Here is a 230,686-nt window from a genome sequence, read left to right as displayed (position 1 = left end):
TTCATTGTCTACTATGGACTGGGAGCGCTTTTAGCCAGCGTGCATCCATCCTGGGCGCTCTGGATCAACAACTGGACCGCGGGCATCGGGACGCTGGCTCTGAACTACTCAGCATACGAAGCTGAGATCTATCGGGCCGGCTTCCTCTCGGTCGATAAAGGGCAGGCAGAAGCTGCCCTTTCGCTGGGCCTTTCGCCCAGCCAGAATTTTTTTCGCATCCAGTTGCCGCAGGCTATTCCGCTGATGATTCCGCCCTTTGTCAATGACTTTATTTATTTGCTCAAAGATTCTGCCATTATTAGCGTCATTGCTGGCACCGAACTAACATCTGTCCTGAACTTCTTTGTGCGAAAGAATGCCAGCAACCCCATGCCATTCTTCCTGCTGGCGATCGTTTTGTATCTGTTAATGAGTCTGCCAGTCTCCTATGTGGCCAAGCGACTGGAGCGCCGCTTACGCGCTGCACTGTGATGGATGGATGTCATCAAAACTATTGTAACCAGGAAGGAATGGAATAATGATTTCGGAATCTTTGCGGCCTGCCAATAAACCGCCAGATAACAAGCGCGACCTCTGGCCGCGCAATCGTATGGTAGGAGCCGATTATCTCTACTATATTCTGCTTATAGTCGCGCTTGGAGCTTTTGGTTATTATCTCTACACATATAAAGGGATGGCGCTCCTCTACTTACCCAGCCTGTTGGGAGGAACGCTGATAACCCTGGTTATGTCAGTGTTGAGCGCCATCTGTGCCATCATCTTCGGCCTCATGGGAGCTATCGGAAGCCTATCGCGTTTCCGGCTATTGCGCTGGCTTTCACTGATATACGTTGAAGTTATTCGTGGTACACCACTGCTGGTGCAACTCTTCTTGTGGTATTTTGGTGTCCGCATCGTCTTATCCAATGCTGGCTTTGATCCATATACGCTGGTCTTCAATGGCATGACGGTGTTACAGAGCAATAGCCTGGTGCCAACAGACTTCAATAGTTATTTCTATGGTGTGCTGGGCCTGAGTTTCAATTATGGAGCCTATTTGACAGAGGTTTTTCGGGCCGGTATCCTCTCAGTTGAAGCAGGTCAGACAGAAGCCGCCCTGAGCCTGGGGATGGACTCGCGCCAGACAATGCGACACATTATCCTGCCCCAGGCGATCAGGGTTACTATTCCGCCCCTGACCAACAATTTTATTACCCTGATTCAGGACAGTGCTTTCCTGTCAGTCCTGGCCATTTTCGAATTAGAATACGTCACCACCGGGCTGGCCCTGCCGCAGGTCGATCCCAATAATAAGATGTTTGTGTTTATTCTGGGTGCCCTGCTCTACCTGGCGATGTGTTATCCACTTTCCCTCATCGCACGCACCCTGGAACGGCGCCTGGCGGCAGCACGCTAAACAGGTCTGTTGTAATTGAGATAAATAGCAAGAAGCCAGGAACAACTGATCTGTTCCTGGCTTCTTGCTATACCGATATATTATTTGACAATGATTACAATAGGCAATGCCGTAACAGAGTCAAGGCTGACCTGCTGGCCACCAGAGTGCAGATAAAGCCCAGTTGAAGTACCGCCATCCAGATTTAACGCCATCTTCAGCGATAGATCCGACTGAACGAGTAAGTCTGCCAGTTCATCAACCGAAAAGGCCTGTGCGGGACTGACAATAAACAGGAGTCGGCCCTGATTATCCATCGCTACAACGCTACGAGGGCTGGCCGCGGCCGTTTCCTGGAATTGGGTACGTTTCCCATCCACGATCAACATCGGCCTGCTCTGCGTCGCCTGCTGCAATTGTTCGGTACCTGGATCATAGGGTTGATTACTTAACGACTGAATGCTCACATTGTTCTGCGCATCCACCGCGAGCATACCACAGCAACCCTGGTACGAAGTACCGTTGGCCTGACCATTTGAAATCAGCAGAGCCGTAGCCTGATTATGCTGATCAAAGTAGCCACCATTCATTACCGCAATAGCATGAGTTTGCTGCATCCAATCTTTCAATTGCAGGGGTTTATCCGGTTGATAGCCGATACTCACATGAACCTTATGGGTATCAAAGCGCGTAATAGTCACGGTATCCTCGTTTCCACTCGCGCCTTTCCAATGTTCCCGGCGTAGCTCAACCCCTGGTTGAGTTTGCGTCCAGGTATTTAAAGTATCGCTACCACCAGCTTTTGGTGGAGCTGTGATTGGAGTACCTTTAAATGTAATGCTGGGCACCACATCGCAGGCCAGCAATGAACAGACCAGCAGAGCGATTAACAACGTAAGCTTGAGGGTATGTTTTGCTGGCATAAACGATATTATTCCTTGCTATGCTAGATGCTAGCGTTTCCAGGGTGTTGCCTCAATAGCGGACATCGTTCCCTTGAATTCCATCGCCAGCTTATGCGCGGCGGCATGGGCAGCGTTCTCGGTACTATCATCCAATGGCAACAACTTTACTTTTCCATAGCGGTGTTCAAGTGCACGTTGAATCAACAAGTCGGTGAACCAGGGATTCTTCGGTAGGACCGGCCCGTGGGTATAGGTGCCGAAAGCATTTTTATACAAAGCGCCCTCAACGCCATCCTTGCCATTGTTGCCCCAGCCTGCCAGTACCTTTCCTAGCGGCTGTGACTTGGGACCCAGATATGTGCGTCCGCTATGGTTCTCATAGCCAACCAGAACCTTGGTTCCAGTCTCCTCGAAATTACATTCGAGAGCCATGTGGGTCATAAAACGTGTCGACCCACCTTCAGTATACATGTCGAACAGACCGACACCCTTTAATTCAGGACCATTAAATGGTTTATAGTAGTGTCCAAGCAGTTGATAGCCGGCACATACGCTCAAGAATACCGTATTTGACTCGGCCGCCTCAAGCAAGGAAGAGGCCTTGTGTTGGATATCCTTTGAAGCAATTTCCATTTCACGGTCAGCCGCCCCATGGATCAAAATCAGATCGTATTTAGTGAAATCAGGGGTCTGCTTCACAAAGATCTGCTCAACCTCAGTTGAGATGCCGCGCCATTTGCAGCGACGCTCAATAGAAAAGAGATTTCCCCGGTCGGCCGCAACGCTCATCAAGGTTGGATACAGATGTCCAATCCTGATTACCATCCCTGCTGTATCCGTTTGTTTTTCGCTCATGTCCTATTCCTCCCAGAAGTGCTTGACCCAGCCGCGCTTCTGCATAACTCGACGTAACTCCTGGGTTGGAGTGTAACCGCTCATAATGTAGAGCGTGCCGCCCGGCTCGACCTGCTTGATGGCTGCGTCCAGTGCTGCCTCACGATCCTCGATCAGCGAGATTTTATCGGTGGGCACCTCGGCATATTTCAGTCGCATAGCCAGTTCTTCCGTTTTATTGCCGCTACAGACTGCATCCAAAATGTTGGGTGCGATATCCTCGAGGTCAACATCCCACAGCCAGCCAAAGTCCTGCCCATCGACGACCGTGTGGCTCATGGCCAGCAAGAGATGTTTCTTGCCCGGATGCTGAGTGATCAAGCGCAACATCAAGTTGAAGGACGTTGGATTTTTGACGAAGGAGAGATAGATTGTTTTATCGCCAGCTTGAATTTTCTCCATACGACCAAAAGCTGTGCGAATATTTGTCATTGCCGTCTGCACGGTATCCAGAGGGAAGCCAGCGGCCATCGCGGCGCCAATGGCGGCGGCGGCATTATAGATGTTATGAACGCCGGGCAGCGGGATCTCCAGCTTCATTTCGCCTTTGGGAGTGCGCAGTTTGATATGGCTGGCCCCTTCACCATTTTCAGCCAGTGCAGCGGAGGTGACGGCAATATCGAGGTTTGGCAATGTATAGCCGCACTCAGGGCAACGATACAAACCTAGATGAGATAGATAGGCTACCTCGTAGTTGAAATCGCTGTCGCAATGGATACAGCGGATAATATCGGCTGACTGCTCGGGTACCGGAGTGCCAATGTCTTTCGTTTCCAGACCAAAGAAGAGGCGTTTCGCTTTGGCGTTGATACCAAAATTTGCTACTTGAGGATCATTGCCATTGAGCAGGATGGTCGCGGTCTCTGGCAGGCTCTCTAGCATCTCGTTGAGCGCACGCGCCACCGCATACAGTTCACCATAACGGTCTAATTGATCACGGAAAATGTTGGTAATAACGACCACATCGGGTTGGATCTCAGGAACAGCCAGAGGTATGGTTGCTTCATCAATCTCGAAAAGCAACACATCACTTTCCAGTCGTCCAAATAGATCGGAAAAGTTTACTGCCACGGAGGTCACACCTTGAAGCAGATTAGAGCCCGTGCGGTTCTGAGAAACACGATGGCCTGCTGCATCAGCGATAGCCGCCGTCATGCGCGCTGTTGTTGTTTTTCCATTACTGCCGGTAATCACAATTTTTTTGGCTTTACTGCCACCGACAACTGATTTCAGCACATTTGGATCGATGCGGCGCGCAATCATACCTGGTAAACTGGTGCCGCCTCCAATATGAAACAAACGCCCGGATGCGCCAGCTAGTTTACCTGCGGATATCGCGAAGGCCAGCCGTGCTTTGCGTAATCCAGACGGTGTAGTGCTGTCATTGTTTGAATTATCTGTTTGCATAGAAACCCATACCCTGACTAAAAAAGCTTCAAGGCGTACCGATGGGAGATGTCCCGCTGGATCACGCCGCATAAAAATGAAAATAAGCGCTATGCCTCTGGCTATAAACATTTATAGCTAGATGGCATATATGTAGAAATCCACTTTTGGGTTGTATTGCTTTCTACAGCTTCGCCGTTTGAAGTATAACAAACATGAGTATAGCGAGCAAGTGAATTAGGCACATGGTCACGGCACGCCGCTCATTACCATGTCACCATTTCACAAAAATAACGCGCCACATTCGAATATGGTTTCTTGATGGCTTTTTCTTCCAGCACTACGGGCCTTAAATCGTTTTACATTGTTTGGATTGTAGATCGCACTGAATCGTTGCATGCTCAAAGCGCTGACTGAGTAAAGTTGTGGCAGTCGTATTGACCGGACTAATTGGATACCCAAATTTGTGCAGGCCTTGATTTTTATCAAAATAATTCATGATCAGGCCTGAAATAGCGTATTCAGTATAGACATAGAAGCGTCCATTATTACCCATTGGGATTGTGCGCTCACGTGTATCGCTATGGAAGTAGGTCCATTCGGCAGCAAAAGGGATTGGATGTACATTGGCATTGATTTCACGTGGTGAAATCCAGGTAAAATTACTGAAGCCATAGTTCATCAGATCGCGCATATCGGTCCACCAATCGGCTGTGTGCATGACAACGCCTATCAGGTGGTGATTGTTGCGTGTGCATGAGATCACCTGTAAGAAATTGGAGCCCGCGTCCCAGCCGGTTTTGCCACCATCTACGCCCGGATACCAGTACATAAACTGGTCACCGTTCTCTAAAAAGTGTTCGGCATGCTGCGTATTGGCTACGATATGGTACTCTTTTGTCGAACTGATTTGCCGAATTTGCGCGTTGCTGAAGACCTTCTGGCCCAGAATGGCCAGATCATGGGCGCTTGAGTAATGGTTATCCTCTATCAAGCCATGCGGATTGCGGAAGTGTGTATCGTGCAAGCCTAATTGTTGGGCGCGCTGATTCATTTGATCCACAAACTTAGGCATGGTACCCGCATCGGCATCGGCGATAGCCAGCGCGGCATCGTTGCCAGATACCAACAACAGGCCATAAAGCAGATCGCGTACGCTATAGGTTTCGCCGGGCTTTATCCCCATGAGGGAGCTATCTGCAGATAGCTGTTGGAGGTCATTATTAATCGCAGGGGTAATTGTAACCTGTTGATCCAGGTTGCCGTGCTCTATCGCGAGCAGTGCCGTCATCAATTTTGTCGTACTCATCATCGGAATATGCATAAATGGATTACGAGCATACAGAGTGACGCCGGTATCCGCATCGAGCAGATAGGCGGACGTTGCCAGGATGGGTGGCGCCGGATGATTATTATTTGGCGGTACAATGACCAGCTCATGTGGATTCGCCGAGTTGGCAGGCTTTAAGACCGCTGTCGCTGTGGAGGATTGATTGCCGGTAGAGCCGGGAAACTGAGCTGTCGTACTCGTAGGTGTGCGCGACAACATATTTGTGAGCAAAGGTATCACGATCAGCAGGATCAATGTGCCGCTGAGTATCAGGGCTAGCGGCCGATTGTGCCTGATCGTATGGAACACATCAAATATAAGACGCTGCGCCCGTCGCTCACGTCGTCCGATACGTGTATAAGATTGCTGCACAGTGGGTATATGGTAGGCAGCGGGGAACTGTTTGGTCCTGGTTGGCGCTTTGACTGGCCGACTCTTAGTGGTCGGCTGCTCAGGTGTAGCGGCCGGAACATCTTCAATATATACACGGGGTTTTGGGCGGCGCGTCCTGATCTGATCCTGAGGCCTCTCACGTACATAGGTACGTGGACGCCTCACCCTGGTCTGATCCTTGAGAGCCTGTTCTTCACGCAGCTTCAAGCGCCGTTTCATCAACTGTTCAGTATTTACGCGGCCACCTGGTTGTGGTTTCGCCAGGCGCGCCCTCCGCGCAGATTTTGATGGAGAATGTGTTGGCGTAGTTGACTCAAGATCTAAGAAGCGTGATGCTCGGCGTATCCTGGGGATCTCAGGATGCTCATCGAGTTTATAATCCTCACTTCCCTCTTCATAGCCTTCCTTTACTGGTTGACGGCGACCACGATCCCGGCTAGAACGCTGCATATCGCGCGCTGTTACCTCTTCATCCAGATGGTCATTTTTATGTGACGGCGTTCTGCCCATCCGTCAATCCTCTCCATTTAGTAGTCAAGCGAAAAAAAACATGTGAATGTATTGCTTTATGAACTTTTTTACTTCTTAATTACTTCCATCTATCTTACTCAGCTAATTTCATTATTGTCAACTTTGTGAGGAGAATGCCTTAATCATGGTAATGAACTCAAGCTCTTTCAGCTTTTTGCGTACCTGTCTCACTGGCAATAAAGCGATCGACTGCGCCTCCAATGCGGCACAGGATCGACCTTCTGACGCTGACTACTGTATGCAGTAAGTTGATAGACTATTGACGCAAACTTTACATATTTTTGAAGCTTCTCTCAAACTTTTTTGCTATAGTACATAGAAAAAGAGAGAAGCAATCTCTGCTTTACAATACATATTATATTGCATGTAACGTAATCATATCATTCGATCCTCTTAGTTTTGAGAATACCTATATTTTCGTCTCGGCATGTCAACCTTTAAATATGTAAGGAGATGTCGAACTCCTATGCGTTCTGTGATTTCTGCGCATGCATTTTCGCACCTTTGGTGTTCAAAAAATATGGTGTGGTGTCACAAATGCGCCCGGCGCATTTGTGACACCACACCATAAAAACAGCTCGGGTTATAAAAGAGAAGCAGGATGTTTATCGATGTTTGTGCAATTTGATACTTCTATCTGTACTTCAGATTGTTCTGATCATGCATTGATTGTCGCTGCTCTCACGGGTGATGAGGGCGCGTTCACGACGCTAGTCCAACGTTATCAGTTGCCTCTCTATAACTTTATTCGACGTAGCCTGAAGGAGACTGAATGGGCCAACGACGTGCTGCAATTCGTTTTTTTACAGCTCTATGTTTCGTTGCCGCGTTTGCGGGATAATCTTTATTCTAACCGTACCAGGGAGCCTTTAAAAGCCTGGTTGTTTCAAGTTGCCTGGAATCGTTGTATTGATGAGCGCCGCAAGCAACGTTCGCTGCTTTTCTCTGAATTAGAAGACAGCGGTGGGCACGACGAGTTTTCCTGGCTGAACATTATTCCCGATGAAGATCCGTTGCCCGATGTGATCGTGGAGCAGCAGGAGATGCGTACATTTTTGCGCAAGGCTATTCGTCATCTTCCACCACACTTTCGCTCAGTGGTCATGTTGCGCTATACCCAGGAACTCAGCTTCGGCGAGATTGGGCGTATACTAAACATGCCTGAAAATACCGCCAAAACCTATTTCCAGCGCGCCCGCTCGCTGTTGCGATCCGCTTTACAACAAATCCTCTAAATGAATGGCATGCCATGCCATTCATTTGGATGAGCGCAGCCGCGTCCAGGTGGCATTTCCAAATGCTTTTTACCGCATACTAAGAGCAAAGGGGCCGCCCTACTTGACGTGCTGTTGAAGAGCATGCTACCCTGCGAACGTTAAACAAGCATTCTTTATACTAAGAAGAAATAATGCCTGGCCAATAAAACGAAGCATACATACTTGTTAGCATCTGTGAGCTAGCCTGCAAGTGGCGGAACACGCTGCATTTCTACTGAGAAAGAAGGGGACAATAGGATGAATCTCGCTGAGGTGAAGAGTCTCATTGAGGACGGAAAAGTTGAATACATCAAGCTTGGAGTACCCGATATTGATGGTATCTTTCGTGGTAAACGTGTCGCGGCACCGTTCTTCCTGGAATCGATAGAAGCTGGATTTGCCCAATCAGATGTTCTATTTGGCTGGGATATCGCAGAAAATGTGCTCCCAAATCTAAAGGTGAGCAACATTAATCGGGGATTTGGGGATTTCGTGATGGTGCCCGACCTCAATACCTTTACGCTGGTACCCTGGGAAGAAAAGGTGGCGACCTGCGTCTGCGATCTGTGGACCGAGCATGGAGATCCGATTACCGTCTCACCTCGCTATGTATTGAAGTCCTTGCTAGAGCGTGCCCGTGGTTTGGGCTTAGCTCCCATGGCGGCCTCCGAATTAGAGATGCGTTTTTTCCGCGAAGATCAGGTGTCACTGCGCGCAAAAGACTTTGGGCCAGCATTGATCCCGCTGAATCCTGGGACTAACTGTTATGTCATTAGCCATGCAACGGCCGATGATTATTTGATTGGACAGATCGTGCGCCAGATGCGTGCTTATGGCATTGAAATCGAGGGCTATAATCGCGAGCATGGGCCGGGCATGTATGAAATCAACATGCGCTATAGTGCCGCGCTAACCGCAGCTGATCGTACGATGCTCTTTAAGAATGGTGTCAAAGAGATCTGCCACCAGAATGGCTTTACCCCTACATTTATGGCTAAGTGGAACGACCAGGAAGATGGCAGCAGCGGACATACCCACATGAGTTTGTGGGATGTAGATGGTGAACGCAACGTCTTCTGGGATGACAACGCTGAGGACCATATGTCTGCCACCATGCGGCATTTCCTGGCTGGCGTGTTGCAGAAGATGCCCGATTTTATGGCTCTCTATGCGCCTACCATCAATTCTTATAAACGCTACATTGAGGGCACCTGGACCCCACTCAACACCGCCTGGGGAATGGATAACCGCACCTGTGCTGTGCGTGTCATTAACAGCGGTCGCAAATCCATTCGTCTGGAGAACCGCGTACCCGGGGCCGACGCCAACTTCTACCTGGTCTTTTCTGGCATGCTGGCCAGTGGACTGTATGGTGTTGAGCACCAGCTAGAGCTATCTCCCCGCCTGGACGGCAATGCTTATAGTCAAGCCAAAATTGAACAGGCCCTCGCCAGTGGCCAGATGCATCCATTGGCCCGCAATCTGACCAGTGCTACTGACCTGTTCGAACAGAGCGAGGTGGCCCGAGAATATCTGGGGGCTGATTTTGTCGAGCATTTTGTGACCACGCGCCGCTGGGAGGTCCAGGAATACGAGAAAGCCGTGACCAACTGGGAGCGCCGCCGTTACCTGGAACTGATCTAGTTTTACGGCTCCTCAATCCAGCCGTGCTCCTCACGGAAATTTAAACCATTCTGTGTGGCTTCAGCGGCGGTCAGATAGGGCAGCAGGTGACCCACCAGGGACTCACGCGCTTTGTAATGTTGTAAATTTTCCTCGGCACTCTGATGCATCAGCTGAACAGCCTGGAAGGGATCGTGCAGGGCCTCTTCCAGTTGCTGAAAGGCTTTTTCCGCCAGGGCCCGCGCCTCTTTATCCAGGTTTTGTTCCCGATAGAGTCTCGAGGCCGCAGCAAGCTCTTCCGGGTTCAGCAGTCCAATGTGTTCGGCCTGCAGCAGTAGTCGCAGGCCATGGGCCAGGGAGCTATCCAGGGTGGCAACATTGATCTCGGTATCATCATGCATACCGCGATTATTCAGGTTGCCCGAACCAACGGTAGACCAGGTGTCATCAATGATGGCGGCTTTTGAGTGTACATAGATTGGACGATAGTGAATCAGTCCATCCTCCATTTTATAGTGCGAGGTAGCCAGACAAAATGCATGTAGCCTGCTCTCTTGTACAGCTTCAGGTACTTCCGTACGTAGCATCATCAGGGCCGCATCGCTGAAGGCGCGTCCCACATTGGGATGGTCAGGCAAGATGATACTCATAGTTACACCCCGTCGTAGCGCCGCTATAATCTGCTTGATGTGCCCTTCCATCTCCGCGCTATCCTTACCCAGAAATGAAATATCTACACCGTAGTAGGCGCGTAGCCAGAAATACTGGTTTTCCAGATAGATTGATTGCTGTGTATTGGTCAAAGCATTAGCATATAGCTGGGTAATGCCCAGAATGGCCTCTTTATCAAAGCTATAGGTATGTTGTGGCACGGTACGTGCAATCTGCACGATATTCTGGCTTTCCACCGGAGGCGGCAAAGGCTGTTCCGGGATATGCAGTTGCGCCTCTAATTGATGACGGGCTACAAGATCATTCCAGCGCTGCCGAAAATTCAATTCCACATCACCAGCGGCCAATCCTGTAATTTTGGCGTGTGTATCATGCCAGGCATGGGGGTCTTGCCTGACTGCGTATGCCGCAAAGGGGTATCAAAACTATGCTCTGGCGTATCCCAGCGATCGAAATCATCTTCCTTCTCGATTAAAGGATCGAGCCCACCCACAAATGCAATCTCATGGTCGACCACCGTCACTTTTTGATGTAACGACTCGATTTGATGATGCAGGATACCCTCGGCACTATCATCGAGCAAGCAAGTAATACCCGCCGCCGTCAATTTATCGTAAGCTGCCTGTGGATCATAAACCGCGAAAGCCTTCTTCGCTTTCCAGAGCAGGACTTTGACCTCAACACCTTTGCTCTGTGCATATGCCAGTGCTTCTTTCACCGAAAGCTTATGCGTCAACCAGAAATTGATATCGGCCTCTTGCAGGCCCTGGGCTCGTAAGCCCTCAATATACGTTGTGCGCACCGTCTGTTCAGGCTGCTCAGGTAGTATATCCTCTCCTCGTATCAGTAGCATATCTGGCTCCATGCCCCAATTGGCCAGATAGATCGAACGCGTCGCGCGCATAAAACACAGGCACATTTCCATAAAGGTAGCCTGCCCATCTACATAGTACGTCACACGCGAATTGCGACGAACGGGGGTATCTCCCAGTGCCCACCAATCAGTTGCGATAATTTCTTTCGACTCGCTATACATCCTCATAGTAGCCTCCCAGCAGATAAAAATAATGCCAAATTACTACTGACTCAAGTAATGATACCCGATAATGAGCTTTAAAGGAGACAACATCATCGTTGCAGGCCAATTTTTTCTGTTGACTGATAATGATGAGAGATTTAGCTTCAAGGATGACGTAGTTAAATATATCGAAAAAAATTTATCAGCACATACCTTTTACACACATGGATGATGGTTAAGATAAAGCTGTCAAAGGATTGACGCAAAAAAGCTACGGAAATGTTCGCTTTTTATTTTTTGCTGTTAAAATCTATTGCGTCGTTGTGTGCTGAGTTATTGTTTTACCTCTTTGGGTTTATACAAGGAGAATAATTGTGAAAGCCGGTAAGAAACTTTCTTTACAATTCCTCGCCTGCTTCTTATGCTTGATGGCTATTTTTCTAGCCTCTTGCGGTGGCGGTAGTTCATCTTCCTCATCAACAGCTGCTTCTGATGACAAGCAGGTGTTGCGTTTCCCGGTTGTTGGTGATATCAACAGCTTTGATCCTGGCACCGTGCAGGATACCGACTCCAATTTCCCTATTCAGGCTGTCTTTACTGGTCTGGTAACCCTGGACAAAGACTTGAAGGTAAAACCTCAGCTGGCTGCTGAGTTGCCAACCGTTTCTAGTGACGGTATGACCTATACTTTCAAGCTGCGCCCTAACTTGAAATTCAGCAACGGTGATCCTTTGACGTCAAAAGATGTTGTCTATAGTATCAACCGTTCGGTTTCCAAGAGCCTCAACTCACCAGTGAGCTATTATTTGAGCCTCTTGAAGGATTTTGACAAAGTCAACTCAGGAAAGATCCCAACGTTGATTGGTGACAGCCTGTTAACCCCTGATGACAACACTGTTGTGATCAAGATTAGCAAGCCTGCTGCTTATTTCTTGCAGACTCTCTCTTATCCTACATCTTATGTAGTGAACCAGAAGATCGTAGAGAAATACAAAACTGGTGGTAGCCCCTGGACTGATCATATTCAGGAAGGCGCTGGCGCTGGCCCATTCAAGGTCCAGGCCTACAATCACAGCACCGGTATCACGCTGGTACGCAACGATAACTACTACGGTCCCAAGCCAAAACTGAAAACCCTGTCCGTTGTCTTCTACAAAAACGAAGACGGCATGTACAAAGCGTATCAGGCCAAACAGCTCGACTTCACATATGTTCCAACCGCGAACGTTGGTGACGTTGTTGGCAAGCCTGACTATAGCGCAACCAACGTATTGACAATTCGTTATCTCAGCTTGAACTACCTGGCCAAGCCTTTCGATAACATCAAGATTCGTCAGGCTTTCGCGCTGGCAATCAACAAAGATCTCATTGTCAAAACCGCGATGAATAACGCCTTTACGGCAACCAATCACGTCATTCCTAGTGGCATGCCTGGCTACGACACGACCTTGACCGGCCCGGAAGGTGCCTCCACTCAGGGTGATCCTGCCAAGGCCAAGCAGTTGCTGGCCGAGGGTATGAAAGAAGAGGGTATTACTACCCTGCCTTCACTGACTTTGACCTACTACCCACGTGAGCAGAGCTTCAAAGATGCGATGTCTCAGATCGTCTCGATGTGGCAGACCAACCTGGGCGTAAAAGTCAATGTTAACACCGTGGCTCGCGCCCGTTTGTTGGACCTGGAAAATGCGACCCAGAACAACGCTTCTCTGCCGATGTGGCAGGCGGGTTGGAACGCTGACTATCCCGATCCACAGGACTGGTTGACCACCTTCTTCGATCAGGGTTCGGACTATAACCAGTTCAACTATGGTCAGAACCATTCCTCTGCAGCCGCCGAGCAGGTGCAGGTACAGCAGGAACTGCGCAAAGCCGATGTCACTTCTGACCAGACTGCGCGCATGAAACTGTACAATGACGCCGAGCAGAAAGTCATCAACGATGTGGCTTGGATTCCTTTGTGGCAGGAGAAAGTTCACTCTCTGACCAGCCAGAAAGTACATAATCTGAAGCTCAACTCCCAGCAGTTGATTCCGCCCGACGACTGGAGCAACATCTACATGTCGGCATAACTGAGTGAAACGTAAGTTTGGATATGTCATCTGTCATCCCTCGATCAAGGATACATGACAGATGACTCCCTTCACCAGTTAGTTGTAGGTATCCGCGACGTATAGCTCTTTGGATAGATTAAGACGTTGCGGATATTTTCCTTTTCAGCCATCTACATTTTTATCTCCAACTATAGAACAGAGTAGAATGTGTAAACTATGTGGCATTGAAGGACATAATCCCCTACTCGTACATTCCTGTTACTGCACAGCACCTTTGTAGAGAAAAGGAGGTCGGAGCTTGGTATGCTTAAATTCTTAATCAAGAGATTCGTTGGGCTCGTATTCGTGATTTTTTGCGTGACATTTCTCACGTTTATCATAGGTTACTATTCTCCAAGTAATCCAGTTCAAATTATGATGGGCGACCACCCAAATCACGCACTAGAGTTGCAATTGATGCATGCCTATGGATTAGATTTGCCCTTATATCAGCAATACGCGAACTTCGTCATACGCCTGCTGCACTTTGATCTGGGAACGTCGTTTAAGACAATTGGGCGACCAGTCAAAGATGTGATTGCGGATGGCTTACCTATATCGCTAGAGCTTGGTTTCTGGGCGCTGATTATCCAGGTTTGTATTGGTGTCCCGGTAGGAATCATTTCAGCCATCAAAGCAAACAGCTGGACTGATACTATCAGCATGGGTGCATCGCTGGTTATCTACGCGTTGCCATCCTTCATCCTGGCTATCCTGGTCCAATTTTTGATTATCTGGCTGGATAATACTTTTGGCTGGAACTGGCCAAATACCCAATGGGGCACGCCCTGGCAATATACGTGGACGGACATTCAATATAAATTGGCCCCGATCCTGGTGTATGGCGCCACTGGTATGGCGTATTTCGCACGTCTATCGCGCACAAGTATGTTAGAAATTTTGCGCCAGGACTACGTACGTACCGCCCGTGCTAAAGGGTTATATGAGCGGGTCGTCATCTATCGCCATGCTTTTCGTAATGCCTTGATTCCCCTCATTACTATTATTGGTTTGTCGATTGGTTTCCTGGTAGCGGGTGCCTTCTTCATTGAAAGAATCTTCTCTATTCCTGGCATTGCTGGTATCACATTGGACTCGATTGATAATCTAGATTACCCTGTTGTGCAGGCAACGACTGTAATATTGGCGATCGGGGTTGTCTTTGGCAATCTACTATCTGATATCTGCTATACAATTGTCGATCCCCGCATCAAAGCTGAGTAAGTCGAGAAGGTGAGTATTGAAATGGAAAAAGATAGAGGACCGAAAATTTCTAAGCCTAACTTTGTTCAGCCGGGTGAGTCTATGGTGCCTCCACCTTCTCCCCAGGAATTGATGCTTGAGGAGGCTCCTGCCTTATCTGCTGAGGCAGTTGAAGGCAAGCCAGTTAGCGACAAGGAAAAACAGAAAAAATCGCCGACGCCTTTCCAGGATTCTATGCGGCGCTTACGCAGAGATAAGCGTGCCATCTTTTGTATAGGCGTGATTATGCTCTATATTCTGATTGCCATCTTTGGGCCGCCCATCTATAAACTGGCAGGTCCCAGCTATAAGAGCGATATGTCAAATACGGTGATTCCCGCCTCGGTCTATCGTGATTTTACCCATCAAGAGGCGGATCGTAAGCATGAGGGACCATCTGCTCAGTACTGGCTGGGTACCGACTCTATTGGTCGTGATTTATTTTCACGTTTGATGCAGGGTATGTTGATCTCAATTGCTGTGGCGGTAGTTGTCGAAGTACTTGACATCATTCTGGGAGTCGCCATTGGCGTCCTGGCTGGTTACTATGGAGGGTGGATCGACTTCTTCCTGGCGCGTTTCACCGACGTTATCTTTGCGTTTCCGGGCCTGCTATTTATCATTTTGCTGGTAGGTATTCTGGGCACCAAAGCCAATGATATGCTGGGAAGTGTGCCGGTGATCGGTGCCAATGGTAATGCGCGCTTGCTGTTTGTCTCGGTTGGCCTGGCCCTGACTGTGTGGCCATTGATGGCCCGTTATGTGCGTGGTCAGACGTTGCAGTTGAAGGAGCAGCAGTTTATTGAAGCTGCCCGCACCTCGGGAGCGACCGACTTCACAATTATCATGCGCCACCTGATTCCTAATCTGTTTAGCATTGTTATTATTGCCTCAACGCTAAACATTGCCAACACCATCATCAGTGAAGCCGGCATCAGCCTGTTGGGCCTGGGTGTCCAACCTCCGGGATCCAGTATCGGGTTGATGATTTCCGATGCGACTGACTTCCTGCAGAACCATCCCTGGGAGGCTTTGCTGCCATCCATTGTGCTGGTCATCATTGTACTGGCCTTCTCCTTCCTGGGTGATGGCTTGCGTGACGCTTTCGATCCACGTTCAAAAGACTGAGAACGGGGTGGTTGTTATGCCCACTCACAAGAACTCGCACATGCGTAAAAAGGCGAATAGGTACATCCCTATTCGCCTTTTTGATTATTTTATGCAGATATATGCTTATTCAGCTGGTGACTGTGTGGGGGCTCTTCAACTTTGGGACCGATCCAGACAGTCTGGATGTTGACGAATTCCTGAATGCCAAAGTGTGAAAGCTCGCGACCGTAGCCGCTGTGCTTGACCCCGCCGAAAGGCAAGCCGGGCGTTGAAGCTGTCATGCCATTGATAAAGACGCCACCGGCTTCGATGCGTGTTGCCAGTTGCTGCGCCGCCTCAATGTCGCGTGTCCATAGGTTGCTACTGAGTCCAAAGATCGAGTTATTCGCCAGCTCGATGGCATGCTCGGCGTCGCGCGCCCGAATGACCGCGGCCATAGGGCCAAATGTCTCTTCTTTAAACACCGTCATCTCAGGCGTGACATCCACCAGAATGGTAGGCTCATAGTAGTAGCCCTTATCCCCAAAGCGTTTACCGCCGGTGGCTAGCCTTGCCCCCTCGGCCAGGGACGCCTGGACCTGCTTTTCCAATGTCTCGCGCAGATCTTTCCGTGCTAGCGGTCCTACTTTCGTCTCGCGCTCCAGTGGATCTCCTATGCGTAGCTGACGGGTATATTTCACGAACTTATCTATAAATTCGTCATAGACCTGATCAACCACAATAAAGCGTTTGGCGGCAATACAGCTCTGCCCGTTATTCTGGTTGCGCGCCTGGACCGCTGTTCTGGCGGCTGCCTCGAGATCGGCATCCGCCAGAACGATATAGGCATCCGAACCGCCCAGTTCCAGCACATGTTTTTTGAGCACACTACCGCTGGTAGCAGCGACCTTCACTCCGGCCTGTTCGCTTCCAGTCAATGTGACAGCGGCAATGCGTGGATCCTTAATCAACGCCTCCGTTTCTGATCCCGGCACCAGCACAGTGCGGAAGACGCCCTGTGGAAAGCCTGTCGCCTCGAATACGCGCTCGATTTCCAGGGCCACCTGTGAGACATTAGAGGCATGTTTCAGCACGGCCGTATTGCCAGCCATCAGGCTGGGCGCGGCAAAGCGTATCACCTGCCAGTAAGGGAAATTCCATGGCATCAAAGCCAGTACTACTCCCAGGGGCCGGAAAGCCGCATAGCTCCTGGTGGCATTGCTGGGCAACACCTGCGGCGCTAAAAACTTTTCCGCGTTATCCGCATAGTAATCGCAATTTAGCGCGCACTTCTCAACTTCCGCCTCCGCCTCGACAATGGGCTTACCCATTTCCAGCGTCGCAATCCGCGCCAGTCGGACTTTATGTTCACGGAGATAGCTAGCCAGGCGATGAAAGAGGGCGCTGCGCTCAGTGAAACTGGTGCGACGCCAGCCAGCAAAGGCCGTATGAGCCTGTTCCAGGGCAGCGTCGATTTGTTTGGATGTATAGGGCTCAAAGGTCTCCAGAATCTCTTCGGTGGAAGGATTAATTGACTGCATACTCATAGCATTATTTCCTTGTTATTCAATGGCTTTAACCGCGGGGAGTGCCTGACAAATAAAGTTCGTGGCGCTCTCAAACGAGAAGAGGCCAGTATTGATAAGAAGATGGTAGAAATTTGGTTGCTGCCCATCTACGCCATAGTAGCGGCGCAGATAGAGAGCCTGCTCATCATCCCGCTGCTCAATCATTTCTTTGGCATTGGCGCGCTTAAGCTGGTACTGCTTCATTACATAATCAATGCGATACTCCATGGGCGCGAAGATATGGATATGCAAGGTACGCGGATTATTATGCAGTAAGAACTGAGAGCCACGGCCGACAATGATTGCATTTCCCTGTGTCGCCAGTTCTAGAATAACTCGCTGGGTCAAATGAAAGTAAGCGAGTTCCTGAGACTGAGACTGAGCCTTGGAGGCCGGATACATATAGTGAACATTGAAAGGATTACTGGACCGCAACGCCTCCAGGATGTTGCTAGAGAGTCCAGCGGTTTGTTCATCCTGCTGGACCACGTAATTCATATCTACACCCAGGCGTTGAGCCACCTCAGTAATAATCTTTTGATCAACGTAATTGAGTCCGGCGGCCTTCGCTACCAGATGCGCGATATCAGATCCTCCACTACCAAACTGGCGAGAAATAGTTACAACAACCGATCCCTGAGGTGGAATGCCAGTTGGCAGTGGATCTGCAGCCAGCGCTGTTTCAGGAAGCACGCGTGTCTCAACCGATTTTCCTTTTACCCGGAGCTTCTGAGCGTCTCCATGAAGAGTACCTTCCATCAGTATGATCCTTTATATTCAAGAAACAGTTCATGGTGTTTCTTCTATCCTACGACGTATGGTATCTCTCCGCAAGGCTGGCAATCTCTTGACCTGAACCTTTGATAGATACCTGAACCTTTGATAGATATATGAGTGCTTTTGCGCTTAAGCTCTGGCATTTTCTATCCGGATGCCCCCTCATAAAGGGCTACTCTTGCTTATTATAATGATCTACCTGATTATTTTACGTGTAAGACGACTCTGAAAGATACGTTTTGGCTCTCTACTGATTTACATGCCGATCAGATCGGCCCGGGTAATAATATTTTTCACGCTTCGAACGATAGCAGCATCAACCATCTTCCCTTCAAAAGCAATCGCGCCCTGTCCCTGTGATAGTGCCTGGGTATAAGCCGCATCCAGGCGGCGAGCATATGCCACTTCCGAAGGATCAGGGGAGAAGATCTGGTTGGCAATAGGGATCTGGGCCGGGTGGATCGCCCACTTGCCAACAAAGCCCAGGGTATGGGCACGCACACATTCTCCCTCATAGCCAGCGGCATTTTTAAAATCAGCGTACGCACCATCGATAGCATCGATGCCAGCGGCCCGGGCCGCGATGGCAATTTTATTGCGCGCATAATGCCAGAGATCACCTGGATAACTATGGTGGGTCCCTTCGATGCCCTTACTATCTACTCCCTGCGAGGCACTATAGTCGCCGGGTCCAAAGATCAGCGCCTCCAGCCGGTTGCTGGCTCTGGCAATCTCCTCTACATTGAGCATAGCCTCAACTTCTTCGATGAGCACCTCCAATCCGATACGTCGGGAGAGGCGACAACGTTTCTCAATCTGTGAGAGCAATGTATCAACCCACCAGACATCGCAAGCCGACTTTACCTTGGGGATAATCAATATATCAAGGTGTTCACCAGCCTCTTCAACCACCGAAATAATATCCTGATAGGCGAATTCCGTTTCCAGGTCATTGACCCGTACGGCACGTGTTTTCTTGCCCCAATCCAGAGCTGTAAGGCTGTGGATTGCTTTAGCGCGGGCGGACACTTTTTCATTCGGGGCTACAGCATCTTCCAGGTCGATAAGAACCAGGTCGGCTGCGCTGGCAGCTGCTCTGGTTATCATATATTCATTGCTGCCCGGGGTTGACAGTTCTGATCGTCTGAGGCGCATAAAAGACTCCTTTGACTATCGTGTTGATTCTTGCAAGGATTATTATATCAGAGGAAAAGGCGTGCAGGCCTGTAGGTGCGCCCCTCGCGAACGCTTTTCTGGTGCATTTTCGAGTAGGAAAAGCAAAAGCGCCCGCGAGGGGCGCATCTATTATCATCTTCGCTTAAATTGGGTGGATTAGCCAATGGCCTGGATATACAGTTCACACACGGTTAAGGTTGCTTCCGTTTCACCGATATACTGCACAAGTTGTTCATGATATCTATCCACCCGCCGCATGCGAGCCTCAATAAAGGCATGCTGGGCAGTGCCACTGGCCAGACCTATCAAACCACGTTCCATTGCTTCATATTCTTCTAAAATTTTTTTTCTGAGCTGGGCAACTTCACTATGGGGCATAGCTTTGGCTCCTCACCAATAGAGAAACAGATTGGACATGTACGATATAAAGTGCCGCATGATGTGTTTTTTTATCAATAGAGAAACAGATTGGACATGTACGATACAAGATGATGCCTGATATCGTTTTATATATTTATTAAACGTCTCGCAACGCAATTTTGACGAGTTTTACGAGCACATTGTGTAGAAGCTTTTTATGCCAGGCGTATGGTGGCTCCCAGCACAAAAGGACGATAGCCAGCCGCCTGAGCGAGTTGAATCGAGGCATCATTCTCAGCCAGGGCGCTATAGAGAGGTAATAAGCCCTCCTGATATACGCTATTGGCCCAGAGTATAGTGGCGGCCAGTCCAAAGCCCTGCCGACGTGCCTGTGGATGCGTCTCAATTCCTAACTCGCAGGCCTGATTGGTACGCCGCGAACTATGGGCGATTGAGAGCAGACGCTGATCCTTTATGACCCCGAAAAGTGGAGCCCGCTGAGGCTGGAAGAAATATTCTCCATACCCCTTCTCATAAGTCTCAAGCAATGGATAATCGGCCTCGGTAAGTGGCCGTGCAATAGTGCGAGCGGTTGCCAGGCTCGTCGCTGGAGCATGCGATAACACAAAAGCACGCTCATAAGTAGCGGCATAGCCTGCAGCGCCTGGCTGGTTCGTGGGATGCCAATGTGCTATCTGCTGACGCTGACCAGGTGTAACATCAGGACGCCAGATAAAGATCGTCTCTGCGGCCAGCTTTCCAACATACAGTAGCCAGTCGGGCTGCAAGCCCGTGGCGGAAAGTTCTATACTTGTATTGTCCACAGCAGGTAGCGTAACACCCCAGACAGCCTCTACATGCAAGCGCAGAAGCTCACGATCAGTAAATGTCATATGCTGCAATATTTTTATTCCTGACTAGTGAGAATATATTTTATTGAGTGGTGCGAAAAGCGCGCAGTGCGTGCTTTTCGCACCACTCAATAAAGAAAGCTCGGGCGCGCATGCGCCCACCCGTAAGGGGGTGTACAATTCCCATAACCATGGGAATTGTACACTCTCCTAACGCAGGTGTTCTTTCAAGAAGGCAACCGCGCGGGGCCAGGCATCATCTGCCGCTGCTTTATTGCCCATGCCATGGTTGGGATTGAGAAAGGCATGTCCTGCATCATAGACTTTGACCGTAATGTCTTTGCCTGCCGCTTTATACATCTGTTCGATCTTTTGAATCTGCTTAGGGGGGATGCTATCGTCCCGCTTCCCATAGATGGCCAGCACTGGCGCATTGACCTTAGCTACATCGTCGGGTGTGGGATCATAGCCTGCGCCGTAGAATGCCGCAACGGCCCCAAGATCAGCATAGCGTGAGGCAACCGTGTAGGCCAGGAGACCACCCATACAGAAGCCAATCAGGCCCAGTTTTTTCGGCTGAACGTTAGGAAGTTGCTTGATAGTATCCAGGGCTCCAATAATCTCACGCACTGCCACATCAACATTTTTCTGCAGCAGCATCATCATGCGCATAGCATCATTTGGTTCAGTTGCAACCTTGCCGTGGTAAAGATCGGGCACCGCCACCACAAATCCCTCCTCTGCCAGCTTATTGGCTAGATCTAATACATGTTGCTCGATGCCCCACCATTCCTGAATCAGCACCACACCTGGATGTTGTTGATCATCATCGGGTTGAGCGACAACGGCATAGGCATTATGGCCATTCACATGTAAATCCACTTTTGAAGTACGAACTGCAGCCATGAAAAACTCCTTTACATTGAATAAAATACTGCTGCCCTTTAACTGATCTCATTATAGTCACGTAGCGATCATCATGAGTGATACACACAAGCTCGACAACGTGCAGCGCCTTATCTCTTACGTTCTACGTTTTTTTTGTATTGTTATATGTCAATGTTCATTCTCAACAGCCACTGTTCAGACTGTAATCTGTGTTTCTCTGGACCGTGATACCGGGTGGTGGCGTGGAGAATAGTAGCGGCGCGGCCTGGCCATCAGCATGCTGAGTAGGATCAAGACAAGCGCCACCGTCACGCTAATGATGTTGTAGGTGGTCCAATAAGAGAGTTGCCAGTTGCCAACTGTCACAGGCGTGACGTTGCTTCCTGTTCCTCCATATCCTGTGCCATAGCCGAAGTTCAGGAAAAAGATAAAAGGTGAAAAGGCACTATTGTTGGGCGTTGTATTGGTTAAAGCTACAAGTGGATTCCAGATAAAGAAGAGTTTAGACTTAACAGGATAGAGTTGAAAGAAATGATAGCCTTGCCCCGAAGTGAGCAGTATGATGGAGAGCAAGAGCGGAAACAGCATCCAGGCCAGGCTGACCATATAGGCGATGGCAGTCGAGATGGTGGGACGCTGGAAGATAGCGGAACAAAAGATGCCCAGTGCACCCAACCAGAGAGTTGTCACCACATAAAGCACAAGCGCGCTACCAATCTGTGCGGGTCCAACCCCACCGAAGAAGAATACCAGGCTAAAGAGCGGTATAGAGGCGGCGATAAGTAGAAGAGCATTAATCAGGCTGGCCCCCAGTTTGCCCATAATCAATGAAAAAGCTGAGAGCCGCGAACAGAGCAACATCTCATAGGTTTGCCGCTCCTTTTCACCATTGATGACCGTTGATGTCAGCGAGGGTGTAATGAAAATGATCAAGCAGAGCTGGACCTGGGCCAGTAGTGAATAAAGGTTGGAGCCAATATCGCTCAATGCATTACCAGCGAAGCCCGCATAGTTGCTGGTGGCATTGCTAAGAAAAAGCCAGCCCAGCAGTCCCAGGAACAACACATAAGTGATAATGACCCAGATAGTTCGTTCGCGGCGCAAGCGCAAGCGCATCTCTTTAGTAAGAAGGGAGAGAAATACCATACCCGGCCACATCCTTTCGTGTCTGCTTGACTTTATGCGGCAGCTGTAGCACATGAATACATGTCTGCTGTATATGTCTACTATTACGAGTTCGGCGTTTATGATGCAAAGTAAAAAGATACGAAGGCAAACTGATATTTACAAACATGGATACGATATTTATAGCATACACTATTATTGATGTTTATAATGGCATAAATGTGGCGAGTAAGATCTTGTGCGTGGGGATGCGGGGCACAATACTGTGCCCCGTAGATTTATCGATGGTAGCTAGCAGTTTAAGCTCGTTCCAGCAACTCGTCGTATTTGGTATCGTATGGGACGAGCCGGCCTTCTGGCATCAACAACATCATCGTAGGTTTGAGCAGGCGTACAAACTCGACATCGTGGGTAACCGTCAGGATAGTGCCTTTATAATTGCCGAGTGCCTCACCAATGATTTCCTTTGAGATGATATCCAGGTGAGAAGTAGGCTCATCGAGGACCAGCACATTCGGACCTTCCAGAACCATTTTGGCCAGGGCCAGACGTGTTTTTTCGCCACCGCTCAGCGTGCCAATCTTTTGGAAGACGCGGTCGCCACTGAAGAGGAAGCGGCCCAGCACACCACGCACACGTTTAGCATCGGTTGGCAGGATATCATTGGCCTCATTGAGCACGGTATTCTCATAGTCGAGCCCCTCGCTCTCCTGGGCATAATAGCCGATCTGTACCCTATCTCCGAGAATAACCTTACCGGCGTTCAACGGAATAAGGCCCAGTACTGTGCGCAGCAATGTCGTTTTACCAACGCCATTGAGACCAACGATGACCAGGCGCTCACCACGGTCAACCTCAAAGCTAATGTCATTAAAGATTTGTTTGGTGCCATAGCTTTTCGAAAGATTTTTCGCTTCAACCACCAGGTGGCTACTTTGCTGGCGCACCGGAAAATCAATCTTCATCCGGCGGCTGGCCTGCGCTACCTGCGGCTTGCTCTCCTCTAGATCCGCGATACGTTTATCCATCGCGATACGCTGTTTTACACGCGTAGCACCAAAGCCACGCAGACGATCAGAGGTCTTACGCAAACGTGCAATTTCTCGCTCCTGCTGCTTTTTGGTGCGCTCAATTAAAGCCTGGGCATCGCCAATGACATTCAGATAATTGGTATATGTGCCCTTATACTCTTCCAGCTTATGTGTAAACTCATTGAGGCGCAGAACCTTATTGATGCTGCGATCCAACAGGTCCAGATCGTGTGAAATGATCAGGAGGGCGCCCCGATAGCTCTCCAGGAACTCCATCAGCCAGAGGGTCGCCTCAACGTCCAGGAAGTTGGTCGGCTCGTCCAGGAGCAGCAATTCGGGAGATTGGAAGAGCAGGCGCACCAGGGCCAGCTTGGTTTTCTGACCACCACTCAACGTACTCACCTCGCGATCCAACGTCACCCCGCCGATATTCAGGCCACTGATCAACTGTTCGCTGCGGGCATCGGCATCATAATAGCCCAGGCGTTCCAACTCGCCCTGTGCATCCTCAAAATGCTGCAGGGCCGTCTCCAGATCATCAATGTTGGGATCAGCAATCTTCAAAGACAACTCTTCATACCTGGTAATCGCTCGATCCAGTCCGGTGCCACTGTAGATGAAATCACGGACCAATCCGCCAGATGCAACCGGCGTCTCATGCGCAACGTCCTGCGATAGATAGCCATAGGTCTTGGGACGCATAATATGGCCGCGATCAGCCTCCTGATAGCCGCCAATAATTTTGAGCAGCGAACTTTTGCCGGCACCATTCACACCAATCAGTCCTGCCTTCTCACCTGGAGCCACCGTTAGTGATACATCATCAAGAATAATACGTGGACCATATGAAAGATTAACATGATTAACTTTTAACATAATGTGGATGCTCTCCCTGTGTGCTTCTCATCTTCAAGTGCTTATGCATAAAACTGTGATTTGTGATTGATGGGCGAAGGCGGCCAACATGCCGAAGCATACAAGCCCTCTCATAACTCAATGCAAACGGGAAGCACACACAAAATGCCGCAAGCAGACAGCAACAAGGGGCTCAATGTCTGGCGACACACGCGCATCAAAAGGTAAGCGATGATGTGATGACCCGTTCAGGAAGGAAAAGGACGAAGAGGATGCAAAGGGCATACTTACAAATGCTCACGCAAAACGGAGGGTGAGCAAGCATCATAAGCGCCTAATCCTGCCGCATAAACCCAGGCGTGGTCGCTCATGCGGCGCTATAAATTGCGAGTGGTAAAGCCCTTTTCATCATAAAACCTTAATCTATGAGTTTTCGTGTCCGTGGCAAATAGTACCATCCTATACATGAGATGTCAAGTGTGTATACAGGCTGGCCGAGCGACTTGTGCTAGTATCCCAGGTAATTCTGGGGACAGAGAAGCGCCTGGAAAGGTGTGTAAGTAGTTGTCTAGCATTGTATATGAAATATAGAAGTATAACGATAAAACAACATTTAACTTATTATGTTGTAAATACTATGGATAATAAGTTAAAAGCAACATCATAAAGCTAAGTGTAAGCAAAATTTAATGTTGCTCTACCCTTAGCTTTTCCAGTTTTACGTATGAGTTTTTTAGCTGATCATTAGATAGCGTGAGAGGCTATAAAAACAATTAAGAGTCGTAAAAACATGTCTTGTGACATATGTTGCTTGTTTTTGAAAAATATATACAAGGATGAAAGAGGGATTTGATGATGCATCAAAAAAAATGTGTTAGAAAACTACTAGCACAGACTGTTTCAGCCATTCGGGTATTGGTACTTTGCATTCTTCTCCTGGGGAGCATGTCAGCTGTCCTGACCACCTGGAGGGTAGCTGTAGCATCTGCAAAGAGTGTGAGTAGTAGTAGTATTCATTCTGCTCACCCGCGTTCGATCACACCGTTCCTCCATAATGTTAAGGCAGCTCATGGTACAGATGTGGTCAACGGCCGGAAGGAAAAAGCACACAATGACCCGGAAAACAATGACGACTTCGATAACAACGATGACTCCCATGTCATCAAAGTTAACAATGATGAAAACAACAAGGAGGTTATCAAAGTTAAGGATAATGAAAAAGTTGTCATCATAGAAGAAAATTGTGAAGAATGTCAAGAATGTGAACAACAGCAGGAAGAACACCACCATGAAAATCGCGTCAACAATGTTAGCGCTCATGGTTTCGTCGCGGCTGCAGGCGCAGGCGCACTCGGTGGAAGAGGTGCTGGTTTCCCGGGGATGCCTTTTACCGGTAGCGACCCACGGCCTTTCCCAAGCAAGTGAGTGTGGAGAGTCTCATTGAAGTAGACAATCAACATAGTTCTCTTGAGACGTTCTCCTTGTGAAAGTGGGAACTTTAAGCAGTCGTTGCCTCCTTTTATGAGAAGGGGGCAACGACTGCTGTGTTGTTTAAAAATACATGCTATCAAATCTGACTGAATCCCATAAGAATAGAGGCCATGCATACCAGAAGGCTTCCACCAGATTTGGGTGCAGCGGTATACTAATAATGGGCGGGTATTTAAGTTTCTTTGATTTGCCCGTTTATTATTGACGCATTTGCATGCAAGATGTTATGTGGTAAAGGGATGTCGATGCAAAAAAAAGTAGTTGTAACCACCTTTTCTGGCGTATTGATGCTGGCTTTAACGGCCTGTCTCTGGTTAGCGCCAACGCTGTTTGGCTCGATCCAGCGTATACAGGCAGTGTCGCCGACCTCTTTTGTATCTGGAGCACACAATCCACCGCTGGCGGCTCCATACACGGTGCTTGGAAACCAGATTATTGATAGGTATGGAAATCCCTATCTTTTCCATGGTATTGCCCGTGACGGGCTTGAATATGATTGTCAGGGGCCTGCCGATCTGGATTGGCAACATCTGGCCTATCTGGGCTCTGGCAATAATACTGCTACAGAGACTTACTGGGGGGCCAATACTGTGCGCCTGCCATTATCAGAGGGTTTCTGGCTCCATGGTTCAAAACGGTCCAAATGTACTGCTCAGCACTATCAGACAGTTGTAAAGGGCGTAGTAGCCACGCTGACCTCGCTACGCTTCAATGTCATTCTGGATCTGCATTGGGTAGATGCGGGAGGGCAGTCGACCGAAGGGGGTGGACCATGGCCGATGCCTGATGCCGATAGTCTGCTATTCTGGCAGCAAATTGCTTCACTGTATAAACATACTCCCAATGTGCTCTTTGAAGCCTACAATGAGCCACATCCATCGTCCTGGTCGTGCTGGCTTGCCAACTGCTCAAAACTGACGGATACGGTATCATCTGACGACTGCCATTGTAAAAAGAAGCTTACCTATCCAGGCGTAGGATTGCGCACCATTGTTGCGACCATTCGCGCTACCGGTGCCAACAATCTTATATTGATTGGAGGGATGAACTGGGGATTTGATCTCAGCCAGCTCGAACGGTATCCTCTTAAGGCTTCCAACCTGGTCTATGATACCCATCCCTATGACTATGCCAATAAACAGTCCTCTTCCTGGGATGCAGCTTTTGGCCAGCTTAGCTCAACCTATGCCATGATTTCGGCCGAGAATGGTCAATACGATTGTGGCTCAACTTATATGGATCAGCTCCTGAGCTATCTTGATGCTCACCATATCAGTTGGATTGGCTGGGCCTGGGTACAGGGTGGCGGCACCAGCGTCTGTACGTATCCACAACTAGTCAAGGACACACAGGGAACACCAGCCAGCACAATGGGCTGGTCGATCTATCGCCATCTGCACAGCTATGCTATGTAGATGGCGGGTCCTCCTAATCTCCATTAAAATCCATATCCTCTTTGTACCGATAAGATCAGTTTAACATTATTTGTTGCGTTCACTGCGTACAAAAACGATGGTGCCAAAGATCAAAAAGAGTGTGAAGAGGATCACGATCACGATAAAATTCAAGATCGGGTTGATAAGTACGATCTTACTGTAAGCGGGCGTGCCCAAAAAGTATACACTGCGCATCAGGTCGGCGGCATAACGCAATGGAGCGATTCTGGAGATGATATCCAGGTACCAGGGCAGATGGTTGATAGGACTAAAGATGCCTGCCAGAAAGAACTGGGGGAAGATCAAAAAAGGCATGATTTGATTGGCTGCGCGCTGGCTACCAAAGAGCGAGAGCATAATCAGTCCGAAAGAGCCCCCAAAGAGGCAGATGATCAGCGATGTCAGCAGTAAGGCAAAGAACATGAGAGGGGTCAGTGGCAACCCGATAACCAGGCCAAAGATCAATACCACCACAGCCTGCGTCATTGCTACCAGGGATTCTCCAAAGATTTTGCCAAACACAATGGTGTAGCGTGAGATGGGAGAGATAAAGATTTCCTGACTAAAATTATTTTCGCGATCCTCAATTAAAGAAACGATACCAGCACTGGTTGAGAGAAAGACCGTCTGAGCCAGGACGCCGGTAAAAATGAACTGTAACACATCATAGCCAATACTATTACCATAACCGTTCTGGAAGCCAGAGCCCAATACCCCAACAAAGAGGATTGGAAATATAATTGTGCCGAACAGGCGAGCTGGATCGCGTAAGAAACGCAGTATATCGCGATAAGCAATAGTTAATACCGCGTTAATGCTGCGGTTAATTTCCAACATGTTTATCATTCTATTCACCTATTATCTCCATATACGCATCCTCTAAAGAAGGTATATGAGTCTCAATGAGAGTGAGGGGGATCTCAATAGATTTGAGCAGGGAGTGCAGCTCATTATGCTCAACCGAAACTTTAAAGGGAGCCAGTTCGCTAACTGTAAGGTTCATACGCCGTAGCTCTGTCAGTAAACTGGTGCGATCATCCGCATCGAGCAATACATATTCTTCGACTAACTCTGTTTTAACCCGGGCAGGAGTGCCCTGAGACACGATATTGCCTTTGTTGATGATACAAATATCGTCCGCTTTCTCTGCCTCCTCCAGATAGTGGGTGGTCAGGAAGATCGTTGTTTGTTGCTCAAGGCGCACCTTGCTCAAATACTCCCACAGGCTGCGCCGGCTTGAAGGGTCCAATCCCGTTGTTGGTTCATCCAGAAATAGAACCCTGGGATTGTGAAGCAGGCTGCGCAGAATCTCCAGTTTACGTTTCATGCCACCCGAAAATTTTTTGACCGGTTTGAAAAGATCTTCATGGATGCCCAGAATGTTCGCCAGCTCATCAATGCGTTGCTGATAGCCTTTTGGCATCGTTTTATAGGACGGTCTGAAAGGATAGAGTCCATAGAGAGTAGCGTGGAAGCGCACATTCTCTTCGGCCGTCAGGTTGAGATCCAGGCTGGGCTTTTGAAAGATGATGCCGATGTTCTTGCGCACCGCACTGGCCTGTCGAGCCACATCATAGCCAGCAATCATCACCGAGCCTGCTGTTGGTTGCAGCGTTGTTGTCAGGATAGATATGGTCGTCGTCTTGCCTGCTCCGTTGGGTCCCAGCAAGGAAAAAAGCGAGCCGGGACTGACGCTAAATGAGATTTCATTGACAGCATTTGTCTCGGCTTTTTTATATCGTTTCACCAGTTTTTCGACTTTAATAATCGGCACGACTGGAGATGATATAGTACTAATAGATGCATCTTGCTCCTGTGTCATTGATCCCTCTTTGTCTGTTTAACTATAAAAAGTGCACTGTTATTTCTAATACACATGTATCTGTATGATCTGTACAAACTTTATCCTATTGTAACGATATAGAGGTGCCTCTGTCCATGAGCTGAAATAGATTTTACGCATGCTAATCCAGGCAAATCGAGGTACGCGGGCAACTTTATTGGGTTAAAGCAGATTTATGGATGAATTTGTCGCGATGGTGGTTTTGTCTATAGACAAGGTGTTTTTGTTGTGAAAAATTTCCGGTTTACTGCCGTGAGCGGAATTCTCTCCATATAGCCATTGACAATCTAAAAAGAGCATGTTATAAATTTCAACAAGGAAAAACACACAACCGCATAACGAAAAAGCTTTGATAGGAAAAGTAGCGATTAACTGTTACGGACAGAGAGTAGATAGCTGGTGAGAAGTCTACACGTAAACCAATCGCGAATAAGACCCTGAAGCTGCGAGAAGAAATCGCATCTGCGAGAGTAGAACTGCGCCGGTGGCCACCGTAATCGGGCCGGAGTATGTATAGACCATACATACTTGCTGAGGTCAATATCGTGAGATATTGGCGAATGCAGGTGGCAACACGAGAGTATAACGCTCTTCGTCCTGAGTAGTAGGATGAAGGGCTTTTTTGTTGGTCCTTTATCGATACGCACATAGAAAAATAGAGAACGACAAGCGGTGTAGGGAAAAGTAGCGGACCCTTGGAGCATCCAGAGAGCGAACTATTGGTGGAATGTTCGTATGACCAGCCCGTGAATAAGACCCTGAAGCTACAGAGAAGAAATCGCGTCTGCGAGAGTAGAACTCTGTCGAACTAACCCTCGTTAGCGGGTTGTTACAGAACATGAACTGTTCTGTACACTGAGGCTCATATCGTAAGGTATGGGCGAATGAGGGTGGTACCACGAGAGTTAGTTGCTCTTCGTCCTTGTAAGAGGGATGAAGGGCTTTTTTTGCCACAAAATTTGAGACGTAAATACAGCAATAAGCGACAAAAGAGGAGAAAAGAAAATGGCAGCACATTGTCCAGAATGCGAAGCTAATGTAGAAGTTCAGGGTTTGATGGTGGGCGAGATCACCTTTTGCCCTGACTGTAATGCGGAACTCGAAGTGATTAACGTAGAGCAACCTGAAGTAGCCCTGGCCCCTGAGGTCGAGGAAGATTGGGGAGAGTAACCCTATGCGCCTGGCTATCCTGACATCGCGAGTTCGCGTGGAAGAGAAATTGTTGGTGGAAGCGTTGCGACAGCGTGCGATCGAATTTGACCTGATTGATGACGGTGAATTACTGTTCGATCTAGCGCAGCCGCAGGAGCGTTGGCACAAATACGATGCCGTGCTCTGCCGCAGCGTGAGTCAGTCCCGTGGCCTGGCTGTCTTACACGTGCTGGAGCACTGGGGCATCCCGGTGTTTAACTCGGCGGCCGTAACCGCTCTTTGTAACGACAAATTGTTGACGACTCTGGCGCTCTTACGTGCTGGCCTGCCCGTCCCGCGCACGCTGCTGGCATTTGATGCGGAGCGCGCCCTGGATGGCATCGAGTCCATCGGCTATCCAGCCGTTTTAAAGCCGGTAACCGGCTCCTGGGGACGCCTGCTGGCGCGCGTCAATGACCGCGATGCCGCTGAGGCCGTACTTGAGCATCAGGAGACATTGGGGTCCTATCAACACCATATCCATTATATTCAGCAGCATGTAGATAAGCCAAACCGCGACATCCGAGCCTTTGTCATCGGCAACCGGACCATCTGTGCAATCTATCGCACCAGTGCCCACTGGGTGACAAATACTGCTCGTGGAGCTGTAACCGACAATTGCCCCGTGACTCCTGAGCTGGATAGTCTGTGTACCCGCGCCGCGCAAGCCGTTGGCGGCGGTATCCTGGCGGTGGATGTTTTTGAAGATCCCGAACAGGGTCTCCTGGTCAACGAAATCAATGGCACCATGGAGTTTCGCAATAGCATCGCTCCCACGGGCGTGAATATTCCACAAGAGATGATCGAATATGTCTTGAGCAATGTGCGGGAAGGGGTGGCGTTATGAGTCGAGTGCGCGTCGCTATCGTTGGCGGTTCCGGCTATACCGGCGGCGAACTGATCCGCCTGCTCCTCTTTCATCCGTTGGTTGAAATTACGCAGGTGGCTTCGGGCAGCCAGGCCGGGCACTTTGTGCATAGCGCTCATCCGAACCTGCGCAAGATTAGTACGCTGCGTTTCTGTCATCCAGACGACCTGACGTCTTGCGACGTGTTGTTTTTATGCCTGCCGCATGGAGTCTCTTCAGGCGAGATTGAACGCTATCGGGCGCTGGCGCCACGGATCATCGATCTCTCTGGTGACTTCCGTTTGCGCTCACCTGAACTGTATCGTCGCTGGTATGGTCATGAGCATAAAGCTCCGGAAGTGTTGTCCCAGACAGTGTATGGCCTGCCTGAACTACACCGCGCCGAACTCGCGGAGGCGACGCTGGTCAGCGGCACTGGCTGTATGGCCACTACATCGATTCTTGGCCTGGCGCCACTGTACCGGGCCGGTATCGTCAACCAGTCCATTCCATTGGTGCTGGAAGCTAAAGTAGGTTCTTCGGCGGCCGGCGCCAAGGCGGGACCAGCCAGCCACCATCCAGATCGCAGCGGGGCTGTTCGCTCCTTTGAGCCGACCGGTCATCGCCACACGGCTGAACTGATGCAAGAGCTGGGACAGCCTGGCAGTGAACTGCAGCAGATGGTAGCCTTCTCAGCCACCGCTATTGAACTGGTACGCGGCATCCTGGTCACCGCGCATGTTTTCTTGAACGAGCGCCTGGACGAGCGCGCCATCTGGCGCATTTATCGTGAAGCCTATCAGCGCGAACCATTTATTCGCCTGGTGAAAGAGCGCAATGGCGTCTATCGCTATCCAGAGCCCAAGATACTGGCTGGAAGCAACTATTGCGATATTGGTTTTGAACTGGACGCCGAGCAGCAGCGCGTCGTTGTTATCGCCGCCCTGGATAATCTGATGAAAGGGGCCGCAGGCAATGGAGTCCAGGCCTTGAACTGCATGTTTGGTTGGGATGAGACGCTGGGTTTAACTTTTCCAGGCCTGCATCCGGTGTAAGCCACTGTTTAAGCATTTGATTTCTTATATTCTTAAAGAGCAACTGGCATAACGAGAAGAGAAACGGAGCATTCGATGACACTGGTCGTAAAAATTGGCGGAGGCGCGGGTGTCGCCACCACTGCTATTGTGCAAGAAATCGCCCGCCTGGTCGCTGAAGGAGAGCGCGTGGTACTCCTGCATGGTGGTTCTGATCTGACCAATACGCTGTCAGAGCGACTGGGACATCCAATGCGCATGATTACATCTCCCAGCGGCATGACAAGCCGCTATACCGATAACGAGACCTTGCAGATCTTTGCGATGGCCGTGGCCGGGCAGATCAATACCGAGCTGGTAGCCCAACTACAGCAAGAGGGCGTGAATGCCTTTGGGATGGCCGGTGTGGATGGTCGTCTGCTGGTGGCACGGCGCAAAGCGGTGGTGCGTTCAGTAACGCCCGAGGGGCGAGTGCAGATCCTGCGCGATGATTATACCGGCCAGATTGAGCAAGTGAATAGCGCGCTGGTGGAGCAATTGCTGTCCGCTGGCTATACGCCTGTGATAGCGCCTCTAGCTTTGAGCCATCAAGGAGAGCGCTTGAATGTTGATGGTGATCGGGCTGCCGCCGCCGTGGCTGCTGCCTTGCACGCGGATGCGCTGGTGATCATGACCAACGTACCAGGTCTGCTGGAGGATGCGCAGGATCCCTCGACCTTGATTGAGACCATACCCGCCGCCCAGCTGGATACCTACATGAAATTTGCACGAGGGCGCATGCGCAAAAAATTATTGGGTGCCCAGGAAGCACTGCAAGGTGGCGTCCCCCGCGTATGCATCGGTAGCGCCTCACTACGCGCCGTAATCAATGGCGCTGGCACCACGATTACAACCGAATCAGATGAAGAGCACCGCACGGCTTCCACTGCCTGCGAGCCGGAAGCCGTGCGGCCAACAGCCATAACCCATTCACCGATCCGCGAGATGGTGTCGCTGGGTTAAACATAAAGAAAGAAGAAAGAGGAAGGAGGTCCCAGATGGGCACAAATTTATTAGAACTGGAAAATACATATACGAGCGGTGTCTATGGGAAGCGACCCGTCGCTATCGTGCGCGGCCAGGGTGCCACATTATGGGACGCTGAGGGACGCAGCTATATCGATTGCATGGCCGGTCATGGTGTGGCCAATATTGGACACGGTCGCAGCGAGATCGCCGCAGCACTGGCGGCGCAGGCACAGCGACTGATTACATGTCCCGAAGTTGTCTATAACGATGTGCGCGCGCGCCTGTTAGAGCGGTTGGCGCAGATTACGCCAGCCGGATTGGAGCATTTCTTCCTCTGCAACAGTGGCACCGAGGCGGTTGAAGGTGCCTTCAAGTTTGCGCGCCTGGCTACGGGCCGGACCGGCATTGTTGCGACGTTGCGCGGTTTCCACGGCCGCAGCATGGGTGCGCTCTCCGCAACATGGGAGAAGCACTATCGCGAGCCTTTTGCTCCACTGATTCCGGGTGTCTCGCATATCCGCTACAACGATTTAAGCGCCGCTGAGGCCGCGATTACCGACGATACCGCCGCCGTGATCATCGAACTGGTGCAGGCGGAAGGTGGTGTGCATGTTGCCCAGGAGGCCTATGTGCAGGGGCTGGCCGCTCTCTGCCGAGAACGCGGCGCCCTGCTAATTATCGATGAGATTCAGACCGGCTTTGGACGGACCGGTACCCTGTTCGCCTGCGAGCAATATGGTGTAGAGCCGGACATCCTCTGCCTGGCCAAGTCTCTGGCGGGTGGCGTCCCCATGGGAGCTGTTTGTCTGGGCACACGTATAATGGAGAGTGGTCGCATCACACGCGGCGCCCACGGGAGCACCTTTGGCGGCAATCCTCTGGCCTGTGCCGCTGCATTGGCGACACTCGACGTTCTAGAGCGAGAAAACCTGGCGGCCCGAGCGGTCGAACTGGGCGCCCATGCCCGCGAGCGCCTGCGCGCCATCCAATCCCCCCTTATTCGCGAGGTGCGTGGACGCGGCCTATTAATTGGTATCGAGCTGAGCAAGCGTGTCCAGCCTTATCTAGAAGAGCTGTGCGAGCGCGGCGTACTGGCCTTGCCTGCCGGACCCAATGTCCTGCGCCTGTTGCCGCCGCTGGTGATCAGCGAGGAACAACTGGATCGTGCGCTGGATATCATCGCAGAGGTCCTGACAGGGTCTGCTCGCTCCACTCAGACCACTAATCCTGAGCCTTCTGAGAACCGAGAGATCAACCTCTTACAGAGCATGCTGTCCATTCCCAGCCTCTCACGACAGGAGAGCGCGCTGGCTCACTATCTGGCTGAGCAGGCGCAACAACTGGGCCTGCACGCCTACGTTGATGAGGTTGGCAATTTCGTGGCCAGTACCCATGCGGAACTGGATGGTCAACAGCCGGTTGTCTTGCTGGGGCATATGGATACAGTGCCAGGCAATATTCCGGTACGCATCGAGAACGGATTGCTCTATGGTCGTGGGGCCGTAGATGCGAAAGGGCCGCTGGCCGCCTTTATCTGTGCCGCCGCCCGCGTGGCATCCACTGCAACCCCTGGCCGCCCTATTGTGGTAATCGGAGCAGTTGAAGAAGAAGCGGCGACCTCGCGTGGTGCGCGTGGTGTCGTAAATCGCTATCAGCCATCGGCCTGTATCATTGGAGAGCCAAGCAGCAGCCAGGCCGTCACCATCGGTTACAAAGGGCGGCTGCTCATTGATGGCTGCGTCACGCACCAATCACGTCACAGTGCTGGACCTTTGCAGAGTAGCAATGAAGTGGCCACCGCTTTTTGGGAGCGCGTGCGTCGCCATGCCGATGAATGGAACCAGGAGCACGCTGGCGCATCGACCTTTGCCGCCTTGCTGCCATCCCTGCGCAGCATTAACAGCGAACATGATGGTCTGGAAGAGCGTACCAGTTTCACCATCGGCTATCGTCTTCCGCCCAACTTTGACATTGCCGCCCTACGCGAGCAATTGCTGCGCTGGGCCTACACAGACGATATTCACCTGATCTTCTCAGGTGAAGAGGTTGCCTATCAGACGACCCGCGCCATTCCCCTGGCCCGAGCCTTTATGTCCGCTATTCGAGCCACCGGCGGACAACCTACCTTTAAAAACAAAACGGGAACATCAGATATGAATGTTGTAGGACCGATCTGGGGACAGAACATCGTCGCCTATGGGCCTGGTGACTCGCGCCTTGATCATACGCCCAATGAGCATATACGCCTGGCTGAATATACCCACGCGATTGATGTGCTTGAACGTGTTCTGCAAGAGACTGCATCGCAAAGGGAAATAGCATTATGAGATCACTGGCTATTCTGGATAGCACTCTGCGCGAGGGGGAGCAATTCATTAAAACCTATTTCACCCTCGAGCAGCGCGTGATGATTGCGCGCCTGCTCGATCGTCTCGGGGTGACATTTATCGAGGTGCCCTCGCCCATTGCTTCGCCTGAGACCCGCGAAGCCATTCAGGCGATTTGCGCGCTAAATCTGCGCTCGCATGTGGTGGCCCATGTGCGCTGTGTCGAGGCCGATGTGCAGGCCGCGCTGGATACCGACGTCTATGGCTTGAACCTGTTCTTTGGCACCTCTACTGAGCTGCGTTCATATAGTCACGGCAGGAAGATCGAGCAAATTGCCAATGAGGCGGTCCCTTTGATTCGCCGTATTCGCGAGGCCGGTCGCTATGTGCGCTTCTCCGCCGAAGATGCTTTTCGCAGTGACCTGGTTGATTTGTTGACGGTCTTTGATGCAGTGGTTGACGCCGGCGTCGAACGCATCGGCCTGCCCGACACTGTTGGTATAGCAACCCCACGTCAGGTTGACCGTCTGGTGAGCTTGATTGCCAATCGCTATCCCAATGTCGGGATCGAATTCCATGGGCATAATGATACCGGCTGCGCTATTGCTAATACCATCTCAGCCTTTGAAGCCGGAGCGGATTGCCTGGATGTCACCGTCATGGGCATCGGGGAGCGTAACGGCATCGCGTCGCTGAGTGGCATCATCTCACAACTCTATATCCATTATCCTGACCTGCTCGCTACCTACGATCTAACCCAACTGGTGGAACTGGACCAGTATGTAGCGGACTGTCTGAATATCAATATTCCCTATAATATGCCGATTACTGCCCCCAGCGCCTTTACGCATCGCGCCGGGGTGCACACCAAAGCAGTATTGCGCAACCCGCATGCGTACGAAATTCTTAATCCCACTGACTTTGGTGTGGCGCGTCACGTCGATGTTGGCTCGCGTTTCACTGGACGCTATGCCGTTGGACATCGAGCCGTTTCATTAGGATTACAGCTTACCTCTGAAGAGATTGCGCAGCTAACACAGGCCTTGAAGGAGCGTGCAGAGCGCGGTTCTCTTGGTGATGAAGAGGTCAATACATTTATTCTTGCCTGGTATGAAGAGAAAGGAAGCCTGGTATGGGAACGCTAGCTGAAGAGATTTTTAGTTACAAATTAGGACGTCCTGTTCACGCAGGGGATACAGTAGTGGTGGACGTCGATCATGTGATGAGCCATGATACAACGACGCCCCTGGCCATCAAAGCTTTCCGCAAGTTGGCCAAACAGAATGGCGGCCGTGTTTTTGATCAGAAGCGTTCGCATATCGTTTTTGACCATATTATTCCGGCTGCGACCATCGCGGCGGCCACCCTGCATCGCGAGGTTCGTTCATTTGCGCAGGAGCAAGAGATACCGATTTTGCAGGAAGGTATCTGCCACCAGGTAATGCCTGAGAAAGGTTTTGTGTTGCCGGGCAGTATCATTGTGGGCGCCGATAGCCATTCCTGTACTTATGGAGCCTTTGGAGCCTTTGGTACCGGCATGGGCTCAACCGATATTGGTGTGGCTTACGCCACCGGCCGCAGCTGGTTCCGTGTACCAGAGACCATCAATGTGCACATCACCGGCACCTTGCCGCCTGGAGTATTCGCCAAAGATATCTCGCTCGAAATTGTGCGTCGCCTGGGCGTGGATGGAGCCAATTATCGCGCCATCGAATATACCGGCGAAGTGATTGAAGGCTTCTCAATGAGTGAGCGCATGACCTTCTCAAACATGGCGATTGAGATGGGTGGGAAAGCTGGCTTAATCGCGGCCGATGCAACCACGCAGGAATGGTTACGCGGTCGTACTGATAAAGAATATCCGCTGTTGCGCGCCCAGAATCCACGCTATGAGCAGGTGATTGAGATCGACGTCACCAACATGAAACCGTTGGTGGCCTGTCCGCCTGATGTAAATATCGTGCATCCAGCCGAAGAAGTTGAAAACGTCAAAATTGACCAGGTGTTCCTGGGTACCTGCACCAATGGCCGTCTGGATGACCTGGAGATCGCTGCGAATATCCTGCGCGGCCGCACGATCAGCCCGGATTTGCGTATGGTCGTCATTCCCGCCTCGCGCGAGATTTATCTTGAGGCTATGCGTCGTGGCTATTTGGAGATTTTCGCCCAGGCTGGCGCGTCCGTTGGCACGCCCGGCTGTGGACCCTGCATTGGACGCCACTTCGGCGTGCTGGCTCCCGGAGAGCGCGCGCTGACTACCATGAATCGCAACTTTACCGGTCGCATGGGTGATCCCACCGCGGAAATCTACCTGGGCAGTCCCGCGACCGTCGCTGCAACCGCACTGACCGGCCACATCACCGATCCACGCAGCGTCTTACTGGCGGAAAATCCCGCCTAACCTGAAGAGTGAAACAGCAATCGATAAAAGGAGAAAAAAGAATGGGACGCATCTGGAAAGTTGGTGACAACATCAATACTGACCTGATCATTCCTGGCCGCTACAACGTTACGACCGACCATGCCCAGCTGGCAAAATACTGCCTCTACGAGGCCTATCCTGAATTTTCCCAGGGTGTCCAGCCTGGCGATATCTTAATGGGTGGCCACAACTTTGGTTGTGGCTCCTCCCGTGAGCATGCGCCAACCTCGATTCTGGCCAACCAGGTCAAGGTTGTGATTGCGCGCAGCTTTGCGCGTATATTCTACCGCAACGCCGTCAACATCGGCCTGCCCGTACTCGTCTGCGAGGAAGCCGTGCTCAATAGCGAAGCTGGTCAGCAGCTCGACGTCAACCTGGAGACCGGCGAGATCCGCAATCTCACTACTGGCCAGACCTTCCAGGCGGAGCCGCTTGATCCATTCGTCGCCCGCATTGTAGCTGCCGGTGGCATCATCAACTACATCGAAGCCAATCAGGGACAATTGGTTTATTAACACATATCACGTGAATCCCGTGGGAAATCCGGAGGCAAGCTCCGAACCTATGGGATTCATGTTTTGGGGGAGAATGTATGGATAACCGACAATTTCATAATCCGCCGCTGGTGTGTGTGATTCCTGGGGATGATGCGGCGCCGGAGGTGATGCGACCTACCGTGGAGATTCTGCGGGAACTGGTACCGGAGATTCGGTTTACGGAGGCGCCATGTGGGCGGGAGGCCCAGGCGCAATATGGAACGCCGTTTCCAGATGTGACGCGAGAGGCGATCGATGCGGCGGATTGCACGCTATTTGGTGCCAGCGGCGGGCCTAGCCGTCCGATTCTCTGGTACCTGCGCTGGAATAAAGAAACCTATATTAATGTGCGCCCGGTACGCTGGATTCCAGGCTATCGCAGCCCAATGCTGCATCCAGAGCGTATTGATTATGTGATCGCGCGCGATAATCTGGAAGGGATGTATCCTCCGCGTGAGGGCGATGTGGCGGAATTGGCGGCCCTGCCCAGTAGCAGCAACTGGTGGATGGCCCCACCAGTTGAGAAGGTGGGTGCATACTCAATTAAAGTGAGCACCGATGAGCAGATGCAGCGTGTGGCAAACTATGCCTGCGAACTGGCCCTGCAGCGCCAGGCCGCAGGCTATCCTGGTCGGGTCACGCTGGGGGCCAAATATTCGATCCAGCCACGCACTGATGGACGGTTCCGCACCCTCGTCAAAGAAGCGGTCAGCCGCCATCCCGGCCTGACCTATCAGGAGTTCCTGGTTGATGACATGGCTCGTCGCCTGGTAGCTTCACCAGAAACCCTGGATGTTGTCGTACTGGGGAATGAGCATGGTGATATCCTGGCTGATGTCTCCAGTGGTACTATCGGAGGACTGGGTCTCTCCCCAAGCGCCTGCTATGGTGAAAACTATGCCTACTTTGAGCCGGTGCATGGATCCGCCCCGGATCTAGCCGGCAAGGGCGTCATCAATCCTACCGCCATGTTATTATCGGGCGCACTGATGCTTGATTACCTGGGGTATAATAAACAAGCACGTGCTTTAACATCCGCCATCGAACAGACCTATCAAGAAGGTACTCTTCTCCCTGTCGATCAGGGCGGCCAGGCTGGAACGCATGAATTTGTCCAGGCCATCCGAGCACGTTTGACAGAACATGGATCATGAATGCCTGTGCCCATTCCTCATTGATAAAAAAAAGATAATGGGTGCAGAGCGTGTTTGAAAACGCAGGCGCTTCATGTCTGCGGCCCCTGACGGCTCGCGCCTGCGGCGCTCAAACAATTGTATTCAGTGTTGGAAATGCGCTGTGCGCATTTCCAATACTGAATACAAGAAGCGTGGGGGCGTCAGCGCCCCCAGGTTGGCCAGCCATCCTATCCCAATGGCCATAGGAATGAAACACGCTCGCAGGGGATTATTTATTCCCATCATCCTGACCATGAGATTGTGGTTCATAACCATTCCGCCAGGAAAAAAGGCGGAATGGTTATGTTTGGTATTATATATTGGTTGTGAGGCTCGCTGCACGAGAAGAAGTTGCTCGACATGTCGATGTGTGGTTTATTCAGGCTATCCCCTATAGCAATTCTTGCCCTGTCATGAAGACGCTTGCAAGCTAAACTGATACAATAATAAGCATCGAAAAATACTGAAGATATAACGCGAGCTATAATTTGGAGATAGTTGATAATGAAAGCTGATTGGGTAACAAAAGTAGCTGATCGTATAGAAGCCAGCGCGCGGCAGCGGAAGGGTGAGAATGCCACGATTGTATGCGCCTCTGGTATTAGCCCATCGGGTCCTATTCACCTGGGAAATCTGCGTGAGCCGTTCACAGTCCACCTGGTGGTTGAGGAACTGCGTGGTCGTGGTTGGAAGGTGGATCACATCCATTCCTGGGACGATTATGATCGTCTGCGTAAGGTACCGGCTGGTATTCCTGCTGAGTATGCCAAATACATCGGCATGCCCTATGCCGATATCCCCGATCCCTTTGGGGAGTATGATTCCTATGCCACGCGCTATATCACTGACTTTGCCACTGGCTTGAGCCGTCTGGGTATCCATCCTCGCTACATTCGCCAGTCGGAAGCCTATCGCCGTGGTGATTATCGCGAACAGATTAAAACAGCGATTCGCCAGCGCACAGAAATTTTTGATATTCTGGCCGAGTATCAAAATCTAGAGGGCCAGAAAGAGACCGTGGATGAGCGCCGCGCGGCTTATTATCCATTCAAGCCCTATTGTGAGAATTGCCATAAGGACACGACGCGCCTGACCTCATATCGCGATGAAGATGCCGCCCTCACCTATGTCTGTGATAACTGTGGATATGAGGGAGGCTATAGCCTGAACGAGCGCATCGATGGCAAGTTAGTCTGGAAAGTTGACTGGCCCATGCGCTGGAGCCACGAGCAGGTCGACTTTGAGCCCGGTGGTGAGGACCACTCTTCTCCTGGTAGTAGCTATACCGTAGGACAGCGCATTGTACAGAAGGTTTACGGCGCTACGGCACCGCAGTTTATCGGCTATGCGTTCGTTGGCATGGGAGGTCGCTCCAAGATCTCTAGCTCAGCCGGCACCACGGCTACCGTCTCGTCGGCGCTCGATATTGTGGAGCCCGCCATTCTGCGCTGGCTTTATGCGCGCCGCGCCAACAATCAGGCATTTGATATCGATTATGGTCAGGGACTGTTACGTCTCTATGAGGAGTGGGATGCCCTGGTGCGCCAGATCAATAAGGGCATGGCCAACGAAGTGAACCAGCGTTTGTTTGAGCGGGCCACCCGCACCAGCACCGAAGAGATCGTCTATACGCATAAGGCTGTGCCGTTCCCATTGTTGACCTCGGTCATCGATGTTACCCAGGCCAACGAAGAGCAGGTCCTGCGCATCATTTCACAGACGCTGCCTGAACTGGAGGATCTGAGCACGTTGCGTGCCGAACTGGAGCCACGCTTCACCTGTGCCCTCAATTGGGTAAACAACTACCTGCCTGATGATGAGCGCACCCAGATTCGCACCAGCTTTGATAGCGATGCCTTTGCCAGCTTCTCCGCTATGGATCAGGCAAGCATACGCATGCTGGCCGAGCGCCTGGATGATTCCTGGAATCTGGCTACCCTGACCGAGCTGATGTACAGCATTCCAAAGATTGTACGTGGCCTGGCAGTGGATACGCCACCCAATGACGAATTGAAGCAGGCGCAACGCTCTTTCTTTATCGCACTGTATAACTTGATCTGTGGTCGAGATACTGGCCCACGCATTCCAACGCTCTTGCTCTCCATTGGTCTGGAGCGCGCCAGGCAGTTGTTGACTCCCGTAGTTGACGGCGGTCAGGAGAAAAAAGACCAGCATCTCGTGACGCACTAAAACCATGGTATTGCTTCAGGAGCCGATTGATCGTCGGCTCCTTTTTTGCTTTTCTTAGATGTGTGAAAGCATACATAATTATGACTATTTCATAACATTCTCTTCACTTTCCCTTTACACCTGGCTGGCATAATACAGATGAGAGTATATGTCTCTTCCGCAAGTGGAAGGAGTTTTCTGATGAATAATCATATCTTGCCAGCACACGAGTTTTTTATTTTTGTACCAACCAGGAGCGATGGTCAGCAATCTTCAAGCGTTACTTCTATAGAGAAGCACAATGAGTGTAGCGCTCAGGATATACAGAAAAGTGCAAACGTGCCTGTATCCTTGCATTCATGGACGAAAATTGTGGTTGCTGATACACTTGATGTCTATGCCTGTTTGCAGGAAGACGAGCACTACGCCAGCCCTTCTAGATAGCAATACTCTGCGTCAGCCATGAACCGTTGCGGCAGCGTCGCTCACGGTTCCGTCATAGAGGAGTGCTTATCAATCGATCTATGGCGGAGAGACAGAGCAGCCTTACAGGTAAGAATGCCTACATGATTGAGAGCGGACTGTTTGTGCTTTTTATAACTATTGCCTACGCTGCATCAAAGCGGACATGTGTGGCGTGTGGGGAGTGTGAAAAGTAGGTTTATGCAATGGTTGCGCTGATGCATCTGGAAGGAAATTATCAAACATGCTGTATATTGTATCCGTTCGCAGGCAGCAACGAGGTGGTTTCCACTCCCTATTTCGCTTCGGGATTATGGCTGTACTTTGTCTGCTCATTTTGAGTGGGTGCGATTTCAATCCCTCCCAATTGCTTGTTCCTGCCGCATCGACTGTGACACCAACCGCTAAATCAGTTACGCATACCACCTCTAGCCAGGATGCCAGCCAGCTGCAAGAGGCCTATCAGCAGGCGAGGCATGATCTGGCCCGCAAGTTCGCGGGTCCCAACGGTTGGACCTGGAGCACCAATTTACCCGGTCATCGCCTGGTCCTTTTCTATGGCAACCCTCTGTCGTCTGAGATGGGCCCAATCGGCCGATATTCAGATGATGAGCTGATCGCCAAACTAAACGAGCAGGCCCAGGTATATGCCGACCTGGATCCCATGCATCCAGTGGTACCGGGTATAGACTATGTTACGCCAGTAGTGCAGCCCTCTCCCATGGCTGATAATACCTGGACTTATCGCATGCCAGATGAATCCATCAGCCACTATATAGATGTCGCCAATAGTCATCATGCGCTCTTCTTCTTTGATATGCAGGTCGGGCACAGCAGCGTGCAACACGAGGTCGAGCATGTCTGGCAATATCTGCGCCAGCCCGGCGTCGAGCTCTCGCTGGATCCTGAGTTCGACATGCCGCCAGGCGCGATTCCAGATCAGGTTTTTGGACACATGAACGCCGCTGAAATCAACTGGACCATTGATAAGCTGTCCCAACTGGTGTCCAGCGAACACCTGCCACCCAAAATCTTGATTGTGCACCAGTTTTTGCGGCAGATGCTACCAGATTGGCAGAATATCCGTACCAAACCAGGCGTGCAACTGGTCACATGTGTCGATGGCTTTGGCCCTCCAAACGAAAAGATCGATGATTATAGAGTTTTCGATAAGGAGCAACTGATTCAATATCCAGGCATGAAGCTATTTTACAAATTAGATAATCCTCTGATGACGCCTCAGCAGACGCTGGCGCTGGACCCGTCTCCTTTGATGGTAATGTATCAATAGAACATGTTTGCGATGCATGCGCTTCATGCATGCGGATCTTGATGGTTCGCGCCTGCGGCTCCTGACGCTACGCGCCTTCGGCGCTCAATAGATGTTTTATATGTTGGTGCACTCTGTGCTCTTTTCGCACAGAGTGCACCAACATATAAAACAAGCTCGGGTGCGCATGCACCCGCCCGTATGGGGGCGTCAGCACCCTTTCAGGTTTCGTGCTATGATGAGAGAGAAATAGAGAAAATTTTCAGGCGAGAACAGACAACATCCACACCTGGGTTTATAGAATCAGATAGTGTGTGTATAGAAAGTGAGAGATGATGTGGGTAGAATTACAGTACAAAAAGAGCGCATCATAAATGCCAGCCCGGAGAAGATCTATTCCATTTTATCTAACTATACAGAGCAGCGCCCAAAGATGCTGACCCCCAATTTCATTGATTACAAGGTAGAAAAAGGAGGCAAGGGGAGCGGGACAGTCATCAGCTATCTATTGCATGCGGCTAATCGGGAACGTGCCTATCGGATGAGCGTTGATGAAGCGGTCAAGGGGCGCGTCCTGACCGAGCGCGACAACAACTCATCGCTGGTTACTACCTGGGCGCTCTCACCTTTAGATGGCCAAAATAGAACCAGAGTAAGTGTAACCAGTGAATGGGAGGGCGGCACAGGTGTGGGAGGTTTCTTTGAACGTACCTTTGCGCCTCTCGGCCTGCGCCGCATCTATGGTAGCATGCTCGATTCTCTGATTGACCTGCTGGGTGTGTCTGATGAAGACGTTACCGCCGTGCAGGGCAAAGAATATAGCCCATCTGAGAACATACGAGGGTTGCTCTTCATTTTTGCGATTGTGGTGGGCTTCGTCCTCGGCATTAAGTATATCCAGAAATCCAATCGTCAGAAGCAGGACTAAAGAACCAGCGCTACTTATGTAGCGCCGCTTTACCGCGCACGACCGGATTGCGGAGCGTGCCGAGTTGCTCAATTGTGATGTGTACGACATCGCCCTGTTCAAGCGTAAAAGGCTGGTCAGGCACCAGGGCGGTGCCGGTGCACAGGATAGCTCCTGCCGGGAAATCATTATCGCGATACAGATAAGAGACCAGCTCCTCTACGCTGCGCTTGAGTCCACTGGTATTGGTTTCCCCTTCCCAACAGATTTTGCTATCGCGTTCAATCTGCATCTGCATCGTGAGCTGGCGTGGATCTGTAACGGTCCAGGCCAGGGTGATGGTTGGCCCCAGCGCACAGCTACCGGCGTAGACCTTGGCCTGCGGTAAATAGAGAGGATTCTCGCCCTCAATGCTGCGAGAACTGACATCATTGGCAATAGTATAGCCAACGATCTCGCCATGAGCGTTCACGACCACAGCCAGCTCTGGTTCTGGCACATTCCAATGTGAATCTGAACGCACCGCAATTAGCTCATCCTGTCCGCTAACACGGTAAGCGGTAGCTTTAAAAAAAAGCTCAGGGCGCTCAGCCTGGTAGACACGCGCATAGATATCAGGGGTATCGCTCTCCTCTTTGCGAGCCTCCTCGGAGCGCTGATAGGTCACCCCGGCCGCCCAGACCTCGGTATTGCCATCGATGGGTGCCATGATTTTCTCTCTCTCTATCATTTTACCTTCCTGAATGGCATGTGTAATCAGTAAGCGTAACTCCCCAACGCGTAGCCGCAAAAGATCAGATAAGGTAGTGTTGGGCGCAGGGAAGGTACCAACCAGGCGATCGTTGGCTAACAGTCCCAGGACAGTGGTACCGGTAGTAGATTGGTAACGTACTAATTGCACGGTTATTCTCCTTATCATGTCGTGAACGCGCCACATATTGTCTTGTTGTATTTCTAGGTGTTTCGTGGCAGCGAGTATTGCATCTAAATTATTTCTAGTTGTCTGAATTATCGCATGCATGAATGCCTTAATCAATCCCCTGTATAATATTCTCATTCAAATAACGATTTTACTGCTCTGCGTTTCTTCCCCTGTGTATAACGTGATACACTGAGTTATGGATTTATGGAAGAGCAATCAGTTACACTAAAGACTGATTAGCCGTAGAATGCATGCAGTATTGATAAAGAGAGGAAGTTACAGCTATATGGGTGTACTGTCAGGACAGATTGCGCTGGTGACCGGTGCTGGTATTGGTATTGGACAGGCCATTGCCATCGAGCTGGGTCGCCAGGGCGCGAAGGTTGCGCTTCACTATGCCAGTAGCGCCGCCGGCGCGCGCGAAGCAGCGGCAGAGATTAATAATTTGGGTGGCAATGCGATTACCGTAACGGGTAAACTGGGTATGGTTGAGGAGTGTCGTCGTATCGTTGACGAAGTGACGGACCATTTTGGCGGCATCGATATTCTGGTGAACAATGCTGGCGTCACGCGAGCCGATAACTTTGAAAACATTACCGAAGAGCTCTTCGACGATGTTTTTCATCTCAATATACGCGGCTACTTCTTTTGTGCTCAGCAAGCAATGAAATCTATGGAAAAGCGTGGTGGTGGCTCGATTATCAATATTACCTCGGTGCACGGCTACGCCGGCTTTACGCGCCACTCGGTCTACGCGGCCACCAAAGGGGCCATTATCGCTTTGACGCGCGAGCTTGCCATTGAGCTGGCCCCCAAACATATCCGCGTCAATGCGGTTGGACCTGGACTGATCGAGGTTCCACGCTATGCTGACATTCCCAACTATACCACCGAATTTGGCAATAGCCTGATTCCTTTGGGACGCGTTGGGCGACCGAAAGATATCGCCCCGGCTGTGGCCTTCCTGGCTTCTGACGCAGCGGACTTTATTACGGGCCAGGTGCTTTATATTGATGGGGGGACAACCGCTAAAATGGCCCTCGAGTGGAACCAGGGCGACAAACCACAATAGAGAGTACCGCCCTGGCCTCTTTCCTCTGCAACCCCGCTAGTATTAGCGGGGTTGCATCCTTATCGCACCATCGAGGCGAATAACTTCGCCATTGAGCATCTCATTCTCGATGATATGTTTGGCCAGGGCTGCGTATTCTTCCGGGCGTCCCAGGCGCGGCGGGAAGGGGACCTGCTGTCCCAGGGAGATGCGGGCGGGTTCCGGCAATCCAGCGAGCAGAGGGGTATCGAAGATGCCGGGAGCGATCGTCATAACGCGAATGCCGTAGCGCGCAAACTCGCGGGCAATTGGCAGGGTCATACCGACAATGCCCCCCTTAGAGGCTGAGTAGGCGGCCTGACCGATCTGACCATCAAAGGCGGCGACCGAAGCGGTATTAATGATCACCCCACGCTCACCACTCTCTTCAGGCGTATTCTGGCTCATGATCGTGCTCGCCAGGCGAATCACATTGAAGGTACCGATCAGGTTGATATTGATGACGCGGGTAAAGCTCTCCAGGCTGCTGGGTCCCTCTTTCCCGAGCACTTTTTCTGCCACCCCGATGCCAGCGCAGTTGATGACGCCGTGCAGCGTCCCAAACTGTTTCTGGGCGGCCTGGATGGCCTGCTGGACACTCTGCTCATCGACCACATTGGTTTGTATAAACAGGGCCGCCTCCCCTAATTCGCCAGCTAAAGCCGTGCCTGTTTCCTGATTGAGATCCGCCAGGATCACATGGGCTCCTGATTGCGCTAGCAGGCGGGCACAGGCCGCTCCCAGGCCCGAGGCCCCACCGGTAATAAAAAAGGTCTTATTCTCTACGTGCATCTGATATTCCCTTTCTTCATTGAATAGAGTAGATAGCGTAGTTGTGGGTCGCATCTGAATTGTTTAAAAAATATGGCGGGCATAGAGATAACTGCGATAACCGCCAGAGATACGCCTGTCTTTATTGTCTACACATTTCATCATACCTCGTAGCAAGAGATGCTTACAAGGTGTCTTCTCTCTTGTCTATAGCTATGTGAAGTGCTAGACTGGAACAATAATCCTGTCCGTTGTGCTATGCAGTAAAAGGATATAATAGTAGAGTGGATAAAAAACAAGAACGACTACAGTTGTTAGAGGCCCAGATTGGGCGCCTGCAACGTCGCATAGATGCTTTGACGCCACGTAGCAATGTCTATTCGTGGTCGCGTGTAGCTATTTTTTTTGTGGGTATAGCGCTTGCCATATTGCTGTCCATTGCCGGGCTCTGGTGGTTGGCCATTCCAGTGTTTGTGGTTTTTATGGTGTTGTTTGGGATTGTGGCCCATTATCATGGCTTGATTGACCATAGCATTGCCCGGCACACGCTGTGGATGCATATTAAGTCCGCTCATATTGCCCGTATCAAGCTGGATTGGGAACGTATGCCCGAGGTTATTGCTGAAGCGCCTGTAGAGGGACACCCCTTTGAGGTCGATCTGGATATTACTGGCCCGCGCTCAATTCATCGGCTGGTAAACACTGGTGTATCGCGTGAAGGCATGGAACGATTACGCGATTGGTTACTGCAAACCTCGCCACAGCTAGAAACGGTCCTGCAACGTCAGGCCCTGGTACGCGAATTGATACCAATGACGCGTTTTCGTGACCGATTGATTCTCAATTCATTGTTGGCCTCAGGCGGTAAGTCAAATCAACTGGAAGGTCAGCGGCTGCTTCACTGGCTAGAGCAGCAAAATCCATCCGCATCTTTGCGGACACTGTTCTGGTTCTCGTCGGCCCTCAACATTCTGACCGTCGTTCTCTTCCTGCTCTCGCTGTTTACTGCCTTTCCACCTCTCTGGGGGTGGTCTCTGGGCGCCAGTGTTATCCTGTTTTTTGCCACTGCTAACCAGCGGGGTGATATCTTTGAAGACGCCTCTTATCTGCGGTATGGCTTTGGCACCCTCAGTGCCATCTTTTCTTATCTGGAGAAATATCCCTATCGAGCTCATCCAAGGCTTCATGCGCTCTGCAAGCCTTTCACGCAGCAGAGCGAGTCGGGTCCGTCTGCCCTGCTGAAAGGGACGGCTCGCATCTCAGCGGCGGCGACCCTCAAAAATAACGGTATCCTCTGGCTGATCATCAACGCCTTTGTTCCCTGGGATCTTTACTGTGCCCAGAAACTGCTGCAGTACAAAGCGCAACTAGGGGCGCGTCTGCCCTCCTGGCTGGATACCTGGTTTGAGCTAGAAGCCATCTGTTCGCTGGCCTCTTTTGCTTATCTCAATCCCGAGTATATACTGCCTGAGATCGCGTCGGAGCAGCAACTTCAGCAAAAGGGTCAGACGCTTTTCCAGGCTGAACATCTGGGTCATCCCATGCTGCCCGTTGATAAGAAGGTTACCAATAATTTTGGTTTGAACGACCTGGGCGAGGTCATTATCATTACGGGTTCTAACATGGCCGGTAAAAGCACTTTTTTGCGTACTCTGGGCGTGAACCTATGCCTGGCTTATGCGGGGGGGCCGGTCTGCGCCAGTTCGTTTACCGCTACCCTGTTCCGCCTGTTTACCTGTATTCGGGTTACCGACTCGGTGACGGATGGTTATTCGTATTTCTACGCTGAAGTGCGTCGTCTCCACGCGTTACTTGATGCGCTGAAGCAACCAGGACAACTGCCCCTTTTCTTCCTGGTGGACGAAATCTTCAAAGGCACGAATAATCGTGAACGCCTGATTGGGAGTCGTTCATTTGTGAAGTCGCTGGTTGGCCATAATTGTGTTGGTTTGATTTCTACCCATGACCTGGAACTTGTCACCCTGGCTGAGAGTGTACCTCAGGTTCGCAATCTGCACTTCCGCGAGGAAGTCATTGATGGGCAGATGGCCTTCGATTATATTTTACGCGAGGGCCCGTGCCCAACTACCAATGCCTTGAAGATTATGGCTATGGAAGGTCTGCCTATTGATGGCTAGGAGAGCCTCTTATCTAGATGGGGATGGAAAATCAATGCTATCGATCATAGATGGCTCAACTTTCTTGATCAGTAGAATGGTATCCTCATCTAGATTGGCCCGCTGGGTATGGATTTGTGCTGGCCGAAGCGCTGGCCGACTCTCAGCTTGCTGACCATCCTCGAGTATGCCACCCCCTTGCTCATATGTATTTGGTAGCAGAATCCAGCCGCCGACATAGGTAGAGCGTCCGCTGCGCGTTTTGGTCCAATAGAGGCCCGCACTGCCCGTTGCTTTAGTGGCCTTCACATTATAGCTTCTATCCTTACCCTGTTCATGCACAATAAACCGGCCAGTGACTTGCTCATGCTCAACTTTGACATCTACCGCCCACTCCTGCTTATTCTGCAAGGCAGGTTTTTTTATGCCAACATCCGATTTCAGCGTGTGACTCTGCAACACGACTTTATTGGAGTAGATTGAGGTTAGCGTTGCAACCGCTACCAGCGCTTTGCCTTGATTGACCGTAAAGGAGAGATAATAATCGTGGCTTGTTGCACCTGTTATGTCCTCTACCTTTCCTACGAATGAGCCGGTGACGGCTTTATCACTCTCTGACGTTGCGGAGGTACTGGAGCTAATAAGGAGACTGCATCCCAGCACCAGGAGACAGGGGACAGCTAAGACGAATAAATGCGTCGAACGATGATAGCGAGAAGAAAAAAAGCTTTCTGTCAAGATGTAACCTCCTTGTAGAATAAGTGGATTAGTAGTCCATCACTACCGATAAATACGTTGCAGGAGTAGATGCGGATTCAAGTGATAAAGCAGCACTAACTCAGCAATACGTGGAAAATGATTGTATAATCAAGTTAAATTATGTCTGAAAAAGAGAGCGTGCTATGCATTATGTGTCGTATAATACCAGATCAATGTGTGTTATGCAAGAGAGGCGCTCAATTGAGCTGAGCGATCGTCTGGCGAATCTGCTTGATGTGGTTGCGTATCTCATAGCGATCGCTGGCTTTGGGATGAAGTTCTAGATATGTATGTAGATCATGCATTGCGCGCCCATAGTGCTTGAGTTCCAGATGCAGCAGGCCGCGATCGCGTTGTTCTACGCCCGCCTCTGGCAGCAGGAGCAGCAGCAGATCACTGATAGCCAGAGCATGCGTAAAATCTGCGTGGCGAATATAGACGCTTTTCAGATTATTCAGGATGCGTACCAGCATTTGTTTAGGCGTTACCGGTTCCAACCAGTGTTGCTGCAGTGGTCCGCGATGGTGGGTCTTCTGCTGTATGCGTTCCAGGCACTCCGTTTCATTAAGCAGCAAGCCTCTGGCAAATGGATCGATATAAATTTTCCCATCTGTCCAGGTATAGCGCACCATGAAGTGATAGGGGAAACCAATACCTTCTAGAGGAATGCCCGCTCGTTTGCCTACCTCCATATAAAGTAATGAAAGCGTAATTGGCAATCCGGTTTGCTCCTCTAAAACTTTATTCAGGAAGCTATTATTAGGATTATAATAATCGCTCTCGTTGCCGTGAAAGTGTTCATCTTCAAAGAGCACATGATTTAGCGAGCCGATCAGTTCTAGAGGATTTGACTGTTCCGATGTGGTCGAAGAGATTTGTGAGTGCAACTGCTTAACTCGTCGTGCCAGCGCGTCGAGGTAGGATAAAGAGGGAACGGGATCTAAATCGGGATAGGCTATGCTCGCAATTAGCAGCGCGGCTTGTGCGAGATCGATCGTGTTCTCATCTCCACTGACCAGGGTTGCAAATGCCTGGTAGATACGTTGTTGTGCAGCCTCTTGTGAAAATTTATCTGTCATTCTCCTGGCATTTAACCATAGAATGCCAGGGATAAGCAAGTCCTCAATTTATGGCACCACTATAGTCCCATTGGATTTATCCCTGGTCTATCCTTTCGCGATCCTGGCAGCACAGGTTGTTTTACTTCTCATTTCGAATGCCGCGTGAACGCTGGAGAAGAGGAGATTCATCAGGCAGATCGTTGCCCGAGGTAGGATTCAAATAATGATCCATGGCCAGCCAGAGGCCGCGACTGGGGCGGAACAACAGCAATGGCAGCAGCAGGGCAAATGGACCACCGATGAGCAGTACTGGCAAAACCGGAATACTGGGGATAGCCGCTAAAGGCAAGACAATAGCAGCAGCAATGAGCTCGCTGACCACCAGATTTATGGCCATTGAACTGGTATAATATCCTTCTTCGCGTTCAAACTTAAATCGACATACCGGGCAGTGCTCGTTCATTTTGTAGATGCCACAGAACAATTTGCCCTGACCACATACAGGACAACGCAGGAGCAAGCCGCGCATTAAAAGTATGAAAAATCTTTTCATTGAAAAATTCTCTGTAACTTTCCGAACCACAAAGACCAGTAACGAGTAGCGTATTAAGTTGCTGGTAAGTAATCACATGATTGTATATATAATTGTATCACGTTGATGCCAGTATATGCTGCTCCTATTTCGCTCTCGCATCTCCATGCTCAGGTACCATGTGGGATAATGATATTGTAACCATTTATCAGAGGAGGGGAGTTCTGATGCGTTTAGAGAGAAGTGTCACTATTGCCAGGCCAATAGACGTCGTCTTTGCGTATGTGACCAATATGGGCAACGTCAAATCGTGGCTACCTGTCAAAGATATCCGTGCTGTTTCAGAAGGGCCAATGTGCGTAGGGGCCATGTATGCACAGACGGCTGTTTTTATGGGGCGGCAATTTGACTCCATGATCGAGGTTACCCATTATGATCCTCCACGCCTGTTCGCCTTTAAAATGATCAAAGGTCCTTTTCCACTAACGAACACCATGACCTTTGCTACTACGCCCGATGGCGGAACTACCCTGACGGTGATTGGAGATGCCGAACCCGGTAAAGCCCTTAATTTTATCGGACCTTTTATGACACCTATTGTTAAAAAGCAACTGGAAAACCAGGTTACAGCATTGAAGCAGGCCATTGAGGCCAGTTCAGTAGCATAACAGACGATGCAAAAGACCTCTCCCATCGATGGGAGAGGTCTTTTGCATGGCGTGAGATCAATCGTATTCAGGCTAGCAAGGAGCGCACGAAGTTCCATTTTTCAATTTCGTGATATTCGCTGCCGCCTTCATGTCCGTTGTAGGGATAGACTTTGAGGGTTTTGGGACATGAGAGATGGTTATAGACAGCGAAGCCGGTTGATGGTGGACAGATCGTATCGAGCAAGCCAACCGATAATAAAACAGGACATTTGATGCGAGGAGCCAGATTCATCCCATCAAAATAGCTCAGGGTGTGATAGTTCTGCTCCACATCATAGGGATGTTTCTTCCAGAAATCGACCAGTTCTCGATATGGTCCATCTGTAAAGATCTCGATAGCACGGCGGAAATGGCAGAGATAAGGCACATCTGGCATGGCACCCACAATACCTTTATCAGTAGCCAGCGCTGCCACCGCGATCGTCAGGCCGCCCCCCTGACTACCTCCAGCCAGAATGATGGGTCCCGTTTCAGCACGGCTGCGCACGAAATCCACAGCTCGCACACAGTCCATATAGGCGTAGCGGTAATAATATGTTGCGGGATCTAAAATACCTTTTGTCATACAACCTAGAATGCTGCCGCTATTATAAACGTTGTTATCGGGCGTTTCCCCATTTTGTCCGCGTGTATCCACGGCGAAGACGCAATAGCCTTGCAATGCCCAGCTCATCTGGCGGATTGGTAAACCTTTGGAATCGCTATAGCCATGATAGTGAACCAGGGTCGGTGTCGCGCCATCAACCTCGATACGATATGGTTCCCGGGGCACGAGATACCAGCCAGCCACGCGAGTATTCTGCCCAAAGCCATCATAGCGGACCCGATAAACTGTTACGCGATCACTGGGGAATGGATATTCTTCCACACTAGCATTCAAGGGCTGCCCGTCACTCTCCGCAACCGTCGTAGCCCAAAACGCATCGAAATCGCTCGCCGTAGTTAACGCCGGGCAATACTGTTCTAATTCAGCTAATGGTTTATCGACAATCATGAATCTCTTCTCTTTCTTACCATCGCGAATACAATAGAGCACCTTAAATATAAGGTTAATGATAATCTCATGGATAGGGCCTGTCAAATGAAATTTTGGCTAGCTAACGCTAAAAGACGGTTCGCGCCCGCGGCGCACAAACAAAATTTAGAATGTGTCTGAAAGCCAGATGTTTCGCGCCTTCGGCTCCTGACGCTACGCGCTTACAGCGCTCAAAAGGTTTTTTATACGTTGGTGCCGCATTAGCGCAAAGCGCTAATGCGGCACCAACGTATAAAAAAGGCACAGGCGGCGTCAGCGCCCCGGGGGAAGCCAGAATATCCTGGTGCGGGGAAGTCTGGCGCGCTGCTAAATAAACAGCATGTAGATAGGATATAATAAAGTTGAATGAGAAAAGCATTGTGTTCATTCAAATCTTATTAGTTACCAGAGCCACCCATACTGCAATGTTTATAAAGAAAGGCAGCATGATTATGGAAATTCCATTGGGCAAAGATCAGCCTCTCTGGTCCCCATCTGAAAAAGACAAGCGTGAAGCAAATATATCGCAATATATGCATTGGCTAACACAGAGCCGTGGCCTGCATTTTGAAAATCGTGAAGAGCTCTGGCGCTGGTCTGTTGAGCAACTGGAGGATTTCTGGGCCTCCATCTGGTCTTATTTTCAAATTCAGGCTTCACAGCCATATAGCCAGATTCTTCTTGAGCGCAAGATGCCCGGAGCGGATTGGTTTCCGGGATCGAAACTCAATTATGCCGAGCATGTTTTTCGCCGGGCTACTGCCGAGCGACCGGCGATGATATTTCAATCTGAACGGCATGGCCTGACAGAAATCTCCTGGCAGGAACTAACACGCAATGTTGGCGCCGTGGCCCATTCTCTGCGCGCTATGGGAGTGCAGGTGGGCGACCGTGTTGTGGCCTATCTACCAGACATTCCTGAGGCTATCACCGCTTTTCTGGCCTGTGCCAGCATCGGCGCGACCTGGTCCAGTTGTTCTCCTGATTTTGGTACCAGCAGCGTCATTGATCGTTTCAAACAGATTGAGCCGACCGTCCTCTTTGCGGTAGATGGCTATCAATATAATGGCAAAACCTTCGATCGCCTGGCCGTGGTGAAAGAGCTGCAACGCGAATTGCCGACGCTGCAAAAAATCGTGCTGGTTCCTTATTTACATACTGATGCCTCGGCTGAAGATATCCCCAATGGTTTTCTCTGGTCAGAGCTGTTGCGCGAAGAAGCAGAACTGGTTTTTGAGCAGGTTCCCTTTGCCCATCCACTCTGGGTCCTCTACTCATCAGGAACAACTGGTCTGCCTAAAGCGATTGTGCAGGGACATGGTGGTATTCTACTAGAGCATCTTAAGGCCCTGGCACTGGATGTAGACATCAAGGCCGGAGATCGCTTCTTCTGGTTTACTACTACTGGCTGGATGATGTGGAATTTCCTGGTTGGTGGCCTGCTAGTAGGAGCGGTCATACTCCTTTATGATGGTAGTCCAGGCTATCCTAATATTGAAACGCTCTGGCGTTTTGCGCAGGAGAGCCAGATGACCTTCTTTGGTACCAGCGCCAGCTATATGGCATCTTGTATGAAGGCTGAGATAGAGCCGGGACGAACCTATGATCTTAGCCATCTGCGCGGTCTGGGTTCAACTGGTTCTCCTCTGCCACCGGAAGGCTTCCATTGGATTTATGAGCATGTGAAAGCAGATCTATGGGTGGCTTCTGTCAGTGGTGGCACCGATGTTTGTTCCGCATTCATCACAGGTTGCATCCTGCTTCCTGTCCGCGCCGGAGAGCTTCAGTGTCGTTCACTGGGTGCCAATGTTCAGTCTTTCGACGAAGAGGGCCACCCTCTGATTGATGAGGTTGGAGAGCTGGTAGTGACAGAACCATTGCCCTCTATGCCCCTCTATTTTTGGAACGATCCTGATCAGCAGCGCTACCTGGAAAGCTACTTTGCGCAGTATCCTGGCATCTGGCGGCATGGCGACTGGATTCGCATTACCCCTGAAGGGAGCGCCGTCATCTATGGCCGTTCCGACTCCACCATTAATCGCATGGGTATTCGAATGGGGAGCAGCGAGATCTATCGCATAGTCGAAAGCCTGCCAGAAATTATGGATAGTTTGATCGTTGGTGTTGAGTTGCCGCGCGGGAATTATTATTTGCCCCTGTTCGTTGTCCTGCGCAACGGCGCTCAGCTAGATGAGGCACTCAAAACAAAGATCAAGCAATCCTTGCGCGTCCATATCTCGCCCCATCACGTTCCCGACGAGATCCTGGCTATTCAGGAAGTTCCGCGCACCCTGAGTGGCAAAAAACTGGAGGTACCCGTTAAAAAGCTCTTGATGGGCATCTCGGTTGAAAAAGCTGTCAGCATCGATGCTCTCAGCAATCCTCAGGCCTTTAACTACTTCCTGGATATCGCCCAACGTGTTAAAGAAAAAAACGGCTAATTCTAGTGGTTCTACTCATTAAGAGAGTGCTCTGCTTCCCATCATGATAGGAAGCAGAGCGCCCCTGGGCCTGGGGAACGCAGGCGTCCCCACTCTCTTTTTCACTGCTAGTGCAGCAGACGCGCATTCGCGCGTCTGCTGCACTAGCAGTGAAAGGACATCCCGAGCACGGGAGGTGCGCACGCACCCGCATCCTTTTTTATTGTTAATGCAGAATATGCACTTTTTGTACATTCCGCATCAACAATAAAAACTACTTTGAACGCCGCAGGTGCGAATCGTCAGGGGCGCGCATACGCCTTACAGGTATAGGTTTTTTGGATTCGCGCCGGAAAAGCGGGGATGCAAGGGGCGGAGAGCCCCTTGACTGGGGGATTGGGGGCTGTGCCCCCAACTCCTCCTCCCTCTCCGTGCCGCCCGCAGGGCGGCATCAGGGGTCTCAGGGGCTACGCCCCTGAAAAACCTACACCTGTAAGGGCGCGCATGCGCCCCTCCACAAAGGATCGGCATGATTCCCAAGATCCCTGGGAATCATACTCTTTCTTGCATCTTTGCTGCTTCTATTGGTTGTGGCGTGAGCAGGGAGCGACGATAGCGATGCTGGGTAGCGATCCAGACGGCTATGAAGACGAGCGGGGACGCTCCGATCAACCAGGCCAGCCAGGGTTGCATGGCTCCAGGTGCACCAACTGTGACGGGTATGCTGGCTTGACCAGGTCCCTGGGGACCTTCTAACTGGACAACGATATTCCAGACACCCTGAACAGGAATGTGGACGCTGGCTCGTAGACTGCCTTCTTTATCACCAACCGCCTGTAGTGTAGTCGGTATCTCTATCCCATCGGTACCGGGCCCTGGTTGCATGATTACTTTTCCACTCAGCTTCAGTGAGCTATTGTGTGGCACAATGGTCACATCAAACGCTTCGTCCACATATGGCGGATCTTTGGAAAGGTTAACGTTGATAATATAGGCACCGGCGGCCACCGTATCTGTGCGTGCTGGTTTGCTTGCTGCACTGGCGCTGCCCGCCATCAGAATGAGCAGGCTGATCCAGATTAAGCTGAGGCGTGTAAGCGTACGAAGCACTTTGTACATAGCAAAACCTCATGTTTCTTAGCGCTTACTCCAGCGCCAGATATCTCCAAAATCTTCGCCTAACCACGCACCTAGTGCTCCTATAGCCATGGCAATCAATAATGAGATGATAACGATGCCAGCCATCTGAACAGGATCAAATGGCACCCCTTTTTCGGGTAAGAAAACTGGTGCATAAGGAGTATAATCACGCAGAATCAATGGAGTGAAGAGGACGATTGGTAATGTGACTATCGCTCCCTGGATAATTGTCTGAAGCATAGGACTATTCGGGCTACCAGTTTTGCGAGCTCGGCGATAGGCCACAACGTCGAGGATCACCGCCGAAAGCAGAAAGGCGGCCGGTAGCAAGGCATAATCCAGGCGGAATTCAGGAATCTGGTTGGCCAGGCGGTAAGGAATATCCTGTTGCTCTACCGCAGTGCGAATGGCCCAGGGTACAAAGAGTTCTACTACAAGAGTATGCAAAAAAAGGATGAACGTTAAAAAGGTGGCAATACCCACTTTTTGGGTCGTACGCAACGCTGCCAGCATAAACATTACGCAGCCTGCTACCAGTGGTAGCGGATAGGTAGAGATATGGATTGTACCAATGGTGATTACCGGAAACTGCAAGAAGCCAGTCAGCACATAATTCATAATGCTACCCATGGCCATGATGATACCCAACTCTAGCGCGGTTAGACCCAGGAAGCGGCGTGGTGTGCTGCCGGATTGACGCTCGATGGCTGCCTCTGAGGCAAATACATAGACCATACCTAGCATGCCAATCAGACCACCGGTTACCCCCATCATATGAAAAGGTGCCCACAACGCGATATCGATGCCATATAATTCGTGCCAGTAATTATCCAGGGGGGCCGCGATCAGCGCCAGCAACGCTCCAAAACCAAGCACGCTAAAGCCGAGCGGAGCATGAAAGAAATGGAGAACAGGTACCGTCGAAGTATCATCTACTCCTGGAACATGGTGTCGATAGCGAAACGTTTCCACCAGCACGACAGCCAGAGCCAACAGGCCCGCACCAGCCACGCAAGAATAAATCAACGTATGTGGTGGAGTCCAGAACTGATCGCGTCCGACATAGGCATGCCATTCTCGATCCCAAACGGCTCCCAATTCACCCTGGAGCAAAAAAAAGAGCAAGAGCCAGGCACTGATGCGGCGTAACCGACGTTCTTGCACACCCTGTGGTGCCAGTGCCAGCTTATCCAATGTGGCAGATGACGTTGAATGGACTTCTGAGCGAGCCATACAGCGATCTCCTATCCTGTAAAAGTATAAAGACAAGCATAAATAATAACGGTTCATCATCTAGTGAATTTGTATATGTGAATGCAGTTTTATGAATCCTTTCCCTATAGAGGCCGATATACATTTAGCTTTTTGTATTTTATCGTATCATATGTTTTTTTACCATACTATCGCCGGGCCAGTCATTTTTGAATTAGTGTATTTGCCAGCAATCGTAATCCCCCATAAGTATGCAGTTAGCTTTGCAAAATGGTTTTTGCTGCCTATATCAGGTCTACACCCATGGGTGTGAAAAATGAAGTGTGAGAAAGAAAGTGAGGATACCAGGATATCTGGTAGAGGGTACATTTTGGGGAAATAGAGTTTATATATTTGCCTAAATGCTTATGAGGATGGTAATATGGTCTTTACTAACCAATATAGTAACTGGTTGCTTTTATGTGCACTTGTACACATATAGCTGGCCCATTCTATTTGAACATTATATGCGTCGTGCTCCTTTTTAGATTATGAAGAGTATCTCATCCTTAAGGCAGAAGCTATATCGTTGTTGTCCAGGTCGTGGCTAGAGACGACTTTTCCATCTATGCTGAGAGAGATAAGTGTATGTAGCGATTGCTTGGGATGAGCAATTGACGAAATGGGGGTGGGCATATGGTAACTACGCCCAAAGTGCTGATAATCGACGATAGTTCTACTCAGTGTTTGTACATGCAACAAGCTTTGCAGAGTGCTGGTTACCAGGTACTAGTTGCTAATGATGGGCCAGGGGGGTTGCGCATGCTGGCGCAAGATGCCCCACAATGCGTGGTATTGGATATTATTTTGCCAGGCATGAATGGTTTTGAAGTATGCCGCCATTTACGCTCACAGGAAGCCTGGCGCACCCTTCCCATTATTATGGTCAGTTCCAAAAACTCATCCTCTGACCGTTTTTGGGCCATGCGGCAGGGAGCAAATGCCTACCTGACCAAACCATTTAAGGCAGAAGAACTAGTCCAGGAGGTAAGGAAAGTTGTTGTGGAGCGTCCACGTCAACCGAACACCTCACTGCGGCCCGAGGGCCGCGAAGCTACAGGCCCGCAGCGGTCTGTGAATCCTAGCACCCCGATACCCCCTAGCAGTTGGGGAACGGGCCCTCAGCAGTCTGTCAATGCTCCTCGGGTCTCACCGCTACAGGCCAACAACGGGCAAGATATTGGAAATGCGCAGTGGCAGGATTCTCAAATTTCCTCTTTACGGCGTGGAAGCATCAGGCCTGGCAATGCTAATACCCCATATCCGCAGGGTAGTAATGTTCAGGCGGCAGGTCAATTACGGCACTCAAGTGAGACAGGTCCTCAGCAACCGATCAAATTGCCCTCGATGGGAGCCCTACCCTTGCTAATCCCTCGACGTGTCGATGGCACTGACATGCCGTTCATCAACCATCAGGAGCATTTATCTCTGGGAGAGTATCGGGCACGTCAACTTTACCTGGCTATCGATGGTCAAAAGAATATTGAAAAGCTTGCTTATTCTACCCAGATGAGCAGAGATGAGATCGTAAACGCCTTGAGTATCCTTGTGCATCAAGGACGCATTCTGCTCTACGAGCCAGGTGGCCGTTTGGTTGACAGTTCCTTCTTATAGCTATTAACCATAAGGAGTAAGGCTCTAACAGCGTAACATCCACCATACGTGGTAGATGTAGTGGTCCGAATCAATAGGTTCTATTATCTATTCACGTGCTAGCTTCATACTGGAACGGCATTTAGATCTTCTTGCCCGCCGTTCTCGTGACATGGATGCTTATTGTTACGTAAAAAATTTTGCCTTATTATAAAGATATAATATTAACTTATGTATAAACTGAATCATAATGTCTTATGGACAAAAATAAAAACTAAGCACACAAGAGAAGAATAAATCAAAATTGACTTTTTGATATGATTTGATAAAATATGGTTTAGTGTGCGATACTGTGATTCGCATGAAAGATATAATGCCGTTCATTTGGATGAGCGCAGCTTGCCGCGAGTGAGTGGCGTTGCCAAATGCTTTTTACTGCCTGCCAGCAGCATGAGCGGGCATCTGGGTATGAAGTTGGGTGCGCGGAGAATTTATACGGAGTAGGGAGTATATTGAAATTGTTGCATGTCGATCAAGCACTAAAACAGTATTTCGGATATGATACGTTTCGGCCAGGACAAAAAGATGTTGTTGAAGCGGTATTAGAACAGCAGGATATGCTAGTGTTGATGCCGACTGGTGGCGGTAAGTCTCTAACCTACCAGCTACCGGCTTTGCTATTGCCGGGATTGACCATCGTTGTCTCCCCTTTGATCGCCTTAATGCAGGACCAGGTTAGCCGTTTACAAGCCAATGGTATCGAAGCAACATTTGTGAACAGCTCATTGCCGTATGAAGAATGTGCCCGTCGTGAGCGAGCGGCAATGAATGGGCAGATCAAACTACTCTATGTGGCTCCCGAGCGCCTATTGAAGCCCAGTTTTCTCGCGTTCCTTGAACATGTTAATAAAACCATTGGTCTGGCCTTGCTAGCTGTGGACGAAGCTCACTGTGTCAGTGAATGGGGACATGATTTTCGCCCTGAGTATCGTCAAATAGGCACGCTGCGCAACCGTTTCCCTGAATTACCCATACTGGCGCTTACCGCGACGGCCACTGCGCGCGTGCGGCATGATATTCTTGAACAATTAAAATTACGCCAGCCCATCGTCCATATTGCCAGTTTTAACCGCCCGAACCTCTCATATGAAGTACGCAAAAAACACAAAGGATCTTATGCAGAACTGGTAGAGATCCTACGCCAGAAACAGGGTGAGTCGATCATCATCTATTGTCTGAGCCGCTCAGGAGTAGAGAAACTGAGCGCCGATCTCCATGAAGATGGTATTACCAATTTGCCCTACCATGCTGGTCTCTCCTCCAAAGTGCGTGCAGAGCATCAAGAACGCTTTATCCGCGATGATGTGCCTGTGCTGGTGGCCACGATTGCCTTTGGCATGGGGATTGCCAAACCAGACGTGCGGGCCGTCATCCACTACGACTTACCGAAAAATCTGGAAGGTTACTATCAAGAGTCTGGCCGTGCTGGTCGTGATGGTCAACCAGCCGAGTGCGTCCTCTTTTTTAGCTATGCTGACCGCATGCGTGCAGAATACTTTATTGCTCAGAAAGCGGATGATCAGCAGCAAATTATTGCTCTGAATCAACTGCAGCAGGTAATAAAATACAGTGAGAGCACGCAGTGTCGTCGTCGCCTCTTATTAAGCTACTTTAGTGAAGATCTACCAGGTGAGAACTGCAATAATTGTGATAATTGCACGCAGTCAATAGAGACCGAGGACCGGACAGAGGATGCGCAGAAATTCCTGACCTGTGTTCATCTGACCCGTGAACGCTTTGGGCTCAATCATATCATTGATATCCTACGTGGAGCAAATACCCAGAAAATCCGTGATTATCGTCATAATCAACTTTCAACCTATGGTTGCGGTAAACAATATAGTCGTGATGAGTGGGTGACGATTGGCCATACACTGCTGCAGCAAGGTTTTTTGACAGAACGTCGCGATGGTTACCCTACTTATCACTTAAATGCCAATTCTCTGAAACTGCTCAAAGGTCATGTTGAGTTCTATCTCAAGGTGGAGGCCCGGCCGACCTATAGTCAGTCTCCTACTGTCGTGGGCACCGCTGATAGCAATCCATTGAATGCCAATCAGACTGCACTGTTGCAGAGCCTGCGTACCTTACGTAAAAACCTGGCTGATGAACTGGCCGTGCCACCCTATGTAGTTTTTACCGATATGGCCTTACTTGCGATGGTTCAGAATCTGCCAACCAGCGAGGCTGAATTCTTAAAGATTCCAGGTGTCGGACAAAAAAAGCTACAATCTTACTACGCACCTTTCACCGATGAAATCAAAGCTTATATGCAGCAATATCCCGATCTGGTACCTGTTCAGCAGTCCTCTGTTCAGAAACCTGCTGAGCCAGCCAGGTCAACTTCACGCTCGGCTCAGTATATGCGTCGCAATGCCGTTGGTCTGGCCCAGCAGGGATTTACGCTGCAGGAGATCGCCCAGGCCTGCGATCGCCATCCCTCTACTGTTTTAGAGTACCTGAGCGTAGCGCTGGAAGAAGGCGAACAGATCGACCTAAGCAATCTAGTAGAAGCTGAGCACTATAACGTCATTGTGCAAGCGATACAGGAGATCGGTGATGCCAAACTCAAGCCCATCAAAGAACACCTGGGGGACGACTACTCCTACGACGAAATCCGCCTGGTTCGTTCGCAACTGCGCGGCAGCCATATAGAATCGCCACCCTCAGCGTTGCCAATAGATTAGTCCTCCTGGAACACCCATATAAATAAAAAAGCAGGCGAGGTATAATAACTGCCTCGCCTGCCCTTAAGCATTACGTTAGAGTGTGTCTGAAGTCCATCACCATGGGAAGCCAGGAGCCCCCGTACAGGCGGGTGCATATGCACCCGAACCTGTTTTTAAGTGTTGGTGCAACCTGCGCGCTTTGCGCGCAGGTTGCACCAACACTTAAAAGATTTATTGAGCGCCCAAGGCGCATAGCGTCAGGGGCCGCAGGCGCGAACCCTATGTCTTTCAGACACATTCTTAGAAATCTTTAGCGAATACCAAAGATATGTTCAACAGCCATCTGATCCAATTTCTCGTACTGATAGCCGCGCTGTCCCAGCGCTGTTGCATCAAATGTTGCCTCTTTTAATTTATTAGCCAGTTCTTTGCTATAGCCCTTGCGTACCTCACTCAGCCAGGAGATATGGTCCGCATTGCCAGCGTTGATGGTCGCTAAGAGCTGCTGAACCTCGGGATCAGCATCAAAGCGACGAGCCTTCTCACGCAAGATATTATAAGTACGCATACAACCAGCGGCAAAGTCCCATACGCCCTGGTCGTCCTCGGTGCGATATGCGTGGGCGTCAAAATGGCGTGGGCCATCATAGCCGCTATTCTCTAGCAAACGTACCAGGAAGAACATACTTTTGATATTCTCACTGCCGAAGCGCAGATCCTGATCAAAGCGAGGACCCTTCTGATCATTCAGGTCAATGTGGAACAGTTTGCCTGCCTCAATCGCCTGGGCGACACCGTGCACAAAATTGAGGCCAGACATATGCTCGTGTGCAACCTCAGGGTTTACACCAACCATCTCAGGATGATCCAACGTATAAATAAAGGCCAGCATATGACCGATAGTAGCGAAGTAAGTATCTGAGCGCGGCTCGTTGGGCTTAGGCTCCAACGCAAAGCGCAGATTGTAGCCATTATCAATGGCATATTCACACAGAAAATTGATCGCATCACGCATGCGTTTCAGTGCTTCGACAGGATCTTTGCTGGCCTCACTATCAACACCCTCGCGTCCACCCCAGAACACATATGTTTGGGCACCCAGTTCAACACCCAGATCGATAGCGCGCATCGTTTTTTGCAAGGCAAAGGCACGCACACTGGGATCGACAGCCGTAAATGCACCATCTTTGAATGCAGGGTGGAAGAAAAGGTTGGTGGTGGCCATAGGAACAACCATACCATAGTCGTTCAGGGCCTTCTTAAAATCGCTCACGATACGATCACGTTCGGCAGGTGTCGCATCAAAGGGCACCAGATCATTATCGTGGAAGTTGACGCCCCAGGCACCCAACTCTGAAAGCTTCTGCACGCTACGCACAGGATTAAGAACCGGGCGAACAACATCACCAAAAGGATCACGACCCTGATTCGCAACCGTCCAGAGTCCAAAAGTAAACTTATCCTCTTTTCTGGGAGTATATTGATCGCTGGTGCTTTCCTGTGTCAACTGAGGTGGTAGTGTCATTATTGCCTCCATGTAGTTCTATAATTCGTTGACTGTTATTCATTATAAACTTTTTACCCTTATGTTGCCAGGACTCAGTTTTCTGCGCCACGAAAATTGTAAACAGGTAGGGGGAAGATAGAAAAAGAGGATTGGCCTGAGGCACGTAGAATTAACCTATCAGAGAGCTATTTTCTGATAGGTTAGCCACATCTACGTTGGTTGGACGTTTAGCTAACAAAATCTGTCAATTTACCGGTTCGGAATAACCAACGCGTAAATTCGAGACGACGATGATCATCGCGGGATTGATCTAACTCATTTGGGATAAAGTGCTTGCGAAATCTTGTGATACGATCGATCTCTCCGTGGCTGAAGCCCGCTTTACGCAACATCTCTATTGCTTCTTTACGGTCCATATAGTGAAACATAGCGCGTCTCCTTACCAGAACCTGGTCGCCTCACAACGCATTAGTGCTCCTACTTCCAATACGAATTTTGCCCCCTGTTGGATGTACATTCTCTATCTAATTTTTTGTAGATGAGTTGAATTTCTGTATTTTTGCTGAGAATGTGGTAAAACACTTTTAGTTTCTCTCTAACCTTTCTGACACAGTGGCCGTAATACATGGTAGAAAAGTTTTTCTTTATGGACGGAGGAATGCTCTCATGAGTACAAATCCTAATCAAAACCAACAACCCGATCCATCCAGACCATATGGTGGCTATGGGGGATACAATCCATCGAGTTCATCTGACGATCCCTACGGAGCAAATCAGCCCGGTATTGGTTCTCAGCAAAGTGATCCTAACTACGTTTATGGACAGGGTGGGCAGCAATATACAGGCGGGCAGTACCAACAACAACAGCAGCAACAATCCAATACCTATGTTCCTCCGATCAGTGTTAGCCAGAGGGACAGGGATCAGGATCAGAGCACGACCGGCCTGCGCTCAAGGCGAGCAGCGTTGTTGAGTTATCTGGGACTGTGCTTTACCGGTATTGTATTCTTTTTTATCGAGCGCAAAAATAGTTTTGTTCGCTTTCATGCCGCGCAATCTATTGTTGTGTTTACTCCTCTCGTAATTGTCTATGTCCTTTTACGATTAATCTCAGGCCTCTGGTTAATAGGAACATTGCTCTCGCCCATTACGGGCTGCTTTACCTTCCTGGTCCTGGCAGTGGGCTTTGTCCTCTGGGTCTTTTTGATGCTACAGGCTTATCGCGGCGTCAGATTTAAGTTACCGATCGTGGGCGATTACGCAGAAGCACTGATCGCGCGTTTTTCCAAAAGAAGCGGGACCATCTAGTAGCAAGAAGTAAGCAAATGCTATCCTGAACGAGATGATTCTGCTGAGATGCCACATTTCAATGCCCGGGCTGAAGTGTGGCATCGTTTTTGTTGGCTAAAGTTATGTCTGCAAATAGATAGAAATGAATGGCAATTGCCATTGTCATTATAAGAACAATACAACTGTTGTGGCGAAGAAGCAGAGAGAAAAAATAAGGTAGATGGCAGTAAAAATGTAGCCAAGCGTCATGCCAACTGTAGCGGTATCCGCGCTGGTGCCTGTATGCCGGGCAAACGCGCGCCCCTTGTGCCCAAAAACAATGCCCATAATTGATGGTACCAGAAGGAATGCAGAGAAGAATAGAGTGATAACAATATGATGTTGCAGAATATGCAAAAGTTGTGTTGAGGCCAGGCATAAGAAAGGTGGCATAAATATGCCAAGCAGGCTACATAGAATACTATATAACTGATATTTGTTAGATGGTGGTGGCATCGTACTCTGAGCAAATGGTGAAAAAGCATAGAAGGTTTGTTGCTGTTGTTGTTGTTGTTGCACAAAACTAGTTACACCTATATTGTTGGATATAGAGTTTGCAGATGGCAATTGCGCGTAGACCGCCTTTTGGAATGATCTGAATATAGCAGGTTGGTAATACTGGCTAGAGAGGCCCTGCTGATGATAATGGAGCTTCGAAATTTCCTGTAAAACCTGCTGCACCTCTGCCAGTGAATTCGGACGCCGCTGACTATCCAGAGCCACCATACGCTGCAACAACGTATCTAATTTAGCGACAGCATGCTGATGGAGATTAGGGAGTGGAGCAAAGGCAAAAGGAGATTGACTGGGATCTGCCCCGGTCATCAGTTGATGTAGAATAGCTCCCAGGCTATAGATATCTGAGCGCGGAGTCGTCTGAGCCTTCCCATACTGCTCCGGCGCAGCATAACCTGGCGAACCAAAAGGTATGGTATCCTTTAGCTGACCAGGTTTAAACTGACGAGCAATCCCAAAGTCAATTACATAGATATAGCCACCTGACGTTAACATAATATTGGCAGGTTTGAGGTCGCGAAAAATAATGGCTGGCTGATTGGAATGGAGATAGTCCAGGACATCGCAGAGGATAGCACCGATATCCAACACCTCTTCCAGGCGAAATGGCATCTGTTTGTGGCGTTCCAGATATTTTTCTAGCGTTTCTCCCTCTATATAATCCATCACCATATACCAGCACTCGGCATCCGAAAAATGTTGATAGAGGCGTGGTAGATTCCGATGTGTTAATTTTGTCAAGATATTAACTTCACGATTAAAGGCATCCGTGGCCTCGATCTTTTCCTGGGTCGAGAGTCCACGCAGGCTTACAGCTTTGACAGCAACAATCTGATGGGTCTGAGTATCTTCAGCGCGATAGACGATGCTAAAGCCGCCCTCACCTACCTCATTTAACAAGCGATAGCGTTGCTGGAGGAGGATTTCTGGTGCAGGAGTATCGATAGGTGTTTCGTCATCTGAAAGAGTATGGCCACAGGCAAAGCACTGCATCTCCTCTTTTTGATTGCTTGCTCCACAATAGGAACAATATATATCTAACTGCTCCATATGTCCTCTATCTATCTCAAAATATTGCTAAACAGCACTTCCCCCATCATAGTATAGTAAAAAATATGCTATAAGGTCCATGTCAGATGACTCATTATGCCTTATGATTCAGGGGTGAAAATATATAGAAGTAATATAAGAAGCATATATGGGTTAGAGCGAGGGAGGTGCGCATAATAGGCCCTCGCTCTAACCGTTTACTGCCCGATTGTTTTCATACGCTCCGGACGGCGAATGAAATAGTAGAGTAGGGCTCCAAAGAAGGGGACGCAGAGAATAAAGCTTAGCCAGGCAACTTTATCATTCGTATTGGAGGGCTCTTTCGTAATACAATCTACAATCACCCAGATCCAAAAGATGGCGGCCAGGGCCACGAGTCCGGGTGAACCAATGCCGATGAGATACATTATGCCACTGAAAGGATAAAACATAGTCATCTCCTCTTTATTAAGAGTGCTGATAGATACCTGTAAAGTAGTGGGATAGGTAAAAAGGTATATATCTTTAAAATACGCTGGGGAGTACCGTTTGTTGCGTAACAATACAAAATAGCTACTGTAGTTAGAGGAGTAGAGGTAATACTACAGTAGCTATCGGAATTTTTACCAGTTATTCCAATGAATAATTTTTTCCAATGGTTGGCGAGAACCAGCTTTAAAATCGGTACCAAGGGTATAGGCGACGGGAATCAGGGACGTTTGAGTAATCTTCTCAAAAGGAACACCGAGGAGCGCTGCCGCCTCTTTTTCATAGGCCAGGTGCAGCGTAGTCCAGGCTGTTCCCAGACCACGTGCCCGTGCTGCCAGCATAAAGCTCCATACGGCAGGTAAGATAGAGCCCCATACACCCGCCTGTTCATGGGAGGAAGCGCCCTCTAAACGGCCCCGTATACAAGGAATAACGTGAACGGGCACCTCATGCAGATGTTCCGCCAGATAGTCCGCGGAAGAGGCGACTCGTTGCTGGACCTGAGCAAGGTCTGGTTTGCTGGCCTTGAGTTTTTCGAGGCTCTCGGTAGCGCTGGTGCGATACTGGCTAAAACTTTTTCTATACAACTCTGCCAGGCCCTTCCGTTTTTCAGCATCGGTCACCACCACAAAATGCCATTGCTGACTATTGCTGCCGCTGGGAGCCTGGACCGCGATTTCAATGCACTCCTTCACCATCCCTGGCTCGACCGCACGCGAGAGATCTAAACGTTTACGGACAGCGCGTGTGGTGGTCAATAACTGGTCTGGTGTCAAATCAAGCTGAGGCATACGATGTTTCCTCCATGCGTACCTTTACAATAAAGATAATATCCCATCTTAGTAACATTTATTGTGCCAGGCGTTCATTCACCAATAGAGATGCATCTAGCTGACTAATAGAGGAAAAGCCACTCACAGCCAGGGTCAAATCTAGATCTGCCAGCAGATTTTGTAGCACCTGCTGCACACCGGCCTCGCCGCCCAGGGCCAATCCCCAGATATATGGCCTGCCAAGCAGCACCGCCTTCGCGCCCAGCGCAATGGCTTTCAAAACATCCGATCCGCGCCGGATGCCGCTATCAAAGAGAATGGGTAGCTGTCCATTAGCCGCCTCAACCACAGCAGGCAAAGCATCCAATGCCGCCCGTGATCCGCCTACCTGGCGTCCACCATGGTTGGAAACAATAATTCCATCCATACCAGCATCGATAGCCAGGCGAGCATCATCTGGATGCAGAATACCTTTGAGGAAGATGGGCAGGCTCGTGTGTTGCCTTAAAAAGCTGAGTTGATCCCAGGTCAAGGAGGGATTGAGGAAGATATCGATGAAATAGCGAATGGCCATGCCCGGATTTTCCTCGGGCGGCTGGGCCAGAGCCTGGCGAAAGACCGGATCACTGAAATAATTGGCCAGGCCCTCACCTAATAAAAAGGGTAAGTAGGCATTTTGAATATCCTGCTCACGCCAGCTAAGGAGCCTGGTATCCAGCGTTACGACGATAGCGCTATAGCCTGCCTGTTCGGCCCGGCGTACAAAACTGGCATTGAGATCTGGATTTTTGCTCCAGTAAAGCTGAAACCAGCGAGGAGTGTTCCCAAGTTCCTGTGCGACCGCCTCGATGCTTCGCGAGGAAGCCGTACTGAGAATCATTGGTACTCCGGTCGCATGTGCCGCCCTGGCAACTGCTATCTCGGCTTCGAGATGAATAATTGATTGCACCCCAATGGGGGCCAGTAACAGTGGTACGGGTAGCTGCATGCCCAGGATAGTCGTGGATAACTGGCGTTGTGAAACATCGCGCAGCATACGTGGAAGAATACTCCAATGCTGAAACGCGCGCAGATTAGCCTGCATCGTATCTTCCATGCCGGCCAGATAGCCACTGGCTTTCTGACTCAGATGCGCGATCGCCTGTTGCTCCAACGCCTCCGGCGCGACAGGAAGTGAGGGAAGTTGTCCCTGCAATCCCTGCATATATACCTGCATCTGACGTCCGAGCCCATAGGATGGCATACTTTTCTGATCATCTTTCATGCGTCAACCCCTTTGTGCCGCCTGGCAAGATAGAACAAATACACTGATCGTAAACATTTGTATTGTATCACTGTTGCCCTCTGACGAACGGACGCATGTGCGCCTGTATCTTTATCGAGAGGAAGTTGGAAGTGCGCCAGGCGCACTTCCAACTTCCTCTCGACTTTTGAGTGCCGACGGCGCGAACCGTCAGGGGTCGCGGACACGAAGTGCATGCTTTTCAAACAGTCTCTCTGCGCACTTTTTATACTACTGAACGGAATATAATTTCGCACCTGTGGCGCTCAAAAATTTTTATGTTGTAGCGCAGGATCAAGCTACATAGATGCGAAATTTGTCTATAAAATTTGACGAGGGCCTTTAAAGTATGCTAGGGTTGCTTAAATGCCTCTAGTAAAGATTGTGGCGAGCCGATAAATAGAGGCAAACTGATAATCGTTCTATCAGATATATATAGATTGGGTATATGGCATTGATCGCTTCATCAAAAGTTATCCCGAAAAAAAACACTATTACTGTTCTGGATGGCGTGCGTGGTTTTGCCTGTTTACTGGTAATCTTTTATCATGTTAACCTCTTTTCTCGTGTGAAGCACGTCTGGAATCTTAAAGATACGGGGAGCATCATTGCTGCCGTGTCTGTGGTTGGTAGCTGTGGTGTGACACTCTTTTTTGTGCTGTCAGGCTTCTTGCTATTTTTGCCCTATGCGAAATCGATGATTTTTCAAGAGCCCTGGCCTTCGATGCGCACTTTTTACATACGGCGTATTTGCCGTATCTGGCCGGGTTATTACTTCGCGCTCTTTTTTCTGATCATATTTGCAGCGCCAATCTATTTACAGATCGATCATTGGAAACAACTTGCCCTCTTTTTTACCTTTTTAATGGATTCCTCTCGCCGTACCTATCAAGCCATCAACGGCCCCTTCTGGACCCTGGCGGTCGAGTGGCAATATTATATGCTCTTGCCATTTATTGCCCTGGGTATCCGCTGGTTTGTATCAAGATGTGAAGATAAGTGGAAGGTGACCACGCTATTCACCTGTTTGCTGGCAATGGTCTTGTGGGGCCTCACAACGCGAGCCTGGGGACGTTCCTGGGAAATAAATCCCCATCAGCATTTATGGGTACCATCGTATGTGCATTATGCCATTAAATTTGTGATCTATGGTCAGAGCGGAAAATATCTCGAAGACTTCGCCATCGGAATGATGATCTGTACCTGCTATCTGCTGACCCAGCGGCGGCCCGAGCAAAAGATGAGTATATTTATCAAACGCTATAGCTGGTGTATCTGGTTAGCGGGTGTCATCGGTTTCTGCTTCATGACATTCTGGTATGATACTCCTTTGTATTCAGTCCTGGTGCCCTATATTGGAGCGCATAACTGGCTCTATGAGCTCAGCTTCTCCATCAGTTTTGGTCTGTGTATTCTTGGTGTGCTCTTTGGACCGCCTGTGATTACCTGGTTATGGGAAAGCGCACCACTGTGTAAGATAGGCATGTTATCCTATGGACTTTATATCTGGCATGAGCCGACATTGTTCTGGTTTATGGATAATGTCTTTCAATATTTTTCCTCCTGGCCGGCTGGAATCCGATATGGGTTATACTGGCTTTGTGTATTTTGCCTGTTAATTCCTTTTTGTTATGTGCTCTATCGCTGTATCGAATTGCCTGGTGTTAAACTGGGAGCTTACTATACCAGATCCAAGAAAGCTATGCAGCCGGTAACCGATCAAGCTACTAAGGAAACTGTAACCCTGCAGCCATAAAGTAGCTCATCTCGTTTCAACTGCCATTCGTGTAACATAAAAGTGAGTTTACTTTCTCTACAAGAAAGGAAAGACACTATGGCAGACTTAAAGACACATAAACGAGATACGCTCTCTGATAGCGATTTTGCCTTCCCTAAGGAGCGCAAAGAGCCATTGACTGATGCATCGCATGTGAGAAATGCACTGGCCCGCTTCGATCAGGTGGAAGGGGTCAGCGACGCAGAGAGGGACGAGGCCTGGAAACGTATCAAGCGAGCCGCCAAAAAGTTCGATGTAGAGATACATGAGAGCGACTGGCGCGAATTAAAAAAGCGATAAAAAATGAGCAGCATCCTCTGGGTGCTGCTTATTTTTTATCGCTTCCTATATTGTAGTGTCTACCTTTAATGTTTAAGAACACAGATGGAATAATATATAGCCAGCTAAATTGGCCTTGTGATATGATAGCGAATGGTTTGTTCTGTTCGTGAATGTCAGTATGAGTAAGTTTTTGGTAGCTAGCTAACAGTATCTTCTACCTATTGAGTGGTCATGTACCCACAATAGCATGGTAAACTTTTCAATACGTGTTACAATTATGTGGGATATGTCTATTAAAACACTGAGTATTTGGGTACGCACTCCAGACGAGTCAGAACTACCCTAGACAGACGAACATTCTCCAACTCCAACAAATAGTTACTAAAGAAAATCAGGAGACATCATGAGTACTGAGCAGCAAAAGCGACCGGATGGACGCGATGCCACCACAACAGATAAGCCTCGTGTCGTCACGCTGCCTGAAGACGAAAATCGAGAGACGCTGGTAAACTACTATCACCAGATGTTACTTATCCGTCGTTTTGAAGAAAAATCGGATGAGATGTACAAGATGGCCCGTATCGGCGGCTATTGTCATTTAAACCTGGGTGAAGAGGCCACTGTTGTCGGATTCTGTGCAGGCTTGGAAGCAAAAGATTACCTCTATACGAATTATCGAGAACATGGATACGCACTGGGCCGTGGCATCTCGGCAAATGCTGTAATGGCTGAATTGTTTGGCAAAGAGACAGGCTGTTCTTATGGTCGCGGCGGTTCTATGCACATGTTTAGCCTGGAACATCGCTTATTGGGTGGATATGGAATCGTTGGTGGGCAGGTTCCTCTGGCAGTAGGAGCAGCGTTTGCGGTTGCTTATCGCGGGTCTGATGAAGTTGTTGCGGTCCAGATGGGCGACGGCACAACAAATGGTGGCCCGTTCTACGAATCATTGAACCTGGCCAAGATTTACAAGCTGCCGGTTATTTTCTTTGTCGTCAATAACCAGTATGGCATGGGCTTACCTGTAGAAAAAGGATCGGCAGTTGCTGAACTGTATCGCAAAGGCTGTGCTTTTGACGTACGTGGAGAGCGCGTAGATGGTAACGACGTAATTGCGGTACGTGATGCGATGCGCCGAGCTACTCGCGCGGCCCGTGAAGAGCACGAGCCATATATTGTAGAAGCGGTCAGTTTCCGCCATCGTGGTCACTCTGTGATTGATCCAGATCGCTATCGTGACGAAGATCTGGTCAAAAAGGGTCGCTCTTTGGATCCCGTGCCAACGTTTGCGAAACGCCTGTTAGATGCGCGCCTGATCGATGAGCAGGGCTTACGCGCAATTGAAGATCAGGTTGAGCAAGTGGTAAACGAAGCCGTCAGATTTGCCGAGGAAAGCCCCTTCCCACCGGTCGAAAGTCTCTTTGACCATATCTACGCGTCTGACGAACATCTACAGGAGAGTAAGTAATAATGGCCGAAATAAGTTTTCGACAGGCGCTGAACGATACACTGCGCGAAGAACTCAAGCGCGACGAAAATGTTTTTTTAATGGGCGAAGAGATTGGTGTTTTTGAAGGTTCATACAAAATCACAGCTGGTTTGCTCAAGGAATTTGGACCCCGGCGTATCGTAGACACCCCGATTGCTGAGAATGGTTTTATCGGTATGGCCGTTGGCGCTGCCATGCTGGGCCTGCGTCCCGTGGTTGAGATCATGACCTTTAACTTTATTGCCCTGGCCATGGACGAGATCTTGAATCATGCCGCCAAAATCCATTACATGTTTGGTGGGCAGACGCCAGTGCCGATGGTCATTCGTACTCCCGGTGGTGGTGGCCAGCAGCTATCCGCGACCCACTCGCAGAATCTGGAAACCTGGTTCGCTCATATTCCGGGACTTCATGTCGTTGCGCCTTCTACTCCGGCCGATGCCAAAGGTATGTTGAAAACGGCGATCCGCAACAACAATCCAGTTATTTTCATTGAGCATCTGGGGCTCTACAACACCAAAGGCAATGTGCCCGAAGAAGACTACCTGGTCCCTTTTGGCAAAGCAAAAGTTGCTAAAGAAGGCACCGACCTGACCGTGATCAGCTATTCACGTATGGCATCCATGGCATTGGATGTGGCTCGGCGCCTGGAGCAGGAAAATAAATGGAACGTTGAGGTAGTTGACATTCGTTCATTGCGTCCGCTGGATAAAGAAACCATTGTCAATTCGGTGAAAAAGACCGGTCGTGCCATTATCTTTGAGGAAGACTGGCGCTCATATGGCATTGGTGCTGAAATTGCTGCCACGATCCAGGAAGATGCCTTTGACTATTTGGATGCTCCTGTCAAGCGTGTGGCCAACGTCGAGGTCCCGCTGCCATATTCCAAGCCCTTGGAGTCAGCTGCTCTGACCGGCGCCAAGCAGCTATTAGACGCCATCCATGAACTCGCGCCCCGCCGGAGGAGATAAAACGTATGCCCGAAGTGAATATGCCCCGACTCAGCGATACCATGCAGGAAGGCACCATCACACGCTGGCTGAAGAAGCCTGGTGATGAGGTAAAAAAGGGCGAAGTTGTTGCTGAGGTTGAGACCGACAAAGCCAATATGGAGATCGAGTCGTTTAGTGCCGGTATCTTAGAGCAGATTCTGGTATCTGAAGGTGAGACGGCTCCCATTGGTCAACCCATCGCAATAGTAGGCACTGGAGCGAATGTACAGACGCAACAGCAGGCCTCTAGCGTTAAAGCAGCGCCTTCTCAGAAAACTACGGCAGTCAGCGATGCCGGTAATGGCGTCCAGAACCAGCCTTCTGTGGAGCCTGGTCTGTCTTCTCAGAATGCCCGTGCCAATGGTGGACCGATTAAGTCTTCTCCTCTGGCACGACGCATGGCTGAAGAGCATGGGATTGATCTCCAGCAGATCAAAGGTACTGGTCCAGGTGGTCGTATCGTACGCGACGATATCGAGGATTATATCGAGCAGCAGCGCACAACCAAAGCGGCTCCCCAGGCTGCCCCCCAGGCAACAACTCCTGTGGCTGCTCCCGAGGCTGTGGCCGTGGCTGCTATCCAGCCCGAGGTGTCTACAGAGGACACGGAGATCGTCACGCTTTCCACTATGCAGAAGACCATTGCTCGCCGACTGACCGAATCCAAGCAGAGCGTGCCTCATTTCTACATTGGCAATGACATTGATCTGACGGATGCGCTGGAGATGCGCCTGAAGCTCAACGCGAATGCTGGCGAAGGCGGAGTCAAGATTAGCGTCAATGACCTGGTTATTAAAGCCTGTGCCCTGGCGCTGGAGAAGTTCCCCGAGGTCAATGGCTCATACCGCGATGGACAGTTCTTGTTGCACAAACATATTAATATTGGTATCGCTGTCGATGTACCTGCTGGACTGATTGTCCCGGTCATTCGTGATGCCAATATCAAAGGTCTGCGCACCATTGCGCGCGAGGCCAAGGCTCTGGTTGCTAAAGCGCAGGCTGGTAAGTTAACCCCAGCCGATCTGGAGGGTGGCACATTCTCAATTTCCAATCTGGGTATGATGGACGTAACTGACTTTGCGGCAGTGATCAATCCTCCGCAGTCCGCCATTCTGGCTGTAGCCGCTGCACGCAAAACCTTTGTCCCCATCGATAATCAGCCGGTCATTCGAGACATCATGCATGTGACCCTCTCGGCTGATCACCGTATTCTGTATGGTGCTACTGTGGCACGCTTCCTGCAAGAAGTCAAACGCTTACTGCAGAATATCTATCTGCTACTTGGCTAACAGCTGTTACTGTTTTACCGCCGATTAGCGGAAGTAATAGATGGAGAGCCCAACCTGTATCATTCAGGTTGGGCTCTCCATTTGTTTTTGTGATCGACACAGCGGTCGTCTGCTGTATGAGCAGAAAAAGGTGATTGCATGGTTGAAATGGGAAGAGACAAATAGGCTATCTTGCATCGAATATGGTGCATTAAAGGGCTAATAAATGCTATCCTATATATGGCATACAAAACATCATAATAAAAAATTTTACTGGCATGGCGAATAAGGTTGCATAGGTAGTGAGGGAAAGGAAACTGTATGTCGTACGATGCATCCAGGCATCAATTTGAGCACATTATAGCGACTATTTTTACCTGTCGCAGTGTCGTCAAGTATAATCTGACCTTAAGCGAAAACCAGAAGAGCGAATTGCTAGATGATATCGACACCGCTCTCGAAGTGCTGCGCACGCAACTGATTACCACTACATCCCCTGAGCTTGAAAAGGTTACGGTTCCCAGAAGCCAGAACAAAGGAATGCTGGTGTCTGTCACCGGGAGCGAGCCCGCCATCCAGAAGAAAGAAAGCACTGGCATCGATCAAACGTTGCAGGCGCTCTATCGCATGTATCATATCTATTTAGACACTCAGCAAACTACGAATATCAATACCTTTGTAACTCGCTTTAATGATATCATGACGATCCTCAATGATCTGCAGCGCCTGATTGAGGCAAATTACAGTTCTTATGAGACCTTTGTGTATCAGATATCACCTGACGATCCTCTCCAGCGTATCCGGGTTTTCATCGCAGACCTCTATTATATCTTTATGGAATTTGTGCGGCTGCTTTCTGAAGTGCTGCAACAGAATAATGTGCACCTGGATACCGACAAACTCACCTCGATGCAAGGTGATCCTGATATCAAGTTACTGAGTTCCTATCGAGACGATTTTGAGGAAGAGCATACAGGGGCGCACTATGACTTTACCTCATTGGCGCACGTGTATGCCAGTCATCAGCAACTGGATAAAATCAAGCACCTATCCAATCAGGTCGCTGATAGCACAGCTTTTTTAGAGTTTCTGAAAGAAAATATCGGCACAGGCACGCATAAACGTGATGAAATTGCCGCAAAGATCACCCTGGCTGTGCAATTGCTGGCTGATATGCAGGGGTTACTGCTTGAATATGGGCATGCCGCCTCGTTTTTGCTGCATCTCAGATAGGTAAGCGGTGAAGCGAAATAAGCTGATGAAGACTATTATATACAAGGACTACAGATAGATTGTTTGTGTTGGAGGATAGTTTATGAATGCAATGGCTATTGGGCATGCGGAATTGTATATCTACCCTGAAAAGGTGACGCCACATGATCGAATCTCGTCAGCGCAGCGCATTGATGTTACAAATACGCAAGAGCTGTTAGATGTGCTGACCTCAATGCCAGCTGAGACAAGCTTTAGCGTCCTGCTCGTCATCAATGATTGTGTGGTGGGCAACGGCAAGTACTTTATGACACATGAAACCGTGACTATTTTGCATGAGTATGGAGCCTGCGCTGGCTTCCTGGTCAAACCGTTGGCGATCCTACGTGAGGCGCGTCAGGAGCACCAGAGACGCTATAGTAGCCAGGATAATGGCCAGGAATAACTTTGTAGAGCCTGGCCATTATCCTGGTGCTTAGAAAAGCAGCGACCTCTCTGGATTACGCTATGACAACTTGGCTCGCTCGTACTGTTTGGGCCAGGCAATGTCCTGGGACAGTTCGCGGGCAGCCCTTAATGGCCAGTGTGGATCACGTAAGAGTTCACGGGCCAGGAAGATCATATCCGCTTGCTGCTGCTCTAAGATCTGATTGGCCTGTTTTGACTCGGTAATCAGGCCGACAGCTCCCGTAGGGATATTCGCTTCGCGGCGGATCCTTTCAGCAAAGGGTACCTGGTAGCCAGGGGCGACGGGGATCTTCGCTTTTTCGACATTGCCGCCTGAGGAGACATCTATCAGATCGACGCCATGTTCGCGCAGGGCATGACTTATCTCGATACTCTCTTCGATCGTCAAGCCACCTTCGATCCAATCGCTGGCTGAGATGCGCACCAGCAATGGCAGATCGGCAGGCATAATCTGACGAATAGCATCGGTAACCTCAAGCAAGAAACGCATGCGATTTTGCAGGGAACCGCCATACTCATCGGTACGATGATTGGAATAGGGAGAGAGGAACTCATGGATCAAGTAGCCATGGGCGGCATGAATTTCGAGGATTCGGAATCCCGCCTGTAACGCCCTGCGAGCACCCTGCTGGAAGCTACGTATCACTTTTGTAATCTCGTCGCTGGAAAGCTCAACCGGCAATGGATAATGTTGGGCAAAACGCAGCGTGCTTGGAGCAACCGTCTCCCAGCCACCGTCCTCACGTGCTACCTCGCCGCTTCCACTCCACGGTCTAAAAGTGCTGGCTTTCCTCCCTGCATGGGCCAACTGGATGGCTGGAATGGCGTTCTGTGATTTGATAAAAGCGCTAATGCGCGAGAGCATCTCTATGTGCTCATCGCGATAGATACCCAGATCCTGGGGAGAAATACGTCCTCGGGCCTCAACGGCGGTGGCCTCGGTCATCACCACGGCCGCGCCTCCGACAGCGAACGAGCCTAAATGTACCAGGTGCCAATCGCTCGCAAAGCCATCGGTAGCAGAATACTGGCACATGGGCGCTACCGCAATACGATTGCGCAAGGTCAAGCCACGTAATGTATATGGTTGAAATAATGGAACGGTATGTTGTATATGCTCCTGTTCACCTGATGAAGCATGTTGAGAATTGCTCATAGGGAGAGTCGCCATTTTGAATACTCCTTAGTTATAATTGGTGCTCATAGGAAAGACGTATTTTTAGCAGAGACCACCAGAGACGCATAATATCCACCAGCCACATCACGATTCTCTGATGGAATGATTCGTAATTTCTTACATAGAAACAAGTATGTTGCTGTGCATTATTCCAAACGTCTTTTGACAGGACGGGCAGAGCAGCAGGGAAAGTATGTCTCCTGTCGCTCTGCCCATCCTATAAGTCTGTCCGCATTATGCGGTGGGGGATGTTATCCAAATAATGCTGTTTTGATGATGGCTGGTATTTTTCGCCAGGAAGGGGATTGTTCAAATCGCACCATTTGCTTGAAGAGTTTGGGGGCGATCCTGGCCTGGCTGGTAAACCAGGGAGGCGTTGGCATACTTTTAAAAGGTGCATACAATACGCTTTTCTGAGGTCGCGAGAACATCAATGAATTATGCACAACATCATTGCCAGATTGAATATCATAGATTTCATGGCCAGGAAAGGCTCCCCAGGTAGTTGATCCAAGAACAAAACTGGTGCCGGCCCAATAGTTGACGCCAATGGTACCGTAGCGTAGCCGGGCGATCGCTCGCCCGACAGCAGCCGCGACAGCTGGATCTTTTAGCGAGCGTGGGTGGGCCAGCAGCGTGATATTGAGGGTGCCCCAGAGCTGCTCATTGGCGAACTGCACCGCGCGCTCAATATATTCAACTACACTGGCTGCGTCGAGGGCGGTCTCTGAGAAGAGACTACAGAACGCTTCGGTCGTAAAACACATATCGTCCGTATGGGTGGCATCAACATCCGCAATCAGTGTCCAGGGCAAATGTTGTGGATCGCCCGTACCAAATAGTTCAGCCTCCGGGTGCGCATCCAGAAAGGCCTGATAGCGATCGCGAGCGCCTGGATAATAGGCTTTGCGCGTCGGAAGGTGTGAGAGTACGCTTCGGATCTGCTGTAGCAATTCCTGGCGCTGAGACCAGTTTTTGTGCTGGATGATTACGCGGGTCGCATTACAGTTATAGCCCGCGTTATTGACGAGCATCGAAGCTATGTGCACGGCCTGATAGGCAATATCTTGCTGGCTCCATGGACCCGGTACCACAATGACAGGGCTGACATTACCTAATTCTCCCGTAACACGCTTAGAGATCAATGGCTGCCGGGCCGCTTTACGGGCCGCTCCCTCGGTTCCAGGTCCAAAGACAATGGCATCAAAAGTTTTATCGGAGCCCGTGATATGAATCTCATCAATGTTGGGATGCTGGCAGAGATAGGTACCTTCCTCGGCCCCACCGTAAACAACGCGCAAATAGCCGGGTTTGATCAGGGTGCGAAAGGCTTCTTTCATTAAAGGACTTAGATATGCATTAACAGGATTAGCTTTGAAGAGAACGACCTGGTTGTCTGTAAACAGCTTATAGAGCACATCAAGCGGACCGATGCTGGCGACATTGCCGGCACCGAGGACCAGCGCCACCTTGCCGGCAGGGGCTGGCGACTGATAGTTGACCGCCTGCGTTGAAGAGAGCGTCTCGGCCGTCACGCCCGGTTGCATCCAGACCTCGGCCTTCAGGCCCGAAAAGAGGACCCGATCATAGGAGCGAAATGGAAAGACCTGTGCCTTCACCTGACCATCCGGGCGCATACGTACAGGTCCTGGAATATGAGGATGACCATCTTTCTGAATATTGACCAGTGCCTGGCGCAATTGACGCAAACTATGTAACAACGCCCAGGTTCCAGCCGACCACTCATCGCCCGCGTATGGGGAATCCTCATCAAGCCCTTTTGCTTGTAGGCTGGCCGCCACCCAGCGCGGCGCCAGCGCAGAAAAATCAGCAATTAAGCTATCCACGATCCTGATACGCTCGGTAACGGACGTCTGAATCCAGTTCTCTTTTTGCTCAACGAGCACATCAATGGCGCCATCCATGTCCTCACGACTGGACGGGGCTAACGTGCTGGTTGCTGAAGGGAATGACGGACTTCCATGCTGTATGTTAATCGTCATCTTTGTCTCTCCATATAAAAATAGCTCGCACAGCTCTGTGTTTCTATCAGGCTTTATTCTATGTCAGCAGTGAATAGATAGCAAGATTTTCATTTATCGTCGTTGTTTGTTCCAATATCTTATTTTATATGCCTGACGTGTTTCAGAGAATATCACAATTTTCTAGCAACTAAAGTGGATTTTCCTCCTTCCAGGAAGACGAAGATATGCTAGAGTTAATAATTTTCTAGTAGAAGCGCGTTTAATTTACTGTAGAGCGTGTTCGAAAACTATACAGCTCGCGTCTGCACGCCAGAGAGATGATTCCCATGTTCATGGAAACGAAATATGCTCATAGCGCCGTTGATAAGCCGATTGAGATCCATATTTAGACGATCTGGCCATTGCTATGCTACAATATAGTTCATCCAATATATACCGTAACTGGTGCAACTATATTCCACCTATGCATATTTCAGTTAGGCGAGAAGGTATAGGCATTCAAATAATGCTCTATTTGTTGATGAATAGCAAAGCCGTGTACACATGTCCTCACGTACACTTCAGGTAAGGAGTCAGCATGCCATCACAGGGTTACGTACGTTTTCCAAATATTTTCCAGAATCAAATCGTCTTCGTCGCTGAAGATGATCTCTGGGTCGTTGCAACCGAAGGAGGGCGAGCCGAACGTTTAACCGCAGGAGTTGGAGAAGTAAGATATCCCCATTTTTCTCCTGATGGCCAATTATTAGCCTTTGTCGGCCGTGAAGAGGGTCCCAGCGAAGTTTATGTTATGCCCGCCCAGGGAGGGCCTGCCCAGCGCTTGACCTTCCAGGCAGGCAATTGCCGTGTGCTCGGTTGGTCACCTGATGGAGAAGAGATTCTCTATTCCAGTAATGCAGGCCAGTTCGCGGGACGCTTTGAAGTTATCTATGCGATCAAGCCAACGGGGGGCATGCCACGCTTGTTGCCGCTGGGTATGGCCAACGACATATCTTATAGCCGTGATGGCGGCGTGGTCATCGGTCGCAATATCAATATTCGCGAGTTCTCGCACTGGAAGCGTTATCGTGGTGGCACGGCAGGCCATTTGTGGTGTGACCGTAATGGAGATGGCAATTTTAAGCGTTTGTTACAACTTAATGGCAACGTAGCCGATCCCTGCTGGATCGGTGAGCGCATCTACTTTCTCTCGGACCATGAGGGTGTGGGAAACATCTATTCCTGTACGCCTGAAGGCGAAGATCTGCGCCAGCATACGCACCATACTGACTTCTATGCGCGCCACCTCTCAACCGATGGCACACGCCTGGTTTATCATGCAGCCGCCGACCTCTACCTGTTTGATCCCCGCAATGAGGAGCTACAGCATCTAGAGATTTCCTTGCCCAGCATCCGCACTCAGCGCAGCCGCAAATTCGTACAGGCCGCCAATTATATTGACTCCTACGCCCTTCATCCTCAAGGGCATATGTTGGCCCTGACCACGCGCGGCAAAGCCTTTACATTTGGCAACTGGGAGGGACCGGTTTTACAATATGGTGAACCCGACGGCGTACGCTATCGCTTCTTAGAATGGCTCGTTGATGGCAAGTGTCTGGTCGCTATCCATGACGCGCCGGGCCGTGAAGAACTGATCATTTTTACGCCCGACGCGGTGTCGGAACCCCGAACCTTTTCCGACATTGATCTGGGCCGCGTCACCAACCTCGTCGTTTCTCCCACCGAGAATGTCGTGGCGATCGCCAATCACCGTAACGAATTGCTAATGGTAAACCTGGATAAAGGAACCTCGCAGGTGCTGGATCGTAGTGATGCTGGTCGCATCGATGGCGTTGCCTGGTCGCCCGATGGTGCCTGGATTGCCTATGGCTTTGCCCTCTCATCGAATAAGACCGCTATCAAGCTCTGTAAGATTGAGACGGGCGAGACGCACCAGGTAACTGATCCCATTCTGCAGGACACCGACCCGGCCTTTGATCCAGAAGGCAAATACCTCTACTTCCTGGGTCAGCGCGTTTTTAATCCTGTACACGACAATCTCCACTTTGATTTAGGTTTTCCACGCGGCGTCAAGCCGTATGTCATTATCCTGCGCAAAGATCAGCGCTCTCCATTTATTCCTGAGTCTAAAGCTCCCGACGAGAAAGAAAAAGAGAAAGATAAGGAGAAAGAAGAGGGCGGCGAGAAAAAGGCTCAGAGCGAGACTGAAGCTCCGAAAGATGGTAGCCAGGAGAACAAAGAGAAGAAGGAAGAGGGGGCCAAAAAGGGCGCAGCAATTACTATTGACCTGGACGGCATCAGCGAGCGCATCTTGCCATTTCCCGTTTCGGAAGGGCGTTACACGCAAATTCGTGGCGTAAAAGGCAAGGCCCTCTTCCTCTCACATCCAGTGGAAGGGGCACTGAACAACACAACGCGCTCCAAAGGCTCACTGGAATACTACGATTTTGAGAATTATAAGACCGAGAAGCTATTCGACGGCGTAAGCAGCTTTGATCTCTCCCGCGATAACAAGGTCCTGGTTTATCTTAACCAGCATCGGCTCCGCGTTATCAAAGCTGGCGACAAGTTGAAGCCCGAGCATAATAGCAACGAACGAGCCAGCCGGGAAAGCGGCTGGATTGACCTGCAGCGCGTCAAAGTTTCGGTCCAACCATTTGCCGAGTGGAAGCAGATGTTTGCTGAAGCCTGGCGCCTGCAACGCGAACAGTTCTGGTCTGAAGATATGTCTGGCATTGATTGGGAAGCTATCTATCAGCAATATGCTCCCCTGGTTGAGCGTATCAGCTCGCGCTCAGAGCTTTCAGATCTCCTCTGGGAACTGCATGGAGAACTGGGTACCTCGCATGCCTATGAAATGGGAGGCGACGTACGGCATGGTCCCCATTATCGCCAGGGCTTTCTCGGCGTCGACTGGGTGTATGATGCCGAACAGGAACGTTATCGCATTGCCCGCATCGTAAAGGGAGATCCCTCCGACAGCCAGACGACTTCACCATTTACCAGTCCTGGTTTGAATGTGAAGGTCAACGATGCCGTCTTAGCGATCAACGGCCAACGCGTTGGGCCTAATCGGGGTCCCCAGGAACTGCTGGTGAATCAGGCTGGCAACGAAGTGCAGCTAACTATTGAGGACGCTGAGACCAAAGAGAGCCGTGTTGTAGTGGTCAAGGCCCTGGCCAGCGAGACGCTGGCCCGCTATCGTGAGTGGGTAGAGAGCAATCGGCGTATGGTTCACAAATTGTCCGACAACCGCGTTGGCTACATCCATATTCCCGACATGGGAGGCAATGGTTATGCCGAGTTCCATCGCGGCTACCTGTCTGAATACGACTATCCCGCGTTGCTGGTAGACGTACGATGGAATGGTGGAGGTAATGTTTCCGGATTGCTACTCGAAAAGTTAGCGCGGCGCCGTATTGGCTATGACTTTCCACGCTGGGGAAAGCCCGAGCCCTATCCTGGTGAATCGCCCCGTGGACCAATGGTTGCTTTAACCAATGAGCACGCTGGTTCAGATGGAGATATCTTCAGCCATAGCTTTAAATTAATGGGCCTTGGTCCCTTGATTGGCAAACGTACCTGGGGTGGTGTGATTGGCATCCATCCCCGTCATAAGCTGGTAGATGGAACAGTGACCACCCAGCCCGAATTCTCTTTCTGGTTCAAAGATGTGGGTTGGAATGTAGAGAACTATGGCACTGATCCAGATATTGAAGTGGATATTGCACCACAGGATTTTGTGCGGGAGGTTGACCCACAACTTGAGCGGGCCCTTGCCGAAGCACTGCGTCTGGTGAATGAGTATCCTACCCTCGAACCCAAACCTGGTGAGCGTCCCAGGCTAGGTCGACTCAATCACTAGCTCGCTCCCCAGCTATACTATGGCCGTCTGCAATACTGCAGGCGGCTCTTTTTATTTATGTCTAAGTAACGCTTATGCCTGAACAGTTAATGCTACCCGATCTATGGACTGCGACAAATTTGTGACAAATTTGCGATATTTTCTCCACATTTCAATTTTATACTGTCATTATTGAAGCTATGAATAATGAATAAGTCAATCAATGAGAAAAGGAGCAGTTCTCATGCAGCAATCATATCGTCCTGCACATGAAAATATGCAGCAGGAGCAGAATTATACAACCAGTTATAGCGCGGCACAGCCTGATGCGGCACAGCCTGATCCTCAAAGCTATGAGCAGCAATTTTACAACAGTCAGACAGGTGGCCAGGCTAGTGGGCCCTCGCAACCTTTTTATACTGTGCCTCCTCTGTTTGGCACCAACTTTGTGCTTATGCGACAGGGGCCAACAGCTGAAGCTAAACTGGTCGCCATCCTCAGCTATCTGGCTGGTTGGCTAACCGGCATGCTATTGCTGCTCTTCGTCAAAGATAATCGCTTTATTCGTTTTCATGCTATGCAATCTTTCTTGTTCTTTGGAGGCTACACAGTCTTCTTTATTGCGTTTCTTAACATTATTCATGCACACATTTTCTTCTTGAGCGGCTTTGCCATTTTTGCTTTTGTGCTCATGCACATTATTGTCGCGATTGGCTGGTTTGTAGGAGTGGTCGGTGCCATGAACGGTAAATATGTCAAACTACCATTTGTTGGCGACTGGGCAGAGCGTTTCGCTAATGGCGATACCCGGGGGACAGTGAAGTAAGGCGCGAAAAGCTTGCTTTTCGCGCCTTCGGCCCCTGACGATACGCGCCTACGGCGCTCAAAAAAGTTATATGTGGTGTTGCAAGAAATGCGCATATGCGCATTTCTTGCAACACCACATATAACTTTAGTTCTTAAAAATTTATATTCAGTTCTGCATAAAGAGCTCCATGAGCTCTTTATGCAGAACTGAATAACATAGGCCCTGGGTACATGCGCCCGCAAGGGGGTGAACTGCTTCCCAGTGCACTGGGAAGCAGCTTATTTTTAAGCGCTAACCTCAGTTTGCCAGACACGGCTGAATGCGGCGGCGGCATTGACGGTTACCAGGCCTGGCTGGGCCGGGCGGGCCGTTTCAGTAATTGACAGTACCTCTGAACCATCCAGATGAATATGGGTCTGTGCCTGATCCTGCACGAGGTGCAGCGTATGCCATTCAGTGGGATTGAAGGTATCGGGTAAGCTAATGACACGATTGACGACTGGAGCAATGCCCATGCTCTCTACGGCCAGAGTCCAGCGCTCTTGTCGCTTGAGCAGGCGTACATAGAGTTTCTCCTGTTCACTATATTGAGCCAGAATGCCCAGGGCAGGGGTGGTATCCTCATTATGCTCACTCAGTCGCAAGGTGGCTCCAAATTCGAACTGCTCCAGTAAAGAACCTTTTAATATAGTCCGCTCTCCATGAGAAAACTCTGTCTGCACGAGTGCATCTTCTTGCACATGCCAGTTTGAAACGAGGGTTTGGTCTGCAATCATTGGTGTTTTTCCATCCTAATTGATTTTGTATATAACGTTGACTTAAAACTCATCACAAAAATGCTCGATCAGGCAACAACCATTAAAGGTGGCCTGACGATGGCCAGTAAAGAGAGAAAAATGTGTCTGGTAAGATCTTGACCTCAGCGGCGAGGATTAGATGGCTATTAAAGTGGACACATAGACTGAGCCTGAAAAAGCCAGTAACAACTGATGCCAGGCTGACGATTTAATTTTGCTATTGAGCGTATTTGTCTGGAGTGGTACCTCGGGTGCCTCGTTGACTGAAAGCACAAGCTGATGATAACCCATACATTGATTAATAAAAAGAAAAGGAGCCGAGTGGAACTCTAGCATATCTTGCTCTGTAATGTCAATGCAGGTATTACCGAAGTCCTTCTTCATGAAATGCCGTCAGTACTGGTTATATGGGAAGCTATTGGTCTTGTTATCTGCGCCAATATGCCCAGGAATGACAGGACTTTTGTCTCCTCTATAGTGGAAAACGAACATTTCTTTGCTTTGCAATGCCCATTTCCTTGTGCTTGCACCCAGGAAAACAGGCATAGATCGAAGGACACGAAAACAGGAATGGAGTATAAAGGGCTAATCTATATAATGACCTTAAGGGAATTAGTGATGGATGATACGTACGTGCCAACAGCGTATGTCGTATGGTAGAAAGGATATATGTAGTGAGGGAACCCATGCAATATATTTCGCGTCTAAGTCAACCTCTGGTGTTTTTATTGGTCCTATTGTGCTGTGCAGCACCACTGATGAGCACCTCAATTCAGCGGCATGCCTCTCCAGGTGCTCTGACTCATATGGCCAGAGGCAAACAACTTGTACACTGGAAATTAAAGACCCCTCCGGTGGATGCCGATTGTCGATCACAAATGCAACTATCCTGCTATAGTCCAAATGAAATTCGCACCGCATACGGCTTAAATGCACTTTTGAATGCTGGTTTTACCGGTGCCGGACAAACGATAGTGATCATTGACTCGTTTGGGAGTCCGGACCCTCTCAAAGATTTAAAACAATTCGATGCTGACTACGGACTGCCTGATCCGCCCTCTTTTAAGGTTCTACATCCTCTGGGCACGGTAAAATTGGATCAGAATAACAGCGACCAGGTTGGTTGGGCGCAAGAGACAGATATGGACGTGCAATGGGCCCATGCGCTGGCGCCAGAAGCCAGTATCGTCCTGCTTACCAGTCCAGTCTCTGAGACGCAAGGTGTACAGGGTCTGCCAGAATTCCTCAAACTGGAGCAGTATGCCCTGGATCATCACCTGGGCACAATTTTTTCGCAAAGCTGGGGAACTACAGAAGAGACTCTGTTTACGCCCGCAGGCAAAAAAGCGATGCAGGATTTTGACAAATTTTATGAAAAAGCGACCCGCCAGCATGTGACTTTGCTGGCCTCGGCAGGTGATAGTGGCTCGGTCAACCCAGACGTCAACGGTAACAACTATCCCTTTCCAACGGTTGGTTTCCCGGCTGATTCGCCATGGGTAACAGCGGTAGGTGGCACCAGTCTGTATGCCGACACTTCCGGCAATTATCAGCGTGAAACGGTCTGGAATGAAGGGACTGGAAGTGCGACCGGCGGTGGCTACAGCAAAATTTACAGACAGCCCCTATTTCAGAAGCGGTATCTACCTTCTACTCTGTATAATCAATCTCATGGTTATCGTGGTATACCTGACATTGCCTTCAATGGTGATCCGTTAACCAGTGTTCCCGTGTACCTAGGTTTTATGCCCGAGCCGGGCTATTATATGTTTGGTGGGACCAGTGCTGGCGCCCCACAGTGGGCAGGGATGATCGCGGTTGCCAACCAGATGGCCGGCCATCCACTGGGTTTTCTGAATGATACGCTCTATAAAATTGGTAGCAACTCGCTTCTCTACAACCAGGCGTTCAACGACATTACTGTTGGTGATAACAAGCAGGGAAAAGTGGGAGGCTTTAGCGCCACACAGGGCTGGGATCCAGTAACGGGTTGGGGCACGCCTAAAGCAGGCTTTTTAATACCACTTTTAGCTCAGCCGCCCCGCTAGGCATTTACCGCAGGCTAATAAACAAAAAATGGAGAAGATGACGAATCTTCTCCATTTTTTGTTTAAAACGTGAATTTAGTTAATGCTGGTCATTTTTGACTTGCCAGACCTGGACGGTGCCGTTGCCATTGGCGGACACCACATGCGTACTGTCTGCTAACCAGGTGATAGCGTAGGCCGAAGATGAGCGCACATGATGGACCGAGGCATTACCGGCGTTGCTGGCATCCCAGATATGCACCTGTTGATCCTTACTGGCAGAGGCAATCCAGGCGCTATCGGGCGACCAGAGGACACTGCAGATCCAGCTACTATGGCCACGATACTGGCAGAGTTGATGACCCTTATTCAGCGGTTCCCAGACCTGGACCGTGTTATCCTCACCGGCTGACGCGATACGGGTACCATGGGTGGACCAATGAATGGCACGCACCCAGCTAGGATGACCACGATAGCTAAAGTGCTTCTTACCCTGCTGGCAATCCCAGATGTGAATATCGTGCCAGGCGCCCGAAGCCACCGCCTTACCATTAGGCGACCAGGCAATGGCGCGCACCCAGTGAGAATGGCCTGGATAGAGCAGTTGGAGCTGCCCACTACTAGCATTCCAGATATGCACATGATTATCTGGTCCATTGCTGGCTGAGGCCAGGTACTGGCTATCAGGGGACCACGCCAGGGCCAGTACCATACCTGCATGACCCGTGTAAATAGCCTGACACTGGCCAGTACTTGTATTCCATATATGGATAGTTCTATCCAGACTGGCAGATGCAATCCAGCGTCCATCGGGCGACCAGGCAATGCTGGTAACGCTGCTCATGTGTTCTTTGTAGAGGAGCGTGCTATCTCCCGTTGTCGCACCACGAACCTGGATGATGCGCTCACGACCTCCATAGGCAAAGCGTCGTTTATCCGGAGACCAGGCGACGGCATAAACGACATTGCCGTTGCCGGGTTCAGTTGTAGGCGAGTGCTCATTTTGCAAGAGAAGCATGCCAGGAGCAGGGGCCAGGGTTAGCTCTGATACTGGCAGAGAGGGTAACACTGTAACGTTTTTTTCCGCCAGATACGTTTCTTCTAGCGTACGAGCAAAGTCCAACACGCTGCTGAAGCGCAAATGTGGCTCCTTTTCCAGCGCGCGCATAATTACCGCTTCCAGTGCCGGCGTAATCGAGGACAGATCCTGGGACAGCGAAGAAGGGCGCGTAAAGGCATGTTGCACGACCACTTCCTCATACGTGCCATTGAAAGGGCGTTTACCGCTGAGCCACTCATAAGCCATAATCGCCAGGGCATATTGATCGCTGGCAGGCAGTGGCTTGCCTCTGGCCTGTTCTGGCGCCATATACGCGATCGTACCAGACACATCGCGTAGCTGATTGTGCGACGAACTCTGAGTCACAATTGCCAGCCCAAAATCACTCAGCAGGATCTCATCATTGCGACCCAGCAAAATATTCTCGGGTTTAATATCGCGGTGAATCAGCCGGGCACTATGCGCAACATGCAGCGCACTGGCGATCTGTTTAACAAAAACAACAACCAGGCCAGGTGGTAGCATCGTGCCTTTAGGATAGCGTTGTCGTAGCGAACCATGAGGAGCATAGCTCATTACAAGGAACGGCATATTGTCTTCAACCCCAAAGTCGAGCACACGCACGATATGAGGATGCTCTAACTGAGCGATCAGGCGGGCCTCCTGCCGAAAATGCTCCACCTCATCTGGTGAGAGTTGAGTATCAAGGATCTTAATCGCGGCGCATGTACCTAAATAAATATGTTCGCCTAAATAGACATCAGCAAAGCCCCCATGCCCGAGTAAACGGGTGAGGTGATAATGGCCAATCTGTTGACCGCTCCGGTCGGGCATACACAAACTTCCCAGGATGAATAACCCCTTTGTTTTTCAACGCTACTTTTGTATACTATTCACCTTAATTTTAGGGATGCAGAATACGACTGTCAAGGTGAATTTTTCGTCTTTTTTGTAAATGCCAAGAATCCTTTAGGAAGAGTATAAATGGCTGCGCTAGCAAATAAAAGAGTTGTGGAAGCAAGGCCTGGCTTAGAAATCTGAGGAAAAATTTAGAGAATGCTTAACTGTTTTGGCAAGGCCAGTAAAAGTGTATCCCCCTATGATATTAAAATCGTATATAAGTCATAACGGAGAGAACACAAAAGAGATGACTCTCTACTCTGACTAATTTTTCTTATATAGGCATGTTGTCACACGGAAGGAGTAATGTGATGGTAGTTGCAAGTTTTATGACATTCGCAGCACTGGAAGTTGGCGCCATTATTTGGTGGTTAGTGGTTGGTCTGATTGCTGGTGCTCTGGCCGGATTAGTCATGCGGGGGGGCGGCTATGGTATCGTCGGTGACATCATTGTTGGCCTTGTAGGTGCACTGGTAGGTGGTTTTATAGCAAGCCTGATCGGCCTGGGTACCAGTAGTTTTGTTGGTTCGATTATTATCGCCTTTATTGGCGCGTGTATATTCATCGCTATCCTGCGCGCGGTTTCCGGCGGCACACGTCGCACAACCCTATAATGAGGTAATGATACAAACGAACATAGGATGAGTATAAAAATCCTTTTTTTTGCAATTCCCCAACTGATAAATACAGTTGGGGAATTGCTGTTTTATGCCGTAGTATGCAAATGACACATTTTAGAATATGATAGAGAGACGAAACCGTGATGAAATAACAATGAGAGTAGAGAATATTCAACGTGTACCCTACTGACCGAGAATCGCTAGAGCGAGATTGTGATTTAGAATTTTTTATTGGCAGTGGCCCGGGGGGACAGCATCGCAACAAAGTCGAGTCAGGTGTACGGCTAACCCATCGTCCTACAGGACTAGTTGTAACCGCGACAGAGCGACGCTCACAGCACACCAATCGCGACATCGCTTTTGAACGGATGGCCCAGCGTTTGCAAGAATTGCAGCGACCCCGTATTTCACGTAAAGCCACGCGACCTACTGCGGCCAGCCGTGAACGACGGCTGGAGGTCAAACGCCTGCGTAGTCATAGAAAGCAACTGCGTTCAAAATCTCTCCACGAGTAAATCCCAGGTATGGTAATCGTGTTTATACCAGAGATCAAATATGACTCGCATCATTTGGATGAGCGAAGCTAACCGCGATCGAGTGCATTTCCAAATGCTTTTTGCTGTATGACCGAAGGAGTTATTTTGTAATGTTCTGGGAAATTATGTGCGCCTGTATGTTAAGTGCTGGATGTATTTTGTTATACACTGGCTGGAGAACTTCGCGGAGCCGCTTCCAGTCCTCCCAATACTGGCTGCTGAGCCTGTTATGCCTGTTCGCACTCGTGCTGGCCGGTTGTGATAGGGGAGGAGAAACAACGCAAGCAACCAGTGCCAGTTCCCCTCCTTTGACAACAAAAACCTCTGACGCACTGCCATCCTCCTCCCACGCCTGGGATGATTGGTTTACATACCACCATGACGCCACGCATGCTGGTTATCTGCCAGCGACGCCTGATCCACAGCACCTGGTACGGGCCTGGAAAACAAAGCTGGACGGCGCAGTATATGCTGAGCCGCTGGTCGTTAAAAATCACCTCATCGTCGCTACAGAAGGCGATACCCTCTATTCGCTTGATCCCCAGACGGGAAAAGTCGGCTGGCAAACGAACGTCGGTACGCCTGTGCAACGCTCTACTCTACCCTGTGGCAATATTGATCCACTAGGCATCACCGGCACCCCGGTTTATGATCCAGACAGTGGCCTTATTTTTGCGGTTGCCGAGATCAGCGGCCCACAACACATTCTGGTAGGCATCAATGCCGATTCGGGGAAAGTGCAAATGAGGCGCGTAGTCGATGTGGGAGGAATGGACCCTGCGGTTCACCAGCAGAGGTCAGCACTGGTTATCTCTAACGGCCAGGTGTATATTGCTTATGGAGGTCTGGCTGGGGATTGTGGTCACTATATTGGTACAGTGGTAGCGGCTCGCACCAATGGGCAGGGAGGGCTGATTTTTTATCGGGTACCCACCAGCCGTGAAGGAGGCATCTGGACACCGCCTGGACCTACCATTGACAGGAATGGTAACGTATTTGTCTCAGTTGGCAATGGAGAGCAAACCAGTGGAGATTGGGATCACAGCGACTCGGTGCTACGCCTCTCGCTACAATTAAAGCTAGTAGATGCCTTTGCACCACAGAACTGGCAGAAAGAGAACAGCAGCGACACAGACCTTGGTTCTATGGGTCCGCTGCTCCTACCCAATAACCAGATTTTTGTCGCAGGTAAATCTGGCAAGGGTTATGCGCTACATGCTAATGCGCTGGGTGGCGTCGGTGGTCAGATCTCCGAAACACAGATCTGTAATGGGCTGGCTATGGGTGGAGGATCAGTCGTAGGCTCACAGATCCTGGTCCCTTGTAATGACGGCGTGCGCCGCATAACAGTTAGCTCAGATGGTCATGTCTCTATCGATTGGCATGTAGCCGATATGAATTTGCCGCCCATCGTTGGCGGTCATACAGTCTATGGATTAGATACTGGTGGAACCCTGTATGCAGTTGACCTTGCCAGCGGCAGGTTGCGCGCCAGTATCAGCCTCTCTGAAGAGGTACCCCATTTTAGTACCCCTACCCTCTCGGGCCGTAGCCTGTTCATAGGAACCAATGATGGAGTAGCCGCAGTATCGTTTAGCTAGAGAGCGGGGATAGTTCCCGCTCTTTTCTCCGCTGCGTACTTCTTATATTCATTTTAAGTTCTGGTCAGCGCTTATTTTTCGACGTCAATGTTTTGCTCAACCCAGAGCATAACCTGCTTAAACGATATTTTGTTCTGCGACATCAATGGCCTGATGGATGGATGGCGTGTGATCTGGTCAATAAAGCGATCGCGATTCTCTGGTGCAAGGCTGGCAGGATACTGAGCGCTGGCGTTTTCGATCACCTCCTGGATAATCTGTTGCGCAATCGTTTCAGGGGCGACACTGGCGGCCGGTTCAGGCGGAACCCGTGGGGGAGCGACCGGAGCCTCAGCCGCGGTAATGGCCGGTGTTGCATTGACCGCGTTTGTATCAGGTGTTGCCGCCGGTCCGGCCGCAGCCTGGGTACCAATGGGCGGATTCACCTCATTAAGCCAATGTTGTAGTTCTCGCACCTGCTGTGCGTCCAACTGTAAGGGGCGCAACAGGGTGGGAGCCTGAATCTGTAGTGTCCCCTCCTCATCGAGGTTGACCGAATACATGCCAAGCTGTTTTTTACTCCTCATCGCGGTGTCCTTTCTCATTGCTACTGTCCAGACGGAAGGGTTTCTGAAGTCATAAAAAGCGAAGATGTTGTGAGATCCAGGCAATGGGCATATTGCCATACCTGGATCTCATCTATCTGCTATCGTACCATACGGCTAAGCGTATTTCCAAAAGTGTACAGTGTAACGTACTTAGCGCCAGGCACTAACGCGATCCAGGGCTTCGCCTTCGTCCTGCGTCAGGCGTAGAGAGACCGATTGGAGCAGTTCCTGTGTCTGCGCCACCGAGGTAGCACTGGCGATCGGAGCAGTAATACCAGGACGGCCAATAGTCCAGGCCAGGGCAACCTGCGCCATCGTGGCATCATGAGCCTGCGCAATGAACTCAAGTTGATCGAGTACCTTAAAGCCCTTCTCATTCATATAGTTTTTCTGGATATTCTGGGCGCGTGGGCTGGATGGGAGATCCTGATTGGCACGATACTTACCGGTCAAAAAGCCGCTAGCCAGGGATGAATAGGTGATCACTCCTATTTCCTGCTCTAAACATAAAGATTCAAGCTCACCTTCATAAGTAGCACGATTGAGCAGGTGATAGGGAGGCTGAATACATTCATAGCGACCATAGCCCTGCTGCAGGCTTACCCTTAAAGCCGCGGTCAAACGTTCCGCCGTATAGTTAGAGGCTCCGATGTAGCGCACTTTACCAGCTTTGATCAGAGCGTTAAAGGCCTCAAGCGTTTCTTCCAGCGGCACCGCCTGGTCATCGATATGGGCCTGATAGAGATCAATATAATCGGTTTGCAAGCGGCGCAGCGAATCTTCTACACCCTTCATGATATGCTGCCGCGTGAGGCCTTGCTCGCCGTTACCCATGCGAGCTCCCACTTTAGTGGCAATAACCATCTGTTCACGATTCTTACGTTGATTGAGCCACTTCCCCAGGATCGCCTCGGACTCGCCACCACTATGGCCAGCTACCCACGTAGAGTAAACATCAGCAGTATCTACAAAGTTGCCACCGCCCTCCACAAAGGTATCCAGCACACTGAACGAGGTCGGCTCATCACAGGTCCAGCCAAATACATTGCCCCCGAGACAGAGAGCTGATACTTGTAGTTCAGTCCGTCCAATTTTCCGCGTAATCATGAGACATTTCCTTCTTTCTATCTGATCTGTCTTTGGCAGAGAGATGCACGGCATACTTCCCTCCTATATTTATACTCCAAGGGTGATATTTGCGAGGACTTTTTAACGCTGATAATCACTCATGACAAAAAATACACATCATAATACTAATCCCGCATTCCTCCCATTGAGTTTATAACATCAAGAATAAATCTATTGCATTAGGCGCGCCTCAGCGTATGAGTTTTTCGACGAAACGTATAGGGAAGGAAGAGCACTATATGTGCAGGCGTGTGGACGTATAGCTGATGATAGAATGGAAATAATCATATGATTTCTGAAGCTTGTTTGCAACAATGAAAGGAGATAAAGCCATGGTTGAGTTGACTGCAGAATGTCGTGCATTTTTGCTCAAAGATACGCGTACCGGCAAACTTGCCACTGTGCGGGTAGATGGTCGCCCCCACGTTGCCCCCGTCTGGTTTTTAGCGGATGGTGACACTCTGGTATTTAATACCGGGCGATCAACCGTTAAAGGTGCCAACCTGCTGCGTACAGGACGGGCCGCGCTCTGCGTTGACGAAGAGATCGTTCCATATGCTTACGCCATGATTGAAGGCACGGTTGAATGTTCTGAAAATCTGCCAGAGGTCAGGGAATGGGCCACCAAGATTGCCGCGCGCTACATGGGTGAGGACCGGGCCGAAGAGTATGGAGCCCGCAACGGAGTGCCAGGTGAAATGCTGGTACGACTTACCCCCACAAAAGTCATTTTCTTACGAAACATCTCAGATTAGCTTGATCGAGGCAAGGGTGAACGAGAAACGAAACTTCTGGTAGATCAGTAATATGAACATAGGACGCTATTGTAAAGATTGGAGAATGTCTTATGTCTGCGACTCAAACATTAGAAAATAGCCATCTTATGGTTATTCAGGCGCTCGATGATTTACCGGAGCCAATGTGGGATATGCCGGGTGTTAGTGGAGAATGGTCAGCCAAAGATATTGTCGCCCATCTGACATCCTATGAATTATTGCTGATTGACGCACTACAAACAGCGCACGGCGAAAAGCCCTCACCGTATCTTATGAGGTGGGTAAATGATCTGCAAGCGTTTAACAACGAGGCAATAGAGGCACGGAGCTACAAAACGGCGCAGCAGATCATGAATGAGTACCAGGATGCGCAGATCAGATCGACCGATGCCTTAGCATCTTTGCCCGCCGAACTGTTAGAGAAAAAAGGCATCCTGGACTGGTATCGATCAGGTGAGGCCAGCATTGCCGACCTGGTGGAGGGCTTTTCCCGCCATGCTCAGCAACATTGCCAGCAGATTGTGCAATTCCGCACCGCCAACAAGCAGCTGGAGTAATAGCAGGCGTTATGCCTGCTTTCCCTTTGGCATCTCATGACCATTATTGGCGGCTTCCGCGACCTCAGCCAGCGTGCTACCAGCAGAAGCCTCAACCGCAGCCAGCACGGCTCCCTCAACCAGTGGGGCCGTGCTAATAATGATATGTTGCCGTTCAGAAGGATCCAACTGTTCCAGTGCCATCTCTGTAACCATCACAGCACTGCCCAGGTCAAGCAGGACCAACGTTCCCTCAGGATTGGCAGCCTTCTGGAGGGCGGCAATAACTTTATCGAGAGAGGTGCCAATTGAACCATCATCGGTGCCTCCAGCGACGGCAATCGTTACTTCCCCCATAGACATCTGTTCGGCCAGTTCCGCCACGCCCTCAGCCAGGCGCGCGCTATGTGAAACAATTACAATACCAACAGCCAATTTTTTCTCTTCTTTCCAGGGAAGCCTGTTCCCATAGCTATATATAATCACTTAGGAGAAGTCAACAATAGTAACCTCTACTCGTGTGCCGCGTCTGGTGTCATCGTATCTGAGAATGCTTGCAGGATTAGCCAGCATGAAGTTGCTCCCGGATCTTGATGTCCCACGCTCCGCTCCCCCAAATAGCTGGCCCGCCCCTTGGTTGCGACCATCTCGATGGTATTTTTCATACCAGCCTCGGCGGCGGCCGTCATATTTTGTAGGACCTGCGCTATCGACAACTGATTTGCTGCGGCTTGTTTGCCTGCCTCGATAGCAGGTATTAACGCATCCAGCATCGTTTTTTCACCGGCCTGCGCCTTACCGCGAACCTTAACGCCCTCAAGGGCGGCATCAAATAAAGTAATCAAGTCGGATGTTTCCAGGGATTGCTTGCCGGAGGACACCATACCTGCGCGTAAGAAGGCAGTGCCATACAGTGGGCCGCTAGCTCCACCGACCGTAGAAACCAACGTTGTACCAACAGTCTTTAGCATCGTTCCTATATCAGCGTCGCTCAAGCCTGTGAGTTTGGCATTTACAGCGGTAAAACCACGATCCATATTGATGCCATGGTCAGCATCCCCGATAGCAGAGTCTAGTTGTGTCAGGAATGCGCTATACTCATGCAGCACCTGTGCGGACTGCTGCAACCAATGCAGGATATCCTCATGTGTAACAGGCATGGTTTCCTCCAAATTTCCTGCCAAAATGTGCCTAACGACCCCAACGCAATGCGGGTGTATGGACTGGCGCATCCCAGTACTTGATCAATTCATCGTTGAGGCGTATCAATGTAATAGAACAGCCGGCCATCTCCAGAGAGGTAATATAATTGCCGACCAGGGAGCGCGTAATAGAAATCGACTTCCCCTTTAGAATACGTTCCAACTCATTAAAAATGATATAGAGTTCAATCAATGGCGTTCCACCCATGCCATTGACCATCGCCAGAACCTGCTCTCCAGCTTTGAGCTCCAGATCGTCAATGATGGGAGTCGTTAGAGTCTCAGCGATTTCGGCTGCGCCGACCAGTTTAGCGCGCCGCCGGCCGGGCTCCCCGTGGATACCGATACCGATCTCCATCTCATCCTCGCCCAATTCAAAGGTTGGCTTACCCGCCGCCGGAACCGTGCAGGCGGTCAACGCCATCCCCATACTGCGTCCATGATTATTGACCTGGCGAGCCATGTCAGCCACCTGAGCCAGAGGAGCTCCCGTTTCGGCCAAAGCGCCTACAATCTTCTCCAGCAGCACCGTTACGCCAACGCCACGGCGACCAGCCGTATAGAGACTATCCTGTACCGCCACATCATCATTAGTGACGATGCTTACTACCTCAATATCTTCAGCCGCCGCCAATTCAGCGGCCATCTCAAAGTTCATCACATCGCCCGTATAGTTTTTGACAATATGCAAGACCCCGGCTCCGCCATTAACAGCTCGTGTGGCAGCCAGCATCTGATCCGGGACTGGCGAGGTAAACACCGCACCTGGACAGGCAGCATCGAGCATACCATATCCAACATAGCCTCCATGCATAGGCTCATGTCCACTGCCACCGCCAGAAATAACGCCGACTTTATTTTTTACTGGCGCATCCTTACGAACAATAATCTGTTGCTCAATATCGACGTTAATCAGATCGGCGTGGACCGCAGCCATACCAGCCAGGGCTTCTTTGACCACGTCTTCCGGTTTATTAATGAGCTTTTTCATTGCGTTTCCTCTCGTGCATATGAGCAGATAGGAATAGTTCCTATCGTATTCCTTTCCCTATTTACAAACGAGGTCGAACGGGTAAGCCTTACACGTGACGTTTCTCTGCCAGAACTGAATTATGAATATTCGAACGAATCCGAACGGCAAGCTTTACACTTAGCGTTTCTCTGCCAGCACTTGATTCTGGATATTTGAGCGATATATCTGCATCAGTTCCTGTTGTTCCACTGAGGGCCAGTGTAGTTCCTGCGCCATCAGTTGGGTTACCTCATCGACAACACCCTGACCACGCTCGCGATCTTCCATCACAATCGAGGTACGACGCGCCAGAATGTCAGCTGGCTTCATCGCCATTTCATAGCGGCAGGCATAAATGACCTCAGCTTTGATATAGGGAAGGTCACTGATGAGCTGTTGGCCCAGCGACGGATCCTGCTCAACTAGATCAAAGACAGCGTTCGTGTTAGATCCGTAGGCATGGCCCAGATGGCGAATAATATTTGAGCTCAGCCCCAGCCGTGCACCGCGTTTCTGCAACTCGTGCTGGGTCAGCGGCCAGGCCGCGCTACCCTGTAACGGCAGCGATTCGGTTGGATGAACCGGCTTCACACTATCCCGTCGACTAATTAGATCCAGTGTATCCTGTGCCATGCGACGATAGGTAGTTAATTTTCCGCCTGTAATCGTCACCAGGCCTGAAGGACTCTCAATGACGGCATGTGTACGTGAAAGCCTGGCGGTCGATGCATTCTTCTGGCGTGGTTTGACCAGTGGACGATATCCGGCATAGGTACTGATAATATCATCCTCGGTCACATGGACAGTAAGGTAGCGATTCAGATATTTCAGCAAGTACGCAATATCTTCCTGAGAAGCAGTAGGATGGTTGAGATCGCCTGTGCCTGTATCGGTGGTGCCATAGATGGCCCGCGATTCCCAGGGAACAATAAACAGAATGCGCTTATCCTCGGTCTCAGGCAAAACAATGGCGTCATTGCCCAGTTGGAGCATTTCGCGCGACAGGACCAGGTGGACCCCCTTGCTGGGCTCAACCTGAATCTCAGGTGTCTCCTCGGCCAGTGACTCAACCTCCTCGGAGAAGACGCCAGTGGCGTTGACGATATGGCGAGCACGCACCGTAAACTGCTGGTCACCAATGGTATCATGGACAATTGCTCCGGTGATACGATCTTGCGACTTTTCAAAGCCGGTGACCTCGGCATAATTGGCAACCAGCGCACCGGAACGTACCGCCGTACGCAGAACAGCCATTGTCAAACGCGCATCATTGGTCTGCCCATCGTAGTAGATAAAGCCCTCTTTAAGTCCTTCCGAAACCAGGGTTGGGGCTCGCTCCAATACTTCCTGGCGGCTGATATGGTGGTGGCGAGAGATATTGCGTCTGCCAGCCAACCCATCGTACATCCAGAGGCCAGCATCCAGCAGGCGGTTCAGGCCAATCCCTTTCGGGGTTGTAAAAGGCATTCCAACCGGGTGCATATCGCCTTCATAGATCGGCAACACAAAGGCGACTGGATCGACCAGGAATGGCGCATTCTGCAGGAGCAAGCCACGTTCAACCAGAGCCTCATGGACCAGAGAGAAGTCAAAGTTTGGCAAATAGCGAATGCCACCATGAACAAGCTTGGTTGATTTGCTACTGGTGCCGCTGGCAAAGTCTGCCTTTTCAACGAGGGCAACCGAATAGCCGCGTGAGACAGCATCGAGAGCGACACCCGCGCCGGTAACTCCTCCTCCGATGACCAGGATATCGAAAGAATTATTGGCAAGTTCGTTGAGATTGTCTGTGCGTTCGTGTGAAGATAAGGGTTGCATAGGTGCTATCTTGCGAAAATAGCAGGAGGAGATCAGGGCTAGTATAATTACTACCTGCTCTCCTGCTGTATTTTCGTCCTTTCATCCAAAAACTATAATAAAGCGCTAATCTACTGCCGGCTCACGAACCGCTTCACCACGGGCGATTGCTGCACCAGATGTATGGAGCCTTCTGGCTTCTATGACTTTGCCGATTGTAAAGTCGTAGATAAAAGCTCCGGCGACGCCACCCAGGAGTGGAGCGACAATTGGAATCCAGGTATAAGAAGTCAGGCTTCTTCCACCGTCGACCACAGCAATCCACAGGCGAGGACCAAAGTCACGCGCTGGATTGATTGCATACCCTGTGTTGAGTCCGAATGAAGCACCGATAGCGACGATCAAGAAACCAATGATCATTGGATTTAAATTGGCCTGCACCGGCTGGTTGCGTATATCGACAATCGCGAAGATCAAACCAACCAGCAGAGCAGTACCTACGAACTCATCGCCGAAGGCCCCGAAGGTCCCAACAAAAGCTTTAGGATAGGTGTAGAAGACATAGCCTACATCACTAGCAATTGTACCACCTTTCAGACCGACCGCATGATTAATTGCTCCTCTATACACGAAGAAAAGGATGGCAGCGGCTATAAACGCGCCTAACACCTGTGAACCCATATAGGGAAGAACTTTATTCCAGGGGAATTTGCCCCGGGAGGCAAAACCCAGAGTGACTGCTGGATTGATATGGGCACCACTGATGGCACCAGCTACATAGATGCCAAGCATAACGGCGAAGCCCCAACCAATGGCAATCAGAATCCACTCATTCGCAAATGGAGTAGGCGTCGTCGGTTTTCCAAGGGGAGGGCCTAGAGTGTTAAAAAGCCCAAATGAAGCGACGCAGCCATCGCCAAAAAGCAAAAGAATCATCGTGCCGAAAAATTCAGCAATGCATTCACCCAGAGTACCAGCCATCGCTGGCACTGGACTAACAGCGGGCTTTTCCATGAATTTTTTCTCCAATCCTGTTGCGTATTTGTTCTGACAACCGTATATATGGTTGAGCTGTATTCTCGGTAGTCACCAAAAATCGCTCATCAGTATACTGTTAACGTTTTGTACTATTTTGGATGAAGGTTATTTTTTTGTCCAGCCGAGGGAGCGCTCCACAGCGCGCTTCCAGTTAGCATACAGGCTTTCGCGTTGATCTTCGCTCATTTGTGGCTCAAACGTACGATCGATTGTCCACAGACGGGTAAGCTCTTGCAGGTCTTTCCAGAAGCCGACCGCCAGTCCTGCCAGGTAGGCTGCACCTAGCGCGGTGGTTTCTGCGATTCCGGGTCGTTGGACCGGTATGCCCAGGATATCAGCCTGGAATTGCATCAAGAGATTATTAACGACAGCGCCACCATCGACACGCAACGTAGTGGCAGTGATGTTGCTATCAGCAGTCATCGCGTCCAGAACCTCGCGAGTTTGATAACACATACTCTCGAGTGTTGCTCGAGCGATATGTCCAATCGTAGAGCCACGCGTCAGCCCAACAATGGTACCGCGGGCATAAGGGTCCCAATGAGGAGCGCCCAGGCCCACAAAGGCAGGAACCATATAGACGCCACCATTATCGGTAACTCTCCGCGCCAGACTTTCTACCTCGGCACTCGAACTAATGGCCCTTAAGCCGTCGCGCAGCCACTGGACTGCGGCTCCGGTTATAAAGATACTGCCTTCAAGCGCATAGATTATCTTGGGCTTCTCTTTAGTGCCCAGGCCCCAGGCAATAGTGGTGAGCAGACCATGTTGAGAAGGTATGGCTTTCTCCCCAGTATTCATGAGCATGAAACAGCCTGTGCCATACGTGTTTTTGGCCATACCAATTTGATAACAGACCTGTCCAAAGGTAGCCGCTTGCTGATCGCCTGCGATACCAGCAATACGGATCGGAGTGCCGAAGATCTCTGCATCGGTTTCACCATAGACAGCACTGGAAGGCATGACCTCTGGCAACATAGAGCGAGGAATGCCCAGTTCCTGAAGGATCACATCATCCCACTTTCCTTCGTAGATATTAAAGAGAAGAGTACGAGAAGCATTGGTATAGTCAGTGACATGGATCCTGCCCTTCGTCAGGCGCCAGATGAGGAAGGTATCGACAGTGCCAAACAGGAGTTCACCCCGCTCAGCCTTCTGGCGTGCCCCTTCAACATTATCCAGAATCCATTTTACTTTGGTGCCGGAGAAGTAGGCATCGGTCACAAGGCCAGTGCGCTCACGGATGACTTTGTCGAAGCCCTTGGCAGTTAGAGCATCGCAAATTGGCACAGTTAAGCGACTCTGCCAGACAATGGCATTAAACACCGGTCGGCCTGTGCTTTTTTCCCAGACAATCGCGGTCTCACGTTGATTAGTGATGCCCAATGCCACGATATCTGAAGCCGAGGCACCTGCTTTTCTTAATGCTTCTCGAGCTACATTAAGCTGGCTTGACCAGATATCTTCTGGATTGTGTTCGACCAATCCAGGTGCTGGATAAATTTGAGGAAATTCTTGTTGCACTACACTTACAATATTACCCTGCTGGTTGAAGAGGATTGCCCGGGAGCTTGTTGTACCCTGATCCAAACTTAATACAAAGCGAGCCATTGAAAATTTCCTCCTCCTAAAAACGTTGTCCTACGGCGTCAACGTTTGATGATTTCACTACAAGTAGCACGAAGGGCTGGTCATTTGGTTCCACACAACTGGTAGATTGTGCAAAAACTGCTGATTGACCTGCGTCCTTACAGGCATGAGTTGGAAGATTTTTTTGCTCATGGTGATTCAGGGAAATAATTGGTGTTGAGTTTGTTGTTGCTCAACTCATATGTTTCTAAGGTTTTTAGAATCCCCTGCTTGTTTATCTTCTCTTCTATACGCTCCTCCTTTGTTGTATTCAAGTATGGAATACTGCAGCTATTGTTGAGTTGGTGCACTACTAGTATACCATTTTGGAAAGCCAGAATGTGTGTATTTATGTTCCATGTTGTATTAATAAATTATATAGTATACCTTAAAGGCGAGCAATTTTATGGTATGAAAGCTATTGGTTGTCCTTGCAGAGTTATGCAAGCCAGGTGGCTTTTATTGCTCGGCATCTGTGATGTTGTATATAATAAGCAAATAATAAGCAAAATGAGATAGCTCCGATAAGCAGGTATCCTGCCGCGCTGCTATGAGATTTTGACGGATCAGAGCCGCGTCAGAGCGCACTATATCCAATATAATGGGAGTATATTGCATGTCTATTTCAGCTCGCCGTGTGGAAACGTTTGGCACCACTATTTTTACGGAAATCAATCTTTTAGCGCAACAATATAACGCTTTAAATCTGGGGCAAGGAAAGCCTGATTTTGATACCCCAGCCGATATTGTGGCGGAACTGGTCAAAGCAGCGCAATCGGGCCAGCATAACCAGTATGCGCCTGGACCCGGTATTGCCTCCTTGCGCAATGCCGTCGCCGATCATGCGGCCCGCTTTTATGGACTGAATATTGATCCTGATCAAGGGGTAATCGTCACTGCGGGTGCAACTGAAGGTCTCCTGTCATGTGTGCTGGGCCTGGTAGATCCAGGGGATGAAGTAATCGTCATCGAGCCATTTTATGATTCGTATGTCCCCAACATCTTGATGGCCGGGGCTACACCTGTCTTTGTACCCCTGCATCCACCAACCTGGACCTTTGATCCCGCTGAACTGCGGGCCGCCTTCTCGCCGAGAACGCGCGCGTTAATTTTGAATTCGCCGCATAATCCTACTGGCCGTGTGTTTACGCGCGAAGAATTGTCGCTGGTCGCTGATCTGTGCATCGAGCATAACGTGGTTGTGATCAACGATGAAGTGTATGAGCACTTAACGCTGGGGGGCGCACGCTACATTCCGATCGCTACTTTGCCCGGTATGTTTGAGCGGACCGTTACGGTCAGTAGCGCTGGCAAGACCTTTAGCGCTACTGGCTGGAAAGTTGGCTGGGCCTATGGGCATCCAGCGGTATTAAATGGTGTGGCGAGGGCGCACCAGTTTACTATTTTTGCGGTCCATCATCCGACTCAGGAAGCGGTTGCGTATGCTTTGAACCAGTCGGAGCAGTATTATAACGATTTTCGACGCATGTATGAAGATAAGCTACGGTTGCTGATGGGGGCGCTGGAGGGCTCTGGACTTAAATATCGAGCGCCTGAGGGCACATACTTTATTATGGCTGATTTCTCTGAAGTTTTTGATGGGATGCCGCGTGATTTTACGCGCTATTTGATTAAAGAGATTGGCGTGGCCTGTATTCCGCCGGAAAGTATGTATAGCAAGGAGCATGTGCATATTGGTCAAAATTATGTGCGTTTCTCTTTTTGTAAGAGTGATGAGGCGTTGATGCAGGCTAAAGGGTTGTTGGGGAAACTGCGGGCCTGAGCAGGTCCGCAGCCTCCTTAACCTAACCACTTCGTGTTCCCGGTCAAGGGCTAGCCGCCCTTGACAATCCCGTTTGTTGTTTAGTGGTAGTACGAAGCGATGGCCTGGGTGAGCAGGGATTGATGGGTGTGCAGGTAAAAGTGATTACCCGGGAAGATGCGTTGGACGATTGGGTAAATGGTTTGTTCCTGCCAGGCTTTCAGTTCTGTGGGGTCGACCTCTTTGTCTTCGCTGCCCCCGAAAACTGTGATTGGGATGGTCAAGGGTTCTTCAGCCTGGTATTGGTAGGTTTCGTTGAGGGCAAAGTCGGCACGCAAGGTTGGCAGGAGCAACTGCATAAGTTCGGCATTTTGTAGTACGGTGTCCGGCGTGCCTCCCATGTTTTTGAGAGATTGAATAAATTCAGCGTCTGGTTTTTGCCAGGTTCGGGTTGCCGGGCGTGATATCTGGGGAGCTTGATGACCCGACATAAAGAGATAGGTTGGGGTGGGCAGGTGCTGACGTCGCAACTGCCGGGTTAGCTCGAATCCGATCAAGGCTCCCATGCTATGTCCAAAGATTTGAAACGGCTCATGCAGATATGGATTGAGCGCCTGCACCAGTGCTGGAAGCAGGGCCTGCAGTCGATCAATGGGCTCCTCACCGATTCTGGTTTCATGGCCAGGGAGCTGAATGGGGCATACTTCCACCTCTGGCGGCAGGGCTTGCGGCCAGAGGCGATAGATGCTGGCTCCTCCGCCTGCGTAAGGAAAGCAGAAGAGCCGATTTTTTGGATATGTTTGTCTGGACACAATCCAGGGTGAACGTTGCATATTTTGATACCTGTTTGAACTAGAAGTAGTAGGTGGCGCAACCAACCTGGAGGCCGGAGCCAACCTGGATGATTAAGCCAATGTTGCCTCGCGAGACCAGGTGCTGATCATTGACCTGCTGTAAGGTGTAGGCCAGCGACGATGTAAAGAGATCATGCTGAGCTGGGACCGCGACCACTTTTTGCGGCTCAACCTCAAGGGTCTGGCCCAATTGGCTGCAGAAGTCAGCTGATATTTGAGGCGGCAGAATGACCCGAATCTGTGCGAGCGACAGCTGCTCTTGCTGGAGTAGCTCGTTTACCGTCTCTCGCACGCAGCGCAGATAGTAATGCTGCAGCTGTGGATCGCGCTCAAAGTGCATGATCGTCTTACCATCGCGTACCAGCGAGTGCGCCTTTAAAGCCCCCTGATACTCTGCGAAGGACTTGAAGACAAAATGACCAAAGCCAGTCGTGCCATCAGGGCTGGCTTCAAGCAAGAGGGCGGAGCCCGTCTCTTCGATGTCAGCCAGTTCAGTTGGATAGCTTTCACGGTTATTTTCTATTTCAGATGCGACGATCAGGGCTTTATGGGCTCTCTGGGCTTGAATGAGGCCAATGGATGCATGGCAGGCATTCAACGTACCCAGACCACCGTTTAAGATATCTAGCGCGAAGGTCTTTTTGTCCTGTTGCGTCTCGATATCGGCATTAATGCCCAGCCTTCCTTCAACCAGGGCGGCGACAGCTGGCTCGCACAAGAAATCATCTCGATAGACACCCGAATAAATCAGTAGATCAATCTCGCTTCTATCGTAGGAGATATCTGCCAGGCAGCGCTCCGCGGCGGCCTGAATCAATTCCAGTGTCTTCTTCTCTATCTGTGCCGTGGACGGAATTGTTCCAATGCGGGCAATCTGAACACGTCTGTTCGCGGGCAGACGGGACACAAAAGCCTCGCCAGGTGCAACCTTGGTAGGTGTATAGGTGCCCGCTTCGCGCTGGCGAATACGCTCGGGCAGATCGTCGAAGGTATAGATGGCTGTGCCGATGGTGGCACCGGAACCTGTGATACCGAAAATGGCGTTATCGCCTGGCTGAATGCGGTTAGAACGGATACTATCCATGAGCGCGATCATATGGGTAGTGGTAGCTGTATTGCCGCGCTCAGCGATATTATTAATCACACTCTCCTGCTTACAGAACTCTTCACCAAAATACTTGTTGATCTCGCGCGGAACATCATTGATAGTGGTATTAGAGGTCTGATGCACAATGATATGCTGGAAGGCCTCTTTGGGCCATTGGGTGCGCTCCATAATCATACCGGCATGTGAAACTGCCTGCTTCAGATTGACGGCCGAGACGGTAACCGCATCTGTATACATGATGGCACCGCCGTGAGGCTGGTCGGTCGCTTTGCCAATGCATGCCTCGCTATAGTGGCCCAGCGTATACATTTCAAACTCATGGAAGCCGAGCTTTTGATTGGGAGAGCGCTCCATAATCAAGGCCGCTCCACCATCGCCGACCGTCAGACAGGCCAGGCGCGAATCCATGAAGCTTTCAATCTCTTTCTGGGCTGTCAACGAGAGATGGCTAATATACTCGCCGCTGACCGCTATGCCGCGCCGGATCAGGCCTGTGCGAATGAAGGCATCCACCACATAGGCTGCAGTAAAGAGGCCAGTACAGGCATTGGAGACATCCAGCACAATGGCATTGGTAAAACCGAAATGCTGCTTGATCTGGATGGCGGTACCGGGCTCAAAGGTAAATTGGAGTGGCGCATTGCAGCGTGAAATGTTGCCACAGACAATCATATCGATATCGCCGGGCTGATACTTAGAATTGGCCAGACAATCGGCCACAGCCTGAATAGCGATCTCTAGTGAGAACTCAGTTTCGCCAGCCATGCGCCGCGACTTGATGCCGGTAAGTTTGGCCAGCGGAAAGCGAATCGGACGGGCACAGCCCTCCAGAATCTCCTCACTGGTAACCACTTTAGGAGGAAGGTAGGTGCCCAGACTCTCGATCAGCGTGTTGCCCAGATCCAATAGCGCAGGTTGATTGGTGGCTGGCGCTGCGGCCCGCTCAACTGTGGCGACCGGCGTTTGTGACATGCTACCTGCTGATCCATCCGGATCGGCTGGAGTCGCCTGTCTGGCATCAATGGCGGTGGCCAGTTCAGCGACCGTCTGGAATTCAAAGAGCATCTCCAGAGCCAGTGGTAGCCCTGCCGCATTGGCTTTAGCCACAATCTCCAGACTCTGAATCGACGCTCCTCCCAGATCGAAGTAATTGTCATGGATGCCGACGCGGGTAATACCCAGGATCTGTATCCAGATCTCAGCCAGACGTTGTTCGGTAGGAGTACGCGGAGCTACATAGGTTACCTGGAGCTCGGGACGATCGGTATCAGGCTCTGGCAGCGCGTTACGATTGACTTTTCCATTAGGGGATAGTGGTAGCGCATCCATAAAGACGAACGCGGCCGGTACCATATAATCGGGTAGCTGCTCTTTTAAAAAGCTGCGCAACTCCTCAATCGAGGGTTGCTTGTCTGTTTGTTCTGGCACCAGGTAAGCGACCAGGCGTTTATGGCCTGTTGTATCTTCGCGGGCGATCACGACTGATTCTGCAATGGCGGTATGTAGATTGAGGGTCGCTTCGATCTCTCCCAATTCAATGCGGAAGCCGCGAATCTTGACCTGGTAATCGATGCGGCCCAGAAACTCAATCGCGCCATCCGCGCGATAGCGAGCCAGGTCACCGGTTTTAAAGAGCCGGGCCCCATCCCTGGTGCTAAACGGGTCTCGAATAAATTTTTCGGCGGTAAGCTCGGGACGCTGATGGTAGCCACGGGCCAGTCCTACGCCACCGATATACAATTCGCCAGGTAGATTGATGGGGACCGGCTGCAAGGCCGGATTCAAGATATACAATTGTGTATTGGCGATTGGATGGCCAATCGGTACGCTACTGACTTTCTCGTCGCGTCGGCATTCCCAGCTGGTTACATCGATGGCCGCCTCGGTCGGACCATACAGGTTATGCAGCCTGACATTGGCAGGGAACCGGCTGAAGAAACGCTCTTGCAACTCAGGGGCCAGTGCTTCGCCGCTACAGATAACGTGGCGTAGTCGCTGGCAACTGCTCAGATCTGGTTCGGATAAAAAGGCCTGGAGCATTGAAGGCACAAAATGCAATGTCGTGACATGTTGCTCGCCGATCAATCGGGCCAGGTAAGCAGGATCCTGGTGGCCACCAGGGCGCGCAATAACCAGTCCGGCGCCCGTGAGCAAGGGCCAGAAAAACTCCCAGACCGAAACATCAAAGCTAAACGGCGTCTTTTGCAGCACGCGGTCCCGGGTTGTGAGCTGATACGTTTGTTGCATCCAGTGCAAGCGATTGCAAATGCCCTGATGCGTATTCATCACCCCTTTGGGTTTGCCAGTCGAGCCAGAGGTATAGATCATATAGGCCAGGTTTGCCGCGCCACACTGGCTGGTCGGATTCGGCACTGCTTCCGTCTGGGCACTATTCCAATCGGCATCCAGGCAGATCAGCTGGGCCTGTGTGGCTGGCAGGCGCTCTTTAAGATGGGTCTGTGTCAGGAGCACGGGCACCTGTGCATCTTCAAGCATATACGTCAGCCGCTCAGCGGGATAGCTGGGGTCCATGGGCACATAGGCACCACCGGCCTTAAGGATCGCCAGTAACGCTACTACCATCTCAATGGAGCGCTCCATGCTTACGCCGACCAGCACATCGGGCGCCACGCCAAGCTTTTGCAAACGATAGGCCAGGTGATTGGCGGCATAATTGAGCTCACGATAGGTTTTGCTCTGGCCCTCAAAGATCAATGCGACCGCATCAGGTGTGCGTTCTACCTGTGCCTCAATCAGTTGTTGTAGCGTAGCCTGATCTGGATAGGGTTGCTCGGTCGCATTCCAGTCGACCAGCATCTGTTGGCGTTCAGAGGCCGTCAGCAGCGGCAATTGCAGCAACGTTTGCTCGGGATGCTCGACGATACCGGTCAGCAGAGTCTGGAAGTGCTGTTCCATGCGAGCGATCGTTGCCGGCTCAAAGAGATCGGTATTATAGCGGAAATCAGCGCTCAGGGAGCCATCGATTTCAAAGATGGTCAGGGTCAGATCAAAAGGCGCGCCCTGCTGTCCATAGGCGAAAGGCTCAAACGAGAGTCCCGTTTGCTCCACTTGCCGAGCCAGCGCCCCCTGTCCCAGTCGTTCGAGATCCTGCGGACTACGTGTGCGAGGCCGATCCCAGATAAATAGCGTCTGATAGAGCGGTGAATAGCTGGGATCGCGTTTGGGTTGCAAGCGCTCGACCAGCAGTGGAAATGGAAAGTCCTGATGCTCCAGCCCATTCAACACACCCTGGCGTGTCTGACCCAATAACTCTTTAAAAGTGGGATTATCAGCCAGGTTGGCGCGTACCAGAATTGGATTGGCCAGATAATCCACCACTCGTTCCCACTCAGATCTGGTGCGACCCAGGGCCGGTGTGCCAATGATAATATCTTTTTGATTGGTATAACGATAGAGCAGAGCCTGGAAGGCGGTGAGCATCAAGGTAAAAAGGGTCACTTTTTCGGCACTGGCCAGTGAGCGCAGGCTACTGGTCAATGTTGAGGGCAGCGAAAAACTGTGCGAGGCGCCCTGATAGGTCTGGACCGGTGGACGAGCATGGTCCAGCGGCAAATTCAAAACGGGCAAATCGCCCTGCAGGTTTTGTTGCCAGTAGTTCCAGTGTCCCTCGCCCTCAGGACTTTTAAGCATGGCCTGCTGCCACTGCACATATTCCGCATGTTGTGGTCCCGTTGCGCCAAGCGGCGCAGGGAGTCCAGCCTGTTCCGCGGCGTAGAGAAGAAAGAGTTCATCAACAAAGAGATCCAGCGCCCAAAAATCGACGGCAATGTGATGAGCAATCAAGGCCAGCACATAGTCCGTCGCTGAGCGCTGATAAAGCTTGACGCGCAGCACTGGTCCAGTTATCAGATCGATTGGCTGATTACTTTCCGTGTGCAGTTGCTGCCTGATCTCTTCCAGGCTCAAGTGTGCGGCCGCAACCTGCTCGAAGGGCAGTGTGCGGCTGGCGACAACCTGCTGGGCTGGCTCGCCATCGTGCAGCGCATAGGTGGCTGTCAGAATGGGATAGCGTTGGGCCAGGGTGCGCAAAGCATTTTGCAGCGCCTGAATATGTAAGCTTGAACTGATACGTGCCGCATACAATAAATTGTAGGCGGCACTATTGGGAGCCAGGCGCGAGAGAAACCAGAGTGCTTTCTGATTATGCGAGATAGGTACCCAGGATTCCTGGCTTCTGGCCTTCTCGCGCAATAAACGAGCCAGCAGCGCGCGTTTAGCCTCCGCCGATAAGTTGGAAAGATTTTTTGAGGAATCGCTCATCGATTTAAGTCCTCTTTCTGTGCGATTTCATTGAGCAATGAATCTACCTGCTCATCAGAGAGTTGGTCGATTTGTGCCAACAATGCTGCCGCATCCTGGGCGTTGAGGTCCGGGCGTTCCTCGGCATGTCCATTGGGTTCCTGTTCCTGTTCCTCGGGCATCATTTGCACGAGGAGGGCATCGACATCTTGATCTGAGAGTTGATCCAACTGAGCCAGCAAGCGTTCAGCTTCTCGTGCTGATTCAACCTCGTTCGTGTGAGTTTCAGTCGAGGTTGGCGCACTGTCGCTGACTGCCGGGGAAACAACGATTGTCTCCGCCAGTTGCTGACGCACCTGGTAGGCGAATTGTGCAATGCTGGGACCCTGTAAAAAGGTCACGATAGGAATACGGATGGCTAGTTCACCCTCCATACGATTTTTAAGTTCAATCGCCATCAGGGAATCCAGGCCAAGGGTAGTCAGTGGTTGCTCGCTATCCAGCCGCTCGGGTGGTAGGCGTAGCACGCTGGCGACCTGTGTACGCAGATAGTTTTCGAGTATGGCTTGCCACTGCTCACTGGGAGCCGTACGAATGGTATCCAGAATCGCGCCGTTCGTAGTAGCACTGGCGTTCTGCTCCTGGCTGGATGGTGCGTCGATCAGGTGGCGCACCAGGGGTAGATCGGCAATCTGGGTATAATATTGTGCCAGCAACTGCCAATCCAGCTTAAGCACGCCCACACGGGCACGATTTTGTGGTATAAGCAGTTCAAGGGCCTCTAATACCTGTTGCGGCGTGATACGCTGAATGCCGCGTGATTCCCAGTACTCATGCACCCGTAGCCCCTCGCTGGTCGCGCCAAAGCCAATCTCCGAAACTGCGCCCCAATCGATACTCAGAGCTGGTTGATGGTGAGCACGCTGGTAATGGGCCAGCATATCCAGAAACTCACCTGCGGCTGCGTAGTTACCCTGGGCAGCCGAACCAAAGAGCGAAGCGCCTGATGAGAAGGAAACGAAGAAATCTAACGGCTGATGTTTCAGCAGGCTATAGAGCAGCCAGCTGCCAATCACCTTGGGGCGGAAGACCGCTGTCAGGGCATCCTGCGTCAGCTGGACCAGCGGGCGTACCAGCGATTGCCCCTGGGCATCCTGCCAGACTGAGGCAGCATGGATAACTCCTTTTAAAGCGGGATGGCCCTGCTGCGAATAGGTGGTCAAAAAATTGGTCAACTGTGTATCATCGGTCACATCAACGGATGCATAATGGACCTGAGCGCCCAGACGCTCCAGTTCACGTATACCAGCCACCTGGTAAGCCTGGCGACTATCCGCTGGAAGCTTATGCCAGGTCTCGCGTGCTGGTAGCGCACTGCGTCCCAGCAGAACCAGGTGTCCGGCCCCCTGTTCCGCAAAGCGCCGTGCCACTTCCAGGCCCAATCCCCATAGGCCACCCGTGATCAAATAACTCCCATCTTTGTGGAGGGCCAGGGGTTGAGATGCGCTGGCCTGGCTACGCACCATGCGTGCCACATAGCCCTGACCGGCGCGGAACGCGATCTGATCTTCAACCTTGTAATTGCGCAGAGCCCTGAGAATCTGTGTGGCTGCCGTACGGGCAGTCTCCTCAGGATCGAGATCAACCAGGCCACCCCAGAGTTCAGAGTGTTCCATGGCACAGGTTTTGCCCAAGCCCCATAGCGGGGCCTGGCTAATTTCTAGCTGTGTCTGCTCGGCGCTGACCGCCTGAGCTCCTCGCGTAACGAACCACAACTGGGGCGGTTGAACTCCATCATGTTCTGCCAGAGCCTGGATAAGCTGCAGGGCATGGCCGGTGTTGATCTGTTGATCCTCTTCCAATGACGCCACGCTGGTAGCCGCGACGGGAGTCGTATCCAGACTCCATAGATGAATCACGCCGGTGAGCGCTTGATTGTGCAGTGCTTCTTGTATGATGCGTCGTGTATCATCGCTGTGGGTTGGATCGATCTGATAGTGTCCCGCAGAAAGAATGCGATAACGGTTGCCTGCCACCACACGGATACAACTGGCACCTTGCTGTTCCAATTGTTCAATCAGTTTTTGTCCGACACTGCTCTTATCGGTAAAGACCAGCCAGCGTCCCGACAAAGCGGTATCAGTCGAAGGTGTAAGCGAGGCAGGCTCCCATTGTAGTTCATACAGCCAATCCTGTAGCGCCTTTGTTTCTGTGGTCGCGTGGACAGATGCTCCAGCCTCGGGTACGGCAAGCGCCGTATGCTGTAGTTGCAGTCCGCTAGCCTCGGCCAGCAATCTCCCCTGATCATCAAGGATACGGACCGTACCTTCAATGACATCGGTGGCAGGGGTGGCCTCAGTCGTCAACTGCGCGTGGCTCCAGACAGACGTGTGTAATGGTTGATGCAGCTGGAAGCTACGGATGCCAGTTGGTAGATAGAGATCTGTCGCGCTCTCAAGGAGTTCCTGTGGCAGAGTCGCGATCAGGACCTGTAGGGCCGCATCCAACAACGTCGGATGGATCACATACCTGTCTGCTTCCTGCACCAGTTCCGCCGATAGCTTGATTTGTCCCAATGCTTCGCCATCCCGCTTCCAGAGACGATTAATACCTTGAAAATTCTCTGCCAGCTCAACGCCATGCTGTTGGAGATGCTGATAGAAATCGGCCGTATCCACCTGCTGGCGACAACGTTGACGAATCGCTCCCAGCGAAAGATCAACCTGAGCTGGCTCTGTATTTTTTTGTGCTACTAGCGGCGCCTTTTCTGACGTGTGTCCATTGGCATGGTGCTGTTCCGCTACTGCTGTAACGGTCTTCAGCGTCGCAGGAGCACGCGACTGGAGGCGAGTATTAGCCAGTTCTTTTAACTGCTGTAGATAGGGCATGTTCTCCATTACCAGATCAGCGTCTACACCAAAATCCACCTGGCAAGCGATCTCACTGACGCCCGCCTCTTTAAGCTGAACAATCAGATCGACGCATTGTTCCGGTGTGCCAAAGAGGACGCGTTGAGTGCTAATCAAACGATCGGTCACGAAGAGCAGATAATCGTGGAGATCTTGCTCCGAGAGTGTATTTAAATCGACCTGCTGACCACGGCTGTAGGCGATCGCATTGACCAGGTATGAAGCGGATTTAAGATACTCGCTGAACGGCCCCTGAATCTGCTCGCGCACAGTAGCTTCATCTTTACCGATGAAAGTATGCAGCATCACCGAAACCTGGCCGGTAGCTGGATCATAGCCATGTTCTGCGCGCGCATTGCGATAGATGCGTATTTTTTCCGCCAGTTCCGGGACATTTTGATTGTACATATGCGTCAGCAAATTGGCCCCGATCTCACCCGCCTTCGCGAAGGTGTTAGGATTGCCCGCCGCCGTAACCCAGTAAGGTAGCTCGCGCTGAATGGGGGTGGGGTAGGTTTGAATCTCCGTAAGTTTGCCATCACCCCCTTTAACCTGAATTTTTTCGCCACGCCAGAGCTGTTTGACGGTTTCAATACCGCGATACATGACCTCCTGACGTTGCTGATAGTTATCCGGGGCCAGCGAGAAATCAGTGGGATGCCAGCCAGAAGCAAAGGCGATGCCGACCCGTCCGCCCGACAAATTATCGACCACGGCCCATTCTTCCGCCACCCGAATAGGATTATGCAAGGGCAGAACTACGCTACCCGCATGCAACCGAATCTGGCGCGTCTCGCGCGCCAGAGCCGCATGCAGAACTGCTGGATTCGGATAGAGCCAGCCATCCTTGGTAAAATGGCGCTCGGGAATCCAGACCGATGAAAACGCATGTTGGTCAGCAAACTTCGTGCTCTCGATCACCAGGCGATATTTGTCGGCGTGAAATGGAGTCTCACTGCTCGAAAAAAATATCAGACCAAAGTTAATGTACTGGCCACCTCTGGATGTCGTTGGTGATGCCACAATATCCTCCAGACTAGTTCCTCAATGAGTGTGAATTTTACCAGTTGCATGGAGCGTCCAGTGGTCGTGTGGTTGATCTGGTGCACCGACAGCATGGCTATAAATGGTAAAAGTCGCCTGATCCTGAGTGTCGGCAGAAAGAACAACTTGAACCTTCTGGGAACCTTCCTCTGGTAAGAGAAGAAGTTTCTTAAGCTCAATCTCTTTCAGGCTATAATTGTTAGTGCCAAAAGCCTCTCTGGTTGCGGCCTGAGCCATCTCGATGTAGGTTGACAGCGAAAGGGCGGCCAAGCCCTGAATGCGATGATCTTTCAGGTAAGGGATTTGTTGTGTATCCAACGTACTCTCCCATACATGCATCCGCACAGGATGGACCAGAGCGACATGGGTATCCAGCAAAGGATGGCGTTGAGAATCATGGCTATTGGCTGTTGCCGTTGCTAACCGTGGTACCTTTTGTTGAACACTGGGGCTATCCTTGGTCTCGAACCAGCACCTCTGGCGCTCAAATGGATAGGTTGGCAACGCTATGCGCTGGCGTTGATAATCATGGTCAAAGCCAGACCAATCAATATCGATGCCCAGAACAAAGAGCTTGCCCATGGTTTCCAGCAAGGTCTGCCAGTTTCCATGCTCTTTTTGCAAGGATGGCAACCACGTATGCTCCGTTTCAGGCAGACAACGTTTCCCCATATTGATCAGTGTAGCGGCCGGGCCAACCTCAACAAAGACATCGCAGTCCTGCTCGGCCAGCGTATCCAGTCCACGAGCGAACTGGACCGCACTGCGGGTCTGTGTGTGCCAATAGTGAGCATCCACCGATTCACCAACATTTAAGAGTTGTCCGGTGACATTACTGACCACAGGCAACTGGAGAGGCTTAAACGTGATCTCGCTAGCCGTTTGCTCAAATTCATCCAGCATTGGTTCTATCAATGGCGAATGGAAGGCATGCGAAACCGTCATAGGATGGGTCGCGATGCCTGCCGCCTCCAACTGCTGAACAATCTCTTGCAGCGTCGAAGCATCGCCCGAGAGTACCGTGCTCTGCGGACCATTGATAGCGGCTACTGATACCAGGTGCTGCACGGGCTCGATAAACGGCTGCAACCGCTCGGGGGCTACAAAGGCGGCCACCATACTTCCCGGCTGCTGCAGAGCCTGCATCAAACGTCCACGAGCGCTGATCAGCTTCAAACCATCTTCCAGGCTCAGCATGCCAGCGACACAGGCCGCCACATACTCGCCAACGCTATGTCCCATCACTATCTCTGGTACAATCCCCCAAGACTTCCACATCTCAGCCAGCGCATACTCTAAAGCGAACAGAGCTGGTTGGGTATAGGCTGTCTCATCCAGAGATGGATTCTCCAGAGAAGGATAGAGCACCGAAATCAACGGCTGCTCCAGATAGTTTTGCAGGATCTGGTCGCAGCGATCAAGGGCCGCGCGAAAGGTTGGCTGAGTATCATAGAGTTGCCGAGCCATACCGACATATTGTGAACCCTGTCCCGTAAAGAGGAAGGCGATCTTATGATTGCGCGCAGCCGTTTTACGTCCCTGCTGAATGGTGGGAGCTGGTTTACCTTGAAGGAAGGTTGCCAATTGTCCACGCAGCCGCTCGGTGGTTGTTGTCGTAATTGCCAGGCGGGAAGCAAAAGGCACACGGCCAGTATTGGCTGTATAACTGAGATCAGCGATAGCCGTAGCAGGATGCTCTTTTAAGAAGGCCTGGTAGCGGTGCGCCAGTTGGCGCAATGCCTCATCGCTATGCGCCGAAAGGGTCAGCAGATGCTGCGGACGCTCCATCTCATTGGTGACAGCGCGTATCGCCGGTGCCGCTTCAAGGATCATATGCACATTCGTGCCACCGAAGCCAAAGGCACTGACGCCCGCGATCCGTCGTTCAGCCGGCCAGGGCATGGGCTGCGTCGGTATCGCAAAGGTGGTGTCCTCAAAAGAGATGTGCGAATTCAGCTTCTGGAAATGTAGATTGGGGACAATTTCACCCTTTTGCAGGCAGAGCACCGTCTTAATCAAGCCAGCGATCCCCGCAGCTGACTCCAGGTGACCGATATTGGTTTTGACCGCGCCCAGCAAGCAGGTCTGCTCGGCGGCACGTTGTGGCATTAAGACAGATTTGAGTGCGGCCACCTCAATAGGATCGCCCAATGGAGTGCTGGAGCCATGAGTTTCCACATAGCTAACCAGGCCTGGCTGGATATTAGCATTGCTCAGAGCCTGACGAATGACCGCCTCTTGAGAAGGACCATTAGGGGCGGTCAGACCATTGCTGCGCCCATCCTGGTTCACAGCCGAGCCGCGAATCACTGCCAGTACAGTATCGCCATCGCGCTGAGCCTCGGATAAAGGCTTGAGCAAGACCAGGCCACAACCCTCCCCACGTACATAGCCATCGGCACTATCATCAAACGTCTTGCAACGCCCATCTGAAGACATCATCCGCGCCTGCGAAAAGGTAATTGTTAGCTCCGGCGTCAGGATCAGATTGACGCCACCTGCCAGGGCCAGCGTACATTCATGGTTACGCAAACTCTGGCAGGCTTGATGGACCGCAAGCAAAGACGAAGAGCAAGCCGTATCCATCGCCATGCTAGGTCCGCGTAGGTCCAGCACATACGAAATGCGGTTGGCCGCAATACTATGCGCATTGCCCGTGCCTGCGTAGGCGTCGGCCTCATCGGGATGGCGGAACTGCAAGCGCGAATAATCGTCGCTACTGATGCCAACAAAGACACCCGTCTGGCTGCCAGCCAACCGACTGGGAGCCACACCAGCATGTTCCAATGTCTCCCAGGCCACCTCTAGCAGTAAACGCTGCTGAGGATCCATCCCATTCGCTTCACGTGGTGAGATGCCAAAGAAGGTAGGATCAAACTTATCGACCTCAGGCAAGAAACCACCCCAGCGGGTATTCATTTTGCCGGGAGTAGCCGGAGCCTCAGCATAGTAATCCTGGCTATTCCAGCGCTCGCCGGGGACCTCCGAGATACCATCGACTCCATTGCGCAGCAGATGCCAGAACTCATCGGGATTCTGAGCGCCTGGAAAGCGACAGCCCAGACCGATAATTGCAATGGCATCCTGATCAAACGTATTTTGCTCAGGCGTCTCAACTGCCTCGGCAGCTACCTGTTCTTCCCCATTCGCCAGATAGCGAGCCAGCGCATCGATGGTGGGATAATCATAGGCCAGCGTGGGGGCCAGTGAACGATGCAACAAATCTTCCAGGTCGGCCGAAAGGCTGACCGCCTGGGCCGAATCCATACCATAGTAGGCGAAAGGCGTGCTCACATCGATCGAACCAGGTGCTACTTTTAATGCTTCCGCCACATGCTCTACCAGCCAGGAGCGCAGCATGGCTACATCGATCGCTGGTTCAGCTGGCTGCTCCTCCTTGATCGGCTGTGGCTCTGCCACCTGCGTGGTTTGGGATACTACTGGAGGAACACTGCTCTCGGCTGCATCCTGTTGCCAGGTATGAACCACATCGAGCGTACCCTGCAGATAATGTTCCTTGCTGCCCCGGCGCTGCACTTTACCGCTGGACGTCTTTGGCAGACTACCAGGTTTAATCAAGGTGATCGCATACACCTGGACCTCATGTTGTAGCGAGATCGCCTGCCGAATCGCGGCAACCACCTGATCCAGATTTGAAGATAGGGCGGTGCGCTCCACCTCATGCACAATTACCAGGCGCTCTTCACCATCAGCCTCAACCGAAAACGCGGCTCCACCATTGAGGCGTAGCGCGGCATGGCAGGACTCCACCGTCTTCTCAATATCCTGAGGATAATGGTTGCTACCGCGAATAATAATCAAATCCTTCAGGCGTCCGGTAATAAAGAGCTCATCCTGATGAGAGAAACCCAGATCACCGGTACGCAGGAAAGGGCCCTGTCCATCAGCCAGATAGGCCTGGAAGGTCTCGGCCGTTTCAACTGGCCGCTGCCAGTAGCCCTGAGCAACGCTGGGTCCAGCAATCCAGATCTCCCCCACGCGGTCGGCAGGGCATGGTGTACTGGTTTCCGGATCCACAATCAAGACCGTTTGATCATCCTGACTTTTCCCGATGCTCACCAGGGTTCTGACACTCTGCTCATCCACCGTTCCATCCTGCAGATCAGCCGTCGTCACTTCCTGAGCAAGATTTTGTTTCAGAGCCTCGCCCTGGAATGAACGAACGGTAGGGAAGACACCCTTGGTGCCAGCGCTCACCACCAGCGTAGCCTCAGCCAGGCCATAGCAAGGGTAGAAATAATTACGGCGGAAACCACAGACAGCAAAGGCCTCTGCAAAGCGCTCCATTGTATCTGAACGCACCGGTTCCGCGCCATTGGCGACAATTTCCCAATGGCTCAAATCCAGTGTCTGCTTTTGCTCATCTGTAACCTTGCGCACACAGAGATCATAGGCAAAATTAGGGCCGCCACTGATGGTCGCCTGCGTATTCGAAATCGCCTGCAACCAGCGATAAGGACGCTGTAAAAACGTCGTCGGGGCCATAATCGTAGATTCATAGCCCGCATAGAGTGGTTGAAGAACACCACCAATAAGACCAAGATCATGATAAAGTGGCAGCCAGGTTACACCATGGGCATTGTCAGGATGCTGGCAATAACGTTCGACCAGCGATAGATTATGCAGTAAGTTCCCATGTGTCACCATCACGCCTTTAGGGACACCCGTTGAGCCTGATGTATACTGCAAAAATGCCAACGTCTCACTGGCCACATCGGGCATCTCCCATTGGGAAGCATTATCAGAGAGGGTATCAGTGACAAGGACAGGTGCAGTTTGCAGTTCAGGGGTTTGATGAATTAAACTAGAAACTTTTGAAGAAAGCGTGGTGGAGGTTAAAACGACCTGGGCATCAACATTTTGCGCTATCGCTCGAAATTTTGTCAGCGTACGGTCTGAGCGAACCGCAGAAGGCGGGTACACCGGGACTGCAATAATTCCACTGTATAAGCAACCGAAGAATGCGACGATAAAGTCTAACCCCGAAGGGTAGATCAGCAAGGCGCGGCTTCCGCGAGGAACGCGTTCTTGTAGAGAAGCGCCGATAATTCTTGCTTGGTGATCAAGCTCCGCGAATGTGAGGGCATCTTTTTCTTTGTCTCCGTCAGTCAGAAAAGTGTAGATGCGCTGTTCGGGCTGTTGGACTGCCCTCCAACGTAGGAGATTGACCAGAGTAGAAAACTCACGCGAGGGTGGCAAAATACGTGTTTTCAATTTACTATTCCTGGTCGGGAAATATCGAATGCAAATTGCTAGTATAAGAGCAACAGGCAATCGAGTTACATATTTATTTATGCGTCTGTTATTGATAATACATTTAAGTCAATAGACTGTCAACCGTTTTTCATCAGAGAATCCTGGCTCCATTCTAGATGAGATTATCACACGAATGCCGTTGGCGTACATTTTTTATGTTGAACTACTGTATCCTATGTTCCAAAGTAATCGCCAAATCAAGGTAGTTTCTTTTATAGCTAAAAATGAGCCAGACTTCTTTTAAGCTACAAGAAGCCAGACTCATTTTATTCGTATTAAATTGTGAATGAATGGAAATGCGCAAATATTATTTGAGCACCATCAAGCTTATGCGAATGTATCAATTATGTATTGGCATAGAGACAATTGACGGATATGCTCTGTGCTTTCCTTATTACTCGCTGCCCAGTTGATTGACCGCATCGCCCAAAACGCGATCAAGGGTCTCGCGTTTAGTACGATAGGCCTGACGCTCCTTATTATTCGCCGCCCAGTTGATTGGCTGCATCGCCCAAAACGCGATCAAGGGTCTCGCGTTTAGTACGATAGGCCTGACGCTCCTTATTATTCGCCGCCCAGTTGATTGGCCGCATCGCCCAAAACGCGATCAAGGGTCTCGCGTTTAATACGATAGGCCTGGCGCTCATTGACATGGGGCAAAATTACCGCTTCCAGAGCACCCTGTTTCACCCAGCGACGAACGGTGGTGTCATCTACACGTAAGATATCTGCAACCTCGGATACAGTTAATAGCTCGCTCATGTGATTTTTCTCCTTTTAATCAAAAACTGTTTTTGATCATTGTGATTTCTACTGATGCACTTGTTCATAGTTGTCTATATGCTAAATAGGCTCAACACTTGAGAAGTGATCACTGCGTTGTAGAAATACACAAGAAAACATTGTATGCGCATTGTACAACAATGTGTCAGGTAAGTAAAGAGGGGGGGTAACTTTTAGTATATACAGATAGTGGGGTTAACAATGTTTTTTTTTCTATCTAGATTTTAACAGCTTTGTTACAAATACGCAGTTATGTAAAGATAGATAGAACTATCTGGCCATTTTTTAGCTTTTTGTCCCTTTTTTATACTTCGTATCAGTTAAGAAGAAGAAATTTTTTTCAGCTTTTCAAAAGATAAAACTTTAAAAGAGCGGCATTGAACAAAATTTCTTCTCTCCTGGTACTATTACAGGACCTATATCACCTATCGTAGTGTCTACGGGGTTTACAAGTCCATACGAATATTGACTCGTCTGGGATACACATACGTCGTATGAAGAGAGAAAGATAGCCATTTTGGGATAGTACGGCGTGTTTTTCTTATAGCATAAGAAGCTACGAAACCAGAGGTAAAAGGTAAAATTAATCCCTGCCAATTTTATGGTGCATCTTTGGCGACATTGGTTGCATACCCACGGTGTTCTTTTATGCATGTATATTGTGATATTTTATTATCAGTGCACGTTTAACACGGTTATTCGAAGCATGGATTGGTTGAAAAAAAGAGCTGGTTTTGGTACAGTAGCAATTGATAATAATGCCTCTTTGTGCGCTATTCTTCTCTCTCAAATACTACTGTTGCTAGGGAGGTTTTGTTTATGTCAACAGATACACATAAGGAGACGCTTGGTTTCCAGGCTGAGGTAAAGCAGTTACTGGATTTGATGATCCATTCACTGTATAGTAACAAAGAAATATTTCTGCGTGAATTAATTTCAAATGCATCGGATGCGATCGATCGTTTGCGTTTCGATGCCCTTTCAGATGCATCACTATATGAGCACGACACCGATTTCAAGATACGTGTCTCATTTGACAAAGATGCTCGTACAATCACGGTCGCAGACAATGGTATTGGCATGAACCGCGAAGAGGTTATTGAGCACCTGGGCACGATTGCAAAATCGGGCACACGCGAGTTTTTCCAGGCTTTGACCGGGGATCAGCAAAAGGATGCCAATCTGATTGGTCAGTTTGGCGTCGGCTTCTATTCTTCGTTTGTGGTTGCCGACCGGGTAACGGTGCTGACACGTCATGCCGGCCTGGAGGCAAATCATGGTGTGCGCTGGGAATCTGACGGTCAAGGGGAGTATTCAATTGAGACCATTGAGAAGCCTTCCCGTGGCACTGAAGTCATTCTGCATTTGCGCGAAGACGAAGACGAACTTTTGAGCGGCTATCGCCTGCGCTCAATTATCCGCAAATATTCCGACCACATTACGCTGCCAATTGTGATGAAGTCGGAGGAAAAAGATAAAGAAAACGAATGGGAAGTCGTGAACACAGCGTCCGCGCTCTGGACACGTTCACGCAATGAAATCAGCGAAGAAGAATATAACGAATTCTATAAACACATCTCGCATGATTTCAACGATCCCCTGGCCTACACTCACAGCCGTATGGAAGGAACGCAGGAATATACCCTGCTGCTCTACATACCTGCACAGGCTCCCTTCGATCTATATACACGCGAGGTTCATCATGGTGTCAAGCTGTATGTGCGTCGCGTCTTTATCATGGATGATGCTGAGAAATTGATGCCGCGCTACCTGCGCTTCATTCGTGGTGTCATCGACTCCAATGACCTACCTTTGAATGTCTCGCGTGAGATTCTACAGCAGAATCGCATGATTGATGCGATTCGCTCGAATGCGACCAAGAAGATGCTGAGCCTGTTTACCGATCTGGCCAAAAACTCGCCGGAGAAGTACGCTACTTTCTGGGCAGAATTTGGCCGTGTCATCAAAGAAGGGTTGCTGGAAGATCACAACAATCGCGACACCCTGGCAAAACTCTTACGCTTTGCGACCTCAACTTCCGGCAGCGAGACCCAGAACGTCTCACTGGAAGAGTATGTGGGGCGCATGAAAGAGGGACAGGACAAGATCTATTATATTGTGGCCGACAGCTATGCCGCGGCCAAGGATAGCCCTCTACTTGAGATTTTCAAGAAGAAGGGCATTGAAGTCCTCTTGCTGTCCGATCCTGTTGATCATCTGGCATTGCCAGAACTGCGCGAATTCGATGGTAAGCAGCTGCAATCGGTTTCCAAGGGTGAAGTTGACCTGAGCAAACTGGAAGATGAACAGGAAAAAGAGGAACAGCAGAAGAGCGCCGATGAGGCCAAAGAACTGCTGGAGCGCCTCAAGAAGGTGCTGGGCGAGCGAGTCAAAGATGTACGTACCACCAACCGCCTGACGACCTCTCCCGCCTGTCTGGTGGTCGACGAATATGGCATAGATCCCAGCCTCAAACGCCTCTTGCAGTCCGCAGGCCAACAGATACCGAACGACAAACCCATTCTGGAGATCAACCCCCAGCATCCACTTGTCGTGCGTATCAAGAACGAAGCGGACGGACAACTTTTTTCCGATTGGGCGCATGTGCTTTTTGATCAATCGGTTCTCAGTAGTGGTGAGCAGCTAGAAAATCCAGTCACCTTTGTCAATCGTTTAAACAGCCTGCTGGCACAACTCTAACAAAAAAGCTATCAGGGTCGCCCTCGGAAATACGAGGGTGACCTTTTTTATTGTGTGTAACGCACACGGGGCGACATGGCTGTAACGAGGTAACGACCCGGTTTTTGCATTTTGTACAAATATATAAGGGGCAATTTATTGTGCAATGTGCACAAGTAAGTGAGCAATTTGCTTCGTAAAGATGTAATGAAAGGTTGGAATAATAGAGTTCCTGAAGGGCCTATGTATAGAAGTGCATAAAGATTTTTGGGGCTTCATTTTTTGGTCGTTTTTTGGCTCACAAACGCTGGATTATGCCGTATTATATGTATGTCAGCGAAAGCAAAACACAGGCAAAAGAAATCACTCGGGTGGAAGGTTCTATGCTGAATCTTTTTCTCAGTTAGCCAAAAGTATAAAGAACAGAAGTAAAGTTGTCAGCCTGAGATGACCTCAAGGAGGAGCAAACAAACATGAATACACCACACAATCACAAAGATCATATGAAAATTGGCCGCTACCAGTCCTGGTTAGAGGATGGCAAGCTGAAACTATACTACCATGAGTTTGGCAATCCCAGCGGCATGTATTGCACGATGAGTGCTGAAGAGACACGCGGCCTGCTGGAGTTGTTGAGCCGCAATAGTGAAGGCATCAACGAAGCTCTGTACATGAATGAGAAAGAGACCAGAAGCAACTACGCTGGCCTCTAGTCGCCTGACCCCTTATGAGGTTGTTTCGCTACTAGATATCCAGCCAGTGAAGCTGCGGGGGCCGTCCTCATATTTTCTATCAAGAGGACGGCCCCCGCAGTTTTTTATGTCTGTTCGATAAAAAAAAAGCTTTTCGCCTATTAGACGAAGAGCGGCTGCATACCGAGACCGGCTACCATTTTATCCATTTCTGCATCAGGAGTTGCTTTCTCAAAGCGGCTGGCAGCATCTAATACCTTTGGCAGGAGATGGATGTCACCAACAGTATTGAGGAAGACCCCTTCGTGACCCAGGACCCAATGCACGGCACGATCAATATCCTCCTGGTTTTCCAGAGGAGCATACCAGGTATTGCGATTATGCTCATCGCCCAGCCAGGGTTTGTAGGCAATCGATTTAATGGTCTGAACAGCGACATTGCGCTGTTTGCAGGTTGCCACCAGAGCATTGAAGTTCTCAGCATAATAAGGATTTTGCAGCGTCACATAATTACAGGGCAATAAGACCGAATCAAAGTCATAGCGCTCCAGGCTACGCCGATGGGTCGCGGCGATCTGGAGTCCATGGCCAGTTACACCGATGGCGCGGACCAGGCCCTGTTTTTTTGCCTCAATGGCCGCATCGATGACACCTCCCGGGCTAAGAGCGATATCCCATTCAATAGGATCGGCCAGATTATGGAATTGCCAGAGATCAATGTAGTCGATCTTCATACGCTCCAGAGAGCGCTGTAGCTCCTCCATCGCCTTAGGCGCGGTGCGCTCGCCTGTTTTAGTGGCGACAAAGAAATCAGAGCGATGTTGGGCCATCCAGGGCGCAATGCGTAGTTCCGCATCGCCATAGCTAGCTGCTACGTCGATGTGGTTTACTCCATATTTGAGCAGTACCTCTAACGTTTGATCTGCTTCCGCCTGAGTAACTGATCCGAGGGCGGCGGCACCAAATAGTGTGCGCGTGCTGTTGTGCCCTGTACGACCAAAAGGCTGTTTGGCAATAGTCATAAATACGTTCTCCTGCTTCTAAACTTTTCCAATCAACAGACGAGAGAGACATAGCGCTTTGGTCTGAATGGCCAAAGTTTTTCTTATCCTTTCGACTATGCTTTATTCAACGCATGAAATTCAAGATAGGTCAATATCTTATGTCAAGATGTAGCTAATATGATACATATTGTGATGCTCAAAGTGGCGTAATCGACCATCAAATTGAATATGCGCCCATGAATATTCTTGACGCCGGGCACCTATCTTAGCTATAGAGGCGATACGGATGAATCTGCCCATCAGTTTTGTGATGGATCTCTTACGTATTATAATGCCTTTTATAACATGCTTTTTTGTCACCTATTGGCCCGGGCATCTAGCGTTATATTCGTCTGTGCCCGCTATTTTTTGATCTCAGCGTACGAAACAACAACAAGGAGTGATTGATGGCGCTGTCCACTGAGTATTTGAATTGCCTGTTAACAGATGCAGCTGCGCGGACTGAAGATGTCGCAGCGCTGGCGCAGCGTATTTGTGCAGTAGCGGCTCCCACTGGTGAAGAGAAGGAGCGGGCCGCATTTGTGGCGGAGCTCTGGCGGGAGCGTGGTTATACTCCCGAAATTGATGCAATTGGTAACGTATATGTAAGGCGTGGGCGACAGGGGCAGGGGAAGCCAGTGGTCATGTTATTGTCGCATCTCGATACAGTTTTTCCTGCCACGACTCTGTTGAAGATTCATCGCGAAGGGGACCTCGTGTATGGTCCAGGTATCGGAGATAACAGTGTAAGCGTCGCAGCCGTTTTGGCTGTATTTGAGATGTTGGATGCATATGGCTGGGAGACGGCTGTAGATCTGCTGGCAGTGGCTAATGTAGGTGAGGAAGGATTAGGGGACCTGCGCGGTGCCAGGGCCGCCGTAGAGCGTTACAGAGATAATTTAGGCGCGGTATTGGTCGTGGATGGGAATCTGGGGAGTATTGTCAATGTAGCGGTAGGATCAAAGCGCTGGAAAATTACGGTCAGGGGTCCTGGCGGCCACTCCTTTGGTTCCTTCGGTGTCCCAAGCGCAATCCACGGTCTGGGTCGGATTATCGCGGGACTGGCAGCACTCCAGGTACCAAAGGATCCAAAGACGACCTTCAACGTGGGGGTTATCGAGGGTGGAACATCGGTGAATACCATTGCTCCGCAGGCCTCGGCACTCCTGGATATGCGTTCAATCAATGTGGATGCATTAGATACCCTGGTAGAACAGGCGCGGGCGATAGTGCAGCACCGCGCGGGTGATGGTTTGCAGACTGAGATTGAGGTGCTGGGCGATCGCCCCGCTGGAAGTCGTAGCGAGAGTGATAAGCTGGTGCAACTCTCAATGGAAGTATTGCGCTGGGTTGGATATCAGCCACAATGCGTGGCATCGAGCACGGATGCAAATATCCCGATTAGTCTGAACATCCCCTCTGTTTGTATCGGTGTCACCAGGGGCGAGAAAGCCCATACCACTGAGGAAAGTATGCATGTTTCTCCGCTTGGCAAGGGCCTCGCTCAACTGCTACGGCTCTCTGTGGAGGCGAGCGAGCTGGTGGCGACCGGGCAGCTTTAAATGCGCCGCCAGGCCGCCGCGACTAACCAATAGTGACAACGTGCTTGATGCCGCCGGGTTTCTGTAGCAGCACCTCAGAAGCCCGCTCCATTGGATACCGTTCAGTAATCAATCTGGGTAGGATAGCAGGCCAGCGTTGCTGGAACACGCCTAAATGTTCAATGGCGGACTGAAAGGTTGCTGGCCCGGCATTGACCGTACCAATGATAATCTGGTTCTGTGGAGTCAGATTATGCAGGGTAGCCGCGCTATCAATACCAAAGGGCTGTTTTGGGTTGGTACCACTGGTAAAGATAAATATGCCATTGCGATTCAGATTCTGAAGGACCTCGATAGCCAGCGGAGCGGCATCCATGGCTTCATAAACCAGGTCGATCTGACCCACGCGCTCTTTGAATGCCTCCATGGGAGTGGTTTCGGCAGAGATATACGTAGCACCGATGGCGGCCACGATATCAGCCTTGTCATTGGGAGTCTGGGCGCGAGAATAGACGTAGGTATCGAAGCCCTGGATGACGAAGAGCATCGCACCCAGCAGACCGATGGGGCCGGCACCCAGCACGACGGCGGTCAGGCCGCTTCCAGGTTCCGCGCTGGTCGCGGCGCTGGTCTGCCATGGCAGGCGCTGCTGAATCTGTAGAGCCTGAACCAGAGCTTTCTCGGCAATGGTTAACGGCTCCGTTAGCACAGCAACCTGGCTCAAAGCTTTAGGGACAGGATGCAGGAAGTGGACATCATCCACCACATATTCAGCCATGTATCCATGCAGTTCTTTAATGCCCCGTTCAGTATAGGTGCCGGTTTGACAAAAATCTTGATGACTGGCCTGGCAGGCCCGACATGCGGGATCGGCGCAGGGACGCCGCACTTCTGGTACCACCAGATCACCGGGCTGCAAATGAGTAACCGCTTCACCTACGGCAACCACTTCAGCCAGTGCTTCATGTCCCAGAATCAGATACTCACTATGTGCAGGTGGAGTGCCAAAGGCCAGGGCACAGATATGTCGATCTGTGCCACAGACCCCCACCTCCAGCAGCCGCAGCTTCACCTGCTCTGGATGTTCAATCTGGGGCTCCGGATGTTCAACTACATGGATCTCTTTTGTTTCAGGAAAGACCGCAATTGCCTTCACTAATCCATTCTCCTTATGAGTAGATACTAATAGGTTCTTCCTGCTACTATATCATGTTTGTGCTGAAGATTTACTCTCTGAAGGCGCGTTCCCTTTATTTCCGGTGGACTGATTAGCCAGTAACGGAAGCTGACCACGCCCAATGAGCATCGATTAGAACAGTATGTTATTAGGGGAGCGAGCCAACGTTTTGTTTCGTGTATGATATGATAAACCCATAGAAGTCACTGTCATAAAGGGAATGCCCCCTCTATCGATAGCATCTGCATAGCGGCGCCCCTCGCGGGGACCCTCTCGACCATCTTCTTTTACGAGCCGGTCAGGAGCATGACTCAGGTGATCTCCGCGAGGAATGCCGCTATGTCGTTATATCTCAATTGCCTGCGGTTTGTCTGATCTCTATGGATCGAACGTTATCTGAACCATTGAAGGCCATTTGAATTAAAGGAGTATCTATGAGCTTCCTCTCGTATCCAAGGACTGCCGAACAAAAACACTTGCTTGAAACAGCCGCTACATTAGCTGATCTTTTTGCGGAGCGTGCAGCGCGCTCTGACTGGGATGGTTACTTCCCGTTGGAAAATTTTAAAGATTTACACGAGGCTGGTTATCTTACGCTCTCACTGCCACGCGAACTGGGGGGCCAGGGTGCTTCGCTGTTGGATCTCGTCCATGCTCAATATCGCCTGGCCCAGGGAGATGCATCAACGGCGCTGGTGGTTACGATGCACCTGATGCATATTGGCCGGCTGGTTGAGGGACGTGAAGAAGTGCCTCCGGTTATCAAGCAACTGTGTCGGGATGTGGTGGAGAACGGGGCCATGATCAATAGCGCGGTTAGCGAGCCTGCGACCGGAAGTCCAAGTCGTGGCGGTCGTCCGCAGACTACTGCCCGCCGTCAGCCAGATGGCAGCTGGCGTATCAATGGTCGCAAGACGTTCACCACTGGCAGCCACGCACTCAGCTATTTTATCGTTGGTTGCAGCATTGAGGATGCCGGAGGAGTAGAAGCTGGCCTACCACCATTAAAGTCTGAGCGCGGTAACTTCCTGGTGCCCAGGAGTGCCGAAGGAGTGCGCATTGAAGACACCTGGAATACGGTTGGGATGCGCGGCACTGGAAGTAACGATTTGATCCTGGAAGATATTCATCTGGGTGCAGAATCTTACCTTGATGAGCAGGTACCGGTTATTCCCAGCATCCAGATGCGACAGGGAGTATGGGGGCTGGTTCTGGCCGCTGTTTATCTGGGCATTGCACAGGCCGCCCGTGACGAAGCCGTACGCTTTGCGCGTAGCCGCCGTCCTAACTCGCTCAAGCAGTCTATTGCCACTGTTCCCCATATTCAGGATAAGGTTGGTAGGATCGAAGTCCTGCTATTAGAAAGCCAGGCCTCACTCTTTGGCCTGGCTGAGCACTACACCGAAGATAGCGACAATGTAGAGTCAGCCCTGGTTGGAGCAGTCAAATATCTGGCGACCAACAACGCAATTGAGATCATCGATCTATCCATGCGTGTCGCCGGAGCTGCCAGTCTGGCCCTCAGTTCACCGTTGCAACGCTACTATCGGGACATTCGTGCCGGCCTGCACAACCCTCCCATGGATGACGTTGCCCTGGCCTCCCTGGCCAAACGCGCCCTGGAAGATCCCACCGAGCATAAATAAGGGAACAAAAAAAAGCAAGAGGGATGCGCTAAATTTAATCCCTCTTGCTTTTCTTTGGCTATTGCATGTCAGATTAGAAGGTCTCATAGAGATAGGGTTGTTGCGGCGTGAACATGCTCTGCATGATGGCCTGGACCTGCTCTGATGGATCTCCCCAGTCGCGAATGGCAAATGTAGCCGGTTCGTGGGTACCATAGATAAGCGCTGAGATGGCCTGGATTGACAGGTCACATTCCGCTGTGGTGCTGCGGCTGATCTGGAGCTTGCCATCGTTGTGCTCAAAGCAGTAGTTGCCGCTGTTCCAGGGACAGTATTCGTCATGTACGTGCGCCGTAAAGCTGCCGGGTCCAATGTGCATGCCATTGAGCCGGGTGATATCGACGACACGGCCCATTGGCGCTCCGATAGAGGTCACCCTCATGTTTAGATCGGACCACCAGGTTTCCGGTTGTTCAAACGGTGGTAGCGTTATCTCAATAATTTTAACATGATCGATATGACGTGCGAACCATTCCAGAAGCAGATAGCGGCCCTGGATGTCGTGATACCAGAAATGGGCGACCTGGAAATCATCGCCATATCCTTTTATTTTGTAGAGCATCATGCCCTTAATCTCGCCGTGTGAGCGGGCGATGGCCAGCCAGTAGGCATTCTGATCGCGTAGGCTGGACTCAAGTTTAGGCGTAAAACGACCGAAGCCATGGATTCTCTGCTGCTGGATGGACAGGTAGTTTTGATACAGTTCAAAACCCTGCGCTAATTCCACCAGTTCCACCTCTCCATCCAGATCTTTTTTGAGTAGCGGCTGCAAAGCGACTGGCGAGAAGCGTGCTTGTTTTGGTTGCTGGAAGGAAGTATAGCCGAGGCGTGCATAGAATGACTCACGAAATGGATAAAGGACAGAGATAGCATAGCCGTTTTCATGCATGTGAGCCAGCAGCGCGGTCAGCATCGCGCGGGCATGACCCTGGCGACGACCAGCGGGATGGGTGGTAACTGCTCCCAGTGCGCCCCCCTGATAGAACTGACCACGAATAGTTTGTGTGATAGGTGAGCTGACCGCACTCGCGCGCGGCTGATTTCCGTCAAAGACCGCGAAATAGGTGGCCTCATCGCGATAAACCAGATCTTTCTGCCACGTTGCTCGTTCGGGAAGCGAAGGGGTAGAACGAAAAGCATAGGAGGACAACAGGCGCGTCACCTCTGTAATCTCATCCTGCTGCATCTGGCGAATAGTAATATTGGTCATAAGACACGATCTTTCTAGTGTTATAGTATGTTATAAAAAGCATTTGGCAACGCCGCTTGATCGCGGCTAGCTCCGCTCATCCAAATGAAAGGCATACAGTATTAATGATAGTGAGGAAAAAGGTGAAAAATATTACCCAACCACTGTTTGCAAACAGCGGTTGGTCGTTTCTTTTATCTTTAGTATGATGCCACGCCAGGGATAAACCTGTCCAGTTTAAACGACTTATTCCTGATCAGGTGGAGAGGAGTGAGGTTGCGCTCCGGTGATGGTTTCTATCTGGCAAATGGCAACTGTGGAGGGATCGCCACCGAGCTCTTCAAAAAGCGCCAGGACATTTTCTTCCTGTAGCCATTCCTCTGGCAAATGGTAGTAACGCTGGGTTGGAGAGCCAGCATCCTGGGCAAAGATAATATTCTTCTGCCAGTGTTCAGTTTCACCTGTCGCAGGTGTCAGCCAATAGCGTCCGATGCAACGACCATTGAGCCAGGCCATTCCCTTCTGCATGCCGTTGAGATCAACGGTAAAGGGTCCGGCGCCCTGAGGACGGCTAAATGCTAGTTGCCACCAGCGTAAGGGCTGATTTATGGCTTCAGCGCCCTCTTGCTGCCATGACACCAGTGCGGCGCCTGCCCCGAACAAAGCGCCCCGTTCGCCAACCAGCCCGGGCTGCATCGACCAGTTGCCCTCCAACACCGTGCTATTCCAGCGCGCGTGGCCCCAGAGTCCCTTGCGCTCCTCAACCATATTGGCGTCGATCATCCAGTCACCCTTGATCAGACCTATCGCACAACTCAAAATGGCCACTTCATGCTGACCGGCCGACAACGAGAGATGGAAGGATTGGGTAAAGGCTGGACCCTCAAAGGAGCCGCGATTTTCGATCAATGGTGTTGGTGAGGTGGCGACAAACTGACCATCCACAAAAATATGGGCCATATCCGCAAAGCCGATCAATGATAGCGTGCCTTCTTCTGCATCTGACGTCGAAAAGGTCGTGCTATACCAGCAATAGTCGGTGTGATCATGCGTCAGCGACAGTTGCTCAATCGGTCGTGGTGCTTTGACGGAATTCTGTAGTGCTGCCGGCCAGTGCTGGGGCAAAGGTTCTGGATACCATGTGGCCTGCGCAATGGCTCGCTCCAGCGGCTGGTGTGTCAGTTGTAGTGTATGGGACGTATCTACCTCGGCAGTATTATAGCGTATGACTCCATCACCGACCAGCAGCACGGCGTGTGCGGGCAACTCTATCTTCTCCTCGCCTAGTAGACAGGTAGCAGGAAGAGGAGCGTCATTGCAAAGAAATGTCAGCGATTGAGTATCATTGACATAGGTGTAGGCCCATTGCTGTTCACCCAGCGCTTGTGGTTGTGGCCGCTCCTGTTCTAGCAGCAGGCTGGCATATGCATGGAGCACCTGGTGTAAACCAGCCAGGTGACGCGACTTGGTAGTGGGTTGACCAAACTCATTGAGTGGCGCATTAAAATCATAGCTGGTGGTTTGCAGATACATCGCTTCGCGCCCAAAGTTGGTTCCGCCGTGCCACATATAATAATTTACGCCCGTGCCTCCGGCCGCAATAAAGCGCGCCACGCCATATGCCACATCCTGAGGCGTGCGAATATGATGGGGATAGCCATAGGTATCGTACCAGGCGGGCCAATTCTCGGTCCAGATGCCAGGCTGATCAGGATGGTTGAGCGCATGCTGTTCCAGCATAAGATGGGCATAGAAGCCATTCATGGTCTCGATGGCTCCTTCGGTGGCTCCCACGCACATTACCAGCGGCACTCCTAGATTGAGCGCCTGCCCCAACTCGCTGACCCAGCGCAGATAGCGTTGTCCCTCCGCGCCATAGCGACTGGCGATATTCTCATACTCATTTTCAAGCTGAACCAGAATAATCGGGCCACCGTGAGAAGCCAGCAAGGGACGTATATAGTCGACCAGGAAACGTACCCAGCGTTCCATCTCGCGCATAAACGGTTGATTATAAGTGCGGATCGCCATATTTGGCACCTCGCGCAGCCAGGAGGGTAGTCCTCCATAGTTTGTTTCCGCGCAAATATACGGCCCAATGCGCAAAATGACATGCAAGCCATATTGTTCTGCCAGTTCACAAAAATGAAACAGATTCAGGCGATCCGAAAAATCAAACACCCCCTGTTCCCGTTCATGCAGATTCCAGAACACATATGTCTCAATCGTATTCAGCCCTGCCTCTTTGCTCTGGCGTAGCAGTTCTGGCCACATAGCGGGCGTACTGCGAGGATAGTGGATCGCCCCGCTCACAATCAACGTGCGTTGCCCATTGATAATGACTGCCCGCGAATCATAGCTCACCGTTGCAGATATCTCCATAAAATGAATATATACCTCTCTTCTCAACACAGAAAAAAAGCTTGCCGCATTGCCCGGACAAAACTCTTAACGCCTACACTGCTTATGTTTTATAAATATATATGCCATCTGCATTTAAAGTAAAGCGCCCGCAAGGGGCGCACCTACGACGTTTTCGGATGGTGAGGAAAAAGCGCCCGCGAGGGGCGCACCTATCTCTTAGATGGTTTAGAGAGGGATGAACAGAAGGAGCCGGCAGTATGATGAATGTGCGCAACTTTGAGGGCGACCTCTTCGCTCTCATCTACTTCAGGCCGAAACTCTGGTGAAATGTTCCATTGGAACTGGTCAGCATCGGGATAGGAGGCGGCGAAATGACGCAGGGCGGGTGGAATCAAGCGTAGGCGACGATCAATCCATTCTCGATCCCAGGGACCATTTTCAAGGATCTCTTCGGCGGCACGGAACTCGTAATAAATGGTGCGGCGCAAAGCTTTGCCCTCAACCTCTTCTGATCCATGCACAACCATCACATCGTGCAGCAGCACATCACCGGGTTCCATCTCCACGACAATCGCATCAGGCGGATTCCAACCCCATTGCTCTGTAAGAGCACAGAGGTCCTGACGCTGGAGTTGGGTTTTGGGGATCACATGCAAGGCGCCGGCATCGGCGCGTGAAGTATCCAGATAGAGATCAAAATTGAAGATACGATGTTTGCGCCCATGGACAGCATCCTGGTGCCACGGAATAGCAGCCCCATCATGTTTTTCTTTGAAGACCATTGATTCATAAGTTGGTACGAAATTTCTGCCACACAGGCTCTCGGCGACTCCTAACACATAGGGACTACCCAGTAACTCCAGCGAGGCCACCTCTCCTTTGTTATGCACATAATTTACCCGGAACATGACTCGTCCATGCTCACGTTCAGCAAAGGCATAATCTTCATATAAAGGATCGTTGGCATCGATACTCTTGCCCTTTTCAATCCAATGTTCACCGGCATTCTGCAGACGCACCAATAAATCTTGAGGAATCCACTGACGCAGAATCAAATAGCCATTCTCATCGAAAAAACGAATTTGCTCCTCGCTCAGATGATAGCTGGCGATCTGAGGTATGTTGCTGGTCAAATGTTCGTTTGAAGTGGTCATCGAGTGCTCCTCTCGTACATAACTTTGTATTGATATGAGCTTCTAATACAGACTATACTTGATAGAATGAGAATAATCGTCTCATTTTGAACGTCATTTGTCTTAGATCCTAAGGTCAGATTACATGTCATCTGAATTCTTAAACACTGATATGACTGTACTGGGTCTGTCGCATGGACATATGCGCTTGACACCGATGTTGAGCGCCCATCGGCATAATGAGGTGGAGTTGAATTTTGTTGAGAGTGGCACCATGACCTACCTTTTTGGAGGAACGCAAGTTGTTCTTGAGGCCGGTCAGCTGGCCTTTTTCTGGGCTACCTTGCCTCATCAAGTGGTCCAGGTGCGGGAAGAGACCAGATTCCACTGGCTCACTGTCCCATTTTCTTCGTTCTTGCAGTGGCGATTGCCACCAACCTTTATGCAGCGAGTGCTATGCTGTGAATGTCTGGTAGGGCGGGGAGAGCTCGCTTTACTGCAGCAACAATTTCAACAATGGCGTACTGATCTGCGAGCCCAGACTGAAGAGCAGAATCTGATCGTACTGCTTGAAGTTGAAGCCTGTGTGCGCCGCCTTGCATTAACTATGACCATAGCTAGTGGAACTATGAATGCAGAGACATTACAGAGTATGGAGCCACATTTACTGAGCAAGGTCGACCAGATGACCTGCTTCATTGCTGAACACTATGTTGAGCCATTGCATACGCAAGATATCGCTGATGCGGCCCATCTCCACCCTAACTATGCCATGAGCCTGTTTCGCAAGCACATCGGCATGAGTGTGCTCGATTACATTACGCGCTATCGGCTCGCGCATGCCCAGCGCCTCTTAATTACGACCGATGCCAACATTTCCACCATTGCTCTCGCAGCCGGCTTCGGTTCTGTCAGCCGCTTCTACAGTGTCTTCAAAGCCTCTTGCGGCATGCTTCCCGGCGAATATCGTAGCGGTCTGCGGCTGCCTATGCTTGAAAAATAGCGCTGGTGAGATATGGTGCGTTTTCTTAATATGATGTATACTATCCTATTGTTCATGTAAAGATTTTACAGGGCAGAAAGGATATCACAGGGTAGTGGATTGTATGAAACAATCTCCTATGATATACTATTGCAGTATTCTCAGGGCGGATCGAACAGCAATGATTGGTGTCTGAGCACTCTGCCTGCAGCAAAAGATGCGGTATGTGCTGATAAACCCAATCGATTACGCACCGGGAACAAAATGTGGACTACATTTGTTCTAATTTGTAGAAGCCACAGAATAGACTTCTAACAAGACAATTTTAGGCGAAAGGGGAATATCACAATGCCTAAGAAGGGTGAACTTTCAAAAACCGCCCGTGCCTCGCTGGCGAACCGCGAGACCGTTAACCACCAGACCCGCCACATTTGTGCTTCTTGTAATGAGCCAATCTGGTTGATGGACCTGTATCCAGTGAAAGTCATGGGTAAAGGTATGTCCTACTACCACAAGGACCACTACAAAGTACAGTAAAAAGAAAAATAATTCTTTGATCCTGGTTCAGTAAGAAAGAACTATACGAGCCAGGTATCATTGTCAAAAACAGGCTTCCCACTTCGCGGAAGCCTGTTTTTTATGTATATATTAGAAACTGCTTGAAAAGTATATGCTTCGTGCCTGCGGACCTGACGTTTCGCGCCGCAGGCGGACGTGCGCACGCCAATCAGACACATTCGTAGCGCTTGACAATCCTGTCCTGAACTGGCACAATCGGCAACATAAGCGATGGAAATGATAGCTGATACACTCTGCAAATGTTGGAACCTCTCTTGGAACTTATTTTTTTATCCGATAATCTGAGTGATAGGACATTTTTGACAGGGTGCTAGGAGTGTGTGAATGGCACAGACAACAAAAGAAGAACATGTGCAGGAATTGAAGACAACCCCTCATGTCACGACTGTAGCTTTCCAGGGTGAACTTGGAGCATTTGGTGATGAGGCCGTGCGCGACTATTTTGGCGTCCAGTTGCAGATCAACGCCGAACCGATTCCCTATCGAGCATTCGCCGATGTTTTCCACGCCGTCGCAGCGGGCGAGGTCGACTACGGGCTGGTCCCGGTTGAAAACTCGCAGGCCGGCAGTATCAATGATGTTTACGACCTCTTGCGTCAGCACGACTTATTTGTAATCGGTGAGATTGGTCATCCCGTCAATCACTGCCTGTTAGCTCTGCCCGGCCAGCAAATCAGTGATATCAAACGCGTCATCTCGCATCCACAGGCACTGGCCCAATCCGATGATTTTTTGCGCAAGCTGGGAGCTGAAATTGTCGCTACATACGACACCGCTGGCAGTGCCAAAATGGTGCGTGAAGAGCAGCTTGTCGGTGTGGCTGCCGTGGCGGGTACGGGCGCCGCAGAACTCTACCAGCTGGATATTTTGGCCCATGACATTCAAACCATTAAGGACAACTATACACGCTTTATTGTTCTGGGACGGGAGCCAGCGCCGCGCCGTGAAGGACCGGCCAAGACTATGCTGGTAATGGCGACCGCGCACCAGCCCGGCTCACTCAATAAATGCCTGGCTTTTCTGGCTGACAACCAGATCAACCTGCTCAAGCTCGAATCGCGCCCCTCGCGCCAACGTGCCTGGGAATACGTCTTCTACCTGGACTTTGAAGGACATCGCGACGATCCACATGTGCGCAAAGCCCTGGCCAAACTGGCCGGACACACCACCTTCTGCAAAGTCCTTGGATCTTTCGCGCGCAGCATCTAAGCAATAAGAGGCACGACTCGTAGGTGCGGGACTTGCTCCCGCAAGGAGCGCACCTACGTTATGCGTCTCAAAATATTTTATGAAAAAAGTAGTTGGCCATTTTCTAGATATACAATTTGCTGCATCTCAAGAGCGCGAGCCGCATAAGGCAAACGGCCTGCCAGGTTGCTGGAGAGCCGGGGTAGCGCCTCCTCGAGAGAAACAAAGGCATAGTCACTTAGTTCCTGCTTCTGTAGTTTAATGGCTGCAATCTGGGCAGGTGTCAGCATACCTCCATAGAAAATAAATTGGAGGGACTCGTTTTTACTTTCCATACGTGTGAGATATTCCACGCAGAGCAAGCGCTCCAGCGTAATCATTAGCCCGATCTCTTCTTCAATCTCGCGTACACAACCCTGGTGTGGTGCCTCATCTAGCTCGACGGTTCCACCTGGAAGCAACCAATGGTCGGTATAGGTTGGATTGACGATCAATATATTGTGCGCCTGGTCTAGAAATAATGCCGCTGCCCCGACCCTTTTGCGTGGAAGCGACTCATAAAAAGCAGACTGATCCAGCATATGACACCTCTTCTTATCGCATTTATTCCAGTGTAGCACAAAAATAGCCTGCCATTCAGTTGAATGAGCGCAGCTGTCTGGAAGCGATTACCGCTCCTAAAAAGCTTATCCTTTAGAATGGATGAGTTGTGGCGATGAAGCTAGCCGCATCCGGGCGGCATTTCCAAATGCTTTTCACACCAGGCAGTTATTCATATCTGTCGAGAGTAGAAGGATGTCATAGAAAAAGAGGTACCCACTTACATGGATACCTCTTGGGGTCTGTGCATATGGTTTGTATTTAGCGTTTGATGCGTAAGGTATTGATGAAGTTCGCGGCCATCTCTTCGTAAGCCTCGGCATAATACTCTTCAACACGACCAGCGTCGCAGAGAGTGGTCAAGACAGAATCGATGGGCAGATTGCCCAGCAGAGGAGCACCAGTCATCGCAACCAGTTCTGTCCCATTGCCGGGACCGAAGATTTCGTAGCGCTCACCATTGGGGGTCTCGAAATAGGCCATATTCTCAACCACACCCACGATCGAGCCCTTCAGCTGCTGAACCATATGAATACATTTCATAACAATCATTGTGGCCAGCATTTGTGGAGAAGAAACTACTATCACTCCATCCAGTGGTAGAGCCTGCATCACCGTCATCGGCGCATCAGATGTTCCGGGAGGCAGATCAACCAGCAGATAGTCCAGATTACCCCAATCTACATCGCTATAGAACTGCTTGATGGCGCTAGAGATCATGGGGCCACGCCAGACAACGGGATCGCTCTCCTTTTCAAGGAACATATTCATTGATACGATTTTGATTCCACCCTTGCTGCGTAAAGGCTCGATGCCGCCGTTGGCTGATTTCGTGGGCTGACCCTTCGTGCCAAACATACGAGCAATACTTGGACCAGTGATATCACCATCTAGAATACCGACTTGTTGACCCTGACGGCGCAAAGAAACAGCTAACAGACCGGTGACCAGCGACTTACCAACGCCACCCTTTCCGCTCATAATAGCAATCACTTGTTTGATTTTACGATCAGGTGCCCCGGATGCCATGGTCAGAGGTACACCGCGCCCCACAGGCGCCTTCTTCGGTGTAATAGACGTTGGTTCGCCATGAGCAGCAGCATTTAAATCTTTGATCAGCAGATCTAGCTTCTCAGGAGAAAAACGGTGGGTTCTGGCTCCCCCCGCCACACTTTCGCGCGCCCCTACTGCACAGGCGGTACAGGGCAGACCATGCCCGTGAAAAACCTTCACAGTTGCGGGAAATTTGGTCACCACATCATGTATCACCATGTCGGCTGTAATAGTTTCCGCCATGTTACGTATCCTCATTCGCAACAGAGGACACAGGACTCTCTGTTGCTCTTTTCTTCAGAAAGATAATAAAAGTGAGCTCTCCTATAGATACATAGAGAGAGTAGTTAATTCCGACTTGCGTACTCAGATATTATAACACACCACGGTGAAAAGTGACTATAGTGATGAAAATATTTCGCAGTCGGAGAGTGCAGATTATTTGATAGTATACCGCTCATCTATACGGCATGCAAGCGTGACGCATATTCGTGTAACAGGCGCGACATCCCAGACGACCATCCGCGCGTCTGGGATGTGAGGCCGTGGTCTTTCCCCGTTACCACAGGAGAGGTGAGTCTAATTGCATGTAGCAAGTGGTTATGCTATGATGAGCTCAGTGTCGCATAATGCATTATTGGGCCACAAAGGAAGCAGAAGAGATGGAAACAGAGAACGAATTTACCTATTTCCAACAGGTCACCATTTTTCGCGGGTTGAGTGAAGATGAGATTCAAGAACTGGCATCGGTCGCCAGGAAAAAAACCTTCCGGTCCGGAGAAGTTATTTTCCATCGTGACGATCCCGGACAGGTCATGTATGTTATTAAAGAAGGTAAAGTCAAAATTTGTCTGATCAGCCCGGACGGACAAGAGATCTCGTTAATTGTGTTTGGCAAAGGGGATTATTTTGGTGAGTTCGCTTTACTGGATGGGCTTCCGCGTTCAGCTGATGCCATTGCTCTGGAAAAAGTTGAATGCTACACACTGCAGCGTAGCGATTTCCACAAAGCCATCATGAAAAATCCCAAAATTGCTATTCGTGTCATGGAGGTTCTCTGTGAGCGCTTGCGTAAAACGGACCAGCAGGTAGAGGACCTGATCTTTCTGGATGTCTATGGGCGCGTGGCCAAGAAGTTACTCGAGTTATCGGATACCCATGGCAAAAAAGTCGAAGGTGGTATTCGCATCGAAGTGCGACTGACGCAGCAAGAACTGGCGTCTATGGTGGGCGCCTCGCGCGAAAGTGTCAACAAAGTACTGGGTTACTTCACCGACAAAAAATACATCAGTACAGATAAGCATCGCATCACCTTACATAGAGTAGCAGATCTGGAGCGACGCATCTACTAACCAGCAGACCTGTACTTTTGGTTGTCGTGTTACTTCACCCTTCAACGGTACGTTCCATGATGTCAGGTACACGTTTTCACGTATGTTTAGTATGCGTTGAAGGGACATCAACTTTTGGAGAAAGTTATTATAAACAACGATAGTCAATATGCAATAGAAGAGCATGAACAGACTCCATTCACCTCAACCGTGGAAGATCCCAATCCGACGCCATCCAGCTTTTTTACCCGGGTTAAAGCCCTGATTGCATTGATGAGGCCTAAGCAGTGGACGAAAAACGGCGCCGTTTTTATTGGTTTGGTGTTTGCCAGTGAGTTATTTCATCTCTACCCATTAATACGAGCGATTGTAGCCTTTATTACCTTTTGTTTTGTTTCTAGCACTATTTATGTTTTAAATGACCTGCTTGATATCGAAAAAGACCGCCTGCACCCTACCAAACGTTTCAGGCCACTGGCATCGGGCGTTTTACCAACCTCCTGGGCCAAAGCGGCTCTGATTGGCCTGCTCGGCGTTTGTTGCGTGCTAACATTCGTACTTTTTCTGATTCCATCGCCACCTGATATTTATCGCTCGCTGGGGGGAGCCAACGTGCTATTTGCCCTCAGCATAATCGCTTATCTGGTAATGATGGTATTTTATAGCTTCCGTTTAAAGCATGTTGTGTTGATCGACGTTTTTTGTATCGCCGCAGGTTTTGTATTGCGTATTATTGCAGGAACCGTCGTGATTCCTGTCGTCATCTCTCCCTGGTTATACCTGGTAACCTGTTTCCTCTCCCTCTTCATGGGATTTGGGAAGCGGCGCCACGAATTAGTACTACTCCAGGGACAGGCGGGTAGTCATCGTAAGATTCTAAAAGAGTATAGTATTCCTATGCTAGACCAGATGATTACCGTTGTTGTTTCTGGTACATTAATGTCGTATAGCCTTTATACTGTCCAGGGGCAGACAGGCAATCATCGTTTAATGATCACCGTCCCCTTTGTATTGTATGGAGTATTTCGCTATCTCTACCTGGTCTATATGCATATGGACGGAGGAAGTCCTGATGAGATACTCTTACGTGACCGCCATATACTGGCAGCCGTTCTGTTATGTGTTATCACTGTCATAGCTGTTCTTTACTTGCTGCCACATCCGTAGTCATGGAGCATATATTTGTTTACTCGTAAGATACGTACCGGTATTATATGTTCACTTGTACTGGCCTTTATTGTTATCGTCGCGATTGCACTGTATGCGGATCTTCCGCATATGGTGGAGGCGCTTACCCGTTTTCACTGGGTATATATTCCGCTCATTTTAGGATTTACCCTGGTGAATTATGCCGGGCGTTTCATCAAATGGCAGTATTATCTGAAGCGCCTTAAGATAGAAATCTCCAATAGGGAAAGCTTATGGATTTTTCTGGCGGGGTTGTCAATGGCAATCACCCCTGGAAAAGTGGGCGAACTCCTAAAGTCCTATCTCCTCAAGCGCTCGACGGGGACGCCAATCAGCCGTACTTCTCCTATTATTGTGGCTGAGAGACTGAGCGATGGTATAGCGATGCTGGGGTTAGCGGCGGCCGGTCTCGTTCTTTACGGCATTGGTTGGGAAATCTTACTCCTCTTGCTGATTTTTGGTGTGGGCGCAATTATTCTGATCCAGAATCGTCCATTAGTCTTGTCCTTGCTACAAAAAGGTGAGCGATTCCCTCTAATAACTAGATTTGTCCACCTGGTACGTGAATTTTATGAAAGCGCATATACGTTGCTCCAATGGCGGCCATTGTTACTGGCCATAGGTATTGGTATCATTTCCTGGTCAGGAGAATGCGTCGCATTATATTTTGTCTATAGTGGGCTGGGTATTGCCGCGGGTCCTGACCTCTTTGTTAAATCAATGTTCATTTTAGCGGTTTCTTCGCTGCTCGGATCAGCTTCGGGCTTACCGGGCGGCCTGGGAACTGCGGATGGCAGCATGCTAGGCCTCACACGTCTACTGGTAACATCATCTGCGACCCTGGGAGGAGCGGCGACTCTGCTGATTCGCCTTTGTACGCTCTGGTTTGGGTTGCTGGTCGGCATGATTGCCCTTTTCCGCATTCGCTGGCTACAGCGCCTCCGTGGCCTCGATTCATTAGATAGCGACTGGGATGAACAACAGAAGCAGAAGCGTAGAATTGCGCAGCCTATATATGATGACCTGACGTATGTAACCGACGGTACGCTGACATCCACGAACACAGGAGAAAAGTTTGTATGAAAACCTTAATTATTATTCCAACATATAACGAGTACGATAACCTGCGTCCTCTCTTAGAGACGATTTTCTCGTACGCACCACAGTCAGATATTTTAATTGTCGATGATAACTCACCCGATGGAACCGGTCAGCTGGCTGATCAGTTTGCGGCGGAGGATCCACGCGTCCATGTATTACATCGCGCGGGCAAACTGGGCCTGGGTACCGCTTATGTGGCTGGCTTCAAATATTCGATTGAGCACAATTATGATGCCGCTTTCGAAATGGATGCTGACTTCTCGCATGATCCTAAATATCTGCCCGACTTCTTAAAAGCCATCGAAACAGCGGACCTTGTCATCGGCTCTCGCTACATCCCAGGTGGTAGCACACCCAACTGGTCTTTTGGTCGTCGCTGTATTAGCGGATGCGGGAATATTTTCGCGCGCTTCATGTTGGGCATCCCGGTCCATGACTGTACTGCCGGCTTCCGTTGTTATCGCCGCGAGGTATTAGAAAGTATCGATCTCGACACCATTCAGTCGCAGGGCTACGCCTTCCAGGTAGAGCTGGCTTATCGTGTGATGAAGCAAAGGTTCCGCATCACCGAAATTCCCATTACCTTCATGGATCGCCGTGTGGGTAAGTCCAAAATGTCGCGCAAAATTGTCATTGAGGCCTTTACCTATGTTGTTCGAGCTCGCCTGGGTAAAGTGCCTATGCCATCGCCCGCATTGCGCAAAGAGACCAGCCGTGTCGAGGTTGCTCAGAAGTAGCGGAAGGCCCGGTTTATCAGTTTAGCTTTGCATTAATAATGAGCGTTTGCTGTCACCAACACATGTTTTACGCAGCGAGCGCTTATTTTAATGTCTTTCTATCTATGCGCAGTGATTTGTAGCGGCGCGAGGACTTCCCTTTCTTTTTTGGAGAAGGTTTGCTGGCCTCTTCATTATCCTGCTGATACTTATAGGTAGGATCGATACCATAGACGCGGCGCATCTCCTGGCGATGCTCGGAGCGGAGGAGCATATCTTGTGGAGTGGCATTGAGGGCAGAGACTAATCCCTGGGTCGTGAGGGCGTGGCCTCCTTGCTGGATCACATTGCGCTTGACTTCTCCATCGTCACTATACATCATCACCTCTACCCCCTTATGATTGGCCTCAGTGGCCAGCCGGGCAATGACGCTATCGGCAGTTTCCCCATATTGTGAATAGATGACGCAGATATGATCAATGTGCTGCATTTGTTCGCGACTTCCCTTGCCATCGAAAACCACCACGACACGATCAGTCGTATTGCGATAACGATTCTTTAACTGCTTGATAAGCAGATTGCGCGCCTCCGCCTGACTTTTCCCTTCCACATATTTGAACATCGCGTTATTTTTAATCACATTGTAGCCATCGACTAAGATATCAAACCCCATAGCATGTACTCCATATCAGGTCCTTGCGCACTCACCCAGGTACCAGACATGGGTAAAATAACGATACGTTGTCTGGCTGCTCATGAGCATATGCTTCTTCTCCTTTGACCTGTAACTTAATTATTTTTGGTAATACTATCTATTGTATCTTACTTTAAGCTAATTGACAGCATCAATTAACCGATCAGGCTAACGGCGGGATGCCGTGTCTGGTTGCCCAATTAGCACAATTGCATAGTTAGATTACGCAAAGCGAGCATTCATGGATGAATCTGCCTGATCAGTTGCCAGAGGTATGCCAGTTCAGCTCTAATATTGACATGTAGAAAATGTTCGATTGTAGTATTGGCTGTACTGGAGAAAAGGGATGTCACGATCAGCACGAGAATAGCCAGAAGTAAGATAAAGAGGACGATAGTGATGAGGGATTCCAGCGAGAAGCCCGTTTTCTTGTCTGTATAATCACTGGCTTTGTGCGGTGACTGCTCCTCTGGCCTACCCAATGCTATCGTCGTTCTGTGGCGTGGGGGACGTGTCGCAATTTCATCAATGGCGAGTTTTTTCTTATAGTTACGGACAGTAGCGTCCTTTTGTAGCCGGGCAGCCTGATGGTGAGATGGGGGTATAGTCGGAAATCTGGCCTGAGGAGCTCTCATGGGGAGACGTTCGATTTGCCAGGCCTCTTCTTCCTCCTGTGTCTTTTCTCTGTTGGTTGTCGTGTGGGTGGTTGGAGGAATAAGCTGTGCTTTGATGGCTCTCTGGAGTGGCAACGTTTCAGCCGTATCAACCGAAGCGATCCCCTGGAAGCGGCCGGGTTTTACACACACCAGGCGCACTGGTGTAGCGTGCTTGCGGCGCAATTGAGCCTGCCGCGTTGTCGCAAAGAGCACCCCCTGCAATGGAGCCGCCTGGGCCCGAAAAGGCAGATTGGCCTCTACGCAACACTCACCGCAGACCCCATGGACATTATCCCAGCACTGGGGACAGGCCGGTCGACGACAACGGAAGCAAAAGTGACACATACTCATGAACGCCGACTCCAATGCCATTGGAGGAGCCTGCAAAAGATAATGATGTTCCTGCGACGGAGCGTACGTTGCCTGACAGATACGACATGAAATAGTCATCGGCAACCCTCCTTTCTGTCGTGGGCCGGCCGACTCGGGATCAGGCCTGGACAGTGTGTTTGTCACAATTCCTCCAAATACTATACAGCGTTCTATCTTGAATGAACTTCTGTTGTTATTATACCTTGTTTCTAACAAACTCCGTGCGCGAAAAAGAACAAGCAAGCGCTTCAAGCTCTCTTTCAAGATAGCCCTGAAAATTAGAAAAACGCAGATTGCTACAAAATTCGGGGTAAAAACATTTGACATTGAGAGGCAAGTCTGGTATTATCTATTCACGCGAGACGGTGTGAAGAGCACCAACACGCAAGCACCTCTGGAGCCGTGGTGTAGTGGCCTAACATGTCTGCCTGTCACGCAGAAGATCGCGGGTTCGAATCCCGTCGGTTCCGCTGTCGCACCCGGGATTGTTATTGCTTCCCGGGTAGTTTCCCTTCTTTCCTTTCTCTTCCAATCCAGTGGCTGCTATTGGGATGTTGATTTCTCTTTTCATTGGTAAATCGGGCTGCGAGCTTGTCTAACCAGACATTACCAAGATCATCAACGATATATCTGATAAGCTTCTTGTAATTCACATAGGTACTAATATGGAGCTGGATTCTATGAGCGTTCTCCAATCAGTCCTCCAAATAGTCACCCAGTTTCTTTCTAGCAGCGGTGACTACAGTCCACTTCTCTAACTCCCGTAACACCTCGTTCTTTTTTTAGATAGCTTCCTGTTTGGTTTTACAGTCGCCTGCTCCACAACCGTCTCAGTGATGTACTCACTATGGCCCTCTTCATCCTGCATCAACACCTTGCGTTCACGCTTGACCTGTCGTGTCCCTTTCTCGCTCGTTGTAAGAGCCTTCGTCAGGTACTTCGTGACATAGCCAATGGCGCGAGGATTACGGAAACGCTCAATGTGTCCAATCTCCGCTATCCCGTGCCGTGCCGAGCGCCACAGCGGCTGGATCACCTCTTTATAGGGGATGCTATCCACGCCCTTGATCAACAGGTGCCAGTGAAAGCCATTTTCCGCAAAGTTCGCATGTCGCTCCCGTACTGCAAAACACTCCACTGGATACGCCGGACGAGCGCCAATACGGCCTCGACCTCGACCTTTTGACCCACGACTCAAGGCTTGCATGAAGGTTGTCAGCGCCCTGCTTTCGTCAGCGTCAGGAATAACACTGGTTCAGCAGCCTTGACCAACTGTCGCCACAGATCTACTTTCCGAGGACCACAGTGAAGGCAGTCCCAGCGGTTGCAACGCGCCCGGACTTCTTCACCCGTCTCGTGATTCAAGAAGCGGTGACGTACTGCCCAGGGATTGCGACAATACAAGAGCGTATCAATGCCCATTTCTTTCGCCATATCCGCTTGCTGCTCAATTGGTGGCAGCTCCCAGCGCCTTCTCTCTGCTTTGATAGCTATCACTTTTCCCATAGGCATCACCTTCAAATACGTAAAATTCGTGCTATAATTGCTTTAAACCCCTACTAGGAGCACGCTTTATGCTTATTCCGTGGCGCGAAGCACTCAAAAGGCCCAACAAACTTGGTTATAGCTTAATGGGTATAGGAGCCCTTGTTTTTTTCACAGCGTGGGTCATTTTTCCACTAAATGAGCATTCAAATCTCTTTCCCGCGTTCGTTTTTGTTGTGAAGACCTATTTCGTTCTTATGGCACTTAGCGGGATTCTCTTTGTGCTTGGAATGTATATTTGGCAAATAAGTGCCCGTCGAAAATGGCTCATGGACCAATGATTTTTACTTGTGTGATATATGCTTATAAGGGTCAAGAGAAGCAAGATAGCGAAGGCCTATCTTCCCTACCAAACAATAGCAGCGTTTTAATCACCCCAACATTTGATGCTGGAATAGCTGATAGACTTGAAAGTGCAGAAATTATCATTAACTTGGCCTGGGAGAATTGGTTTGCTTCACGACCTCGTGAAGTTGCATGAACCGTAAACAAGCTACTACCCCGGCCTAGAAAAAATGGCGTACTCATTCTATCCAGCTATCCATACCACACATGCAAAAAATCTTGCTATTCGGGCACATGGCTTGTTAGGTAGTGTTTGTTCGGATGCATTGCAACATGACACGACTCTTTTTCATTATATGCAAGCATATAGGATAGCAGAAGAAAAACACGAGACAGATTTAATGGCTACCTATTTGTGTTTCATAGGTGAGAGGCACCAGAACGACCAGCTCAGCACACGTTATGAAGTTTCGATTCATTTAGACAAAATTAATAGGTCAATCAGCTTGAAAGGCCCATCGAGGTGGATGGCAAGCCATGAGAAAATGGGCCTGTGGATGGTTCGGGTCCTCTCTGCCCCATTCTTTACAAACTCTAAATATAAATCAGCCTCAGAAGCCAAAGAAATCTCTTTTACTGGATGCAGCAAGGAACCAGTAAAAGAGCCTTTTTTAGCATTTTTTGTCCAAACCGCATGTTGGAGGCGCCTATTTTTAACAACGTCTGAGGGCATTTCGTAACTCAGAAACCCTTCCATGTATGAGCTAAAACGCGTTTGGGAGAGCGGATGAGATCGGGGCGGCCAGCCTGCTGGGCAGCGAGAGCGACGATGATGGTGGCCGTGTAGGTCAAGGAGACCTGCCGAACCATGGTGGACCAGCCAGAGAGAGGAGGGCGTTGGAGGTGAAAAAACAGAAAGACCCGACCAAAAAAGCGTTCAATGCCACTGCGTTTGCCCAATTCCTCCCTGGTCCAGGTAGGAGACAAACAGAAGAAGTTCTTCTGCCTCTTGGGATTCCAGGGGATGACCGCGACAGCGCCCAGAGTCACATGAATCCAGGTGATGAGACGCAATCCCCAATAGGCAGCATCCAAACGAATAAAGCGCGGGCGGATCTGATAGAGACGCACGGCCCATACCAGCAGAGGACGCGCGAAGGGAGTATCATGGGCGTTGGCGGGAGAGAGCAGAAAGAAGAGCGGCAAACCGGAGCCGCGACAGATCAACGTATGGACCCGATAGCCGCGTAAGAGCGGACGGGGATGTTGAGCAGGCGCGTGACCGAAGGCGGCATCAGGATCGGCCCGGTGTCAAGCAAGGATAGGAGCACTGTCGATAATCAGATCGCGGGCACCAATCAGCCGACTACGGATGGCGGTCAAGACGCTGAGGATGAAGAGAGCTTCCGGCAGTGGGGCTCCTGCTTGTTTCCCGCGCTTGCATTGCTGCGAAGGGCAGGGAATGTGGGGATGTCCATCTTTGCCCAGTGGCAAGCCACACGCCAGGGCTAAGGCGGGCCACGAGCGGAGCCAGTCGCGCATATCTTGGTAGGAGAGTCGCCACAGCGTCCGCAGGAGCGCAATGAGCAGCAAGAATGCTTCGCTGTACGTTCGAGGTGCCCCTCCTGGACCTGCAGGCAACGGAGGAGGGCACCGACGATACGCCAGACGCACAGCCAAGCGGCACAAAGCCAGCAGATGCAATGTGTTGACGAGGGTGAGGGCATCAATATGCAAGGCTGGACCCAACCGAGCTTGCGCTCTATGATATACTGGTGGGGCCACAGGTGCCGCTTGGTTGATGATCGTAGGTATCATAAGCTGATCTCCTGGAGACGGGAGCAAGCCTCGTTTCGGATGAGCTTATCCTACTCGGTCAAGTTAGGAAGCACCCTCATCTAAAATAGAGACAGAAAGAGCATATAAAATGGAGCAAAAGATTCGGGATTGCCATATTGCCGTGGTGCTTGTAATAGATCAGCAGGACCATCTGTTGATGCAGCACCGCGATGGCGCTGCATATGCGTGGCCGTACAAATGGGGCCTGCCGGGAGGCGGGATTGAGCCGGGCGAAACCCCGGAAGAAGCAGCCTGCAGGGAGCTGGAAGAGGAGACAGGCCTCAAGGTGAATGGCAACCTCAAGTTGTTCTGGGAGAGCATCCTTCCTGCTAGCCCACTGCCAGGAGTTTATCGTCGATGGCATGTCTACTCTGTCCAGACCCAGGCCCGCCAGGAAGATATTGTCCTGGGTGAAGGGCAGGCTATGGTTTTTACGCCGCTCGAAAGAGTGCTTGACCTGGATTTGATTCCCACTATAAGGCTGATTGTAGAGCGCTTTCTGGAGCAAGCAAACCAGTAGGTAGCCAGGAAATCTATTCTTAACCTATGGCCAGCAGGATAATTCCCGCCAGAATCACGCACGCGCTCCCCAACCTGCGCCAGCTATGTTTCTCCGCCAGGAAACGCGCGCCCATGAAGGTGCCAATCAAAACGCTACACTCACGCATGGGCGCAACATAGCTGACGGGGCTGCTACTCATTGCAAATCTGGAGATGAGACACCATAGGATGTCACTTATAAGCCACTACCCCATACGCCTCCGGCCTGCGCACCACTCGGGTGAAGCCGGACTCCTGCAAACGGCGGAGCGCGCCGCGAGTGACACCGCCGCTGGCCTTGCTGTTGGGGTCGCCGATGTGGTGGAAGAGCCGTCCGCCGCGTTTCAGGATGCGGTAGAGTTCGCGGTAAAAGACACCTGAATAGAGGTCGCCAGCCAGGCTAAAGGTCGGGGGATCGTGGATGATGCGGCCAAAGCTCTCATCTTCAAAGGTTGGCACAACTTCGTAGGCATCGCCCATCAACTGGGTGATCTTCGGGTTGTTGAAGAGTTCCTGCAACCAGGGGTTGAGCCGCGCCATCTCCTGCGCGCCGGGGTCAAGCTCAATCGTGGTGACGGATTCGGCGGCCATCGAGGCCAGGATTGCGGTGTAGCCCAGGCCGGTTGCCGTATCGAGGACGCGCCCACTGATCGGCGTGATGGCCGCGATCTTGCGCTGCGTATCCTGCCAGGGATCGACATCCTTGATGCGGTGCATTACAAACCCAGCGATCAACATGCTGGGCGCGCCCCGCGTTGGCATCAGGCTGCACACGCGGTTAGTATGCTCGGAGAAGACCTGGAGGGCGTTTTGTAGCTCTGCTTAGAGTTACGAAACGCCCTCAACGTCTTTCAAACTAACCGTGCGTCGGAATAGGATTATTGCATCGTTTTTACCTATCAGAACTTAGAACTACTAGTATAGTTATTCAATCACGTAGTCAACAATCTCGTCATCCTCATAGCTATCGAAATCAATTGTAACCTGTTCAATTTGAGCTTGACCCTTAACTAAGAGCCGTGAAGTTCTCAACAAAGAGGCATCACTCATCACAATGTGGCACTCTAAGAGTTCACAAATTGTTCCAAGCACTACCTGGTCATTTGAAGGACGAAGTGTTTTGTCGTACAGAATAATTTCTAAATAGAGAGGGAATGATTTTATAGGCCATAGAGATGATAGACATAAAATACGAATGCCTCTAGATTTTTCATCCCACAAACGCCGATCATCTTCGGTCGCAAGCGAGGTTAGATTAGATTCTGTTTCAAAAAGAACCTCATTAGACTTTACTCCAAATATGGTACCAAACGCCATAAGTAGTTCTTGCTTGGTTAAAATCCTATCAAACCAGATATTTTGCCACATCTTTTTACCATCCTTAGTGACCTCAGCTTGGCGAAAAAGTAGCCTATTAACGGTACAACTCCATTAATGGCGGACGAGCTCAGAAAATTAGCCGTAATGGGGGAAGAAGCCTTGTTGCCTCTACCCCTGGAAGGCCGTAGTAGCTATTTGCTTAGCTGCTCATCTCTACGTGCTACTGCTCTATTCTTTTCTACCAGGAGAGCTCCTCTATCTTTTTCATCTTCTCCTTGCCAGGTCATCTTCCCATTGAGGATATAACCCCAGGGAACAAGAAAATGATCGAGTAGATACTGGAGCCACGTGTACCAGCAGTAAGGTTTATCGCTTGCGATGCGCAGTTCTGTCCCATCATCGCCAGGTCTCCAAGCGCAGTGGTGATACGGTACTCCAGGGCATATCCAGTCGATGTAGGCTGGATCGATAGTTGCCTCATTAGCACCTGCCAAATACACCCAGGGTGGAGCAACATAGAGGTCTTTTAAACCGCGTCCAGTAAAATAACAACCATTTTCTCCAATCGGTAATCCCACAGCCTCACGGAGAGGGTCAGGATCATTTTTCACTATATCAACATCCCAATGAACATGTGGCACTCTAGAATATGCCTGCAGATAAGCGAGATGATGAGGGGCCAGCGGTCTATCAAAGATCAGGTTTTCAGTAAACCAAGTTACATATCCCATAGACTGTATCACTTCGTTTCCTTTGTGGACTGTTGTCTCTCTAAAGTACCTTCTCTTTTTAAGAAATGATGGGGCAGAAGAGACCAGGGAAGTCAGTCCGCAAAATGATGTTTATTCCCTCCTCTGGTATTCTTTTTGCAGGGTTTATTCTGGAAAAGTAGGAGAAACGTGTATTTTTTAATTCCTCCATAGATGTGTTAAAATCTAAAAAAAGGATTAAGGGAACGAATATGGGCAACCAATCAATTAGTGATCTTAGGAAGATTACAAGGGTTAATATCCTCTGCGGGGTAGCAGTGAGTATATGTGTTCTCATAAGTAGCATAGCACTCATGATAGATAAAGACTATGCTTTCGCTATTGCATTTTTTGTGTTTTTCCTTATTATCTTCTTCGGACCAATAATATTTGCATATATATCTACTAAAGTATGGTGGTCAAAAAACAAAGACACAATTGAAAAACTTTATCAGCAGGCATTACAAGAAGATTTTTGAAAGGGCAGCATTGTTGGGAAGAAAAAGTGTTTTTGCTGTTGAAGAAGGACATGTACTTTCTTTTGGACGGATTGTATATGTTCGGCAAGACTACGCATTGAATTTTGTGCCGAGACAACAGAGTGATTGCAGCGTGGTGATCCTACACGTGGAATTGGGCTTTAGTTGGGTTTACGGCGATGCCAAGTATGCCAATCAAGTAAGTGGATACTGTGGAGACTCCGCCAGATGGAATGAGCGCCATCTCCGTGTTCCTAAATTCCGTCCAGATAGATTGATTTTACTTGATGAAGCAATTGAGTGTGGAGATATTATTGGACTCGAAGGTTCAGGATCGTGGAACATTTCTTATGACCCAACTACGTCTTGGGTTTGCTTCGGAGACATTAGCTCTCACAAGGATGACGTGGCTGTCCTGTTTGCGATGGGGTGTGGAGCTATTCTTCAAGCTAATCAATTGAAAGCGCTTTGGGTAAAACCGATTTTTCAATAAGTACTCAGCGCGATTTAGCTATGGCTGCATTACAAAAATAAAAGTCAAAATCTTTCTCACCTGCCATACAGGAAATATATTTTCTATGCTAAAATTATCAATAAAGATGAAGAAATGGAAGGAACCATGCGTCGTATATTGATACTAGTAGCTTTTATAACCTGTGTTGTTGGGGGTTCTGGTGTAATACTTTATGGTTTGACGCATTCAGCCCAACACGAACCAACCAGAACCATCCTCCTGGCCGGCCTTCTCTTGATCTTTCTGACGCTTATTCCTCTAGGCATCTATGTGATCCGACAAATGATAGCACAAGACAAGCAGCTGCGTAGATATGGTATTGCGAATATATCTCTATGGCAGTTGCTCAGAATGAAAAGCGAAGGAACCAGACCCTACCGCCGAGAAACGAAGCTGCAGCTTATTCTATTCGTAAGCTGTGCCTTCGTAGTGTTGGCTTTTCCAATCGTAGGGCTGTGTTTACCAGTTATTATGCCAGATCCTTACAGTTCCGATGCAGGAAAAAGCGATCAGCAGCTACAAGTTGAATTTCATCAATGGCAGGCTTATCAGGATACGTTCTCTCAAACCGAACATTTTATAGATTGGGCCTGCTGCCTTGAATTTCCTGTAGGTTGCCTTACCTATGCATTGCTGAGCAAAGACCTTACTCAATTGAAAGAGGAAGCTTGAGTTAATTGTGCAGAACACCTAACTAAACCGAAAAATCCTTATATGGAGGGCTCATGAACCTGGAAGATGAAGAAATATATCAGAAAGCACAAGAAAAAGTGCAATTGATCAAGTCAATGTATGGAAAGCTTTATGATGAACTTGTAGAGATACTATTTCAGTATGACCCAATGGGAATAACTTCTGGTGACCATGTGAGTGCATACGTACCCGAAGTTTTAGACATTCTTCCTAAATTAAAAGAAGCTCATGAGGTATACGCGCTTCAGAACATTCTTTACGAAGTGTGTATTGACCAGTTTAGTATTATGAATAAGCCCGTTCCCAAGCATAACTTATCAGAACGCTCTAAGCAAAAATTAGATGCAGCGGCCCAAGAGATCTGGAAGCTATGGGAAGCATGGAGAATTGAGCACGATTAAAAAGATACCCCCAGCTTAACTGGCTTATCTTTGGCAGAGATAATTTTTTAGCTATAAATTAATTGCTATCCCAATAGAGATTGAGGTAGAGCTACATTAACTGGTGGTCGAGCATCAGATCCCCTTGCACAGGCGAAGTAGGGGTCGAAGGCGCGGCCAGACGCTCTTGGGTGGTATAATCACAGCAATAATTAACTTTGTGACAGCGGCCAAGAATTGGAAATACATGGGCACGGATATATTTCTCTACGCCGAATGGCGACACAATGAACCTTGGCAATTTATTGGAGAGATGAGCGAAAATATCGTCTATCAGTATGATCCCGAACATGAGAACCCATATCATCCCAAAGACCTCTACAATGTCAGGAATTACAATTTATTTGCCATCTTGGCAGATGTCCGAAATGACGTGGGTTATGAATGTATTGCACCGCGTCGGGGAATCCCCAATGATCTCTCTCCTGAGATAAAAAGCTACTTCGAGGTTTTTCAAAGCGAAGAAATGGGCCGGGAACTGTATCCAGGTTGGCTCACCTTAGAAGAGCTGGTCCACTTTGATTGGCATGGGAAACGTATCCAAAGATATGGGAGAGTTGATGAACGAGTCGCACATCTCTTCCATTCTGACCGCGGTTTCCCGTTTCGTGAGTGGCCTCAAGGTATACAGATTGGATACTCTCGCATGCCTAAAGCAAGTAAATATTGCAATGCCTGTTGGACCGAAACCTACGCAGAATCAGCAGGGCCAGATTTTATGGAGCTTCTTGACACCTTTTCACGAAAGTATGGGGTATCAAAAGATATACGGCTTGTTTTCTGGTTTGCTTGAGACAAGATAGGTTGAAAATCCGAATAAAGTTTGATAATTTATCAAACTTAGGAGCCACCCGCAGTGGTGTCAGGCTGCTGCAGCACTTTGGTTTTAGTGAGATTATCTTTCCGCAGGATGGTACCAAGGTGTTTGTATTTGACATGAAGAAGTCTGGAGCTCCAATAACACAGGCTTATAGAGAGGCTTATCAAAATTTCGTCGGTTAAAAATAAAAGTCACAATTTTCTACTTGCTACATTGGCTATATATTGGAGGGAATCATGGCCTTTGATCGTGCAAACATCCAGCGAGAGCATAAACTAGCTAATCTTTTGAATCAGTATGACTCTCAACTCAATGAGCGAAAGCAACTGCCGGATAATACACTATTAGACCAGGCGTGGACACTATTACAAGAACGACTTAACCAACCAACGTTAGATGAGGAAGTTGTTCACCTCGGCATTATCCTTTGCCATAAATTAAAGGAGAGAGAAACCCCTATCCGCTTTCTCTCTCGTTACTTAACGCAATCTTTACCACTTTCCGAGGGAACCTGGGCTAAATGGGAACTGGTAGATCATCTCGCTCTTGCTCACCGTTATGAAGAGATGATAAAAACACAAAAAGAGTTCCTCCACTGGGCCTTGCGCAATACTCCTTTGCAAGATATCTGTCGAGTTATGAATGATGCCACACAAGCTCTTGGTTGGGTAGCTTTGGGACAAGGAGAGGAGTGGATGCACATCTTTCATGATCTTCTACCTCAAGTTGAAGCGACTGAGACAAATCGCTTCGATCGATTCTGCTATTTCCGCACCGCTGGAGTGGTCTGCTCGGAGCTAAAAAGAACAGATGAAGTTCTCTCCTTTGGGGAAAGGATTCGCCAGATTGCACAGGAAGATCCCTCATGGGAAAAGAATTATTATCTGATAGCTGAAGCTTCACACCTTCAAATGAAGGCGTATCAGCAACTCGGACGCATCGACGAGTTGCGGCAATTAGGTATCGAAACAGCACATTTTATCGAAGAGCAAAGAGAAGTGTTCTTATCGACGATTAATCATTTGCCTGGTGACTTCTGGATTCGATACCACAATCTCGGAGCACAATTCTATTTTGCTGGTCAATATGATCTCGCGATTGCCCAGTTTCGTCGATCGCTGAATGTTCATGAAGGGACGAGCCATGCCTACCTATGGTTGGCAGCTTCATTATGGATCACCACAAAAAATAGGAACGAAGTCCTCTCATTATTAAGATCTGCCGCACATCTACATGCAGGTGGAAAATCTTGGTGTGACTACCGTGATTTACCTGAGTTTCAAGATGTTCGCGATGATCCACAATTTTTACAAACAACACTTGGTACTCAGTAGCAAGCAGAAAAAACGCAAAAGAAGCCTGATGTGATTCAACATCCGCACCTTGACCTGGTCGATCTTGGACAACGAGCCGTCTGGGACTGACCAGGCACAAATCACAACTTCTGTTACGAGCAAAATAGCATCCTCAATGAGGAAGAGAACTCAAATGTTCGTGAGTTACCTTCCAATCACCACTAAACTTTTGAAAAACACTTGTTCCACGCCCTCCACCTTGCTTGAGCCGACCTTCTACCATCCCTTGCCAGCGAAACTGATAGATACAAACAGCAACTGTCTCATCTTTGGCAAGCCATTGTACATTCTCAATAGCGTAGCGCTCATTCTGAATGAAATCCCATGTCTTTTCAAATGCTTGTTTGATTTCATCCTTTCCCTGATAAGAACCCTCGGAAAACCAATAAATAGCATCATCTGCAAGAAGGGGTTCAACCTCTCTAAACTGATGAGTGTTCGTCCTCTGTTCATATTCACATAACAAATCTTCGGGTGTCATGTACATTCCTTTTTACGCTAAGAATTTTTTGAGAAACAAGAACAAACAGAGTATACACCTGTTCTTGGCGAGGATCAAGAACATAGGTTCCTTCTGGTTGCGCCGCTTTTTGCTCACTTTGGACTGATCGTATATGTCAAGTATCATGCTGCTAGGTGTCTAGCAATACAGCTTATCGCTCAAGAAATATATTACTGTCTGAGGCGCATAAGCGAGGGTGAAGTAACACAAGATCGAGGCGCCTTGGAGGCTATTTTTAGCTTTTGAGGAGAAAAATAAAAAACCAGGAAAATCTACGTTATTGCCGTATACCAATGGCGGTAAACTGTCTTCTGGAGAGGATTTAGCCCTACTCCTCTTTTTTTAACCGTATGTCGGAGGTTAAAGTCCTCTCATAAATCTTACGTTCCAAGGAAAACTGAGTTTAATAGAATTCGTTTCGTTTTCGCTGGTAAAAAAAGTGATTTTTTGTTGAGTTTTCCTGAAACAGATAGAATTGCCCAAAAGCATCTATTGCTTGCTTACCTCCTTTCCTCTCGGATTCATCATCTGAACGATACGCCTAACAGTCTCATAGGAGACACCATAATCTCCTGCTACTTTACGCAGCGGCTCCTGATTTTCAACGATACGGCGGAATATACTTGGCCATTCAGAAACAGGAATTTTCCGCTTCGGTTCGGCTGGCTCTAAGTTGTATTGTGATGAAGAAATGAGTGCTGGTTTCTCAATTGCCTGTTCACAAACAGCTTTGGCGGATATAAAGATGTTACCACAACCGGAGAACAATTGATCAATGGGGATCAAGGCCAGGTGCGACTGGTGATTCAAAGCCCGTCGGTTCCGTTCGCACCAGTGGGTTATCGCAAATAACCCACTGGTTTCTTTATATTCAACAACATCTTTATTTAGAATGCGACGGCGTAGTGCCCAGAAATCACGGCAATACAACAGTGTATCAATACCATATTCTTCCGCTAAACCCGCTTGCTGCTCAATTGGTGGCAACTTCCAGCGCCTCTTTTCTGCTCTGATGGCTATTGCTTTCCCTATAGGCGCTTCCTCCAAATACGTGAAATCCGTGTTATAATTGCTTTAAACCTCTACCAGGAGTATGTTTTATGGTTATTCCGTGGCGTGAAGCACTCAAAAGACCCAACAAACTTGGCTATAGCTTAATGGGTATAGGAGCCTTATGGGGATCTCTATACAATTAAATAGCAAGCCAATAAGTAATAGACTCCTAGACTCTCTTCATGTTATTATGAGGAATAAAACTTATAAATGAATAATTGTATATAAAAATAGTAGGAGTACATATGGCAGTTCCCGACTATCAAAGTCTTATGCTACCTCTCTTAAAAGTAGCCAGCAATGGCAATGAACACAATCTTAGAGATGCTACAGAGATTTTAGCTCAACAATTTATGCTCAGTGAACAAGATAGAAACGAACTTCTCCCCAGTGGTAAACAGCGAAAATTTGATAATCGAGTACATTGGGCCCGCACTTACTTAGTAAAAGCTCTGCTACTTACCAATACAGGTAAATCAAAATTTCGGATAACTGAACGCGGCCAGGAAGTTATTAATTCGAACCCCACTCATATTAATGTCAAATACTTAAGACGGTTCCCCGAATTCATTTCTTTTGTTGATAGTAAAAATAATGGGGATGCAGAGACAACGCAAGAAATCATCGAAGAGGTCAGCCAGACCCCACAAGAAATTTTAGAGGCCAGCTATCAGAACCTGAAAAAAAACCTTGCCATGGAACTGCTAGAGCGCGTCAAAAATAGCCCACCAAAGTTCTTTGAAAATCTTGTTGTAGATCTGCTCATTGCAATGGGATATGGAGGTTCACGAAAGGACGCCGGGCAAGCTATAGGGCAGGTAGGAGATGGTGGCATAGATGGAATAATCAAAGAAGATAAACTAGGCCTGGATGCTATTTATCTCCAAGCGAAAAGATGGGAAGGGACAGTTGCCCGACCAATTGTACAAGGATTTGCAGGTGCTCTTATAGGCAGGAAAGCGCGAAAAGGGGTTTTCATAACCACATCTGATTTTTCCAGACAAGCAATCGACTATGCTAATGGGATCGATAATCTGAAGATTATTTTAATTGACGGAGAACAGCTAGCTCAGTTAATGATTGAGCATAATGTAGGTGTGGCAGAAGAGTCAAGATACATTCTGAAGAAGATAGATTTGGATTACTTTAGTGAAGAATAGCAAGCCATTAAAAGATAAGCCCATAGAGGCCATTGTACAAAAGACTATGTCATCTCATCAAGCAGATTGGCGGGTGCTCCTGATTGGCGGGGCATCGGGTGTTGGCAAAACACTCGTAGCTTCGCAGTTAGGACAACACTTCGGTGTTTCTTGGTTTGAGGTAGATGATTTGCGACTCGCGTTCCAACACAGCCGTATCGCACTTCCTGAGAGGACTGAAGCACTCTACTTTTTTCTGGAGACACCAGGTATCTGGACACAACCTCCAGAGTCTCTGAGGGATGGTTTGATCGCTGTTGGTGAGGTAATGTCCCCTGCTATCGAGATCGTGGTGGCGAATCATGTCGATACCATTGCTCCAGTGGTAATTGAAGGCGATGGCGTTTTGCCTTCGTTGTTTGCGGCTCCCTTAGTGCGGGATCGCGCGAAGAATGGACTGGTGCGGGCCGTGTTCCTCGTTGAGCCGGAAGAGGATGTGTTGCTTGCCAATATGGTCGCACGAGGGCGAGGAACAGCAGGACAATCTGAAGCAGAATTGCGTACTGAAGCACGCGCAAAATGGTTGTATGGACAATGGCTTGCTCGTGAGGCGCATCGTTACGGTCTCCCTGTTCTGCATGCGCGTCCATGGTCAACGCTGATCGAACGTATCATAACGGCAACGAGTGTGAGCAAGCTTTAGTTCAAAACACGCCGTATTCGGCTAAGAAACCAAGCAACTAGCCATTGAAGCAGAATATCTAGGCAGTCACAAAAACTGGGGGCAGAAACGTTCAACACAGGTTATTAAGCCTTGATTTCTTTGGACAAATTTAATAAGCCAATCAGCTTGAGAGGCCCATCGAGGCAGATGGCAAGCCATTAGAAAATAGGGCTGTGAGTAGTTCAAATCTTCTTACCAGCTAATAATCAGCTATGACTTTATATCCTCTTTCTTATCTTTAGCTAACGCCATGTGCAAGTTTGTTTGCCAAAGAAAAAGTTCATGAAGTATTCTCAGAAAAAACCTAAACAATATTCTGAGGAGAAACCGCATGAACTTGGACGATTTCATTATCACATGTTTTTGTCTGATTGACGAGATGGTACCCATGATGACCAAGGAGCAGCCATTGAGAGCACGAGGTCCCATGCCCAAGCTCTGCGATAGCGAAGTGATCACGATGGAAGTGGTCGGAAGCTACCTGGGACTCAACCAGGATAGCGCCTTGTTTGCCTACTTCCAGCGCCACTACACATCCTTTTTTCCGGCTCTGGCCCAGCTGTCGCGAACCACGTTTGTTCGCCAAGCGGCCAATCTGTGGGTCGTGAAAGAACGCATCTGGTGCTGGTTGCGTGATGCCGTGATCCCGTATGATCCGACGATCTCCATTGTGGATAGTGTTCCAGTTCCTGTCTGCCGCTTTGCTCGTGTGCCTTGGTGTGTTCGCTTTCGCGGACTGGCCAGCTATGGCAAAGATCATGTGGATCGGCAGACCTTTTATGGGTTCCGCTTGCATGCCCAGATCAGTTGGACCGGGCTGATCACTCGTGCCTTTCTGGCACCAGCCAATGAAGCCGATGGAGTGATGGCTCCGGTGTTGCTTGAAGGAACCACAGGCGTCGTCTTGGGTGATCGCAACTATTGTCTTCCGGATCGGCAGGCGTTTTTGCGCAGCAAAGGCATTGCCTTGCAGGCCCCCTTTCGCAAAGCCCATTCGCCCAAAGCGGCTGCCTATCAGAGCTCGGTCTTGGGACGCGTTCGCTATCGCATCGATACCGTCTTCGGACAATTGACCGATCGATGCAAGATCAAACGGGTCTGGGCACGGGATCTGTGGCATGTGAGGAATTACTTGCTGCGATGCTTGTTGATGCACAGCATTTGCTTTTGGTTCAATCAGCAACAAGAGGTTCCTCCTCTTCAATTTGATCGTTTGGTTGTTTAAAGTAACTTGCACATCGCGTTAAATAGATATTCGGTGAGGATTGAGTACAAATTCCGGTATCTCCACCGCTTTTCTGATGCTATGTGGTAATCTTATGAGAGAGCGGGAGAGAAAAGAGCATGACAAAGAAACAACCGCCGTGGATGTTTGGTTCACCTCGTTCAAAGCCAACCCGAGGTGGAGTACCAGAATCCGTCAAAGCGGAAGTTATCACAAAAGCGAATAATCTGATCGAGACGGTTTTGAAGCCACAGCATATCCAACCGCCACCTGACAATCCACAGTTCAATTATATCGTTGATCTGTATGGAAAGTGGTATCGACGCTATTTTTACCTCTGTGCAACCTATCGTGTTCCAGATCCAGATGCCAGAGTAGCGAGTTTCGAGGTAAAATGTGCGCGTATGGAGTACGCGGGCGACAATCGCTTTCACCTCTCATTTCCACGCCATACTGGGCAATGGGTAGAGTTGTATACAGGCATACCATTAGATGAGTGCCTGGCGTCTATCAGAGACGAGCCATTCTTTTTCCCGTAGTCGCGTAGCGACAGGCGAACCATGGTAACACCAGTAACAGGATGGTTTCTCATTCATCGCATTCGGCGCTTCTTTTTCTTCGTTCGCAGCTGCAGCGATGGCCGTTGTTGCTGTAGTTGTGCCTGTTGCTGATGTTGCTCTGACAACAAGTGCGCGGCATACTCAGCGCGTGTGCTACTCGTATTGGGAAGTTCTTGCCGCTGACAATAGGCTTCTAGTTCGTCTAAATCAACAGTCACATCGATCAGATACATGCCAAGCGCCGCCATCTTTTGCTTGGTGTCCTGCAAAACCTGGTACCACTCCTGCCAGGTTGTCTCCAAATCACTGGCGTCTTCTGCCGTAGCTAAGAGTCTGGCATATTGTTCTGGTATGTAAACAGCGACGGCTATTGCCAGAGAAGGAGTGCTCAATTCTTTTCTCATGGAGTTCGCTCCCGATCTAACAGTCAGAAATTCATGCGGTTTAGCCGACTCCTCTTCCACCTCTCGCTTCAAGACCTTTACAGCATATCACACAATATTGGGTACTGGCATTTGATATCGAACACTCGTTTTTTGTCTCATCAGAACACATTCTCCACTTCTCGTCTGCTATGATACAATCGGCTATTCCCCCAGACAACCTATGAGAAGCAACCTGGGGAAATGGCAAATCTTTGCTGCATGAGCGTACAAGGCACACTCTGTTATGAGCAGAGAGACCACAGTACCATGCAACAATCGCATGCAAAGTGCTTTTATGACTTTTTTGAGTGAAAGATGAAGAAGATCTCATGCCAGAACGTATTAAGAAAGAAGACGTTGCCCGCCGACTGGCTACACGTATGGACACGGATGAAGCGACAGCGACAGCCTGGGTTGATGGCGTCATCGAAACATTGTATGAGGCTTTCAAAGCAGGAGAAAGCGTCACGTTGCCAGGTTTTGGCGGCTTTTTTGTCCGCCCTGAGCCGAAAAGCTGGGTTTTCAAGTTCAATCCAGGCCAGCGCTTGCGTGCGCTGTTTGGTTGGTCATCAACATACACTGGCGAACGCTAAACGAACAGAACAGTGAAAACATTCCAGGGTATACTCTTTGCATCAGGACTGTAACATACAGGTGAAAGGTGGTTGAACAATGACCAGAGCAAGCTGGGTCGAGCTCTGTGTGAGCAACTTCGAGCAATCCATCGCGTGGTTTGAGAACGTCCTGGGTTTTCGTGTTACTGCCCGCGACGCCAATAAGTATGCGGAATTATCGCGCGATGAGACTTTTATTCAACTGGCAGCGGACGATGCCCCATACTGGGAAACCGAGCGTTCACATCTTCTTTCACCGGGACAGCGCGGCAGCGGCGTTGAGATCGTCCTTCTTGTAGAGAACATCGATGCCATCTATCACCAGGCACAGCAGGCTGAGGCTGAAATCGTGCGCCCACTGGCCGAGTATCCCTGGCATATGCGGCAATTTTGGGTGCGTCATCCTGATGGCTATCTCATTCGTCCGGCGCAAAAAATCCTCTCGGTCTATCCGACGATCTATCGTCGTCAGGTAGCTGACGCTTTTCAACGCGATATTCCACGTATTACGCAGGGATTGCGAGCAGTAAAAGAGACCGCTGAGAAGTTGGCACAACAATGGGACTATCTTGGTGCGGCCACCATCTATGAAACGCTGGTGACAGAAACCTTTGAGCAGTCTCACCTCTACTACGTAGAAGAAGCCGAGTACGATGACTACTACGAAGCAGAAGGGTACTATCCCGAAGAGGAAGGATTGGAGGAGTTTGTTACAGAATGTATTGAAGCGCTAGGTACCATTTTGGCGAACGAACATGCCGATCGGGTGGCGCGTGAGAAGAGCATCGAGGTACTGTTTGAGATCTACCAGCATGACTTGCAAGCCGATGATGGTCACGGCTTTGATTCCAGCGCCGCTGATCAACTTGTCAGCTACACCACGCCGCTGGAACGCCGCACACTCGCAGCGCGGATTCGCAAGATTCTGGGCGGAGAAGAAGAAGCAATCACTGGTTCACGGCGTCAAGCCTATGGAAAGCTCTGGCTGGATCTAGAAAAAGAGACACTCAATGACGAAGCCTACCTGCGCATCTGTCGCGAGACCGGGCGCACCTCTGATCTCATTGATCGGCTTCTAAGCCTTGGGAGCATTGACGAGGCCACCAGGGAGACGCGGCAGGTCGATGATCTTGTATTCCTCGGATTGGCCGATCTGTTCATCCAGCATGGGCAAGATGCCGAAGCTGAGCGCCTGGTGAAAACCCGTGTTCAGGAGAAACCGACTCTCCATCTCCGGGAATGGCTGCAAAAATACTATAGGGATAGGGGGAATCCTGGTGCCGAACTGGAGATGGCCGAAATGGTGTTCCGCACGCAGCCACTTCTCAATCGCTATCGGGAGATCCGCAATCTCGCCAGGAAGCTCAATCGCTGGGAGACGCTTCAACCGAAGTTACTCGCTTTTCTGGAGCAAGGCAAGAATGCCACGCTCCTGATCCAGATTGCCTTAGACGAAGGGAACATCGATCACGCCTTGCAATTACTGAAAGGGATAGCAAAGAAGGATAGCTACGGTTATGTCTACGAATCTTCCGGCTATGGATATTACGGATTTGGCAACATTGCCCTCCAGGTTGCCGGATCTGCCGAAGAGACGCGACCGCGTGAGGCCATTGAATTGTATCGGCAGCAAGCTGAACGGCTGATCGCCCAGCGTGGTCGTCAGAATTATCAGGCAGCTAGCCAGTATCTTGCGAAGATGCGTGCGTTGTACGAAAAACTTGGTGAGCATGAGATATGGACGAGTTACATGATAGCATTGCGTGAGCAGAACCGCAACCTGCGCGCGTTGAAAGAAGAATTGACGAACGCTGGCTTGTAAATCGATTTTCTCATAAGAAGCAGTTCAGGCTTCCCTTTTCCTCGCCAGTATCCTGGCAGCCCGAACAATGCGCCTAATAGTTTCATACGAAATCTCATAATCCAATGCCACCTGTCGCAATGGCCCTTTATTCTGCTCAACCCGGCGTAAAATCGTTGGCCATTCAGAAGGTGGAATTTTCCAGTGCTTGCTCATTTGGACCTGGGTGGCGTTGCTTTAGTGAATATTTTTATTGCTAATCTTCTTATATTGATCAGGATAAACCTATATAGAGGAGAATTTCGTCAGAAACGACGCTTCACTCTATTAAACATGTTATAATTTTTGTAAAATAACATATAACTTTCTAAATATAGAGAAAGGGAAGAGATGATTTCTGATGGATAATTGGGATATAGCGGGAAAGATAGACCTGAAGCAGATATGGCTCAAACAAGAGCAGGAGATACGCGCTGATACACGCTGCTCCTTTTGTGGAAAACGTAGGGATCAGGTGAATCGGCTTACAGCAGGACCGGGCAACGTTTATATTTGTGATGAATGTGTGGATCTCTATCGGGGACATTTTGAACTGATGAATGGACCTTTGATCTCAAGGGAGAAAATCTCACATATCTGTCTATCGTGTGGAATACGTGCTCCTGCGAGTCATCGGTACTGCTATCATTGCGGATTGCGATTTGTGCCGCAAGCCGATTCATAGAAAGGAATTTTTACAGGCTTAGTGTCCTGTTTTTTTCATGGCTTTATCGAGAGCAAAAACAACCACAGCGGCATCCTACCGCAAAGCTTCAAAGATCATCAGCATCTTCATTTGCATATGTTTGCGGGAACATACAATGGGTAGAGATTTCATGTATAAGGTCATCCGAACAACACGCCTGATTGTTTCATAAGACACTTTGTAATCACTCGCTACCTTTGGGGCAAGGAATACGTCGTGTTTTCACTGCATCTCGATAATAGTTATATCGAATGTTCGAGGCGTTACTGGTTTCACAGCGTAGAGGTAAAACCACAATGGATACACGCAATATAGCCTGCAAATTCATAAACTCGTTTCACGTGTTCAGTGCGAGTGCTGGCTCGGCTCATAGACTTGGTAATAGCCCTGATTTTCTGCCACTCATCATATGTAAACGCTGATAGGTGGAGGCCGCGAAATCTTTGATCTTTGTATTTCACTGTTCCATAGCCGCTTCCCGGCTCGTACTCTGCATAAAATTCATTGCGTAACATCGCAGTTACTGTGTCGCCAGTAAACAGCCTTTCACCAAAACGCTTACTTCCTGTACGATAGCTAGCCTCATTCAATGTGTCGGCTATCTTCTCTGCTTCTACTCCTTTCATGCGAAGCTCGCCCAGCATCCGTAAACCGGGGTATTCGTCCGGGTCAAACTCAGGTGGAGATTTCGGGCCTGTCGAACGATATCCAAATGGAATATCTCCATTGTACAGCCCTTGTGCTGCTCGTTCGCCTTTTCCTTTGCTCGTATGCTTTGCCAACATATCAGAAAAGTAAGCCGCAAACGCTGCCAGAATGGTTAGTTGTAGCATCCCTTCTGGGGTACTGTAGTCGATATGTTCGGATAAGGAGACGAACGATGCACGAGATTGTGAGAGCATACGGAAACTTTGTAGGGTGACCATAACGTTACGCGACCAACGATCGAGCGTGTGAACGAACACCATGACTTTCCCCGGAGAGGCTGTGTGCAAAGGCGTGCAAGGCGAAGGGAACCGAAAAGAAACGGAAGCGGCCTGCTGAACGTGGGAGAATCTCAGTGATAGGAGGAAAGAAGTAGAGCAAGGAGGTTGCGTGGTTGAGGAGGTGTTGTACAGTGACCCAGATTGTCAAGACAGAAAAATCCGAGTTCCTAAGAGAAATCTCCTTTCTTTAAGCATGATCGTCCATTTCTGAGCGAACGTGTTTCATCGTTTTACGAAAACCAAGCCAAACGTTACGTTGAACCCATTTTTCACGAGAGAAATAGACGACGTTACGTCGAACGTTTCCCAGAAAAGTAGCGTTCTGCTGGAGTCTGATAATCAAGTGCCTGATGAAGTCGTTCCTCGTTGTAAAAGCGGAGATAGCGAGACAACTCTCTACGAGCTGTGCGAGGGCTATCATAATCTTTCACATACACTTCTTCATATTTGACTGTTCTCCACAAACATTCCGTAAAAATATTGTCGAGTGCTCTCCCCTTTCCATCCATACTAATACGTACTTCATACTCCTTGAGCAAATTGATATAGCTTGTACTGGTGAAGTGACTGCCTTGATCGCAGTTACAAATCTGAGGGGTGGCATGTTTCAAGGCATTGTGCATCGCCAAGAGCACGAAATCCTGACGCAGACTTTGATCCAACTCCCAGCTCACAATATAGCGAGAATACCAATCCAGAACCGCGACCAAAAACATCCATCCAGCACGCAGGCGAATGTAGGTGATGTCAACGCCCCAAATGTGATCAGGCACCTCGGCTTTCAGATTCCTGAGCAAATAGGGGAAGATTGCCGCCTGATGCGCACGTTTGGAAAGATTGGGGCCGGGAAAAATGGCCATCAGCCCCATCTCCTGCATATATTTTGCTACCGTTTTCTTATTGACGCTTCGCCCTTCTCGATGTAATTGCTCAGCAATTCTGCGATATCCGTAGAACGGGCATTGCGTAAAAATCTCATCAATCCGATGCTTGAGTGCCACTTCTTCTGCTGATGGTGGCCGCGGTTGATAATACAAGCTACTTCGATTCAGATGAAGCAACCTGGCCTGGGTGCTCAGCGGCAGTTCTTTGTCTTCCCAATCAATGAGCGACAAGAGCTCATCTCTCCTTAAAGATTGCTCGAGATTTTTTTTCCAGCCACAGTTTCTCTGTGGTTAATCGTCCAATCTCAGCATAGAGGGCTTCCCGCTCTCGTTCCCAGGCTATTTCTTTCTCGGCCAGCGCTTTTTCTGATTGCTCATCGAATAAGCCGGGTAAGCCAGCTAACGCTTGGTCCCTCCATTTATAGAGCTGGCTTGAATGAATCTCATATTCCGCTGAGAGCTGGCTGACGGTTTTTTCTTCCCTCAAGATCTCTTTGACGACCTTGGCTTTAAATGCTGCCGTATATTGCTTCCGTTTCTGCTTTTGCATGTGTGTGTGTTTCTCTTCCAACCCTCACAAATTTTGTCTGAAATCTTAGGGTCATTATATTGTATGCGCAGGCAAGCGTATCCAAGCGATCTCAGCGAGGAAGAATGGAAGACGCTGGCTCCACTCATTGTGGCCATAATCCTAGATCAACTTAGCCTGCTGCTCTATATGTGTAGGTGCCACAACAACCTGCAAATTATACTGTTGTAGTGCTTCTTTACCTGTGTCCGTAATTTTATCATCTGTTACCAGTGTATGAATACGCTCTAACGAAGCAAAACGAGCGAGAAAAGTCTGGCCTATTTTTGAGCTATCCATACAAAGAATCACCTGACGTGAAGAACCAATCAAAGCTTGCTTGACCTCTGCATCAGGCAAATCGCTCGACGATACCCCCTCTGGGATGAGTAAACCACTGGCAGCAAGAAACAGTTTATTGAGGTGCAATTTATGCAATTCTGCAATGACCTGGGAGCCATAGAAACACTGTGAACTACGATGGAAGATTCCACCGAGCATGATAAGTTGGTAGAGACTGTTCTTTGCTACCATATTTGCTACGGCAAGAGAATGTGTCACAATCGTCAGCCGCACATCAGGTAAGTGGGCCGCAACCTCTGTCGCGGTGCTTCCACTATCTATACCAATGACATCGCCCTCTTCAACAAAGAGTTCCGTGGCGTGCCGTCCAATGGCCTGCTTTTCCATAAAATGTTTCTGCACACGGATAGCAAAGTTAGGTTCGATCTGAGTCGATGCAACGAAGCGTGCGAAGCCATGTTCTACCTGTACAATCTGCTTGTCCGCCAGAAAGTGAAGATCGCGTCGGATGGTCATCGGTGTCACATCAAGGACGCGACTCATCTCCGCGATAGAACAACTTCCATTCGCTTTGAGCAATGCGACGAGTTGTTTCTGCCTCTCTACTGCATTCGATTGCCTTATTCCCATGAACTCTCTCCTTTTCGGTAATTGCTGATTCGAAAACCTGAGCTCTTCATGTGAGTGTCGGTGTTTGGAAGAAGAACGTAGAGGTGACGAACACCTTTCTTCTCTGAGGTGAGAGGACTTTTTCTGTCAACAGTGTATGATCGAATCATTATCAGCAATGTTCAATAAAAAAACTTTTCAGAGCATCAGTTGCTCTGTTTCTAACAGATTTACATAGTGTAAATAGTAACATATCTGGCCTCAAAAAGCAAAGGAGCATATTTGTTTGTTTGCATTCCAACAAATTATCTGTTAGTATGTTCTTTATGGAATATATTTTGTTCTATAAAGAACATATTAGCTGATGTTTACATTCAGGAAAGCCAGTCATTGTTGACTCATTTTCGATAGGCGTGTTTATTCTTGCAATTGAAAGGAGCTATCGTAATGCGCGCAGCTATTATTGAAAAACCTGGTGAAATACGTGTAGGCAGTGTTCTTGATCCAACACCCCGGCCATATGAACTCATTGTTCGCGTTGGTGCTTGTGGCATCTGTGGCACCGATCTGCATATCGCCGCCGGCGAATTTCCTCCGTCTCCCTACCCGATTGTGCCCGGACACGAATTTTCAGGCGAGGTTGTGGCTATCGGCAGTGATGTCCCACAAGGGATTGGTACGCAGAAGACAAACATAGCAATTGGTACCCGGGTAGCAATTGATCCTTCTTTGTTCTGCGGTCATTGTATTTTCTGCCGCACTGGACATGGGAATCTCTGCTTAAACTGGGGTGCGATTGGTGATACGGTCAATGGTGCCTTTGCGGAGTATGTTGCTGTTCCTGCGGCTAATGCCTATGTTTTGCCAGACTCTATTTCTTTCCGCGAGGCCGCTCTTATCGAGCCGATCTCTTGTGCTGTGCACGGCATTCACCGCCTTTCGCCCAGGCTGGGAGACACCCTGCTCATAGTAGGGGCAGGGACAATGGGATTGCTCCTTTTACAGCTCGCGTTGCGCGGAGGCATCACTAGCGTAGCGGTGGTCGATCTGAATACTCAGCGCCTGGAACGGGCCAGGAAGTTGGGGGCAACATCAACTTATACCGATATGGGGACGTTACTTGTAGAAGAACCGCTCGGCTTCGATTGTGTTATCGACGCAACTGGCATCGCCCCGGCCATCGAGGGGGCATTTAATGCCGTCAAGCGTGGTGGCAAACTGATGATCTTCGGAGTTGCCCCTGAAGAAGCGCGTGTCTCCCTCTCACCCTTTCGCATCTATAACGATGAAATAACTGTCATCGGCTCGATGGCTGTTCTCTACTCTTTCCAGGCAGCTTTGGATCTTATCAGTAACGGGGCGATCACCACCGCAGCATTTCTCACCGAGACGCGTCCCCTTGATGAATTTCCACAGGCGCTTGATATGGTGAAGCGAGGCGTCGGCGTGAAAACACAGGTGCTACCAAACGGGTAAGTCACAAAGATATGCCTATACTTACTTTTCAATATAGGCTTTCAATCTACTCTTTTCCATTCACGGCTATGGATGACTGTTCTATTTTTCCAGCATTGACGAGGCATCTGACAAGGAGAGAATACAATGAAGTGTATTGCACGAATAGTCACATTTATCGCAGGCATTGCGTTGCTGCTCTCTATGCTAGCAGCCTGTTCTCCATCGCAATCCTCATCCTCTACCACGACCCTGACTGTGGCCACTGTCAATAACTCGCAAATGGTACAGATGGAGCAACTGACGAAGCAGGTCTTTGAAAAGGACCATCCTAACATCAAGATCAACTTCGTGACTCTACCCGAAAACGATCTGCGTTCGAAGGTAACTCAGGATGTTGCTTCGAATGCCGGAAAATTTGACATCGCAACCATTGGAAACTATGAGACGCCTATCTGGGCGCACAATGGCTGGCTTCAAGACCTGACCCCTTATTTCGACAAGATGTCCGCTTCAGATAAGCAAGACTATAATTATAATGATCTGCTCAAGCCGATCATGTCTACTCTCTCCTATCAGGGACACCCCTACGCTGTGCCGTTCTATGGTGAGAGCAGTATGATAATGTATAATAAGGACATCTTCGCGCAACACCACCTCACCATGCCACTGCATCCCACCTGGAACCAGATTGCTCAATTCGCCCAGCAACTCAATGATCCGTCACATAATGTTGCTGGCATTCTGTTACGTGGTCAGTCTGGCTGGGGAATGAACCTGGCACCGCTTAATACGGTGATTAATACGTACGGTGGTAGCTGGTTTAATAACAATTGGCAGCCTCAGCTTTCTACACCGCCGGTGCAGCAGGCAGTGACAATGTATGCGAATCTCTTGCAGAAGTATGGAGAGCCTGGTGCTTCTACCTCTGGCTGGCAAGAATGCGTAAACTTGATGACACAAGGTAAGGGTGCGATGTTCTATGACGCTACCTCCTTTGGCGGCGTACTGGAAACGCCTTCCCAGTCCACGGTTGCCGGACATATCGGCTATGCCTATGCTCCGACAGCAACGACGGTTAATGGTAGCCATTGGCTCTGGGCCTGGTCTCTGGGCCTCGTCAACTCCAGCCGTAACAAGGACGCCGCGTTCCAATTCATCACGTGGGCAACCAGTTATAAGTATCTGACCTTAGCCGGCAAGACGTTTGGCTGGGCCAACGTACCTCCAGGCACACGTACCTCAATTTACAAGAATCCCGACTATCAAAAGGCCGCGCCTTTTTCCCAGATCACGCTCGACTCGATTAATACCGCGACACCAGATCATCCCACGCTTAACCCGGTCCCTTACCATGGCGTTCAGTATGTGGGTATTCCACAATTTGAGTCAGCCGGTCAGCAGGTGAGTGAACTGATGTCAGCAGTCATCGCCGGAAAAATGCCCGTCAGTCAGGCACTTCAGCAATCTGATCAGATCCTGTCGTCCCAGGTAAACAAGAGCAACGCATCAGGATACTAGCTAGCTCCCAACTTCCGATAGGGACCGAGGGAGGCTGCTATCTTTTACCAGATTGGCAGCCTCCCCTTCTATCGGTCAGCTTCTATCATGTCCGAGGTAGCTTGATTGCGAAGAAGAGAAGAAAGGTTGTGCCATGAGTCAGATAGACCAAACGTTTCAGGTACCTCCGTTGCCGCAGGTGCAGAGGAACAAAGTTCCTGCCGATGAGAGGCGGCGACGAGGAGGCCGGTGGTTTCACTTTCCTGCACTTATATATATGATCGTATTGACACAGATTCCTTTTCTGCTGGTAGTGTGGTTTAGCCTGCATGCATGGAACCTGCTGGTGCCGTCTGAAGGATTTCCCTTGGTTGGCCTGTCAAACTATAGCACAGAGTTCTTCCACGATCCGAACTTCTGGCCTATTATGGGTAACACCCTGGAGTTAGTAGCCGGGGCGATTATTCTAGCCCTTATTACGGGTACGATCTTTGCGCTACTCCTAAATCGTCCGCTCTGGGGGAGAAGTGTCCTGCGGGCCGTTGCCACAATTCCATTTTTAGCCACCCCTTCAGTGATGGTGCTGATATGGAAAAATCTCTTTCTGAGTTCTTCCTCCGGGTTGGTGAACTGGGGCTTTCAACTTGTCGGTTTACCTGCTGTCTCCTGGTTTTCGACTATTCCGTTGCAAAGTATTATATTCATCGTTGCCTGGGAATGGACCCCTTTCGTGATGCTCGTTATTCTTGCGGGCCTTCAGGCCATTCCGGGAGAGATTTTAGAGGCCGCGCGTGTTGATGGCGCGAGCGTTTTCACACTGTTCTGGCGCGTCGTTTTTCCCTTGTTGCGCAAAGCTTATGAGATAGCCCTCCTGTTCGGCACTATCTTTATTTTCCAGACATTTGCTGAGATTTACGTGACCACGGCAGGGGGACCCGGGCTGGCAACTAATACTCTTCCCTACTACACTTACCGCACGGCGTTGAGTTCGTTTCAGATTGGGCAGGCAGCAACCCTTGGGGTTATCGGCGTGATCGTGGCCATCTTTGCCGCCAGGGGCATGTTACAACTTATAACTGAAAGGAGCTGATTCATGGGCGTCGTATCTACATTCAAATGGTCCCAGGTAGCCTGGACAGTTCTGACCTATGTTCTGGTTTTTTTACTGGTCTTTCCAGTCCTGTGGATGATTCTGACCGCGTTTAAGACAGAAGTTGCCGCCATTACGATCCCGCCAACATTACTCTTCCAACCAACGCTTGATCAGTTCGGGTTAGCGCTCTCTTCCGGTTTCGCTGCCTATCTGTTCAATAGCCTGGTGGCTTCCCTGGTATCGACTGCCCTGGCCCTGGTGCTAGGAATTCCTGCCGCATATGCCATGGTTTTCGTGATGTCGCAGAAGTCTTCCAATGACATGCTCTTCTTTGTCCTTTCTACACGCTTTATGCCATTTGCGGCCATCCTTGTCCCATTATATGTGATCATTACGCGTCTGAACTTGTTAGACAATCTTTTCATATTGATTGTAGTCTATACGGCCATGAACCTGCCGCTGATTATCTGGATGGCTCGTTCGTACTTTCTGGATCTGCCGAAGGAGGTGCTAGAAGGTGCCTGGCTGGACGGTTGCTCGACGTTGCAAACGATCGTGAGGGTCGTCATACCCATGGCTGCTCCTGGACTGGCTGCGGCGGCACTTCTTTCCATCATTTTCGCCTGGAACGATTTCTTCTTTGCTGTAACACTGACCTACACAAACTCACCCACCTTGCCGATCATGGTTGCGGCCTTTACCAGTAACGAGGGGCTATTCCTGGCAAAAGTCTCCGCATTGGCGACAATGATCATCATTGTCCCTGTTGCCATCGGCATCTATGCGCAAAAACATCTGGTCCAAGGACTGACCGGCGGTGCGCTGAAATAAATTGCACCATGCAAGCGATGGGGCAGGTCTACTGCCCCACATGCAAACACATCATCGGCCCGGCTGGTTGATATCCCTCAGCAGGCTCTTTCGTTGTTGTTTGCTCGTCTCTGACTTTTTAATAGCTGGGATTGCCATAAAACCGGGGTTACAGAAAATATGGTATGATCTAGAAAGTAGGGCCGTTGTCCAGGAGAGCAGTATTAAATGCAGCGTGGCTGCTACTCGTTGCCCTTTGTAGGCTTTTCGTTTAGTAAGCGGGGTGCGTTCGAGATAATCCGATGCCCGTCGGTTCCCTCTTAAAAGGGAAGGGCTACCGACAAATACTACCGGTAGCCCTTCTCTGTTTATCTTCACCTCTTTTACCTTTGAGATTGTTTTTGTGCTACGTATTTCTCTAGCTCAGACCGTGACCATTCGCCGTTGCCTAGCATGACGTGGTAGTTGAGCACCAGATCTTTGCCCGGCTGCAGGGTATAATATTCATCATACATAAACGAGCAGCTGATACATGCGTATGGATCATTGCGCACAAACCATTTGTTGGGATAGCGGGGATTTTCCGGTTGGTCTACAAACAAGATGGTGGATTGTTCCTGGTTGCTGTCATGTTTGCCACTAAATGCCAGCCAGGGTGCTCGCTTGCCCATACTTTCTGGACCCTCCAGGCCGTCTGCTCCCAGGATTTTTCCGTGTAGGAACGAGCGCGGCCCACGCCAGAACAGGCTGCCATAGCCAGCGTCGGGCCGGCCTTCAGTGGTTGGCGAACCAAAAGCAAGTGGTCGTTGCGTGACATTGGTCAGGCGAAAGGCCAGATCCAGACTCCAATAGCCAGCTTCGGGATTAATCTCGCTCACGACGATGTGGCGCTCTTCCTTAAACCATGTCTCTCCTGCTTGAGTCACCCATTGTAGCTGTTCGCTACAGCGTACCTTCTCATCATTGCTTACTTCTTGCCAGTCGACATGCTGTATGCGTCCGTTATTCTCAAGCTGAACATAGCCCTGCTTCTCGCGCGTATATGTCGGCCCACCCCAGAAATTCTCTCCTTCGATATTGGCAATACACATGGTCAGGCCGATATGCCACAGGTGATCATGAGGACGAAACAGGCTCAACTCGTTGCCTGCCAGCGTCTTCAACGGGTGAAAATAGGGCCTGGGTGACTCGCGCGCTGGATTCTTAGATTCATAGACATATTTGAACAGTGTCTGTCCTTGATAAGACACTTCAATTGCATCATGAAGCGTATGGGTCAGGGTTGTCTTCATATATACATTATCCTTTGTTTAAGCGGATTCCAATGCCTCTTGTCTTGGCTGCACCCCGATGCCGGGTTGCATTCCCAGATGCACAGCTCCATCAAATTCAATCTCAGCTTTGTTTGGATAGAGCGCGGACTCATCCAGAAACTGGCTGCCATTCAGAGCGGCTGGTCCATGATGCCCGAATACGACCGCCAGTTGACAGACAGCCATTTTGGTTAGCAAACTGTCCGTCAAACCGCTGACAAGCAAGGGCAGACCTGCGGAAGCGGCGACAGCTATCTGTTGCAGGGACGGCCAGATTCCTCCGCTGCGCGTGACCTTGATGACAAGGTAATCAACCAGCCCCTCGGCGGCATACTGAAAGAAATCGGCGGCACTGACACTGGCCTCATCGATGGCCAGAGGAACAGGACATTGCTGTCGCAAACGCCGCATAAGCTGTAACTGGTCCGCGGGAAATGGCTGTTCCAGCACGTTAACGCCAGCATCGGCAAAGCTGCGTGCGAGCGTTAGTGCTTCGTGCGGTTGCAATCCCTGATTGGCATCCGCCCAGACAAACGCATCTGGTCCGGCGGTCTGCCGAATCGCTCGAGCAAGAGCCTGGTCGGTTTCAGATGTCACGGCAGCTTTGAAGTTAAAGTGGCGAAAGCCCTTTTCTTTGGCTGCTATGATCTCTTTCTTCACCGACTCGACATCATGCGAAGTAAGCGTGTAGCTGAGTTCGACGGTATTACGCTGGCTACCGCCACCCAGGTAATTTCGCAAAGGGATTCCCGCATTGCGAGCGCAGAGATCATGGACCGCCATGTCGAGAGCCGCCCTGGCGACCGGCATGCCTGTGCTGGGACCCCGGCCAATCACGCTTTGCATACGCTGATGCAATCCCCAGCGATCCGTGATGTCCAAACCGAGAATGGCAGGACCCAGATAAGTGCGGATCGTGCTTGTGACCGATTCGATGGTTTCATAGGACCATTGCGGCATGGGGCGACCCTCGCCCCAACCAACATTGCCTCCACTATCGGTCAACTTGACCAGAGCAATGGAGGCGGTACCACCGGCCGAGCCCGCGGTACCAGAAGAAAAACGAAAGGTCTGTGTCACGGGCAAGGAGATCGAGAAAACCTCAACCTTCTGGATCGTATTCATAACCAGTTATGCTTTCTGCAGTCCGGTGCCGCTGACATGATCATAAAATGGATCGCCTGCAACGATAGAGCCCCGCTGCACAATCTGTCCCGTCGCGGCAGATTTATAGATACTTGTGAGAAAATCCAGCGTCGGCCGGATATCCGGCGTGCTGGATAATGGCCTCTGCTGATGATCAAGGCTATCCAGGAGCTGGCTTAACTGGGATTTGTGGGATGAGGCAAGATTGAGCGTCAACTCGTTCCACCGCGTCGTGACAGCTGCATCGTCCTGCCCATCGGGCTGTGTGAAACGCCAGTTCTCATTCGTATAGCTATAGAGCCCGGTCAATTCTACGGTAGCTTTCTGGAAATCAAAGCGCAGATACGTTTCCTGGCGAGGCGATAAGACGCTATTGACAATGCTGCCCATTGCGCGATTCTTGAAGCGGACCATAGCGAGCGAGACATCCTCTACTTCAATGGCGCGGTCAAGAGTGCCTGTGAAAGCACTGACTTCTTGCCAGTCTCCCAGCAGCCATAAGAACAGATCCATCGCGTGAATACCGTGTCCCATAGTGGGGCCGCCACCTTCAGTTGACCATTTACCACGCCAGGGCACTTCGTAATAGGCGGCATTGCGAAACCAGGTAGTCTGGCAGATGCCGACCAGAGGACGGCCTAAAGCCTCTTCCCGAATCAGTTGTTTGAAGTGCTGACCCCTTGATCCAAAACGCCACTGGAAGACGCTACTGCAAAAATTGCCAGTTTGCTGTTCGACCGCCGCAATATGATCCAGTTCGGCCAATGAGGTGCACATCGGCTTCTCACAGAGGACAGAAGCTCCTGCCTGCAACGCCTGGATGATCAGCTGATAATGAATATTTGGTGGCGTGGCGATATGGACAAGGTCGGGATGTTCTTTTTCGAGCATTTCTCCTGCATCAGTATAATAACGCGGAATACCATTTTTCTTGCTGTACTCCTCTACCCGATCACGAACAACATCCACCGCAGCAACAACTTCTACCCGATCCTTTAGATCGTGAAGTGCTTTGATATGATTGCCTGCAATTCCACCAGTTCCAATAATGGCAGCTCGATAACGTGACATAGAAATGTTCCTCTTCTATTTATGAATGTGTCTGAATCCCACCACTATGGGAAGCTAAACGCCCGAGCCATTTTTTTATTCGTTGATGCAACACGGTCGCACAGCGACCGTGTTGCATCAACGAATAAAAGACATTTTGAGCACCGAAGGTGCGAATTATCAAGGGCCGCAGGCGCGAACCGTATGGTTTTCAGACACGCTTTATGCATACTTTGGTAACACACAGTTGTTTCAGTCAGTAGCCGACAGCTAGACAAGCTGTCGGCTACTGAGACCAATGCAGCTCTTAAAGAGCTACCTTGTCTGTTCCTTAGAGAAGGCCCTGGTCTTTGAGTTCTTTATTTGCCTGTGCCTCCCAATCCGAAACATTGAGACCATCAAGTCCTTTGATAAAGCTGTTCCAGCTTCCATCATTGAGTGGTTTCTGGCCAGTGATAAACTGAACCAGGTTCTCATCTACATAACGATTGATGTCTGCCTGATTGGATGCTGGTTGGATCACAAATGCAGGCGTTTGATCTTGCCAGGGAAATGATGCAATCGTATCGTGGATTTGGATTGGATCAATGATCCTGCCACTCTTCGTTTTATGACTGTTGTACCTCGCTTTCAGTTCCGAGGGAGTGTTTTTGTATACCAGGAAACGAAGTTGATTAAGGGGAGCCGCTTCATGTGAGGCGAAAGGAACTGGCACTCCTTCTCCGGTCACATTACCCTGGGCATCCAATTTGTAATGAACACCTTTCTGACCAAAGGCCGTTTCATAATAGCCTTCACCAGTATTCGTCCACTCTAAGAATTTCGCAATTGCAGGACCTTTGCCTGCATCCATGGCTTTCTTTGAGACCGCGATACGCAAACCGACATTCGTGTAAGAGCCCAGAAAAGATTTTCCATCCGGACCCTGTGGTGGTGCCAGTGGTTCCCATACACCATTGGGGAAGTTTGTATCAAATGGTTTATAGTTAGCCTCACAGATCGCAGCACAGAAATCTTCTGACATGATGCCATATTTGCCCTGCTGTTTCCAGGCCGCGCGGAAGTCATCCGTGCTCATGGTCGGCCAGGTCGGATCTATAAGCTTGCTTGCTGCCATCTTGTGTAGAAATTGGACTGCCTTCAGATACCCAGGATCACGTAAGCTCAGGTTTATTTTCCCAGGCGTATTAAAGTTCCAGGTACCAGGCAACCCATAAGCCCCAAAGAACGCTTGCCAGCTACCGCCCAATCCCACACTAGCGACGCCAGTAGTTCCCCCGAATCCATAGGTGTCATTTTTGCCGTCGCCATCAGGATCTTTAGTCGTAAAGGCTTCGGCGACATTATAGAAATCGTCCAGAGTCTTAGGCTCCTTTAATCCCAGCTTGTCCAGCCAATCCTTACGGATAAAGAGCCCTTGTCGTTTAATCAAGCCGGCCTTTTCCTGGAGCACATACTGCTTGCCGTCGATGGTGGCAATTTTCTTCATCTGCGGATCGCTGTAGCGATCTTTGGTGCGCCCTGGCATCATAGGCAACAGGCTATCGACGGGTGCAATCAATCCCTGTTTGACCCATTGTAAGAAAATATTGTTATTGGAGGGTACCTGAAAGACGTCTGGCAGCGCATTAGCGGCGGCGGCGGCATTCATTTTTGTATCACCATCATCACCATTAGGCAAAAGGGTGACTTTCAGGTTAATATTCAACTTATCATGGACGTCTTTGGTGAGGAACCAGTTTGCCGGTGGATTTCCTACTTCGCTAGCGGCTGGGCTAGTCCATAAAGTCAGGTCGACCGGTCCATTATTTGACGACGACGACGATGACCCGATGTTCGTTTTGCAGGCACTAGCCAGAGGGACGAGCAAAAGGATGAGCAGACAAAAGGATGTGATTGGCTTGAATGTCACGAAATTACTCCTCATGAGTAACTTTCCTCCTTACTTATCTGTGGATCAAGAGACGAAAAATAACAACGAAGTTGATATTGACCGTATAACGCGCTACAGGGACAAAAGCTTTTCATGCAACTTTCCTCCTTACTCCTTGACAGACCCTACCAGCACTCCTTTGGTGAAGTGGCGCTGAATCCAGGGATAGACGGCTAGCATGGGCAACATCGTCAGAATGACGGCAGCCATTTTGAGCGCATCTTGTGGCGCAGTGAATAGTGAGTTGATCTCAACATAATCATTGATGTTGCCCGCGGTCAGGATATTGCGCAGGAGCACTGGCAACGGCATTAAGTCGTTGTTGCTCAGATAGAGAATTGGATTGAAGAAGTCATTCCATTGCGTAACCGCGTAAAAGAGGCCAATTGTGAGCAGGATTGGCTTGGAGAGCGGTAGCACTATGCGCCAGAGTACTTGAAATTCGTTGGCCCCATCCACAATGGCTGATTCTCGTAAACTGGCCGGAATATTCTGGAAAAATGCTCTCATGACCAGCATGTTATACACACTGACAGCGTTGGGTAATATGATAGCCAGGTAGCTGTCGAGCAGATTCAAGTTTTTTACCAGAATATAGGTCGGAACCAATCCAGCGTTAAAGAGAAAGGTGAACAGAATCAATGTGAGCATCAGATTGCGCCCGGGCAGATCTTTAAAGATGAGCCCATACGCGGTGAGCGTGGTTAAAATCATATTGACGACGATGGCCATAGAGGTCAGCACCACGCTATTCCACAGTGCCTGCAAAAATGAGTCCTGACTGAATAGCTGGGTATAGGCTGCGAACGACCAGTTTAGAGGAGAAAGGAACAGGTTATATCCGACCGTCTTGGTCAGTTCCAATGGCGTGACCGAGACGACAACGGCATACCAGACTGGTACGAACGTGACAAGAATGACAATGACCAGAAAGGCGGCTAATCCCCAATCAAAAGGACTGATGCTGGTCTTGCTCCGTTTGCCAGCAATGGTTTTGAAGACAGACTTTGTCTCAAGGTGGTTTTCCACGCGTACATCCTTTCTGGTTTAGTAGAGGCCCGAACCTGCGAAGCGTTTCGCGACACGGTTAGCAACAACAATCAGACCTAAGCCGATCAAGCCCTTGAACAATCCAACAGCGGTTGCCAGGCTAAACTGAGCGTTTAAGACGCCCTCTCGGTAGACCCAGGTATCAATAATGTCCCCGACACTGTAGACAGGAAGCGAATACATCGCAAAGACCTGTGTGAAACCGGCATCCAGAATCGATCCCAGGCGTAGCAGCGTCACCAGAACGATGACATCTTTGATGTTGGGCAAAGAAACATGGATGATGCGCTGCAGGCGTGATGCTCCATCAATGGCTGCTGCCTCGTGCTGACCCGGATCTACAGCAAGCAACGCCGCCAGGTAGAGGATGGCTCCCCAGCCTGTCTCTTTCCAGATATCAGAGGAGACGACAATCAAGCGAAACCAGCTTGGATCGGTGAGGAAGTTAATTGGCTGTCCGCCAGCACTGCTGATAGCAGAGTTCACCAGGCCAGTACTCGGCGAAAGCATACCGAGCAGGACACCAAAAATGACGATCCAGGAGAGGAAATGCGGCAGATACGACATGGTCTGGGTAATACGTGCTAAACGAGTAAAATGTCGAATTTCGCTCAGCGCGAGCGCCAGGATGATCGCAGGCGGAATGCCGAAAACCAGCTTTGCCACACTGATTATGAGCGTGTTGGTGAGCAATTGTGAGAAATAATAGGACTTAAAGAAGATCTCAAAGTTCTTGAAGCCGATCCATGGACTGCCCTCTACGCCTAATAGCGGCTGAAAATCCTTGAAAGCAATCTGTGCTTCATACAATGGTCCATAACGGAAAATAGCGAAATATAGGAGGCCCGGCAACAGCATCAGGTAAACAAACCGATACCGCCACATGCGCCTGAGTAAGAGCCTGGCCGGGCTCTTCGAGGGAATAGCATGCACGGAGGGTGCAGCAAGTGTCTTGTTGATACCCATATTCCTCCTTGAATAATGTATTAGATCAAGATACAACTTGACTGGGCTGTCTCTATGAAAATAGCTATACAAAAACGACGGTTACTATGGGTGTATAAAAGTCCTCCTTTCTTTCTTGTGTAAAGAAAACGTTTACTAAAAAGCTTATTATAAACCCCTTAAAGAGAAACGAAATAAAAGTGTTCAGGCGTTTGAACGGAACTCAATAGGTTCTGGAATGGCTCCGCAAGACTCACGTATATGCATTTGATAGCTGAGCACTATGTTTTGTATTGATGTTGATAAGGTATCAGAGGAATGTAGCTGGTCAAGTAAGATGTGTGTGGCAATATGCCCTGCTTCTTTAAGCGGATGGGAGAATGTTGTCAGTGCAGGAAACATATGTGCCGCATATGCTGGATCTCCTACTGTAACCAGAGCTATGTCATGGGGCACCCGTACTCCGTGATAGTAGAATGCTCTTAGTGCTCCTAAGGCCATGTGTTCATTGGCAACAAAGATGGCTGTTGGTCGTCTCTGCTCCTTTTCCCAATGTTTCAGTAGCTGTTGGGCTGCCTTATACCCTCCTTCATAGCTATAACGTCCATCGCAGATCCATTCTGGCACTACCTCTAGATCTTGCTCTTTGAGTGCCTCTAGCCAGCCTCGCTGGCGCTCCATAGCACTCCTCCATGGTGGAACATGGTCGAGAGGGCCACCGATAGTGGCAATAGAGGTATGGCCCAGATTTATGAGATGCTTTGTAGCAAGATAGCCTGTTTCCCATTCATTAAACTGTATCTGGTTGAGATCATAGTCTTTCTCCAGAGGACGATTGATCACAACAAATGGTATTTCCTCCTCTTTTAGATGTAAAAGGTGGTCAGATCGATACTGTGAACGTGAAGACCTGAAAGACATAAAAATAAAGCCATCAACCTGTTGTGCTTTTAAGGTCTCAATCGCCTGGATCTCACTCTCTACATCAGGAGTGCTTGCCAGGATGATATTATAGCCGAGGGGATGCAATACTTCCTGTATGCATTCAACAATGGGTATAAAAAGATTGCCCATAACAGAGGTGATCATAATACCCACTGTTGCTGTTCGTCGCTTAACCATACTGCGGGCGATCGCATTCGGACGATACTGCAGTGCTTGAACTGCAGCCAGAACACGATCTCGTTTGGCTTCTCCGACGTATTGATTATTTCCATTCAGGACTTGCGAAACGGTACTGATCGATACCTGAGCCAGCTGAGCAACATCCCGAATGGTAACAGACTTTCGGCGCATCATCGCATCCTTACTCTTTTGTCGTATCCTTACCCTTTTAAGGAAGACAAAAACGTTTTTCAAAAACGTTTTTCAAAGCATACCCAGTAAATCAGCAATTGTCAATACTATTGTGAAAATATCCAGTATTTGCCGTTGACAATGTTACTTTGACTCCTCTATCATTATTATCTACCTATTTGCTTTGCTGCTTTTTCACTGTTCTCTGCTTGAAAGTACGAAGACATCAGATTGAAAGGATAAGAGGAACTTATGAATCCCATTCGCTTCGATATTGTTGGTGGTGGTTTTCGCATCCAGGCTTTTTTACGGATTGCATACTTAATGCCAGAACGCTTTCAGGTAGGGGGGATAGTCGTGCGGGATGAAGCCAAAGGGCAAGCGATCGAGGAGAAATGGCATGTCAAAACCTACCGGACGCTTGAAGAACTGCTACCAGCATCAGAGAGAGATTTCATGTTTCTCTCCCTCCCGAGGTCCGTTAATCCCTTGTTTATTCGCCAACTGGTAGAACAAGGTATTCCTGTTCTGTCAGAAACGCCACCTACGCAAGATCTGAAAACACTTCTCGACTTATACGATTTTGCACAGAAGCGGCGGGCAAAAATTCAGATCGCCGAGCAATATCACTTTCATCCTTTGAATGCTGCACGAATCGCACTGGCCCATTCAGGCAAGCTCGGGACGATTTCGCAGGCTCAAGTTTCCGTGGGACACGATTATCATGGCATGAATCTTATGCGCAAGTTTCTTGGCATTCAATTTGAGAACGCGCAGATCTTCGCCCATGAATTCACCTCACCCCTTGCTGCTGGACCAACCCGTGCTGGCCTGCCTGCTGAGGATACAAACTTCCCTTCACAACAGGTTCTTGCATACCTGGACTTTGGTGATAAATTAGGCGTCTATGATTTTTGTAGCGATCAATATCGTTCCTGGGTTCGCTCATCACGCGTTCTTGTGCGTGGAGACCGCGGGGAAATCAATAATACTCAAGTACGTTATCTTGAAGATATCCTTACCCCCATCCAGTACGAGTTAGTGCGACAAGATTCCAATAAAATTGGCAATTTAGAAGGTTATTTTCATCGCGGCTATATGGCTGGAGGCGAGTGGATCTATCGCAATCCTTTTATTCCCGGGCGACTGAATGATGATGAGATCGCGATCGCGACCTGCCTGGATAGGATGGCCAGTTATGTAGCTGGCGGCCCCGACTTTTATAGCCTGGAGGATGCCGCCCAGGATCAATATCTAAGCTTAATGATCCAGCAGTCCTTGAAAACCCGTGAGCCGGTCAAAACCAGCACACAACCCTGGGCATTGGCACATTAAGCCTGCGTAAACTGCAGCCATGTCGATACAAATATGACATTTTCAACCGCATGCTGCATAATTTTTAGGGATACTGACAGGATAACGCAAGTTAGTATCCCCATTTCAAAGATCCGTACTCAAAAATTTTATGTAGATATTTGTACGTTGGCGGGACTGCGAACGGTGCTTGCGCGAATGCACAATTCAAATGGGACATGAAGACATTCTGGTTCCTGCGTGCGGGTACCTTTGATTCTGCCTATGAGTAAGGAGACCGCCAGGCGACTAATCTCTTCCTTGGAAGGTGAAATGGTTGATAATGCTGGATACGCATACTGTCCCTCTTCGATATTGTCAAAGCCCATAACGGCTATATCTTCAGGAATCCTGAGCCCGCGGGCGTTGATGACTGAGAGCGCTCCCAGCGCCATTAGATCATTGAAGCAGAAGACCGCATCGGGTGGATTATCTAATGTGAGTAAATAGCGCATGGCATTGGCTCCATCGGAACGATGCCAATAGCCACCACTAATCATCAGGTTTTCATCGATTTCTCTATTGGCCTCCTGTAAAGCCCGGGTATAACCTTTCACGCGCAGGGAAGGAGCCTGGCTCTGCGTTTCCTGCGCGCCAATGACGGCGATACGGCGCTTACCAATAGCCAGTAGATGTTTTGTAGCCTGATAGGCTGCCTGCACATTATCGATGAGCACATGATCAAAAGGGGCACCAAACAGGCGTTCTCCTAAGAGCACCAGTGGCCCTTTTACCTCTTCTATTTTAATATCATCAATTGTCAAAGCCTGAGGATCAAGTATGACGCCGTCGATCAGGTGTGGGCGCAGACCTTTAATGACACTGAGCTCCTTCTCAAGCGAGCCATAGGCATAATCGCTATAGCGGATCTTGCCATCAGGCTCTGGATCGCGTGGCCCATAGGTATAGTCGAGGAGCAACGTATATTTATGTTCTTCGGCTATTTTGGTCATAATATCGCCGATTTCAGTGAAATACGGATTGCGAATATCGGGAATGGCATAGGCCAGCACCCCGACACGGGCCTTACGTAATTGTCGTGCAGCGATATTGGGTTGGTAATTCAATTTTTCAATGGCTGCCAGCACCATCGCCCGTGTTTCGGGACCCACGCGAGCATAATTTCCATTGATTACATTTGAGACTGTTTTAATTGAAACCCCGGTATAGGCTGCAATATCCTTTAAATGTACCGTCATCGTGTCGTCTTTTTCCCACACTTCTATTCATTTGAGATACAGCAAGGAAAGTTAAAACGTATCCTTAAAGGGATCATAACATTGACAAATGAAGCGAGTCAACGTAGTTATGCCCTTTTTTTGTTGAGTTATCAAAATTGATCAATAAAGGGGTTGACAGGATGAGCTTGCTCTGATATTATCTATTCACGCAAGTGGTACTCCAAAAGTGCCGCAAGCATCAAGAGATGGAGCCGTGGTGTAGTGGCCTAACATGTCTGCCTGTCACGCAGAAGACCGCGGGTTCGAATCCCGTCGGTTCCGTTTGAAGTTACCTCAGAAACACACCAGAATCAATATTGATTCTGGTGTTTTGTTTTATAATCCGGAATACTCTATCGATTGGTTGATCATGATATATTAGGTTATGGATCTGATATATTTCATGTGCCAGTTGGTTTATCAGTGGATAAAGACAGGTGCCGGCCAGACCTGACAATCTGGCCGGCACCTGTCTTTTGTCTGTTTGCTTCAGTTATGGGGTGAGCGATTACCAGGCGTAGGCTTCAGGGGCCTGTCCGCCGGGGCCGGGGAAGATTTCGTCGAGTTGTTTCAGGGTTTCATCGCTCAGGTGGATGTCCAGGACGCGCATGGTGCCATCCAGTTGCTCGATGGTGCGTGGTCCGATAATTGGAGCCGTTACCACTGGATTGCTGTGCAACCAGGCCAGGGCGACATGGGCTGGCTCGGCGTCGAGTTGGGCGCAGAGCTTTTCATATGCCTCTAGCTTCGAGCGATTCTTCTCGATGTTCTTCTGCATATTGGCATCGCTGCGTCGGCCTTCAGACGTTTTCTGTAGCGCACCACCCAGTAGTCCACCAGCGAGTGGGCTCCAGGGGATAATGCCCAGGCCGTACTCTTTACAGACCGGAATCACTTCTAGCTCGATCATACGTGCGTTCAGGTTGTAGAGGCTCTGCTCCGAAACCAGACCCATGAAATGACGGTTTTTGGCGATCTCATTGGCCTGTGTGATGTTCCAGCCAGCAAAGTTACTGCTGCCAACGTAGGTGATTTTCCCTTCGCGCACCAGCTGCTCCATGGCCTGCCAGATCTCTTCCCAGGGGGTCTGGCGATCGATATGGTGCATCTGATAGAGATCGATGTGATCGGTTTTCATGCGGCGCAGGCTGTTTTCACAGGCCTGGCGAATGTGGCGCGCTGACAGCCGGGAGTTATTGGGCCACTCGCCCATATCTCCATATACTTTGGTGGCCAGAACAACCTTTTCACGGCGACCACCGCCCTGCGCAAACCAGCGACCCAGAATTTGCTCGGTCACGCCCTCGCCTTTTTTTCCACCATAGACGTTAGCTGTATCAAAGAAATTTATGCCATGCTCAAGAGCACGATCCATTATCGCAAAGCTATCAGCCTCGCTGGTCTGAGGGCCAAAGTTCATTGTACCCAGGCAGAAGCGGCTAACTTTCAGTCCTGTGCGGCCAAGATAGGTATATTCCATTGAAAACCTCATTCTTTAAAAATACTATAGTGGGCACAGTGAAGATAATTTAGTTTGACTGCAATCTTCACTTTTTGTAATAACGAATCGATGGTTGGCCAATATTCCCAAAAAGACAACGTTTTCCATGGATTTAAAATTTTTCAGAAAAAGATGCTAGATAATAAAAAGCCCGGGATGGGGTTTTCATCCGCCATTCCGGGCTTTTTATTAGATTTGATTGTGATTACGCGGGCCAGACATCGACAAGATAGCGTCCGTTGCTGGTCTGCTCATTGAGCCATTGTTCAGCCACCTCGGGCGAGCTGCCTGTTTTCTCCTGGTAGAGAGTCACAAAGCCCTGGCGCACATCTGGTGCCATATTACCGGCATCGCCACAGACATAGATGACCGCGCCCTGTTGAATAAGCTCCCAGACACGATCTTTGTGCTTAAGGATCTGATTCTGAACATACATTTTGTCGTGTCCTTCCCAGCGTGAGAAGGCGGTGATCAGTTCGGTAATACCCCGGGCCTGCAAGGCTTTAAACTCATCTGCATACAGGAAATCGTGCTCAGGATGGCGGCAGCCAAAGAAAAGCAGCGATTCGCCAACGTTTTTTCCCCGTGCTTTGAGCGCGTCGCGTTCTTGCAAGAAGCCGCGGAACGGAGCCACACCAGTGCCTGGTCCAACCATAATCAAAGGAATAGTTGGATCTTCTGGCAGCATAAAGGTTGAGCGCGTATCCTGGATGAATGCGTTAATCTGATCCCCTACTTGCTGGCGACCCAGATAGTTTGAGCAGACACCCTGGTACTGGCCATGGCCCGAGCGCGCCGGGGCATCGACCACCGCTACCGTAATGCTACAGCGCTGTTCGTCCTGCAATGGTGAGGACGAGATAGAATAGTAGCGCGGACGCATCATCGAGAGCAATTCCAGATAGGCGTTAAATGGCAGTTCGCAGGCTGGAAACTCTTCCAGCAGGTCGATGATCGATTTGCGCTTTGCCAGCACCTCTGTCTTATACAGGGCGACGCTGGCCTCATCTTCGCCAGAAAGGGCCTGTAGCTTCTTTTTATCGGGTGGACACTGGGTAAAGTCCGCCATGGCCTTGATCTGCTTGCGCGTTGCCACATCCTGTAGCTCGACATAATCGCGCAGCAAGCTATAAACTGAGATCGGCATTTCAACTGGTAGATTAGATTTGCGATTGTCGCTCTTACGCAGTTGGATATATGTATCCCTGGCGAAGTTGAAATGGCGGGCGACACGCGCAACCATGGTCTCGCTATTATGAGGGATGATACCCAGGTGGAAGCCGGTACGATAGCTAACACCAGCGGGCAGTTCGAATTCAATGTGGCGAGCCGAGCGTTCCGCAGACGGACTGTACAGCTCCTGATTGACCAGTACCCTGGCCGGACGGGCCCCAAAGGTTTCGATCAGCGGATGTGAATGCAGGCCATTGATTACCTCGACCTCATAGGCCGAACCCACCGTGTTTACTTCTGGCAGTTTGGCTTCAATTCCAAACTGATCAAACAATGATTGCCAGAGTGGCTGATACCAGGACTCAAATTGACCATCGAAGTCCTCGCGGGCATCGCCCTCACCGCGCGCATAGATACGCTCGGCGCCGAATTTTTCCAGATTGGTGTCGATCAGGCGTGGAATCGCCTGGAAGGTGGCGGACCAATCGCGGTTCCCGCAGCCAAAGACCATATATTTCACACCCTTCAGGCTATCCTGCACCAGATCGCCTGAGCGCAGCCAGTTACAGAATTTCTCTGCGTTATCTGGAGGGGTGCCGTTATACGAGGATGTTACTACCACCACGGCGCCTTCAGTTGGCAGCTTATTCGTATATTCATCCAGGCCCGCAATGGTGGTCTTAAAGCCATATGCATTGGCATCCTCTACCATGCGATTGGCAATGTCTTCCGCTGTTCCCATGTTGGAACCGAAGAGGACCAGTAGTGGGGTATCATGTCTGGGCACCGCTGGTTTTGGGGTGGCTCTGGTAGCCTCTTTTTTGGCTTGTGCACTTTCTTCTGATTGAGGCTGCACAACGATCGTGCGCTCAGCGTCGGTACGTTTGCGTACCTTGATTTTGAAATCGTCGGGTTTAATCGTCAGCGTCTCTTTGATCTTGAATTGATAGTTGGTATGGTCAATGAAATGATAGCGTTGCAGTAGCATACCAAGTACCAGCGTCGCCTCTTGCATGGCGAACTGGCGACCAATGCAGGCACGCTGGCCATTCCCGAATGGTTTATAGGCATCTGCCGGCCGACTCTGCTCTGCCTCCAGTGTAAAGTGGTCGGGATTAAATGCATCCGGATTATCGCCCCAGATGGCAGGATCACGATGGAGCATAGGAATCAGGACCGCGATATCTTCATTCTTCGTGAGTTTGTATTTGCCTCCGATGATCTCTTCATCTTTTAATGGATAAACTGCGAAGGCGGGTGCTGTCGGCCAGAGGCGCAGGGTCTCTTGTAGAATCTGTGTCACATAGCGCAGTTGATTGACCTGGTTAAAGGTAGGACGAGCACTCAGATCGTTGCCCAATACCCGGTCAACTTCGGCATACGCTTTGGCCAGCACCTCCGGATGGTGTAAGAGTTCGTAGATCGCGAAGGAAAGCAGTCCGCTGGTTGTCTCATGGCCAGCGATCAAGAACGTAATGATCTGATAGCGAATATTGAGATCATCCAGCTTTTCGCCCGACTGCTTATCGGTTCCTGTGAGCATATAGCTCAACAGATCTTTTTTCTGTGAGAAATCTTCGCCGCTCTCACGGCGTTCCTGGATAATACGGTCCACAATGCCATTGAGAAACTCTATATCGGCCTGGAACTGGCGATTTTTATGGATGAGCAGCTTATCCTCAAACGGCAAACGGCCACCGCGCTCCATTGCTTCATGCAGGGCACGCACCATACTATTGACGAAGGGATGCATATCCTCGCGATAAAAGGAGTTAAAGCGATAATCAAAGCCACACAGACCTATGGTATCCAACGTCAGACGGGTCATATCGCCCGGTACATCGATCTCATCGTCTGAATTCAGGCGATCCCATTTGCCAACCAGTTGTTCAGCAATGTCGACCATCATCGGCAGATAGCCCTGCATGGCCCGCATGCTGAAGTTTGGCAGCAGGATATCATGGGCCTTATGCCAGTTAGGTTCCTGGGTCCAGGAGGTAAAGAGGCCATCGCCCGCAAATGAGCGCACGTTCTGCAGGGGAGTCCAGACCTTCTTGTCAAAGCGGGTTTCATCCGAGAGTTCTTTGACCAGTTCATAGCCAGAGGTAATGATCAGGGAACGCCCGGGCATATTGAGTTGATAGATGGGCCCATACTCGCGGGCCAGTTTCATCATATCCTGGACGCGCCGTCCAGACTGCAAATCGAGCAGATTTCCAATCAATAATTTTTCTTTTGGATGCGGTATATTATTTGTTTCAAATACTTTATGCGTGGTCATACGAAAGAAAACCTCCGCCTTCTATAAAAAGGACTGGTTTGGATGTAGCAGTAATCAAAATTTTCAGGCAGCCTTAAAGCCCGATGGAGATGGCCAGGTGCTTACCCAAATCGGCACTAAACTCCCCAATTGGTTATAGTGCTGTACCGGGCGGGAGGAGATTCTCATTAAAGAGCGCAGCTGGCAGGCCATGGGCTAGCAGGTTTAAAACGTTGTCCGCCATCTCTTCGGGTCCAGGATCATCCTGTTCAAACCACCAGATAATACCCTGGGCAATCACTCCCGTCACCAGTCGGGCCAGCAGAAAAACATCATATCCCTGCAGTTGACCTGACTGAGTAGCGCGCTCGAAGGCGCGCGTAAGTCCTTGCGCGATCGTATCTTCCACGCGAATGGTTCGTGAGACCTGCGCGCCACTGGTCAGGGCGATACTAAATAGATCGCGCTCAGCGTAGGCGTGGCGGAAAATAGAGCGCACAATCACTGGAAGCGTCGCTGCTTCAGAGCTACGCACCTCGCTGATAACCTGCTCTTCCAGGATGTGAAGAACTTCATCGATCAGCGTATTGAATATTTCATCTTTATCTCTGAAATGGAGATAAAAAGTGCCAACGCCAACATCGGCGGCCTCGGTGATATCGAGGATACTGGCATCATGATAACCTTTTTTGGCAAAGACGCGACGCGCGGCTGCTAACAGGTCAGCGCGAGTCTTCGCTCTTCTTTTTGCACCTCGATGTTGTCGTGCATTGTTATCATTTTTTGAACTATCATTCATAACTGAATTATAATTCAGTTATGTTTCTATGTCAAGGGTCCCTGCCAGAAAAGAAGGCTATTTAGCCAGTTTTTCTCTTCGTACCTGCTGCCCTGACGGTTCGCGCCTTTGGCACTCAAAAAGATTGAGGGAGAGTTGCAGACGTGCATCGATCGCACGTCTGCAACCCTCCCTCAAGAAAGATTCGGGTGTATCAGCGCCCGCATGAATGCCAGTAAGACGATGTCCATGGCCATGGACATCGTCTTACTGGCATTATTTAGTGTTTCTGTATGGCCTGTGGCGCGACATGAATAGGACCCCAGTTGATCCACTCCAGCCCTTCATAGAGCTCATCACCCCAGACCTTCCAGGAGTGGCCGCCGGGTTCTTTAACAAATGTATATTTGATTCCCAGTTTTTTGAGTGTATTGGCGAATTTAAGGGCACCAGGATAATATAATTTATCTTCCGTGGCATCACCGAGGAATATTTGTAGTTTTTGGGCCAGCGGATGCATCCCAATCTGGATGATTGGACTATTGTACTGACGATAGGCCAGGCTTGGGCCCCAGATTGGCCCCATCGCGTTGTAATAGCCACCCAGGGCAATGACCCAATGAAAGACCTCGGGATGGTGGATAGCAATATTCATGGCCCCAAATCCGCCCATCGAGAGGCCGCCGATCGCTCGATGTTCCGCATCAGGGATGGTCCGATAATGCTGATCAACGTATTTGACGAGCTCTTTGGCTACATAGTCTTCAAGTGGCTGTTTATTGTTACCGCTATTGCCCCACTCGCTGGTTGATCCAGGAGCACCATTGCCATCTGGCATGATCATGATGAATTCTGGACTTTTCTTGGTATCGATCAACGAATCTGCTGACTCAGCGGCTCGTCCTGCATTCACCCAGTCTGTAACTTTGCCCGGCGATCCATGTAAGAGGTAAGCGGTAGGATAACGCTTGTTTTTGCCCTGGGGAGTATTGTAGGTGGGTGGAAGGTAAATTTCGAATAGACGGCGACCTCTCATCAGCGTACTGTGCATTTCAACGAATTTTGTGGTGCCAAATGATGGAATATTGGTGCCAATCGAAGTCAGTTTAGGCGCTCCATGGATATCTGCATCTGGTGAGATAATAAACAGATTGCCCGATTGACTGGCCAGGAAAAAAAGCCCGATCATAACAACAATGGCAACCCAATGTTCGATATGCCACTGACGGAAGCGTGCCGGTATAGCCACCGCATGCGTGGTGCGATTGGCAATATCCTGTTTGATGATAAAGCGTTGCCAGACGTAGCGTATTACCTGATATGGCTGATAGAGCAAAACCTCATAGAGAGCCGATCCAAGCGCGGCCCCAATAAATGCGCTCAAGATAGCTAGTGCTATCATGATGAAACAAGTGTTATTCAGAACATTGCTCTGCAATGGTTCAATATGCCCACCCGCATCCGTTACAGGGATCAATTCAGTTTGTATAAAATTGATCAGATAGCCCAATATAAAAACAATGCTAGCCCCTACAATCCCACCAAATTTTCGATGTGTGAACAGCGCGCCGCCCAGTGCGGTTCCCGCGGTTAACAGCAGGGCTGTGATCAGCTGAGAACGCATGGCATCCAGGCCAGTCGAAATGATGGCCGCCGAAAGCCCATCGAACACATCGTGCCCGAAGAGAAAAAGTCCACTTAGCAACGAAAGAAGAAAAGAGACAAAGAACCATAAGATGGGTATAAATTGTTTGGTTCTGTTTTGATTGAATATAGAGGGTTGTTTCTGTTTCATTATCGCCATTTTCTATGAAGCTCCCAATCTGGGAGCTTTCTGTTTTTTTAACCCTCGGCTACGTAATTATGCTACTACTTGTCCGAGTGAAAAACCTGTGCCTATGCTATTTTATTCTCCCATCGTATTATACGTTACTGCCCTCAAAAAAATCGCATTGTTGTACTGGACAGAGAAGAAATGTCTACTCGACTCGGCTCTATATTATGTATACGCTAGTTCTGGGGTTATTGTGGTGTTTTAAGTACAGATTGGCAGTTTAAAAAGAGCCAATCCCTAGTCCATGCAAAATCATTTCCAGCGCCGCAATGAGAATAACTGGAATAAAAATTATGCGTAAGATTTTATTGCTCATATGCAGTAAAAGACGCGCACCCAGTAGTGCACCCATCAGAACTCCCAGAGCAACCGGAGCGGCTATCAGTGGGGGAATATTGCCACGTGAGAAATAGATACCGGCACTGGCAGCGGCAGTAACGCCGATCATCAAGTTGCTGGTCGTTGTCGATACCTTGAGTGGTAAGCGCATGATTGTGTCCATAGCAATGACTTTAAAGGTTCCACTACCAATACCCAGCAGACCTGAGATTAAGCCAGCGGCATACATCATGGCCAATCCAAAGGGGGTGCGTGTGACCTGATAGGAAACCTCGCGTCCCAATTTATGATCTGGGTAAGAGCTTGCCAGGTTCAGTGTTCTGGCCCAGCGATCGTTGACGACGCCTTGTGGCAATTCTTCGCCAATTTTGAAGACCAGAGGTGCCGCAGAGACGAGTAAAATGATACCAAAGATAACTCCCAGTAAATTTGGTGCTAGCAGGCCGGCTATAAAGGCTCCGCTAATGGCTCCCAGCGTTGTTCCTATTTCCAGAAACATACCGATGCGGATATTGGTCAATCGATCCCGTACATAGGCAACGGCGGCCCCGCTGGAGGTGGCAATAACCGAGATAATACTGACACCGATGGCAAAAGGTATAGGGAAGCCAAAAACGATTGTCAGCATAGGGACTACCATAATGCCGCCGCCTAATCCAACCAGGGCCCCAACCAGGCCAGCCAGCAGCGAGCCCGTGAATATGAGCAGGGCCACGCCCAACGAAAAGTGCACCTGGAGCGCATTGATGGTTACCTCATTTTGTTGGTCCCTGCTACCTATAAATAAGCTGAAGATCAGTATTGCCAGCACACCAGCGGTGATTACCATGTATTTGTAATCGCGTTCCTTGATAAACATTACCAGTGAGGCCGCTACACGTACAATCGGTGTCGCAATGAGCAGCAGCAGGCCCAACATAATAAAGGCCTGTGGACGTAGAACCAATAGTCCAGCTCCCACCTGTCCAAGTGTCTGAGGAAAATTCAACAAGCGTGCAGCCGATAGGCCACCTGGACGTGTTGGTAGCATGGCCATACCGATTACTATCAGGAGCGCGCTCAGGATAACTCCCCCCTGTAAAATCCAGCTAATGCTATTTGATAGCTGTAATAGTTCCTGTGTTTCTTTTGCCTCTTGTTGTTTTTGAGCATCAACGTTATTGTGTGTGCAAATGGGTTCCAGCACTGGCATGCTGTTTTCTGGGTACGGTTCTTTCAATCCAATCTTATCTTTTTTTATCATAATTTTCTCGTTTCTATATAGGTAAATATTTCTTTCGTTCAGTGCTTACCCTCAGTGTATCCCAGACATATCTATAATTACAATTCATATATATGATATTACTAATAACTAGAACGAATATATGGTTTGCCGTGTCTTTATCTAGCCACTGAGCGTGTTTTAATGGTAGAGTATCAATGAGAAAGGCTAATGAAGCTCACTAAAAAGTAGTGGTATGATTGGGATAGCAAGGGTATAGGCATACAATACTGAAGAAATTTGTTTTAGCTTATGTAGTCAAAAAATTATCTAGTAGGAAGGTTGTGGATTTCTATGTTCAAGTTATCGAACGTACGACGTCCCCGCTTTTCATTGAAGAGCTTTTTATGGGGTAGTCTGGGGGGAAGTGCTGGAGTGATGGCGGTTATTCTTGGGGTTGGCATTTATATTGTCGAAACGTTGATACGTCCCAAGCGCCTGGCTACATTTGCACTCTATACGTTTAGTCCTTTTGAGCTGGGTATCCCAGCAGAGGATGTGACATTTCCATCCCTGCACGATGACCACCAGGTGAATGGTTGGTACGTGCCGTATCCTGGCGCGACCACAACTATTATTGTGTCACCGGGTTATCGTGGTAGCCGTTCTGACGTACTGGGGTTATGTGCTCTGTTGTGGAAAGCGGGCCATAATGTGCTGGTATTTGAATACTATGGACATGGGACTGTGGTAGGGATGCCAGTAACCCTTGGATATCGCGAGATCAATGATTTCCTGGGTGCAGTTGCATATGCCAAAGGGCGTTCTCCAGATACGCGGCTTGGTGCGGTGGGCTATTCTATGGGGGCGGCTGTCTCGATTATGGGTACGGCTCGTTCTCCCGAGATCGAAGCGTTGGTAGCTGATAGCGCGTTTGCGACCCATCGCCGTGTGGTCGAGTTTGCGGTGCATCGCACCCTGCATCTCCCTTTTATCATTTTTGATTGGGTAACAGATCTTATGCTCTGGTTACGCGCTGGCTATCATTTTCATCAGGTTGAGCCGTTGCGTGACATCGGGCGTATCGCGCCCCGGCCGGTCATGATTATTCATGGTATGAAAGATACGATTGTTGATCCTCATGATGCCCCGCTGCTGTATCAGGCTGCTAATGAGCCAAAGGAGCTCTGGCTGCTACAAGATGTTGAGCATTGTGGAGCATACTTTTTTGATCGAGCGGAATATATGCGCAGGGTCATAGCATTTTTTGATCTTTATCTCAAGCAACAGCCGCCCGTTGAGCAGGACAGCGCGGGCGAACCCGCTACTGAACCTATAAAAGGACCTCATCCACTGTCTGAAGCTAGTTAGCGGTCATGGCAGTTTCCTGTTCATCAGAATAATCCAATGAAATGACCATTCCATCCTTCGCGGCACGTGTTCTGGCAAAGACAGCACGTGCCGCTTTTTCTGCTTGCCGGGTATCGTGAATTTTAGGGCTGAAGTGGGTCAGGATGAGCTCGTGGGCTCCGGCTGCCTGAGCGATACCGGCGCTCTCCTCGGCCAGCATATGCGCATTACTTTTTGCCAGCGGCAGATCTTCTGGATTATCATACATGCTCTCACAGATTAGCAGGTCTACATCTCTGGCCAGTGTTACGAGCTGTTGGGCCGGGCGGGTATCAGTGATGTAAGCAAACGAGATCCCGCGCCGTGGCGGTCCCAATACCTGTGCGGGCTGAATGGTCTGCCCCTGATATTCGAGCGTCTCTCCATGTTGCAATCGCGACCATAGTTGAACCGGAAGTCCCAGTTCCTGTGCTTTGGTCGCCTGAAAAGCCGGACGACGTGACAGCTCGGCACGATAAGCCAGGCATTGAATGCCATGGTTGGCGGGCACACAACTGGCTTGTAGTCCACCTGGCAATGTGAACTGCTCGTGCCCCTTAAGCTCATGAATGATGACTGGGAAAGGCAATTCAGGGGCAATGCGACGCAACCCTTCAACCACATAGGCGGTGCCAGCGGGACCATAAATATGTAGTGGTTCAGTACGCCCGGCATGCGCCACCATAAACAAGACGCCCGGTAAGCCTGCTACATGGTCGGCATGCATATGCGAAAAACAGATCGCCCCCAGCTGGCGAAAGCCCCAACCAAGCGACTTCCAGGGAATCTGCGTCCCCTCGCCACAGTCGAATAATGTCAGTGCCGAACCATTGCGTACCAGTGCACAGGAGAGCCAACGCCCTGGCAGCGGCATCATACCACAGGTGCCTAACATACAAATATCAATCATCGCTAATCCTTTTTGTGCTACAAACGTATATCATCCACCGTCTGGAAGGCTCATGAATTCTCTTATGATCAAGCCAGGAGCAATAGTTGACAGACTGCGGTGGAGCTAGCTGCGAGTGAGCGGCGTTTCCGATTGTTTTTTTATAGCATACCATGGATGACTGGTAGAGCAAAAGCAAGAGCCATACGTTAAACTTGTAACATATGCAAGCGATCATTAAGCTGTTATTATTGTTTCATGTAGATTTTTTGACATTTTTAGCCTCATCTGTTATGATGAGAAACGCAAATGCTCGTATTAATCGTCCTTAAGTTTGAGTGTGAAAACATGGAGGACTGCATGGATTGGCGTGAATTTCTGGGCAGCATCATTAGTAATACGACTGAGCGCGATCGTATCGCTAGCGAAATCGGAGTGCATGCGGTAACGTTGAATCGTTGGGTGAGTGGTGAATCTTCCCCCCGTCCCCATAATATGCGTCAATTGTTGCGCGCCATCCCCAAACAGCAGCGTAGTCAGTTGCAAACCCTGCTAGAGAAATACTCATCAGATGTCTCGGATTTTGAAATCGATACCGTCGAGCAAGAAATTCCATACAAATTTATTATGGAAGTGCTGGATGCCCGGGCAAGTATTCCCGATCTTTTACGTTTCTGGTCAATTACACGCCTGGTCCTGCAGCAGGCACTGCGACAATTAGACCCTGAGGGCGTAGGCATGGCTATCACCGTTGTACGCTGTATGCCGCCACGCGATGATAAGATTCGAAGTTTACGCGAGAGCGTTGGTCTGGGAACGCCTCCCTGGGGTGGGGATTTAGAAGAGAAGGCATTATTGCTGGGAGCAGAATCGCTCGCCGGCCATGTAACCGTTTCATGCCGCTTAGAGCACATCGGGGACCTGCAGGCGAACAAGACGTTTTTGCCAGCATACCAGGTGGAACATGAAGTCAGCGCGGTCGCCTGCCCGATTATGCATGCCTGCCGGGTAGCTGGTTGTCTGCTTCTTTCAAGTACCCAGGTTGATTATTTTGCTCCTGAAGCGCGCCTCTCGCTGGTGCGGGGCTACACTAACCTTGTCTCACTGGCCTTTAATCCTGATGAGTTCTATAACCCCGAAAAGATTGCTTTGCACATCATGCCTCCTCCGCCACGGCAAAAAGAATTTTTTGATGGTTTTCGTCAGCGTGTGCTTAGACGTATGCAAGAATCCTCGCGTTCAGAAAAGCGCCTGGCGAGTCCGGAAGCAGAGCAGCTGGAATGGCAACAAATCGAAGAATCATTGCTCAACCTGCCACCTGAAATCAAGACACCTTGACTTTTGCCTGGTGATCTTATACCCAAAACCACCGTCATCCACATGATAGTACAAGATGTGTATGTAGCCTGCATGCCAGTACGCAATAAAACGTGCTGGCATGCAGGCGTTCGTATCTATGTATTTAAGCTCGAACGTGGATGTGATATGCTGTGGAAAACATGCTATAAAAGCATACTGCAAGGCAAGTGAGAGGGAGATTCTTAATGGCACTATTTTTAGTCGATCGATTCCATGCCCGCAAAAGGGATGAGCAACAGAGCTTGATTGATGCTGGCCACCTGCAAAAGAAGGAAGAACTTACTTTGTTGGAAGGCGAACAACTCCGGCCGTTGGCGCTGTTGAGTTTGCAAATGTTTATTGTTGGTGGACTCTTTTTCCTCCTCCTGGATCTGTTGGCCTATCACTGGCACTATCACTACTGGCTGGCTACGCTTACCCCGACCAGTAGTATCCGCTGGATCTTTCTCAACGTGATTGGCTACCTGCTCATTCTTTGTGTGCACGAATTGATTCACGGCGCTGTTTTTGCTTTCTGGGGAGGTCAGCCTCATTTTGGTGCCAGGCTACCGCTAGCCCTCTACTGTGGCGCGCGCCAGCAACTTTTTCGGCGCAACCACTATCTCGCAGTTGGCCTGGCCCCGCTCGTCTTCCTCACGCTGCTAGGTATCATGGTGACCATCTGTTATCCGGGTCCCGCCTCGTATCTTTTGCTAGCCTTTGCTGGCAACTTCGCGGGGGCTGCAGGAGACGTTGTGGTCGCCCAACGGGTGGCACGCCTATCCAAAGCCGTGCTGATCGAAGACACCGAAGTGGGCTATACCGCCTGGGAAATATCTGAACAGCCAAGGTCATAGACGAAAAGGTATATGTGATATACTCCTTCTTAGATAAGGTCATGTTGGGGGCAAACATTTTCGGCCACGATTAGCCACACTACCTCATGCCGATCATGCCAGCATCCCTGGTCGAGAAAACCGGGTGCTGTGATGTGTCCCCGGGCTTATATTTTTTTATCTACCAGTATAGAGAAGCGTGTGAAGTCGCTTCAAAGCCAGGATGAGCAATGCCAGAACTACCTGAAGTTGAGTATACAGCGCGCCAGTTGCGCGCCTCTGTCGTGGGGGCGACCATTCGGGAGGCACACATTTTTTGGGAACGCACCATCAGTCATCCAGCAGTGCCAGATTTTCTTGCCGAAGTGGCTGGTCGCCGCATCGAAGGTGTGCGCAGGCGTGGCAAGTTTTTGTTGATTGACCTGAGTGGCAATGTGTTTCTCTCTATCCACCGGCGAATGACGGGCAACTTCTTGTTGCTGCCTGCGGGCTGGAAATTAGACACCAGTTTGCGCGAGCAGGATCGGGTAGCCTGGAATACCCGTGGCCCCACATTCCAAGTCGATGGCGAGCAGGGTACGGTCTACCAGGCTGAATTAAAGTATTGTCGGGCCTGCTTTGTCTTCGAGGACGGACGTTGCCTGCTCTTTACCGATCCACGGAAATTTGGCAAAATTGGTCTATGGCCACAGGAACGCGAGCAGGAGGCGCTCAAAGGACTGGGACCCGAGCCGCTGGAAGCCGATTTTTCGGTGGAACGTTTCGCTGCTTCCCTGAGAGGCCGCAGGACTGGCATCAAGCAAGTGCTTTTGGACCAGACCGTCGTTGCTGGTGTGGGCAATATCTACGCGGATGAAGCTCTATTTTACGCCTGTATCCATCCTTTGCGGCGAGCGGAAAGTCTCTCAGAGACCGAGATTCGGACACTGCATGAAGGGATTATCGATGTGTTGACGCGAGGAATTGAACACGGAGGTACATCATTTAATGACTATCGAGATCTCTGGGGAGAAGCTGGCGATAACTTTAACCATGTGCGCGTTTACCACCAGGAGGGCAAGCCTTGTAGCCGTTGTGGCACAACGATAGAGCGCATAGTGATTGCCCAGCGCAGCGCTCACTTCTGTCCAGGTTGCCAGCAAGCACCTGCTCAGCCAGGGGACATAGTCACCAGCGTCCTATGACGACTAGCCCCCGGTCTCTGCAAGCCAGTGTGCTTATTGTGGTGTAAAGAAGGCCGGGGTGCACGTGACAGTTTTGCCATCGACATTAAACGACACATCTACTGTAGCAGCGGTCAACTGAGGTTGTTGGCCTCGGAGTTGCAGCACAAAGCTGACATAGCCGCCGCTATCGCTGACTGGAGCCTGATCCAGATTGAGGTCACCGTAGGCAAAGTGGGCCGTGGCCTGCGCGGAAGCACCCGGCACAGGCTTGACATTCTGCGTCAAACGGGCGTAGATAGTAATGACGCCATACGGGTTGGGATTATTGGCGGACGACCAGGCGCCACAAAGATACTTTGGTAGCTTTGGAACCTGCGGGATTCCTTTTTGAAATGACTTATTGATGGTCACAGTTGGTTGCGCCTGTGGGCGCGTCACAGCTATAGCTGGACCACAGCCAGACAAAACAAGCAGGAGTGTCAGGAGCAAAGTACTCATTAAAAATAATGATGTTTTTTTCATAGCACTCTAAGCGAAATTTCTACGTTAATTCTGAATTAGAAACGACAATGCATAGTGATCAAGTGTTGCGGCGTTACAACGTCGCAAGGGTAGATATAGGTGGCTCCATTCATTAGGAATCACATACAGTATAACATAGCTGTGATAGTGAAACCAGGCCATACATCCTGGCAATAAGAACGTCCACCATGCATAGTTACAACCAGATTACTGCAAATGTATGAAAAGTAAGCAATAGCAACTTATAAGTAAGAAAGAGCTACCGGTGGCTTGCTGAATAAGTTGGACTGTGTTACACTGTGACTGGTTGTAGGATGCAGATGAATAATCATTGTGCAATGATCGACTTGAGGTATTACTTTTGTGAATCACGAAATTGATAGACAATTCGAACTCTTTAACCAGTTGCTCGGAGACAAACTGTTCGGGCACAACACACTTCATATGGGACAAACTGAGCAAGCCTCAGAGTCGGGCAGTTCTATTCATGCCAGTGACACATCGTTACCACCAGCGAGCGCTGCACAGCCTGAAACCTCTTCTGCCATCCATACTCGTCCTGATCCTGGACGCGAGCAACGGAAAGGAGCCCCCGAGGTTATTCTTGGGGCCACCAAAGAGACGGCGCAAATTATTTCCATGGCGCACGGCCTCTTAAATGGGACCGGGCGTGCGATTATCAGTCGTTTGCGCCCCGAATCGATACTTCCTCTCCAGACAGAGTTTCAAGCCTACACTGTTCGTACGCTTGCGGCGGCTCGTGCTATGGCGGTCTACCGTCCTGATTATATACGCAAAGAGACCGGCGGTCATGTTGGTGTGATCAGTGCCGGGACATCAGATATTCCAGTAGCGGAAGAAGCGGCACTCATCGCGGAAGAGATGGGCTGCCACGTCACACCTATCTATGATGTTGGGGTTGCAGGGCTTCATCGCCTGTTTGGACCACTGCGTGAACTGCTCTCCAATGAGGTAGATGTGATTATCGTTGCTGCGGGTATGGATGGAGCTTTACCTTCAGTTATTGCAGGGCTAGTGCCAGTTCCAGTTATCGGGCTACCAACGTCGATTGGCTATGGTTTAGGCGGCAATGGGGTTGCCGCATTGCTTTCGATGTTGCAAACGTGTGCGCCAGGACTTTCAGTCGTCAACATCGATAATGGTGTTGGCGCTGGGATCACAGCGGCGCTGATTGCCAATCGTGTGGCGCAGGCGCGTGAACATCAGTCGCAGTAGGGAAGCAGCGAGATGTTCTGAGTGTAGAATGTCTCACCGCTAATATGTTGGGTAGATGTGGGTACGAAGTTTAAGAGAGGCGGGACTTTCTATGGCAAACAATAAACGTGGGCCCGAACCGGGATCACAAAAAGCCAAGCATGGTGGCCAAGCTGTACGCGAGAAATATGGTCCGGAATTCTATTCGAAGATTGGTAAGAAGGGTGGCGAGACGGTGAAGGAGAAACGCGGCCCACAATTTTACGCTGAGATTGGGAAGAAGGGTGGAGAGTCAACCAAGCGGCAGCAAGGTTCTGAATTCTACTCGCGGATTGGGAAGAAAGGTGGCGAGCGTGGCCGTACAGCCTCAGATAACCAGGAAGAATAAAAATAGTCATGACTGCTCTCTTTATCGGTTCCGGCAAGACGATTTCTAATGCGCGGGCCCTGATGGGAAGAGGAGTGCAACATTAGCATCCTGGTTGTTTCCCAGTCGTGACAAGACCGCATCCCGTTGTTGTTTGACTTCTCTGATGAAATGACTGTACGGGAATGCGGTCTTCAAAATTTGCCTGCTTCTTGCCTGCTGACTGCTGACGCTACATCTGCTGGTTTATTCTTCGTAGCGCTTGATAAACGGTGGTGGTTCGATCGCGCCATCGTTGTCCACAGTAGGACGATAGCGCGGCCTGCCCTCCTGTCTATTTCCCATCTCACGGATGCCACGCAGGTCATTCAGACTTCGCTGCTGCCGTCCATGCTGGGGTGGATTCGTGGGGTGTAGTGATGGTGGCATGCGGGTCGGTGGTGGAGCTACCGGTTGGTCTGGAGGCTGAACTGGTGGTGCCGTACGTGGTAGTCCGGGAAAGCTAGATGTTTGCCATGGCCGGTCCGCGCTCTGATTGGAGTAGGTCGGAGCAGTAGTTGGCCTGTTGATCGGCGGCATGCCTGAAGTAGGAATGCGGGAGGATGAGGTCTGATGATTGCGTAATGCATGTGCGCGCGTCCCTCGCAACTCTTCCATGCCAGCTGCGATCAGGGTGACCCGAATAGTATCATTGAGTGTGGGATCAATTACGGCACCAAAGATAATATCTGCTGCATCATCGATCGAGGCACCGATGCGTTCCGCCACTTCATTGACCTCAAATAGGGTCATATCTTCGCCACCGCTAATATTGAATAATACGCGTTTAGCACCGCGGATCGTGACATTCAAGAAGCCGCCGGCGATTGCTTCCTCGGCTGCGATCTGGGCCCGATTACGCCCCGTTCCCTGACCAATACTCATCAATGCCGTACCGGCCTCCCGCAATACGCTGCGCACGTCAGCGAAATCGACATTGACCATACCCGGAACATTAATGACTTCGGCAATGCCCTGGACGCCCTGGCGCAATACGTCGTCCGCCACCTTAAAGGCATCGGCCAGGTTACGATCGCGGGCCACCGTATTGAGCAAACGATCATTGGGAATAGTAATCAGCGCATCGATCTCGGCACTCAACTCGGCCAGACCCTGTTCTGCAATGCGTCTACGGCGCGAACCCTCAAAGGTAAAAGGCAATGTGACGATACCTACGGTTAGCGCCCCCATCTGCTTGGCAATCGATGCTACCACTGGAGCTGCCCCCGTTCCCGTTCCACCGCCCATGCCAGCCGCAATAAAGACCAGGTCCGCCTTGCCCAGAGCCTCACGAATCTCGGTGCTACTCTCCATTGCCGCACGCATGCCCACTGCAGCATTGCCTCCGGCACCCAGACCTTTGGTGTGGTTCTGGCCCAGGCAGATCCGGTTGGGCGCCTCGCACAGAGCCAGTACCTGAGCATCTGTATTCATGGCCACAAAGCGCACGCCCCGCACATGGGTATGGATCATTCGATTAATCGCATTCATGCCGCCGCCGCCGACGCCGACCACGACAATATCCACATTATGGGGAGCCTCTTCGGGAGCCTCGAAATCAAAGGGGGACTGGGGAGAAAGGGAATCGCCATCAGTGTAGCGTTGATTCCAATTAGCTTGAGCAGGATCAGCCTCTCCGGGCACTCCCTCAGCCACTTCGTGACGAAGAATCGCCCACTGATTTTCTTGTCCTTCATACACGTCTGGCGTCTGTCTGGCCTTGTCTCTCCGCGCTTCCGAGGCCATGTTACGTTTGTATGCATCATCTGACATTGGTTGCATGCACACCCCCATTTCCTCTCATCGAAACAAACGGTGCTATCTCTCTAGCAGAGCATAGGGTGCCGTCTTTCTTCTCAGTTTTTTCTTCGAGGCTGGTCAGGTTCAGGCCTGCATTTTTCCGTTCCCCAAACAGCAAAAAATATGCGCCTGGATTCTACTGGTGATCTGTTTGAGGACATAATACAGGCCCCGCCTTTGAGCGGGGGCACCTGACGTAATAAAAGCATTCCATCCGCATTGTAACAAGAGTGTCAAGTATATATTGGGGAGTATACTCATGCCACTATGGGCGCCTGCCTCTTATATAGAATAACGAATCAAAGCGGAAAAAGTGATATCATTATCACACTTTTATGCAGCAAAAAGCTCTGATGAACAGAGCGTACGTAGATAAATCAAGGAAGCGCACATATCTAATTCATCAGAGCTAAAAAGAAATCTATTCTTTTCTAAGTGAGAGCGAACCACCAGCTTTTGCAGCTTTCTTCTCACGTTGAGCTTCTTTTTTCTGCTTATTTGATTTAGGAGCTGCTTTTTGCACCTTCTTCTGTTCTTTGTTCGCCACGATAAGTACCCTCCTGAACTGTATTGTCTGAACCATAGGCACAACCTATGGAATATTCTTATTGTATCAAAATCTACAGATGAGGTGTTAGGGCAGCAAGTTTTACTGATAATTATACTGTTCTTGCAGCCGTTTTTCCTCAAATGTAGCCAGAGCATGGGTGATCATACGAATGACGCTACCAATATCCATTGGCTTGCGAATTTGATAGATGCCGCGTTGTTCTAACTCTTTTACCGGTAATGTTGCGCTCATCATAATCGCGGGCACTCCGCGAGTCTCGTCTATTTGCTGAAGACGATCATAAAGTTCCAAACCGTTTAATTTAGGCAGGCGATAATCCAGCAGCATCAAACAGGGCCGAATATGAGGAGTCTGTTCTAATGCTGTCTGCCCATTATCAATCACTGTTGTATGGTAAGGGGTCTCCTCTTCAATCAACTGCTGCAGAAATTGAGCAATATCTGCATCATCTTCAACAATTAAAATTGTCGTGTTCCGTGGGCCAAGTGCCGCTGGCGGAATGACTTCTCGTGGCATGATGAACTCCTTTTCCGCATGCGATAGTTAAGATGCGAATATAATGCTATACTTTAATGTAACGGTTATCGGGCAAAATTAGTGACGTGCAAAAGGCGCATTCGCGATAAATTGTTAGCACCTTTCTTATTCCTATTCTACACTCTACACTCTACTGTCTTAACTAACGCTGTGGTGGAAGCTCCGTCCATTTCGACTGCAGCGGCGGCGGTGTATAGGATGCCAGGGCATCCAGTAATGCCGCAGGGGTCTGATAATGGAGCAGAAGCTGGGTATGAAATGGATTAATAAAGCCTTCTTGTGATGCATGTTCTATTAACGCGAGCAAAGGCAAAAAAAATTGCGCTACATCCAGCAATCCAATTGGCTTAGTATGAATGCCAATCTGGGCCCAGGTTGTGATCTCAAAGAGCTCGTCAAAGGTCCCAAAGCCGCCGGGGAGGGCAATAAAAGCGTCCGCGAGATCAGCCATCAATGCCTTTCGCTCATGCATACTATTTACAGTATATAATTTGGTTAAATATTCATGGGCAACTTCACGCTGAAAAAGTCCTCTTGGCATGACTCCAATGACTTCGCCGTCGGCTGCCAACGTGGCGTCTGCAATAGCGCCCATCAGGCCGAGGCGTCCTCCACCATAAACCAGGCCTATGCCACGGTTGGCTAGTTCCTGTCCAAGTTCACGTGCTGCCTGAACAAACTCGGGTCGCACACCCGGATTTGATCCCGCGAAAACACAGATTCGACTCATTCAGACATCCTTTTTATAGGCAGTATAGAAACATAATATAGGCCTCTTATTGTACTGTATCTCTACCCAATCTGAAAGTTATGTGGACTAATGGACGTGGTTACCACTTTTCAGTATTGATTGGATGGTCCCTGTAATTGTGTCAGGAGGCAAGCGGCAGAGGCAAGGCTGTTATTGCCTGCCTCTGGACTGCGATTACCATTCCGTGACAGAACCATCAATATTGCGCCAGACGGGATTGTGCCACTGGTGGCCGGCTCTGGCCGCCTCGCGTACTTTGGCCTCATTGATCTCGACACCCAATCCTGGTTTGGTCGGCCTGGCCACGAAACCATCTTCATATTTGAAGACAGATGGATCGACTAGGTAATCCAGCAGATCAGTATGCTGATTATAATGGATCTCCAGGGATTGCTCCTGGATAAAAGCATTGGGAGTACAGAAATCAAGTTGTAACGAAGATGCGAGAGTCAGTGGTCCCAAGGGACAATGCGGGGCCACTGCGACATCAAACGCTTCGGCCATCGCCGCGATCTTGCGTCCTTCCCAGATGCCGCCCGTATGACTTAAGTCGGGCTGGATGATATCCACGGTCCCGCTGGTCAGTAGCGACTTAAAGCCCCAGCGCGTATAGAGACGCTCACCAGTCGCGATGGGGGTACTGGTATGTCTGGTCAACTCGATCAGGGCCTCATTGTTTTCTGGCAAGACTGGCTCTTCAATAAACAAGAGTTTGTACTGATCTAATTCTTTAGCCAGCACTTTGGCCATACCGCGATGGACCCGTCCATGGAAATCGACGGCCAACCCGATGCCATTGCCAACCGCTTCGCGAACCGCCGCAATGCGCTCAACCGCCTCCTGTACTTTCAGTGCTGAATCGATCCACTCAAAGTCGGCTGTCGCATTCATTTTCAGCGCCGTATAGCCAGCCGCCACCCGTTGTTTAGCATGCTCAGCCGCCTCAGCGGCCTTATCGCCGCCGATCCAGGAATAGACACGCATCTTATCACGCACAGCCCCGCCCAGCAGATCATAGACCGGCACACCAAGGCTCTTCCCTTTGATATCCCAGAGAGCCTGATCAATACCCGAAATAGCGCTGGTCAGGACCGGTCCGCCGCGATAAAAGCCACTGCGATAGAGGGTTTGCCAGATATCTTCAATGTGCGAGGCGTCTTGCCCGATCAGATAATCGCCCATCTCGGTGACTGCGCTTTTCACCGTATCGGCGCGTCCCTCCACTACCGGCTCGCCCCAGCCCTCCACACCATCATCGGTCGTAATTTTCAAAAAGAGCCAGCGCGGCGGTACCTTAAATAATTCCAGTTTGGCAATTTTCATTGGTCTGTTGTGCAACATCTATTCATCGTAGATAATAGGGCTAAATAGATATGCACAAACTCCTTTCCTTTACCTGCACCCTATCAGCGTCATGCTGATAACAGGATAGCAGTAATGATGGACATCTTCCACTGTCCGTATGTACTATCTATGTCTGCAATTGTATTGCACGGATAGTTTGAGTATAAAATGTGCTTGAGGTAAATTCAAGCTGATGGAATGGACAGCTTTCCCATAAATTGCGCGTGATCTATGGTCTGGTTGAATGCAAAGCCCTTGCTGTGCAAGCAGACTGGAGGCCCAAATAGGCGCTAATAGGTCCATAACTCTGATCATTAATTGTGATATGATGAGAATAAATTTGAATGTTTTGCTAAAAAATAGAAGTACAGAGAAACGAAAGGTTGTTGAATGATAACCGCACTGGTCTTTGATTTTGATGGACTTATACTTGATACCGAAATTTCCGCCTATCAATCCTGGCAAGAAATATATAACGAATATCAGCAGTGTCTTCCACTAGAAAAATGGGCCGCCTGCATTGGCAGTGGGCCGGAAGCCTTTGATCCCCACGACTATCTTGAAACGCTCACAGGACAAACCATTGTGCGCGACTCGCTCGCCGAGCGACGTTTACGGCGTCACCTTGAGCTCATCGAAACGCAGTTTGCCCTACCAGGAGTCGAGCAATATATCGAAGATGCTCGCCGACTGGACGTAAAGATTGCCGTCGCCTCAAGTTCACCACGGGCGTGGGTCGTAGACCACCTCACCCGCCTCGGCCTGCATAACAAGTTCGACGCCATGAAATTCGGAGACGAAGTGACGCACCGCAAGCCTCATCCAGAGCTCTATCTTTCCGCCCTGGAACTCCTTGGGGCCCGACCTGATCAGGCCATTGCTCTTGAAGACTCTCCCAATGGAGTGCGTGCTGCTCAGAATGCTGGTATCTTCTGCGTCGCCATTCCTAACCCTATTACCGGCCAACTTCCCCTGGATCACGCGGACTTGCGCCTCACCTCGCTGGCCGCCATGCCGTTGGAGCAGCTCATACAACAGGTCGGCTCCAGACAAAAAGTGTAGCCTACCAGCATTCAAGCATGCGGTTTCTAGATTACAAGAGGAAGCAGCACGCAAGTGGTCAGGACAGCGAAGCCAGTGCTATGATGCCATTAGCTTATAATTATAATAGGAGGAAGGGAGATGGAACAAACGATCATCCAGGTAGATGCCTTTACAGACGAGCCCTTTAGAGGCAATCCGGCCGCAGTGTGTGTGCTGTCCGAGCCACGTGATGCCCAATGGATGCAGCAGGTCGCAGCCGAAATGAATCTGTCGGAGACAGCCTTTCTCCTACGGCAGGGCGAAGGCTTTCAACTAAGCTGGTTTACGCCAGCCGTAGAGGTCGAATTGTGTGGACATGCTACCCTGGCCAGTGCGCACGTACTGTGGCAAGAAGGCTACCTGGCACCCGATGCCGAAGCCCGCTTTTCAACCCTGAGTGGCATATTGACCGCCAGGCGCAACGCTGAATGGATTGAGCTTAACTTCCCAGCGGATCCACCGCAGCCTACTACCCCACCCGCAGCTCTCTTAGACGCGCTGGGCGTGCCCGCCACTGCGGTTGAAATGGGAAAGTTTGACTACATCGTCGAAGTAGAAAACGAGCAACAAGTCAGAGGTCTTACTCCCAACCTCGCTCTATTACAAGAAATACCGGTGCGTGGCATCATCGTCACCAGCCGGGCCAATCCAGACACTGGCTACGACTTTGTCTCTCGCTTCTTCGGTCCGCGTGTCGGCATCAACGAAGATCCCGTCACTGGATCGGCGCACTGTGCCCTGGCCCCCTACTGGAGCCAGCGACTGCAGCGCTCCACCCTCATCGGCTACCAGGCCTCCAGGCGCGGTGGCCTGGTGCGCGTTCAGCTTCAAGGCGACCGCGTCATCCTGGGAGGACAGGCCGTCACAGTATTGAAAGGCATTTTGATCGAGTAACAATGACACATGCATAGCGACACGAAAGAACCCTGCAGCAAGCAGCTGCAGATTCTTTCGTGTCACGCATACAAAGAAAAATTTATTTTAAAACGTAAGAAATCTCACCTGAAAGCGTATAGCAAATCGCCTCGCTATTCGGGAAGTACACCTTAAAGGCATCCTCAACGATACGTCCATGTTTATCTGTGCTCGGTTCTTCATGAACATAATGACAAATGGTAGCTTCACACCCGCTGACTTCACCCTCATAACGACGAATTAATTTTAAGGCACTTGAAGTAATAGTCGTGCAATACAGTATTTTCATATTTCTGTGAACCTCGCAATTACCGGAGTACCGTACCGGCCCGGGATAACGCATCCCCTCACTAAAATCAATGATATATTGTCTCAATTAAAAACGTTAACAATAGAAAAAATGACCATCGCATTCAACATTGAAATAGGGTCTTTTACCAAGAGGGGAACCTGGCAGTGCGCAACGCTGTTGCAAGAATATTACCATGGGCATCGACAAATTACGATCTTCAACCATATCAACGCACGAAAATAGGACTATAGTCCTGGTGAAAGGCGGAAATGCTGAGCTAACCTGCCCTATGAATTGAGCGCTAACCTATTGACAGCCACATAAAGTTATGCTAAATTGATGATGTTGCGCCCATAGCTCAGCGGATTAGAGCATCGGTCTTCGGAACCGAGTGTCGGGGGTTCGAATCCCTCTGGGCGCGTTAAACATATCTAAGCCACTAAACCAGCCCCACAAGCCAAAAAAGCCCCAAAGCCCTACTACAGAATAGCAGAACTTCAGAGCCATTTTTAGCCAATTCTTAGTGTCGGACACCCTGTTTTTCCGACATGAATTGCTGTCAAAATGCCAGCGGTTGCTGTCAGCTAGGCCGATCCTTGCCACGCCTTTTTTTATTCTTGCCCAGGAGATCAAGCGCATTCACTGGTGAGAACTTGCCTTGTTCCTGGCGAGCGGCCCGTAACTTGAAATCTTTAAGGTATTCTTCTGTGACCTCGACACTGCTATGCCCCATGAGACGCGAGAGCTTATAGATTTCGCCGCCTTGTTCCAGGTACATCCGAGCGAAGGTATGGCGGAAGGTGTGAGCAGAAACCCGTACACCAGTGATGCCAGCCTTATTTTTAACATCTACGAGAAGCTGTTCTACACCGTTAGGTGTGACCGGCTGACCATAACGATTGATGAAGATGCGCTGTTCGTTCTCATCCGCAGGTTTACGATAATGATTGACATACTTCCAAAGCTGTTTTGCCACCTGGGGAGAGATGCCGACCTCTCGTTCCTTTTTGCCCTTGCCAAAGACTCTAATGTGATCCTCAAACACATCTTGCGTCTCCAGGCCGCAAAGCTCAGAAACACGTATGCCAGTTTCGAGCAGAACTAAAATGATGGTGTAGTCGCGATAGCCCAATGTAGTAGAAAGATCGCATACGTCGAGCATCAATCTGATATGCTCAGGTGTAAAAGTTGGTATCATATAGTCGGGAACTGAAGGGAGCTTGAGCCGCTTAGAGGGGTCTTTTTCTATTAACTCCTCTTCCAGGCACCAGGAGAAAAAGCCCTTGATCACCTGCACATATCCCTTTATGGTGAGGGCAGATATTTTTACGGGATTGCCGCCATTCCCTTTATTGACCGCCCTACGTCCTGCAGGTTCAGACTGGAGGTACAAGACGAACGAGCGTAAGTGAACAATCGTGACCCGTTCTAAGTGCTGAGTATCTTCTTCCTCATCCAGCCATTTAGCAAAGCTATTCAGCTTTTGTTCATACCAAATGATAGTTTTCCCGCTACGCCCACGGGTACGGCAGTCGATAATGTATCCCTCAATAGCTTTTGTAATTTTCATAAAGCACCTCCTATGCAATATCAGTGACATCATAGCCAGAGCCAATGCTGTTATTTTTCTGCTGCTGTTTGCGTGGAGAGCGCAATTCATCGAAGACGGTGTTGATCTCGGACCAGTCGGACGGAGCCAGGTCGACGCCGTAGTATTTCCGCTCCTCTTCCAGCTGAAGCGCCGTAACAAAGCCATAGGCCAGGCGCTTCTTCCAGACCTCTTCACAGTAGACCCGTTCCTTTTTCTTGTCGTAGTCCTGGATCTTGCGCAGCACCCACAGGGCATCCGAATAGAGATCGGGTTGTCGGACCCGCTGACCGGAAATGCTGCTGATCTCGCCGATCTCATCGGGCGGAGCCAGGGCGACCGCCGAGCGAAATGCCCCGGCCAGCAGAGCAATAAGGCTGTCCAGTTTTGCCATGCGCCGATCTCGCTTAACCAAAGTGGTCCGCACTTCTTCAAAGGACCTGGGTGAAAGGTGGTTGACCAGTTCGGCCCGCTGATCAGGAGAGAGCCCGGCCAGGGCAGAGCGCGCCAGATCGCGAAGCACCTCCACCGACACATCACGTAGACTTTCTTCCAGGCCCGCATATTGTTTACTCACTTCCGCCATGCGAAGCTTGTCCGGCAGTTCAATGATGTAGGAGAGGAAGGCCACCGAGAGCAGACAGCGCGACCAGGTCGCGGGACATTCATCAGAGCGCACCAGCTGGAGCAGATCCTCATCCGACCAGAAGAATACCTGCTGCAGTTCGTCATCCAGGCGGATGTATTCGGCCTGTTTGATCACCTGCAGGGGCTTCTCCTGAATGACCTGCTGGAGACGGTTTTCTTGTTCCCCGATTGGATCAGCAGTGCAGGTGTCCTGCTGGACGCTGTAGGCCTGCTGGACCAGTTCCCATACCGGATGTGTCGGCAGCCGGGAGGTGTTCGAATCGCTGGACTGTTCGAGATCCACAAAGCGGAGCCACTCTTCCGTGGCATATTTCCAGAGCGCCTCAAACATGGCGATCACCGAGAACGCCTCATTGAGATCGTATTTGTTGAAGAAGGCCCGCTTAAATCGGAACTCCAATCGCCATATCTCGGAGCGGCGATTCCAGCCATTCGAGATCCAGATCGGTTCAAACCACTGTTTTTGATGCTTCTTGATTTCTAGTGTCTTGTTGTAAATTTGGGCCGAGATGTCCGAGGCATGAGAGCCGAAGTCCAGTGTGGCAATACGGCGGTGTGTCGTGCGCAGCGCGGGCTGCAGCAGCAACTCCTGTTCGAGTGCGTGCTTGTCCTGTTCAATCTGCTCTTGCAGCTTGGCGTAGTCCCGCTCAGAGAGGCCGCCCTCTTGCTCCTCATTGGTTGGAGGGAGCGGCCGGTCACTGATGTTGGTGACGCGAGAGACGAAGGGAAATCGGTCAGGATCATGGATGCACAGCGTTGAGAAGTCGAAGCCCTGCAGGTCTATGCACAAGTGCACTTCCGATGCCTGCTGATGGAACATTTCGCCAATGAACTCATGCAGCATTGCCTCAGCCGCCACGATGGACTGTTCCGGCCCGATCATGTGGAGCAGATGCGAGGAGAAGCGCGCCTGGCAGAACACGTTCCCCTTGAGTGTGCCATAGGACATGTTGATCTTGATATCATCGGAGTAGAGCAGCCAGGACCAGGGACTTGACCCATGTTCACGTATCATCAAGGTTTGGCTGTAGGTCTGCTCACCCGCCCAATAGGTGAAGGTCAGTGAGGTCGGTATATGCACGTGTTCTTTGCGGGCGGTCTTCTGCCAGTCATCCAGCTGGTTCGCGATATGGTCAGGGAGAGGCTGACCATTGGGGCGGCCATCCGATCCTACAAACTTAAAGTTCACAAAGAAGGTGTCAGGGCCACGGTTGACCACCTTCAACTCAACCGGAGACACCAGGAGCATCTCGTCATTCATTGTGACATCTCCTGTTCTTCTGTTTCCTCATCCAGCACGAGCGAAAGGCCATCGGACCATCGGGTAATAACACCACCAGGCGCGGCTACTGCCACATAGGAGGCATGTTTCAACCGACAGCGATGCATCAGATTGAGCGCAGCCAACAAGGGAGAAGATGCTTCAACCTCGTCAACTATCGGGAATTCAAAGGACGGCCAGAACCGCCAGAGGGCTACATCATACATGCTCATAGGCACACCTCCAGAAGAGAAGAAAGAGAACAAGAGCAGGTATTTTGCACCCCACGTGTTACCCCACGTGTTACTGGTTTCGTGGGGTGCAGTTTGTCTCCAGACACAACAATATAGAGGAAAGCTACGTATATGAGGAAGGCATAAAACTTATCGGTGAGGAGCATAAAATGCAACGGAAGCAGCGAGCGGCCCACTATCGGGCTGTCATGATCAGCGAATTGTTTATTATATTGGTGGCTATTTATGGCACTTGGGAACAATTGACCTTTGTGAAAAAGCCATTGGAGACTTGGGCTTTCTGGGCAACCATAGTGGTGGGCATGTTCGCATTTGCAGCATCTTTGTGGGCTCTTATGGCTTACGTGCGCGCTAGAAAACATGAGCAATTGAGCTGAGATACCTCGTGTGATTTCGTTGCGGCTAGCGTCTCCACCCACTCCGCAATGTGCTACGCATTCCATGCCGAGGCGAGAGGATATACTGAGGGACGTATGAGATACCCTCTCGCCTCGCCATTCCAAGCCTAGCACATGCTTCGGGGTAGAACGCTTGCTTCGCACCGCCGCAGGGCGGGCGTGATCGTCGCCGAGGGTTGGGGTACGTGCCTCGGCTCCTGGATGCCTGAGGGCTGTTTCGGCGTCCGTTTCGTGGGCCGTCGTAGTGGTCGTGAAAACGATGGTGTTGGGTGATCGATCAGCCATAGACGAACTCCTTTCTGTTCTGTGTCGGATGAGGGGAGAAGGCCCGGAACACGGGAGCGATGGGCGCACCTCATGAACCGGGCGGTTGGCGCGTGGCGCTAAAAGATTCAAGAGAAAAGAGAGAACAGTTATTGATCGAGTCGACGCATACGGGAACGGGTTGGCTCGCTGAGTTCGGGCGTGTTGGGTGCGCGCCGATGCGTGAGAATATCTTTAAAGACCTGGCGCTTCAATTCGGCGAGAAATTCGGCGTCCTCCTTTTCCTGCTGGACTTTGATCTGCAGCAGCAGAATATCCGCTTCTGCTTTGGCCTCGATGGTTTTGCGCTCGCCTTCGGCTTGCGCGATCTCGCGATAGATCGCGCCCTTTTCGCGCTCGCCGCGGGCGATCAGCTTGAGGGCGCTGCCGTCCACTTTGGCGAGGAAGAAAGCGGTCGAGGCGTCACCCAGGATGAAACCGGCGACACGCGAGGCGATGAACACATAGAGAATCGTCATGTTAGCGTCGTGACTTTGGCCGATCACATGCAGCAGAAAGGCCGTCTGGCTGATGATATTGATCAGCGCGAAGACCAACCACATGCCCGTTCCTAACCAGACCTCGCCCTCTTCACGCTTGGAGACAATGCCTCCGGACTCGCGCTTTTCCTCCAGATCGCGCCGCTTGATGGCAACGCCGAAGGTGACAAACATCATGGCCAGGTCGATGAAGAGCGCACCACCGGCAATCACATAATCGGCCGTGTCACCAGCTGGCACCAGGCGTGTCAGCACATAAGCCACCTCTGACGTGGTCAGAGCCACAAAGGCAATCGGCCCCAGGAAGAGCCAGAACTTGAGGAGGAAGAGCATAAACCGCTCATGGGCGGGACGACCGAACTTGGACCCCTCGACCAGGTTCATACGCCGGATGCGCAGCTGTTCAGGTGTCATCAGCGAGGTATTCAAGCGCGGGCTGACTGCTGGTTGTGTCTCAATGGAATAATCCGCAGGCAGCGCCTCAGTACTAGTTGGGGGAGCCGCCGGACGAGGAGTGCGCGGAACCGCAGCCCCGGCTCCTGGGTCCTCGTCATTGGTAAAGGCCGAGCGCAGCCGACCGAAGAAGCCTGGCCGAGGTGTGCGCTGCTGACGTGACGTATTGATCGCGTGTCCCAGGCCCTCGGTATACGCAGCAGCCGGATTCTCTTGGACCAGGTCAGCAAACTCTTGCGTATCGGTGTAGTTCTGTGCGTCTTCCATGGGGTGTATCCTTTCTGCTCAGAGAGCGAAGAGAGCGGTTATCCCACCAGGGACAACCGCAACAACATGCTATTCGTCGTCGTCTTCGGGAAGGCCGAGGTCACGTAAATTGGTGACCTGGGTGCGGATCTGCAGAATGGTCTGCTTGTCGCCGGAGTTCTTGTCCTCGATCTCGCGTTCACCGGCGGTCTGGCTGACAAAGGTGACTTTGACCTTGTGACCAGCCAACTCTTTTTTGAGGGTGTGAATCTCGATATCGCGCCCTTTGTCATCCTTCCCCGGTTTCGATTCGACCAGGTCCTTATACTGGCGGTCATTGCTACGCAGCTGGCAGGAGTAGACGCGACCATAGCGAGGATCAGTAATTTCCATGGAGAGGAAATGCCACTGCTCACCAGCGCGGGAGCCTTTTTCAATGGTCCCACCAACGGGACGAATGCCATTCACGATACCTGTTAATACTAGAGCCATAGAGCACCTCTTCTTTCTGTTATTTGCTTGATTGTTTCTGCACACGTTTTTTAACCGGACCGCAGTTTTGACAATAGACGCGACGGTGAACCGTCAGAGCACAGGAGCCGCAGAGCGGAGCTTCACACCTGCAACATTGCTGATAAGCCAGTCCGCCACAATGGATGCAGAGATGTGTATACGTGCCACGCGAAGCACGAAACGTCATGAGTGCGTCTCCCGTTGTCCAGCTAGAATGACAGCGATATAATGTTGAGTTTCCGCAGGGAGGCAACGTTGCCACTGTGATCGACACTGATCAACAGCCGTCTTAACCGCACCAGGGCCAGCATTATAAGCAGCCAGGGCGGCCGCATAATTGCCGTGGTACTGCTTGTTGTAGGTTGCCATGAGACGAGCCGCTCCCTTGAGGGCCTGTTCAGGGTTCCAGGGATCAATGCCAAGAGCACGAGCGGTTGCAGGCATAAACTGTGCAATCCCTTGCGCACCAGCTGGAGAGAGCGCACGAGGATCAAACTTGCTCTCTTGCTCAATCTGTCGCTCAAAGAGATCAGGTGAAATGCCTGCATCCGTCGCCGCTTGGCGAGCCATAGATACATAGGAGGGTATGGACGTTTTCGCACTTGATTGGTGCTGGGCCACTGCCTGAAACGAGGGATACAAAGCAGCAGCGGCCACGATCACCAGCCCGATAAGAAGCAGTTTGCGCATAGGACCTCCTTGCCTCAGCCAGGACCTATGTGCAAGAATGCACAGTGAGGACCTGGTTATTGCTACACTGGCGAAACTAGTTGCTCAACCGTTGGGCTAGGGTCTGCCAACTCTAGCTCAACACTTCTCTACCAAGAAATTCAAACTTTCTGGAAATTCCGTAAAATCCGGAACCCCTGCCAATATAGTACCACGACAAAATCCTGAATGTCAAGATAATCCGTAAAATCCGTAAAAATGGGAAATTCCTAGTGTCGGAAATCCAGATAATTCGGAAATAATGTCGGAACCGTAAAATGTATACATTTCATAAAATGTATACTATACTTAAAATCAGGAAAATCCTTAGAGGCCAAAGGAAGGGTAATATGAAACTTAGTAAAGAATTAGCTGAGCTGTATTATTCAGCTGCAGACGCGAGAAAAGTATTAGGAATAGATGAAGATACCTTCCAATACTGGGGAAAAACGGAGCGTGTAAAGAGAGTCTACCTGCCAGGGAGAAGACACCCTGTCTACTCGAAGCAAGCCATTAACAAGCTAGCAGGTCAAATCGAGGCAACAATGCTGGCGGAGAGGGCGATAGGGCTAGAGTACAGAAAAGCCACCGTTAATGATATGGATGCTGAAGTGGAGCTCGCATGTCTTGTTTTCGGTTCCAGAGCTGGACTTCCCGAAGCTGTAGCACTGAGACGAGCATTCAGGGAAAAGAACCCCGACTCCACCTATCACTTGTATGACGGTGATCACTTGGTCGCGTACATCAACATTTTCCCCTTGGAGCACCAGGCCATAGAGCAATTCAAGGAAGGTACGAGAGGGTGGTTGCTGGGGGCAGAAAACGTAGAAACTTTTGACCCTGGAAAGCCTCTTGAGTGCATCATCATTGACCTGGCTACCACGCCGACAGTTCCCCCGGCCAGGAGGGGCACATACGCTCAAATCCTGCTGGAGAACTTCTCCAGGACCCTCACAAGTTGGGGAGAAAGCGGCATCGAGATAGCCAAAGTTTATGCGGCCAGCAATACCCCATCGGGTATCAGGATAATCAGGCACGCAGGTTTTAGCACGTTCAAGGAAGTGAGCACAGGGCGCTTCACCTTTGAGCTAGACATTGAATCGTCAGAGAACAGGATGCTTCTCGAATACAAGGAAGCCCTGAACGACTGGAAACAGAGGCGACAAACAAGCGTGACGAGCCCGAGCAAAGGCAGAGCGAAAAAACCAAGTAGAACACATGTCGGAGCAGAGGTATAGTTACCGTAAACCCGCCTGAGAGGCGCGTTTAGATCAGTATTGAGCTTCGGAACCGAGTGTCGGGGGTTCGAATCCCTCTGGGCGCGCCTCTAGGAATCCGCCTCTCAGGCGGGTTCTTTTCTTTTGGCCGCGTGCCGGGCCCCTTTTGTCCCCTCGCTTACATCAACCGTGACATCAACAGGGCGGTTAGCGCCCTGTTGCCGTGGTCGCGAAAAAGCTGTTTAAGCGTGTGACTGCCTGCTCCTGCAGGGATGGCAGTACATGCGAATAGGTATCCAGTGTCATACTGATATTGCTGTGCCCCAATAGCTCCTGAACGATCTTTGGATGCACATCCATCGCCAGCAGTAACGTAGCGGCGCTATGCCGTAGATCGTGGAAGCGGATATCCGGTAAGCCCGGCTTTGTTCAAGAGCGGCTTAAATGAGCGCCTCAGAACGTTACCGGCCTCCAATGGATTGCCACGTTGATTGCAAAACACCCAGCCCTGCTCCTTCCAGTCGGCTCCGGCTTTCAGACGAAGCTCATGCTGACGAATCTTATGGTGCTGTAAGGCCTCAAGCGCAAGGTCCGTGAATGAGATGTTGCGCCGGCCCTTGACCGTCTTTGGTTCGCTGACCACAAAACCCATCTTCCCGATGCGGGAGACTGTGCGCCTGACCTGGAGTCGCTTGGTCTCAAAGGAGAGGTCCTCCCATTTGAGTCCCAGCAGCTCACCCTGGCGCATGCCCGTCGTCAATGCCAGGACGTAGAGGGCTTCTAGGGGATCGCCCTGCGTTGTGTGCAAGAAGTGCTTGGCCTGGCCCGCATTGAGGACCTGCATCTCTTTTCTGGGCACGTATGGTGGATCCACCGCGTCGCACACATTGCGTGCAACCAGGCCCCAGCGGAGTGCATCGTGCAATGCCCGATGCAGCACACGGTGTACGTGCTTCACCGTCTGCGGGGCGTATCCCTTTTTAAGCTCCCCGTTGTACAACTTCTGCAAATGCTGAGGCATTAACTGCTGGAGCTTGATGTTGCCCAGGGTTGGAATGATCTGCTGATAGATATATCGTTGATAGCGGATATAGGTCTTTGGACGCAGGCGAGGTTGTGCCGTATCCTGAAGCCACGTCTCCAGAAAAAAGGCAACCGCCTGATCTTTGCTTGCAAGCATGACCCCCTGATCTTTCAAGTTATTTACTTCCCTGATGGCTTTTACCGCCTCTTTCTGTGTTGCAAAGTAGAGATATTTCCTTTTGCCTTGTCCTACTGTGATAGCGGCCGTCCATCGTCCGTCTTTGCGCTGATAGACTGTACCTTCGCCGTTTGCCCGTTTGCCCATAGCGTGTATGTCTCTCTTTTTATTGCTTGTGCTGAATACTCACAGAGATGCGTTTCCTGCTCTTTAATCCACTGCTGGAGGGAGTCGATGGAGATGCGTACGGATCTCCCAAAGCGAATCACTGGAGGCCCTTTCTGCTGTGCGAGCAGTAAATAGAGCTTGGCACGAGAAATGCCGAGGCTCTGGGCTGCTTGTGGAATGGTGATGAGCAATTGCTGGATATTCTGTTCATTTTTCTGCTGCTTGATATGATCCTTTTGTGGCTATGATGATCGTACCGTATCTTTCATGATGTTTTCTCCTCTATCGAGGAACGCGATCTACGCCGATCATACTGCCCTGGGGCTGGTAGCTCTGGTACAGGAGGCAGGTGGAGGTAGGAGTAGTGGAGGCGTAGGAAGAAAATCTATGCAATAGGCCTGCTTCATGGTGCCCCTACCTTTCCCTTCTAGCCACTACAGCCGCACTTGTTAACCCAACCGGAAGAGGCGAGATAGGCCAGAAAAAAAGCTTCATCGCTCTCAATTTCCAGATGTGACATTCTGTAAGGGCCAATCCCAAACACAGAAGACTCCATCTGAAAGGAGAGAAACATGAAGCCGTCTGACCATACCATACCACAGTCAACCAGGACCACACTGACAGATGTCGTGCAATGGAACCAGGAATTAGAGCACGTACATACCCGCATTGCTCCTCGTTTTGCCCGGCCTGAACCCTGTCTTCGCGTGCTTGCCTATCTGCACGGTCTGCTCAGCGAGATCCCGCGCAAAAATGGCTGGCAGATTGCCGAGCATGCCAGGGAAGCGCGTCCTGATGGGATGCAGCGTTTGCTGACCAGCACCGTTTGGGATGCCAATCTGGTACGCGACGATCTGCGTGCCTATGTCCTGGAACGCTTCGGTGACGTTCGAGCGATCCTGGCCATTGACGAGACCAGCTTTCCCAAACGAGGACGCAAGTCCGTAGGAGTCAAGCGTCAGTATTGTGGGACAGCCAAACGGCTCCAGAACTGCCAGGTCGGCGTTTTTGTCTCCTACATTGGTGCGCAAGGACACACCTTACTGGATCGTGAACTCTACATTCCCAAATGCTGGTTCGAGGATCCTGAACGCTGCCGTGAAGCGGGGATTCCGGAAACGACTCATTTCCAGACCAAATGTGAGTTAGCCAGACGGATGCTTGAGCGGGTTGACCAGACGCAGATCCCCGTTGCCTGGGTAGTCGCTGATACAGTCTATGGAAGTAATCAGGATCTGCGCACCTGGCTCTTTCTCCATCACTACAACTATGTGCTGGCGGTGACGTGCGATGAACCTGTAGAAATCATGACCCCACAGGGACGCCAGCGCATGACGGTGGCACAAGCCCAGACGCGCTTTCTGCACGCACACGATTGGCAGTGCCTCTCGATGGGTGAAGGAACCAAAGGGCCACGTTGGTTCGACTGGGCAGTTTTGCCCATACTGTATCGATGTGAGGAGGATCAGGAGCACTGGTTGCTCATTCGCCGCAATCCGACCGACTCCACGGACAAAAGGTATTACGTTGTCTTCGGACCAGAGGGAACACCCCTTCCCGTGATGGTGAACGTCATGGGAGCAAGGTGGGGGATCGAAGAGGATTTTCAAACAGGCAAAGATCTAGGGCTTGATCAGTATGAGGTACGCACCTGGACCGCTTGGTATCGACATATCACGCTCGTGATGCTTGCTCTTGCCTTTTTGACGGGTCTGTGTGCACAGGATCAAACGACCAGGGCAGCAGGGCTGGATAACCCGCAACAAGAGATCTCCCAACATCCATTGACGAGACCTGAGGTGTGTCACCTGCTTGCGCAACTGATCTGGCCTGCTCCTCACAATGTCCCTTTGCTGCTCGCTTGGTCCTGGTGGCGAAGATGCCACCAGAGTCGAGCAAGCTATTATCATACCAGACGGCGTCTCAAGGCAGGGTAAGCCTCCTGTCCTCTTGCTCACTCCCGTTCCTGGTTCGTGTGCGCATCTGTATCCGCTGTCGATTCTGGGGAAAAATCCCAGGGAATCTTCTCAGGGATTTTTCCCCGGGATTTCTCAGGGAATCTTCCCAGTGCTGTTTTCTCGCCTGAAAGGAGAACTGATGATGACAACCTTTCCGTTGTTGACGTGCTGTGAAATGCTCAGCATTGATCCTAAGACGTTACGAAACTGGCTACGACAAGCCAATATGTCACTGCAGATTCATCCCGCAGACCGGCGTGTCAAATGCCTAAGCATGGAGCAAGTCCAGCATCTGGCTGCCCTGCACAGTCGCGCCCTCAAGTCAAACCGAACTGACACATCATCTGTGAGCGAGCCCATTCCCTTCCCAGAGGAGGTCGCACGGCTCAAGCAGATGGCTCATTTGGAAGCACAAGTGGCTTCGTTGCAACAACAGCTTGTTCAACTGCGTCATCTTCCTCCTCCGGTCACGTTTCCAGCTCCTGTCCAGCAGGTCATGCAGCAGGAGGATAGGCAAGCAGCCTGCCAGAAGGTGAGCGTGGATGGCACACCTGATGCAGGATGTCATCGCAGCTGGACTCCTCTTCCTGCTGAAAGCCGACGCCGCCGGGTCCTGCCTCTGATCGAATACGGGGCAGCCGACACCTATGTGATCGTGTGCCCGCAGCAAGGAGAACTGCCGCTCGCTCCGGATTCTCCTGAGTGGTTTGCCTGGTTAGCTTCCCTCTCATCCTTTCGTTTTATCGGGAAGTCTGGGCGTTTGAGTGCGTGCCGAGGATATGATCAGGGGCCAAAGCGGACCTGGTATGCCTATCGCACAATCCATCAGCAGGACTACAAACAGTATCTGGGCACCACGGATCATCTGACGATCTCGTGTCTGGAACAGATGGCGGCAAAACTCCAATCGTACGCAGAGTAGTGCTCCTTCACTGAGCCATTCTACGTTCCTGCTGCTCTCTGCCTTCACACAAGTGCGGCTGTAGTGTTCTAGCCATCGCTGCCCCTGTTCTGCCCCTCTTTCAATGCTATGGTAGCACCGTCTGATGGTGATGCTTCCTCGTTTCCATCAGATTTAACGAGCGAATATGTAAAGGAGATGGCACTGTATTCAGCATGGTTGTCGTGTTGCTCAACCAGGTCATGTGAAAGAGATGAATCATGCTAAGCACAATGAATAGGTATGGAGAAGCCCTGGCGATGGATGTCGAAGGGATGATGGTCCGTTTTATTGTCCCGCCTGTCACGATGCAGTGATTCTGAAAAAAGGTAGAAAAAAGATTCCCCACTTTGCTCATCGACCAGATACAGCGTGTGAGTATAACAACTCTGGTGAAAGTGAGGAGCATCGCCGAGCGGAATTAGAGCTCTATCAGACCCTTCTTGTTACTCCTGGCGTGACAAAATTGCAGCTCGAACGCTTTCTTGGAAATGTACGTCCAGATGTAAGCTTTGCTTTCAATGGCCACTATGTGGCATTGGAATCTCCGGCCTACGGTGCTGCACGGTCGTCTACCTTTGCATCGTTCTCAGCAGCTTGCGGCTAAACTTCAGACTCTGCCTGATTTCTTGACCGGTGCTCTAGCATCGCATAGATATCATTGGCGTAAATGCCTGAGCTATCTGCAAAGGGGTATCCCCGGTGTCTCGTGAACCCGCTCCAGAATGCGTGCTTGCACTTGATGAGGGACAGTAGGCATGAACCCAATGTAATCTTCCAGGCAAATATCATTCATTTTCAAAATGGCACCATCATTATAACGCAATTTGGCTCTTGTAGAAGGGCCATTGTGATGATATATTCTCTTCAAGCGGGAGGACAAGAGGCCTTGCACCATACGTGCAAACGTAAGAGGCATGCCTATCCCAATCCTCGTCAACCAGAATTCACTATGTACCAGAAAATTGAAAAGGAATGGAATCTATGTATCAACGCATTAACTACGGAAAAGTTGCCCCGGAAGCCGTCAAAGCAATATCGACACTTGACGATTATGTAGAGACGGGTGAACTAGAACCCGCTCTACAGGACCTCGTACGTCTGCGTGCCTCACAGATCAACGGATGCGTACTCTGTGTCGATATGCACACACGAGCGTTGAAAAAACACGCGGTGAGCGAACGCAAAATCCATTCCGTTGTCGTCTGGCACGAGTCCCCCTTCTTCAATGAGCGTGAACGTGCCGCGCTGGCATGGGCAGAGGCTGTCACCCTGATCTCCGAAGGACATGTACCCGATGATGTCTATGAGCAGGCACGTCAACAGTTCAGCGAAAAAGAACTGGTGGATCTCACTTTTCTCCTGGCAGACATTAATGCCTGGAATCGGATCGCCCTCAGTTTCCGTCAGCTACCTGATGCATAAGCCAGCAGTGCTCGTGCCTATACGAGAACCTGCCGGGAATAACAACAAGAGCCGTTCTCACAGCAGATAATGGTTCTTGCTGTTCTTGGGCATCTGCATGCTATTGCTCGTGAGGCCCTCGAGCAACCTATACACGCATAGAGGCAGAGGAACTGCCTGGCTTTGAGTTCCAGTTGCGGTTTACCAAATAGGATCATACGCACTTTTCCTGATTAAATTTGATCGAAGGAGAAAAAAATGGACTATACCATAGTCAGCAAAGATGAACTTCATCAATATGGCAATACCTATGAGTTTCAGGGACATCAACATGGGGACGCAAGCCTTTCTTTTATCTGGGTGGATATGCCACCAGGGAGCGGCCCACGGCTGCATCAACATCCCTATAAAGAGATCTTCGTCATCCAGGAAGGTGAGGCTACCTTTACGGTTGGCTCAGCGACGGTGAGTGCAAAGGCAGGACACATCGTGATTGTCCCCGAGGACACACCCCACAAGTTTATCAATTCTGGCGAGGGACCGCTGAGACAAATCGACATCCATCAAAGCCCAAAGTTCATCACGCAATGGCTTGAAGACTGAAACTGGTTACAAGCGGACTGCTCAGTGCCATTTCCCATCGACTGTCAGTTCCGCAACGAGCATTGGAAAGGCTAAAGAGAAAGTTATGGACATGCGTAAACCTACCTTTGAGATTACCAGGGCAACAATAGACAATGTAGCACTCATTGCACCGCTCTTCGACGCATATCGCCAGTTCTATCAGCAAGCAACAGACGTAGCAGCCGCGCAAAACTTTCTCACTGCACGCCTGCAGGAAAACAGTTCAGTGATCTTCCTCGCTCTGTCACTCGAAAGTGACGAAAATGGAATACGGCAGGTGTATGGATTTACGCAATTGTACCCCTCCTTCTCCTCGATCTCACTGAAACCTCTGTGGATATTAAACGATCTTTTTGTCATACCAGAAGCAAGACGTTCTGGTGTCGGCAAGGCCCTCTTAGACCGCGCAAGAGAATTTGCCATAGAAACCCAGGCCAGAGGCTTAACCTTAAAAACTGCCGTCAATAATAGCAGTGCCCAGGCCCTCTACGAAGCTGCAGGATGGCAGAGAGATGGACAGTTCTATTCATATAATCTGTATGTATCTTGAAGAAGTCGAGTTTAAAACCGAACAAACCGGTACAGCTCGGTTGTGAATTGAGAAAAAAGGCCGACTAGTATCATCGTGAGAGACATGTTCCCAATGAAATTATTTTCTCTGCTGTGACACTACAGTTGTACTTGTTTGGAGGGAGAGAAAGATATGCTCCTAGCCCAGCTTAGCAAATTAGGGGTCAGCGTATCCAAACTTGAAAAGTATACGCTAAGGTTTGGATGTGCTGATTCCCCATCATCCCTGTATGCAGAGACGGAGACGCAAAGCTCCGTCTCCACGAGTTACTGTGACCTTTCTTCTAGATCAGATGGCAGAATCTGCTGGGTAAGCAACTGATGCAGGCGCTCACGGCGCTGTGGTCCTCGCAAGATTGGTTCGAGCAGCCGACGGCCATAGAAGTAGGTGAAAATGTAGGTCTCGCGGAGTTGCCGCTGTAATGAGGCAAGCTGGCGCTGCGCTGCCTCTTCGTCCATGAGCGCGTAACGCATCAGATAATCTTTCACTTCGGTCTCCGTGCGTCCTTCGCTCAAGAGCCAGGCAGCGTTGCACGACACACCAAACAAGAGATCCGTGGCGCGCTGGATCTTCGTCAGGTCGCTCCCGTCGGGAGATATGCCCGCTTCTGGATAGATATGTTCAGCCAACCACTGCTCCGCTTCTCCAGGGGCGAAGAGCATCTCATGCGCGAGGAGAGCCAACCCCTCACTGATCACAAACGGCGGCGTGGACAGGAATCCCACCCGCTGTTCAAGATACCCTCGCTGCTGAACGAGGGCCTCGTCTTTGAACATAGCCTCCGCGAGGTGGCCAGGATAGCCTTCATGGCACAGTACATAGAAGAGATCGGTCAGCGGAAAAGGCACCGCAGGATTAAGGTAGATGCGCGAGCGATGATTCCCCAGATAACAGGCTATCGCTCGTATAGGCCGATCAATCACAGGCTCAATCTCTACCTGCTCATCCACTGGCAGGGGAACAAGTTCCTGAATGCGTCGCCGAACCTCGTCCAGGCCACGTTGGAGAAAAATAGGCAACAGATGGACTTGATCTTTCGGCAACGTGAAAGCCGCTTTCCATTGCTGGAAGCGTTCAGCCAAGCTGCCGCTTCCGGGCAGCGCTTCATCATAGGTCGCATGTGCCTGTTCAAAGATGCTCTCGGGCAACCAATCGATGTGAAGATCATAGCAGCGCAGGACCTCCTCCTGCAGCGAGAATCGCTCACCCTGCAAACGACGGCTGACCGTTTCCAACGCACGCAGCAACTTCGCCAGATACGCTGCCCGTTGTGGCTCAAAATGCTGCTGAGATAGGGTATCCATTAACGCCTGCGTATCGCGTACGAGCGTATCTCCCAACTGAACAGGCTCATGCTGCACTTGCTCATACCATTCCGGTGGCAGATATTCCTCAACTGGCTCGTAGGATGTGCGCGCATCAACTGCTTTTTGCAGCCTCAACACCAGGACGGTGTAGTCGTGTAACCATTGTTCATTCAAAAGAGAGTATCCTTCCTTTTTCTCTTAGGATGTCGTCGCGCCTTGCTCTGTCTTCCTCTGGAAAGCGAAAGATGGAACAGCCTTCTCGCGCAGATTGTGAGCGCGCATGAACAACATGCTGCCGATGGTTGGCAATCAATTGGCGTGATTGCTAAAATTGAGTGTAGCATATCTATTCCTACGGGACGCGCAAGACCTATCAGCAGCAGACCTTTGCGTTTGTCAATTGGGTTCGAACCAACCACGGCATCAAGCGATTGACGCAGTTCTATGAGCGACTCGATGAGCTGGCTTGCTGCTATCTGAGAGAGCAGATCGCGGCCCAGAAGAGTCCCTATACACTGGCAACGCAGCGATCAGCACTACGCAAGGTGTTCGGGAATCACCAGCTGGCTGCTGAGGTGGTGTTACCGTCACGAGCACAAACAAGGATTATCCGCTCACGTAGACTGGTCAAGCAAGATGCGCACTTTCAACCGGCGTACTGGCCTGACCTGATTCTGTTTGCGCGCAACTGGATTACGGCGCGCCGAGCTTCGTGATCTTCTGGTCAAGGAAGTGCACTGCACAGGGTCTGGCGTGGTCGAGGTCTTGGTCAGAAATGGGAAGGGTGGCAAAGCGAGAACTGTGCCGGTCCTTGCTGATTATGCAGATGCTATCAAGGCAGTGGTTCAAGGAAGAGATTTGAATGAGCATGTCTTTGATCACATTCCGAAGGCCATGGATGTCCAAAGCTATCGACGAGCGTCAGCACAGCAGCGCGACCTGTCTCACGCTCCGGATCGCACGTTACCCCCTGCAGGCAGGCGACTCAAGCCAACGGACTATGACATCACGGCAATGCATCAGGTCTCGCGTGCGCTGGGCCATGAGTGCACGGATGTTGTGTTGAACCACTATTTCCGATAAGTTTCGTGAAGCCTGGTGGCACCTGGTTGCTTGCGTCCCACGTGATGCACAACGAGGATGCATAGCTGAAGAGTACGTGAGGAAGACGGGCGAAAGAGAGAAGATGAGCACGTCTCGTGGGCGCTTCCGACAGAGCCAATGGGTTCCATCTTGTTAGGCAACCCATTGGCTCTGTCGGCCCTAAGAGAGCACCAGATCAACTATGGATCGGCGTGAACAGTTGGCCGGGTGCCAACTGCTGCACCCCGACAACGAATTGCATGATATCCGGGATCGATCCAGCTACGGTCAGTTCCACAGGAGGATGCGACAATGGTTGTACCGGGGTACCTAAGCTTGCTGCTTCACTGGCCCAGGCGGATGTGACCCATGCCGCGTAGGGAACGAAGGTTGCCACTCCCCGCCTGGCTGGACGACGGCGAGCATTCCCGGTATTGATCGGGGTGACGGCAATTTTCTCGGCATAGGCAGCCACGAGCTTGCTCGCATCCACGGTCAAGACCACCTGTGGGCGGGGATCGCAGGCAACTCGCTGTCGATTGAGTCGTGCCGGGTCGAGCCAGAAGAATACGCGGGCATTGATGAGAGCGTACCATTCGGATGGGGCTATGCCGATCAAGCAGGTTGTTAGAGCCGCCGGAGGCATGGGCCGCTGATCCCTAAGCTGAACACCGTTTGGTAGTTCGGTATGCGTCAATCGCTGGTGCTTCTCCAATCGTTCCCGGTTCTCTCCGAGCATGCCCGCGAGATCCAGAAGTGTGTTGGCGCTGTGCAGACCGTCCCGCTGGATCGCAGGCCAATTGGCGGCTTCGGCCATATGGTAGATAGAGGTAAGCTGAATCATTCCTTATTTATCGGCTTTCTGGTCTCAAGAACTCCTTAAGATGATTGCTCTTGCGGGGTAACGTCGTGTGACTCTAAGTGCGATCGAATCTCCTGTTCATACGTTTCCCCCCAGGTCGCAATGGCTGCGATCACTGGTTCGAGCGTCTTGCCAAAGGCGGAGAGTGTGTACTCAACTTTGGGGGGAACCACAGGATACACCCTCCGCGTAATCAGCCCATCCGCTTCCAATTCACGTAACTGCTGAGTGAGCATCTTATCAGTAATACCAGGTAACATCCGTTTAAACTGGGCAAACCGCATGGTCTGGTAGCGATACAATTTCCATAAAATACGCGGCTTCCACTTTCCAGCCATCAATGCTAGTCCAGCATCGACTGGACACTGAAAGAAGCGGGCTTCGGCATGTGTACTCATACTTTCCTCCAGGAGAGTACCTACCTTTTTTGTACGTTCTTGTTGTAAAGATAGCTCAATGGTATGCTTGTGTCAAGCCGGCGCATATCACAGAGAGAGCGAGGTCATCATTCGTCCTCGCCTTCCCTGAAAGGAATGAGAGTAATGTCAAAAGAAACATCTGCTGAACTATCGAGAGAGCTGGACATGAGCGCGAGACACGCCTCAGAGCAAGCCGAAGAGACGTGGTGTCCTATCATAGAATTGCGTCAATATATTCACCACCCAGGGAGACGCGATGAGTTCATTGCCTTATTCGATAAATATTTCATTGAAGAGCAAGAGCACTATGGTGCGTTCATCCCCGGTCAATTTCGCGATCGCACCAACCCTGATCGATTCGTCTGGTTGCGTGGGTTTGCCGATATGCAAACGCGACGGACAATGTTGCACGATTTCTATCATGTGAGCCCGCTCTGGCAAGCGCATCGAACGGCGGCCAACGACACGATCAGTGATGTGAGCAACGTTTTCTTGCTCAGGCCAGCTCGCGCCGCTACTGGTTTTTGCTTCGACCCGGCAAACCGCCCGATGAGGGACGCGCCAGAAGTGGCAGGAGGGGTCATCATCGCGACCATCTATGCTTTTGATGCACCAGTTGATCCGCGATTTGTGGATTTCTTTGAAAACACCATGATCCCTCTGCTTCGTAAGGCAGGAGCGACTCTTTTGGGGCACTTCGTGACCGAATCAGCCGAGAACACCTATCCAGCGCTGCCAGTACGCGAAGGGGAAAACGTCTTCGTCTGGTTTGCTTCGTTCGCGGATGAGGCAGCTTCTAGAAGCTATCATTCCGCTTTGACACAAAGTCAGGAGTGGATCACCTCAATTGTTCCTGCCCTGCAGATGTGGGGAGTTTCGCGAGAAGAGGCGTTGGAATTGCTCCCAACGAGACGTTCGCTCTTGCGCCACCGTGTAGGAGGGCAAGAAACGAGGAAGGACTTTGGAGCATGACCTTTCAACTTCCAGATGACAGCACGCCCTTTGGGCAAAGTGTACGGCGTCGCGTGCATGAAGAGTATCTCATATGGCTTACCACAGTGGATACGCGCGGGATGCCTCAGCCCGCACCCATCTGGTTTTGGTGGGATGAGGCGGCATCCAATTTTTTGGTCTATAATCTGGCTCATGCCAGACGCCTGGATTTTGTGCGCCGGAATTCCCAGGTGGCGCTGCATTTTGATGGCTACGGGACTGGCTCTGGGATCATTGTGTTTACCGGGCATGCCCAGGTCAGCACCTTTGAATCTCCTGCCGATCAACATCCGCATTACCTGGCGAAATATCGTCACTGGATGACCAGCAAGTTTGGCTCGCCGGAACAGTTTGCCGCGGAGTATTCAGTGGCTTTGCGCATCTCTCCTATAAAGGTGCGAGGCTCATCTTCATAAGATATGCGTGCCTGACAAAGGGCTATAGTGCTTGATCCATGGCTCTCACTGGTGTATGAGGCCAGAACAGTCTGGTCATCCTCATGTTGCGGGAGGAGAGGACATACTCCCGTAACGCATATGGTTATGCAGGTGTTCGCGCTCTTTTAATGAGCGGTGAGATGACCGGGAATCGTAATGTCGCCAACCGTAAAGCCCTTGGGGCACGGGGTGAAGAAGTGCTGTGTCAGATAGGTTCGCTGGTCGAGCCAGTGACGTGCCAGCATGGAGGCATGTTGTTTGTCGCGTGCGTACACAAAGTAATATTCATCCTTAAGCAACCGCGTGTCGGGGAAGCCGCTCTTTCCATAGAGTAGCTGCACTGTGCTGCAGGTCATGAAAACGAATCGCGGGAACATCCGCTTTTTGCTGCAACGGCTTGAACGAGCGTTGCATGACATTGTTTGCCTCCAGTGGATTGCCAGGCTGATTGCAAAATACCAGGTCCTGATCGTTCCATGCCACACCCATCTGCAGGCGCAGCTCGTTCTGATATATAAGGATCGAGCAGCTAATTACATTGAATATTGCTAATTTACTGATGGGATACTAAATTCGGCTGAGCTAAGAAGCATGCTTGTTCATAATGTTTAATCACAGGTAACTATATAAGGTATATTAGTGAATATCTACCAGATGAGGTGTTGTTTGCACAAATGGCAGAAACAACACTTTATTATTTGCTTGATATACTGGTAAATTTGTATGTAAGAAGATATAATACATGTGCGCTAATTTACTATGATATCAAAGTCAATTAGAGCGGATGTGGTTTGAAGTGGATTTGAATTGTAAGAAAATCCAACCTTTCTTAACACCATATAAATGTAAATCATTATTCAATTTTAAAAAAACTCTTTCGCTTCAAAAGTAAAAGAGTTCTTACCAATTTTTCATACTGGTAAATTTCCTCATCACGATATTAATACATCAGCTTACGTTGTTGTAAGGAGATAATGCTCTATGCTCACGTTGTCACAGTGGGAAAAAAATTTCAATGCAAAGATGGAGTATGTGGAGCTTCTAAGCGAGATCAACCTTTCGAAAGAGCAAATGCAAGAACTTGGTGTGTTGATTGCGCAACGCATTCGCGATTATGGCCAAAGTAAAGCTATTGAATTTCTCAAACAATACTATCCGGTTTCTCTCGCTGTTTACCTGGTTGCAATGGGTATTTACAATTATCGAGAGGGGAACTATTGGTCGGCCGTAACTGAGGATCTCGACGTATCCAATGCCTTGACTCAATCTCAACTGCGTGCTTTTTTTGAGGATTTTCTGAATAAGAAAGGGCTGGCCGTTTTCCGCGGGAATGGGCATAAGTACGTTGGCAATATTTTATTGCATGGTGGCATTCCCGATTATTCGCTTGCTGATTACTTTGAGCATTTCCTTGCTCCTGCGCTGACGCGTCCAGATTTGGCCGGACTGGATGCCCACGATCTTATTTCTTTCTGGGTTGGACATTCTGCACCGAGCAACGTGGATAAGCCGATCCTTCGTTTCCTGCAATTTGGCGGCAAGCTCGCCGTTGATTTTGTGGCTCGTTGTCTGGAAATGGGACATGAACAATATGGTACAGGCGCTGATGCTGACCGTATTGGTCTGCCATATCGGGTTGTTGAGGCCTATCAAAGGTGGTACAGAGAGCATCAACAAGTCAGGGCGACCTCGCGTTTCCGTCTAGAACGACCCGTGTTATTTCTTGATCCCTGGGACGGGCTTTATTTAGATCTTCCTGCGCAAAGTTTCCATTCACTTGAGTATGCTCAATCCTCTCTTGAATGGACTATTATGCAAGGATCGGAGCCTCGTAACTTACAATGTGATCTTCACTGGTCGGATGAACGGTATATGTCCGATGCTATCCAACTTGAGATAACGCAACCAGCCAACGAATATATAATCAAACTGCATGGCAGTCAGGGATTGGAGCGTAGTTGGAAATTCGCAGGCTTGACGACGCAATGCCCCCTCCTTGTTTTTAACCCTGAGGATCGATCTCTGCTGCCAATGTACAATCATACCGTGCCCGCAAAACGTCTTCAAATCCTTTATCCGGCGCACCAGACATTGGAGGTCGTCGATGGAAAACAATGTGAGGTTTTTCCTCCACTGGCCGGTGCCTGGTCTGATTACAGGGTTGAAGAATGGGATTTAAGCACAGCCAGTATGCTTAGTGTAGGTGAAACGATTGTTATCGTAGAACCGGATCCCAATCAATTGCAGCCACGTTTAGAGGGCCCACATGTAACGGGTTTTTTGCAAACGGCGGGGACGCCTGATATTTTTTCTGCCGCTCCTGATATATGTATTCCTATTCCTCCACAGCGTGTGGCAGCCAAGGAAGTAAGTCGATGGCGCCTGTCTATTCGTAAAGATGGACAACCTTATCGGTCCGCAATCGTGTTGAGTGAGTATCGTATTGATGGCGATAGTATACGCGTGCCCTTAAGCGCGTTTAGCTTGCTTGGGACTCATGCCTTTGGGCGCTATGAAATTGCGTTGCGCGGGCCTCTGGGACGTGATCGTGTTTTTTCTATCATCATTGTGCCACAACTTGCTATCGAGCAAGGAAGCAATGATCACGTACGGGTCGCTGACAAAGATGGCACTCTACCTTCATCGACTCTTATGATACACGTAGATGAGGATGTGCTGATAGCGAGTAATCATGATGAGGTGAGCGTATCGAGGGAGAGGATAGGGCTTTACCGGGTTGAAGCGCCTGCAGAGTATACGCAGGTGGAGCTATTATTCACCTCTCAAAGAACCGGTACGCTTGGAATGCCTGTTTCTTGTTGGCTCCCATTGCCCGTTGTGCGCTGGGCGTTACTGGATGCCGACATCGAAGTGTCGCAGCGCATGGAATGGCATCACCATGTGGCGCGTATTTCTCTTGCCTGGCTTGAGCAGGCCGTTTCACCACGATTGCTCATCTCGCTTGACCCCGCTGAGGGTCATTCCCTTGCTTTATCTGGCAACTTGCAGGTGTTTCTGCACGAAGATAAACCCCCACAAATGCTTGCTCATAGAGGGAGGCGCGGGAAGCGACTTATATTTAACCTTGCTGAGGCGCTTGATAGTCTACGGAGCAGTCAGGAAGGTTTTATCCAGGTGCAGTTTGTTCACCATGAACAAGATAGTCATTTGACGCAAGCTGCCTTTCCTGTTTTACTGATTTCAAAAGCTCTGGATATCTCATCTTTTTCAATTGGTGTGAATCTGATTGATGATCGCTGGCAACTCCGTTGTTTCTGGCAGCAGAAACAGATGCTTTCGCACAGGTACCTGCTTCTCTGGTCTCTCTGGCGTCCATGGGCAGAGCCGCTTAAAATTCCTATACCAGATGACGCGGTAGCTCGTTTTGAGATATCCCTGGCCTATCAGCAAGTACCACCAGGAGCATATCGTGCCGAACTGACAGTCATCGATCCCTGGTCGCAAGAAACACGCTTGCGACCGCTCTTTCAAGCCACCAATACAACCGAT

The 230,686-nt window shown here is 50.1% G+C and carries 198 protein-coding genes, 3 tRNA genes, 4 pseudogenes and 1 other annotated feature (2 of these 206 running past the window's edge); of the genes and pseudogenes, 99 read left to right on the top strand and 106 right to left on the bottom strand.

Annotated features, from left to right (window positions below; genetic code table 11):
- Both JMI88_RS07100 and JMI88_RS07095 read left to right on the top strand, forming a co-directional pair.
- Positions 1 to 471, top strand: partial view of an amino acid ABC transporter permease gene (locus tag JMI88_RS07100; protein WP_201361097.1) — the 3' portion only. 201 nt of this gene lie to the left of the window's left edge; only the last 471 of its 672 coding nucleotides appear in the window; its start codon lies off the left edge, out of view; its stop codon occupies positions 469 to 471.
- 46 nt (positions 472 to 517) lie between these two features.
- On the top strand, positions 518 to 1,396 hold the full coding sequence (locus JMI88_RS07095; RefSeq protein WP_201361096.1) for an amino acid ABC transporter permease: 879 nt from the start codon (positions 518 to 520) through the stop codon (positions 1,394 to 1,396).
- Positions 1,397 to 1,476: 80 nt separating this feature from the next.
- On the opposite strand, the gene JMI88_RS07090 is transcribed toward JMI88_RS07095, so the two are convergent.
- The 4 genes from JMI88_RS07090 to JMI88_RS07075 form a co-directional block, all read right to left on the bottom strand.
- The gene (locus tag JMI88_RS07090) at positions 1,477 to 2,298 is read right to left on the bottom strand and encodes a phosphodiester glycosidase family protein (protein ID WP_201361095.1); all 822 of its coding nucleotides are present in this window, start codon (positions 2,296 to 2,298) and stop codon (positions 1,477 to 1,479) included.
- A gap of 30 nt (positions 2,299 to 2,328) precedes the next feature.
- Positions 2,329 to 3,135: a type 1 glutamine amidotransferase gene (locus tag JMI88_RS07085; protein ID WP_201361094.1), complete on the bottom strand. Its 807-nt coding sequence runs from the start codon at positions 3,133 to 3,135 to the stop codon at positions 2,329 to 2,331.
- A gap of 3 nt (positions 3,136 to 3,138) precedes the next feature.
- The gene (locus JMI88_RS07080; protein ID WP_201361093.1) at positions 3,139 to 4,581 is read right to left on the bottom strand and encodes a MurT ligase domain-containing protein; all 1,443 of its coding nucleotides are present in this window, start codon (positions 4,579 to 4,581) and stop codon (positions 3,139 to 3,141) included.
- A 328-nt stretch (positions 4,582 to 4,909) separates the two neighbouring features.
- Positions 4,910 to 6,793 (bottom strand): D-alanyl-D-alanine carboxypeptidase family protein, encoded by a 1,884-nt coding sequence (locus JMI88_RS07075; RefSeq protein WP_201361092.1) that lies wholly within the window; start codon positions 6,791 to 6,793, stop codon positions 4,910 to 4,912.
- Positions 6,794 to 6,938: 145 nt separating this feature from the next.
- Between JMI88_RS07075 and JMI88_RS40060 the strand changes: the two genes are divergently transcribed.
- The 3 genes from JMI88_RS40060 (at position 6,939) to JMI88_RS07065 (ending at position 9,714) form a co-directional block, all read left to right on the top strand.
- Entirely contained in the window at positions 6,939 to 7,061 is a 123-nt protein-coding gene (locus tag JMI88_RS40060) for a hypothetical protein (protein WP_268905972.1), read from the top strand.
- A gap of 364 nt (positions 7,062 to 7,425) precedes the next feature.
- Positions 7,426 to 8,049 (top strand): RNA polymerase sigma factor, encoded by a 624-nt coding sequence (locus JMI88_RS07070; RefSeq protein WP_201361091.1) that lies wholly within the window; start codon positions 7,426 to 7,428, stop codon positions 8,047 to 8,049.
- Between the two features lie 279 nt (positions 8,050 to 8,328).
- Positions 8,329 to 9,714, top strand: coding sequence for a glutamine synthetase family protein (locus JMI88_RS07065; RefSeq protein ID WP_201361090.1), 1,386 nt, complete (start codon positions 8,329 to 8,331; stop codon positions 9,712 to 9,714).
- A 2-nt stretch (positions 9,715 to 9,716) separates the two neighbouring features.
- Here the strand turns inward: JMI88_RS07065 and JMI88_RS07060 are convergent, their stop codons facing one another.
- Positions 9,717 to 10,697: a phospholipase D-like domain-containing protein gene (locus JMI88_RS07060; RefSeq protein ID WP_201361089.1), complete on the bottom strand. Its 981-nt coding sequence runs from the start codon at positions 10,695 to 10,697 to the stop codon at positions 9,717 to 9,719.
- Positions 10,688 to 11,407 carry a phospholipase D-like domain-containing protein gene (locus JMI88_RS07055; protein WP_201361088.1) on the bottom strand — a complete coding sequence of 240 codons (720 nt, stop codon included), beginning with the start codon at positions 11,405 to 11,407 and terminating at the stop codon, positions 10,688 to 10,690. The genes JMI88_RS07060 and JMI88_RS07055 overlap by 10 nt, the downstream gene beginning before the upstream one ends.
- 350 nt (positions 11,408 to 11,757) lie before the next feature.
- On the opposite strand from JMI88_RS07055, the gene JMI88_RS07050 reads away from it, so the two are divergent.
- The 3 genes from JMI88_RS07050 (at position 11,758) to JMI88_RS07040 (ending at position 15,846) form a co-directional block, all read left to right on the top strand.
- Positions 11,758 to 13,455, top strand: a complete 1,698-nt coding sequence (locus JMI88_RS07050; RefSeq protein ID WP_201361087.1) for a peptide ABC transporter substrate-binding protein — start codon at positions 11,758 to 11,760, stop codon at positions 13,453 to 13,455.
- A gap of 285 nt (positions 13,456 to 13,740) precedes the next feature.
- Positions 13,741 to 14,700: an ABC transporter permease gene (locus JMI88_RS07045; protein ID WP_201361086.1), complete on the top strand. Its 960-nt coding sequence runs from the start codon at positions 13,741 to 13,743 to the stop codon at positions 14,698 to 14,700.
- Positions 14,701 to 14,721: 21 nt separating this feature from the next.
- Complete coding sequence (locus JMI88_RS07040; protein ID WP_236022840.1) at positions 14,722 to 15,846, top strand: ABC transporter permease; 1,125 nt, start codon at positions 14,722 to 14,724, stop codon at positions 15,844 to 15,846.
- An 89-nt stretch (positions 15,847 to 15,935) separates the two neighbouring features.
- On the opposite strand, the gene JMI88_RS07035 is transcribed toward JMI88_RS07040, so the two are convergent.
- From JMI88_RS07035 to abc-f, 8 genes are all read right to left on the bottom strand, one after another.
- Positions 15,936 to 17,354, bottom strand: a complete 1,419-nt coding sequence (locus JMI88_RS07035) for an NAD-dependent succinate-semialdehyde dehydrogenase (protein WP_201361085.1) — start codon at positions 17,352 to 17,354, stop codon at positions 15,936 to 15,938.
- Between the two features lie 15 nt (positions 17,355 to 17,369).
- Entirely contained in the window at positions 17,370 to 18,134 is a 765-nt protein-coding gene (locus JMI88_RS07030; protein WP_201361084.1) for a cytidylate kinase-like family protein, read from the bottom strand.
- A gap of 273 nt (positions 18,135 to 18,407) precedes the next feature.
- Complete coding sequence (locus JMI88_RS07025) at positions 18,408 to 19,307, bottom strand: HpcH/HpaI aldolase/citrate lyase family protein (protein ID WP_201361083.1); 900 nt, start codon at positions 19,305 to 19,307, stop codon at positions 18,408 to 18,410.
- 177 nt (positions 19,308 to 19,484) lie between these two features.
- Positions 19,485 to 19,706, bottom strand: a complete 222-nt coding sequence (locus JMI88_RS07020; protein WP_201361082.1) for a hypothetical protein — start codon at positions 19,704 to 19,706, stop codon at positions 19,485 to 19,487.
- Between the two features lie 197 nt (positions 19,707 to 19,903).
- A complete protein-coding gene (locus tag JMI88_RS07015; RefSeq protein ID WP_236022851.1) occupies positions 19,904 to 20,581 on the bottom strand; it encodes a GNAT family N-acetyltransferase in 678 nt (225 codons plus the stop codon).
- A gap of 168 nt (positions 20,582 to 20,749) precedes the next feature.
- A complete protein-coding gene (locus JMI88_RS07010) occupies positions 20,750 to 21,445 on the bottom strand; it encodes a dienelactone hydrolase family protein (RefSeq protein ID WP_201361080.1) in 696 nt (231 codons plus the stop codon).
- Positions 21,446 to 21,622: 177 nt separating this feature from the next.
- Positions 21,623 to 22,573, bottom strand: a complete 951-nt coding sequence (locus JMI88_RS07005) for an ABC transporter permease (protein WP_201361079.1) — start codon at positions 22,571 to 22,573, stop codon at positions 21,623 to 21,625.
- Between the two features lie 278 nt (positions 22,574 to 22,851).
- Positions 22,852 to 24,459 (bottom strand): ribosomal protection-like ABC-F family protein, encoded by a 1,608-nt coding sequence (gene abc-f, locus JMI88_RS07000; RefSeq protein ID WP_201361078.1) that lies wholly within the window; start codon positions 24,457 to 24,459, stop codon positions 22,852 to 22,854.
- A gap of 831 nt (positions 24,460 to 25,290) precedes the next feature.
- Between abc-f and JMI88_RS06995 the strand changes: the two genes are divergently transcribed.
- Together JMI88_RS06995 and JMI88_RS06990 are read left to right on the top strand one after the other, a co-directional pair.
- Positions 25,291 to 25,863: a hypothetical protein gene (locus tag JMI88_RS06995; RefSeq protein WP_201361077.1), complete on the top strand. Its 573-nt coding sequence runs from the start codon at positions 25,291 to 25,293 to the stop codon at positions 25,861 to 25,863.
- A 311-nt stretch (positions 25,864 to 26,174) separates the two neighbouring features.
- Positions 26,175 to 27,344 carry a glycoside hydrolase family 5 protein gene (locus tag JMI88_RS06990; RefSeq protein ID WP_201361076.1) on the top strand — a complete coding sequence of 390 codons (1,170 nt, stop codon included), beginning with the start codon at positions 26,175 to 26,177 and terminating at the stop codon, positions 27,342 to 27,344.
- A gap of 66 nt (positions 27,345 to 27,410) precedes the next feature.
- Here the strand turns inward: JMI88_RS06990 and JMI88_RS06985 are convergent, their stop codons facing one another.
- Positions 27,411 to 28,211 (bottom strand): ABC transporter permease, encoded by an 801-nt coding sequence (locus JMI88_RS06985; RefSeq protein WP_236022850.1) that lies wholly within the window; start codon positions 28,209 to 28,211, stop codon positions 27,411 to 27,413.
- A 1-nt stretch (position 28,212) separates the two neighbouring features.
- Positions 28,213 to 29,187: an ATP-binding cassette domain-containing protein gene (locus JMI88_RS06980; protein ID WP_201361074.1), complete on the bottom strand. Its 975-nt coding sequence runs from the start codon at positions 29,185 to 29,187 to the stop codon at positions 28,213 to 28,215.
- 361 nt (positions 29,188 to 29,548) lie between these two features.
- Positions 29,549 to 29,811 (top strand) — a binding site (T-box leader).
- Positions 29,812 to 30,213: 402 nt separating this feature from the next.
- Between JMI88_RS06980 and JMI88_RS06975 the strand changes: the two genes are divergently transcribed.
- From JMI88_RS06975 to JMI88_RS06915, 13 genes are all read left to right on the top strand, one after another.
- Positions 30,214 to 30,378, top strand: a complete 165-nt coding sequence (locus JMI88_RS06975) for a lysine biosynthesis protein LysW (protein WP_201361073.1) — start codon at positions 30,214 to 30,216, stop codon at positions 30,376 to 30,378.
- 4 nt (positions 30,379 to 30,382) lie between these two features.
- The gene (lysX, locus tag JMI88_RS06970) at positions 30,383 to 31,246 is read left to right on the top strand and encodes a lysine biosynthesis protein LysX (RefSeq protein ID WP_201361072.1); all 864 of its coding nucleotides are present in this window, start codon (positions 30,383 to 30,385) and stop codon (positions 31,244 to 31,246) included.
- Positions 31,243 to 32,301 carry an N-acetyl-gamma-glutamyl-phosphate reductase gene (gene argC, locus JMI88_RS06965; RefSeq protein WP_201361071.1) on the top strand — a complete coding sequence of 353 codons (1,059 nt, stop codon included), beginning with the start codon at positions 31,243 to 31,245 and terminating at the stop codon, positions 32,299 to 32,301. The genes lysX and argC overlap by 4 nt, the downstream gene beginning before the upstream one ends.
- A 75-nt stretch (positions 32,302 to 32,376) precedes the next feature.
- The gene (locus JMI88_RS06960; RefSeq protein ID WP_201361070.1) at positions 32,377 to 33,282 is read left to right on the top strand and encodes a [LysW]-aminoadipate kinase; all 906 of its coding nucleotides are present in this window, start codon (positions 32,377 to 32,379) and stop codon (positions 33,280 to 33,282) included.
- Between the two features lie 35 nt (positions 33,283 to 33,317).
- On the top strand, positions 33,318 to 35,615 hold the full coding sequence (locus tag JMI88_RS06955; protein WP_201361069.1) for a [LysW]-lysine hydrolase: 2,298 nt from the start codon (positions 33,318 to 33,320) through the stop codon (positions 35,613 to 35,615).
- Positions 35,612 to 36,760 (top strand): LeuA family protein, encoded by a 1,149-nt coding sequence (locus JMI88_RS06950; protein WP_201361068.1) that lies wholly within the window; start codon positions 35,612 to 35,614, stop codon positions 36,758 to 36,760. The genes JMI88_RS06955 and JMI88_RS06950 overlap by 4 nt, the downstream gene beginning before the upstream one ends.
- The gene (locus JMI88_RS06945) at positions 36,748 to 38,016 is read left to right on the top strand and encodes a 3-isopropylmalate dehydratase large subunit (protein ID WP_201361067.1); all 1,269 of its coding nucleotides are present in this window, start codon (positions 36,748 to 36,750) and stop codon (positions 38,014 to 38,016) included. The genes JMI88_RS06950 and JMI88_RS06945 overlap by 13 nt, the downstream gene beginning before the upstream one ends.
- Positions 38,017 to 38,057: 41 nt before the next feature.
- A complete protein-coding gene (locus JMI88_RS06940; protein ID WP_201361066.1) occupies positions 38,058 to 38,552 on the top strand; it encodes a 3-isopropylmalate dehydratase small subunit in 495 nt (164 codons plus the stop codon).
- Positions 38,553 to 38,629: 77 nt separating this feature from the next.
- Entirely contained in the window at positions 38,630 to 39,727 is a 1,098-nt protein-coding gene (locus JMI88_RS06935; protein WP_201361065.1) for an isocitrate/isopropylmalate family dehydrogenase, read from the top strand.
- A 525-nt stretch (positions 39,728 to 40,252) separates the two neighbouring features.
- Positions 40,253 to 41,938: a lysine--tRNA ligase gene (lysS, locus tag JMI88_RS06930; protein WP_201361064.1), complete on the top strand. Its 1,686-nt coding sequence runs from the start codon at positions 40,253 to 40,255 to the stop codon at positions 41,936 to 41,938.
- 180 nt (positions 41,939 to 42,118) lie between these two features.
- Positions 42,119 to 42,361, top strand: a complete 243-nt coding sequence (locus JMI88_RS06925; RefSeq protein ID WP_201361063.1) for a hypothetical protein — start codon at positions 42,119 to 42,121, stop codon at positions 42,359 to 42,361.
- A gap of 262 nt (positions 42,362 to 42,623) precedes the next feature.
- Complete coding sequence (locus tag JMI88_RS06920) at positions 42,624 to 43,670, top strand: hypothetical protein (protein WP_201361062.1); 1,047 nt, start codon at positions 42,624 to 42,626, stop codon at positions 43,668 to 43,670.
- 316 nt (positions 43,671 to 43,986) lie between these two features.
- Entirely contained in the window at positions 43,987 to 44,577 is a 591-nt protein-coding gene (locus JMI88_RS06915; protein ID WP_201361061.1) for an SRPBCC family protein, read from the top strand.
- A gap of 10 nt (positions 44,578 to 44,587) precedes the next feature.
- On the opposite strand, the gene JMI88_RS06910 is transcribed toward JMI88_RS06915, so the two are convergent.
- Positions 44,588 to 45,457 carry a fumarylacetoacetate hydrolase family protein gene (locus tag JMI88_RS06910; RefSeq protein WP_201361060.1) on the bottom strand — a complete coding sequence of 290 codons (870 nt, stop codon included), beginning with the start codon at positions 45,455 to 45,457 and terminating at the stop codon, positions 44,588 to 44,590.
- 307 nt (positions 45,458 to 45,764) lie between these two features.
- On the opposite strand from JMI88_RS06910, the gene JMI88_RS06905 reads away from it, so the two are divergent.
- Positions 45,765 to 46,550, top strand: a complete 786-nt coding sequence (locus JMI88_RS06905) for an SDR family NAD(P)-dependent oxidoreductase (protein ID WP_201361059.1) — start codon at positions 45,765 to 45,767, stop codon at positions 46,548 to 46,550.
- Positions 46,551 to 46,592: 42 nt separating this feature from the next.
- Here the strand turns inward: JMI88_RS06905 and JMI88_RS06900 are convergent, their stop codons facing one another.
- On the bottom strand, positions 46,593 to 47,360 hold the full coding sequence (locus JMI88_RS06900; RefSeq protein WP_201361058.1) for a 3-hydroxyacyl-CoA dehydrogenase: 768 nt from the start codon (positions 47,358 to 47,360) through the stop codon (positions 46,593 to 46,595).
- Between the two features lie 263 nt (positions 47,361 to 47,623).
- On the opposite strand from JMI88_RS06900, the gene JMI88_RS06895 reads away from it, so the two are divergent.
- The gene (locus JMI88_RS06895) at positions 47,624 to 49,477 is read left to right on the top strand and encodes a MutS family DNA mismatch repair protein (RefSeq protein ID WP_201361057.1); all 1,854 of its coding nucleotides are present in this window, start codon (positions 47,624 to 47,626) and stop codon (positions 49,475 to 49,477) included.
- Between the two features lie 9 nt (positions 49,478 to 49,486).
- On the opposite strand, the gene JMI88_RS06890 is transcribed toward JMI88_RS06895, so the two are convergent.
- The 3 genes from JMI88_RS06890 to JMI88_RS06880 form a co-directional block, all read right to left on the bottom strand.
- On the bottom strand, positions 49,487 to 50,194 hold the full coding sequence (locus JMI88_RS06890; protein WP_201361056.1) for a hypothetical protein: 708 nt from the start codon (positions 50,192 to 50,194) through the stop codon (positions 49,487 to 49,489).
- Between the two features lie 218 nt (positions 50,195 to 50,412).
- Positions 50,413 to 51,294 (bottom strand): SirB1 family protein, encoded by an 882-nt coding sequence (locus tag JMI88_RS06885; protein ID WP_201361055.1) that lies wholly within the window; start codon positions 51,292 to 51,294, stop codon positions 50,413 to 50,415.
- Between the two features lie 121 nt (positions 51,295 to 51,415).
- The gene (locus JMI88_RS06880; protein ID WP_201361054.1) at positions 51,416 to 51,829 is read right to left on the bottom strand and encodes a DUF983 domain-containing protein; all 414 of its coding nucleotides are present in this window, start codon (positions 51,827 to 51,829) and stop codon (positions 51,416 to 51,418) included.
- Positions 51,830 to 52,035: 206 nt separating this feature from the next.
- On the opposite strand from JMI88_RS06880, the gene JMI88_RS06875 reads away from it, so the two are divergent.
- Entirely contained in the window at positions 52,036 to 52,476 is a 441-nt protein-coding gene (locus JMI88_RS06875) for an SRPBCC family protein (protein WP_201361053.1), read from the top strand.
- Between the two features lie 67 nt (positions 52,477 to 52,543).
- Here JMI88_RS06875 and JMI88_RS06870 read toward each other — a convergent pair whose 3' ends face one another.
- Complete coding sequence (locus tag JMI88_RS06870) at positions 52,544 to 53,512, bottom strand: acetylxylan esterase (protein WP_201361052.1); 969 nt, start codon at positions 53,510 to 53,512, stop codon at positions 52,544 to 52,546.
- Positions 53,513 to 53,979: 467 nt separating this feature from the next.
- Between JMI88_RS06870 and JMI88_RS06865 the strand changes: the two genes are divergently transcribed.
- Positions 53,980 to 55,974 carry an acetoacetate--CoA ligase gene (locus JMI88_RS06865; protein ID WP_236022839.1) on the top strand — a complete coding sequence of 665 codons (1,995 nt, stop codon included), beginning with the start codon at positions 53,980 to 53,982 and terminating at the stop codon, positions 55,972 to 55,974.
- Between the two features lie 531 nt (positions 55,975 to 56,505).
- Here JMI88_RS06865 and JMI88_RS06860 read toward each other — a convergent pair.
- Together JMI88_RS06860 and JMI88_RS06855 are read right to left on the bottom strand one after the other, a co-directional pair.
- Positions 56,506 to 57,072 (bottom strand): hypothetical protein, encoded by a 567-nt coding sequence (locus JMI88_RS06860; protein WP_201361051.1) that lies wholly within the window; start codon positions 57,070 to 57,072, stop codon positions 56,506 to 56,508.
- Between the two features lie 18 nt (positions 57,073 to 57,090).
- A complete protein-coding gene (locus tag JMI88_RS06855; RefSeq protein WP_201361050.1) occupies positions 57,091 to 58,326 on the bottom strand; it encodes a hypothetical protein in 1,236 nt (411 codons plus the stop codon).
- 654 nt (positions 58,327 to 58,980) lie between these two features.
- On the opposite strand from JMI88_RS06855, the gene JMI88_RS06850 reads away from it, so the two are divergent.
- On the top strand, positions 58,981 to 59,958 hold the full coding sequence (locus JMI88_RS06850) for a response regulator (protein ID WP_201361049.1): 978 nt from the start codon (positions 58,981 to 58,983) through the stop codon (positions 59,956 to 59,958).
- Positions 59,959 to 60,449: 491 nt separating this feature from the next.
- Entirely contained in the window at positions 60,450 to 62,684 is a 2,235-nt protein-coding gene (gene recQ / locus JMI88_RS06845) for a DNA helicase RecQ (protein ID WP_236022838.1), read from the top strand.
- 292 nt (positions 62,685 to 62,976) lie between these two features.
- Here the strand turns inward: recQ and xylA are convergent, their stop codons facing one another.
- On the bottom strand, positions 62,977 to 64,191 hold the full coding sequence (gene xylA / locus JMI88_RS06840) for a xylose isomerase (RefSeq protein WP_201361048.1): 1,215 nt from the start codon (positions 64,189 to 64,191) through the stop codon (positions 62,977 to 62,979).
- Between the two features lie 209 nt (positions 64,192 to 64,400).
- Positions 64,401 to 64,601, bottom strand: coding sequence for a hypothetical protein (locus JMI88_RS06835; protein WP_201361047.1), 201 nt, complete (start codon positions 64,599 to 64,601; stop codon positions 64,401 to 64,403).
- Positions 64,602 to 64,839: 238 nt separating this feature from the next.
- Here JMI88_RS06835 and JMI88_RS06830 point away from each other — a divergent pair, with 238 nt between their 5' ends.
- A complete protein-coding gene (locus JMI88_RS06830) occupies positions 64,840 to 65,481 on the top strand; it encodes a DUF4870 domain-containing protein (protein ID WP_201361046.1) in 642 nt (213 codons plus the stop codon).
- 147 nt (positions 65,482 to 65,628) lie between these two features.
- Here JMI88_RS06830 and JMI88_RS06825 read toward each other — a convergent pair whose 3' ends face one another.
- From JMI88_RS06825 to JMI88_RS06810, 4 genes are all read right to left on the bottom strand, one after another.
- Positions 65,629 to 67,068 carry a protein kinase domain-containing protein gene (locus tag JMI88_RS06825; protein ID WP_201361045.1) on the bottom strand — a complete coding sequence of 480 codons (1,440 nt, stop codon included), beginning with the start codon at positions 67,066 to 67,068 and terminating at the stop codon, positions 65,629 to 65,631.
- A 197-nt stretch (positions 67,069 to 67,265) separates the two neighbouring features.
- Positions 67,266 to 67,499, bottom strand: coding sequence for a PLD nuclease N-terminal domain-containing protein (locus JMI88_RS06820; RefSeq protein WP_236022837.1), 234 nt, complete (start codon positions 67,497 to 67,499; stop codon positions 67,266 to 67,268).
- Between the two features lie 171 nt (positions 67,500 to 67,670).
- Positions 67,671 to 68,327 carry a nitroreductase family protein gene (locus tag JMI88_RS06815; RefSeq protein WP_201361044.1) on the bottom strand — a complete coding sequence of 219 codons (657 nt, stop codon included), beginning with the start codon at positions 68,325 to 68,327 and terminating at the stop codon, positions 67,671 to 67,673.
- A gap of 58 nt (positions 68,328 to 68,385) precedes the next feature.
- Positions 68,386 to 69,573, bottom strand: a complete 1,188-nt coding sequence (locus JMI88_RS06810) for an alpha-hydroxy-acid oxidizing protein (RefSeq protein ID WP_201361043.1) — start codon at positions 69,571 to 69,573, stop codon at positions 68,386 to 68,388.
- A 466-nt stretch (positions 69,574 to 70,039) separates the two neighbouring features.
- Between JMI88_RS06810 and JMI88_RS06805 the strand changes: the two genes are divergently transcribed.
- The 7 genes from JMI88_RS06805 to JMI88_RS06775 all read left to right on the top strand — a co-directional run bounded on the left by JMI88_RS06805 (position 70,040) and on the right by JMI88_RS06775 (position 77,056).
- Positions 70,040 to 71,347 (top strand): acyltransferase family protein, encoded by a 1,308-nt coding sequence (locus tag JMI88_RS06805; protein WP_201361042.1) that lies wholly within the window; start codon positions 70,040 to 70,042, stop codon positions 71,345 to 71,347.
- 78 nt (positions 71,348 to 71,425) lie between these two features.
- Positions 71,426 to 71,668, top strand: a complete 243-nt coding sequence (locus JMI88_RS06800; protein WP_201361041.1) for a DUF6582 domain-containing protein — start codon at positions 71,426 to 71,428, stop codon at positions 71,666 to 71,668.
- Between the two features lie 385 nt (positions 71,669 to 72,053).
- Positions 72,054 to 73,118, top strand: a complete 1,065-nt coding sequence (pdhA, locus tag JMI88_RS06795) for a pyruvate dehydrogenase (acetyl-transferring) E1 component subunit alpha (RefSeq protein ID WP_201361040.1) — start codon at positions 72,054 to 72,056, stop codon at positions 73,116 to 73,118.
- A 2-nt stretch (positions 73,119 to 73,120) separates the two neighbouring features.
- Positions 73,121 to 74,110: an alpha-ketoacid dehydrogenase subunit beta gene (locus JMI88_RS06790; protein WP_201361039.1), complete on the top strand. Its 990-nt coding sequence runs from the start codon at positions 73,121 to 73,123 to the stop codon at positions 74,108 to 74,110.
- A gap of 5 nt (positions 74,111 to 74,115) precedes the next feature.
- A complete protein-coding gene (locus JMI88_RS06785; RefSeq protein WP_201361038.1) occupies positions 74,116 to 75,420 on the top strand; it encodes a dihydrolipoamide acetyltransferase family protein in 1,305 nt (434 codons plus the stop codon).
- 300 nt (positions 75,421 to 75,720) lie between these two features.
- Positions 75,721 to 76,632 (top strand): hypothetical protein, encoded by a 912-nt coding sequence (locus JMI88_RS06780; protein WP_201361037.1) that lies wholly within the window; start codon positions 75,721 to 75,723, stop codon positions 76,630 to 76,632.
- 82 nt (positions 76,633 to 76,714) lie between these two features.
- Entirely contained in the window at positions 76,715 to 77,056 is a 342-nt protein-coding gene (locus tag JMI88_RS06775; protein ID WP_201361036.1) for a hypothetical protein, read from the top strand.
- A 60-nt stretch (positions 77,057 to 77,116) separates the two neighbouring features.
- Here JMI88_RS06775 and JMI88_RS06770 read toward each other — a convergent pair whose 3' ends face one another.
- Complete coding sequence (locus JMI88_RS06770; protein WP_201361185.1) at positions 77,117 to 78,235, bottom strand: NADH:flavin oxidoreductase/NADH oxidase; 1,119 nt, start codon at positions 78,233 to 78,235, stop codon at positions 77,117 to 77,119.
- 272 nt (positions 78,236 to 78,507) lie between these two features.
- Entirely contained in the window at positions 78,508 to 80,259 is a 1,752-nt protein-coding gene (locus JMI88_RS06765; protein WP_201361035.1) for an aldehyde dehydrogenase family protein, read from the bottom strand.
- Between the two features lie 559 nt (positions 80,260 to 80,818).
- Here JMI88_RS06765 and JMI88_RS06760 point away from each other — a divergent pair.
- Entirely contained in the window at positions 80,819 to 84,106 is a 3,288-nt protein-coding gene (locus JMI88_RS06760; RefSeq protein ID WP_201361034.1) for a S41 family peptidase, read from the top strand.
- Positions 84,107 to 84,329: 223 nt separating this feature from the next.
- Complete coding sequence (locus JMI88_RS06755; RefSeq protein WP_201361033.1) at positions 84,330 to 84,911, top strand: DUF4870 domain-containing protein; 582 nt, start codon at positions 84,330 to 84,332, stop codon at positions 84,909 to 84,911.
- Positions 84,912 to 85,177: 266 nt separating this feature from the next.
- Here JMI88_RS06755 and JMI88_RS06750 read toward each other — a convergent pair whose 3' ends face one another.
- Positions 85,178 to 85,669: a hypothetical protein gene (locus tag JMI88_RS06750; RefSeq protein ID WP_201361032.1), complete on the bottom strand. Its 492-nt coding sequence runs from the start codon at positions 85,667 to 85,669 to the stop codon at positions 85,178 to 85,180.
- A gap of 156 nt (positions 85,670 to 85,825) precedes the next feature.
- On the bottom strand, positions 85,826 to 86,026 hold the full coding sequence (locus JMI88_RS06745) for a hypothetical protein (protein WP_201361031.1): 201 nt from the start codon (positions 86,024 to 86,026) through the stop codon (positions 85,826 to 85,828).
- 422 nt (positions 86,027 to 86,448) lie between these two features.
- Here JMI88_RS06745 and JMI88_RS06740 point away from each other — a divergent pair, with 422 nt between their 5' ends.
- A complete protein-coding gene (locus JMI88_RS06740) occupies positions 86,449 to 87,738 on the top strand; it encodes a S53 family peptidase (RefSeq protein WP_201361030.1) in 1,290 nt (429 codons plus the stop codon).
- Between the two features lie 79 nt (positions 87,739 to 87,817).
- Here the strand turns inward: JMI88_RS06740 and JMI88_RS06735 are convergent, their stop codons facing one another.
- The gene (locus JMI88_RS06735; RefSeq protein ID WP_201361029.1) at positions 87,818 to 89,611 is read right to left on the bottom strand and encodes a WD40 repeat domain-containing serine/threonine protein kinase; all 1,794 of its coding nucleotides are present in this window, start codon (positions 89,609 to 89,611) and stop codon (positions 87,818 to 87,820) included.
- Positions 89,612 to 89,988: 377 nt separating this feature from the next.
- On the opposite strand from JMI88_RS06735, the gene JMI88_RS06730 reads away from it, so the two are divergent.
- From JMI88_RS06730 to JMI88_RS06720, 3 genes are all read left to right on the top strand, one after another.
- Positions 89,989 to 90,291 carry a GlsB/YeaQ/YmgE family stress response membrane protein gene (locus tag JMI88_RS06730; protein WP_201361028.1) on the top strand — a complete coding sequence of 101 codons (303 nt, stop codon included), beginning with the start codon at positions 89,989 to 89,991 and terminating at the stop codon, positions 90,289 to 90,291.
- A gap of 182 nt (positions 90,292 to 90,473) precedes the next feature.
- Positions 90,474 to 90,812 (top strand): peptide chain release factor family protein, encoded by a 339-nt coding sequence (locus tag JMI88_RS06725; RefSeq protein WP_236022835.1) that lies wholly within the window; start codon positions 90,474 to 90,476, stop codon positions 90,810 to 90,812.
- A gap of 131 nt (positions 90,813 to 90,943) precedes the next feature.
- Positions 90,944 to 92,434, top strand: coding sequence for an outer membrane protein assembly factor BamB family protein (locus tag JMI88_RS06720; RefSeq protein WP_201361027.1), 1,491 nt, complete (start codon positions 90,944 to 90,946; stop codon positions 92,432 to 92,434).
- A 71-nt stretch (positions 92,435 to 92,505) separates the two neighbouring features.
- On the opposite strand, the gene JMI88_RS06715 is transcribed toward JMI88_RS06720, so the two are convergent.
- Positions 92,506 to 93,000 (bottom strand): hypothetical protein, encoded by a 495-nt coding sequence (locus JMI88_RS06715; protein WP_201361026.1) that lies wholly within the window; start codon positions 92,998 to 93,000, stop codon positions 92,506 to 92,508.
- A 171-nt stretch (positions 93,001 to 93,171) separates the two neighbouring features.
- Entirely contained in the window at positions 93,172 to 94,128 is a 957-nt protein-coding gene (locus JMI88_RS06710; protein ID WP_201361025.1) for an aldo/keto reductase, read from the bottom strand.
- 353 nt (positions 94,129 to 94,481) lie between these two features.
- Between JMI88_RS06710 and JMI88_RS06705 the strand changes: the two genes are divergently transcribed.
- A complete protein-coding gene (locus JMI88_RS06705) occupies positions 94,482 to 94,904 on the top strand; it encodes a PPOX class F420-dependent oxidoreductase (RefSeq protein WP_201361024.1) in 423 nt (140 codons plus the stop codon).
- Between the two features lie 92 nt (positions 94,905 to 94,996).
- Positions 94,997 to 95,482, top strand: a complete 486-nt coding sequence (locus JMI88_RS06700; protein WP_201361023.1) for a DinB family protein — start codon at positions 94,997 to 94,999, stop codon at positions 95,480 to 95,482.
- Between the two features lie 9 nt (positions 95,483 to 95,491).
- Here the strand turns inward: JMI88_RS06700 and dhaM are convergent, their stop codons facing one another.
- The 6 genes from dhaM to glpK form a co-directional block, all read right to left on the bottom strand.
- On the bottom strand, positions 95,492 to 95,896 hold the full coding sequence (gene dhaM, locus JMI88_RS06695) for a dihydroxyacetone kinase phosphoryl donor subunit DhaM (RefSeq protein WP_201361022.1): 405 nt from the start codon (positions 95,894 to 95,896) through the stop codon (positions 95,492 to 95,494).
- A 77-nt stretch (positions 95,897 to 95,973) separates the two neighbouring features.
- Complete coding sequence (gene dhaL, locus JMI88_RS06690) at positions 95,974 to 96,621, bottom strand: dihydroxyacetone kinase subunit DhaL (RefSeq protein ID WP_201361021.1); 648 nt, start codon at positions 96,619 to 96,621, stop codon at positions 95,974 to 95,976.
- Between the two features lie 31 nt (positions 96,622 to 96,652).
- Entirely contained in the window at positions 96,653 to 97,654 is a 1,002-nt protein-coding gene (gene dhaK / locus JMI88_RS06685; protein WP_201361020.1) for a dihydroxyacetone kinase subunit DhaK, read from the bottom strand.
- A gap of 159 nt (positions 97,655 to 97,813) precedes the next feature.
- Entirely contained in the window at positions 97,814 to 99,493 is a 1,680-nt protein-coding gene (locus JMI88_RS06680; protein ID WP_201361019.1) for a glycerol-3-phosphate dehydrogenase/oxidase, read from the bottom strand.
- A gap of 105 nt (positions 99,494 to 99,598) precedes the next feature.
- Positions 99,599 to 100,486, bottom strand: coding sequence for an MIP/aquaporin family protein (locus JMI88_RS06675; protein ID WP_201361018.1), 888 nt, complete (start codon positions 100,484 to 100,486; stop codon positions 99,599 to 99,601).
- A 129-nt stretch (positions 100,487 to 100,615) separates the two neighbouring features.
- On the bottom strand, positions 100,616 to 102,121 hold the full coding sequence (glpK, locus tag JMI88_RS06670; RefSeq protein WP_201361017.1) for a glycerol kinase GlpK: 1,506 nt from the start codon (positions 102,119 to 102,121) through the stop codon (positions 100,616 to 100,618).
- A gap of 634 nt (positions 102,122 to 102,755) precedes the next feature.
- On the opposite strand from glpK, the gene JMI88_RS06665 reads away from it, so the two are divergent.
- Positions 102,756 to 103,922: an aminotransferase class I/II-fold pyridoxal phosphate-dependent enzyme gene (locus JMI88_RS06665; RefSeq protein ID WP_201361016.1), complete on the top strand. Its 1,167-nt coding sequence runs from the start codon at positions 102,756 to 102,758 to the stop codon at positions 103,920 to 103,922.
- An 80-nt stretch (positions 103,923 to 104,002) separates the two neighbouring features.
- Here JMI88_RS06665 and JMI88_RS06660 read toward each other — a convergent pair whose 3' ends face one another.
- The 6 genes from JMI88_RS06660 to JMI88_RS06640 all read right to left on the bottom strand — a co-directional run bounded on the left by JMI88_RS06660 (position 104,003) and on the right by JMI88_RS06640 (position 120,115).
- Complete coding sequence (locus JMI88_RS06660) at positions 104,003 to 104,734, bottom strand: thioesterase II family protein (RefSeq protein ID WP_201361015.1); 732 nt, start codon at positions 104,732 to 104,734, stop codon at positions 104,003 to 104,005.
- 19 nt (positions 104,735 to 104,753) lie between these two features.
- Positions 104,754 to 110,144 carry a non-ribosomal peptide synthetase gene (locus tag JMI88_RS06655; RefSeq protein WP_201361014.1) on the bottom strand — a complete coding sequence of 1,797 codons (5,391 nt, stop codon included), beginning with the start codon at positions 110,142 to 110,144 and terminating at the stop codon, positions 104,754 to 104,756.
- On the bottom strand, positions 110,141 to 114,055 hold the full coding sequence (locus JMI88_RS06650; protein WP_201361013.1) for a type I polyketide synthase: 3,915 nt from the start codon (positions 114,053 to 114,055) through the stop codon (positions 110,141 to 110,143). The genes JMI88_RS06655 and JMI88_RS06650 overlap by 4 nt, the downstream gene beginning before the upstream one ends.
- 21 nt (positions 114,056 to 114,076) lie before the next feature.
- The gene (locus tag JMI88_RS06645) at positions 114,077 to 119,311 is read right to left on the bottom strand and encodes a type I polyketide synthase (RefSeq protein ID WP_201361012.1); all 5,235 of its coding nucleotides are present in this window, start codon (positions 119,309 to 119,311) and stop codon (positions 114,077 to 114,079) included.
- Between the two features lie 436 nt (positions 119,312 to 119,747).
- Entirely contained in the window at positions 119,748 to 119,879 is a 132-nt protein-coding gene (locus JMI88_RS40055; protein ID WP_268905971.1) for a hypothetical protein, read from the bottom strand.
- 38 nt (positions 119,880 to 119,917) lie between these two features.
- Complete coding sequence (locus JMI88_RS06640) at positions 119,918 to 120,115, bottom strand: helix-turn-helix domain-containing protein (RefSeq protein WP_201361011.1); 198 nt, start codon at positions 120,113 to 120,115, stop codon at positions 119,918 to 119,920.
- Positions 120,116 to 120,955: 840 nt separating this feature from the next.
- Here JMI88_RS06640 and htpG point away from each other — a divergent pair.
- Positions 120,956 to 122,836, top strand: coding sequence for a molecular chaperone HtpG (gene htpG / locus JMI88_RS06635; RefSeq protein WP_201361010.1), 1,881 nt, complete (start codon positions 120,956 to 120,958; stop codon positions 122,834 to 122,836).
- A gap of 452 nt (positions 122,837 to 123,288) precedes the next feature.
- Positions 123,289 to 123,528: a hypothetical protein gene (locus JMI88_RS06630; protein ID WP_201361009.1), complete on the top strand. Its 240-nt coding sequence runs from the start codon at positions 123,289 to 123,291 to the stop codon at positions 123,526 to 123,528.
- Positions 123,529 to 123,668: 140 nt separating this feature from the next.
- Here the strand turns inward: JMI88_RS06630 and JMI88_RS06625 are convergent, their stop codons facing one another.
- The gene (locus JMI88_RS06625; protein WP_201361008.1) at positions 123,669 to 124,529 is read right to left on the bottom strand and encodes an aldo/keto reductase; all 861 of its coding nucleotides are present in this window, start codon (positions 124,527 to 124,529) and stop codon (positions 123,669 to 123,671) included.
- Between the two features lie 428 nt (positions 124,530 to 124,957).
- Between JMI88_RS06625 and JMI88_RS06620 the strand changes: the two genes are divergently transcribed.
- Positions 124,958 to 126,112: a M20/M25/M40 family metallo-hydrolase gene (locus JMI88_RS06620; RefSeq protein WP_201361007.1), complete on the top strand. Its 1,155-nt coding sequence runs from the start codon at positions 124,958 to 124,960 to the stop codon at positions 126,110 to 126,112.
- 22 nt (positions 126,113 to 126,134) lie between these two features.
- Here the strand turns inward: JMI88_RS06620 and JMI88_RS06615 are convergent, their stop codons facing one another.
- Positions 126,135 to 127,247 (bottom strand): glucose 1-dehydrogenase, encoded by a 1,113-nt coding sequence (locus JMI88_RS06615; protein WP_201361006.1) that lies wholly within the window; start codon positions 127,245 to 127,247, stop codon positions 126,135 to 126,137.
- Positions 127,248 to 127,702: 455 nt separating this feature from the next.
- Here JMI88_RS06615 and JMI88_RS06610 point away from each other — a divergent pair, with 455 nt between their 5' ends.
- Complete coding sequence (locus tag JMI88_RS06610; RefSeq protein WP_201361005.1) at positions 127,703 to 128,914, top strand: acyl-CoA dehydrogenase family protein; 1,212 nt, start codon at positions 127,703 to 127,705, stop codon at positions 128,912 to 128,914.
- A gap of 73 nt (positions 128,915 to 128,987) precedes the next feature.
- Here JMI88_RS06610 and JMI88_RS06605 read toward each other — a convergent pair whose 3' ends face one another.
- The 3 genes from JMI88_RS06605 to JMI88_RS06595 form a co-directional block, all read right to left on the bottom strand.
- Positions 128,988 to 130,163, bottom strand: coding sequence for a GNAT family N-acetyltransferase (locus JMI88_RS06605; protein WP_201361004.1), 1,176 nt, complete (start codon positions 130,161 to 130,163; stop codon positions 128,988 to 128,990).
- Between the two features lie 225 nt (positions 130,164 to 130,388).
- On the bottom strand, positions 130,389 to 132,524 hold the full coding sequence (locus JMI88_RS06600; protein WP_201361003.1) for a beta-galactosidase: 2,136 nt from the start codon (positions 132,522 to 132,524) through the stop codon (positions 130,389 to 130,391).
- 191 nt (positions 132,525 to 132,715) lie between these two features.
- The gene (locus JMI88_RS06595; RefSeq protein WP_201361002.1) at positions 132,716 to 133,660 is read right to left on the bottom strand and encodes a phytanoyl-CoA dioxygenase family protein; all 945 of its coding nucleotides are present in this window, start codon (positions 133,658 to 133,660) and stop codon (positions 132,716 to 132,718) included.
- Between the two features lie 124 nt (positions 133,661 to 133,784).
- On the opposite strand from JMI88_RS06595, the gene JMI88_RS06590 reads away from it, so the two are divergent.
- The 3 genes from JMI88_RS06590 (at position 133,785) to pheA (ending at position 136,409) form a co-directional block, all read left to right on the top strand.
- Complete coding sequence (locus JMI88_RS06590; RefSeq protein ID WP_201361001.1) at positions 133,785 to 134,642, top strand: helix-turn-helix domain-containing protein; 858 nt, start codon at positions 133,785 to 133,787, stop codon at positions 134,640 to 134,642.
- A gap of 327 nt (positions 134,643 to 134,969) precedes the next feature.
- Positions 134,970 to 135,158 carry a hypothetical protein gene (locus JMI88_RS06585; RefSeq protein WP_201361000.1) on the top strand — a complete coding sequence of 63 codons (189 nt, stop codon included), beginning with the start codon at positions 134,970 to 134,972 and terminating at the stop codon, positions 135,156 to 135,158.
- A gap of 366 nt (positions 135,159 to 135,524) precedes the next feature.
- A complete protein-coding gene (pheA, locus tag JMI88_RS06580) occupies positions 135,525 to 136,409 on the top strand; it encodes a prephenate dehydratase (RefSeq protein ID WP_201360999.1) in 885 nt (294 codons plus the stop codon).
- Positions 136,410 to 136,486: 77 nt separating this feature from the next.
- On the opposite strand, the gene JMI88_RS06575 is transcribed toward pheA, so the two are convergent.
- Positions 136,487 to 136,969, bottom strand: coding sequence for an NUDIX domain-containing protein (locus JMI88_RS06575; RefSeq protein WP_201360998.1), 483 nt, complete (start codon positions 136,967 to 136,969; stop codon positions 136,487 to 136,489).
- A gap of 280 nt (positions 136,970 to 137,249) precedes the next feature.
- The gene (locus JMI88_RS06570; protein WP_201360997.1) at positions 137,250 to 138,284 is read right to left on the bottom strand and encodes a P-loop NTPase; all 1,035 of its coding nucleotides are present in this window, start codon (positions 138,282 to 138,284) and stop codon (positions 137,250 to 137,252) included.
- A gap of 419 nt (positions 138,285 to 138,703) precedes the next feature.
- Between JMI88_RS06570 and JMI88_RS06565 the strand changes: the two genes are divergently transcribed.
- The 4 genes from JMI88_RS06565 to JMI88_RS06550 all read left to right on the top strand — a co-directional run bounded on the left by JMI88_RS06565 (position 138,704) and on the right by JMI88_RS06550 (position 142,398).
- Positions 138,704 to 139,393: a Crp/Fnr family transcriptional regulator gene (locus JMI88_RS06565; protein ID WP_201360996.1), complete on the top strand. Its 690-nt coding sequence runs from the start codon at positions 138,704 to 138,706 to the stop codon at positions 139,391 to 139,393.
- A gap of 114 nt (positions 139,394 to 139,507) precedes the next feature.
- Positions 139,508 to 140,539: a decaprenyl-phosphate phosphoribosyltransferase gene (locus JMI88_RS06560; protein ID WP_201360995.1), complete on the top strand. Its 1,032-nt coding sequence runs from the start codon at positions 139,508 to 139,510 to the stop codon at positions 140,537 to 140,539.
- Positions 140,540 to 140,554: 15 nt separating this feature from the next.
- A complete protein-coding gene (locus tag JMI88_RS06555; RefSeq protein ID WP_201360994.1) occupies positions 140,555 to 141,643 on the top strand; it encodes a lysylphosphatidylglycerol synthase transmembrane domain-containing protein in 1,089 nt (362 codons plus the stop codon).
- Complete coding sequence (locus tag JMI88_RS06550; protein WP_201360993.1) at positions 141,640 to 142,398, top strand: polyprenol monophosphomannose synthase; 759 nt, start codon at positions 141,640 to 141,642, stop codon at positions 142,396 to 142,398. Before JMI88_RS06555 ends, JMI88_RS06550 begins: the two co-directional genes overlap by 4 nt.
- A gap of 82 nt (positions 142,399 to 142,480) precedes the next feature.
- Here JMI88_RS06550 and JMI88_RS06545 read toward each other — a convergent pair whose 3' ends face one another.
- Positions 142,481 to 143,050, bottom strand: a complete 570-nt coding sequence (locus JMI88_RS06545) for an NYN domain-containing protein (protein ID WP_201360992.1) — start codon at positions 143,048 to 143,050, stop codon at positions 142,481 to 142,483.
- A gap of 260 nt (positions 143,051 to 143,310) precedes the next feature.
- Positions 143,311 to 144,177 (bottom strand): hypothetical protein, encoded by an 867-nt coding sequence (locus tag JMI88_RS06540; protein WP_201360991.1) that lies wholly within the window; start codon positions 144,175 to 144,177, stop codon positions 143,311 to 143,313.
- 318 nt (positions 144,178 to 144,495) lie between these two features.
- Between JMI88_RS06540 and JMI88_RS06535 the strand changes: the two genes are divergently transcribed.
- A tRNA-Asp gene (locus JMI88_RS06535) sits at positions 144,496 to 144,569 on the top strand.
- Between the two features lie 284 nt (positions 144,570 to 144,853).
- Here JMI88_RS06535 and JMI88_RS06530 read toward each other — a convergent pair.
- From JMI88_RS06530 to JMI88_RS06515, 4 genes and pseudogenes are all read right to left on the bottom strand, one after another.
- The gene (locus JMI88_RS06530; RefSeq protein WP_201360990.1) at positions 144,854 to 145,306 is read right to left on the bottom strand and encodes a hypothetical protein; all 453 of its coding nucleotides are present in this window, start codon (positions 145,304 to 145,306) and stop codon (positions 144,854 to 144,856) included.
- Between the two features lie 8 nt (positions 145,307 to 145,314).
- Positions 145,315 to 145,605, bottom strand: a complete 291-nt coding sequence (locus JMI88_RS06525; RefSeq protein ID WP_201360989.1) for a hypothetical protein — start codon at positions 145,603 to 145,605, stop codon at positions 145,315 to 145,317.
- A gap of 1,065 nt (positions 145,606 to 146,670) precedes the next feature.
- A pseudogene (locus JMI88_RS06520) lies at positions 146,671 to 147,168 on the bottom strand (transposase); the annotation flags it as partial.
- Between the two features lie 72 nt (positions 147,169 to 147,240).
- Positions 147,241 to 147,747 carry a hypothetical protein gene (locus JMI88_RS06515; protein ID WP_201360987.1) on the bottom strand — a complete coding sequence of 169 codons (507 nt, stop codon included), beginning with the start codon at positions 147,745 to 147,747 and terminating at the stop codon, positions 147,241 to 147,243.
- Between the two features lie 109 nt (positions 147,748 to 147,856).
- Here JMI88_RS06515 and JMI88_RS06510 point away from each other — a divergent pair, with 109 nt between their 5' ends.
- The gene (locus JMI88_RS06510; protein WP_201360986.1) at positions 147,857 to 148,288 is read left to right on the top strand and encodes an NUDIX domain-containing protein; all 432 of its coding nucleotides are present in this window, start codon (positions 147,857 to 147,859) and stop codon (positions 148,286 to 148,288) included.
- A 19-nt stretch (positions 148,289 to 148,307) separates the two neighbouring features.
- Here JMI88_RS06510 and JMI88_RS06505 read toward each other — a convergent pair whose 3' ends face one another.
- The 4 genes from JMI88_RS06505 to JMI88_RS06490 form a co-directional block, all read right to left on the bottom strand.
- Positions 148,308 to 148,469: a DMT family transporter gene (locus tag JMI88_RS06505; protein WP_201360985.1), complete on the bottom strand. Its 162-nt coding sequence runs from the start codon at positions 148,467 to 148,469 to the stop codon at positions 148,308 to 148,310.
- Positions 148,470 to 148,500: 31 nt separating this feature from the next.
- Positions 148,501 to 149,046, bottom strand: coding sequence for a methyltransferase domain-containing protein (locus tag JMI88_RS06500; RefSeq protein WP_236022834.1), 546 nt, complete (start codon positions 149,044 to 149,046; stop codon positions 148,501 to 148,503).
- Positions 149,047 to 149,232: 186 nt separating this feature from the next.
- A complete protein-coding gene (locus JMI88_RS06495; RefSeq protein WP_201360983.1) occupies positions 149,233 to 149,676 on the bottom strand; it encodes a hypothetical protein in 444 nt (147 codons plus the stop codon).
- A gap of 143 nt (positions 149,677 to 149,819) precedes the next feature.
- Positions 149,820 to 150,359, bottom strand: coding sequence for a hypothetical protein (locus JMI88_RS06490; protein WP_201360982.1), 540 nt, complete (start codon positions 150,357 to 150,359; stop codon positions 149,820 to 149,822).
- Positions 150,360 to 150,815: 456 nt separating this feature from the next.
- Here JMI88_RS06490 and JMI88_RS06485 point away from each other — a divergent pair, with 456 nt between their 5' ends.
- The 5 genes from JMI88_RS06485 to JMI88_RS06465 all read left to right on the top strand — a co-directional run bounded on the left by JMI88_RS06485 (position 150,816) and on the right by JMI88_RS06465 (position 154,657).
- The gene (locus tag JMI88_RS06485; RefSeq protein WP_201360981.1) at positions 150,816 to 151,349 is read left to right on the top strand and encodes a hypothetical protein; all 534 of its coding nucleotides are present in this window, start codon (positions 150,816 to 150,818) and stop codon (positions 151,347 to 151,349) included.
- A 114-nt stretch (positions 151,350 to 151,463) separates the two neighbouring features.
- Positions 151,464 to 152,042: a hypothetical protein gene (locus tag JMI88_RS06480; protein WP_201360980.1), complete on the top strand. Its 579-nt coding sequence runs from the start codon at positions 151,464 to 151,466 to the stop codon at positions 152,040 to 152,042.
- Between the two features lie 53 nt (positions 152,043 to 152,095).
- The gene (locus tag JMI88_RS06475) at positions 152,096 to 152,464 is read left to right on the top strand and encodes a hypothetical protein (protein WP_201360979.1); all 369 of its coding nucleotides are present in this window, start codon (positions 152,096 to 152,098) and stop codon (positions 152,462 to 152,464) included.
- 166 nt (positions 152,465 to 152,630) lie between these two features.
- Positions 152,631 to 153,296 (top strand): hypothetical protein, encoded by a 666-nt coding sequence (locus JMI88_RS06470; RefSeq protein ID WP_201360978.1) that lies wholly within the window; start codon positions 152,631 to 152,633, stop codon positions 153,294 to 153,296.
- A 263-nt stretch (positions 153,297 to 153,559) separates the two neighbouring features.
- Positions 153,560 to 154,657 (top strand): hypothetical protein, encoded by a 1,098-nt coding sequence (locus JMI88_RS06465; protein ID WP_201360977.1) that lies wholly within the window; start codon positions 153,560 to 153,562, stop codon positions 154,655 to 154,657.
- Between the two features lie 133 nt (positions 154,658 to 154,790).
- On the opposite strand, the gene JMI88_RS06460 is transcribed toward JMI88_RS06465, so the two are convergent.
- Together JMI88_RS06460 and JMI88_RS06455 are read right to left on the bottom strand one after the other, a co-directional pair.
- Positions 154,791 to 155,159: a YybH family protein gene (locus JMI88_RS06460; protein WP_201360976.1), complete on the bottom strand. Its 369-nt coding sequence runs from the start codon at positions 155,157 to 155,159 to the stop codon at positions 154,791 to 154,793.
- Between the two features lie 510 nt (positions 155,160 to 155,669).
- The gene (locus tag JMI88_RS06455) at positions 155,670 to 156,227 is read right to left on the bottom strand and encodes a hypothetical protein (RefSeq protein ID WP_201360975.1); all 558 of its coding nucleotides are present in this window, start codon (positions 156,225 to 156,227) and stop codon (positions 155,670 to 155,672) included.
- A 251-nt stretch (positions 156,228 to 156,478) separates the two neighbouring features.
- On the opposite strand from JMI88_RS06455, the gene JMI88_RS06450 reads away from it, so the two are divergent.
- The 4 genes from JMI88_RS06450 (at position 156,479) to JMI88_RS06435 (ending at position 159,860) form a co-directional block, all read left to right on the top strand.
- Positions 156,479 to 157,393 carry a restriction endonuclease gene (locus JMI88_RS06450; RefSeq protein ID WP_201360974.1) on the top strand — a complete coding sequence of 305 codons (915 nt, stop codon included), beginning with the start codon at positions 156,479 to 156,481 and terminating at the stop codon, positions 157,391 to 157,393.
- Positions 157,383 to 158,075, top strand: coding sequence for a hypothetical protein (locus JMI88_RS06445; RefSeq protein WP_236022833.1), 693 nt, complete (start codon positions 157,383 to 157,385; stop codon positions 158,073 to 158,075). Before JMI88_RS06450 ends, JMI88_RS06445 begins: the two co-directional genes overlap by 11 nt.
- 352 nt (positions 158,076 to 158,427) lie before the next feature.
- Positions 158,428 to 159,321, top strand: coding sequence for an IS982 family transposase (locus tag JMI88_RS06440; RefSeq protein ID WP_201360973.1), 894 nt, complete (start codon positions 158,428 to 158,430; stop codon positions 159,319 to 159,321).
- Positions 159,322 to 159,440: 119 nt separating this feature from the next.
- Positions 159,441 to 159,860: a DUF3024 domain-containing protein gene (locus tag JMI88_RS06435; RefSeq protein WP_201360972.1), complete on the top strand. Its 420-nt coding sequence runs from the start codon at positions 159,441 to 159,443 to the stop codon at positions 159,858 to 159,860.
- A 53-nt stretch (positions 159,861 to 159,913) separates the two neighbouring features.
- Here JMI88_RS06435 and JMI88_RS06430 read toward each other — a convergent pair whose 3' ends face one another.
- Entirely contained in the window at positions 159,914 to 160,285 is a 372-nt protein-coding gene (locus JMI88_RS06430; protein WP_201360971.1) for a hypothetical protein, read from the bottom strand.
- Positions 160,286 to 160,635: 350 nt separating this feature from the next.
- On the opposite strand from JMI88_RS06430, the gene JMI88_RS06425 reads away from it, so the two are divergent.
- The 3 genes and pseudogenes from JMI88_RS06425 to JMI88_RS40610 form a co-directional block, all read left to right on the top strand.
- Positions 160,636 to 160,899, top strand: a complete 264-nt coding sequence (locus tag JMI88_RS06425; protein WP_201360970.1) for an HU family DNA-binding protein — start codon at positions 160,636 to 160,638, stop codon at positions 160,897 to 160,899.
- Between the two features lie 79 nt (positions 160,900 to 160,978).
- Positions 160,979 to 162,742, top strand: coding sequence for a VOC family protein (locus JMI88_RS06420; RefSeq protein ID WP_201360969.1), 1,764 nt, complete (start codon positions 160,979 to 160,981; stop codon positions 162,740 to 162,742).
- A 445-nt stretch (positions 162,743 to 163,187) separates the two neighbouring features.
- Positions 163,188 to 163,295, top strand: a pseudogene (locus tag JMI88_RS40610) (ClpX C4-type zinc finger protein); the annotation flags it as partial.
- Positions 163,296 to 163,738: 443 nt separating this feature from the next.
- Here the strand turns inward: JMI88_RS40610 and JMI88_RS06410 are convergent.
- The 3 genes from JMI88_RS06410 to JMI88_RS06395 all read right to left on the bottom strand — a co-directional run bounded on the left by JMI88_RS06410 (position 163,739) and on the right by JMI88_RS06395 (position 166,837).
- On the bottom strand, positions 163,739 to 164,461 hold the full coding sequence (locus JMI88_RS06410) for a recombinase family protein (protein WP_268905970.1): 723 nt from the start codon (positions 164,459 to 164,461) through the stop codon (positions 163,739 to 163,741).
- A 281-nt stretch (positions 164,462 to 164,742) separates the two neighbouring features.
- A protein-coding gene (locus tag JMI88_RS06405; protein WP_373323773.1) for an IS3 family transposase occupies positions 164,743 to 165,886 on the bottom strand; the annotation gives its coding sequence in 2 pieces (ribosomal slippage) (positions 164,743 to 165,597 and positions 165,599 to 165,886; 1,143 coding nt in all).
- Positions 165,887 to 166,027: 141 nt separating this feature from the next.
- Entirely contained in the window at positions 166,028 to 166,837 is an 810-nt protein-coding gene (locus JMI88_RS06395; protein WP_201360964.1) for a DeoR/GlpR family DNA-binding transcription regulator, read from the bottom strand.
- Positions 166,838 to 167,263: 426 nt separating this feature from the next.
- Here JMI88_RS06395 and JMI88_RS06390 point away from each other — a divergent pair, with 426 nt between their 5' ends.
- The 4 genes from JMI88_RS06390 to JMI88_RS06375 all read left to right on the top strand — a co-directional run bounded on the left by JMI88_RS06390 (position 167,264) and on the right by JMI88_RS06375 (position 171,695).
- Positions 167,264 to 168,292 carry a zinc-dependent alcohol dehydrogenase family protein gene (locus JMI88_RS06390; protein WP_201360963.1) on the top strand — a complete coding sequence of 343 codons (1,029 nt, stop codon included), beginning with the start codon at positions 167,264 to 167,266 and terminating at the stop codon, positions 168,290 to 168,292.
- Positions 168,293 to 168,418: 126 nt separating this feature from the next.
- A complete protein-coding gene (locus tag JMI88_RS06385; protein ID WP_201360962.1) occupies positions 168,419 to 169,792 on the top strand; it encodes an ABC transporter substrate-binding protein in 1,374 nt (457 codons plus the stop codon).
- Positions 169,793 to 169,925: 133 nt separating this feature from the next.
- Positions 169,926 to 170,861: a carbohydrate ABC transporter permease gene (locus JMI88_RS06380; RefSeq protein ID WP_201360961.1), complete on the top strand. Its 936-nt coding sequence runs from the start codon at positions 169,926 to 169,928 to the stop codon at positions 170,859 to 170,861.
- A gap of 3 nt (positions 170,862 to 170,864) precedes the next feature.
- Entirely contained in the window at positions 170,865 to 171,695 is an 831-nt protein-coding gene (locus JMI88_RS06375; protein ID WP_201360960.1) for a carbohydrate ABC transporter permease, read from the top strand.
- Between the two features lie 362 nt (positions 171,696 to 172,057).
- Here the strand turns inward: JMI88_RS06375 and JMI88_RS06370 are convergent, their stop codons facing one another.
- The 7 genes from JMI88_RS06370 to JMI88_RS06340 form a co-directional block, all read right to left on the bottom strand.
- Positions 172,058 to 172,966 (bottom strand): DUF6807 domain-containing protein, encoded by a 909-nt coding sequence (locus JMI88_RS06370; protein ID WP_201360959.1) that lies wholly within the window; start codon positions 172,964 to 172,966, stop codon positions 172,058 to 172,060.
- A gap of 18 nt (positions 172,967 to 172,984) precedes the next feature.
- Positions 172,985 to 174,112, bottom strand: coding sequence for a mandelate racemase/muconate lactonizing enzyme family protein (locus JMI88_RS06365; RefSeq protein WP_201360958.1), 1,128 nt, complete (start codon positions 174,110 to 174,112; stop codon positions 172,985 to 172,987).
- Positions 174,113 to 174,118: 6 nt separating this feature from the next.
- Positions 174,119 to 175,204, bottom strand: a complete 1,086-nt coding sequence (locus tag JMI88_RS06360) for a Gfo/Idh/MocA family protein (protein WP_201360957.1) — start codon at positions 175,202 to 175,204, stop codon at positions 174,119 to 174,121.
- A 310-nt stretch (positions 175,205 to 175,514) separates the two neighbouring features.
- Positions 175,515 to 177,095 carry an extracellular solute-binding protein gene (locus tag JMI88_RS06355; RefSeq protein WP_201360956.1) on the bottom strand — a complete coding sequence of 527 codons (1,581 nt, stop codon included), beginning with the start codon at positions 177,093 to 177,095 and terminating at the stop codon, positions 175,515 to 175,517.
- Positions 177,096 to 177,224: 129 nt separating this feature from the next.
- The gene (locus JMI88_RS06350; protein WP_201360955.1) at positions 177,225 to 178,145 is read right to left on the bottom strand and encodes a carbohydrate ABC transporter permease; all 921 of its coding nucleotides are present in this window, start codon (positions 178,143 to 178,145) and stop codon (positions 177,225 to 177,227) included.
- A gap of 18 nt (positions 178,146 to 178,163) precedes the next feature.
- Positions 178,164 to 179,132: an ABC transporter permease gene (locus tag JMI88_RS06345; protein WP_201360954.1), complete on the bottom strand. Its 969-nt coding sequence runs from the start codon at positions 179,130 to 179,132 to the stop codon at positions 178,164 to 178,166.
- 183 nt (positions 179,133 to 179,315) lie between these two features.
- The gene (locus tag JMI88_RS06340) at positions 179,316 to 180,410 is read right to left on the bottom strand and encodes a LacI family DNA-binding transcriptional regulator (protein WP_201360953.1); all 1,095 of its coding nucleotides are present in this window, start codon (positions 180,408 to 180,410) and stop codon (positions 179,316 to 179,318) included.
- Positions 180,411 to 180,659: 249 nt separating this feature from the next.
- On the opposite strand from JMI88_RS06340, the gene JMI88_RS06335 reads away from it, so the two are divergent.
- On the top strand, positions 180,660 to 181,742 hold the full coding sequence (locus tag JMI88_RS06335; RefSeq protein ID WP_201360952.1) for a Gfo/Idh/MocA family protein: 1,083 nt from the start codon (positions 180,660 to 180,662) through the stop codon (positions 181,740 to 181,742).
- Positions 181,743 to 181,870: 128 nt separating this feature from the next.
- On the opposite strand, the gene JMI88_RS06330 is transcribed toward JMI88_RS06335, so the two are convergent.
- Positions 181,871 to 182,959, bottom strand: a complete 1,089-nt coding sequence (locus tag JMI88_RS06330) for a LacI family DNA-binding transcriptional regulator (RefSeq protein ID WP_201360951.1) — start codon at positions 182,957 to 182,959, stop codon at positions 181,871 to 181,873.
- A 229-nt stretch (positions 182,960 to 183,188) separates the two neighbouring features.
- Between JMI88_RS06330 and JMI88_RS06325 the strand changes: the two genes are divergently transcribed.
- Positions 183,189 to 183,262, top strand: a tRNA-Asp gene (locus tag JMI88_RS06325).
- A 226-nt stretch (positions 183,263 to 183,488) separates the two neighbouring features.
- Here JMI88_RS06325 and JMI88_RS06320 read toward each other — a convergent pair.
- The 6 genes and pseudogenes from JMI88_RS06320 to JMI88_RS40600 all read right to left on the bottom strand — a co-directional run.
- Entirely contained in the window at positions 183,489 to 184,460 is a 972-nt protein-coding gene (locus tag JMI88_RS06320; protein WP_201360950.1) for an aldo/keto reductase, read from the bottom strand.
- Between the two features lie 226 nt (positions 184,461 to 184,686).
- Positions 184,687 to 187,935 carry a bifunctional cytochrome P450/NADPH--P450 reductase gene (locus tag JMI88_RS06315; protein WP_201360949.1) on the bottom strand — a complete coding sequence of 1,083 codons (3,249 nt, stop codon included), beginning with the start codon at positions 187,933 to 187,935 and terminating at the stop codon, positions 184,687 to 184,689.
- Positions 187,936 to 188,068: 133 nt separating this feature from the next.
- Positions 188,069 to 188,713 (bottom strand): TetR/AcrR family transcriptional regulator, encoded by a 645-nt coding sequence (locus JMI88_RS06310; RefSeq protein ID WP_201360948.1) that lies wholly within the window; start codon positions 188,711 to 188,713, stop codon positions 188,069 to 188,071.
- A 259-nt stretch (positions 188,714 to 188,972) separates the two neighbouring features.
- Positions 188,973 to 190,487: an alpha/beta hydrolase gene (locus JMI88_RS06305; protein WP_201360947.1), complete on the bottom strand. Its 1,515-nt coding sequence runs from the start codon at positions 190,485 to 190,487 to the stop codon at positions 188,973 to 188,975.
- A gap of 259 nt (positions 190,488 to 190,746) precedes the next feature.
- Positions 190,747 to 191,586, bottom strand: coding sequence for a sulfite exporter TauE/SafE family protein (locus JMI88_RS40605; protein WP_373323781.1), 840 nt, complete (start codon positions 191,584 to 191,586; stop codon positions 190,747 to 190,749).
- A gap of 72 nt (positions 191,587 to 191,658) precedes the next feature.
- Positions 191,659 to 192,057: pseudogene (locus JMI88_RS40600) on the bottom strand (DUF1634 domain-containing protein); the annotation flags it as partial.
- Positions 192,058 to 192,420: 363 nt separating this feature from the next.
- On the opposite strand from JMI88_RS40600, the gene JMI88_RS06295 reads away from it, so the two are divergent.
- Positions 192,421 to 193,437, top strand: a complete 1,017-nt coding sequence (locus tag JMI88_RS06295; RefSeq protein WP_201360946.1) for an alpha/beta hydrolase — start codon at positions 192,421 to 192,423, stop codon at positions 193,435 to 193,437.
- On the opposite strand, the gene JMI88_RS06290 is transcribed toward JMI88_RS06295, so the two are convergent.
- Positions 193,430 to 194,365, bottom strand: a complete 936-nt coding sequence (locus tag JMI88_RS06290) for a ribonuclease Z (protein WP_201360945.1) — start codon at positions 194,363 to 194,365, stop codon at positions 193,430 to 193,432. The genes JMI88_RS06295 and JMI88_RS06290 overlap by 8 nt on opposite strands.
- 339 nt (positions 194,366 to 194,704) lie before the next feature.
- Here JMI88_RS06290 and JMI88_RS06285 point away from each other — a divergent pair, with 339 nt between their 5' ends.
- The 3 genes from JMI88_RS06285 (at position 194,705) to mutM (ending at position 197,702) form a co-directional block, all read left to right on the top strand.
- Positions 194,705 to 195,682: a hypothetical protein gene (locus JMI88_RS06285; RefSeq protein WP_201360944.1), complete on the top strand. Its 978-nt coding sequence runs from the start codon at positions 194,705 to 194,707 to the stop codon at positions 195,680 to 195,682.
- Positions 195,683 to 195,888: 206 nt separating this feature from the next.
- The gene (locus tag JMI88_RS06280; protein ID WP_201360943.1) at positions 195,889 to 196,539 is read left to right on the top strand and encodes a DUF3267 domain-containing protein; all 651 of its coding nucleotides are present in this window, start codon (positions 195,889 to 195,891) and stop codon (positions 196,537 to 196,539) included.
- Positions 196,540 to 196,748: 209 nt separating this feature from the next.
- On the top strand, positions 196,749 to 197,702 hold the full coding sequence (gene mutM, locus JMI88_RS06275; RefSeq protein WP_201360942.1) for a DNA-formamidopyrimidine glycosylase: 954 nt from the start codon (positions 196,749 to 196,751) through the stop codon (positions 197,700 to 197,702).
- A 33-nt stretch (positions 197,703 to 197,735) separates the two neighbouring features.
- Here the strand turns inward: mutM and JMI88_RS06270 are convergent, their stop codons facing one another.
- On the bottom strand, positions 197,736 to 198,182 hold the full coding sequence (locus JMI88_RS06270) for a hypothetical protein (RefSeq protein ID WP_201360941.1): 447 nt from the start codon (positions 198,180 to 198,182) through the stop codon (positions 197,736 to 197,738).
- Positions 198,183 to 198,569: 387 nt separating this feature from the next.
- On the opposite strand from JMI88_RS06270, the gene larB reads away from it, so the two are divergent.
- On the top strand, positions 198,570 to 199,442 hold the full coding sequence (larB, locus tag JMI88_RS06265; RefSeq protein WP_236022831.1) for a nickel pincer cofactor biosynthesis protein LarB: 873 nt from the start codon (positions 198,570 to 198,572) through the stop codon (positions 199,440 to 199,442).
- A 91-nt stretch (positions 199,443 to 199,533) separates the two neighbouring features.
- Entirely contained in the window at positions 199,534 to 199,809 is a 276-nt protein-coding gene (locus tag JMI88_RS06260; protein ID WP_201360940.1) for a KGG domain-containing protein, read from the top strand.
- 225 nt (positions 199,810 to 200,034) lie between these two features.
- Here JMI88_RS06260 and ftsZ read toward each other — a convergent pair whose 3' ends face one another.
- The 5 genes from ftsZ to dgoD all read right to left on the bottom strand — a co-directional run bounded on the left by ftsZ (position 200,035) and on the right by dgoD (position 204,809).
- Positions 200,035 to 201,609 (bottom strand): cell division protein FtsZ, encoded by a 1,575-nt coding sequence (gene ftsZ / locus JMI88_RS06255; protein ID WP_201360939.1) that lies wholly within the window; start codon positions 201,607 to 201,609, stop codon positions 200,035 to 200,037.
- Between the two features lie 439 nt (positions 201,610 to 202,048).
- Entirely contained in the window at positions 202,049 to 202,174 is a 126-nt protein-coding gene (locus JMI88_RS40045) for a hypothetical protein (RefSeq protein ID WP_268905969.1), read from the bottom strand.
- 102 nt (positions 202,175 to 202,276) lie between these two features.
- Positions 202,277 to 202,714, bottom strand: coding sequence for a response regulator (locus JMI88_RS06250; RefSeq protein ID WP_201360938.1), 438 nt, complete (start codon positions 202,712 to 202,714; stop codon positions 202,277 to 202,279).
- 163 nt (positions 202,715 to 202,877) lie between these two features.
- Positions 202,878 to 203,465 carry an LOG family protein gene (locus JMI88_RS06245; RefSeq protein WP_201360937.1) on the bottom strand — a complete coding sequence of 196 codons (588 nt, stop codon included), beginning with the start codon at positions 203,463 to 203,465 and terminating at the stop codon, positions 202,878 to 202,880.
- Positions 203,466 to 203,660: 195 nt separating this feature from the next.
- Positions 203,661 to 204,809 carry a galactonate dehydratase gene (gene dgoD, locus JMI88_RS06240; RefSeq protein WP_201360936.1) on the bottom strand — a complete coding sequence of 383 codons (1,149 nt, stop codon included), beginning with the start codon at positions 204,807 to 204,809 and terminating at the stop codon, positions 203,661 to 203,663.
- Between the two features lie 411 nt (positions 204,810 to 205,220).
- Here dgoD and JMI88_RS06235 point away from each other — a divergent pair, with 411 nt between their 5' ends.
- The 3 genes from JMI88_RS06235 (at position 205,221) to JMI88_RS06225 (ending at position 207,541) form a co-directional block, all read left to right on the top strand.
- A complete protein-coding gene (locus JMI88_RS06235) occupies positions 205,221 to 205,892 on the top strand; it encodes an HAD family hydrolase (RefSeq protein ID WP_201360935.1) in 672 nt (223 codons plus the stop codon).
- A gap of 120 nt (positions 205,893 to 206,012) precedes the next feature.
- On the top strand, positions 206,013 to 206,807 hold the full coding sequence (locus JMI88_RS06230) for a PhzF family phenazine biosynthesis protein (RefSeq protein WP_201360934.1): 795 nt from the start codon (positions 206,013 to 206,015) through the stop codon (positions 206,805 to 206,807).
- Between the two features lie 660 nt (positions 206,808 to 207,467).
- A tRNA-Arg gene (locus tag JMI88_RS06225) sits at positions 207,468 to 207,541 on the top strand.
- A gap of 159 nt (positions 207,542 to 207,700) precedes the next feature.
- Here JMI88_RS06225 and JMI88_RS06220 read toward each other — a convergent pair.
- The 3 genes from JMI88_RS06220 to JMI88_RS06210 are packed head-to-tail and all read right to left on the bottom strand — an operon-like array spanning position 207,701 to position 210,850.
- A complete protein-coding gene (locus tag JMI88_RS06220; protein ID WP_201360933.1) occupies positions 207,701 to 208,690 on the bottom strand; it encodes a tyrosine-type recombinase/integrase in 990 nt (329 codons plus the stop codon).
- A 10-nt stretch (positions 208,691 to 208,700) separates the two neighbouring features.
- Positions 208,701 to 210,617, bottom strand: coding sequence for a hypothetical protein (locus JMI88_RS06215; RefSeq protein ID WP_201360932.1), 1,917 nt, complete (start codon positions 210,615 to 210,617; stop codon positions 208,701 to 208,703).
- The gene (locus tag JMI88_RS06210; RefSeq protein ID WP_201360931.1) at positions 210,614 to 210,850 is read right to left on the bottom strand and encodes a hypothetical protein; all 237 of its coding nucleotides are present in this window, start codon (positions 210,848 to 210,850) and stop codon (positions 210,614 to 210,616) included. Before JMI88_RS06210 ends, JMI88_RS06215 begins: the two co-directional genes overlap by 4 nt.
- A 170-nt stretch (positions 210,851 to 211,020) precedes the next feature.
- On the opposite strand from JMI88_RS06210, the gene JMI88_RS06205 reads away from it, so the two are divergent.
- The gene (locus JMI88_RS06205; protein WP_201360930.1) at positions 211,021 to 211,248 is read left to right on the top strand and encodes a hypothetical protein; all 228 of its coding nucleotides are present in this window, start codon (positions 211,021 to 211,023) and stop codon (positions 211,246 to 211,248) included.
- A 434-nt stretch (positions 211,249 to 211,682) separates the two neighbouring features.
- Here the strand turns inward: JMI88_RS06205 and JMI88_RS06200 are convergent, their stop codons facing one another.
- From JMI88_RS06200 to JMI88_RS06190, 3 genes are all read right to left on the bottom strand, one after another.
- Entirely contained in the window at positions 211,683 to 212,792 is a 1,110-nt protein-coding gene (locus tag JMI88_RS06200) for an ATP synthase subunit B family protein (protein WP_201360929.1), read from the bottom strand.
- A gap of 69 nt (positions 212,793 to 212,861) precedes the next feature.
- Complete coding sequence (locus JMI88_RS06195) at positions 212,862 to 213,263, bottom strand: hypothetical protein (protein ID WP_201360928.1); 402 nt, start codon at positions 213,261 to 213,263, stop codon at positions 212,862 to 212,864.
- A gap of 204 nt (positions 213,264 to 213,467) precedes the next feature.
- Complete coding sequence (locus tag JMI88_RS06190) at positions 213,468 to 213,974, bottom strand: lytic transglycosylase domain-containing protein (protein WP_201360927.1); 507 nt, start codon at positions 213,972 to 213,974, stop codon at positions 213,468 to 213,470.
- A 368-nt stretch (positions 213,975 to 214,342) separates the two neighbouring features.
- Here JMI88_RS06190 and JMI88_RS06185 point away from each other — a divergent pair, with 368 nt between their 5' ends.
- Positions 214,343 to 215,230: a hypothetical protein gene (locus JMI88_RS06185; RefSeq protein WP_201360926.1), complete on the top strand. Its 888-nt coding sequence runs from the start codon at positions 214,343 to 214,345 to the stop codon at positions 215,228 to 215,230.
- A gap of 186 nt (positions 215,231 to 215,416) precedes the next feature.
- Here the strand turns inward: JMI88_RS06185 and JMI88_RS06175 are convergent.
- Positions 215,417 to 216,389: pseudogene (locus JMI88_RS06175) on the bottom strand (tyrosine-type recombinase/integrase).
- A gap of 92 nt (positions 216,390 to 216,481) precedes the next feature.
- On the bottom strand, positions 216,482 to 216,769 hold the full coding sequence (locus tag JMI88_RS40595) for a helix-turn-helix transcriptional regulator (RefSeq protein WP_201360924.1): 288 nt from the start codon (positions 216,767 to 216,769) through the stop codon (positions 216,482 to 216,484).
- Positions 216,770 to 217,150: 381 nt separating this feature from the next.
- Between JMI88_RS40595 and JMI88_RS06165 the strand changes: the two genes are divergently transcribed.
- The 6 genes from JMI88_RS06165 to JMI88_RS06140 all read left to right on the top strand — a co-directional run bounded on the left by JMI88_RS06165 (position 217,151) and on the right by JMI88_RS06140 (position 222,054).
- A complete protein-coding gene (locus JMI88_RS06165) occupies positions 217,151 to 218,515 on the top strand; it encodes an IS701 family transposase (RefSeq protein ID WP_201360923.1) in 1,365 nt (454 codons plus the stop codon).
- A gap of 160 nt (positions 218,516 to 218,675) precedes the next feature.
- On the top strand, positions 218,676 to 219,458 hold the full coding sequence (locus JMI88_RS06160; protein WP_201360922.1) for a hypothetical protein: 783 nt from the start codon (positions 218,676 to 218,678) through the stop codon (positions 219,456 to 219,458).
- Positions 219,459 to 219,789: 331 nt separating this feature from the next.
- Complete coding sequence (locus tag JMI88_RS40590; protein WP_201360921.1) at positions 219,790 to 220,083, top strand: competence protein CoiA family protein; 294 nt, start codon at positions 219,790 to 219,792, stop codon at positions 220,081 to 220,083.
- Positions 220,084 to 220,460: 377 nt separating this feature from the next.
- Positions 220,461 to 220,901, top strand: a complete 441-nt coding sequence (locus JMI88_RS06150) for a carboxymuconolactone decarboxylase family protein (protein WP_201360920.1) — start codon at positions 220,461 to 220,463, stop codon at positions 220,899 to 220,901.
- Between the two features lie 237 nt (positions 220,902 to 221,138).
- The gene (locus JMI88_RS06145) at positions 221,139 to 221,483 is read left to right on the top strand and encodes a cupin domain-containing protein (RefSeq protein ID WP_201360919.1); all 345 of its coding nucleotides are present in this window, start codon (positions 221,139 to 221,141) and stop codon (positions 221,481 to 221,483) included.
- Positions 221,484 to 221,568: 85 nt separating this feature from the next.
- Entirely contained in the window at positions 221,569 to 222,054 is a 486-nt protein-coding gene (locus JMI88_RS06140; RefSeq protein WP_201360918.1) for a GNAT family N-acetyltransferase, read from the top strand.
- Positions 222,055 to 222,341: 287 nt separating this feature from the next.
- Here the strand turns inward: JMI88_RS06140 and JMI88_RS06135 are convergent, their stop codons facing one another.
- Complete coding sequence (locus tag JMI88_RS06135; RefSeq protein WP_201360917.1) at positions 222,342 to 223,556, bottom strand: hypothetical protein; 1,215 nt, start codon at positions 223,554 to 223,556, stop codon at positions 222,342 to 222,344.
- 257 nt (positions 223,557 to 223,813) lie between these two features.
- Here JMI88_RS06135 and JMI88_RS06130 point away from each other — a divergent pair, with 257 nt between their 5' ends.
- Both JMI88_RS06130 and JMI88_RS06125 read left to right on the top strand, forming a co-directional pair.
- The gene (locus tag JMI88_RS06130; protein ID WP_201360916.1) at positions 223,814 to 224,098 is read left to right on the top strand and encodes a hypothetical protein; all 285 of its coding nucleotides are present in this window, start codon (positions 223,814 to 223,816) and stop codon (positions 224,096 to 224,098) included.
- Between the two features lie 16 nt (positions 224,099 to 224,114).
- A complete protein-coding gene (locus JMI88_RS06125) occupies positions 224,115 to 224,465 on the top strand; it encodes a hypothetical protein (protein ID WP_236022830.1) in 351 nt (116 codons plus the stop codon).
- A gap of 196 nt (positions 224,466 to 224,661) precedes the next feature.
- Here the strand turns inward: JMI88_RS06125 and JMI88_RS06120 are convergent, their stop codons facing one another.
- Positions 224,662 to 225,309, bottom strand: coding sequence for a DUF7002 family protein (locus tag JMI88_RS06120; protein ID WP_201360914.1), 648 nt, complete (start codon positions 225,307 to 225,309; stop codon positions 224,662 to 224,664).
- 35 nt (positions 225,310 to 225,344) lie between these two features.
- A complete protein-coding gene (locus tag JMI88_RS06115) occupies positions 225,345 to 225,725 on the bottom strand; it encodes a winged helix-turn-helix transcriptional regulator (RefSeq protein ID WP_201360913.1) in 381 nt (126 codons plus the stop codon).
- A gap of 144 nt (positions 225,726 to 225,869) precedes the next feature.
- Here JMI88_RS06115 and JMI88_RS06110 point away from each other — a divergent pair, with 144 nt between their 5' ends.
- Together JMI88_RS06110 and JMI88_RS06105 are read left to right on the top strand one after the other, a co-directional pair.
- Positions 225,870 to 226,718 carry an NIPSNAP family protein gene (locus JMI88_RS06110; RefSeq protein ID WP_201360912.1) on the top strand — a complete coding sequence of 283 codons (849 nt, stop codon included), beginning with the start codon at positions 225,870 to 225,872 and terminating at the stop codon, positions 226,716 to 226,718.
- Positions 226,715 to 227,155 carry a TIGR03667 family PPOX class F420-dependent oxidoreductase gene (locus tag JMI88_RS06105; RefSeq protein ID WP_201360911.1) on the top strand — a complete coding sequence of 147 codons (441 nt, stop codon included), beginning with the start codon at positions 226,715 to 226,717 and terminating at the stop codon, positions 227,153 to 227,155. The genes JMI88_RS06110 and JMI88_RS06105 overlap by 4 nt, the downstream gene beginning before the upstream one ends.
- Positions 227,156 to 227,301: 146 nt before the next feature.
- Here JMI88_RS06105 and JMI88_RS06100 read toward each other — a convergent pair whose 3' ends face one another.
- On the bottom strand, positions 227,302 to 227,451 hold the full coding sequence (locus JMI88_RS06100; protein WP_201360910.1) for a hypothetical protein: 150 nt from the start codon (positions 227,449 to 227,451) through the stop codon (positions 227,302 to 227,304).
- A 16-nt stretch (positions 227,452 to 227,467) separates the two neighbouring features.
- A complete protein-coding gene (locus tag JMI88_RS06095) occupies positions 227,468 to 227,665 on the bottom strand; it encodes a hypothetical protein (RefSeq protein WP_201360909.1) in 198 nt (65 codons plus the stop codon).
- Positions 227,666 to 228,157: 492 nt separating this feature from the next.
- On the opposite strand from JMI88_RS06095, the gene JMI88_RS06090 reads away from it, so the two are divergent.
- Positions 228,158 to 230,686, top strand: partial view of a sigma-70 family RNA polymerase sigma factor gene (locus tag JMI88_RS06090; RefSeq protein WP_201360908.1) — the 5' portion only. It continues 1,509 nt past the right edge of the window; the window shows 2,529 of its 4,038 coding nt (coding positions 1-2,529); its start codon is at positions 228,158 to 228,160; its stop codon lies beyond the right edge, outside the window.

The organism is Dictyobacter formicarum (genome assembly GCF_016587435.1).
This window is presented reverse-complemented; position numbering and strand designations above follow the sequence as displayed.

What these genes read in the sequence shown, in the direction of transcription:
- JMI88_RS06285 (WP_201360944.1), top strand. Translation starts at nt 194,705, where the DNA reads ATGGATTGGCGTGAATTTCTGGGCAGCATCATTAGTAATACGACTGAG.
- JMI88_RS06790 (WP_201361039.1), top strand. Translation starts at nt 73,121, where the DNA reads ATGGCCGAAATAAGTTTTCGACAGGCGCTGAACGATACACTGCGCGAA.
- JMI88_RS06320 (WP_201360950.1), bottom strand. Translation starts at nt 184,460, where the DNA reads ATGGAATATACCTATCTTGGCCGCACAGGACTGAAAGTTAGCCGCTTC.
- JMI88_RS06450 (WP_201360974.1), top strand. Translation starts at nt 156,479, where the DNA reads ATGGCAGTTCCCGACTATCAAAGTCTTATGCTACCTCTCTTAAAAGTA.
- JMI88_RS06145 (WP_201360919.1), top strand. Translation starts at nt 221,139, where the DNA reads ATGGACTATACCATAGTCAGCAAAGATGAACTTCATCAATATGGCAAT.
- glpK (WP_201361017.1), bottom strand. Translation starts at nt 102,121, where the DNA reads ATGGCTCGCTTTGTATTAAGTTTGGATCAGGGTACAACAAGCTCCCGG.
- JMI88_RS06420 (WP_201360969.1), top strand. Translation starts at nt 160,979, where the DNA reads ATGACCAGAGCAAGCTGGGTCGAGCTCTGTGTGAGCAACTTCGAGCAA.
- JMI88_RS06940 (WP_201361066.1), top strand. Translation starts at nt 38,058, where the DNA reads ATGGGACGCATCTGGAAAGTTGGTGACAACATCAATACTGACCTGATC.
- ftsZ (WP_201360939.1), bottom strand. Translation starts at nt 201,609, where the DNA reads ATGCAACCAATGTCAGATGATGCATACAAACGTAACATGGCCTCGGAA.
- JMI88_RS06205 (WP_201360930.1), top strand. Translation starts at nt 211,021, where the DNA reads ATGCAACGGAAGCAGCGAGCGGCCCACTATCGGGCTGTCATGATCAGC.
- JMI88_RS06820 (WP_236022837.1), bottom strand. Translation starts at nt 67,499, where the DNA reads ATGTTTTATCCTTTCAGTGGCATAATGTATCTCATCGGCATTGGTTCA.
- JMI88_RS07085 (WP_201361094.1), bottom strand. Translation starts at nt 3,135, where the DNA reads ATGAGCGAAAAACAAACGGATACAGCAGGGATGGTAATCAGGATTGGA.
- JMI88_RS06575 (WP_201360998.1), bottom strand. Translation starts at nt 136,969, where the DNA reads ATGCTGGATCAGTCTGCTTTTTATGAGTCGCTTCCACGCAAAAGGGTC.
- JMI88_RS06425 (WP_201360970.1), top strand. Translation starts at nt 160,636, where the DNA reads ATGCCAGAACGTATTAAGAAAGAAGACGTTGCCCGCCGACTGGCTACA.
- JMI88_RS06530 (WP_201360990.1), bottom strand. Translation starts at nt 145,306, where the DNA reads ATGCAAGCCTTGAGTCGTGGGTCAAAAGGTCGAGGTCGAGGCCGTATT.
- JMI88_RS06545 (WP_201360992.1), bottom strand. Translation starts at nt 143,050, where the DNA reads ATGGGGTTTGATATCTTAGTCGATGGCTACAATGTGATTAAAAATAAC.
- JMI88_RS06595 (WP_201361002.1), bottom strand. Translation starts at nt 133,660, where the DNA reads ATGACCACTTCAAACGAACATTTGACCAGCAACATACCTCAGATCGCC.
- JMI88_RS06870 (WP_201361052.1), bottom strand. Translation starts at nt 53,512, where the DNA reads ATGATTGTCGATAAACCATTAGCTGAATTAGAACAGTATTGCCCGGCG.
- JMI88_RS06745 (WP_201361031.1), bottom strand. Translation starts at nt 86,026, where the DNA reads ATGCTAGAGTTCCACTCGGCTCCTTTTCTTTTTATTAATCAATGTATG.
- JMI88_RS06735 (WP_201361029.1), bottom strand. Translation starts at nt 89,611, where the DNA reads ATGCCCGACCGGAGCGGTCAACAGATTGGCCATTATCACCTCACCCGT.
- JMI88_RS06935 (WP_201361065.1), top strand. Translation starts at nt 38,630, where the DNA reads ATGGATAACCGACAATTTCATAATCCGCCGCTGGTGTGTGTGATTCCT.
- JMI88_RS06805 (WP_201361042.1), top strand. Translation starts at nt 70,040, where the DNA reads ATGGCATTGATCGCTTCATCAAAAGTTATCCCGAAAAAAAACACTATT.
- JMI88_RS06120 (WP_201360914.1), bottom strand. Translation starts at nt 225,309, where the DNA reads ATGATTCAGCTTACCTCTATCTACCATATGGCCGAAGCCGCCAATTGG.
- JMI88_RS06995 (WP_201361077.1), top strand. Translation starts at nt 25,291, where the DNA reads ATGATGCATCAAAAAAAATGTGTTAGAAAACTACTAGCACAGACTGTT.
- JMI88_RS06830 (WP_201361046.1), top strand. Translation starts at nt 64,840, where the DNA reads ATGAGTACAAATCCTAATCAAAACCAACAACCCGATCCATCCAGACCA.
- JMI88_RS06490 (WP_201360982.1), bottom strand. Translation starts at nt 150,359, where the DNA reads ATGGGATATGTAACTTGGTTTACTGAAAACCTGATCTTTGATAGACCG.
- JMI88_RS06460 (WP_201360976.1), bottom strand. Translation starts at nt 155,159, where the DNA reads ATGACACCCGAAGATTTGTTATGTGAATATGAACAGAGGACGAACACT.
- JMI88_RS07045 (WP_201361086.1), top strand. Translation starts at nt 13,741, where the DNA reads ATGCTTAAATTCTTAATCAAGAGATTCGTTGGGCTCGTATTCGTGATT.
- JMI88_RS06815 (WP_201361044.1), bottom strand. Translation starts at nt 68,327, where the DNA reads ATGCCTCAGCTTGATTTGACACCAGACCAGTTATTGACCACCACACGC.
- JMI88_RS06680 (WP_201361019.1), bottom strand. Translation starts at nt 99,493, where the DNA reads ATGCAACCCTTATCTTCACACGAACGCACAGACAATCTCAACGAACTT.
- JMI88_RS06660 (WP_201361015.1), bottom strand. Translation starts at nt 104,734, where the DNA reads ATGCAACGTTCACCCTGGATTGTGTCCAGACAAACATATCCAAAAAAT.
- JMI88_RS06250 (WP_201360938.1), bottom strand. Translation starts at nt 202,714, where the DNA reads ATGCCACGAGAAGTCATTCCGCCAGCGGCACTTGGCCCACGGAACACG.
- JMI88_RS06610 (WP_201361005.1), top strand. Translation starts at nt 127,703, where the DNA reads ATGAGCTTCCTCTCGTATCCAAGGACTGCCGAACAAAAACACTTGCTT.
- JMI88_RS06925 (WP_201361063.1), top strand. Translation starts at nt 42,119, where the DNA reads ATGAATAATCATATCTTGCCAGCACACGAGTTTTTTATTTTTGTACCA.
- JMI88_RS06290 (WP_201360945.1), bottom strand. Translation starts at nt 194,365, where the DNA reads ATGATTGATATTTGTATGTTAGGCACCTGTGGTATGATGCCGCTGCCA.
- abc-f (WP_201361078.1), bottom strand. Translation starts at nt 24,459, where the DNA reads ATGTTAAAAGTTAATCATGTTAATCTTTCATATGGTCCACGTATTATT.
- JMI88_RS06340 (WP_201360953.1), bottom strand. Translation starts at nt 180,410, where the DNA reads ATGATGCGCCGAAAGTCTGTTACCATTCGGGATGTTGCTCAGCTGGCT.
- JMI88_RS07015 (WP_236022851.1), bottom strand. Translation starts at nt 20,581, where the DNA reads ATGACATTTACTGATCGTGAGCTTCTGCGCTTGCATGTAGAGGCTGTC.
- xylA (WP_201361048.1), bottom strand. Translation starts at nt 64,191, where the DNA reads ATGACACTACCACCTCAGTTGACACAGGAAAGCACCAGCGATCAATAT.
- JMI88_RS07090 (WP_201361095.1), bottom strand. Translation starts at nt 2,298, where the DNA reads ATGCCAGCAAAACATACCCTCAAGCTTACGTTGTTAATCGCTCTGCTG.
- JMI88_RS06230 (WP_201360934.1), top strand. Translation starts at nt 206,013, where the DNA reads ATGGAACAAACGATCATCCAGGTAGATGCCTTTACAGACGAGCCCTTT.
- JMI88_RS06620 (WP_201361007.1), top strand. Translation starts at nt 124,958, where the DNA reads ATGGCGCTGTCCACTGAGTATTTGAATTGCCTGTTAACAGATGCAGCT.
- JMI88_RS06245 (WP_201360937.1), bottom strand. Translation starts at nt 203,465, where the DNA reads ATGAGTCGAATCTGTGTTTTCGCGGGATCAAATCCGGGTGTGCGACCC.
- JMI88_RS06755 (WP_201361033.1), top strand. Translation starts at nt 84,330, where the DNA reads ATGCAGCAATCATATCGTCCTGCACATGAAAATATGCAGCAGGAGCAG.
- JMI88_RS06105 (WP_201360911.1), top strand. Translation starts at nt 226,715, where the DNA reads ATGACCTTTCAACTTCCAGATGACAGCACGCCCTTTGGGCAAAGTGTA.
- JMI88_RS06985 (WP_236022850.1), bottom strand. Translation starts at nt 28,211, where the DNA reads ATGATAAACATGTTGGAAATTAACCGCAGCATTAACGCGGTATTAACT.
- JMI88_RS40060 (WP_268905972.1), top strand. Translation starts at nt 6,939, where the DNA reads ATGGTAATGAACTCAAGCTCTTTCAGCTTTTTGCGTACCTGTCTCACT.
- JMI88_RS06185 (WP_201360926.1), top strand. Translation starts at nt 214,343, where the DNA reads ATGAAACTTAGTAAAGAATTAGCTGAGCTGTATTATTCAGCTGCAGAC.
- JMI88_RS07080 (WP_201361093.1), bottom strand. Translation starts at nt 4,581, where the DNA reads ATGCAAACAGATAATTCAAACAATGACAGCACTACACCGTCTGGATTA.
- JMI88_RS06765 (WP_201361035.1), bottom strand. Translation starts at nt 80,259, where the DNA reads ATGACGATTAACATACAGCATGGAAGTCCGTCATTCCCTTCAGCAACC.
- JMI88_RS06515 (WP_201360987.1), bottom strand. Translation starts at nt 147,747, where the DNA reads ATGATACCTACGATCATCAACCAAGCGGCACCTGTGGCCCCACCAGTA.
- JMI88_RS06740 (WP_201361030.1), top strand. Translation starts at nt 86,449, where the DNA reads ATGAGCACCTCAATTCAGCGGCATGCCTCTCCAGGTGCTCTGACTCAT.
- JMI88_RS07035 (WP_201361085.1), bottom strand. Translation starts at nt 17,354, where the DNA reads ATGAGTATGCAGTCAATTAATCCTTCCACCGAAGAGATTCTGGAGACC.
- JMI88_RS06280 (WP_201360943.1), top strand. Translation starts at nt 195,889, where the DNA reads ATGGCACTATTTTTAGTCGATCGATTCCATGCCCGCAAAAGGGATGAG.
- JMI88_RS06570 (WP_201360997.1), bottom strand. Translation starts at nt 138,284, where the DNA reads ATGGCGGAAACTATTACAGCCGACATGGTGATACATGATGTGGTGACC.
- JMI88_RS06220 (WP_201360933.1), bottom strand. Translation starts at nt 208,690, where the DNA reads ATGAAAATTACAAAAGCTATTGAGGGATACATTATCGACTGCCGTACC.
- JMI88_RS06590 (WP_201361001.1), top strand. Translation starts at nt 133,785, where the DNA reads ATGTCATCTGAATTCTTAAACACTGATATGACTGTACTGGGTCTGTCG.
- JMI88_RS06630 (WP_201361009.1), top strand. Translation starts at nt 123,289, where the DNA reads ATGAATACACCACACAATCACAAAGATCATATGAAAATTGGCCGCTAC.
- JMI88_RS07025 (WP_201361083.1), bottom strand. Translation starts at nt 19,307, where the DNA reads ATGCGCCTCAGACGATCAGAACTGTCAACCCCGGGCAGCAATGAATAT.
- JMI88_RS06955 (WP_201361069.1), top strand. Translation starts at nt 33,318, where the DNA reads ATGGGCACAAATTTATTAGAACTGGAAAATACATATACGAGCGGTGTC.
- JMI88_RS06775 (WP_201361036.1), top strand. Translation starts at nt 76,715, where the DNA reads ATGAATGCAATGGCTATTGGGCATGCGGAATTGTATATCTACCCTGAA.
- JMI88_RS07005 (WP_201361079.1), bottom strand. Translation starts at nt 22,573, where the DNA reads ATGGTATTTCTCTCCCTTCTTACTAAAGAGATGCGCTTGCGCTTGCGC.
- JMI88_RS06195 (WP_201360928.1), bottom strand. Translation starts at nt 213,263, where the DNA reads ATGGCTCTAGTATTAACAGGTATCGTGAATGGCATTCGTCCCGTTGGT.
- JMI88_RS07055 (WP_201361088.1), bottom strand. Translation starts at nt 11,407, where the DNA reads ATGAGGATGTATAGCGAGTCGAAAGAAATTATCGCAACTGATTGGTGG.
- JMI88_RS06480 (WP_201360980.1), top strand. Translation starts at nt 151,464, where the DNA reads ATGGAAGGAACCATGCGTCGTATATTGATACTAGTAGCTTTTATAACC.
- JMI88_RS06500 (WP_236022834.1), bottom strand. Translation starts at nt 149,046, where the DNA reads ATGTTGATCGCTGGGTTTGTAATGCACCGCATCAAGGATGTCGATCCC.
- JMI88_RS06165 (WP_201360923.1), top strand. Translation starts at nt 217,151, where the DNA reads ATGAAGCCGTCTGACCATACCATACCACAGTCAACCAGGACCACACTG.
- JMI88_RS06675 (WP_201361018.1), bottom strand. Translation starts at nt 100,486, where the DNA reads ATGGAAAAGCCCGCTGTTAGTCCAGTGCCAGCGATGGCTGGTACTCTG.
- JMI88_RS06810 (WP_201361043.1), bottom strand. Translation starts at nt 69,573, where the DNA reads ATGAAAGATGATCAGAAAAGTATGCCATCCTATGGGCTCGGACGTCAG.
- JMI88_RS06505 (WP_201360985.1), bottom strand. Translation starts at nt 148,469, where the DNA reads ATGAGTAGCAGCCCCGTCAGCTATGTTGCGCCCATGCGTGAGTGTAGC.
- JMI88_RS06720 (WP_201361027.1), top strand. Translation starts at nt 90,944, where the DNA reads ATGTTCTGGGAAATTATGTGCGCCTGTATGTTAAGTGCTGGATGTATT.
- JMI88_RS06385 (WP_201360962.1), top strand. Translation starts at nt 168,419, where the DNA reads ATGAAGTGTATTGCACGAATAGTCACATTTATCGCAGGCATTGCGTTG.
- JMI88_RS06440 (WP_201360973.1), top strand. Translation starts at nt 158,428, where the DNA reads ATGAACTTGGACGATTTCATTATCACATGTTTTTGTCTGATTGACGAG.
- JMI88_RS06880 (WP_201361054.1), bottom strand. Translation starts at nt 51,829, where the DNA reads ATGAAAAGATTTTTCATACTTTTAATGCGCGGCTTGCTCCTGCGTTGT.
- JMI88_RS06345 (WP_201360954.1), bottom strand. Translation starts at nt 179,132, where the DNA reads ATGGGTATCAACAAGACACTTGCTGCACCCTCCGTGCATGCTATTCCC.
- JMI88_RS06390 (WP_201360963.1), top strand. Translation starts at nt 167,264, where the DNA reads ATGCGCGCAGCTATTATTGAAAAACCTGGTGAAATACGTGTAGGCAGT.
- JMI88_RS07010 (WP_201361080.1), bottom strand. Translation starts at nt 21,445, where the DNA reads ATGGCTGCAGTTCGTACTTCAAAAGTGGATTTACATGTGAATGGCCAT.
- JMI88_RS06855 (WP_201361050.1), bottom strand. Translation starts at nt 58,326, where the DNA reads ATGGCTCGCTCAGAAGTCCATTCAACGTCATCTGCCACATTGGATAAG.
- htpG (WP_201361010.1), top strand. Translation starts at nt 120,956, where the DNA reads ATGTCAACAGATACACATAAGGAGACGCTTGGTTTCCAGGCTGAGGTA.
- JMI88_RS06380 (WP_201360961.1), top strand. Translation starts at nt 169,926, where the DNA reads ATGAGTCAGATAGACCAAACGTTTCAGGTACCTCCGTTGCCGCAGGTG.
- JMI88_RS06900 (WP_201361058.1), bottom strand. Translation starts at nt 47,360, where the DNA reads ATGCACGTAGAGAATAAGACCTTTTTTATTACCGGTGGGGCCTCGGGC.
- JMI88_RS06115 (WP_201360913.1), bottom strand. Translation starts at nt 225,725, where the DNA reads ATGAGTACACATGCCGAAGCCCGCTTCTTTCAGTGTCCAGTCGATGCT.
- JMI88_RS07020 (WP_201361082.1), bottom strand. Translation starts at nt 19,706, where the DNA reads ATGCCCCATAGTGAAGTTGCCCAGCTCAGAAAAAAAATTTTAGAAGAA.
- JMI88_RS06585 (WP_201361000.1), top strand. Translation starts at nt 134,970, where the DNA reads ATGCCTAAGAAGGGTGAACTTTCAAAAACCGCCCGTGCCTCGCTGGCG.
- JMI88_RS06760 (WP_201361034.1), top strand. Translation starts at nt 80,819, where the DNA reads ATGCCATCACAGGGTTACGTACGTTTTCCAAATATTTTCCAGAATCAA.
- JMI88_RS06835 (WP_201361047.1), bottom strand. Translation starts at nt 64,601, where the DNA reads ATGTTTCACTATATGGACCGTAAAGAAGCAATAGAGATGTTGCGTAAA.
- JMI88_RS06980 (WP_201361074.1), bottom strand. Translation starts at nt 29,187, where the DNA reads ATGACACAGGAGCAAGATGCATCTATTAGTACTATATCATCTCCAGTC.
- JMI88_RS06860 (WP_201361051.1), bottom strand. Translation starts at nt 57,072, where the DNA reads ATGTACAAAGTGCTTCGTACGCTTACACGCCTCAGCTTAATCTGGATC.
- JMI88_RS06785 (WP_201361038.1), top strand. Translation starts at nt 74,116, where the DNA reads ATGCCCGAAGTGAATATGCCCCGACTCAGCGATACCATGCAGGAAGGC.
- JMI88_RS06375 (WP_201360960.1), top strand. Translation starts at nt 170,865, where the DNA reads ATGGGCGTCGTATCTACATTCAAATGGTCCCAGGTAGCCTGGACAGTT.
- JMI88_RS06330 (WP_201360951.1), bottom strand. Translation starts at nt 182,959, where the DNA reads ATGACGGTACATTTAAAGGATATTGCAGCCTATACCGGGGTTTCAATT.
- JMI88_RS06150 (WP_201360920.1), top strand. Translation starts at nt 220,461, where the DNA reads ATGTATCAACGCATTAACTACGGAAAAGTTGCCCCGGAAGCCGTCAAA.
- JMI88_RS06215 (WP_201360932.1), bottom strand. Translation starts at nt 210,617, where the DNA reads ATGAATGACGAGATGCTCCTGGTGTCTCCGGTTGAGTTGAAGGTGGTC.
- JMI88_RS06550 (WP_201360993.1), top strand. Translation starts at nt 141,640, where the DNA reads ATGAAAACCTTAATTATTATTCCAACATATAACGAGTACGATAACCTG.
- JMI88_RS06095 (WP_201360909.1), bottom strand. Translation starts at nt 227,665, where the DNA reads ATGGGTGTGGCATGGAACGATCAGGACCTGGTATTTTGCAATCAGCCT.
- JMI88_RS06465 (WP_201360977.1), top strand. Translation starts at nt 153,560, where the DNA reads ATGGCCTTTGATCGTGCAAACATCCAGCGAGAGCATAAACTAGCTAAT.
- JMI88_RS06295 (WP_201360946.1), top strand. Translation starts at nt 192,421, where the DNA reads ATGTTCAAGTTATCGAACGTACGACGTCCCCGCTTTTCATTGAAGAGC.
- JMI88_RS06665 (WP_201361016.1), top strand. Translation starts at nt 102,756, where the DNA reads ATGTCTATTTCAGCTCGCCGTGTGGAAACGTTTGGCACCACTATTTTT.
- JMI88_RS06540 (WP_201360991.1), bottom strand. Translation starts at nt 144,177, where the DNA reads ATGACTATTTCATGTCGTATCTGTCAGGCAACGTACGCTCCGTCGCAG.
- JMI88_RS06710 (WP_201361025.1), bottom strand. Translation starts at nt 94,128, where the DNA reads ATGATTACGCGGAAAATTGGACGGACTGAACTACAAGTATCAGCTCTC.
- JMI88_RS06270 (WP_201360941.1), bottom strand. Translation starts at nt 198,182, where the DNA reads ATGAGTACTTTGCTCCTGACACTCCTGCTTGTTTTGTCTGGCTGTGGT.
- JMI88_RS06190 (WP_201360927.1), bottom strand. Translation starts at nt 213,974, where the DNA reads ATGCGCAAACTGCTTCTTATCGGGCTGGTGATCGTGGCCGCTGCTGCT.
- JMI88_RS06770 (WP_201361185.1), bottom strand. Translation starts at nt 78,235, where the DNA reads ATGAGCAATTCTCAACATGCTTCATCAGGTGAACAGGAGCATATACAA.
- JMI88_RS06705 (WP_201361024.1), top strand. Translation starts at nt 94,482, where the DNA reads ATGGTTGAGTTGACTGCAGAATGTCGTGCATTTTTGCTCAAAGATACG.
- JMI88_RS06960 (WP_201361070.1), top strand. Translation starts at nt 32,377, where the DNA reads ATGACACTGGTCGTAAAAATTGGCGGAGGCGCGGGTGTCGCCACCACT.
- lysS (WP_201361064.1), top strand. Translation starts at nt 40,253, where the DNA reads ATGAAAGCTGATTGGGTAACAAAAGTAGCTGATCGTATAGAAGCCAGC.
- pheA (WP_201360999.1), top strand. Translation starts at nt 135,525, where the DNA reads ATGGCACAGACAACAAAAGAAGAACATGTGCAGGAATTGAAGACAACC.
- JMI88_RS06945 (WP_201361067.1), top strand. Translation starts at nt 36,748, where the DNA reads ATGGGAACGCTAGCTGAAGAGATTTTTAGTTACAAATTAGGACGTCCT.
- JMI88_RS06875 (WP_201361053.1), top strand. Translation starts at nt 52,036, where the DNA reads ATGCGTTTAGAGAGAAGTGTCACTATTGCCAGGCCAATAGACGTCGTC.
- JMI88_RS06310 (WP_201360948.1), bottom strand. Translation starts at nt 188,713, where the DNA reads ATGAATGATAGTTCAAAAAATGATAACAATGCACGACAACATCGAGGT.
- JMI88_RS06920 (WP_201361062.1), top strand. Translation starts at nt 42,624, where the DNA reads ATGCTGTATATTGTATCCGTTCGCAGGCAGCAACGAGGTGGTTTCCAC.
- lysX (WP_201361072.1), top strand. Translation starts at nt 30,383, where the DNA reads ATGCGCCTGGCTATCCTGACATCGCGAGTTCGCGTGGAAGAGAAATTG.
- JMI88_RS06565 (WP_201360996.1), top strand. Translation starts at nt 138,704, where the DNA reads ATGGAAACAGAGAACGAATTTACCTATTTCCAACAGGTCACCATTTTT.
- JMI88_RS07075 (WP_201361092.1), bottom strand. Translation starts at nt 6,793, where the DNA reads ATGGGCAGAACGCCGTCACATAAAAATGACCATCTGGATGAAGAGGTA.
- JMI88_RS06475 (WP_201360979.1), top strand. Translation starts at nt 152,096, where the DNA reads ATGAACCTGGAAGATGAAGAAATATATCAGAAAGCACAAGAAAAAGTG.
- JMI88_RS06885 (WP_201361055.1), bottom strand. Translation starts at nt 51,294, where the DNA reads ATGACAGATAAATTTTCACAAGAGGCTGCACAACAACGTATCTACCAG.
- JMI88_RS06730 (WP_201361028.1), top strand. Translation starts at nt 89,989, where the DNA reads ATGGTAGTTGCAAGTTTTATGACATTCGCAGCACTGGAAGTTGGCGCC.
- mutM (WP_201360942.1), top strand. Translation starts at nt 196,749, where the DNA reads ATGCCAGAACTACCTGAAGTTGAGTATACAGCGCGCCAGTTGCGCGCC.
- JMI88_RS06260 (WP_201360940.1), top strand. Translation starts at nt 199,534, where the DNA reads ATGGCAAACAATAAACGTGGGCCCGAACCGGGATCACAAAAAGCCAAG.
- JMI88_RS06950 (WP_201361068.1), top strand. Translation starts at nt 35,612, where the DNA reads ATGAGATCACTGGCTATTCTGGATAGCACTCTGCGCGAGGGGGAGCAA.
- dgoD (WP_201360936.1), bottom strand. Translation starts at nt 204,809, where the DNA reads ATGAAAATTGCCAAACTGGAATTATTTAAGGTACCGCCGCGCTGGCTC.
- JMI88_RS06430 (WP_201360971.1), bottom strand. Translation starts at nt 160,285, where the DNA reads ATGAGAAAAGAATTGAGCACTCCTTCTCTGGCAATAGCCGTCGCTGTT.
- JMI88_RS06905 (WP_201361059.1), top strand. Translation starts at nt 45,765, where the DNA reads ATGGGTGTACTGTCAGGACAGATTGCGCTGGTGACCGGTGCTGGTATT.
- JMI88_RS06360 (WP_201360957.1), bottom strand. Translation starts at nt 175,204, where the DNA reads ATGTCACGTTATCGAGCTGCCATTATTGGAACTGGTGGAATTGCAGGC.
- JMI88_RS06395 (WP_201360964.1), bottom strand. Translation starts at nt 166,837, where the DNA reads ATGGGAATAAGGCAATCGAATGCAGTAGAGAGGCAGAAACAACTCGTC.
- JMI88_RS06605 (WP_201361004.1), bottom strand. Translation starts at nt 130,163, where the DNA reads ATGACCAATATTACTATTCGCCAGATGCAGCAGGATGAGATTACAGAG.
- JMI88_RS06780 (WP_201361037.1), top strand. Translation starts at nt 75,721, where the DNA reads ATGTCGTACGATGCATCCAGGCATCAATTTGAGCACATTATAGCGACT.
- JMI88_RS06140 (WP_201360918.1), top strand. Translation starts at nt 221,569, where the DNA reads ATGGACATGCGTAAACCTACCTTTGAGATTACCAGGGCAACAATAGAC.
- JMI88_RS06600 (WP_201361003.1), bottom strand. Translation starts at nt 132,524, where the DNA reads ATGGAGATATCTGCAACGGTGAGCTATGATTCGCGGGCAGTCATTATC.
- JMI88_RS06640 (WP_201361011.1), bottom strand. Translation starts at nt 120,115, where the DNA reads ATGAGCGAGCTATTAACTGTATCCGAGGTTGCAGATATCTTACGTGTA.
- JMI88_RS06625 (WP_201361008.1), bottom strand. Translation starts at nt 124,529, where the DNA reads ATGACTATTGCCAAACAGCCTTTTGGTCGTACAGGGCACAACAGCACG.
- JMI88_RS06655 (WP_201361014.1), bottom strand. Translation starts at nt 110,144, where the DNA reads ATGAGCGATTCCTCAAAAAATCTTTCCAACTTATCGGCGGAGGCTAAA.
- JMI88_RS06825 (WP_201361045.1), bottom strand. Translation starts at nt 67,068, where the DNA reads ATGGAGCAGTTAGATATATATTGTTCCTATTGTGGAGCAAGCAATCAA.
- JMI88_RS07065 (WP_201361090.1), top strand. Translation starts at nt 8,329, where the DNA reads ATGAATCTCGCTGAGGTGAAGAGTCTCATTGAGGACGGAAAAGTTGAA.
- JMI88_RS07030 (WP_201361084.1), bottom strand. Translation starts at nt 18,134, where the DNA reads ATGGAAGGTACTCTTCATGGAGACGCTCAGAAGCTCCGGGTAAAAGGA.
- JMI88_RS06510 (WP_201360986.1), top strand. Translation starts at nt 147,857, where the DNA reads ATGGAGCAAAAGATTCGGGATTGCCATATTGCCGTGGTGCTTGTAATA.
- JMI88_RS06495 (WP_201360983.1), bottom strand. Translation starts at nt 149,676, where the DNA reads ATGTGGCAAAATATCTGGTTTGATAGGATTTTAACCAAGCAAGAACTA.
- JMI88_RS06865 (WP_236022839.1), top strand. Translation starts at nt 53,980, where the DNA reads ATGATTATGGAAATTCCATTGGGCAAAGATCAGCCTCTCTGGTCCCCA.
- JMI88_RS06200 (WP_201360929.1), bottom strand. Translation starts at nt 212,792, where the DNA reads ATGGAAGACGCACAGAACTACACCGATACGCAAGAGTTTGCTGACCTG.
- JMI88_RS06990 (WP_201361076.1), top strand. Translation starts at nt 26,175, where the DNA reads ATGCAAAAAAAAGTAGTTGTAACCACCTTTTCTGGCGTATTGATGCTG.
- pdhA (WP_201361040.1), top strand. Translation starts at nt 72,054, where the DNA reads ATGAGTACTGAGCAGCAAAAGCGACCGGATGGACGCGATGCCACCACA.
- JMI88_RS06305 (WP_201360947.1), bottom strand. Translation starts at nt 190,487, where the DNA reads ATGAAACAGAAACAACCCTCTATATTCAATCAAAACAGAACCAAACAA.
- JMI88_RS06800 (WP_201361041.1), top strand. Translation starts at nt 71,426, where the DNA reads ATGGCAGACTTAAAGACACATAAACGAGATACGCTCTCTGATAGCGAT.
- JMI88_RS07070 (WP_201361091.1), top strand. Translation starts at nt 7,426, where the DNA reads ATGTTTGTGCAATTTGATACTTCTATCTGTACTTCAGATTGTTCTGAT.
- JMI88_RS06715 (WP_201361026.1), bottom strand. Translation starts at nt 93,000, where the DNA reads ATGAGGAGTAAAAAACAGCTTGGCATGTATTCGGTCAACCTCGATGAG.
- JMI88_RS06975 (WP_201361073.1), top strand. Translation starts at nt 30,214, where the DNA reads ATGGCAGCACATTGTCCAGAATGCGAAGCTAATGTAGAAGTTCAGGGT.
- JMI88_RS06365 (WP_201360958.1), bottom strand. Translation starts at nt 174,112, where the DNA reads ATGAATACGATCCAGAAGGTTGAGGTTTTCTCGATCTCCTTGCCCGTG.
- argC (WP_201361071.1), top strand. Translation starts at nt 31,243, where the DNA reads ATGAGTCGAGTGCGCGTCGCTATCGTTGGCGGTTCCGGCTATACCGGC.
- JMI88_RS06850 (WP_201361049.1), top strand. Translation starts at nt 58,981, where the DNA reads ATGGTAACTACGCCCAAAGTGCTGATAATCGACGATAGTTCTACTCAG.
- JMI88_RS06160 (WP_201360922.1), top strand. Translation starts at nt 218,676, where the DNA reads ATGATGACAACCTTTCCGTTGTTGACGTGCTGTGAAATGCTCAGCATT.
- JMI88_RS06750 (WP_201361032.1), bottom strand. Translation starts at nt 85,669, where the DNA reads ATGATTGCAGACCAAACCCTCGTTTCAAACTGGCATGTGCAAGAAGAT.
- JMI88_RS06210 (WP_201360931.1), bottom strand. Translation starts at nt 210,850, where the DNA reads ATGAGCATGTATGATGTAGCCCTCTGGCGGTTCTGGCCGTCCTTTGAA.
- JMI88_RS06700 (WP_201361023.1), top strand. Translation starts at nt 94,997, where the DNA reads ATGTCTGCGACTCAAACATTAGAAAATAGCCATCTTATGGTTATTCAG.
- JMI88_RS06335 (WP_201360952.1), top strand. Translation starts at nt 180,660, where the DNA reads ATGAATCCCATTCGCTTCGATATTGTTGGTGGTGGTTTTCGCATCCAG.
- JMI88_RS07040 (WP_236022840.1), top strand. Translation starts at nt 14,722, where the DNA reads ATGGAAAAAGATAGAGGACCGAAAATTTCTAAGCCTAACTTTGTTCAG.
- dhaL (WP_201361021.1), bottom strand. Translation starts at nt 96,621, where the DNA reads ATGCCTGTTACACATGAGGATATCCTGCATTGGTTGCAGCAGTCCGCA.
- dhaK (WP_201361020.1), bottom strand. Translation starts at nt 97,654, where the DNA reads ATGAAAAAGCTCATTAATAAACCGGAAGACGTGGTCAAAGAAGCCCTG.
- JMI88_RS06110 (WP_201360912.1), top strand. Translation starts at nt 225,870, where the DNA reads ATGTCAAAAGAAACATCTGCTGAACTATCGAGAGAGCTGGACATGAGC.
- JMI88_RS06435 (WP_201360972.1), top strand. Translation starts at nt 159,441, where the DNA reads ATGACAAAGAAACAACCGCCGTGGATGTTTGGTTCACCTCGTTCAAAG.
- JMI88_RS06315 (WP_201360949.1), bottom strand. Translation starts at nt 187,935, where the DNA reads ATGACCACGCATAAAGTATTTGAAACAAATAATATACCGCATCCAAAA.
- JMI88_RS06235 (WP_201360935.1), top strand. Translation starts at nt 205,221, where the DNA reads ATGATAACCGCACTGGTCTTTGATTTTGATGGACTTATACTTGATACC.
- JMI88_RS06525 (WP_201360989.1), bottom strand. Translation starts at nt 145,605, where the DNA reads ATGGGAAAAGTGATAGCTATCAAAGCAGAGAGAAGGCGCTGGGAGCTG.
- JMI88_RS07095 (WP_201361096.1), top strand. Translation starts at nt 518, where the DNA reads ATGATTTCGGAATCTTTGCGGCCTGCCAATAAACCGCCAGATAACAAG.
- JMI88_RS06370 (WP_201360959.1), bottom strand. Translation starts at nt 172,966, where the DNA reads ATGAAGACAACCCTGACCCATACGCTTCATGATGCAATTGAAGTGTCT.